Source organism: Pseudomonas sp. G166 (genome assembly GCF_037027455.2).
GTDB lineage: Bacteria > Pseudomonadota > Gammaproteobacteria > Pseudomonadales > Pseudomonadaceae > Aquipseudomonas.
On record NZ_CP146985.1, the window covers coordinates 2,976,675 to 3,207,360 of the forward strand.

The 230,686-nt window shown below is 61.3% G+C and carries 136 protein-coding genes, 3 tRNA genes and 4 pseudogenes (2 of these 143 only partly in view); 87 read left to right on the top strand and 56 right to left on the bottom strand.

The window, feature by feature from the left end; genetic code table 11:
• The 5 genes and pseudogenes from SGN16_RS13215 to SGN16_RS13235 form a co-directional block, all read left to right on the top strand.
• On the top strand, positions 1 to 13,888 hold the final stretch of the coding sequence (locus SGN16_RS13215) for a non-ribosomal peptide synthase/polyketide synthase (protein ID WP_339102102.1). The gene continues 15,203 nt to the left of window position 1, outside the view; the window shows 13,888 of its 29,091 coding nt (coding positions 15,204–29,091); its start codon lies off the left edge, out of view; its stop codon occupies positions 13,886 to 13,888.
• Positions 13,885 to 27,060 carry an amino acid adenylation domain-containing protein gene (locus SGN16_RS13220; RefSeq protein ID WP_339102103.1) on the top strand — a complete coding sequence of 4,392 codons (13,176 nt, stop codon included), beginning with the start codon at positions 13,885 to 13,887 and terminating at the stop codon, positions 27,058 to 27,060. Before SGN16_RS13215 ends, SGN16_RS13220 begins: the two co-directional genes overlap by 4 nt.
• A gap of 459 nt (positions 27,061 to 27,519) precedes the next feature.
• Positions 27,520 to 58,323 (top strand): annotated as a pseudogene (locus SGN16_RS13225) (non-ribosomal peptide synthase/polyketide synthase); the annotation flags it as partial.
• A 78-nt stretch (positions 58,324 to 58,401) separates the two neighbouring features.
• Positions 58,402 to 59,553: a macrolide transporter subunit MacA gene (macA, locus tag SGN16_RS13230; protein ID WP_210644693.1), complete on the top strand. Its 1,152-nt coding sequence runs from the start codon at positions 58,402 to 58,404 to the stop codon at positions 59,551 to 59,553.
• A 2-nt stretch (positions 59,554 to 59,555) separates the two neighbouring features.
• The gene (locus tag SGN16_RS13235; RefSeq protein WP_210644695.1) at positions 59,556 to 61,517 is read left to right on the top strand and encodes a MacB family efflux pump subunit; all 1,962 of its coding nucleotides are present in this window, start codon (positions 59,556 to 59,558) and stop codon (positions 61,515 to 61,517) included.
• 82 nt (positions 61,518 to 61,599) lie between these two features.
• Here SGN16_RS13235 and SGN16_RS13240 read toward each other — a convergent pair whose 3' ends face one another.
• A complete protein-coding gene (locus tag SGN16_RS13240; protein WP_210644697.1) occupies positions 61,600 to 62,940 on the bottom strand; it encodes a diaminobutyrate--2-oxoglutarate transaminase family protein in 1,341 nt (446 codons plus the stop codon).
• 298 nt (positions 62,941 to 63,238) lie between these two features.
• Between SGN16_RS13240 and SGN16_RS13245 the strand changes: the two genes are divergently transcribed.
• From SGN16_RS13245 to SGN16_RS13255, 3 genes are read left to right on the top strand one after another with little or no spacing between them, the layout of a single operon-like run.
• A complete protein-coding gene (locus SGN16_RS13245) occupies positions 63,239 to 64,669 on the top strand; it encodes an efflux transporter outer membrane subunit (protein WP_210644699.1) in 1,431 nt (476 codons plus the stop codon).
• Between the two features lie 47 nt (positions 64,670 to 64,716).
• On the top strand, positions 64,717 to 65,769 hold the full coding sequence (locus SGN16_RS13250) for an efflux RND transporter periplasmic adaptor subunit (RefSeq protein WP_246883144.1): 1,053 nt from the start codon (positions 64,717 to 64,719) through the stop codon (positions 65,767 to 65,769).
• Positions 65,766 to 68,849, top strand: coding sequence for an efflux RND transporter permease subunit (locus tag SGN16_RS13255; RefSeq protein WP_335945981.1), 3,084 nt, complete (start codon positions 65,766 to 65,768; stop codon positions 68,847 to 68,849). Before SGN16_RS13250 ends, SGN16_RS13255 begins: the two co-directional genes overlap by 4 nt.
• A gap of 61 nt (positions 68,850 to 68,910) precedes the next feature.
• Here SGN16_RS13255 and SGN16_RS13260 read toward each other — a convergent pair whose 3' ends face one another.
• Positions 68,911 to 69,777, bottom strand: a complete 867-nt coding sequence (locus SGN16_RS13260) for a helix-turn-helix transcriptional regulator (RefSeq protein WP_210644704.1) — start codon at positions 69,775 to 69,777, stop codon at positions 68,911 to 68,913.
• 30 nt (positions 69,778 to 69,807) lie between these two features.
• A complete protein-coding gene (locus SGN16_RS13265; protein ID WP_335945982.1) occupies positions 69,808 to 70,581 on the bottom strand; it encodes an acyl-homoserine-lactone synthase in 774 nt (257 codons plus the stop codon).
• A 589-nt stretch (positions 70,582 to 71,170) separates the two neighbouring features.
• On the opposite strand from SGN16_RS13265, the gene SGN16_RS13270 reads away from it, so the two are divergent.
• Positions 71,171 to 71,770: a LysE family transporter gene (locus tag SGN16_RS13270; RefSeq protein ID WP_335945983.1), complete on the top strand. Its 600-nt coding sequence runs from the start codon at positions 71,171 to 71,173 to the stop codon at positions 71,768 to 71,770.
• Between the two features lie 107 nt (positions 71,771 to 71,877).
• Here the strand turns inward: SGN16_RS13270 and SGN16_RS13275 are convergent, their stop codons facing one another.
• Complete coding sequence (locus SGN16_RS13275) at positions 71,878 to 72,606, bottom strand: LuxR family transcriptional regulator (RefSeq protein WP_210644710.1); 729 nt, start codon at positions 72,604 to 72,606, stop codon at positions 71,878 to 71,880.
• Between the two features lie 380 nt (positions 72,607 to 72,986).
• On the bottom strand, positions 72,987 to 75,638 hold the full coding sequence (locus SGN16_RS13280; protein WP_335945984.1) for an excinuclease ABC subunit UvrA: 2,652 nt from the start codon (positions 75,636 to 75,638) through the stop codon (positions 72,987 to 72,989).
• 191 nt (positions 75,639 to 75,829) lie between these two features.
• Between SGN16_RS13280 and SGN16_RS13285 the strand changes: the two genes are divergently transcribed.
• From SGN16_RS13285 to SGN16_RS13315, 7 genes are all read left to right on the top strand, one after another.
• Entirely contained in the window at positions 75,830 to 77,314 is a 1,485-nt protein-coding gene (locus SGN16_RS13285; RefSeq protein WP_335945985.1) for a hypothetical protein, read from the top strand.
• Between the two features lie 181 nt (positions 77,315 to 77,495).
• The gene (locus SGN16_RS13290) at positions 77,496 to 79,664 is read left to right on the top strand and encodes a 4Fe-4S binding protein (RefSeq protein ID WP_335945986.1); all 2,169 of its coding nucleotides are present in this window, start codon (positions 77,496 to 77,498) and stop codon (positions 79,662 to 79,664) included.
• 54 nt (positions 79,665 to 79,718) lie between these two features.
• Entirely contained in the window at positions 79,719 to 81,638 is a 1,920-nt protein-coding gene (gene nosZ / locus SGN16_RS13295) for a TAT-dependent nitrous-oxide reductase (RefSeq protein WP_210644716.1), read from the top strand.
• Positions 81,639 to 81,664: 26 nt separating this feature from the next.
• Entirely contained in the window at positions 81,665 to 82,984 is a 1,320-nt protein-coding gene (locus tag SGN16_RS13300) for a nitrous oxide reductase family maturation protein NosD (protein WP_335945987.1), read from the top strand.
• On the top strand, positions 82,981 to 83,898 hold the full coding sequence (locus SGN16_RS13305; protein ID WP_210644720.1) for an ABC transporter ATP-binding protein: 918 nt from the start codon (positions 82,981 to 82,983) through the stop codon (positions 83,896 to 83,898). Before SGN16_RS13300 ends, SGN16_RS13305 begins: the two co-directional genes overlap by 4 nt.
• On the top strand, positions 83,895 to 84,725 hold the full coding sequence (locus tag SGN16_RS13310) for an ABC transporter permease subunit (RefSeq protein ID WP_335945988.1): 831 nt from the start codon (positions 83,895 to 83,897) through the stop codon (positions 84,723 to 84,725). Before SGN16_RS13305 ends, SGN16_RS13310 begins: the two co-directional genes overlap by 4 nt.
• Positions 84,726 to 84,756: 31 nt before the next feature.
• Entirely contained in the window at positions 84,757 to 85,284 is a 528-nt protein-coding gene (locus tag SGN16_RS13315; RefSeq protein ID WP_335945989.1) for a nitrous oxide reductase accessory protein NosL, read from the top strand.
• A 196-nt stretch (positions 85,285 to 85,480) separates the two neighbouring features.
• On the opposite strand, the gene SGN16_RS13320 is transcribed toward SGN16_RS13315, so the two are convergent.
• A complete protein-coding gene (locus SGN16_RS13320; protein ID WP_335945990.1) occupies positions 85,481 to 88,054 on the bottom strand; it encodes an EAL domain-containing protein in 2,574 nt (857 codons plus the stop codon).
• 327 nt (positions 88,055 to 88,381) lie between these two features.
• Here SGN16_RS13320 and leuA point away from each other — a divergent pair, with 327 nt between their 5' ends.
• Positions 88,382 to 90,088, top strand: a complete 1,707-nt coding sequence (leuA, locus tag SGN16_RS13325; RefSeq protein WP_335945991.1) for a 2-isopropylmalate synthase — start codon at positions 88,382 to 88,384, stop codon at positions 90,086 to 90,088.
• A 97-nt stretch (positions 90,089 to 90,185) separates the two neighbouring features.
• Here the strand turns inward: leuA and SGN16_RS13330 are convergent, their stop codons facing one another.
• A complete protein-coding gene (locus SGN16_RS13330; RefSeq protein WP_335945992.1) occupies positions 90,186 to 91,982 on the bottom strand; it encodes a methyl-accepting chemotaxis protein in 1,797 nt (598 codons plus the stop codon).
• 377 nt (positions 91,983 to 92,359) lie between these two features.
• On the opposite strand from SGN16_RS13330, the gene SGN16_RS13335 reads away from it, so the two are divergent.
• Positions 92,360 to 94,429: a TonB-dependent siderophore receptor gene (locus SGN16_RS13335; RefSeq protein WP_335945996.1), complete on the top strand. Its 2,070-nt coding sequence runs from the start codon at positions 92,360 to 92,362 to the stop codon at positions 94,427 to 94,429.
• A gap of 228 nt (positions 94,430 to 94,657) precedes the next feature.
• On the opposite strand, the gene SGN16_RS13340 is transcribed toward SGN16_RS13335, so the two are convergent.
• From SGN16_RS13340 to ribBA, 7 genes are all read right to left on the bottom strand, one after another.
• A complete protein-coding gene (locus SGN16_RS13340; protein WP_335945993.1) occupies positions 94,658 to 95,701 on the bottom strand; it encodes an LLM class flavin-dependent oxidoreductase in 1,044 nt (347 codons plus the stop codon).
• A 29-nt stretch (positions 95,702 to 95,730) separates the two neighbouring features.
• Complete coding sequence (locus SGN16_RS13345; protein ID WP_210644735.1) at positions 95,731 to 96,216, bottom strand: flavin reductase family protein; 486 nt, start codon at positions 96,214 to 96,216, stop codon at positions 95,731 to 95,733.
• Positions 96,217 to 96,263: 47 nt separating this feature from the next.
• The gene (locus SGN16_RS13350; RefSeq protein ID WP_335945994.1) at positions 96,264 to 97,415 is read right to left on the bottom strand and encodes an ABC transporter ATP-binding protein; all 1,152 of its coding nucleotides are present in this window, start codon (positions 97,413 to 97,415) and stop codon (positions 96,264 to 96,266) included.
• A 17-nt stretch (positions 97,416 to 97,432) separates the two neighbouring features.
• Positions 97,433 to 98,242 (bottom strand): ABC transporter permease, encoded by an 810-nt coding sequence (locus SGN16_RS13355; protein WP_210644739.1) that lies wholly within the window; start codon positions 98,240 to 98,242, stop codon positions 97,433 to 97,435.
• Positions 98,243 to 98,248: 6 nt separating this feature from the next.
• On the bottom strand, positions 98,249 to 99,181 hold the full coding sequence (locus SGN16_RS13360; protein ID WP_210645251.1) for an ABC transporter permease: 933 nt from the start codon (positions 99,179 to 99,181) through the stop codon (positions 98,249 to 98,251).
• Positions 99,178 to 100,203, bottom strand: coding sequence for an ABC transporter substrate-binding protein (locus tag SGN16_RS13365; protein ID WP_335945995.1), 1,026 nt, complete (start codon positions 100,201 to 100,203; stop codon positions 99,178 to 99,180). The genes SGN16_RS13360 and SGN16_RS13365 overlap by 4 nt, the downstream gene beginning before the upstream one ends.
• 350 nt (positions 100,204 to 100,553) lie before the next feature.
• Positions 100,554 to 101,663 carry a bifunctional 3,4-dihydroxy-2-butanone-4-phosphate synthase/GTP cyclohydrolase II gene (gene ribBA / locus SGN16_RS13370; RefSeq protein ID WP_210644743.1) on the bottom strand — a complete coding sequence of 370 codons (1,110 nt, stop codon included), beginning with the start codon at positions 101,661 to 101,663 and terminating at the stop codon, positions 100,554 to 100,556.
• Between the two features lie 82 nt (positions 101,664 to 101,745).
• Here ribBA and SGN16_RS13375 point away from each other — a divergent pair, with 82 nt between their 5' ends.
• Positions 101,746 to 102,039, top strand: coding sequence for a DUF1330 domain-containing protein (locus SGN16_RS13375; protein WP_210644745.1), 294 nt, complete (start codon positions 101,746 to 101,748; stop codon positions 102,037 to 102,039).
• A 6-nt stretch (positions 102,040 to 102,045) separates the two neighbouring features.
• On the opposite strand, the gene SGN16_RS13380 is transcribed toward SGN16_RS13375, so the two are convergent.
• From SGN16_RS13380 to SGN16_RS13415, 8 genes are all read right to left on the bottom strand, one after another.
• A complete protein-coding gene (locus SGN16_RS13380; RefSeq protein WP_210644747.1) occupies positions 102,046 to 102,609 on the bottom strand; it encodes an NUDIX hydrolase in 564 nt (187 codons plus the stop codon).
• 1 nt (position 102,610) lies between these two features.
• Positions 102,611 to 103,363 (bottom strand): GntR family transcriptional regulator, encoded by a 753-nt coding sequence (locus tag SGN16_RS13385; protein ID WP_210644750.1) that lies wholly within the window; start codon positions 103,361 to 103,363, stop codon positions 102,611 to 102,613.
• A gap of 60 nt (positions 103,364 to 103,423) precedes the next feature.
• Complete coding sequence (locus SGN16_RS13390; protein WP_109755321.1) at positions 103,424 to 103,828, bottom strand: carboxymuconolactone decarboxylase family protein; 405 nt, start codon at positions 103,826 to 103,828, stop codon at positions 103,424 to 103,426.
• Positions 103,829 to 103,962: 134 nt separating this feature from the next.
• Positions 103,963 to 104,448: a flavin reductase family protein gene (locus SGN16_RS13395; RefSeq protein ID WP_210644752.1), complete on the bottom strand. Its 486-nt coding sequence runs from the start codon at positions 104,446 to 104,448 to the stop codon at positions 103,963 to 103,965.
• Positions 104,449 to 104,460: 12 nt separating this feature from the next.
• Positions 104,461 to 105,942 (bottom strand): aldehyde dehydrogenase, encoded by a 1,482-nt coding sequence (locus SGN16_RS13400; protein ID WP_335944668.1) that lies wholly within the window; start codon positions 105,940 to 105,942, stop codon positions 104,461 to 104,463.
• Positions 105,939 to 106,772, bottom strand: a complete 834-nt coding sequence (locus SGN16_RS13405) for an alpha/beta fold hydrolase (protein WP_210644755.1) — start codon at positions 106,770 to 106,772, stop codon at positions 105,939 to 105,941. The genes SGN16_RS13400 and SGN16_RS13405 overlap by 4 nt, the downstream gene beginning before the upstream one ends.
• Before the next feature lie 44 nt (positions 106,773 to 106,816).
• Complete coding sequence (locus SGN16_RS13410) at positions 106,817 to 107,407, bottom strand: amino acid synthesis family protein (protein WP_210644756.1); 591 nt, start codon at positions 107,405 to 107,407, stop codon at positions 106,817 to 106,819.
• Between the two features lie 202 nt (positions 107,408 to 107,609).
• Complete coding sequence (locus tag SGN16_RS13415; RefSeq protein WP_210644758.1) at positions 107,610 to 108,575, bottom strand: AraC family transcriptional regulator; 966 nt, start codon at positions 108,573 to 108,575, stop codon at positions 107,610 to 107,612.
• 157 nt (positions 108,576 to 108,732) lie between these two features.
• On the opposite strand from SGN16_RS13415, the gene SGN16_RS13420 reads away from it, so the two are divergent.
• The 36 genes and pseudogenes from SGN16_RS13420 (at position 108,733) to nudC (ending at position 155,410) form a co-directional block, all read left to right on the top strand.
• Positions 108,733 to 110,721, top strand: coding sequence for a TonB-dependent receptor (locus SGN16_RS13420; protein ID WP_335944669.1), 1,989 nt, complete (start codon positions 108,733 to 108,735; stop codon positions 110,719 to 110,721).
• Between the two features lie 10 nt (positions 110,722 to 110,731).
• On the top strand, positions 110,732 to 111,772 hold the full coding sequence (locus SGN16_RS13425; RefSeq protein ID WP_210645253.1) for a methyltransferase: 1,041 nt from the start codon (positions 110,732 to 110,734) through the stop codon (positions 111,770 to 111,772).
• Positions 111,769 to 113,052, top strand: coding sequence for an MFS transporter (locus SGN16_RS13430; RefSeq protein WP_335944670.1), 1,284 nt, complete (start codon positions 111,769 to 111,771; stop codon positions 113,050 to 113,052). Before SGN16_RS13425 ends, SGN16_RS13430 begins: the two co-directional genes overlap by 4 nt.
• 20 nt (positions 113,053 to 113,072) lie before the next feature.
• A complete protein-coding gene (locus tag SGN16_RS13435; protein WP_335944671.1) occupies positions 113,073 to 115,487 on the top strand; it encodes a decarboxylase in 2,415 nt (804 codons plus the stop codon).
• Between the two features lie 23 nt (positions 115,488 to 115,510).
• Positions 115,511 to 118,033 (top strand): aminotransferase class III-fold pyridoxal phosphate-dependent enzyme, encoded by a 2,523-nt coding sequence (locus SGN16_RS13440; protein WP_335944672.1) that lies wholly within the window; start codon positions 115,511 to 115,513, stop codon positions 118,031 to 118,033.
• Positions 118,034 to 118,240: 207 nt separating this feature from the next.
• Positions 118,241 to 119,413, top strand: a complete 1,173-nt coding sequence (gene moeB, locus SGN16_RS13445; RefSeq protein ID WP_335944673.1) for a molybdopterin-synthase adenylyltransferase MoeB — start codon at positions 118,241 to 118,243, stop codon at positions 119,411 to 119,413.
• A gap of 21 nt (positions 119,414 to 119,434) precedes the next feature.
• A complete protein-coding gene (locus SGN16_RS13450) occupies positions 119,435 to 119,842 on the top strand; it encodes a M67 family metallopeptidase (protein WP_335944674.1) in 408 nt (135 codons plus the stop codon).
• 71 nt (positions 119,843 to 119,913) lie between these two features.
• Entirely contained in the window at positions 119,914 to 120,186 is a 273-nt protein-coding gene (locus SGN16_RS13455; RefSeq protein ID WP_335944675.1) for a MoaD/ThiS family protein, read from the top strand.
• An 84-nt stretch (positions 120,187 to 120,270) separates the two neighbouring features.
• Entirely contained in the window at positions 120,271 to 122,124 is a 1,854-nt protein-coding gene (locus SGN16_RS13460; protein WP_335944676.1) for a CoA transferase, read from the top strand.
• The gene (locus SGN16_RS13465) at positions 122,121 to 123,770 is read left to right on the top strand and encodes a class I adenylate-forming enzyme family protein (protein WP_335944677.1); all 1,650 of its coding nucleotides are present in this window, start codon (positions 122,121 to 122,123) and stop codon (positions 123,768 to 123,770) included. The genes SGN16_RS13460 and SGN16_RS13465 overlap by 4 nt, the downstream gene beginning before the upstream one ends.
• Positions 123,764 to 124,984, top strand: a complete 1,221-nt coding sequence (locus tag SGN16_RS13470) for an acyl-CoA dehydrogenase (protein WP_335944678.1) — start codon at positions 123,764 to 123,766, stop codon at positions 124,982 to 124,984. The genes SGN16_RS13465 and SGN16_RS13470 overlap by 7 nt, the downstream gene beginning before the upstream one ends.
• Entirely contained in the window at positions 124,981 to 126,186 is a 1,206-nt protein-coding gene (locus SGN16_RS13475; RefSeq protein ID WP_335944679.1) for an MFS transporter, read from the top strand. Before SGN16_RS13470 ends, SGN16_RS13475 begins: the two co-directional genes overlap by 4 nt.
• Positions 126,183 to 127,265 carry a glucuronyl hydrolase gene (locus tag SGN16_RS13480; RefSeq protein ID WP_335944680.1) on the top strand — a complete coding sequence of 361 codons (1,083 nt, stop codon included), beginning with the start codon at positions 126,183 to 126,185 and terminating at the stop codon, positions 127,263 to 127,265. The genes SGN16_RS13475 and SGN16_RS13480 overlap by 4 nt, the downstream gene beginning before the upstream one ends.
• A 487-nt stretch (positions 127,266 to 127,752) precedes the next feature.
• Entirely contained in the window at positions 127,753 to 129,162 is a 1,410-nt protein-coding gene (locus tag SGN16_RS13485; RefSeq protein ID WP_210644786.1) for a circularly permuted type 2 ATP-grasp protein, read from the top strand.
• Positions 129,163 to 129,165: 3 nt separating this feature from the next.
• On the top strand, positions 129,166 to 130,116 hold the full coding sequence (locus tag SGN16_RS13490) for an alpha-E domain-containing protein (RefSeq protein ID WP_003201699.1): 951 nt from the start codon (positions 129,166 to 129,168) through the stop codon (positions 130,114 to 130,116).
• Positions 130,113 to 130,910: a transglutaminase family protein gene (locus SGN16_RS13495; RefSeq protein WP_335944681.1), complete on the top strand. Its 798-nt coding sequence runs from the start codon at positions 130,113 to 130,115 to the stop codon at positions 130,908 to 130,910. Before SGN16_RS13490 ends, SGN16_RS13495 begins: the two co-directional genes overlap by 4 nt.
• 741 nt (positions 130,911 to 131,651) lie before the next feature.
• Positions 131,652 to 131,822: pseudogene (locus tag SGN16_RS13500) on the top strand (transposase); the annotation flags it as partial.
• Between the two features lie 191 nt (positions 131,823 to 132,013).
• Entirely contained in the window at positions 132,014 to 133,618 is a 1,605-nt protein-coding gene (locus SGN16_RS13505) for a ShlB/FhaC/HecB family hemolysin secretion/activation protein (RefSeq protein WP_335944682.1), read from the top strand.
• A 17-nt stretch (positions 133,619 to 133,635) separates the two neighbouring features.
• Positions 133,636 to 135,435: a DUF2341 domain-containing protein gene (locus SGN16_RS13510; RefSeq protein WP_335944683.1), complete on the top strand. Its 1,800-nt coding sequence runs from the start codon at positions 133,636 to 133,638 to the stop codon at positions 135,433 to 135,435.
• Positions 135,436 to 135,445: 10 nt separating this feature from the next.
• Positions 135,446 to 135,871, top strand: coding sequence for a biopolymer transporter ExbD (locus tag SGN16_RS13515; protein ID WP_335944684.1), 426 nt, complete (start codon positions 135,446 to 135,448; stop codon positions 135,869 to 135,871).
• 2 nt (positions 135,872 to 135,873) lie between these two features.
• Positions 135,874 to 136,581, top strand: coding sequence for an energy transducer TonB (locus tag SGN16_RS13520; RefSeq protein WP_335944685.1), 708 nt, complete (start codon positions 135,874 to 135,876; stop codon positions 136,579 to 136,581).
• Positions 136,582 to 136,621: 40 nt separating this feature from the next.
• On the top strand, positions 136,622 to 138,313 hold the full coding sequence (locus SGN16_RS13525; RefSeq protein WP_335944686.1) for a putative porin: 1,692 nt from the start codon (positions 136,622 to 136,624) through the stop codon (positions 138,311 to 138,313).
• A gap of 15 nt (positions 138,314 to 138,328) precedes the next feature.
• Positions 138,329 to 138,976 (top strand): DNA repair protein, encoded by a 648-nt coding sequence (locus SGN16_RS13530; RefSeq protein WP_335944687.1) that lies wholly within the window; start codon positions 138,329 to 138,331, stop codon positions 138,974 to 138,976.
• 13 nt (positions 138,977 to 138,989) lie between these two features.
• On the top strand, positions 138,990 to 139,475 hold the full coding sequence (locus SGN16_RS13535) for a YbjN domain-containing protein (protein WP_210645258.1): 486 nt from the start codon (positions 138,990 to 138,992) through the stop codon (positions 139,473 to 139,475).
• Positions 139,472 to 140,416 carry a peptidylprolyl isomerase gene (locus SGN16_RS13540; RefSeq protein ID WP_335944688.1) on the top strand — a complete coding sequence of 315 codons (945 nt, stop codon included), beginning with the start codon at positions 139,472 to 139,474 and terminating at the stop codon, positions 140,414 to 140,416. Before SGN16_RS13535 ends, SGN16_RS13540 begins: the two co-directional genes overlap by 4 nt.
• A 237-nt stretch (positions 140,417 to 140,653) precedes the next feature.
• Complete coding sequence (locus SGN16_RS13545) at positions 140,654 to 141,634, top strand: LysR family transcriptional regulator (protein WP_210644800.1); 981 nt, start codon at positions 140,654 to 140,656, stop codon at positions 141,632 to 141,634.
• Between the two features lie 179 nt (positions 141,635 to 141,813).
• Positions 141,814 to 142,311: a GNAT family N-acetyltransferase gene (locus SGN16_RS13550; RefSeq protein ID WP_210644802.1), complete on the top strand. Its 498-nt coding sequence runs from the start codon at positions 141,814 to 141,816 to the stop codon at positions 142,309 to 142,311.
• 97 nt (positions 142,312 to 142,408) lie between these two features.
• Positions 142,409 to 142,903, top strand: a complete 495-nt coding sequence (locus SGN16_RS13555) for a hypothetical protein (RefSeq protein WP_335944689.1) — start codon at positions 142,409 to 142,411, stop codon at positions 142,901 to 142,903.
• A gap of 92 nt (positions 142,904 to 142,995) precedes the next feature.
• On the top strand, positions 142,996 to 143,667 hold the full coding sequence (locus SGN16_RS13560) for a DUF3313 domain-containing protein (RefSeq protein ID WP_335944690.1): 672 nt from the start codon (positions 142,996 to 142,998) through the stop codon (positions 143,665 to 143,667).
• 110 nt (positions 143,668 to 143,777) lie between these two features.
• On the top strand, positions 143,778 to 144,278 hold the full coding sequence (gene tpx, locus SGN16_RS13565; RefSeq protein WP_210644808.1) for a thiol peroxidase: 501 nt from the start codon (positions 143,778 to 143,780) through the stop codon (positions 144,276 to 144,278).
• Positions 144,279 to 144,455: 177 nt separating this feature from the next.
• Entirely contained in the window at positions 144,456 to 145,772 is a 1,317-nt protein-coding gene (locus tag SGN16_RS13570) for an MdtA/MuxA family multidrug efflux RND transporter periplasmic adaptor subunit (protein ID WP_210644810.1), read from the top strand.
• Complete coding sequence (locus SGN16_RS13575) at positions 145,769 to 148,864, top strand: MdtB/MuxB family multidrug efflux RND transporter permease subunit (protein ID WP_210644812.1); 3,096 nt, start codon at positions 145,769 to 145,771, stop codon at positions 148,862 to 148,864. The genes SGN16_RS13570 and SGN16_RS13575 overlap by 4 nt, the downstream gene beginning before the upstream one ends.
• Before the next feature lie 79 nt (positions 148,865 to 148,943).
• On the top strand, positions 148,944 to 152,048 hold the full coding sequence (locus SGN16_RS13580; RefSeq protein WP_210644814.1) for an efflux RND transporter permease subunit: 3,105 nt from the start codon (positions 148,944 to 148,946) through the stop codon (positions 152,046 to 152,048).
• Positions 152,045 to 153,520 (top strand): efflux transporter outer membrane subunit, encoded by a 1,476-nt coding sequence (locus tag SGN16_RS13585; protein ID WP_335944691.1) that lies wholly within the window; start codon positions 152,045 to 152,047, stop codon positions 153,518 to 153,520. Before SGN16_RS13580 ends, SGN16_RS13585 begins: the two co-directional genes overlap by 4 nt.
• 240 nt (positions 153,521 to 153,760) lie before the next feature.
• Positions 153,761 to 154,573: a crotonase/enoyl-CoA hydratase family protein gene (locus tag SGN16_RS13590; RefSeq protein ID WP_335944692.1), complete on the top strand. Its 813-nt coding sequence runs from the start codon at positions 153,761 to 153,763 to the stop codon at positions 154,571 to 154,573.
• Positions 154,574 to 154,579: 6 nt separating this feature from the next.
• Positions 154,580 to 155,410 carry an NAD(+) diphosphatase gene (gene nudC, locus SGN16_RS13595; protein ID WP_210644820.1) on the top strand — a complete coding sequence of 277 codons (831 nt, stop codon included), beginning with the start codon at positions 154,580 to 154,582 and terminating at the stop codon, positions 155,408 to 155,410.
• On the opposite strand, the gene SGN16_RS13600 is transcribed toward nudC, so the two are convergent.
• From SGN16_RS13600 to SGN16_RS13635, 8 genes are all read right to left on the bottom strand, one after another.
• Positions 155,378 to 156,157 carry a TSUP family transporter gene (locus SGN16_RS13600; RefSeq protein ID WP_210644822.1) on the bottom strand — a complete coding sequence of 260 codons (780 nt, stop codon included), beginning with the start codon at positions 156,155 to 156,157 and terminating at the stop codon, positions 155,378 to 155,380. The genes nudC and SGN16_RS13600 overlap by 33 nt on opposite strands.
• A gap of 188 nt (positions 156,158 to 156,345) precedes the next feature.
• Positions 156,346 to 157,101: an ABC transporter ATP-binding protein gene (locus SGN16_RS13605; RefSeq protein ID WP_210644824.1), complete on the bottom strand. Its 756-nt coding sequence runs from the start codon at positions 157,099 to 157,101 to the stop codon at positions 156,346 to 156,348.
• The gene (locus tag SGN16_RS13610; RefSeq protein WP_335944693.1) at positions 157,095 to 158,153 is read right to left on the bottom strand and encodes an iron ABC transporter permease; all 1,059 of its coding nucleotides are present in this window, start codon (positions 158,151 to 158,153) and stop codon (positions 157,095 to 157,097) included. Before SGN16_RS13610 ends, SGN16_RS13605 begins: the two co-directional genes overlap by 7 nt.
• Positions 158,150 to 159,328, bottom strand: a complete 1,179-nt coding sequence (locus tag SGN16_RS13615) for an ABC transporter substrate-binding protein (RefSeq protein WP_335944694.1) — start codon at positions 159,326 to 159,328, stop codon at positions 158,150 to 158,152. Before SGN16_RS13615 ends, SGN16_RS13610 begins: the two co-directional genes overlap by 4 nt.
• A 63-nt stretch (positions 159,329 to 159,391) precedes the next feature.
• A complete protein-coding gene (locus SGN16_RS13620) occupies positions 159,392 to 161,815 on the bottom strand; it encodes a TonB-dependent receptor (RefSeq protein ID WP_335944695.1) in 2,424 nt (807 codons plus the stop codon).
• A gap of 87 nt (positions 161,816 to 161,902) precedes the next feature.
• On the bottom strand, positions 161,903 to 162,868 hold the full coding sequence (locus tag SGN16_RS13625) for a FecR family protein (RefSeq protein ID WP_335944696.1): 966 nt from the start codon (positions 162,866 to 162,868) through the stop codon (positions 161,903 to 161,905).
• Positions 162,869 to 163,384 carry a sigma-70 family RNA polymerase sigma factor gene (locus tag SGN16_RS13630; RefSeq protein WP_210644833.1) on the bottom strand — a complete coding sequence of 172 codons (516 nt, stop codon included), beginning with the start codon at positions 163,382 to 163,384 and terminating at the stop codon, positions 162,869 to 162,871.
• Between the two features lie 118 nt (positions 163,385 to 163,502).
• Positions 163,503 to 164,732 carry an MFS transporter gene (locus SGN16_RS13635; protein ID WP_210644835.1) on the bottom strand — a complete coding sequence of 410 codons (1,230 nt, stop codon included), beginning with the start codon at positions 164,730 to 164,732 and terminating at the stop codon, positions 163,503 to 163,505.
• 282 nt (positions 164,733 to 165,014) lie between these two features.
• Here SGN16_RS13635 and SGN16_RS13640 point away from each other — a divergent pair.
• The 3 genes from SGN16_RS13640 to SGN16_RS13650 all read left to right on the top strand — a co-directional run bounded on the left by SGN16_RS13640 (position 165,015) and on the right by SGN16_RS13650 (position 166,077).
• Positions 165,015 to 165,088: transfer RNA gene (locus SGN16_RS13640), tRNA-Cys, on the top strand.
• A gap of 195 nt (positions 165,089 to 165,283) precedes the next feature.
• Positions 165,284 to 165,679: a hypothetical protein gene (locus tag SGN16_RS13645; protein WP_335944697.1), complete on the top strand. Its 396-nt coding sequence runs from the start codon at positions 165,284 to 165,286 to the stop codon at positions 165,677 to 165,679.
• Positions 165,676 to 166,077, top strand: coding sequence for a hypothetical protein (locus SGN16_RS13650; RefSeq protein WP_335944698.1), 402 nt, complete (start codon positions 165,676 to 165,678; stop codon positions 166,075 to 166,077). Before SGN16_RS13645 ends, SGN16_RS13650 begins: the two co-directional genes overlap by 4 nt.
• 43 nt (positions 166,078 to 166,120) lie before the next feature.
• Here the strand turns inward: SGN16_RS13650 and SGN16_RS13655 are convergent, their stop codons facing one another.
• The 3 genes and pseudogenes from SGN16_RS13655 to SGN16_RS13665 all read right to left on the bottom strand — a co-directional run.
• A complete protein-coding gene (locus tag SGN16_RS13655; protein WP_335944699.1) occupies positions 166,121 to 167,188 on the bottom strand; it encodes a tyrosine-type recombinase/integrase in 1,068 nt (355 codons plus the stop codon).
• A gap of 2 nt (positions 167,189 to 167,190) precedes the next feature.
• The gene (locus SGN16_RS13660) at positions 167,191 to 167,427 is read right to left on the bottom strand and encodes a DUF4224 domain-containing protein (protein WP_335944700.1); all 237 of its coding nucleotides are present in this window, start codon (positions 167,425 to 167,427) and stop codon (positions 167,191 to 167,193) included.
• A gap of 44 nt (positions 167,428 to 167,471) precedes the next feature.
• Positions 167,472 to 168,071 (bottom strand): annotated as a pseudogene (locus SGN16_RS13665) (DNA cytosine methyltransferase); the annotation flags it as partial.
• A 190-nt stretch (positions 168,072 to 168,261) separates the two neighbouring features.
• Between SGN16_RS13665 and SGN16_RS13670 the strand changes: the two are divergent.
• Both SGN16_RS13670 and SGN16_RS13675 read left to right on the top strand, forming a co-directional pair.
• A pseudogene (locus tag SGN16_RS13670) lies at positions 168,262 to 168,684 on the top strand (glycoside hydrolase family 19 protein).
• A 106-nt stretch (positions 168,685 to 168,790) separates the two neighbouring features.
• Entirely contained in the window at positions 168,791 to 169,003 is a 213-nt protein-coding gene (locus tag SGN16_RS13675; protein WP_335944701.1) for a hypothetical protein, read from the top strand.
• Between the two features lie 164 nt (positions 169,004 to 169,167).
• Here SGN16_RS13675 and SGN16_RS13680 read toward each other — a convergent pair whose 3' ends face one another.
• Entirely contained in the window at positions 169,168 to 169,785 is a 618-nt protein-coding gene (locus SGN16_RS13680; RefSeq protein WP_335944702.1) for a pseudaminic acid biosynthesis-associated methylase, read from the bottom strand.
• A gap of 216 nt (positions 169,786 to 170,001) precedes the next feature.
• Between SGN16_RS13680 and SGN16_RS13685 the strand changes: the two genes are divergently transcribed.
• From SGN16_RS13685 to SGN16_RS13695, 3 genes are all read left to right on the top strand, one after another.
• Positions 170,002 to 170,439 (top strand): cell wall hydrolase, encoded by a 438-nt coding sequence (locus SGN16_RS13685; RefSeq protein WP_335944703.1) that lies wholly within the window; start codon positions 170,002 to 170,004, stop codon positions 170,437 to 170,439.
• Between the two features lie 311 nt (positions 170,440 to 170,750).
• Positions 170,751 to 170,837, top strand: a tRNA-Leu gene (locus SGN16_RS13690).
• A 290-nt stretch (positions 170,838 to 171,127) separates the two neighbouring features.
• Positions 171,128 to 171,577 carry a hypothetical protein gene (locus SGN16_RS13695; protein WP_202879096.1) on the top strand — a complete coding sequence of 150 codons (450 nt, stop codon included), beginning with the start codon at positions 171,128 to 171,130 and terminating at the stop codon, positions 171,575 to 171,577.
• A gap of 181 nt (positions 171,578 to 171,758) precedes the next feature.
• On the opposite strand, the gene SGN16_RS13700 is transcribed toward SGN16_RS13695, so the two are convergent.
• The gene (locus tag SGN16_RS13700; protein WP_210644836.1) at positions 171,759 to 172,121 is read right to left on the bottom strand and encodes an NUDIX domain-containing protein; all 363 of its coding nucleotides are present in this window, start codon (positions 172,119 to 172,121) and stop codon (positions 171,759 to 171,761) included.
• A gap of 281 nt (positions 172,122 to 172,402) precedes the next feature.
• Here SGN16_RS13700 and SGN16_RS13705 point away from each other — a divergent pair, with 281 nt between their 5' ends.
• Together SGN16_RS13705 and SGN16_RS13710 are read left to right on the top strand one after the other, a co-directional pair.
• Complete coding sequence (locus SGN16_RS13705; protein ID WP_210644839.1) at positions 172,403 to 172,588, top strand: hypothetical protein; 186 nt, start codon at positions 172,403 to 172,405, stop codon at positions 172,586 to 172,588.
• An 86-nt stretch (positions 172,589 to 172,674) separates the two neighbouring features.
• A complete protein-coding gene (locus SGN16_RS13710) occupies positions 172,675 to 172,902 on the top strand; it encodes a PLD nuclease N-terminal domain-containing protein (protein WP_335944705.1) in 228 nt (75 codons plus the stop codon).
• A gap of 22 nt (positions 172,903 to 172,924) precedes the next feature.
• Here SGN16_RS13710 and SGN16_RS13715 read toward each other — a convergent pair whose 3' ends face one another.
• The 3 genes from SGN16_RS13715 to SGN16_RS13725 form a co-directional block, all read right to left on the bottom strand.
• Positions 172,925 to 173,347: a hypothetical protein gene (locus tag SGN16_RS13715; RefSeq protein WP_335944706.1), complete on the bottom strand. Its 423-nt coding sequence runs from the start codon at positions 173,345 to 173,347 to the stop codon at positions 172,925 to 172,927.
• A gap of 124 nt (positions 173,348 to 173,471) precedes the next feature.
• Positions 173,472 to 173,702, bottom strand: a complete 231-nt coding sequence (locus SGN16_RS13720) for a hypothetical protein (RefSeq protein ID WP_135845641.1) — start codon at positions 173,700 to 173,702, stop codon at positions 173,472 to 173,474.
• 160 nt (positions 173,703 to 173,862) lie between these two features.
• Positions 173,863 to 174,117, bottom strand: a complete 255-nt coding sequence (locus SGN16_RS13725; protein ID WP_025213787.1) for a DUF6555 family protein — start codon at positions 174,115 to 174,117, stop codon at positions 173,863 to 173,865.
• 215 nt (positions 174,118 to 174,332) lie between these two features.
• Between SGN16_RS13725 and SGN16_RS13730 the strand changes: the two genes are divergently transcribed.
• Positions 174,333 to 175,232, top strand: coding sequence for a polysaccharide deacetylase family protein (locus tag SGN16_RS13730; RefSeq protein ID WP_335944707.1), 900 nt, complete (start codon positions 174,333 to 174,335; stop codon positions 175,230 to 175,232).
• 112 nt (positions 175,233 to 175,344) lie between these two features.
• Positions 175,345 to 175,536 carry a DUF2188 domain-containing protein gene (locus SGN16_RS13735; RefSeq protein WP_210644846.1) on the top strand — a complete coding sequence of 64 codons (192 nt, stop codon included), beginning with the start codon at positions 175,345 to 175,347 and terminating at the stop codon, positions 175,534 to 175,536.
• Positions 175,537 to 175,612: 76 nt separating this feature from the next.
• On the opposite strand, the gene SGN16_RS13740 is transcribed toward SGN16_RS13735, so the two are convergent.
• The 3 genes from SGN16_RS13740 to SGN16_RS13750 form a co-directional block, all read right to left on the bottom strand.
• On the bottom strand, positions 175,613 to 177,409 hold the full coding sequence (locus SGN16_RS13740) for a DAHL domain-containing protein (protein ID WP_335944708.1): 1,797 nt from the start codon (positions 177,407 to 177,409) through the stop codon (positions 175,613 to 175,615).
• Between the two features lie 279 nt (positions 177,410 to 177,688).
• Positions 177,689 to 178,549 (bottom strand): SPFH domain-containing protein, encoded by an 861-nt coding sequence (locus tag SGN16_RS13745; RefSeq protein ID WP_210644850.1) that lies wholly within the window; start codon positions 178,547 to 178,549, stop codon positions 177,689 to 177,691.
• A 127-nt stretch (positions 178,550 to 178,676) separates the two neighbouring features.
• A tRNA-Ser gene (locus SGN16_RS13750) sits at positions 178,677 to 178,764 on the bottom strand.
• Between the two features lie 124 nt (positions 178,765 to 178,888).
• On the opposite strand from SGN16_RS13750, the gene SGN16_RS13755 reads away from it, so the two are divergent.
• Positions 178,889 to 179,560 carry a Bax inhibitor-1/YccA family protein gene (locus tag SGN16_RS13755; protein ID WP_210644852.1) on the top strand — a complete coding sequence of 224 codons (672 nt, stop codon included), beginning with the start codon at positions 178,889 to 178,891 and terminating at the stop codon, positions 179,558 to 179,560.
• 400 nt (positions 179,561 to 179,960) lie between these two features.
• Entirely contained in the window at positions 179,961 to 181,310 is a 1,350-nt protein-coding gene (locus tag SGN16_RS13760; RefSeq protein WP_335944709.1) for a hypothetical protein, read from the top strand.
• A gap of 42 nt (positions 181,311 to 181,352) precedes the next feature.
• On the opposite strand, the gene SGN16_RS13765 is transcribed toward SGN16_RS13760, so the two are convergent.
• The gene (locus SGN16_RS13765; protein ID WP_335944710.1) at positions 181,353 to 181,790 is read right to left on the bottom strand and encodes an Lrp/AsnC family transcriptional regulator; all 438 of its coding nucleotides are present in this window, start codon (positions 181,788 to 181,790) and stop codon (positions 181,353 to 181,355) included.
• Between the two features lie 136 nt (positions 181,791 to 181,926).
• Here SGN16_RS13765 and SGN16_RS13770 point away from each other — a divergent pair, with 136 nt between their 5' ends.
• Positions 181,927 to 182,820, top strand: coding sequence for a DMT family transporter (locus SGN16_RS13770; protein ID WP_335944711.1), 894 nt, complete (start codon positions 181,927 to 181,929; stop codon positions 182,818 to 182,820).
• An 18-nt stretch (positions 182,821 to 182,838) separates the two neighbouring features.
• On the opposite strand, the gene SGN16_RS13775 is transcribed toward SGN16_RS13770, so the two are convergent.
• The 5 genes from SGN16_RS13775 to SGN16_RS13795 form a co-directional block, all read right to left on the bottom strand.
• Positions 182,839 to 184,464, bottom strand: a complete 1,626-nt coding sequence (locus tag SGN16_RS13775) for an NADP-dependent glyceraldehyde-3-phosphate dehydrogenase (RefSeq protein ID WP_210644860.1) — start codon at positions 184,462 to 184,464, stop codon at positions 182,839 to 182,841.
• A 177-nt stretch (positions 184,465 to 184,641) separates the two neighbouring features.
• Positions 184,642 to 185,559 (bottom strand): autotransporter outer membrane beta-barrel domain-containing protein, encoded by a 918-nt coding sequence (locus SGN16_RS13780; protein ID WP_335944712.1) that lies wholly within the window; start codon positions 185,557 to 185,559, stop codon positions 184,642 to 184,644.
• 271 nt (positions 185,560 to 185,830) lie between these two features.
• Positions 185,831 to 188,254 carry an autotransporter outer membrane beta-barrel domain-containing protein gene (locus SGN16_RS13785; RefSeq protein WP_335944713.1) on the bottom strand — a complete coding sequence of 808 codons (2,424 nt, stop codon included), beginning with the start codon at positions 188,252 to 188,254 and terminating at the stop codon, positions 185,831 to 185,833.
• 180 nt (positions 188,255 to 188,434) lie between these two features.
• On the bottom strand, positions 188,435 to 189,235 hold the full coding sequence (locus tag SGN16_RS13790; protein ID WP_335944714.1) for an endonuclease/exonuclease/phosphatase family protein: 801 nt from the start codon (positions 189,233 to 189,235) through the stop codon (positions 188,435 to 188,437).
• 208 nt (positions 189,236 to 189,443) lie between these two features.
• Positions 189,444 to 190,931 (bottom strand): aldehyde dehydrogenase family protein, encoded by a 1,488-nt coding sequence (locus SGN16_RS13795; protein ID WP_335944715.1) that lies wholly within the window; start codon positions 190,929 to 190,931, stop codon positions 189,444 to 189,446.
• A 210-nt stretch (positions 190,932 to 191,141) separates the two neighbouring features.
• Here SGN16_RS13795 and SGN16_RS13800 point away from each other — a divergent pair, with 210 nt between their 5' ends.
• Positions 191,142 to 192,113, top strand: a complete 972-nt coding sequence (locus SGN16_RS13800) for a methyl-accepting chemotaxis protein (RefSeq protein ID WP_335944716.1) — start codon at positions 191,142 to 191,144, stop codon at positions 192,111 to 192,113.
• Positions 192,114 to 192,152: 39 nt separating this feature from the next.
• Here the strand turns inward: SGN16_RS13800 and SGN16_RS13805 are convergent, their stop codons facing one another.
• Positions 192,153 to 193,481, bottom strand: coding sequence for a hypothetical protein (locus tag SGN16_RS13805; RefSeq protein WP_335944717.1), 1,329 nt, complete (start codon positions 193,479 to 193,481; stop codon positions 192,153 to 192,155).
• A 289-nt stretch (positions 193,482 to 193,770) separates the two neighbouring features.
• Between SGN16_RS13805 and SGN16_RS13810 the strand changes: the two genes are divergently transcribed.
• From SGN16_RS13810 to feaR, 3 genes are all read left to right on the top strand, one after another.
• Positions 193,771 to 195,270: an APC family permease gene (locus SGN16_RS13810; protein WP_335944718.1), complete on the top strand. Its 1,500-nt coding sequence runs from the start codon at positions 193,771 to 193,773 to the stop codon at positions 195,268 to 195,270.
• The gene (locus SGN16_RS13815) at positions 195,215 to 195,835 is read left to right on the top strand and encodes a DUF3156 family protein (RefSeq protein ID WP_335944719.1); all 621 of its coding nucleotides are present in this window, start codon (positions 195,215 to 195,217) and stop codon (positions 195,833 to 195,835) included. Before SGN16_RS13810 ends, SGN16_RS13815 begins: the two co-directional genes overlap by 56 nt.
• Positions 195,836 to 195,958: 123 nt before the next feature.
• Positions 195,959 to 196,909, top strand: a complete 951-nt coding sequence (gene feaR / locus SGN16_RS13820) for a transcriptional regulator FeaR (protein ID WP_210644877.1) — start codon at positions 195,959 to 195,961, stop codon at positions 196,907 to 196,909.
• A gap of 128 nt (positions 196,910 to 197,037) precedes the next feature.
• Here the strand turns inward: feaR and SGN16_RS13825 are convergent, their stop codons facing one another.
• The 4 genes from SGN16_RS13825 to SGN16_RS13840 all read right to left on the bottom strand — a co-directional run bounded on the left by SGN16_RS13825 (position 197,038) and on the right by SGN16_RS13840 (position 203,855).
• Positions 197,038 to 198,459, bottom strand: a complete 1,422-nt coding sequence (locus SGN16_RS13825; protein WP_210644879.1) for a TolC family protein — start codon at positions 198,457 to 198,459, stop codon at positions 197,038 to 197,040.
• Entirely contained in the window at positions 198,456 to 201,635 is a 3,180-nt protein-coding gene (locus tag SGN16_RS13830) for an efflux RND transporter permease subunit (RefSeq protein ID WP_210644881.1), read from the bottom strand. The genes SGN16_RS13825 and SGN16_RS13830 overlap by 4 nt, the downstream gene beginning before the upstream one ends.
• Before the next feature lie 15 nt (positions 201,636 to 201,650).
• A complete protein-coding gene (locus tag SGN16_RS13835; RefSeq protein WP_210644883.1) occupies positions 201,651 to 202,904 on the bottom strand; it encodes an efflux RND transporter periplasmic adaptor subunit in 1,254 nt (417 codons plus the stop codon).
• Between the two features lie 186 nt (positions 202,905 to 203,090).
• Positions 203,091 to 203,855, bottom strand: coding sequence for an ABC transporter substrate-binding protein (locus tag SGN16_RS13840; protein ID WP_335944839.1), 765 nt, complete (start codon positions 203,853 to 203,855; stop codon positions 203,091 to 203,093).
• 367 nt (positions 203,856 to 204,222) lie between these two features.
• On the opposite strand from SGN16_RS13840, the gene SGN16_RS13845 reads away from it, so the two are divergent.
• From SGN16_RS13845 to SGN16_RS13860, 4 genes are all read left to right on the top strand, one after another.
• Complete coding sequence (locus SGN16_RS13845) at positions 204,223 to 205,188, top strand: helix-turn-helix domain-containing GNAT family N-acetyltransferase (protein ID WP_335944720.1); 966 nt, start codon at positions 204,223 to 204,225, stop codon at positions 205,186 to 205,188.
• 154 nt (positions 205,189 to 205,342) lie between these two features.
• On the top strand, positions 205,343 to 205,963 hold the full coding sequence (locus SGN16_RS13850; RefSeq protein WP_210644887.1) for a TetR/AcrR family transcriptional regulator: 621 nt from the start codon (positions 205,343 to 205,345) through the stop codon (positions 205,961 to 205,963).
• A 160-nt stretch (positions 205,964 to 206,123) separates the two neighbouring features.
• Positions 206,124 to 206,903 (top strand): thioesterase family protein, encoded by a 780-nt coding sequence (locus tag SGN16_RS13855; RefSeq protein WP_210644888.1) that lies wholly within the window; start codon positions 206,124 to 206,126, stop codon positions 206,901 to 206,903.
• A gap of 50 nt (positions 206,904 to 206,953) precedes the next feature.
• The gene (locus tag SGN16_RS13860) at positions 206,954 to 208,225 is read left to right on the top strand and encodes an outer membrane protein transport protein (protein WP_335944721.1); all 1,272 of its coding nucleotides are present in this window, start codon (positions 206,954 to 206,956) and stop codon (positions 208,223 to 208,225) included.
• A gap of 78 nt (positions 208,226 to 208,303) precedes the next feature.
• Here the strand turns inward: SGN16_RS13860 and SGN16_RS13865 are convergent, their stop codons facing one another.
• Complete coding sequence (locus SGN16_RS13865; protein ID WP_335944722.1) at positions 208,304 to 209,089, bottom strand: SDR family oxidoreductase; 786 nt, start codon at positions 209,087 to 209,089, stop codon at positions 208,304 to 208,306.
• A 42-nt stretch (positions 209,090 to 209,131) separates the two neighbouring features.
• Positions 209,132 to 210,595, bottom strand: coding sequence for a TolC family protein (locus SGN16_RS13870; protein ID WP_335944840.1), 1,464 nt, complete (start codon positions 210,593 to 210,595; stop codon positions 209,132 to 209,134).
• 206 nt (positions 210,596 to 210,801) lie between these two features.
• Between SGN16_RS13870 and SGN16_RS13875 the strand changes: the two genes are divergently transcribed.
• Genes SGN16_RS13875 through fabF form a run of 3 tightly spaced genes read left to right on the top strand, consistent with a single transcriptional unit; the run spans position 210,802 to position 216,330 of the window.
• Positions 210,802 to 211,911, top strand: coding sequence for an efflux RND transporter periplasmic adaptor subunit (locus tag SGN16_RS13875; protein WP_335944723.1), 1,110 nt, complete (start codon positions 210,802 to 210,804; stop codon positions 211,909 to 211,911).
• On the top strand, positions 211,908 to 214,988 hold the full coding sequence (locus SGN16_RS13880) for an efflux RND transporter permease subunit (protein WP_335944724.1): 3,081 nt from the start codon (positions 211,908 to 211,910) through the stop codon (positions 214,986 to 214,988). The genes SGN16_RS13875 and SGN16_RS13880 overlap by 4 nt, the downstream gene beginning before the upstream one ends.
• A gap of 55 nt (positions 214,989 to 215,043) precedes the next feature.
• Positions 215,044 to 216,330: a beta-ketoacyl-ACP synthase II gene (gene fabF, locus SGN16_RS13885; protein WP_335944725.1), complete on the top strand. Its 1,287-nt coding sequence runs from the start codon at positions 215,044 to 215,046 to the stop codon at positions 216,328 to 216,330.
• Positions 216,331 to 216,630: 300 nt separating this feature from the next.
• On the opposite strand, the gene SGN16_RS13890 is transcribed toward fabF, so the two are convergent.
• Complete coding sequence (locus tag SGN16_RS13890; RefSeq protein ID WP_335944726.1) at positions 216,631 to 217,842, bottom strand: multidrug effflux MFS transporter; 1,212 nt, start codon at positions 217,840 to 217,842, stop codon at positions 216,631 to 216,633.
• A 162-nt stretch (positions 217,843 to 218,004) separates the two neighbouring features.
• On the opposite strand from SGN16_RS13890, the gene SGN16_RS13895 reads away from it, so the two are divergent.
• From SGN16_RS13895 to SGN16_RS13920, 6 genes are all read left to right on the top strand, one after another.
• Positions 218,005 to 219,105, top strand: a complete 1,101-nt coding sequence (locus SGN16_RS13895) for a MarR family transcriptional regulator (RefSeq protein ID WP_335944727.1) — start codon at positions 218,005 to 218,007, stop codon at positions 219,103 to 219,105.
• A 123-nt stretch (positions 219,106 to 219,228) separates the two neighbouring features.
• A complete protein-coding gene (locus SGN16_RS13900) occupies positions 219,229 to 221,493 on the top strand; it encodes a TonB-dependent receptor (protein ID WP_335944728.1) in 2,265 nt (754 codons plus the stop codon).
• Positions 221,494 to 221,666: 173 nt separating this feature from the next.
• On the top strand, positions 221,667 to 223,382 hold the full coding sequence (locus tag SGN16_RS13905) for a type I secretion system permease/ATPase (protein WP_335944729.1): 1,716 nt from the start codon (positions 221,667 to 221,669) through the stop codon (positions 223,380 to 223,382).
• Between the two features lie 19 nt (positions 223,383 to 223,401).
• A complete protein-coding gene (locus tag SGN16_RS13910; RefSeq protein WP_335944730.1) occupies positions 223,402 to 224,721 on the top strand; it encodes an HlyD family type I secretion periplasmic adaptor subunit in 1,320 nt (439 codons plus the stop codon).
• Position 224,722: 1 nt separating this feature from the next.
• Positions 224,723 to 226,042, top strand: a complete 1,320-nt coding sequence (locus tag SGN16_RS13915) for a TolC family protein (RefSeq protein ID WP_335944731.1) — start codon at positions 224,723 to 224,725, stop codon at positions 226,040 to 226,042.
• A gap of 113 nt (positions 226,043 to 226,155) precedes the next feature.
• Entirely contained in the window at positions 226,156 to 230,328 is a 4,173-nt protein-coding gene (locus SGN16_RS13920) for a M10 family metallopeptidase (RefSeq protein ID WP_335944732.1), read from the top strand.
• A 46-nt stretch (positions 230,329 to 230,374) separates the two neighbouring features.
• Here SGN16_RS13920 and SGN16_RS13925 read toward each other — a convergent pair whose 3' ends face one another.
• Positions 230,375 to 230,686: the end of a LacI family DNA-binding transcriptional regulator gene (locus SGN16_RS13925; RefSeq protein WP_335944733.1), read on the bottom strand. 681 nt of this gene lie beyond the right edge of the window; the window shows 312 of its 993 coding nt (coding positions 682–993); the start codon falls outside the window, past its right edge; the stop codon is at positions 230,375 to 230,377.

Sequence of the window (230,686 nt, forward strand, 5' to 3'; positions counted from 1 at the left end):
GGTGGAGACGCTGTTCGAACAGACCCAGGTCAAGCGCCTGTGCAACCTCTACGGCCCTTCGGAAACCACGACGTATTCGAGTTGGGTGTCGATGGCCCGTGAAGATGGGTTTGCGGCACACATCGGCAAACCGGTCGCCAACACCCGGTTCTACTTGCTGGATGAGCACCAACAACCGGTGCCATTGGGTGTGCCGGGCGAAATCTACATCGGCGGGGCTGGGGTCGCTCGTGGGTATCTCAATCGCGATGATCTCACCGCTGAACGTTTCCTCAAGGACCCGTTCAGCACCACGCCAAATGCCCGGATGTACAAGACCGGTGACCTCGGTCGCTACCTGCCGGAAGGCAACATCGAATACCTGGGGCGCAACGACGACCAGGTGAAGATCCGCGGTTTCCGCATCGAACTCGGCGAGATCGAAGCCAAACTTGCTCGCCACGATGCGCTGAAAGAAACCGTGGTCCTGGCCCGTGAAGATGTACCGGGCGACAAGCGCCTGGTGGCCTATTTCACCCAGCACTCACCGGATGAAGCAGTAGAAATAGAAACCCTGCGCACGCACCTGCAAGCACAACTGCCGGACTACATGGTGCCGCTGGCCTATGTGCACCTGGATGCCTTACCGCTGACCCCCAACGGTAAACTCGACCGCAAGGCCCTGCTGGCGCCGGACCTCGACGCGCTGATCACCCGTGGCTACGAAGCCCCACAAGGCGAGGTCGAAGCCATCCTGGCGCAGATCTGGCAAGACTTGCTCAAGGTTGAGCGCGTGGGCCGTCACGATCACTTCTTCGAGCTGGGCGGGCATTCCCTGCTGGCGGTCAGCCTGATCGAGCGCATGCGTCAGGCCGGGTTGAGCGCTGATGTGCGCGTACTGTTCAATCAACCGACCCTGGCCGCGCTGGCGGCGGCAGTGGGGGGCGGCCGTGAAATCGATGTGCCGGTCAACGGCATTCCGTTCGGTTGCGAGCGAATCACGCCGGACATGCTGACGCTGACAAGCCTCGACCAGGACGCCATCGACCGCATCGTGGCGACGGTGCCGGGTGGTGCCCGCAACGTGCAAGAGATTTACCCGGTGGCACCGTTGCAGGAGGGCATTCTTTACCATCACCTGTCGGTTGAACAGGGCGATCCCTATGTCTTGCACGCGCAGTTTGCCTTTGACAGCCGCGAACGCCTCGACGCTTTCACCCAGGCCCTGCAAAGCGTCATCGACCGTCACGACATGCTGCGCACCGCCATTCTCTGGGAAGGTCTCGACGCGCCTCGACAAGTGGTCTGGCGTGAAGCGCGGCTGGGCCTTGAAGAACTGGTACTGGACCCGCAGGCCGGGGCGATCACCCAACAGCTGCAGGACCGTTTCGACACTCGGCACTATGCCCTGGACATGTCCCAGGCACCGCTGATGCGCTTGGCCTTTGCCCAGGACAAGCCCAACCAGCGCTGGGTGGCGATGCTGTTGTTCCATCACATCGCCCTCGATCATGCGGCGCTGAAAGTCGTACAGGCCGAGATGCAGGCGTACCTGCTGGGGCAGACCGATCAATTGGACGTCCCGGTACCGTATCGTAACTATGTGGCCCAGGCTCGCTTGGGTGGGGATCATGAAGCGCAGGAAGCGTTCTTCCGCGACATGCTTGGCGATGTCGACGAGCCCACGCTGCCATTCGGTTTGCAGCAGGTGCAGGAGGACATCGAGGATGCGAGCCTGATGCTCGACAGCGACTTGAGTCGCCGGCTGCGGCGCCTGGCACGCCAAGCGGGCGTGGGCGTCGCGAGCTTGCATCACTTGGCCTGGGCACACGTTTTGGCGCAGGCGTCCGGCAAGCAGGACGTGGTGTTCGGTACCGTGCTGATGGGCCGGATGCAGGGCGGCCAGGGTGCTGACCGTGCGTTGGGCATGTTCATCAATACCTTGCCGCTTCGCGTGAGCGTTGGCGACCAGACCGTCAAGGCCGGTGTCAAGGCGGTCCACGGGCAATTGACCGCACTGTTGGGCCATGAGCACGCCTCGTTGGCACTGGCCCAGCGTTGCAGCGGCGTGGCCGCGCCGCTGCCGCTGTTCAGCGCCTTGCTGAACTACCGCAACTCCAGCGAGCAGGCCGATACCGAGGCGGCGCTGTCGGCCTGGCATGGCATCGAGACGTTGAGTGGCGAAGCGCGTACCAACTACCCCTTGACGCTGTGTGTCGACGACTTGGGTGAAGACTTCGCCCTGACCGTCCTGGCCACGAGTGGCGTCGGTGCGCAGCGGGTCTGTGCCTACATGGCGACCGCGCTGCAAAGCCTGGCCACGGCATTGGAATCCAACCCGGCATCGCGCTTGCAGACCCTGACGGTACTGCCGCAAGCCGAGCGTCAACAGGTACTGACCGACTTCAACGCCACGACCCGTCGCTATCCCCAGGACAGGACCGTCCATGGTCTGTTCGAGGCCCAGGCCAACGAGCGTCCGCAGGCCATTGCAGCCATACACAATACGCAAAGCCTGACCTACGCCGAGTTGAACCACCGGGCCAATCGTCTGGCCCGGTATCTGGTCGGCCTCGGTGTGCAACCGGGGGATCGCGTGGCGATTGCACTGGAGCGTTCGCTCGAGCTGCTGGTCAGCCAACTGGCGATTCTCAAGTGCGCTGCCGCCTACGTACCGCTGGACGTCAGCGCACCGCTGGAGCGTCAGCAGTTCATGGTGCAGGACAGCGGCGCGCAGGTCGTGCTGACGTTGAGCGCGGCGCTAGTGCCTGAAGCCTCGCGACGGGTGGACCTGGATACGGAGGTCTTCGATGAGGTCGCCGATAACCTCGACCTGACGCAAAGCGCCGAATCGGTGGCCTACATCATGTACACCTCCGGTTCCACCGGCACCCCGAAAGGCGTGCTGGTGCCGCACCGGGCGATCAACCGGTTGGTGATCAACAATGGCTACGCCGACTTCAACACCGAGGACCGGGTGGCATTCGCCTCCAACCCGGCGTTTGACGCCAGTACCCTCGACGTCTGGGCGCCGTTGCTCAACGGCGGCTGCGTGGTGGTGGTCGATCAGGACGTACTGCTGACGCAAGCGCGTTTTGCGGCGCTGCTGCAAGAGCAATCGGTCAGCGTGTTGTGGATGACTGCCGGCCTGTTCCACCAATACGCCAGTGGTTTGATGGCGGTGTTCAGCCAGTTGCGCTACCTGATCGTCGGCGGTGACGTACTCGACCCGGCGGTGATCGGCCGCGTCCTGAACGAAGGCGCACCGGCTCATCTGCTCAACGGCTACGGCCCGACCGAGGCCACCACCTTCACCACCACCCACGAAATCAAAACCGTGGGCGAGGGTGGAATCCCGATTGGCCGACCGATTGGCAACACCCGTGTCTATGTGTTGGATGCCAACCAGCAACCCGTGCCTATCGGCGTGGCCGGCGAGTTGTACATCGGTGGCGACGGCGTGGCGAAGGGGTATCTGAACCGCCCTGAACTGACCGACGAGAAGTTCGTCGTCGATCCGTTCAATGCCGACCCCGGTGCCTTGCTTTACCGCACCGGCGACCTGGCGCGCTGGCGAGCAGACGGCACGGTGGATTACCTGGGGCGTAACGACGACCAGGTGAAGATCCGTGGTTTCCGTATCGAGCTGGGCGAGATCGAGGCCCGTTTGGGCCAGTGCCCTGGCGTGAAAGACGCGGTGGTGCTGGTGCGCGAAGACGCCCCGGGTGAGAAGCGCCTGGTGGCGTATTTCACGCCGCAGGCGCTGGACGTTGCGCCGCACATCGAAACCCTGCGTACTCACCTGCAGGGGCAATTGCCGGACTACATGATTCCGGTGGCCTATGTCCGCCTCGACTCACTGCCGCTGACTGCCAACGGCAAGCTCGACCGCCGTGCATTGCCGGCGCCGGATAGCGACGCCTACGTCAGCCGTGAATATGAAGCGCCCCAAGGTGAGGTCGAACAGCTATTGGCACAACTCTGGGCCGAGCTGCTCCGGGTTGACCAAGTGGGGCGTCACGACAATTTCTTCGAACTGGGCGGCCATTCGCTGTTGGCGGTCACGCTGATCGAACGCATGCGCCAGGTCGGCTTGAGCGCCGACGTGCGGGTGTTGTTCAGCCAGCCGACCCTGGCCGCATTGGGTGCGGCCATTGGCAGTGGCCGGGAGGTGACTGTCCCGGTGAACCGGATTGTCCCGGCCTGCGAACGGATCACCCCGGATATGCTCACGCTGATACAGCTTGATCAGGCGGCCATTGACCGGGTTGTGGCGACGGTGCCGGGAGGGGCGCCGAATGTACAGGACATCTACCCATTGGCGCCGCTGCAGGACGGCATTCTCTACCATCACCTGGCCGCCGATCAGGGTGATCCCTATGTGCTGAAAACCGTGTTCGAACTGCAAAGTCGCGACCGGTTGGCGGCGTTCGTGGACGCGCTGCAATACGTCATCGACCGGCACGACATCCTGCGCACCAGTGTGGTGTGGCAAGGCTTCGACGCGCCGATCCAAGTGGTGTGGCGCGAAGCGAAACTGTATCTGGAAGAGATCGCCCTGAACATTGCCGAGGGCGAGATCGCGGCGCAGTTGCAGGCGCGTTTCGACCCGCAGCACTACCGACTGGACATCACCCAGGCCCCGCTGATGCGTCTGGTGTTTGCCGAAGACGCGGTCAACCAGCGCTGGGTGGCGGTGTTGTTGTTCCACCATATGGCCCTCGACCACACGGCGCTGGAGGTCGTACAGCAAGAGATGCAGGCGCACCTGCTGGGCCAGGCCGACCAACTGCCCGTGGCGATGCCGTACCGCAACTATGTGGCGCAAGCACGCCTGGGCGTGAGTCAACAAGAACACGAAGGTTTTTTCCGCGAAATGCTCGGCGATGTCGACGAGCCTACCTTGCCGTTCGGCTTGCAGGACGTGAGCGGTGACGGACAAGCCATCGAGCATGCCAGGCAAGTTGTCGAGGCCACTTTGAGCCAGCGGCTGCGGGCACAAGCCCGGCAGTTGGGCGTGAGTGCCGCCAGCCTGGTTCACCTGGCCTGGGCGCAGGTACTGGGGCGTGTGTCCGGCAAGGATGATGTGGTGTTCGGTACGGTCCTGCTGGGCCGGATGCAGGGCGGCGATGGCGCCGACCGGGCACTGGGCATGTTCATCAATACCCTGCCGTTGCGGGTTGAAGTGAATAGCCAAGGCGTGCGCGAGGCGGTGAAAGCCACTCACGCACGGCTGACCGGGCTATTGGGCCATGAACACGCCTCGCTGGCCTTGGCCCAGCGTTGCAGTGGCGTGGTTGCGCCGCTGCCGCTGTTCAGCGCGTTGCTCAATTATCGGCACAGCGCCAGCGCAGCGGCCGAGGTCTCCAATCAAGCCTTGGCCGCGTGGCAGGGCATCGAGTTCCTGAGCAACGAAGAGCAGACCAACTACCCACTGACTCTGTCGGTGGATGACCTGGGCGACGGTTTCATGTTGAGCGCCCTGGTGTTGCAAGGGATCGGTGCGGCGCGCATCTGCGGCTACATGCACACCGCCCTGGAAAGCCTGGTGCAAGCGCTTGAGCAGGCGCCCCAGACCCCACTCAACCGCCTGGAGCTCCTGCCGTCGGCCGAGCGTCGGCAATTGCTGGTGGAGTTCAACGCCACTACTCGCAGCTATCCCCAGGACAGGACCGTCCATGGCCTGTTCGAAGCCCAGGCCAAGGAACGTCCGCAGGCTATTGCAGCTGTGCACGACGCGTACAGCCTGAGCTACGCCGAGTTGAACCGTCGGGCCAATCGCCTGGCCCGGCATCTGGTCGGCCTCGGTGTGCAACCGGGGGATCGGGTGGCGATTGCACTGGAGCGTTCGCTCGAGCTGCTGGTCAGCCAACTGGCGATTCTCAAGTGCGCCGCCGCCTACGTGCCGCTGGACGTCAGCGCACCGCTGGAGCGTCAGCAGTTCATGGTGCAGGACAGCAGCGCGCAGGTCGTGCTGACGTTGAGCACGGCGCTAGTGCCTGAAGCCTCGCGACGGGTGGACCTGGATACGGAGGTCTTCGATGAGGTCGCCGATAACCTCGACCTGACGCAAAGCACTGAATCGGTCGCCTACATCATGTACACCTCCGGTTCCACCGGCACCCCGAAAGGCGTGCTGGTGCCGCACCGGGCGATCAATCGCTTGGTGATCAACAACGGTTACGCCGATTTCAACACCGAGGACCGGGTCGCGTTTGCCTCCAACCCGGCGTTCGACGCCAGTACCCTCGACGCCTGGGCGCCGTTGCTCAACGGCGGCTGCGTGGTGGTGGTCGACCAGGACGTGTTGCTGACACAAGAACGTTTTGCGGCGTTGCTGCAAGAGCAATCGGTCAGCGTGTTGTGGATGACCGCCGGCCTGTTCCATCAATACGCCGCCGGGCTGATGCCGGTGTTCGCCCAATTGCGCTACCTGATCGTCGGCGGCGATGTGCTTGACCCGGCGGTGATCGGCCGCGTCCTGAAGGAAGGTGCGCCGCTGCATCTGCTCAACGGCTACGGCCCGACCGAAGCCACCACGTTCACCACCACTCACGAAATCAAAATCGTGGGTGAGGGCGGGATTCCGATTGGTCGTCCGATTGGCAACACCCGTCTCTATGTGCTGGATGCCAATTGTCAGCCAGTGCCTATCGGTGTCGCGGGCGAGCTGTACATCGGTGGCGACGGTGTGGCAAAGGGGTATCTGAACCGCCCTGAACTGACCGCCGAGAAGTTCGTCGCCGATCCGTTCAGCGTGGACCCAGGCGCCTTGCTTTACCGCACTGGCGACCTGGCGCGCTGGCGAGCGGACGGCACAGTGGATTACCTGGGGCGTAACGACGACCAAGTGAAGATCCGCGGTTTCCGTATCGAACTGGGCGAGATCGAGGCCCGTTTGGGCCAGTGCCCTGGCGTGAAAGACGCGGTAGTGCTGGCGCGACAAGACGATGCCGGGCCGAAACGCCTGGTGGCTTACGTGATCCCGGAGTCGGGTTTCACCCTGTCAGTGCAGGATCTGCGCGCATCGCTGGCCGCATCACTGGCTGATTACATGCTGCCCAGCGCCTTCGTGGTGTTGCCAGCCTTCCCGCTGACCGCCAACGGCAAGCTGGACCGCCGCGCACTGCCAGCGCCGGACGCCGAGGCCTATGCCAGTCGTGAGTATGAAGCGCCTGTGGGCGAGATCGAAGAGACACTGGCGCAGATCTGGGCCGATGTGCTCAAGGTCGAGCAGGTCGGTCGTCACGATCACTTTTTCGAACTGGGCGGCCATTCGCTGCTGGCCGTGACATTGATCGAACGCATGCGTCAGGTCGGTTTGAGCGCCGACGTGCGCGTGTTGTTCAGCCAACCGACCTTGGCTGCACTGGCCGCGGCGATTGGCAGCGGCAGGGAAGTCAGCGTGCCGGCAAACCTGATTGCTCTGGGTTGCGAACGCATCACCCCTGATCTATTACCGCTGGTCAACCTGACCCAGGACACCATCGACCAGATCGTCGCCACGGTGCCCGGTGGGGCGCGCAACGTGCAGGACATCTACCCGCTGGCACCGTTGCAGGAAGGCATCCTTTATCACCACTTGGCCGCCGAACAGGGCGACCCCTATGTGTTGCAGACGCAGTTCGCTTTCGACAACCGTGAACGCCTCGACGCCTTCATCGGGGCGCTGCAAGTGGTGATCGATCGCCACGACATCTTGCGCACCAGCGTGGTCTGGGAAGGGTTGGATGAGCCGGTGCAAGTGGTCTGGCGCGAGGTGGTGCTGGCGCCGCAATGCATTGTTCCAGAGGCCTCGGCTGGGGATATTGCCACCCAACTGGCCAGCCGCTTCGATGCCCGACACTATCGCCTCGACTTGGGCCAGGCGCCGTTGCTGCAATTGGCTTACGCCCGCGATGAGGCCCAGGATCGCTGGGTAGCGATCCTGCTGTTCCATCACCTGGTCCTGGATCACACCGCCCTGGATGTAATGCAGCATGAAATGCAAATGCACCTGTTGGGTCAGGATGAACACCTGAGCGCATCGGTGCCTTATCGCAACTACGTGGCCCAGGCCCGTCTGGGGACGAGCGAAGAGGAGCACGAAAAATTCTTCCGCGAGATGCTCGGCGATATCGACGAGCCGACGTTGCCATTCGGCCTGGCCCAGGTCCAGGGCGACGGGCATGGCATCGAGGAAGTGAAAGGGTTTGTCGATGACGCCCTGAGCCTGCGCCTGCGGACTCAAGCCCGCCAGCTTGGTGTCAGCGCCGCCAGCCTGGTCCATCTGGCCTGGGCTCGGGTACTGGCCGTGGCCTCGGGCCAGGAGAACGTGGTCTTCGGCACGGTCCTGCTGGGGCGGATGCAAGGCGGCGACGGGGCTGACCGGGCCCTGGGCATGTTCATCAACACCTTGCCGATCTGCGTGCCCGTGGATGAGCGAAGCGTGCGGGATGCAGTGAAGACCACCCATGCACGCCTGACCGGGTTGCTGGGGCATGAGCATGCGTCCCTGGCCTTGGCCCAACGCTGCAGTGACGTGGCCTCGCCAGCGCCACTGTTCAGCACGCTGCTGAACTTCCGCCACAGTTCGCTGCAGGTGACGGATGAGGGCTTGTCGGCCTGGAGCGGCATGCAAATGTTGTCCAGCGAGGAGCGCACCAACTATCCGCTGACGCTGAACGTCGATGACCTGGGCGAAGGCTTCAGCCTGACGGTGCAGGTCGAGTCCCGGATAGGTGCGCAACGTATCTGTGACTATGTGCAGGTGGCCCTGCAGAGCCTGGTCGACTCCCTGGAACACGCGCCGCAAACGGCGGTACGCAACCTCGCGGTATTGCCTGCGGCCGAACGTGAGCAACTGTTGGAAACCTGGAATGCGCCAGAGGCGACGTACGCCCATGACGCGCTGATCCATCGTCAATTCGAGGCCCAGGTCGCGACGCAACCCGACGCGGTGGCGGTGGTGTTCGAGGATCAGGCACTGACCTACGGCGAACTCAACGCCCAGGCCAACCAGCTCGCCCATCGCCTGCTGTCGCTGGGCATTCGCCCGGATGACCGGGTGGCGATCTGTGTCGAACGCGGCCTGGACATGATCGTCGGCCTGCTGGGCATCTTGAAGTCCGGCGCCGGTTATGTGCCCCTGGATCCGGCTTATCCGGCCGAACGCATTGCCTACATGCTCGAGGACAGTTCCCCCGTGGCGATCGTGGTGCATGCTGCCACCCAAGTGCTGCTGGCCGAAGAATCCGGACGGGTGATCGAACTCGATAGCCCGGCGTTGCGCAGCCAGCCCACTGTCAACCCGCAAGTGCCTGGCCTGACGTCGTCGCAATTGGCCTACGTGATCTACACCTCCGGCTCCACCGGCCTGCCCAAAGGGGTGATGGTCGAACACCGCAACGTCGCGCGGCTGTTCTCGGCGACCCAGCCGTGGTTCGAGTTCGGTCCGCAGGATGTGTGGGCGCTGTTCCATTCCTTCGCGTTCGACTTCTCGGTCTGGGAGATCTGGGGGGCGTTGATCCATGGTGGCCGCCTGTTGGTGGTACCGCAGTTGGTCAGCCGTTCCCCGCAGGACTGCTACGCGCTGTTGTGCGAGGCCGGGGTTACGGTGTTGAACCAGACGCCGAGTGCCTTCCGGCAGTTGATCGCGGCCCAGGGCGAAAGCGATCTGCGTCACAGCCTGCGCCAGGTGATCTTTGGTGGCGAAGCGCTGGAAACCGGCATTCTCAAGCCGTGGTATGCCCGTGTAGCCAACGCCGGGACACAGTTGGTGAACATGTACGGCATCACCGAGACGACGGTGCACGTAACCTATCGTCCGCTTGAAGCGGCCGATGCGCGGTTGACCGGCGTCAGTCCGATCGGCAAGCGCATTCCCGACCTGCAGCTGTACGTGCTCGACGCCCAGCGCGAGCCGGTGCCAGTGGGGGTGGTGGGGGAGATGTACGTGGGTGGCGCGGGCGTGGCGCGGGGTTACCTGAACCGGCCCGAGTTGACCCAGGAACGCTTTATCGTCGACACCTTCAGTGGGTGTGAGGGAGCACGCCTGTACCGGACCGGTGACCTTGGTCGCTGGCTGGCCGACGGTAGCATCGAATACCTGGGCCGCAACGATGACCAGGTGAAAATCCGCGGTTTCCGTATCGAGTTGGGCGAAATCGAAGCGACCTTGGCCGCCTGCGAGGGCGTCAGCGAGGCGCTGGTGATTGCCCGTGAAGACACGCCGGGCGACAAGCGCCTGGTGGGTTATGTGATTGCCGCAGACGGCGCACAACCGTCAGCCACCGAGCTGCGTACACAATTGCTGGCTTCGCTGGCGGACTACATGGTGCCCAGTGCCTTCGTGGTCCTTGAGGCGTTCCCGCTGACCACCAACGGCAAGCTGGATCGCAAGGCCTTGCCCGTGCCGGATCAATCGGCGGTGGCGACCCGTGAATACGAAGCGCCGCAAGGCGAGGCCGAGACGGTCATCGCCGTGATCTGGCAAGACCTGCTGGACCTCGAGCGGATCGGTCGTCACGACAATTTCTTCGAATTGGGCGGTCATTCGCTGCTGGCGGTGAAGCTGATCGAGCGCATGCGCCACGTTGGCTTGAGCGCCGATGTGCGGGTGCTGTTCGGCCAACCGACGCTGGCCGCGTTGGCCGCCGCCGTGGGCGGGCACACGGAGGTCGTGGTGCCGGGCAACGCGATCCCGGTCGGTTGCACGCGGATCACCCCGGACATGTTGCCCCTGGCCGATCTGGACCAGGACGCCATCGACCGGATCGTGGCCATGGTGCCGGGTGGTGTGGCGAATGTGCAGGATATCTACGCCCTGGCACCGTTGCAGGAAGGGATCCTGTATCACTACATCGCTGCCGCCCAGGGCGATCCCTACCTGCAGTACGTGATGTTCGCGTTCGACAGCTTCGTCCACGTGGAGCATTTCACCCAAGCGCTGCAAGCCGTCGTCTCCCGTCACGATATCCTGCGCACCGGCGTGCTCTGGGAAGGCCTGGCCGAGCCGATGCAGGTGGTCTGGCGTGAGGCGCGGCTGGTGGTCGAGTCGGTTGAGCTGGATCCGGCGGCCGGGGAGGTTGCCACGCAGCTGCATCAGCGTTTCGATCCCCGGCACTATCGTTTGGACATCCGCCAGGCGCCGCTGATGCGGGTCGCTTATGCGCAAGACCCGGCCAACCAGCGCTGGGTGGGCATGTTGTTGTTCCATCACCTGGTGGACGATGCCACCTCGCTGGCCGTGCTGTCGGCGGAGATCGAAGCGCACATGCTCGGCCAGGCGCAACGCTTGCCGGCATCGGTGCCGTACCGCAACTACGTGGCCCAGGCTCGCTTGGGTGTGAGTCGCGAAGCCCATGAACGGTTCTTCCGCGACATGCTCGGTGATGTCTACGAGCCGACCTTGCCGTTCGATTTGCAGGATGTGCAGGGCGATGGTAGTGGCATCGAGGAGGTTCGCGAGGAGGTCGAGGCCGACCTCAGTCGTCGGCTGCGGGCCCAGGCCCGTCAGCTCGGGGTGAGTGCGGCGAGCCTGTATCACTTGGTTTGGGCCCAGGTACTGGGCACGGTGTCGGGTCGTGACGATGTGGTGTTCGGCACTGTGTTGGTGGGACGGATGCAGGGCGGCGAGGGGGCCGACCGGGCACTGGGGATGTTCATCAATACGTTGCCGCTGCGGGTGAGCCTGGGGCAGACCGGTGTCCGTGCCGGTGTGAAAGCGACCCATGCTCGACTGACCGCCTTGCTCGGCCACGAGCACGCCTCGCTGGTGCTGGCGCAACGCTGCAGCGGCGTCGAGGCGCCGACGCCATTGTTCAGTGCCTTGCTCAACTATCGCCACACCGGCGCGGCCGCTTCCGCCGAAGCGCTGTCGGCCTGGGACGGTATCCAGGTGCTGGGTGGCGAAGAGCGGACCAACTACCCGCTGACGTTGTCGGTGGATGACCAGGGCGAGGCGTTCAGTTTTACCGTCATGACCCCGGCCCGCGTTGGTGCACAGCGGCTTTGTGGGTATGTACGGCAGGCGCTGGAAGGCCTGATCCAGATGCTTGAGCAGACGCCAGAAGCGCCGTTGCACCAGTTGTCGATCCTGCCGCCGAGCGAGCGTCTGAAACTGTTGGCCGAGTTCAATACCGGTGGTGCCGATAACCCGCAGGAGCAGACCGTTCTCGGGCTGTTCGAAGCCCAGGTCCAGCGTACGCCGGACAATGTCGCCGTCCTGCACGGCGAGCACGCGTTGAGCTATCGTCAGTTGGACATGCGAGCCAACCAGTTGGCGCATTACCTGCGCAAGCAGGGCGTGCATGCGGATTCGCGCGTGGCAATCTGTGTCCAGCGCAGCGCCGAGATGGTGGTCGGGCTGTTGGCGATTCTCAAGGCGGGCGGTGGTTATGTGCCATTGGATCCGGCTTATCCTGCGGAACGGATTGCCTACATGCTGGCCGACAGCGAGCCGGCTGCGGTGTTGGCCCAGGCAGCGACCCGAGGGCTCTTGTCGCAGGTCCAGGTGCCACTGATCGACCTGGACGCCGGCCCTTGGCAAGACGAGCCGGAACATACTCCGCAGGTCAGCGAGCTGACGCCGGCCCACCTGGCTTACGTGATCTACACCTCCGGCTCCACCGGCTTGCCCAAAGGCGTGATGGTCGAACATCGCGGCCTGCGCAACCTGCTGGACTGGTACCTCGAAGACCTGGCGTTCGATGCTGGCGATGCCGTGCTGCTCGCGTCCTCCTACAACTTCGACCTGACCCAGAAAAACATCCTCGCGCCACTGCTGGTCGGCGCCACGCTGCACCTGGCCGAAGAACCCTTCAACCCCGGCGCCATCGTCGCGCAGATCGCCGACGCCGGCATCACGCACCTCAACATGTCGCCCAGCGCCTTCCACGCGCTGGTGGACGCCGACCATCAGCAAGCCCTTGCCTGTCTGAAACGGGTGGTGTTGGGCGGTGAGCCGATCCAGCTCGCCATGCTGGAAAAACTCCCTCTGCCACGGCCAACGGTGATCAACAGCTACGGGCCGACCGAGTGCAGTGACGTGGTCGCCTGGTACACCGCTGATAGCGATCTCGAGACCTACCGGCACCAGTCGATTCCGATTGGCCGACCGATCCGCAACATGCAATTGCATGTACTGGACAGCCACGGGCAGTTGCTGCCGGTGGGCGTACCCGGTGAGATCCACATCGGCGGTATCGGGGTCGCGCGCGGCTACCTCAACCTGCCGCAGCTCAGCGCCGAGCGCTTTATCGCCGACCCGTTCTACGGCAAGGCCGACGCCCGGCTGTACAAGACCGGCGACATCGGTCGCTGGTTGCCGGACGGCACGTTGCAGTACCTGGGCCGTAATGACGATCAGGTGAAGATCCGCGGGTTCCGTATCGAACTGGGTGAGATCGAAGCCAAGCTCGCCCAGCACGATACGGTGAAAGAGGCAGCGGTACTGGTCCGTGAGGACGTACCGGGGGAAAAACGCCTGGTGGCCTATTTCACCGAATACGCGGCGGACGAAGCGGTGGACATCGACGCGCTGCGTACCTGCCTGTTGGCGCAACTGCCGGCCTTCATGGTGCCGGTGGCCTATGTACGCCTCGACGCCATGCCGCTGACGCCCAACGGCAAGCTCAACCGCAAAGTGCTGCCAGCACCGGACTTGGATGCCTTCATCACCCGGGGCTACGAAGCCCCCATCGGTGAAACCGAAATCACACTGGCCCAGTTGTGGGCTGAAGTACTCAACGTAGAGCGCGTTGGCCGCCACGATCACTTCTTCGAACTGGGCGGGCATTCCTTGCTTGCCGTCAGCCTGATGGAGCGGATGCGCCAAGAGGGTATGGAAGCGGATGTACGGACGTTGTTCGAGCGGCCCACGCTCTCGGAATACGCGGCAACGACAGAAAAAATGGAGATTGTCCTGTGAGTGTGATCGAACTGTTGGCGACACTAAAAGAAAAAGACGTACAGCTTTCAGTCAAGGGCGATCAGCTCGTGGTACGGGGACGCAAGCAGTCGCTGAGCGAGCCGGCGGTGCTGGCCTTGCTGCGCGAGCACAAGGCCGCGCTGATCGAGTTGATCCAGGCTGGACAGTACGACGCCAGCAAGGCCGGTGAGGTTGACATTCCGGCCAACCCCATCCCTGCCGGTTGCCCGCACATCACGCCGCAGATGCTGCCGTTGGTGACCCTGGACCAGGCGGCCATCGACCGTATCGTTGCCACCGTGCCGGGCGGTGCGGCCAATGTGCAGGATATCTACCCGCTGGCACCGTTGCAGGAAGGCATTCTTTATCACCACCTGACTGCCACCCAGGGCGATCCCTACGTGTTGCAGGCGCAGTTCAGCATTTCTCGGCGCGAACGCCTGGTGGATTTTGTCGACGCCTTGCAAAGCGTGATCGATCGTCACGACATTCTGCGCACCGCCATCGTCCGCGAAGGGTTGCAAGAGGCGGTGCAGGTGGTCTGGCGCGAGGCCCGGCTGGGGGTCAAGGACATCAGCGCCGATCTCGTCGAGGGCGACGTCATGGCGCAATTGCAGGCGCGCTTCGATCCTCGTCACTATCGCCTGGACGTCAGTCAGGCGCCGCTGTTGCTACTGGTGGTCGCCGAAGACCCGGCCAACCAACGCTGGGTCGCCATGCTGCTGTTCCATCACATGGCCCTCGACCACGCGGCGCTGACCGTTGTGCAGAGTGAAATGCAGGCTTTTCTGATGGGCCAGGCGAGGCAATTGCAGCCCGCTGTCCCTTACCGCAACTATGTCGCTCGGACCCGGCAGGCCGGCCAGCGCGAGGCCGACGAGAGGTTCTTCCGCCAGATGCTGGGCGACGTCGAGGAACCGACCTTGCCCTTTGGCCAGCAGGATGTGCTAGGCGACGGCAGTGCCATCGAAGAAAGTCATCTGACACTGGCCCCAGACCTCAGTCACCGCCTGCGCACGCAGGCACGTCAGTTGGGCGTGAGTGCGGCAAGTATTTTTCATCTGGCCTGGGCGCAGGTGCTTGGCTGTGTCTCGGGTCGCGAGGACGTGGTGTTCGGCACGGTGATGCTGGGGCGCATGCAGGCCGGCGAAAGCCTGAGCCGGGCGCTGGGCATGTTCATCAATACCTTGCCGCTGCGCGTGAACGTCGGTGCACAGAATGTGCGCGAAGGGGTGAAAAGCACCCATGGCTGGTTGAGCCGCCTGCTCAGTCACGAATATGCGTCCCTGGCCCTGGCCCAACGTTGCAGCGGCGTGGCCGCGCCGGCGCCGCTGTTCAGCACATTGCTGAACTATCGCCACAGTGCCAGCGCTGCTCAGGAGCTGCCGGCCGAGGTCAGCCTGGCCTGGGACGGTATCGAGGCGCTGGGCGCGGAAGAACGCACCAATTACCCGCTGATCCTCTCGGTGGACGATTTTTCCGATGACTTCGCCTTGTCGGTGCAAGCCACTGCGCTGATTGGCGCGCAACGCATCGGCGATTACATGCAGGCCGCCGTCACAAGCCTGGTCAGCGCCTTGGAGTCCGCGCCGGAATCGATGCTCAACAGCCTGTCGTTCCTGCCGGCGTCGGAGCGCGAACGTGTGTTGCTGGCGTTCAACGACACCGCGCGCGATTATCCCCGAGACCAGCTGATTCATACCTTGTTCCAGGCGCAGGTCGAAGCTCGCCCGGACGCACCGGCCGTACTGCACGGCAGGCAAGTCCTGACGTATCGTGAACTGAACACACACGCTGAGCGCCTGGCCGGCCACCTGATCGGTCTTGGCCTGCAAGTGGGTGAAACCGTAGCCATCCTGCTGCCACGCTCGCTCGATCTGTTGATCAGTCAATTGGCGGTCCTCAAGTGCGCGGCGGTGTACCTGCCGCTGGACGTCAACGCGCCGGCCGAACGCCAGCAATTCATGATCCAGGACAGCCGCGCCGTGCTGGCGTTGACCCACAGTACTGAGGTGTTGACCCAGGACATACGCCGGGTGGACCTGGATATTGTTGATCTTTCCGAGCTGCCTGCCCACGACGGGCAGCGGCCACAGTCGAGCGAAGCGCCGGCCTACATCATGTACACCTCGGGTTCAACGGGTACGCCCAAGGGCGTGCTGGTGCCGCATCGGGCGATCAGCCGGCTGGTGATCAATAACGGTTACGCGGATTTCAACGAGCTGGATCGGGTGGCTTTTGCCTCGAACCCGGCCTTTGATGCCAGCACTCTTGAAGTCTGGGCGCCATTGCTCAACGGTGGTTGTGTGGTGGTGGTCGAGCAGGATGTGCTGCTGGCGCAGGAGCGTTTTGCGGCGCTGCTGAGCGAGCAATCGGTCAGCGTGTTATGGCTGACCGCGGGCCTGTTCCATCAATATGCCGCCGGTTTGATGACTGTATTCAGTCAATTGCGCTACTTGATCGTCGGTGGCGATGTGCTCGATCCGGCAGTGATCGCACGCGTCCTGAGAGAAGGTGCGCCAGCCCATCTGCTCAACGGCTACGGCCCCACTGAGGCGACTACGTTCTCCACCACCTACGAAGTCAAGGCGGTCGGCGAGGGCAGCATCCCGATTGGCCGGCCCTTGGGCAATACCCGGGTCTATATCCTCGATTCGCAGCTACGGCCTGTGCCACTTGGGGTGGCTGGTGAGCTGTATATCGGTGGCATGGGCGTCGCCAAGGGCTATCTGAACCGACCGGAACTGACCGCCGAGAAGTTTGTGGTCGATCCATTCAGCCAGGAAGTCCAGGCCCTGATGTACCGCACTGGCGACCTGGGGCGCTTCCTGGCCGACGGCAATATCGAGTACCTGGGCCGTAACGACGGCCAGGTGAAGATCCGTGGGTTTCGCATTGAACCGGGGGAGATCGAAGCCCGGTTGACCCAGCACGAAGACGTGAAGGATGCGGCGGTGCTGGTTCGCGAAGACGTTCCGGGCGAGAAACGGTTGGTCGCCTATTTCACCTTGCATTCGAACGATGGTGTAGCCGATATCGAAGTACTGCGTGCGCACCTGCAAGCCCGCCTGCCGGACTATATGGTACCGGCTGCCTATGTGCGGCTCGATGCGTTGCCGCTGACCGCCAATGGCAAGCTCGACCGCAAGGCCTTGCCGGCGCCGGACCAGGCTTCGATTGTCACCCGGGGCTACGAAACCCCTGTGGGCGAAACCGAAATCACCCTGGCCCGCCTGTGGCAGCAAGTCCTCAATGTCGAGCGGGTGGGGCGTCACGATCATTTCTTCGAATTGGGCGGGCACTCCTTGCTAGCGGTCAACCTGATCGAGCAGATGCGCCAGGTGGGTTTGAGTGCAGACGTTCGCGTGCTGTTCGGCCAGCCGACCCTCGCGGCGTTGGCCGCAGCGGTGGGTGGCGGCAATGAGGTCGAGGTTCCGGCGAATGGGGTCACTCCCGGCTGCGAGCGGATCACCCCGGACATGCTGCCGCTGGCCTGCTTGACCCAGGATGCGATCGAGCGAATTGTCGCAACGGTGCCGGGTGGTGTCGCGAACGTACAGGATATCTACCCGCTGGCGCCGCTACAGGAAGGCATCCTCTATCACCATATCTCAGCCCAACAGGGCGACCCCTACGTACTGCAGGCGATGTTCGCATTCCAGGACGAGGCGCGTCTCGAGGCCTTCGCACTGGCGTTGCAGGGCGTCATCGATCGGCACGATATCCTGCGCACGGCGGTATTGTGGGAGGGGCTGGAGCAGCCGGTTCAGGTGGTTTGGCGCAACGCGCAATTGAGTGTCGAACAGCTGGTTCTGGAAGCCACGGACGTTGATGCGGTGGGTCAACTGCACGCGCGCTTCGACTCCCGTCATCATCGCCTGGATATTCGCCAGGCGCCGCTGATGTGCCTGCGCTACGCCCATGATCCGGCCAACCAGCGCTGGGTGGCGATGCTGCTGTTCCACCACATCGCCCTGGATCACACGGCGCTGGAAGTGGTGCAGCAGGAGATGCAGGCGCACCTGCTGGGCCAGGCCGACCAACTGGCCGCCGCAATGCCGTATCGCAACTATGTGGCCCAGGCGCGCCTGGGTGTCAGCGAGGCCGAGCACGAAGCGTTTTTCCGCGACATGCTCGGCGATGTCGACGAACCCACGCTGCCCCTGGGGTTGCAACAGGTGCAGGGTGACGGTCGCGGTATCGAAGAGGCCAGGCTTGAGATGGACGCCGGTTTGAGCCGACGGCTGCGGGCCCAAGCGCGGCAGCTCGGCGTGAGTGCGGCGAGCCTTCATCATTTGGCTTGGGCGCAGGTGCTGGGACGGTTATCCGGGCGTGAGGACGTGGTGTTCGGCACCGTTCTGATGGGGCGGATGCAGGGCGGCGACGGGGCCGACCGCGCTCTTGGCATGTTCATCAATACCTTGCCGTTGCGTGTCAATCTGGATGAGCTGGGCGTGCGCGCCGGGGTCAAGGCCACCCATGGGCGACTGACCGCATTGCTTGGTCACGAGCATGCGTCCCTGGCCCTGGCGCAACGTTGCAGTCGCGTGGCCGCGCCGGCGCCATTGTTCAGTGCGTTGCTGAACTACCGGCACAGCGCGAGCGGTTCAGCTTCGGCTGAAGCCACGGCTGCCTGGCAGGGCATGGAAATCCTCGGCAACGAAGAACGCACCAATTACCCGCTGACCCTGTCGGTGGATGATCTGGGTGACGGTTTCGTGCTCAGTACCCTGGTGTCGCAAGGGATCGGTGCGCAGCGTATCTGCGCCTATATGCACACGGCCCTCGAGGGATTGGTGCAAGCGCTGGAACAGGCACCGCAAACGCCGCTCAACCGCCTGGAGATCTTGCCGGACACCGAGCGCAACCAGTTACTGGTGGATTTCAACGCCACCAAGCGCCCCTATCCGCAGGACCAGACCGTGCTGGCGCTGTTCGAGGCCCAGGCGGCGCACCTGCCGCAAGCGATTGCGGTGGTGCATGGACAGCGCCAGGCAAGTTATGGGGAACTGAACGAGCGAGCCAATCGCCTGGCCCATTATCTGATCGGCCTCGGTGTACAGCCGGATGACTGTGTCGCGATCCTGCTGCCGCGCTCGATCGATCTGCTGGCCAGCCAACTGGCGATCCTCAAGTGTGCGGCGGCCTATGTGCCCCTGGACCGCAACGCCTCGCTGGAACGCCAGGGCTTCATGCTCGAGGATTGCCGGGCGAAGTTTTTGCTGACCTTCAGTACCGAGGTCGTTCCCGAAGGCACGCGCCGTGTCGATCTGGATAGCCTGGATCCCCAGGGGGCCGTGCATAACCCGGCACTGGCGCAGTCCAGCGAGTCGATTGCCTACATCATGTACACCTCGGGCTCCACGGGGCAACCCAAGGGGGTCCTGGTTCCCCATCGGGCCATCAACCGGCTGGTGATCAACAACGGTTATGCCGATTTCAACGAGCACGACCGGATCGCCTTTGCCTCCAACCCGGCGTTCGACGCCAGCACCATGGATGTCTGGGGCGCCTTGCTCAATGGCGGACAGGTGGTGGTGATCGACCATGAGACCCTGCTTGAACCCTCGCGTTTTGCCCGGGTGCTGGAGGAGGCGGGCGTCACGGTGCTGTTCGTGACCACGGCCATTTTCAATCAGTACGTGCAACTGATCCCTGAGGCCATTGGCGCCTTGCGCATCCTGTTGTGCGGCGGTGAGCGGGCCGATGTGGCGTCGTTCCAGCGACTGTTGAGCCTGGCTCCGGGCTTGCGCCTGGTGCACTGCTACGGTCCGACCGAAACCACCACTTATGCGACCACCCTGGAAGTGAAGAACGTGGCCGAGGACGCGCAAAGCGTGCCCATTGGTGGACCGATCTCCAATACCCAGGTCTATGTGCTCGACGCGCGCCAGCAACTGGCGCCATTGGGTGTCGTCGGCGAGATGTATATCGGCGGCAAGGGCGTGGCCAAGGGTTATCTGAATCGACCGGACCTGACTGCGGAAAAATTCATCGCCGACCCGTTCAGCCATGAACCCGACGCATTGCTGTACCGCACCGGCGACCTGGGCCGCTGGCTGCCGGATGGCAGCCTGGAGTGCCTGGGGCGCAACGATGACCAGGTGAAGATCCGCGGTTTCCGGATCGAGCTGGGCGAGATCGAGGCCAAACTCGTCACCTGCCATGGCGTGAAGGACGCGGTGGTCATGGTGCGGGCCGACGAGCTGGGTGAGAAGCGGCTGGTGGCCTATGTCATTGCACAGCCGCAGGTTACGCTGAGCGTGGCCGCGTTGCGCGAGCAATTGTCCACGGTCCTGGCCGAATACATGGTGCCTGCGGCGTTCGTGATGCTGCCGGCCTTTCCCTTGACACTCAACGGCAAGGTCGACCGCAAAGCCTTGCCGGCGCCGCAAGCCGAGGCCTACGCCAGTCAGGCCTACGAGGCGCCGCAGGGGGAAATCGAGCAGACGCTGGCAGGTTTGTGGGCCGAGTTGTTGAAGGTAGAGCGGGTCGGTCGTCACGACAACTTCTTCGAACTGGGTGGTCATTCACTGTTGGCGATGAGGCTGATCGAGCGCATGCGCCAGGTCGAGTTGTCGGTGGACGTGCGGGTCTTGTTCAGCCAACCGACGTTACGGGCTCTGGCTGCGGCGGTGGGCGGGCACCATGACGTGGTGGTACCGGCCAATGCGATTGTCGAAGGCTGTGAACGCATTACGCCGGACCTGCTACCGCTGGCGGCATTGAGCCAGGAGGCGATCGATCGAATCGTCGCGAGTGTGCCGGGAGGCGCGGGTAACGTCCAGGACATCTACCCCCTGGCGCCGTTGCAGGAAGGCATTCTGTATCACCACCTGACGGCGGAAAAAGGTGATCCGTACGTCCTGCAGACCCTGTTCAGCTTTGACAACCGTGCCCGTCTGGACGACTTTGCCCAGGCGTTGCAACGGGTGATCGACCGCCACGACATCCTCCGCACTTCGATGGTCTGGGAAAACCTCGAAGAACCTATGCAGGTCGTGTGGCGGCGGGCTCGGCTCAGTGTCGATGAGCTGGCGCCAGACCCGAGTGCCGGGGATACCGTCGCCCGGTTGCATGAGCGTTTCGATGCCCGGCATTACCGGCTGGATGTGCGCCAGGCGCCGATGTTGCGCCTGGCCATCGCCGAAGACGTGGCCAACCAACGTTGGGTTGCGATGCTGCTGTTCCACCATATGGTGCTGGACCATACCGGGCTGGAAACCCTGGAACGCGAGATGCAGGCCCATTTGCTTGGCAAGGGCCACGAACTGGGCGCCGCGGTGCCTTATCGTAACTACGTGGCCCAGGCGCGCCTGGGTGTCGGCCAGCAGGAACATGAAGCGTTTTTCCGCGAGATGCTCGGCGATATCGACGAGCCGACGCTGCCGTTCGGCTTGAAGGACGTGCAAGGCGATGGCACCGGTGTCGAGGAAGTGAAACTGGCGCTGGCGCCGGGCTTGTGCCGTCGCCTGCGTGCACAGGCCCGTCAGTTGGGCGTCAGTGCGGCGAGTGTGATGCACTTGGCCTGGGCGCAGGTGTTGGGCCGTGTCAGTGGCCGTGACGAAGTGGTCTTTGGCACCGTGCTATTGGGGCGGATGCAGGGCGGTGAGGGCGCTGACCGGGCCCTGGGCATGTTCATCAACACCCTGCCACTGCGGGTGAGCCTGGGTGGGCAAGGTGTATACGATGGCGTGAAGGCTACGCACAAGCGGCTCACCGGCCTGTTGGGCCACGAGCACGCTCCGCTGGCACTGGCTCAGCGCTGCAGCGGTGTGCTTGCACCGACGCCGCTGTTCAGTTCGATGCTCAACTATCGCCATTGCGGGGTCGAGGTGACGGCTCAGGCGCTGACGGCGTGGCAAGGCATCGAGTCGATTGGCGGCGAAGAACGGACCAATTATCCCCTGGCGCTTGCCGTGGACGATGAAGGCGAGGGCTTCAGCCTGGTGGTGCAGGCGCTTGCCGGGACGGGCGCGCAACGTGTCGGCGAGTACATGCAGACCACGCTTGAAAGCTTGGTCACGGCCCTGGAACAGGCGCCGGAGACGCCACTGTACGAGCTTGCGAGCCTGCCCAAGGCCGAGCGCGAGTATCTGCTGGAAGGATTTAACGCCACCGCGGTCGATTATCCGCAAGGCCTGACGCTGCATGGCTTGTTCGAGGCGCGGGTTGCGACGAGTCCGGATGCGGTGGCTGTGATCTGCGAGACAGAGCAACTGAGCTACGCAGAGCTGAATCGCCGCGCCAACCAGATTGCCCATTGTCTGATTGCCCTGGGTATCCGCCCGGACGACCGTGTGGCGATCTGCGTGGATCGCAGCGTGGAGATGGTTGCTGGGTTGCTGGGCATCCTCAAGGCGGGTGCGGCCTATGTGCCGCTCGACCCGGATTACCCGCTCGATCGGCTGGCCTACATGCTGGAAAACAGCGCGCCATCAGTGGTGCTGACCCAGCGTGCCTTGCAGGCCAGCCTGCCAGCAACGCAAGCCCGGCTTCTGTTGCTGGACGCGGCCGACGGTTTCTCGACGCAGCCAATCAGCAACCCACAGGTCGAGGGCCTGCAAGCCAATCACCTGGCCTATGTGATCTACACCTCGGGTTCGACTGGCCAGCCCAAAGGCGTGATGAACGAACACGGCGCGGTGGTCAACCGCCTGTTGTGGATGCAGGACGAATACAAATTGAGCGCCGCGGACGCGGTGCTGCAAAAGACCCCATTCAGCTTCGACGTGTCGGTGTGGGAGTTCTTCTGGCCGCTGTTCAGCGGCGCACGGTTGGTGATGGCCCGTCCCGGCGGGCATCGCGATCCGGCCTACCTGCGCGAAGTGATCCAGGCCCAGGGCATCACCACGTTGCACTTCGTGCCGTCGATGCTCGATGTGTTCCTGGCCCATGGCGAGGTGAACGCGTGCGAAGGTTTGGTGCGGGTGATGTGCAGCGGCGAGGCCTTGCCGGGGCATCTGGTGCGGCGCTTCAAGGCGCAACTGCCGCAGACCGGCTTGTACAACCTCTACGGCCCGACCGAAGCGGCGGTGGACGTGACGGCGTGGGACTGCGCAGGGGCTGAAATACCCGACAGCACGCCCATCGGCAAGCCGATCGCCAATACGCGGATCTACCTGCTCGATGCCCACCAACAGCCGGTGCCCCTGGGCGTGGCCGGGGAGATTTATATCGGCGGGGTCCAGGTGGCGCGCGGTTACCTGCACCGTGCGGAACTGACGGCCGAGCGCTTCCTCGACGACCCGTTCAGCACGGCCCCGAACGCGCGCATGTACAAAACCGGCGACCTGGGACGCTACTTGCCGGACGGCAACATCGAGTACCTGGGGCGCAACGATGACCAGGTGAAGATCCGTGGTTTCCGCATCGAGTTGGGCGAGATCGAAGCCCGGCTGGCGCAATACGCGGGTATCAAGGAAACCGTGGTGCTGGCCCGTGAAGAGGCGTCAGGCGAGAAAAGGCTGGTGGCTTATTTCACCACGCACGCTGCCGAGGACGCTGCCGATATCGAAGCCCTGCGCGGCCATCTGCAAGGGCAACTGCCGGAATACATGGTGCCGAGCGCCTACGTGCGCCTCGACGCCTTGCCGCTGACCCCCAACGGCAAGCTCGACCGCAAGGCCTTGCCAGCGCCGGATCTTTCGGCGGTGATCGCCCGTGAATACGAGGCGCCACAAGGTGAAGTGGAAACCAGCATTGCCCGGATCTGGGAAGACTTGCTCAAGCTTGAACAGGTTGGTCGTCACGACAATTTCTTTGAGCTGGGCGGGCACTCGCTGTTGGCGGTGAAAATGATCGAACGCATGCGCCAGGTGGGCTTGAGCGTCGATGTCCGGGTTTTGTTCGGCCAGCCCACTTTGGCCGCGTTGGCCGCCGCCGTCGGTGGCTATCGGGAAGTCGTGGTGCCGGCCAACGGTATCCCGGCCGGTTGCACCCGCATCACACCGGACATGCTGCCGCTGGCGGATCTGTCCCAAGAAGAGATCGATCAGATTGCCGCAACGGTGCCCGGCGGCGTGGCTAACGTCCAGGACATCTATGCCCTGGCGCCGTTGCAGGAAGGGATCCTCTATCACCACTTGGCCGCCGCCGAAGGCGACCCCTATCTGCAACAAGTGATATTCGCTTTCGACCGTTTCACGCGCCTGGAGGATTTCGCCCACGCGCTGCAAGCCGTCATTGCCCGACACGATATCCTGCGCACCGCCGTGCTCTGGGAAGGCCTGCCCGAGCCGATGCAGGTGGTCTGGCGTGACGCGCCATTGAGTGTCGAGTCGGTCGAACTGGATCCGGCCCAGGGTGACATCGCCACGCAGCTGCACCAGCGGTTCGACCCGCGGTTCTACCGCCTGGACATTCGCCAGGCGCCGATGATGCGGCTCGTCTATGGGCAAGACCCGGCGAACCAACGCTGGGTGGGCATGCTGTTGTTTCACCATCTGGTGGACGACGTTACGTCACTGGCGGTGCTGTCCGCGGAAATCGAGGCGCATATGCTCGGCCAGGCGCAGCGGCTGCCGGCATCGGTGCCGTACCGCAACTTCGTGGCCCAGGCCCGCTTGGGCGTGAGTCGTGAAGCGCACGAAACCTTTTTCCGCGACATGCTCGGCGACATCGAAGAGCCGACGTTGCCGTTCGATTTGCAGGATGTGCAAGGCGACGGCAGCGGCCTCGAAGAGGTGCGCCAGGAGGTCGAGGCCGACCTGAGTCGCCGGCTGCGGGCCCAGGCGCGACAGCTTGGGGTGAGCGCGGCGAGCTTGTATCACCTGGTTTGGGCGCAGGTGCTGGGTAAGGTGTCGGGCAAGGACGATGTGGTGTTCGGTACGGTGCTGGTGGGTCGGATGCAGGGCGGCGAGGGTGCCGACCGGGCGCTGGGCATGTTCATCAATACCTTGCCGCTGCGAGTGAGTGTCGGGCAAACCGGCGTTCGTGCAGGTGTGAAAGCGACCCACGCTCGCCTGACTGCATTGCTCGGTCATGAACACGCCGCCTTGGCGCTGGCGCAACGCTGCAGTGGTGTGGCCGCGCCGACGCCATTGTTCAGTGCCTTGCTCAACTACCGCCATACCGGCGCGACAGTATCGAGCGAGGCACTGTCGGCCTGGAACGGTATCCAGATTCTCAGTGGCGAAGAGCGGACCAACTACCCGTTGATGTTGTCGGTGGACGATCAGGGCGAGGCGTTCAGCTTTACCGTCATGACCCCGGCACGCATTGGTGCGCTGCGGCTTTGTGGTTATGTGCAGCACACGCTGGAGAATCTGGTCCGAATGCTGGAGCAGACGCCGGAGGCGCCGCTGCATCAGTTGGCGATCCTGCCGGCCTCGGAACGTGAGCAACTGCTGGTGAAGTTCAACGCCACCGAAGCCGATTACCCGCAGCAGCAGACCATTCATGGGCTGTTCGAGGAGCAGGTGCAGCGTACGCCGGATGCCGTTGCGGTGATCCGTGGCGAGCAACGCCTGACTTATCGTGAGTTGAACGTGCGGGCTAACCGTTTGGCCCACTATCTGCGCAAGCAAGGGGTGAAGCCCGATTCTCGAGTGGCGATCTGTGTCGAGCGTGGCATCGACATGGTCGTGGGCTTGCTGGCAATTCTCAAGGCCGGTGGCGGTTATGTGCCATTGGATCCGGCGTATCCGCTGGAGCGGATTGCCTACATGCTCGAAGACAGCGCGCCGGCGGCGGTGTTGGCCCAGGACGCGACGGTCGAACTGCTGGCCGGCGCTTCGATGCCAGTGATCAATCTGGATAGCGGGCTGTGGCAGGACGAGTCCGTCCGGAATCCGGTGGTTGCCGAGCTGACGTCCGCGCATCTGGCCTATGTCATCTACACCTCCGGTTCGACTGGCTTGCCTAAAGGCGTGATGATCGAACACCGCAACACGGTGAACTTCCTGACCTGGGCCCATCGTTCCTTCGATGACGCCACGTTGTCGAAAACCCTGTTCTCGACCTCGTTGAACTTCGATCTGGCGGTTTACGAATGCTTTGCGCCGTTGACTTCAGGCGGCAGTATCGAAGTCGTGACTAATGTGCTGGAACTGCAACAGGGCGAGCACGACATCACCCTGATCAACACGGTGCCGTCGGCGCTCAAGGCTTTGCTGGAATCCGGTGGGTTGGGCGAGGGCGTCGATACGGTCAACGTCGCCGGCGAAGCGCTCAAGCGCAGCCTGGTGGAAACCCTGTTCGAACAGACCCAGATCAAGCGCCTGTGCAACCTCTACGGCCCGTCGGAAACCACGACGTATTCGAGTTGGGTGTCGATGGCTCGTGAGGACGGTTTTGCCGCACATATCGGCAAGCCGGTGGCCAATACCCAGTTCTACTTGCTGGATGAGCACCAACAACCGGTGCCATTGGGCGTGCCGGGCGAAATCTACATCGGCGGGGCTGGGGTCGCTCGTGGGTATCTCAACCGCGACGACCTGACTGCCGAACGTTTCCTCAAGGACCCGTTCAGCACCACGCCAAATGCCCGGATGTACAGGACGGGCGACTTAGGTCGTTATCTGCCGGACGGCAACATCGAGTATCTGGGTCGTAACGACGATCAGGTCAAGATTCGCGGTTTCCGCATCGAGCTGGGCGAGATCGAAGCCAAGCTCGCCCAGTATCCGAAGCTCAAGGAGACCGTGGTCCTGGCCCGGGAAGATGTACCGGGCGACAAGCGTCTGGTGGCCTATTTCACCCAGCACTCGCCGGACGAAACGTTGGACATCGAAGCCCTGCGTACGTACCTGCAAGCGCAGTTGCCGACCTATATGGTTCCCGCTGCCTACGTGCGCCTGGACGCATTGCCGTTGACCCCCAACGGCAAGCTCAATCGCAAGGCGCTACCGACCCCCGATAGCAATGCGTACACCACGCGTGTGTATGAGGCTCCGGTGGGCGACATAGAGGTCAAGCTTGCGGCGTTGTGGGCGGAGTTGCTCAAGATCGAGCGGGTGGGGCGTCATGACCACTTCTTCGAACTGGGAGGTCACTCATTGCTTGCCGTGACGCTGATCGAGCGCATGCGCAAGGACGGCATGGAGGCCGATATCCGTGTGTTGTTCGGCCAGCCCACCCTGGCCCTCGTGGCTGCCGCCGTGGGCGAGGTACGGCATATCGACGTGCCGGTGACGAAAATTCCCGCGCTCACGCGCAAACGCAGTATCTGAGTCGACAGCTTCACCTGAAGGGTGAATGCCCTGTCCCGGGCTTTGCGGGCAGGGCGGTCGCCCTGAATCCTGCGCGTCTGTACGTCCTGGCTGAGCGACGTCGGGGCTTGTCCCTGCTTCCCATGACAGACATCACCTACCGAATGCTCTAATTTTTTTTGGCCTGTAAGGAGGCGGTTCGCAAACCGCCTCCTTCGGTTGAACGTGACGATTATCCATCGCTTTGGCCCGTGCGCCGAGGTCGGCCAAACCGCCGTCCAGGCGCCGCGCCGTACCTGAAAAACACGTTTTTATCGTCAACCACTCCGAACTAGAAAAGCAGGTTCTTCGATGCAATTCAGCGAATTGATGACAGCTCTGTCCCAGCACCCGATCCGTCTCCAACAGGACGACGACAACCTTGTGATCCTGGGCGACGACGAAGGACTGGACAACGCGCTGTGGGACAGCCTCATTGCCCATAAGCGCGAACTGCTTGAGTTGGTGGAGAGAAACGGTGGCGACTGGCTGAGCCCGGCATTTCGTATCACGCCAGACATGTTGCCCCTGGCTCGCCTCAGTCAGGAGGCGATCGACCGGATCGTCGACAGCGTTCCTGGCGGTGCGGGCAACGTGCAGGACATTTATCCCCTGGCGCCGTTGCAGGAGGGCATTCTCTATCATCACCTCGCCGCAGAGCAGGGTGATCCCTATGTGCTGCAGGCCTTGTTCGGCGCGGACCGACGCGCACGACTGGATGACTTTGCCCAGGCTCTGCAAGGCGTGATCGATCGCCACGACATATTGCGCACCTCGATGGTGTGGGAAGGCTTGGACGAGCCCGTGCAAGTGGTCTGGCACCAGGCCAGATTATCACTGGAAGAGATCGTGCTGGACCCTGCCGATGGCGACATCCTCTGGCAACTGCAGCAGCGTTTCGACACCCGGCATCACCGACTGGACGTCGGTCAGGCGCCGCTGATGCGCCTGGTCTGTGCGCAGGATCAAACCCACCAGCGTTGGGTGGCGATCCTGTTGTTCCACCACATGGCGATGGACCATGCGGCGCTGGAGCTGGTGCAGCATGAGATGCAGGCGTTCCTGCTCGGGCAGGCCGACGAGTTGCCCGAGCCTGTGCCTTATCGCAACTATGTGGCGCAGGTCCGCCTGGGTGTGGGCGGCGATTCCCATGAAGCGTTTTTCCGCGAGATGCTGGGCGATGTCGATGAGCCAACGTTGCCGCTGGGTTTTTCCGCGGTGCCCGAAGGCGAATCGGTGGTCGAGGAAGTCCACCTGCCGATCGATGGAGAATTGAGCCGTCGCTTGCGAGCGCAGGCCCGCCAGTTGGGTGTCAGTGCGGCAGCCCTGTATCACCTGGCCTGGGCGCGGGTGGTCGGCGCTGTTTCCGGCCGGCAGGACGTGGTGTTCGGCACGGTGCTGATGGGCCGGATGCAGGGTGGCGACGGTGCCGACCGCGCACTGGGCATGTTCATCAACACACTGCCATTGCGGGTGAAATTGGCCGGGCAGGGCGTGCGCGAGGGCGTAAAGGCCACGCACGCCGGCCTGACGGCGTTGCTCGGCCATGAACACGCTTCGTTGGCCTTGGCCCAGCGTTGCAGCGGCGTGCCCGCACCTGCTCCGTTATTCGGTTCGTTGCTCAACTACCGACACAGCGGCACGGCGCAAGCACCCACGGCACAGACGCTGGAGGCGTGGGAAGGTTTGCATTCGCTGGGTGGAGCGGAGGGCACCAACTATCCACTGACCTTATCGGTGGATGATTTGGGCGAAGGTTTCAGTCTCAGCGTGCTGGCCCTGGCCGGGATTGGCGCCCAGCGCATTGCTGGCTATATGCACCAGGCTCTGGAAAGCCTGGTTGGCATGCTCGAACAGACGCCGGACCAGCCCTTGCAGCACATGTCGATCCTGCCGGCCTCGGAACGTGAACAACTGCTGGTGACGTTCAACGCCACCGAAGCCGATTTCCCACAGCAGCAGACCATTCACGGGTTGTTCGAAGAGCAGGTGCAGCGTACGCCGGATGCCGTTGCGGTGATTCGTGGGGAGCAGCGCCTGAACTACCGCGAGTTGAACGAACGGGCCAACCGCTTGGCGCATTACCTACGCCAACAGGGCGTGAAACCAGACTCGCGGGTGGCAATCTGTGTCGAGCGTGGCATCGACATGGTCGTGGGCTTGCTGGCGATTCTCAAGGCCGGTGGCGGTTATGTGCCATTGGATCCGGCGTATCCGCTGGAGCGGATTGCCTACATGCTGGAGGACAGCGCGCCAGCGGCGGTGTTGGCCCAGGACGTGACGGTCGAACTGCTGGCCGGCGCTTCGATGCCAGTGATCAATCTGGATAGCGGGCTGTGGCAGGACGAGTCCGTCCGGAATCCGATGGTCGCCGAGCTGACGTCCGCGCATCTGGCCTATGTCATCTACACCTCGGGTTCGACTGGCTTGCCTAAAGGCGTGATGATCGAACACCGCAACACAGTGAACTTCCTGACTTGGGCCCATCGTTCCTTCGATGACGCCACGTTGTCGAAAACCCTGTTCTCGACCTCGTTGAACTTCGATCTGGCGGTTTACGAATGCTTTGCGCCGTTGACTTCAGGCGGCAGTATCGAAGTCGTGACTAATGTGCTGGAACTGCAACAGGGCGAGCACGACATCACCCTGATCAACACCGTGCCTTCGGCGCTCAAGGCCTTGCTGGAGTCCGGTGGACTGAGTGAGGGCGTCGACACGGTCAACGTCGCCGGCGAAGCGCTCAAGCGCAGCCTGGTGGAGACGCTGTTCGAACAGACCCAGGTCAAGCGCCTGTGCAACCTCTACGGCCCTTCGGAAACCACGACGTATTCGAGTTGGGTGTCGATGGCCCGTGAAGATGGGTTTGCGGCACACATCGGCAAACCGGTCGCCAACACCCGGTTCTACTTGCTGGATGAGCACCAACAACCGGTGCCATTGGGTGTGCCGGGCGAAATCTACATCGGCGGGGCTGGGGTCGCTCGTGGGTATCTCAATCGCGATGATCTCACCGCTGAACGTTTCCTCAAGGACCCGTTCAGCACCACGCCAAATGCCCGGATGTACAAGACCGGTGACCTCGGTCGCTACCTGCCGGAAGGCAACATCGAATACCTGGGGCGCAACGACGACCAGGTGAAGATCCGCGGTTTCCGCATCGAACTCGGCGAGATCGAAGCCAAACTTGCTCGCCACGATGCGCTGAAAGAAACCGTGGTCCTGGCCCGTGAGGACGTGCCGGGCGACAAGCGCCTGGTGGCCTATTTCACCCAGCACTCGCTGGACGAAACAGTAGAAATCGAAGCCCTGCGCACGCACCTGCAAGCACAACTGCCGGAATACATGGTGCCCGCCGCCTACGTGCGCCTCGATGCGTTGCCACTGACGCCGAACGGCAAGCTTGACCGCAAGGCCTTGCCAGCGCCGGACCTCGATGCCGTCATCTCTCGTGGCTACGAAGCCCCGCAAGGCGAGGTCGAAACCGCCCTGGCGCAGCTCTGGCAAGACTTGCTCAAGGTCGAGCGAGTAGGCCGCAACGACCATTTCTTCGAGCTGGGCGGGCATTCCCTGCTGGCGGTCAGCCTGATCGAGCGCATGCGTCAGGCCGGGTTGAGCGCTGACGTACGTGTGCTGTTCAGCCAACCGACCCTGGCCGCGCTGGCGGCTGCTGTCGGCAGCGGGAAGGAGGTCAGCGTTCCGGCCAATCTGATTGCGCTCGGCTGCGAGCGCATCACTCCCGAGCTGCTACCGCTGGCCAACGTGTCCCAGGCGACCATCGACCGTCTCGTAGCGACGGTGCCAGGTGGTGCGTGCAACGTTCAGGATATTTATCCGTTGGCGCCGCTGCAGGAAGGCATTCTCTACCATCACCTCGCCGCCGAGCAGGGCGACCCGTATCTGCTCCAGTCACAGTTTGCCTTCGACAGCCAGGAACGTCTCGAGGCGTTCGTCCAGGCATTGCAGGTCGTCATCGATCGTCACGACATCTTGCGCACCAGCATCGTGTGGGAAGGTCTGGACGAGCCCATGCAAGTGGTCTGGCGTGAAGCCAGGCTGCCCCTCGAAGCGCTCGATCTCGACCCGGCCGCTGGCGATATCGTTGGGCAACTGCGCCAGCGTTTCGACCCGCGCCACCACCGTATCGATGTCGCCCAGGCGCCGCTGATGCGCTTGGCTTATGCAAGGGACGAGGCCAATCATCGCTTGGTCGCAACACTGTTGTTCCATCACATTGCCCTGGACCACACGGCGATGGACGTGGTGCAGCACGAGATGCAAGCGCACTTGCTGGGGGAAGCCGGGCAACTGTCCGAAGCGGTGCCCTATCGCAATTACGTGGCCCAGGCACGCTTGGGTGTGAGTCGGGAAGAACATGAAGCGTTCTTTCACGACATGCTCGGCGATATCGATGAGCCGACGCTGCCATTCAATCTGCAGGACGTGCAGGGTGGTGGCCGCGACATTGAAGAAAGCAGCCAGGCGGTGGATGCCGCCTTGGACCTGCGCCTGCGGGCCCAGGCCCGCCAACTGGGGGTAAGTGCCGCCAGCCTGATACACCTGGCGTGGGCGCAAGTGCTGGCTAACGTGTCCGGCAAGCAGGAGGTGGTGTTCGGTACGGTCCTGATGGGCCGGATGCAGGCTGGCGAGGGCGCCGACCGCGCACTGGGGATGTTCATCAATACCTTGCCGCTGCGCGTGAGCTTGGGTGGCCAAGGTGTCAAGGCTGGCGTCAAGGCGGTCCATGGGCAACTGACGGCCTTGCTCGGGCACGAACATGCTTCGCTGGCGCTGGCCCAGCGTTGCAGTGGTGTGGCGGCGCCGTTGCCGCTGTTCAGCGCCTTGCTCAACTATCGGCACCGCGTCTCGGGCGAGGCGTCGACGCAGGCATTGCAAGCATGGCGCGGTATCAACGTCCTGGATGGGGAAGACCGTACCAATTATCCGTTGACCTTGAACGTCGATGACCTGGGGACCGGTTTCAACCTGACGGTGCTGGTCGCGCAGCAGATCGGCGCCCAACGGGTTTGCGCCTATATGCACGCAGCGCTGCAAACACTGGTGCAGGCACTGGAACAGACGCCACAGGCGGCTCTGTATCGTCTGTCGATCTTGCCCGCTACGGAACGCGAGCAACTGCTGGTGACGTTCAACGCCACCGAAGCCGATTTCCCACAGCAGCAGACCATTCACGGGTTGTTCGAAGAGCAGGTGCAGCGTACGCCGGATGCCGTTGCGGTGATCCGTGGCGAGCAACGCCTGAACTATCGCGAGTTGAACGAACGGGCCAACCGCTTGGCGCATTACCTGCGCTCGCAAGGGGTGAAACCCGATTCGCGGGTGGCGATCTGTGTCGAGCGCGGCATCGACATGGTCGTGGGCTTGCTGGCGATTCTCAAGGCCGGTGGCGGTTATGTGCCATTGGATCCGGTCTATCCGCTGGAGCGGATTGCCTACATGCTGGAGGACAGCGCGCCAGCGGCGGTGTTGGCCCAGGACGCGACGGTCGAACTGCTGGCCGGCGCTTCGATGCCAGTGATCAATCTGGATAGCGGGCTGTGGCAGGACGAATCCGTCCGGAATCCGATGGTCGCCGAGCTGACGTCCGCGCATCTGGCCTATGTCATCTACACCTCGGGTTCGACTGGTCTGCCTAAAGGCGTGATGATCGAACACCGCAACACAGTGAACTTCCTGACTTGGGCCCATCGTTCCTTCGATGACGCCACGTTGTCGAAAACCCTGTTCTCGACCTCGCTGAACTTCGACCTGGCGGTTTACGAATGCTTTGCGCCATTGACTTCAGGCGGCAGCATCGAAGTCGTGACTAATGTGCTGGAACTGCAACAGGGCGAGCACGACATCACCCTGATCAACACCGTGCCTTCGGCGCTCAAGGCGTTGCTGGAGTCGGGCGGTGTAGGCGAGGGTGTCGACACGGTCAACGTCGCCGGTGAAGCGCTCAAGCGCAGTCTGGTGGAAAGCCTGTTCGAACAGACCCAAGTCAAGCGCCTGTGCAACCTCTACGGCCCGTCGGAAACCACGACTTACTCAAGCTGGGTGTCGATGGCTCGTGAGGACGGTTTTGCCGCACACATCGGCAAGCCGGTGGCCAATACCCAGTTCTACTTGCTCGATGAATACCAACAACCCGTGCCATTGGGTGTGCCGGGTGAAATCTACATCGGCGGGGCCGGGGTGGCGCGGGGTTACCTGAATCGCGATGACCTCACCGCTGAACGCTTCCTCAAGGACCCGTTCAGCACCACGCCAAATGCCCGGATGTACAAGACCGGTGACCTGGGGCGCTACCTGGCGGATGGCAACATCGAATACCTGGGGCGCAACGACGATCAGGTGAAGATTCGTGGTTTCCGCATCGAACTGGGCGAGATCGAAGCCAAGCTCGCCCAGGCTCCAAACATCAAGGAAACCGTGGTCCTGGCCCGGGAAGATGTGCCGGGTGACAAGCGCCTGGTGGCCTATTTCACCCAGCACTCACCGGATGAAACAGTAGAAATAGAAACCCTGCGCACGCACCTGCAAGCACAACTGCCGGAATACATGGTGCCCGCCGCCTACGTGCGCCTCGACGCGTTGCCACTGACGCCGAACGGCAAGCTCGACCGCAAGGCCCTGCCGGCGCCGGACCTCGATGCCGTCATCACCCGTGGCTACGAAGCCCCGCAAGGTGAGGTCGAAACCGCCCTGGCGCAGCTCTGGCAAGACTTGCTCAAGGTTGAGCGCGTGGGCCGTCATGATCATTTCTTCGAACTGGGCGGCCATTCCCTGCTGGCGGTCAGCTTGATTGGCCGGATGCGCCAGCTCGGCTTGTCGGCGGACGTGCGGGTGCTGTTCAGCCAGCCAACGCTCGCGGCGCTGGCGTCGGCGGTTGGCAGTGGCGGTGAGGTTGTGGTGCCGGACAACGGCATTCTGCTGGGGTGTACCCGGATCACGCCATCGATGCTGCCCTTGGTGGCGCTGGACCAGCTAGACATCGACCGCATCGTGGAGACGGTGCCAGGTGGTGCGCGCAACGTGCAGGACATCTACCCATTGGCGCCGTTGCAGGAGGGGATCCTCTATCACCACATCGCTGCGCACACGGGGGATCCCTATGTGTTGCAAGCCACGTTCATCGTCACCGATCGCGAGCGGCTGGAGGCGTTTGCCCTGGCTCTGCAAGGCGTCATCGATCGCCATGACATCCTGCGCACCTCGGTGGTCTGGGAAGGCCTGGACGAGCCGGTACAGGTGGTCTGGCGCAAAGCGCAATTGGCGGTGGAAGAGCTGGCGCTGGTCGCCGAGGCGGGCGACATTGCCGGGCAGTTGCGCGAGCGCTTCGACACGCTGCATTACCGTCTGGACATGCAACAGGCGCCATTGATGCGCATCGCATACGCCCACGATCCGGCCAATCAACGCTGGGTGGCGATGCTGCTGTTCCACCACATGGCGCTCGATCACACGGCGCTGGAAGTGGTGCAACACGAGATGCAGGCGCACCTGCTGGGCCAGGCCGACCAGTTGGGCGATGCAGTACCGTTCCGCAATTACGTGGCCCAGGCCCGTTTGGGCGTGAGCCGCGCGGAGCACGAAGGGTTCTTCCGGGACATGTTGAGTGATGTCGACGAGCCGACATTGCCGTTCGGTGTGCTGGACGTTCGCGGCGACGGTAGCGATATCGAAGAAGCTGGACTGAGCCTGCCTGCCGACTTGAGTCGTCGTCTGCGGGCCCAGGCTCGTCAATTGGGCGTGAGCGCCGCGAGCCTGCATCACCTGGCGTGGGCGCACGTGCTGGGGCAGGTGTCCGGCAAGCAGGACGTGGTGTTCGGCACCGTCCTGATGGGCCGGATGCAGGGTGGCGACGGCGCCGACCGGGCACTGGGCATGTTCATCAACACCTTGCCGCTGCGAGTGGGTGTCGGAGCCCAAGGCGTGCGCGATGGGGTGAAAGCCACCCACGCGCGCCTGACCGGTCTTTTGGGGCACGAGCACGCCTCGTTGGCCTTGGCCCAGCGTTGCAGCGCCGTGGCCGCGCCGCTGCCGTTGTTCAGCGCCTTGCTCAATTACCGGCACAGCGCCGCAGATGCTGCCTCGAGCGAAGCGTTAGTAGCTTGGGACGGTATTCAACTGCTGAGCAACGAAGAACGCACCAACTACCCGCTGACCTTGTCGGTGGATGACCTGGGCGAAGATTTCCGCTTGTCGGCGCTGGCGGTGCCGCAGATCGGCGCGCAACGGATGTGTGCCTACATGAGCATTGCCCTGGAGCATCTGGTCGAGGCGCTGGAACACGCTCCGCAGACGCCGTTGCACAGCCTGTCGATCCTGCCGTCGGCTGAGCGTCGGCAATTGCTGGTGGAGTTCAACGCTACTACTCGCAGCTATCCCCAGGACAGGACCGTCCATAGCCTGTTCGAAGTCCAGGCCAAGGAGCGTCCGGATGCAACGGCGGTTGTACACAACGGCCATAGCCTGACGTACGCCGAGTTGAACCGCCGCGCCAATTGCCTGACCCGCCATCTGATCGGCCAGGGGATTCAACCGGGTGACCGGGTGGCGATTGTGCTGGAGCGTTCGCTCGAGCTGCTGGTCAGCCAACTGGCGATTCTCAAGTGCGCCGCCGCCTACGTGCCGCTGGACGTCAGCGCACCGCTGGAGCGTCAGGATTTCATGGTGCGCGACAGCGGTGCCCGGACGCTTCTGACCCTGAGCACGATGACGGCCCCCGAGGGGATTGCCCGTGTGGATCTGGACACCGTTGTCATGGATAGCGAGGCGGATCACGACCTGAGATTGATACAAAGCACCGAATCGGTGGCCTACATCATGTACACCTCGGGCTCCACTGGCATCCCCAAAGGCGTGCTGGTGCCGCATCGAGCGATCAATCGCTTGGTGATCAACAACGGTTACGCCGATTTCAACGCCCAGGACCGGGTCGCGTTTGCCTCCAACCCGGCGTTCGACGCCAGTACCCTCGACGTCTGGGCACCGTTGCTCAACGGTGGGTGCGTGGTGGTGGTCGATCAGGACGTGTTGCTGACACAAGAACGTTTTGCGGCGTTGCTGCAAGAGCAATCGGTCAGCGTGTTGTGGATGACCGCCGGCCTGTTCCATCAATACGCCAGTGGCTTGATGGCGGTGTTCAGCCAGTTGCGCTACCTGATCGTCGGCGGCGATGTGCTCGATCCAGCGGTGATCGGTCGCGTCCTGAAGGAAGGCGCGCCGCTGCATCTGCTCAACGGCTACGGCCCGACCGAGGCCACCACCTTCACCACCACCCACGAAATCAAAACCGTGGGCGAGGGCGGTATTCCGATCGGTCGTCCGATTGGTAACACGCGTGTCTATGTGCTGGATGCCAACCGGCAACCGGTGCCCATCGGCGTGGCCGGTGAGCTGTACATCGGTGGCGACGGCGTGGCGAAAGGGTATCTGAATCGCCCTGAACTGACCGCCGAGAAGTTCGTCGCCGATCCGTTCAATGCCGACCCCGGTGCCTTGCTTTACCGCACCGGCGACCTGGCGCGCTGGCGAGCGGACGGCACGGTGGATTACCTGGGGCGTAACGACGACCAGGTGAAGATCCGTGGTTTCCGTATCGAACTGGGCGAGATCGAGGCCCGTTTGGGCCAGTGCCCTGGCGTGAAAGACGCGGTGGTACTGGCGCGACAAGACGATGCCGGTCCCAAGCGCCTGGTGGGTTATGTGATTGCTGAACCGGGCGTGACCTTGTCGGTTCACGACTTACGGGGGCAATTGTCGAGCGTGCTGGCCGACTACATGCTGCCCAGCGCCTTCGTGGTGTTGCCAGCCTTCCCGCTGACCGCCAACGGCAAGCTGGACCGCCGCGCACTGCCAGCGCCGGACGCCGAGGCCTATGCCTCTCGCGAATATGAAGCGCCGCAGGGCGAGGTGGAGCAGACCCTGGCGCGAATCTGGGCTGACGTGCTCAAGGTCGAGCAGGTCGGTCGTCACGATCACTTTTTCGAACTGGGCGGCCATTCGCTGCTGGCCGTGACATTGATCGAACGCATGCGCCAGGCTGGCTTGAGCGCCGACGTGCGCGTGCTGTTCAGCCAACCGACCCTGGCGGCGCTGGCCGCGGCTGTTGGTAGCGGTAAGGAAATCCTTGTTCCGGCGAATCGGATCCCGGCAGATTGCGAATACATCAGCCCGGACATGCTGCCCCTGGTCAACCTGTCCCAGGACGCCATCGACCAGATCGTCGCCACGGTGCCCGGTGGGGCGCGCAACGTGCAGGACATCTACCCGCTGGCACCGTTGCAGGAAGGCATCCTTTATCACCATTTGGCCGCTGAACAGGGCGACCCCTATGTGTTGCAGACGCAGTTCGCCTTCGACAACCGTGAACGCCTCGACGCCTTCATCGGGGCGCTGCAAGTGGTGATCGATCGCCACGACATCTTGCGCACCAGCGTGGTCTGGGAAGGGTTGGATGAGCCGGCGCAAGTGGTCTGGCGCCACGTGGTGCTGGAGCCGCAGTGCATTGTTCCAGAGGCCTCGGCTGGGGATATTGCCACCCAACTGGCCAGCCGCTTCGATGCCCGACACTATCGCCTCGACTTGGGCCAGGCGCCGTTGCTGCAATTGGCTTACGCCCGCGACGAGGCCCAGGATCGCTGGGTAGCGATCCTGCTGTTCCATCATATGGCCCTGGATCACACGGCGCTGGATGTGATGCAGCACGAGATGCAAATGCACCTGTTGGGCCAGGACGGCCAATTGGGCGAAGCAATGCCGTATCGCAACTACGTGGCCCAGGCCCGTCTGGGGGCAAGCGAACAAGAACACGAAGCCTTTTTCCGCGAGATGCTCGGCGATATCGACGAGCCGACGCTGCCCTTTGGTCTGCAGGACGTGCAGGGTGAGGGGCACGGTATCGATGAGGTCCGCCAGCCGGTGGATCTGGCGTTGTCCAGGCGCCTGCGGACACAGGCACGTCACCTGGGGGTGAGTGCCGCCAGCCTGGTGCACTTGGCCTGGGCACAGGTGCTGGGCAAGGTGTCCGGCAAACAGGAGGTGGTGTTCGGTACGGTCCTGCTGGGGCGGATGCAGGGCGGCGACGGTGCGGACCGTGCCCTGGGGATGTTCATCAACACCTTGCCGTTGCGGGTGGATGTGGGCAGCCAGGATGTACGCAGCGGCGTCAAGGCCACTCACGGCCGATTGACGGCCTTGCTGGGCCACGAACATGCCTCGCTGGCACTGGCGCAACGGTGCAGTGGCGTGGTCGCGCCGACGCCGCTGTTCAGCGCCTTGCTCAACTACCGCCACAGTGCGGTCCAAGTGACCCAGGACGCCCTGTCGGCCTGGAGCGGGATCAACGCGCTGGGCGGTGATGAGCGGACCAATTATCCGTTGACCCTCAACGTGGATGATATGGGCGACGGCTTCCTCCTCACGGCGATGGTCGATACGTCCATCGGTGCGCCGCGCATTTGCGGCTACATGCAAGTGGCCCTGGAAAACCTGGTCGTGGCCCTTGAGCAGGCACCGCACACTCCGCTGCACACCTTGGCGATCCTGCCAGCCGCCGAGCGTCGGCAGTTGCTGGAAACCTGGAACACGATCGACGCCGCGTATGCCGACGATGCCCTGATCCATCGGCAAGTCGAGGGCTGGGCCGCGTCCCAACCTGACACTGTGGCCGTCGTATATGAAGACCAGGCATTGACCTACGGTGAGCTCAATGCCCGCGCCAACCAACTGGCCCACAGCCTGGTGGCCCAGGGTGTTCGCCCGGATGACCGAGTGGCGATCTGTGTCGAACGTGGCCTGGACATGATCGTTGGCCTGCTGGGTATCCTGAAAGCCGGTGCGGGCTACGTACCGCTGGACCCGGCTTATCCACCCGAGCGCATCGCCTACATGCTGGATGACAGTAGCCCTGTGGCGGTGGTGACCCAGTCGCAATGGCGCGACAGCCTGCCGGTATTGCCGGTGCCCACCCTGGTGCTCGACCTGGCCGACGCTGGCGAAATGAGCCAGCAACCGCAGCACAACCCCGACGTCCCGGGCCTGGACTCCAACCACCTGGCCTACGTGATCTACACCTCGGGCTCCACTGGCCTGCCCAAGGGCGTGATGGTCGAGCATCGCAACGTCGCACGGCTGTTTTCGGCAACCCAGCCCTGGTTCGAATTCGGCCCGCAAGACGTGTGGGCGCTGTTCCATTCCTTTGCCTTCGATTTCTCGGTCTGGGAAATCTGGGGCTCGCTGACCCACGGTGGCCGCTTGCTGGTGGTGCCGCAACTGGTCAGCCGTTCACCGCAATATTGCTATGCCTTGTTATGCGAAGCGGGCGTGACCATCCTCAACCAGACGCCGAGCGCCTTCCGCCAACTGATTGCCGCCCAAGGTGAAAGCGACCTGGGCCACAGCCTGCGCCAGGTGATCTTCGGTGGTGAAGCGCTGGAGACCGGCATTCTCAAGCCCTGGTATGCCCGCCAAGCGAACGCTCGGACGCAACTGGTCAACATGTACGGCATCACCGAAACCACCGTGCACGTGACGTACCGTCCACTGACCGCAGCGGACGCGCAATTGACGGGGGTCAGCCCGATCGGCAAACGCATTCCCGACTTGCAACTGTACGTGCTCGACGCCCAGCGTGAGCCGGTACCAGTGGGGGTGGTCGGTGAAATGTACGTGGGTGGGGCGGGTGTCAGTCGTGGTTACCTGAACCGTGACGAACTGACCGCCGAGCGTTTCCTCGACAACCCGTTCAGCTCTGCGCCAAACGCCCGCATGTACAAGACCGGTGACCTCGGCCGCTGGTTGGCGGACGGCAGCATTGAATACCTGGGGCGCAATGACGACCAGGTGAAGATCCGCGGTTTCCGTATCGAACTGGGGGAGATCGAGGCGAAGCTGGCGGCCTGCAACGGTGTACGTGAGGCCGTGGTGATGGCCCGCCAGGACGCGCCGGGCGATCAGCGCCTGGTGGCTTATGTGATTGCCGAAGAGGGCGAGCCACCGTCGGCCGCTGAGCTTCGCGCTGAGTTGCTGGGTTCACTGGCCGAATACATGGTGCCCAGCGCGTTCGTGATGCTGACGGTCTTCCCACTGACTACCAACGGCAAGCTGGATCGCAAGGCCTTGCCAGTGCCGGATCAGTCGTCGGTGGTGACCCGCGAATACGAAGCGCCCCAAGGTGAAGTCGAGACGACCATTGCGCGGATCTGGCAAGACCTGTTGCAGGTGGACCGGGTCGGCCGTCATGACCACTTCTTTGAAATGGGTGGGCATTCGTTGTTGGCGGTGAAGTTGATCGAGCGCATGCGTCAGGTCGACCTGGCCGCCGACGTGCGGGTACTGTTCGGCCAGCCGACGCTGGCGGCCCTGGCTGCGGCGGTGGGTGGCAGCCAGGAAGTGCGGGTGCCGGCCAACCTCATTCCGGACGACTGCTCGCGGATCACGCCCGACCTGTTGCCACTGGCCATGCTGAGCCAGGACGAGATCGACCGCGTCGTGGCGACGGTGCCCGGCGGCGTGGGCAATGTGCAGGACATCTACGCCCTGGCACCGCTGCAGGAAGGGATTTTGTATCACCACCTCGCGGCGGCCAAAGGCGATCCCTACCTGCAATACGTGCTGTTTGCTTTCGACAGCCGTGCACATCTGGATACCTTCGCCCAGGCACTGCAGAACGTGGTGTCCAGGCATGACATCCTGCGCACCGCAGTGCTCTGGGAAGGCTTGGACGACCCGGTCCAGGTGGTCTGGCGTGAGGCGCAACTGGGGCTCGAGGAGATAGAACTGGACGCTGAGGCGGGGGATATTGCCCGGCAACTGCGCCAACACCTGGACCCGCGGCACTATCGCCTGGACATTCGCCAGGCGCCGATGATGCGTATCGGTTATGCCCAAGATGTGACGAACAACCGGTGGGTGGGCATGTTGCTGTTCCACCACATGGTGGATGACGCGACCTCCCTGGGCATGCTCACTGCGGAAATTGGCGCCTTCATGGGCGGGAACGGGCTGCAATTGGCAGCATCGGTGCCGTATCGCAACTATGTCGCACAAGCGCGGCTGGGCGTGAGCCGCGAGGACCACGAAGCCTTCTTCCGCGAAATGCTGGGTGATGTGACCGAACCGACGCTGCCCTTCGGTTTGCAGAATGTGCAGGGCGATGGACACGATATCGAGGAGGTCCGCCAGAGGGTCGATGCCCCGCTCAGCCGGCGTCTGCGGGCGCAGGCGCGCCATCTCGGCGTAAGCGCGGCAAGCTTGTATCACCTGGCTTGGGCGCAGGTGTTGGGCAAGGTGTCGGGCCAGGATGACGTAGTCTTCGGCACTGTGTTGCTGGGGCGCATGCAGGGCGGCGAAGGCGCCGACCGGGCGTTGGGCATGTTCATCAACACCCTGCCGTTGCGCGTAGGCCTGGGGGCGCAAGGCGTGCGCGCCGGGGTCAAGGCTACCCACGCACGTTTAACGGCGTTGCTGGGACACGAGCACGCCTCGCTGGTGCTGGCGCAACGTTGCAGCGGCGTGGCCGCGCCGGCACCGTTGTTCAGCGCGTTGCTCAACTATCGCCATCTCGGTGCGCAGACGGCTTCCAGCGAAGTCGTAGCCGCCTGGGACGGTATCCAGACGCTGGAAGGTGAAGAGCGCACCAACTATCCGTTGACGTTGTCGGTGGATGACCTGGGTGAAGACTTCAACCTGACGGTCATGGCCCAGGCACCGATTGGCGCCGCGAGGGTTTGCGGTTATGTGAACTGCGTTCTGGAAAATCTGGTGCAGGCCCTGGAGCAGTCACCGCTGGCCCCGTTGCACGGGTTGGCAATCCTGCCGCCGGCCGAGCGCCGGCAGTTGCTCGAGACCTGGAATACGACGGATGCCTTGTACGCCGATGACTCATTGATCCATGGCCAATTCGAAGTTCGTGCCGCCGCGCAGCCCGATGCGGTGGCGGTGGTGTTCGAAGATCGGACGCTGACCTATGGCGAACTCAACGCCAGGGCGAACCGGGTCGCTCATCGCTTGCTATCGCTAGGCATTCGCCCGGATGATCGGGTCGCGATCTGTGTCGAGCGTGGCCTGGACATGATCGTTGGTCTGTTGGGGATCCTGAAATCCGGCGCCGGTTATGTGCCTGTGGATCCGGCCTATCCGGCCGAACGTATTGCCTACCTGTTGCGTGACAGCGCGCCCATGGCAGTGTTGGCCCAGGCCGCCACATACCGTGCAGTGGCTGAAGTCGCGGCACCGGTGCTGGCGCTCGATGACGGCAGCTGGCAGGACCAGTCCGACGCCAACCCACAAGTGCCGGGCCTGGATGCCAGCCATCTGGCCTACGTGATCTACACCTCGGGCTCCACTGGCCTACCCAAGGGCGTGATGGTCGAGCACCGCAACGTCGCCCGGCTGTTTTCGGCGACACAACCGTGGTTCGACTTCGGTCCGCACGACGTGTGGGCGTTGTTCCATTCCTTTGCCTTCGATTTCTCGGTATGGGAAATCTGGGGCGCATTGACCCATGGCGGCCGCTTGCTGGTGGTGCCGCAACTGGTCAGCCGTTCTCCACAGGACTGCTACGCGCTGTTGTGCGAGGCGGGTGTCACGGTGCTGAACCAGACGCCGAGTGCTTTCCGGCAGTTGATCGCGGCCCAGGGCGAAAGCGACCTGAGCCATAGCCTGCGCCAGGTGATCTTCGGCGGTGAGGCACTGGAAACCGGCATTCTCAAGCCGTGGTATGCCCGTGAAATCAATGCCGGGACGCAACTGGTCAACATGTACGGCATCACCGAAACCACGGTGCACGTGACGTACCGTCCACTGACCGCAGCGGACGCGCAATTGACGGGCGTCAGCCCGATCGGCAAGCGCATTCCTGACTTGCAGCTGTACGTGCTCGATGCCCAGCGCGAGCCGGTGCCGGTGGGCGTGGTCGGTGAAATGTACGTGGCAGGGGCGGGCGTCAGCCGCGGTTATCTGAACCGCGAGGCATTGACCGCCGAGCGTTTCCTCGACGACCCGTTCAGCTCTGCGCCGAATGCCCGGATGTACAGGACCGGCGACCTCGGTCGCTGGCAGGTGGACGGCAGCCTCGAATACCTGGGCCGCAACGATGACCAGGTGAAGATCCGTGGTTTCCGCATCGAACTGGGCGAGATCGAAGCGTCGCTGGCCGCGTGCGAGGGTGTCAGCGAAGCGGTGGTGATCACCCGCGAGGACGATCCGGGCGACAAGCGCCTGGTGGCCTATGTCATCGCTGCAGAAGAGGCGCAACTGTCAGCCGCTGACCTGCGCACCCAGTTGCTGGCTTCGTTGGCCGATTACATGGTGCCTAGCGCCTTTGTGACGCTGGCTGCCTTCCCGTTGACCGCCAATGGCAAGCTCGACCGCAAGGCGCTGCCGGCACCGGATCAGTCGGCGGTGATCAGTCGTGAATACCAGGCTCCGCAAGGCGAAGTCGAAGTGGCTATCGCGCGAATCTGGCAGGACTTGCTCAAGATCGAGCAGATCGGTCGCCACGATAATTTCTTCGAGCTGGGCGGGCACTCGTTGTTGGCCGTGAAGTTGATCGAGCGCATGCGTCAGGTCGACCTGGCCGCCGATGTGCGGGTGCTGTTCGGCCAGCCGACGCTGGCGGCATTGGCCGCAGCGGTGGGCGGGAGCAAGGATGTCGTCGTGCCGGATAACGCCATCCCGGACGGCTGCACACGTATCACCCCAGACATGTTGCCCCTGGCCGATCTGGACCAGGCTGCCATCGACCGCATCGTGGCCACGGTGCCGGGCGGCGTGGCCAATGTGCAGGATATCTACGCCCTGGCGCCGTTGCAGGAAGGGATTCTCTACCACCACCTTGCCGCCGAGCAGGGCGATCCCTATGTGTTGCAGGTGCTGTTTGGCTTTGACAACCGTGAGCGGCTGCAAGCCTTCGCCGATGCCTTGCAGAGCGTGGTCTTGCGTAACGATATCTTGCGCACCAGCATGGTCTGGCAAGGCCTGGAAACACCGGTGCAAGTGGTCTGGCGCCAGGCAACCCTGGGCCTCGAGGAGATCGCGGTGGATCCGGCCGGGGACGGCGTGGTGCAGCAACTGCACGAACGCTTCGACCCGCGTCATTACCGTCTCGATATCGCTCAGGCACCGCTGATGCGCCTGGCCTATGCCCAGGATGTGGCGAATCAGCGTTGGGTCGGCATCCTGTTGTTCCATCACATGGCCCTGGACCATACGGCGCTGGAAGTGGTGGTGCACGAAATGCAGGCCAGTCTGCTGGGGCAGGGCCAGTTGCTTTCGCCAGCGGTACCGTATCGCAATCATGTGGCGCAGGCCCGGCTTGGGGTCAGTCCTGAGCAGCACGAAGCGTTTTTCCGCGACATGCTCGCCGATATCGATGAGCCTACGCTGCCATTCGGCCTGCAGGATGTGCAGGGCGACGGCAGCGGTATCGAAGAACAGCACCTGGACGTGGATGCCGAACTGGCCCAGCGCCTGCGGATGCAGGCCCGTCAGCTGGGGGTGAGCGCGGCAAGCCTGGTCCATCTGGCCTGGGCGCAGGTGGTCGGCCGGGTCTCGGGCCGTGAAGAAGTGGTGTTCGGCACCGTACTGATGGGGCGGATGCAGGGTGGCGAAGGGGCTGATCGGGCCCTGGGCATGTTCATCAACACCCTGCCATTGCGCGTCAGCGTCGGCGCCCAAGGCGCCCGCGCGGGTGTCAGGGCGACCCATGGGCGGCTGTCGGCCTTGCTTGGGCATGAGCACGCTTCGTTGTCCCTGGCCCAGCGTTGCAGTGGCGTACCGACCTCGCTGCCGTTGTTCAGTACCTTGTTGAACTATCGACACAGCGCGGCTGAAGCGGTGTCCGACACGGCCATTTCGGCCTGGTACGGCATTCAAACCCTGAGTATGGAGGAGCGGACGAACTATCCGTTGTGCCTGAACGTGGACGACCTGGGCGAAGGCTTCCGGCTCACGGCCCAGGCCGTGGTTGCAGTGGGCGCCCGGCGTGTCTGCGGGTACATGCACATGGCGCTGGAAAGCCTGGTGATGGCGTTGGAGCACACGCCTGACTTGGCGTTGCGTGAACTGTCGATTGTGCCGGCGGCGGAGCGCGAGCAACTGCTGGTGACGTTCAACGCCACCGAAGCAGACTATCCGCGGCAGCGGACGATTCATGGCTTGTTCGAAGAACAGGTGCAGCGTACGCCGGACGCCGTGGCGGTGCGCCATGGCCGACGCCAGCTCAACTATCGCGAGCTCAACGGCCTGGCCAACCGCTTGGCCCATTACCTGCGCAAGCAGGGCGTAAAACCCGATTCGCGGGTGGCAATCTGCGTCGAACGCGGCATCGACATGGTCGTTGGCCTGCTGGCGATTCTCAAGGCCGGTGGCGGTTATGTGCCGCTGGACCCGGCTTATCCGCAGGACCGCATTGCCTACATGCTCGACGACAGTGCCCCGGCGGCGATCCTGGTTCAAGGAACCACGCGTCACTTGCTGGGCGAGACCATGGTGCCGGTGATCGACCTCGACAAAGGTGTCTGGCAGGACGAAGCGGCGCCTAATCCACAGGTGCCGGGCCTGACCTCTTCGCACCTGGCCTATGTGATCTACACCTCGGGTTCGACTGGTCTGCCCAAGGGCGTGATGATCGAACACCGCAATACGGTGAATTTCCTCACATGGGCGCATCGTTCATTCGATTCGCAGACCTTGGCGAAAACCCTGTTCTCGACTTCGTTGAACTTCGACCTGGCGGTCTACGAGTGCTTCGCGCCGTTGACCTGCGGCGGCAGCATCGAAGTCGTGACTAATGTGCTGGAACTGCAACAAGGCGAGCACGACATCACCTTGATCAACACGGTGCCGTCGGCGCTCAAGGCGTTGCTGGAGTCGGGCGGTGTAGGCGAGGGTGTCGACACGGTCAACGTCGCTGGTGAAGCGCTCAAGCGCAGCCTGGTGGAAACGCTGTTCGAACAGACCCAGGTCAAGCGCCTGTGCAACCTCTACGGCCCTTCGGAAACCACGACGTATTCGAGTTGGGTGTCGATGGCCCGTGAGGACGGGTTTGCGGCACACATCGGCAAACCGGTCGCCAACACCCGGTTCTACTTGCTGGATGAGCACCAACAACCGGTGCCATTGGGTGTGCCGGGCGAAATCTACATCGGCGGGGCTGGGGTCGCTCGTGGGTATCTCAATCGCGATGATCTCACCGCTGAACGTTTCCTCAAGGACCCGTTCAGCACCACGCCAAATGCCCGGATGTACAAGACCGGTGACCTCGGTCGTTACCTGCCGGACGGCAACATCGAATACCTGGGGCGTAACGACGACCAGGTGAAGATCCGCGGTTTCCGCATCGAACTCGGCGAGATCGAAGCCAAACTTGCCCAACACGATGCCGTGAAAGAGGCCGTGGTATTGGCCCGGGAAGATGTTCCAGGCGATAAGCGCCTCGTGGCCTATTACACCGCGCAATCGGGTCAGGCAGCGGACATCGACGCCCTGCGTGCGCACCTGCAAGCACAACTGCCGGCCTATATGGTGCCCGCCGCTTATGTGCGTCTGGATGCATTGCCGTTGACCCCCAATGGCAAGCTCGACCGCAAGGCCTTGCCGGCGCCGGATCTCGACGCATTGATCACCCGTGGCTACGAAGCCCCGCAAGGTGAGGTCGAAACCACCCTGGCGCAAATCTGGCAGGACCTGCTAGGCCTGCCACAGGTCGGTCGCCATGACCACTTCTTCGAGCTGGGTGGCCACTCATTGCTGGCAATCCAGCTGATTTCCCAGGTGCGCCTGCGCCTGGGCGTTGAGCTGAGCCTGGCCGAGCTGTTCGCCCATCCCCAACTGATGGGGTTGGCGCAGGCAGTGACTCGGGCAGGGCGCAGCACATTGCCGGAGATCGTCCGGGTTTCCCGTGATGAAGACCTGCCGCTGTCGTTCGCCCAGCAGCGCCTATGGTTCCTGGCGCAGATGGAAGGTGCCAGCGCGGCCTATCACATGCCCGCCGGGCTCCGTCTGCGCGGCGTGCTGGATCGCCCCGCCTTGCAGCGGGCGCTGGATCGCATCGTCGCCCGCCACGAGGCATTGCGGACTACCTTTGTGCAGGGTCAGGGCCAGGAGGCACGGCAGTGCATCGCGCCTGTCGACGCCGGTTTTTCGCTGCTCCAGCACGACTTGTCCGGCCACGCCGATGCCGAAGACCAGCTGCAAGGGTTGGTGGTACAGGAAGCCATGGACGCCTTTGACCTGGAGCACGGTCCGTTGATCCGGGGTCGATTGATTCGCCTCGGCAGCGAGGACCATGTGCTGCTGGTGACCATGCACCACATCGTTTCGGACGGCTGGTCCATCGGCGTGTTGATCAAGGAACTGGCGGCGCTCTATGAGGCGTTCCGGCATGAACTGGACGATCCATTGCCGCCCTTGGCAGTGCAATACAGCGACTACGCCGTTTGGCAGCGTCGCTGGTTGAGCGGCGAAGTATTGCAAACCCAGAGCCGCTACTGGCAGCAAACCCTGGCCGATGCGCCGGCATTGCTGATGTTGCCCATCGACCGCGTGCGCCCGCCACAGCAGGACTATGCCGGGGCGACACTGCCAGTGACCTTTGACGCGAACCTGACCGCGAGCCTCAAGGCGCTGAGCCAGCGTCACGGCGTCACGCTGTACATGACGTTGATGGCCGCCTGGGGTGCGCTGCTGAGCCGGCTTTCCGGTCAGGATGAGGTGGTGATCGGTTCGCCGGTGGCCAACCGTACCCGCTCGGAAGTCGAAGGGTTGATCGGTCTCTTCGTCAACACCCTGGCGGTGCGCGTCGATGTTTCGGGGGCGCCGACGGTTGAAACCCTGTTGGCGCGGGTCAAGACCCAGGCTTTGGGCGCCCAGGCGCATCAGGACCTGCCGTTCGAGCAAGTGGTGGAAGTGCTCAAGCCGGTGCGCAACCTGGCCCATACGCCGCTGTTCCAGGCCATGTTGTCGTGGCAGACGCTGGACAGCACGGAGTTGGTGCTCGGCGATTTGAAACTTGAAGGCCTGGGGGCGGCGAGCACTGTCGCCAAGTTCGATCTGTCCCTGGAACTGGGTGAGGTCCAAGGGCAGATGTTCGGCTCTCTCGAATATGCCACGGCGCTGTTCGACGAGGCCACCGTGCAGCGTTACATCGGGTATCTGGACCGTCTGCTGCGGGCCATGGTGGCCAGTGACCAGACGAGGATTGCGCGAATCGAGTTGTTGGACGAAGCCGAGCGTGACCATCTGTTGGTGGGACTCAATGCTAACCAGGCGCCGTACCCTCGCGGGCAGACGATCCATCAGTTGTTCGAGGCCCAGGTCGCGGCTCGACCCGAAGCCATCGCGGTGCTGTTCGACGGTGAACGGCTGAGCTACGCGCAACTGAACCGCCAGGCCAACCAGGTGGCCCATCACCTGATAGGACTGGGTATCCGTCCGGATGACCGGGTGGCGATCTGCGTCGAGCGCGGTGCTGAAATGCTGGTCGGCCTGTTGGCGATCCTCAAGGCCGGCGCTGGTTATGTGCCGCTCGACCCGGCGTATCCGGCCGAGCGCTTGGCCTACATGCTCGCCGACAGCGCCCCGGTGGCGCTGCTGACTCAAGGTGGATTGCAAGGTCGTCTGCCGGCATTGACGGTGCCAGTGGTGTTGCTCGATCACGCTGAGCGTGTTCGTAGCGGCATTTGCGCCGGGCGCGACGATAACCCGTTCGTAGCATCCCTGGGCGTGCGTCACCTGGCCTATGTGATCTACACCTCGGGCTCCACCGGCAACCCCAAAGGGGTGATGATCGAACATCGGGGGCTGGTCAACTACTGCGTCGATGCGGTCCGGCTGTTCGACCTGACAGCGGCCGATACGGTGCTGCAACAGAACACCCTGAACTTCGACCTGTCGGTGGAGGAGATCTTCCCGGCACTGCTTGCCGGCGCCACCCTGGCACCGACCCGGCAGCTGTTTGGCAGTGCCGAGCTGCAAAGCAATGGCGACGTCCGTCCGACCTTCCTGCACCTGACGGCGGCCCATTGGCACACCCTCGCGGCCGAGTGGCACAACACCCCGGCCCAGGCCCGCGACCTGCTGCGGGACGTGCGGTTGATCAACGTCACCGGGGATGCCTTGTCGACGCAGAAGTTGCAAATGTGGGACGCGATTCGTCCGCCCCATACGCAACTGATCAACACCTATGGCCCGACCGAGGCGACGGTGTCCTGCACCGCCGCGTATATGAAGTACGACGCTGCCTGTGGCAATGCAACGATTGGCAAGCCGATGGCCAACACCCGTATCTACCTGCTCGACGCGTACCGCCAGCCGGTGCCGTTCGGCGTCGCGGGGGAAATCTTCATCGGTGGCGAGGGTGTGGCGCGTGGTTACTTGAACCTTGACGCTATCAACGCTGAACGTTTCCTGGCCGATCCCTTCAGCGACCAGCCCGATGCGCGGATGTACAAGACCGGCGACCTGGCCCGTTATCGTGCGGACGGACGCCTTGAGTACCTGGGCCGCAATGACTTCCAGGTCAAGGTCCGCGGGTTCCGTATCGAACTGGGCGAGATCGAGGCCCGGTTGGGTTATTGTGCCGGAGTCAAGGAAGCGGCGGTGATCGTGCGCGAAGACACCCCGGGCGACAAACGCCTGGTGGCCTATGTGGTGCCGCAGGTGGGCGCGAGCCTGAGCGCAGCGGCCCTGCGCACGCTGTTGTCGACGCAATTGGCTGAATACATGCTGCCCAGCGCCTTCGTCAGCCTGGCCGCGCTGCCGCTGACACCAAACCGCAAGCTCGACCGCCAGGCGTTGCCGGCGCCCGATGCCGATGCCTACGCCAGCCGCAGCCATGAAGCGCCTGAAGGCAGCACTGAAATCGCCCTGGCGCAGATCTGGCAATCCCTGCTCAAGGTCGAGTCGGTGGGGCGTCATGACCACTTCTTCGAACTGGGTGGCCATTCATTGCTGGTGATGCGCTTGATTGCCCAGGTGCGCGAGCGATTGGGCGTGGAGTTGAACCTTGGCGATGTCTTCGCCCAACCGCTGCTCAGTGCGCTGGCCCAGGTGCTTTCCCAGGCGGTACGCAGCACCCGGCCAGACATCGTGCCGGTGTCCCGCGAGCAGATGCTGCCGTTGTCGTTCGCCCAACAGCGCCTGTGGTTCCTGGCGCAACTGGATGGCAGCAGTGCGGCCTATCACATTCCCACGGGCCTGCGTTTACGGGGGGCGCTGGATATCCCGGCGCTTACTCGCGCATTGGATCGCATCGTTGCCCGTCACGAAACCCTGCGCACCACCTTTGCCCAGGCGCAAGGGGAGGATGTGCAGCAACGCATTGCCCCGGCTGACATCGGTTTCGCTTTGCAACAGCATGTCCTGGCCGGGCGTCCGGATGCCGAGGCCGAGTTGTTGAGCATGGCCGAGCAAGAAGCCCGTCAAACGTTCGACCTGGCCCGCGGCCCACTCGCTCGTGGCCGGCTGGTTCGGATGGCTGACGATGATCACGTGCTGTTGGTGACCCTGCATCACATCGTCTCGGATGGTTGGTCTGCCGATGTCCTGACCCATGAACTGGGCGTGCTGTACGAGGCGTTCAGCCAGGGACGGGATGATCCGCTGCCGGCCTTGCCAATCCAGTACGCCGACTATGCCCTCTGGCAACGGCGCTGGCTCACCGGTGAGATCCTGGATCGGCAGGAACGCTACTGGCAGCAAACCCTGGCCGATGCGCCGGCGCTGCTGACGTTGCCAACCGACCGACCACGGCCTGCCCAGCAAGACCACTCCGGTAGTGCGGTGGGGATCGTCCTCGACGAAACCTTGACCCAAGACCTCAAGACACTGAGCCAACGCCATGGCGCCACGTTATTCATGACGGTCATGGTCGCCTGGGCCACGGTGCTCAGTCGCATGGCCGGTCAGCACGATGTCGTTATCGGCACGCCGGTGGCGAACCGCATGCAAACAGAGGTCGAGGGCCTGATCGGTCTGTTCGTCAACACCCTGGCGCTGCGCGTCGATGTGGCGGCCGAACTGACGGTCCAAGGCTTGCTGCAACAGGTGAAGGCCCAGACCTTGGGGGCCCAGGCGCATCAGGACTTGCCGTTCGAACAGGTGGTTGAAGTGGTCCGGCCATTGCGCAGCCTGTCCCACAGCCCGGTGTTCCAGGCGATGCTGTCCTGGCAGAACAACGAAACCGCCGGGTTGGAACTGGGTGATATGTCGCTGCAAGGGCTGGGCGTGACCAGTCGCACCGCGAAGTTCGACGTATTGCTGGACATGGCGTTGATCGACGGGCGTCTGTTCGGTTCGTTGGAGTACGCCACGGCGTTGTTCGATCAGACCACGATGGAGCGCTACCTCGGTTACCTCGAGTGCGTATTGCGCGCCATGGTCGCTGACGAGCAGGCCCTCGTGGCGCAGATTCCGATGTTGGGTGACAGCGAACGCCAGTATCTGCTGGAAGGATTCAACGCCACCACGGTCGATTATCCGCAAGGCCTGACGCTGCACGGCTTGTTCGAGGCGCGGGTTGCGACGAGTCCGGATGCGGTGGCTGTGGTGTCTGACGAAGCACAACTGAGCTACGCAGAGCTGAATCGCCGCGCCAACCAGATTGCCCATTGTCTGATTGCGCTGGGTATCCGCCCGGACGACCGTGTGGCGATCTGCGTGGATCGCAGCGTGGAGATGGTTGCGGGCCTGCTGGGTATTCTTAAATCCGGTGCGGCTTATGTGCCGCTCGACCCGGATTATCCGCTCGATCGGCTGGCCTATATGCTGGAAAACAGCGCGCCATCAGTGGTGCTGACCCAGCGTGCCTTGCAAACCAGCCTGCCGGCGACCACTGCCCGAGTCATGCTGTTGGACTCGGCCGACGAAGAAGACTTTTCGACGCAGCCAATCAGCAACCCACAGGTCGAGGGCCTGCAAGCCAATCACCTGGCCTATGTGATCTACACCTCGGGTTCGACTGGTCAGCCCAAAGGCGTGATGAACGAGCACGGCGCGGTGGTCAACCGCCTGTTGTGGATGCAGGACGAATATAAATTGAGCGCCGCGGACGCGGTGCTGCAAAAGACCCCATTCAGCTTCGACGTGTCGGTGTGGGAGTTCTTCTGGCCGCTGTTCAGCGGCGCACGGTTGGTGATGGCTCGTCCCGGCGGACACCGGGATCCGGCCTACCTGCGCGAAGTGATCCAGGCCCAAGGCATCACCACGTTGCACTTCGTGCCGTCGATGCTCGATGTGTTCCTGGCCCATGGCGAGGCGGACGCGTGCGAAGGTTTGGTGCGGGTGATGTGCAGCGGCGAGGCCTTGCCGGGGCATCTGGTGCGGCGCTTCAAGGCGCAACTGCCACAGACCGGCTTGTACAACCTGTACGGCCCGACCGAAGCGGCGGTGGACGTGACGGCGTGGGACTGCGCAGGGGCTGAAATACCCGACAGCACGCCCATTGGCAAGCCGATCGCCAACACGCGGATCTACCTGCTCGATGCCCACCAACAACCGGTGCCCCTGGGCGTGGCCGGGGAGATTTATATCGGTGGGGTCCAGGTGGCGCGCGGTTACCTGCACCGTGCGGAACTGACGGCCGAGCGGTTCCTCAAGGACCCGTTCAGCACGGCCCCGAACGCGCGCATGTACAAAACCGGCGACCTGGGTCGCTACTTGCCGGACGGCAACATCGACTACCTGGGGCGCAACGATGACCAGGTGAAGATCCGTGGTTTCCGCATCGAGTTGGGCGAGATCGAAGCCCGGCTGGCGCAATACGCGGGTATCAAGGAAACCGTGGTGCTGGCCCGTGAAGAGGCGTCAGGCGAGAAAAGGCTGGTGGCTTATTTCACCACGCACGCTGCCGAGGACGCTGCCGATATCGAAGCCCTGCGCGCCCATCTGCAAGGGCAACTGCCGGAATACATGGTGCCGAGCGCCTACGTGCGCCTCGACGCCTTGCCGCTGACCCCCAACGGCAAGCTCGATCGCAAGGCCTTGCCAGCGCCGGATCTTTCGGCGGTGATCACCCGGGATTACGAGGCACCGCAAGGTACGGTCGAGACAACGCTGGCGCAGCTTTGGGCCGATTTGCTCCAGGTTGAGCGGGTGGGGCGGCATGACCACTTCTTCGAACTGGGCGGTCACTCGCTGTTGGCGGTCACGTTGATCGAGCGCATGCGTCAAGTGGGCTTGAGCGCCGATGTCCGCGTACTGTTCGGCCAGCCGACGTTGGCGGCATTGGCGGCGGCAGTGGGCGGTGCGACGGAGGTCGTGGTGCCGGACAACGGAATTACCCAGGCTGGCCAACGCATCACGCCGGACATGCTGCCCCTCATCGACCTGTCCCAAGACGAGATCGATCAGATTGCCGCGACGGTGCCCGGCGGCGTGGCTAACGTCCAGGACATCTACGCCCTGGCGCCATTGCAGGAAGGGATCCTGTATCACCACCTGGCTTCACAGCAGGGCGATCTCTATGTGCAGCAGGCCACGTTCAACTTCAAGGATCGTACCCGGCTGGAGGCTTTTGTCGACGCTTTGCAAGCTGTCATCGATCGGCACGACATCCTGCGCACCGCCGTGCTCTGGGAAGGACTGCGCGAACCGGTCCAGGTGGTGCTTCGCCAGGCGCAACTGATTCTGCAAGAGTGTGTTTTCGAGCCAAGTAATGACATCAGCGCGCAACTGCTCGAGCGCTTCAACCCTCGACACTACAGCCTCGATGTGCGCCAGGCACCGCTGATGCGCATGGCGTTCGCCCATGACCCGGCCAACCAGCGCTGGATCGCGATCCTGCTGTTCCATCACATGGCCCTCGATCACACGGCGCTGGAAGTGGTGCAGCACGAGATGCAGGCGCATTTGCTAGGCCAGGCCGATCAGTTGGGCACAGCAGTGCCGTTCCGCAACTACGTGGCCCAGGCCCGTTTGGGCATCAGTCGCGAGGAGCACGAAGGGTTCTTCCGGGACATGTTGGGCGATGTGGACGAGCCTACATTACCGTTCGGCGTGCTGGATGTACGTGGCGACGGCAGCGATATCGAAGCCGCCGGGCTGAACCTGTCTGCCGATCTGAGCCGCCGTTTGCGGGCCCAGGCTCGTCAATTGGGTGTGAGCGCCGCGAGCCTGCATCACCTGGCTTGGGCGCAGGTGCTGGGGCAGGTGTCCGGCAGGCAGGACGTCGTGTTCGGCACCGTATTGATGGGCCGGATGCAGGGTGGCGATGGGGCCGACCGGGCACTGGGCATGTTCATCAACACCTTGCCGCTGCGAGTGGATCTCGGTCGCCAGGGTGTGCGTGACGGGGTGAAAGCCACCCACGCTCGCCTCACCGGTCTGCTCGGCCATGAGCACGCTTCGCTGGCCCTGGCCCAACGTTGCAGCGGCGTGGCCGCGCCGCTGCCGTTGTTCAGTGCCTTGCTCAATTACCGGCACAGCGCGGGCCAGACGGTTTCGAGCGAAGCCCTGAACGCCTGGGAGGGCATCGAGGCCCTGAGCAGTGAGGAACGCACCAACTATCCGTTGACCTTGTCGGTGGATGACCTGGGCGAGGGTTTCAGCGTGTCGGCACTGGCGCTGCCGCGGATCGGCGCGCAGCGCATGTGTGTCTACATGAACATTGCCCTGGAACATCTGGTGCAGGCGCTGGAGCAAGCACCGCAGGCGCCGTTGCACAGCCTGTCGATCCTGCCGTCCGCCGAACGCCGGCAATTGCTGGTGGATTTCAACGCCACCACGCGTCGGTATCCGCGGGACAGGACCGTCCAAGGCCTGTTCGAAGCCCAGGCGCTGGCCCGTCCGGATGCAACGGCGGTTGTGCACAACGAAAGCAGCTTGACCTACGCCGAGTTGAACCACCGGGCCAATCGCCTGGCCCGCCATTTGGTCGGCCTCGGCGTGCAACCGGGGGATCGCGTGGCGATTGCACTGGAGCGGTCCACCGAACTGGTGGTCAGCCAGTTGGCGACCCTCAAGTGTGCTGCTGTCTACGTGCCATTGGATGTCGGCGCACCTCTGGAGCGTCAGCAGTTCATGGTGCAGGACAGCGGCGCGCAAGTCGTGCTGACGTTGAGCTCGGCGCTAGTGCCTGAAGCCTCGCGACGGGTGGACCTGGATACGGAGGGCTTCAATGAGGTCGCCGATAACCTCGACCTGACGCAAAGCACCGAATCGGTGGCCTACATCATGTACACCTCGGGCTCCACCGGCACTCCGAAAGGTGTGCTGGTGCCGCACCGGGCGATCAACCGGTTGGTGATCAACAATGGCTACGCCGACTTCAACACCGAGGACCGCGTCGCCTTTGCCTCCAACCCGGCGTTCGACGCCAGTACCCTCGACGTCTGGGCGCCGTTGCTCAACGGCGGCTGCGTGGTGGTGGTCGATCAGGACGTGTTGCTGACACAAGAACGTTTTGCGGCGTTGCTGCAAGAGCAATCGGTCAGCGTGTTGTGGATGACCGCCGGCCTGTTCCATCAATACGCCGCCGGGCTGATGCCGGTGTTCGCCCAATTGCGCTACCTGATCGTCGGCGGCGATGTGCTCGATCCAGCGGTGATCGGCCGCGTCCTGAAGGAAGGTGCGCCGCTGCATCTGCTCAACGGCTACGGCCCGACCGAAGCCACCACGTTCACCACCACTCACGAAATCAAAACCGTGGGCGAGGGCGGTATTCCGATTGGTCGTCCGATTGGTAACACGCGTGTCTATGTACTGGATGCCAACCGGCAACCGTTGCCCATAGGCGTGGCCGGTGAGCTGTACATCGGTGGCGACGGCGTGGCGAAAGGGTATCTGAACCGCCCAGAACTGACCGCCGAGAAGTTCGTCGCCGATCCGTTCAATGCCGACCCCGGTGCCTTGCTCTACCGCACCGGCGATCTGGCCCGTTGGCGAGCGGACGGCACGGTGGATTACCTGGGGCGTAACGACGACCAGGTGAAGATCCGTGGTTTCCGTATCGAATTGGGTGAAATCGAAGCCCGACTGGCCCAACACGAGCACGTCAAGGACGCGGTGATCCTGGTGCGCGAAGATGTCCCGGGTGAGAAGCGCCTGGTGGCTTACTTTACTCAGCAGGCGCTGGGCGAGACGGTGCCAGTCGAGGACTTGCGCGGGTACCTGCATGGGCAGTTGCCCGACTACATGGTGCCGGCCGCCTATGTCCGCCTCGATGCATTGCCGCTGACCGCCAATGGCAAGCTCGACCGCAAGGCACTGCCGGCACCGGCCCAGGACGCCGTCGTCAGCCGTTCCTATGAAGCCCCGCAAGGCGAGGTGGAAACCTTGCTGGCGCAACTCTGGCAAGACTTGCTGGGCCTGCAACAGGTCGGTCGCCATGACAACTTCTTCGAAATGGGCGGGCATTCCCTACTGGCGATCCGCTTGGTGGGGCTGCTGGCGCAAGCCAACCTGACGGTGTCACTGGCCGAGTTGTTCCAGCATGAAAGTGTCGCGTCCATGGCGTCGCTGCTGCAGAACCGTACCACTGAGGTCCAAGTGAAGGAGCCGTTCGTGCCGGTGCGCACCACCGGCCAGCAGAACCCGTTGTTCCTGGTGCATGAGTTCAGCGGCCTGGATCTCTACTTCCCGGCGCTGGGCAAGCACATCGATCCGGATATCCCGGTCTATGGCCTGCCCGCCATTGCGTGGGGTGAACCACAGTTGCACACGATGGAGTGCCTGGCTTCGCGGCTGGTGGGCATCATCCGTTCAGTCCAGCCCAAGGGGCCTTATCGCCTGGCGGGCTGGTCATTCGGTGGCGTGCTGGCGTACGAGATCGCCATCCAGCTCATTGGCCTGGACGAAGAGGTCGAGTTCCTCGGCCTGATCGACAGCTACCTGCCTCGGTTGGTGGACCAGGGCAGGGACCGCTGGTCGCCGGACGAAGCGCACAAACGTCATTTGCTCGACCGCTGCGAGGTGTTCTGGAAGGCTGGGACAGTGGCCGACGGGGACCTCACCCTGGTCCTCACAAAATTGGCCAGCCTGCAGGTTCAACTGAGTGACTTCGAGTTCGAGGGGCTGGTGCAGCGGTGCGCTGAGCAAGGCCTGCTACCGCCGGAACTGGCGGACTACAGCGCGGCCCAGCTCTGGCAATACCTGGATCGCGAAGTCGCCCACGGTCATGCGTTGGCCCATTACTCGGTGTATCCGATCTCCGTGCCGGTGCACCTGCTGGTCGCCGAGGAGCGCAAGGACGATGCGCCCGAACATTCCGGCTACCTGGGCTGGGACGCTGTCCTGCCCAAGGCGCAGATGCATTGTGTCAAGGTTCCGGGCAACCACCAGACGATGATGCAGTTGCCACAGGTCAAGGCTTTGGGACAGGCCATTGACGATGCATTGCGCACCGTCGCTTCGCGCCCGGCGCCTTCCCGGCGCAACAGCTACCAGCCACTGCTGACAATCCAGGGCGGGCGCGCCGATCGGGCGCCGATTTTCTGTGTGCCTGGTGCCGGCGACAGCGTGACCGGCTTTATCGGCCTGACCGATGCCTTCGGCCCGGACTGGCCCATCCATGGGTTGCAACCTCGCGGATTGGACGGCAGCACCGAACCTTTCAGCCTCGTGGAAACCGCTGCCCAGGCCTATCTCGAAGCAATCGACAAGGTGCAACCGCAGGGCCCGGTGCATCTGCTTGGCCATTCCTTCGGTGGCTGGATCGTTTTCGAAATGGCCGCCCGCCTGCATGCCCGTGGTCGCAAGGTGGCCTCGTTGACGCTGATCGACAGTGAGTCGCCGGGCGGCAATGGGGTGGTGGGCAGGCCTTATACCGCAACGGGGGTCTTGAACCGGTTGATCGAGGCGATGCAGCTGGCTTCCGGCAAGTCCCTGGGTATCGATGCCACGGTGTTCGGTGCCCAGGACGATAACGCGCAGATGCGTTTGCTGCATGCCGGCATGGTCCGTGCCGGCATGCTGCCGCAGCGTTCGGCGGTGGATTCGATGCGCGGGCCGGCGCGGGCTTTTGGCACCGCCCTGCGTACGGTTTATCAACCACAACATCGATACACCGGGCCGGTGCGGCTGGTGTTGGCCAATGATCCCACCCTGGACACAGCCGGTAACAAACGCGAGCAGGAACAAATGATCGAAGGATGGCGCAAGCATATCCCTGACCTCAGTATCTGGTACGGTCCGGGCAACCACTTCACGATCCTCAAGGCCCCTCACGTACACAACCTGGCAGCCTGGTGGCAGGACAGCCTTCCCATGCACGATGAGGAGGCGGCCAGTGATTGCGTCTAGCCGTCCTTCCTTCGCGCGCATCCATGGACCCCGGCGCCTCACTGGCCGGGCCTGAAATCAACGCACTCATGGTTATTTATGGAAAAGTCGAAGTTTCGCAAAATCGCTATCGTGCTTGTACTGGTCGTGGTGGCCGCGCTGATTTTCTACAGTGCGCAGTCGCCGGGCAAACCACCGGAGTACCTGACTGCCGAGGTCGAACGTACCGACATCGAGAACGCGGTACTGGCATCCGGCACGCTGCAGGGCGTCAAGCAGGTCGATGTCGGTGCCCAAGTGTCGGGCCAACTGAAATCGCTCAAGGTCAAACTGGGCGACAAGGTCAAGAAGGGCCAGTGGCTGGCGGAGATCGACCCTATGCTGGCGCAAAACTCATTACGCCAGGCCCTGGTCAATGAAGAGAACCTAGTGGCTAAGCGGCAGGCCACGGCGGCGCAACTCAAGGACGCCAAGGGCACCTACGATCGCTACAAAAAACTGCAACCGGACGACGCGATCTCCAAGCAGGAGTACGAGACCGCCGAGTCGAACTACAAGGTGGAAGCGGCGAACCTGCTCTCCCTCGATGCGCAGATAAAGGACGCCCGTATCCAGGTGGAAACCGCGCGGGTCAACCTGGCCTACACCCACATCGTCGCGCCGATTGATGGCTATGTCGTGGGGATCGTGACGCAGGAAGGCCAGACCGTGATCGCCGAGCAATTGGCACCGGTGCTGCTCAAGCTGGCCGACCTGGACACCATGACGGTCAAGGCCCAGGTGTCGGAAGCCGACGTGATTCACATCGTTCCCGGCCAGGAGGTGTACTTCACCATCCTGGGTGAATCGGAAAAGCGCTATTACGCCAAGCTGCGGGGCACTGAGCCGGCGCCGCAGAACTTCCTCGAAACCCAGACTGCCGGGACGCCGAAGCAAAATACCGCGGTGTTCTACAACAGCCTCTTCGACGTGCCGAACCCCGATCATCGCCTGCGTATTTCCATGACGGCCCAGGTCCGTATCGTCTTGGACAAGGCCAAGGATGTATTGACGGTCCCTGTCGCCGCCCTGGGTGCAAAAAACCAGGATGGCAGCTATGTGGTGCGTGTGCTGGACGCCGAAGGCAAGGCTCAGCCGCGCAACGTGCAGACGGGCATCAACAACAACGTGCGGGCCGAGATCAAGGATGGCCTGGCAGAAGGTGACAAGGTCGTCATCGGCGAACCGACCCCAGCCGTGGCGGGAGCCTGACCATGACGCGACCACTGTTGGAGCTCGAGGGGATTACCCGCAGTTTTCTTGCGGGCGAGAAGGAGTTCATAGCGCTCAAGAACATCAACCTGACGATCAACGCCGGGGAGGTCGTGGCGATTACCGGCGCTTCCGGCTCCGGCAAATCCACACTGATGAACGTGCTCGGCTGCCTCGACCATCCGAGTTCCGGCAGCTACAAGGTGGACGGGCGCGAAACCGGCTCGATGGACGATCATGAGCTGGCGGTACTGCGGCGTGACCACTTCGGTTTCATTTTCCAGCGTTACCATTTGCTGCCGCACCTGAGTGCCTTGCACAACGTCGAGATGCCGGCCATTTACGCTGGCGCGGCAGAGAAGCAACGGCACACGCGTGCCGGGGAGTTGTTGGGACGTCTGGGACTGGTAGGGCACCTGAGCAACCGGCCCAGCCAACTCTCCGGTGGCCAACAGCAGCGGGTGAGTATTGCCCGGGCCCTGATGAACGGCGGCGAGATCATTCTGGCGGACGAACCCACCGGGGCGCTGGACACCACCAGCGGCAAGGAGGTGATGAAGATCCTCCTGGAACTCAACGCGGCAGGGCATACGGTCATCATCGTGACCCATGACGAGAAAGTGGCGGCTCACGCCCAGCGCATCATCGAGATCCGCGACGGCGAGATCGTCAGTGATCGCCCCAATCCGCAGAGGCCGCTGCAAGACTTGCCGGAACAAGACATGCGTCTGGCCAAGGTCAAGCCCACCAACGGTCTGCTCGCCCGTTTCGGGCTGTTCAGCGAAGCGTTCAACATGGCCTGGGTGGCGTTGATCTCGCACCGGATGCGAACCCTGCTGACCATGTTGGGCATCATTATCGGCATCACCTCCGTGGTGTCGATCGTGGCCATCGGTGAAGGGGTCAAGCAATATGTCCTGAAAGACATCGAAGCGATCGGCAGCAACACGATCGAGATCATGCCTGGCGCCGACTGGGGGGACAGTCGCTCGACCGCTATCGAAACGCTGGTGTTGTCCGATGTGACCGCCCTGAGCGACCAGTATTACATCGACAGCGCCACCCCGAACCTGGGGCGAAACCTGTTGCTGCGTTATGAAAACATCGACGTCAATGCGACCGTCAACGGTGTGAGCGCGAGCTATTTCCAGGTTCGCGGAATCAAGATCGGCTCGGGTGTGGCGTTCAGCAAGGACGATGCCCGCCGGCAGTCGCAAGTGGTGGTGATCGACCACAATACGAGCAAGCGCCTGTTTGGCTCGCACACAGACCCATTGGGCAAGGTGATTCTGGTCGACAACTTGCCGTGCACGGTCATCGGCGTGACCGAAGACCGCAAAAGCGTCTTCAACACCAGCAAGAACCTGAATATCTGGATGCCCTATGAAACCGCGGCCGGCCGGTTGCTGGGCCAGCGCTTCCTGGACAGCATCACGGTTCGGATAAAGGACGGGCAACCGAGCAAATTAGTGGAAGACAACGTGGTCAAGCTCCTGGAGCAGCGCCATGGCATCAAGGACTTCTTCACCTACAACCTCGACAGCGTGATGCAAACGGTGCAGAAGACCAGCCAATCACTGGCGCTGCTGCTCTCGTTGATTGCGATCATTTCGCTGGTGGTGGGCGGGATCGGGGTGATGAACATCATGCTCGTCTCGGTGACCGAACGTACCCGCGAGATCGGTATTCGCATCGCTGTCGGTGCTCGCCAGTCCGACATACGCCAGCAGTTTCTGGTGGAGGCGGTGATGGTGTGTCTGATGGGGGGCACGATTGGCATCGCCTTGTCGTTTGGGATCGGCTACGTCTTTTCGATCTTCGTCAAGGAATGGCAGATGGTGTTCTCAATGGGATCGATCGTCACTGCTGTCATCTGTTCCACACTGATTGGGATCGTGTTCGGCTTTGTGCCTGCGCGTAATGCCGCGCGGCTCGATCCGATCAATGCGTTGGCGCGCGATTGACCTGGGCTGCATGACTTGAACCAGGCACATCCCCCTGTGGCGAGGGGATAAACCCCCGCCACAAAGGTCAATACCTGGCCTCTTATACCGCTACGCGGGCCGCCTGCGAGCGTGTCTCGCCGACTTTCTTCACCGAGTGTTCGAAGCGCTCCAGGACCATGCCGACCTCAGCCTCTGTGATGGTCAGGGGGGGCAGGAACCTGAGCACTGCGCCATGGCGTCCGCCGGTCTCCATCATCAACCCGTTGTCGAAGCAGTTGAGCTTGATGGCGTGGGCACGAACACCGTCAGCCTGGCCGGCGCGCTGGTTGGTGCCCGGTTGAGTGATTTCCACGCCGATCATCAAGCCGCGACCGCGGATATCGCCGATGCATGGAAAGCGTTGGGCGATTTGCTCCAGGCCGTGCTCCAACTTCTGCCCCATCCGGGCGGCATGGGCGACGAGGTTGTCTTCGCGGATTTGCTGCATGGTTGCAGCACCGGCGACCATCGCCACCTGGTTGCCACGGAAAGTACCCGCATGCATGCCGGGGCCCCAGGTGTCGAGATAATCGGCATACACGATCACCGCCAATGGATAACCGCCGCCGATGGCTTTTGACAGCACCAGAATGTCGGGCACGATACCCGCGTGTTCAATGGCGAACGTGCTGCCGGTGCGGCCGAGGCCGGTCTGGACCTCATCGACGATCAGCAAGATGTCCTGTTCCAGGGTGATTTCCCGCAGGGCGCGCAGCCAGTTGGCCGAAGCCGGGATGCAACCGCCTTCACCTTGTACCACCTCGACGATAACCGCCGCCGGCTTGGCAACGCCGCCTTCGGGGTCCGACAGGACGGTGCGGATGTAGTCGATGGACAGTTGGTCGGTGTGCTCGCCATCGGTGCCGAACGGACAGCGAAACCGGTAGGGAAACGGCAGAAAGTGTGTGCCCTGGGCAATCAGGCCGTCACCGGTCTTGGGAGACAGCTTGCCCATCGCCGACAGTGCACCGGCCGTCATCCCGTGATAACCGCCGTGGAAGGCCATCAATGGCGAGCGCTTGGTGTAGTGGCGCGCCAACTTGATGGCCGCCTCGACCGCATCCGAGCCACTGGGGCCGCAGAAAAGAATCTTGCTGGTGTCGCGCATTTTCGCCGGCAGCATCGAGAACAGCTCCTGCACGAACGCATGCTTGGCCGGTGTGGCCAGGTCCAGTGCCTGTTGCAAGTGATCGCTGCCCAGAAACTGCATCACGGCGTCCCGGACTTGCGGCGGGTTGTGCCCGAGGGCCAGTGTCCCGGCGTTCGACAGGCAGTCGAGGAACTCTTGGCCGCTGGCGTCCTTGATGCGCATGCCTTTGCCGCTGACGAACAGTCGCTGGAAAGTCTGCGCATAGGTGCGTGCGTTCGACTCGACGTTTTCGAGGTAACTGAGTGCTTCCATATTCGATCATCCATTGGCTATGGAAAGTGAACCGAGCGGGGCTGTCATTCATGCTCGACAGCGGGTGCGGTCTGTACTTGGCAGGTCCAGGTCATTTCAACAGGCCCCTGTCTTTATCGCGAGTTTTCTTGCCGGCACCTGTCCCCGTTTTCCACGCCAGACACCCAATCCGGCACGGGGTTAAATACCTGCCACACGAGCCTCGTCAAGCCATCGTCAATCATCTGCCAACTCCCTGAGCTGTGGCGGTGCCGGGTGCCTTGCTGTTCTTCACCTTTGTCACCCCATAGAGAACCCTATGCATGTCTTCAAGCCTCCAGAAAACGTATTGCTGGTGACACTGTGTGCGGTGGCCTTGAGTGGCTGCGTATTGGGCCCTGACTATCGAGTGCCAGACGTCCCGGTCGCGGCCAAATGGCAAGCGCCGCTGCCCCATGGCGCCTCCATGGCCGCGTTGGCCGACTGGTGGCAGCAGTTCGATGACCCGGCGTTGGCCAAACTGTTGCGCCTGGCCGAAGCCGATAGCCCATCCATGGACCAGGCCTGGGCCAATATCTCGCTGGCCCGGGCAACCGCTGCCAGTGATGCTGCGGATGCCTTGCCGAAAATCGACGGCAGATTGTCCGGTGGTCGTGGCGGGCAGCAGACCGGCTCTGAACGCCTGGGTGGTTCAGGCTCTTCGGCAACGATGGATGCAGCCTGGGAGCTCGATCTGTTCGGCAAGTTGCGCCGCAACAATGAAGCGGCAAAGTCCCGTGTCCAAGCGCGGGTGGATGATTGGCATGACGCGCGTGTTTCGCTGGCGGCCCAGGTCGGCGACTACTACGTGCAATACCGCGGTTGCCAGAAGCTGGTGCTGGCTTATGGGGACCAGGCCCAGTCACAACAGGACACCGCGCGTATCACTCGCCAGTCGTTCGGGGCAGGCTTCACGTCCTCGGCTGACGCGGCCCTGGCCGATGCCAGCGCTGCCAGCAGCGTCGCGACACTGGTCCAGCAGCAGAGTGAATGCCAGGTGCTGCTCAAAAGCCTGGTGGCGCTGACCGGCAGTGATGAAGGGCAACTGCTGGAGGTGCTCGGCCACACTCCGGCGCAACTGCCTCAACCGGCCGAGCTTAACGTGCAACAGATACCGGCCGAACTCGTGCGTCAACGCCCGGACCTTGCCTCCAGTGAGCGCGAGTTGGCTGCGGCCAATGCCGAGATCGGCGTGGCCCAGGCGGATCGGCTGCCGAGCCTGAGCCTTTCCGGGACTTTTTCCGTGGGCACCATGGTCGGTCAGCGCAACCGTTCCTGGTCGCTGGGCCCGGTGTTGTCGATTCCGCTGTTCGATGGTGGCAAGCGCCGCGCGGCGGTCGACGGTGCCAAGGCTTCTTATGACGCAGCCCTCGCAGTCTATCGCCAGACGCTGCGCACCAGCGTGATGGAAGTGGAGCAGGCGCTGGTGCGCCTCGATGCGGCACGTCGACGGGAGGCGGATGTGGAGCGCTCCACGGCCGGCTTTCGTGAGTCCTTCGAGGCCATCGACCGCAATTGGCAGGCCGGCAACGTCAGCTTGTTGGACCGGGAAACCGCACGCCGCCAGGCGCTGACCGCCGAGATTGAATTGATCACCCTGCAGCAGAATCAAGTGCGCTACTGGATCGCCCTGTACAAGGCGCTGGGGGGCGGCTGGCAAGCCAGTCAACCATTGGCGCGGAGCCGGGCATTGAGTGGAGAGGGCGCGTGAGGTCGAGGTCAGGCAGATTCGCGTTGGCGATCATCGTATGTGCGCTCGTGGTGGCGTTGATCTATTTTCGCCGTGGTGCCGAACCGGCGGTGGCCGCTCCTGAGGTCAGTAGCTTGAGCGTGGAGGTCGTCCAGGCGCGGCGCCAGATCTGGCCGCAACTGTTGTTCGCCAATGGAGCGCTCGCGCCCTGGCAGGAAGCGGTCATCAATGCCGAGACCAGCAACCTGCGCATTGCCAGCATCGAAGCCGATGTGGGCAGCCGGGTGAAGAAAGGTCAATTGCTCGCTACGCTGGCCAGCGAAACAGTCGTCGCTGAAGAAAGCAAACAGAAGGCGCTCGTCGCTCAAGCCGAGGCAAATCTGAAACAGGCCCGTTCCAATGACCGCCGCGCCCGGGTCGTCGGAGAGGGTGGCGCCTTGTCGGAACAGCAACGCGAAGACTATCGAATCAAGGTCGCGCTCGCCGAGGCTGATCTGGCCAGCGCCCGCGCCGAATTGCAGAGCACTCGGATCAGGCTCAGGCAGACGCGCATCGTGGCGGTGGACGACGGCATCATTTCGGCGCGCACGGCGTTGCTCGGCAAGGTGCTCTCCGCCGGCGACGAGCTGTTTCGCCTGGTGCGCGACGGCCGCATCGAATGGCAGGCCGAGCTGGATGCACGCCAGTTGGCCCAGGTACAACCCGGCCAGGTCGCCCGCATGACCTTGCCCGGCGGTCAGAGCGTGGAAGGGCGGGTGCGCCTGGTATCGCCTACCTTAAGCACCAAGACCAGCCGGGCGCTGGTCTACATCTCCTTGCCAAACGACAGCGCTGCCCAGGCCGGCATGTATGCCAGTGGGCAGATCGAACTGGCGCCCCGCGAAGCCGTCACGGTACCGGACACCGCGGTCATCCTGCGGGACGGACGTTCTTATGTGTTCACGCTCAATGAGGACATGCGCGTCGTCCAACGCCCGGTGGTGGTCGGCCGGCGCCTGCACCAGGCCGTGGAGATCCTCAGCGGCCTCGATGAGCCCGCCCGCATCGTGCGCGCTGGCGGCGCGTTCCTCAATGACGGTGCGAGTGTGACCCTCGTCCAAGCCCAGGTCGCCCAGCCATGAACATCTCAGCCTTGTCGATCCGCTATCCGGTTCCAGCCGTCATGCTGTTCATTCTGCTGACGCTCTTGGGCCTGTCCGGTTTTGGAAAACTCGCCATCCAGGATTTTCCGGACATGGACCTGCCGGTGGTCGTGATCAGCGCCTCACTCGAAGGCGCTGCCCCGGAGCAACTGGAAACGGAAGTGGCGCGCAAGATCGAGGATAAACTGACGTCCCTGCGCCTGCTCAAGCACGTGACGACGCTCATCACCGACGGTGCCGTCACCATCAACGTCAGCTTTGACATCGACAAGGATGGCAACGAGGCCCTGAACGAAGTGCGTAACGTGGTCGACAGCGCCATGCCGCAGCTGCCGGCGAACCTGGACACACCATCGGTTTCCCGGCTGACCACCAGTGCCTCCGCGTTGCTCACCTATGTCATCGACTCCGACAATCTGGACGAAGAAGCCTTGTCCTGGTTCGTCGACAATGAACTGAGCAAACAATTGCTGGCGGTGCCGGGGGTGGCACTGATCTCGCGCATGGGTGGCGTCGATCGGGAGGTCCAGGTCAACCTCGATCCGGCCCTGATGGCAGGGCTGGGCATCCGTGTTTCGGACGTAGCCAGCCAGTTGCGTGCCATGCAAAAGGACAATTCCGGCGGCCAGGGCAACCTGGGCAGTGGTCAACAGGCCATGCGGACCTTGGGGGCCATCGACGATCCGGCGGCCCTCGGAGCCATCGACATCCCCAGCGGCGACGGTCGCTTGTTGGCATTGAATCAGTTGGCCGACATTCGCGACACCCACGCCGAACGCAGTACCCGGGCGTTTCATGATGGCAGGCCGGTAATTGGCTTTCAGGTCACCCGTTCCCTGGGCTTCTCCGATGTCGGCGTGGCCAATGATGTACGCAAGGCCATGACCACGTTCGTGGACCAGCACCCCAACGTGCAGATCGTTGAAGCCAATGACACCGTCAAGGCCGTCCTTGCCAACTATCACGACTCGATGAACCTGCTGTACGAAGGCATGCTGCTGGCAGTGTTGGTGGTCTGGTGGTTCTTGCGGGACTGGCGCGCCACACTCATCGTAGCCACGGCGTTGCCACTGTCGATCATCCCCACCTTTGGCGTGATGTACCTGGCCGGGTTTACGCTCAATGCGGTTTCGCTGCTGGCCTTGGCGTTGGTCATCGGTGTACTGGTGGACGATGCGATCGTCGAGATCGAGAACATCGCGCGGCATTTGCGCATGGGCAAGACACCGCGTCAGGCTGCCACCGAGGCGGCGGATGAAATCGGCCTGGCGGTGCTCGCCACGACCGTCACCCTGGTCGCGGTGTTCCTGCCCACGGCATTCATGGGCGGCATCGCCGGGAAGCTGTTTCGTCAGTTCGGTGTGACGGCTTCGGTTGCGCTGTTGTTTTCGTTGTTGGTGGCGCGCGTACTGACGCCGATGATGGCGGCTTATTTCCTCAAGGCAACTCATCAAACCGCCGCCGATGGCCCGTTGATGACCCGCTACCTGGGCTGGATCCATGCCAGCCTGACCCGGCGCAAGACCACGATGTTGCTGGCCAGCCTGTGTTTTGTCGGCGCCTTGGCGCTGGTCCCGTTGCTGCCCACCAGCTTCCTGCCCGCGCAGGACACCGGTCGCAGCAAAATCACCTTGGAACTGCCACCCGGTACGACACTGGAACAAACCACCGCGATAGCATTGCAAGCCAGCGAAAGATTGCGGGACATACCGGATGTCACACATGTCTTCAGTTCGGTAGGGACGGCCAGCAGCTCGGGCTCTGGGCCTGGTGATATCACCGGGGCCGGCGATGCCATCCTGACGGTGGAGCTGGCGGATCGAGATGTACGGGATCGCAAGCAGGTAGAGGTCGAAGCACAGATGCGTCAGGTGTTGCGTACCCTGCCAGGGGTTCGCATCAATGTTGGCGGCGACGGCAGCGGAGAGAAGCTCAATATCGTGCTTGCCAGTGATGACGGTGATCTGCTGGAGCGCACAGCCAGCGCCCTTGAGCCGCAGTTGCGTGAACTGCGCGGGATTGGAAACGTCTCGTCCAGCAGCGCCTTGCAACGCCCGGAAATCCAAATGCGCCCGGATTTCGCCCGAGCGGCGGAACTGGGCATCACCAGTCAGGAGATCGCCGATACCTTGCGCATGGCGACCTACGGCGAATATTCCTCGCAACTGGGCAAAATCAATCTGTCCCAACGCCAGGTGGACGTACGGGTGCGTATGGATTCGCTGCTACGCGACGACCTGCAGGCCATCAGTCAATTGCGGGTGACCGGCCGCGACGGTCAGGTCGCCCTGTCTTCGTTGGGGGAGATCAGCATGGGCAGCGGGCCGGCGCAAATCAGTCGCCTGGATCGTCTGCGCAATATCACCCTGTCTATCGAACTCAACGGGCGCAATCTAGGCGAAGTCATGGCCGAAGCCAGTCAACTGCCGGTGATGCGCAATCTTCCAGCCGAAGTGAAACTGGTGCAGCAGGGCGAATTGCAACTGATGACCGAACTGTTCGGCAGTTTCAGCCTCGCCATGGCCATCGGTGTGTTTTGTATCTATTCGGTCCTGGTGCTGTTGTTCCATGACTTCTTGCAGCCGGCCACGATTCTTTCGGCACTGCCGCTTTCGCTGGGTGGCGCGCTGCTGGCCTTGCTGCTGTGCAACTTCAGTTTTTCCCTGCCATCGGTCATCGGACTACTGATGCTGATGGGGATCGTGACCAAGAATTCCATTCTGTTGGTGGAGTACGCCATCATGGCACGCCGCGATTATGGCCTGGGTCGATACGAAGCGTTGGTGGATGCCTGTCACAAGCGCGCCCGTCCGATCCTGATGACCACCATTGCGATGGGCGCGGGAATGTTGCCGACTGCGATGGGGATGGGACAAGACCCAAGTTTCAGGCAGCCCATGGCTGTGGTGGTGATGGGCGGTTTGCTGACTTCAACGCTATTGAGCCTGCTGGTGGTTCCGGTGATTTTTACTTATGTGGACGATGCGCTGGAGTGGTTGAAACGTCGCGCTCGGGTGGCAGTGGAAGGAAGTGTGGCGCAAGAAAATCCGGGGAAATGAGCAGTAATCCCCCAACAAATACTCGATTCGTCGGTGATCGAGCAGTCGTTGGGGGTGAGTTTTATACGGCTTGTTGAATCACGGTATTGCCACTCCATTCGACCTGCGCGGGTGTGGCATCCATCGAATGCATCCATCGGATCAACGAGCGGCGTCCGCCAATCCCCATCTTTATGGCTGCGCGTTTCAGATAACTTTCGACTGTATTGACTTTAAGGTTCAGTTGTTCGGCAAGTTCAGGTGCGGTACGCCCGGCCAATAGACCAACGCATACTTCCGTTTCACGAGAGGACAAACTCAACCCAGACAGAAGCAACCGTTCGGCGAATCTTTGGCGGAGCGCTTCCATGCCTCCGTTTTCCGGAGCGTCCAATGCCAGGCCGGGATCCTGCCGCACGGACTCAGATGGAACCAGGGCAGCAACGTGTTCTTCGACCATGGGCAATAAAAGACAGGAAAAATCTTTCAGCAGAGCATGTTCCTGTGCGGAAAACCCTTTGGAAAAAGGTGAGCGGTATATGGACAGCACATAACGACGACCATTCTTTCGGGTGGTCAGGTGGAGTTGAGTCGTGGTGTTGTGCGAAGGTGTTTTGTCCGAACGCTCTTGGGTGAGTAGACAGCGGGAGAAGTTGGGCACTTTTTGCGGTGCTGCATCTTCGAAAAAAATATCATCGGCCAGGAAAAAAGGCTTTGCTGTATGAGCCTCCATGATCGCGTCGATGCATGCGTTATCCATGCCGACGCAACCGATACTGGAGGTGCTCGGTTCAGAAATATTACTTGTGCCTATCCTTTGCTCAGTAATATGTGTTGCGTCTACAGGTATTTCCGTGAGTATCAGGTCGTGCAGCATGCGGGGAAAATTGCGGCTGCCTGTACTGGCAATGACTTTGCCAACGTGCGGGAATAATCGTTGTAGGTTCATCCTTTCTCCAAATTCATCCAAGTATTTGATTTATAGCTGTAGCTCAGTGTGCATGGGAATCTTTGCTGGAATGTTTCGGCGGGGAAGGGGTTGGCCGATATCCAGGGATTTATGGAGTTTGCCTGACGAACGGCAGGTTACGAGGGGTTGGGTATATACAAAGGCTCGGTTTATTGCATTCTTCTTGAGGACCTCTTCATAAATGGTGGACGTGCAGGGTAATGTGCCGTAGATGATTTTTTCGCCCTTTGAACCTAACGCGGTATTGTGTCTGTCAACTGCCCATCCGGAACGCTTCAGGATTTTCTCCATCATGGTGTCAACGACAATTTCATAGGTTTGTATATTGTGTTGTTGGGCGAACTTAATCATTGACAGGAAAAGTGCTGCTGTGCGAATGTCTACATTAGCTTGAGTGAGTTCTCCTGTGGCAAAACTGTCAGTTGAAAGTGCGAAGCGCGTAGCTTCCCAACAGTGTTCCGAATCGGGTCTGTTGTCTTCGGTTGGAAGAATAAAGCTTAAGGGGCCACTCATGAGTGTCGGCTTGCTGGAGGGGCGTAGTCGAACACAGCCGGTAACTCGGTCGTTTTGATGGGCGTAGATATAGATTGCATCGGGATCGTCATATTCATCCCATTCGTAATCACTGCCTTGATAACTTTCAATGTCCCATTTTTTTCTATCGATGAAGGCTAGTTTGCGAATGGACAATATTTGTTCCAGGGTATTGAATGGGATTTTCGAATAACTTGCGACGCTGGTAGAAACGCCGGAAAATCGGTAGGTGCAGGGGGAGTAGTTCATGAATGCGATTTCTTGGCTACAGGTGAAGCTACTGTTAACTCTGCACTAAAGCATTTCAACTGTCCTAAAGTACAGTCTTCGATTTATAGAGTGTATAGCCTAATTAGTAGGCGCTTTTTGGCAATCCCTTATAATCATTGGGAAGGGCGTTAGTTGAAGGATTCGTATCACTGGGAATCCAAAAAAGTATAGGTGCGCAGTAGTGGCTTATTGAAGCTGTTTGTGTGACAGCCGATAGGGCTGTGTGGATCATTTTTTTGACGTATTTGAAATGGATTGGCTAACTGCATGATATCGTGTGATTCGAAAAATTGACGCCTTGAAGAGCCAACTGAAGACATGTAGTCAGAAGGTCATGTGAATGTGGGAGGATTGTTTTTACCTGCGAAATTGCTTCTTGCCAGTAGAGCCACGATGTCTGTCTACGAGTTGGCAAATGGGGAGTGGCATATTGATGTTGGTCTAGTGTGATTGCTCTAATGAGTTAGTTGTCTGACCTCTTATGACTCCGGCGTGATGTCATATGGAAAGATATGGATTGATCTGACCCTGTAAACGAGCCGTCCAGGCTCCTGATATGGATGACGCTATGAGCTATATTGTGCTTTCCCTGTTGACGGTGTTGTTGGTTCCGGGGCCAACGAATTCATTGTTGTTGCAAACCGGTATAAATCGAGGCTTCAATCCTCGCTCGATGAGGTTCGTCGTAGCGGAGTGGTTGGCGTACGTCATTCAGATGACGATGTGGGGCGTGTTCATTGACCTGTTGATGACCGACCACTCGTGGGTAGTGATCGCAACCAAGATTTTTGCCGTGTGCTTTTTGTTTTATATTTCCGTGAAACTGTGGTTCTCGGTAAAGGACAATACACCTGGTGCAAGAGCGGGTATTACGGTGCCTGATCTGTTTGTTGCGACATTGACCAATCCCAAGGGGTTGTTCTTTGTTTCCTTCGTTGCGCCGGTGGGTACTTTCTTATCGCTCGATAGTTGGCTGTCATTCATGCTGCTCTTTACCCTGATTATTTTTCCGGTGGGGCTGGTCTGGATTGCGGCAGGAGCATTCTGTGGGCGAAAGTTGCACGCGATTGTATCCGGGCGACTGTTAAGTCGAGCCATTTCTTTGGTGATTGGATTGTTTGCATGTGGCATGCTTTTCAACATCGCAACGCAGGCCGGCTTTGCTTGAGCCGGTGGCGCCAGTTGGAAAAGAATAGGGTGCTGGACTGACTGGTTGTACCGGTGCTCAGATTGCCCGGGGAAATAAGGAATGGCGGGTCAACGCGGTGCGAAGTGCTAAACGAGGTTCAAGTGCACCGCCTTAAACATCGCTTGCTTGACATTGATGCAGTCCAGTTTTTCAGTCATTTGCTTGGCATGGAACTTTACCGTTCGTTCGGTGATGTTCATGATCAGACCTATTTCCTTATAGTTTTTCCCGAGCGACAGCCAACGCAAGAATTCAATTTCCCTGGGTGATAGCTTGAGATTGCTCTCAATGCTGGCCTCCGTGGGGCGGTGCTGGTTGGCGATGATGCTAAGGGTTTTTATGATGACCAGGTTCGAGCGAATGAGGGTGGGGAAGTCCGGGTCATTCTCTTCGGAAGATAAGTGGATAGAGCCGAATGATCGGCCAGGTTCATGAAGCGGAATGGTGAACCCTTGCTTGATGCCATAGGCGGCTGATTGATCAAATATTTCAGGGTTATTATCTATTTCTTGGGGGATTTCATCCCAGAAAAAAGGCGTGGCCGTAACGGCTGTGTTGGCCATGACGGGGTCCGACTTGTAGAGTGAATTCTTGCGATAGGTTTCCACCCATTCGCTAGGGTAGTTACTGTGGATAGAGATCTTGGAATGATTGAAGGGTGTCGGTTCCAGGTGGACATAAGCAAACTTGTTAATCCCCAGTCTTGAGAATATCCAGCCGAGTATTTCGGTGTACTCGTCTTCGCTTGCCCCTGCAATGTTATTTTCCACCTCTTGAATTAAATGGAATAGATGGCTTGAGACGGGCTTGAGCATAATGGGCACGCTCGAAAAATTGATGTAAGACTCTGCCCTGGCCAGGCGCTTTACCTTGATAGTCGCCAAGCGGGAATTGGGAGTTTTATAGCGTCGGTATCAACAACCACACGTGTATTGTGCGGCCGCAGTCAGCGCTCTGAGGTAGCTCGGATTGCCCGGTCTACCCTTTATCGGGGATCGCTTCAGAGAGCGATAAGAGTGTCTCATCCCCCCGCGTAATTGTGTTCTCAACAAGGTTGATGTCATTGCGCCTCCTGGCATGTGCAGCCTCATACTCTTGCTCCATGAGGCTACAGTCAAATTCGACTACTGAAACGATTAACTGGGAAACAGTATAGTCAGCTTTTTCGAAACGGCGAGAAACAATCAAAAAAAGCTTAGTTTTCAAGCTGCAATGCGTTTCTCAAAAACGCTGCCGTCCGGCTCTCGCTGCATCCGGCCACGGTCTCTGGGGCCCCGCACACCACCATTTTGCCGCCTTGGGCCCCAGCCCCCGGACCGATATCGATGACCCAATCACTTTGCGCCACGACCCGCATGTCGTGTTCCACGACCACCACTGTATGACCGTCCGCCACCAGCCGATTCAACTGCACCAGCAGACGATCCACGTCCTGGGGATGCAGGCCGTTAGTCGGTTCATCCAGCACATACAAGGTTGTTCCCCGGGCTTTGCGCTGCAACTCGGTTGCCAGTTTGATCCGCTGTGCTTCACCACCGGACAGCTCCGTGGCTGGTTGTCCCAAGCGCAAGTAACCGAGGCCGATATCCTGCAGCACTTGCAATGAACGCTTGGCCGCCGCGTGCTCGGCAAACACCTCGAGCGCTTGGTTCACGGTCAGTTGCAGCACTTGGGAAATATTCAAGCCCCGCCAGCTCACTGCCAGGGTCTGCGGGTTGTAGCGTGCTCCATGGCAGGTGGGGCAGGGTGCGTATACGCTGGGCATGAACAGCAACTCCACGCTGACAAAGCCCTCGCCTTCACAGGTTTCGCAGCGTCCTTTGGCGACGTTGAAGGAAAATCGCCCGGCATCGAATCCCAACGCCTGTGCCTGCTCTGTCGCGGCGAACAGTTTGCGCACGTGATCGAACAGCCCGGTGTAGGTGGCGAGGTTGGAGCGCGGTGTGCGGCCGATGGGTTTCTGGTCGACCTGGACCAGCCGCTTGATGACGTCGAGCCCGGCGCTGACGCGACCGCCGCTGGTTTGCACCGGTTCGTCTTCGAGGCTTTGCTCATCGGCTTCGGCGCTGACGTTGGCTTGGTCCAGGTGGGAGCCGACCAGATCCAATAGAGCCTGGCTGACGAGACTGGATTTCCCCGAGCCCGAAATACCGGTTACCGCAGTGAAGCAACCCAGGGGGAAGTCTGCGTTGAGGTTGTCCAGATTATTGCGTGTGATGCCTTCCAGGCGCAGCCACTCCCGTGGTTTTCGAGGACTGCGAGCAGCCGTGCGGTGCTCGGCGAACAGGTAGGCACGGGTCCGTGATTCAGGCACCTGCTCAAGCCCGCTGGGTGGGCCGCTGTAGAGCACTTGGCCACCTTGTTCACCCGCATCTGGCCCCACATCGATCAGCCAGTCAGCGCGACGCATGGTGTCCAGGTCGTGTTCGACCACGAATACCGAGTTGCCTGCCGCCTTCAGGCGTTGCAGCGCCTCGAACAGCGCTTCGCTGTCAGCCGGGTGCAGGCCGGCGGAGGGTTCGTCCAGTACGTAGATCACGCCGAACAGCTGGGAATTGAGCTGGGTTGCCAGGCGCAGGCGTTGCAGTTCGCCGGAGGACAGCGTGGGCGTGCTGCGCTCCAGGGCCAGATAACCAAGGCCGAGGTCGATGAGGGTGACGATCCGCTCCAGTAGTTCTGCAGCGATGCGTTGGGCGGCCAGGCGCTTTTCCAGGGAGAGGTTGGGCGTGTGACGGGCGTCCGGTCCCCCTGCGTGGGGGCTATCGCCTCTGGCGGCGCGCTGCTCGCGAGCCTCACGGGTTTGCCGGTGGCTGAGGACTTCCCCCGATTCTTCGGCTTGCTCCAGATAACTCGCAGACGCGACCTCTTTGAGTACCGCAGCCAGCTCCAGCAAAGACAGGTGGGACAGTTCGGCGATGTCCAGGCCGGCGAAGGTCACCGTCAATGCTTGGCGCTTGAGCCGCTTGCCTTCGCACACGGGGCAGGGACTGGCACGCATGTATTGCGCCACGCGTTTGCGCATCTGGGCGCTTTGGGAGTGCATGAATGTGTGTAGCAGATAGCGCCGGGCGCCGCTGAAGGTGCCCTGGTAGCTGGGCTCGAGTTTGCGTTTAAGAGCCGCGCGGGTCTGGGCCGGAGTGAGTCCGGCGTATACGGGTACGGTGGGCGTTTCCTCGGTGAAGAGAATCCAGTCGCGTTGCTTTTTCGGCAGGTCGCGCCAGGGAGTGTCGACGTCATAGCCCAGGGTCACCAGGATGTCTCGCAGGTTCTGGCCCTGCCACGCCATGGGCCAGGCTGCCACGGCACGTTCGCGAATGGTCAGCGAAGGGTCGGGCACCATGGACGCTTCGGTCACTTCATAGACCCGACCCAGGCCGTGGCATTCCGGGCACGCCCCCTGCGGTGTGTTGGGCGAGAAGTCCTCGGCGTAGAGCATTGGTTGGTCGGCCGGGTAGCTGCCAGCGCGGGAGTAGAGCATGCGGATCAGGCTCGACAGGGTGGTGACGCTGCCCACAGAGGAGCGTGCGCTGGGGGTGCCGCGCTGTTGTTGCAGGGCCACTGCTGGCGGTAAGCCTTCGATGCTGTCCACATCCGGTACGCCGACCTGGTCGATCAGGCGTCGCGCATAGGGCGCCACCGACTCGAAGTAGCGACGCTGGGCTTCGGCATAGAGTGTGGAGAAGGCCAGGGACGACTTGCCGGAGCCCGACACGCCGGTAAACACCACCAGGGCATCGCGGGGGATGTCGACGTCAACGTTCTTGAGGTTGTGTTCGCGGGCGCCACGCACCCGGACGAAACCGGTGCCTTCAGGCAATGGGGGGATGGGACCGGAGCGTGGGGGCATGGAGCGTTCCTTGTTTGCGTCTGCTCAACGCGTTGAGGCTTTCTGGCGAAACAGCGTCATTCGGAGAATGGAACTTGAGTCACAGCACTGACAATTATGCGACCGGGTTCATTCGTTCTAGTGCGATAAAAATTTACTCCGGACGAAAGAGATGAGAAAAGCTTTCCAGTTCCCATGGATACGGACCTCTCATGCCTCGATCGAAGCTGTTCATGACTCTGTTTGTCGCGCTGCTGGGCTGCGCTGCGCTGTGGTACGCGTGGGTGATTGCCAGCGCCAAGCTGCAATGGGGCGGTGCCAACCCTGACCCACAGCAGTTGGGCGCCGTGAAGGATACCCGGTTGCGCGCGATGACCCAGTATTGTACGGGCGTGGTCGTGACCCCGCGGGGTACCTGGCTGGTAGGGCGGCTGGAAGGCGACACCAAACAGCTGGAGCCTTCTGCCGATGTGGTGGATTTGAATACCGTGGTCTATGGCAAGCCGGTCGAGGGCGAGGATGAAGAGCTGCAAGCGTCTGGCGTCTTTTCCAGTGTCTTCGCTCGTGATGACAAGGAAACTTCCTTCATTTCCCGCCTGGACGGTCAGGGTCAATTTCAACTGGTGGCCCATGTCAGTGGCGCGGCCTGCCTGGTGGCCAGTCCGGATGGCGACAGTGTGTTTCTGCTCACGGGGCTTGACCGGCCTGAAGTTCCAAGCGCTGATGGCATCAACCAAACGGTGGTCTTTCGCAGTGAAGATCAAGGCAAGCACTGGACCTGGTTGAGCAAGGGATGGTTTGCCGATGCCGATCAGTTGGCCTGGAACCTGGAACCGTATTTCCATGGGGCGAATGAGGTCTGGGCCTGGGGCAGGCCGAGTGGCGTCGATGATGACAGTGGCGAAGAGGCTGCGGGAGCTATTTCGACGGGGGTCTTTTATTCTGCCGATCGCGGCGCCAGCAGCACCCCCATATTCGCCGCTGAGCCGCTGCTGGTGTCTGCCGAATATCTGCAGGACAAACGCCCCGACATTACTGAATGGCGCACAAGTGAAGGCGCCTATGGGGAAGTGCAGACGAATGTGCTCCAACTGGATGCACAGCGTGCGTTTATCTGGGTGTCTCAACGCTTTTGGGGGAGCAATCCGGACGGCGCGGGCGACAATGTCGCGTTCAACGTAACCACGCGGACTCGGTTGCAACGCATGGCTGGGCAGTGGCAGGTCATGGAAGTCCAGCGTGAAGATAACCTGTTCATCGATGCGCTGGTGCAAAACGATACCGGACGGGTAATGGGCCTTATCGACCAAGGTGACCGCGGGCAGGACGTTGTCGCCGAGCTGGATACCGTCGCGCTGGCCTGGCGTCCTTTGGGCGAACTGCCCAGCGTGTTCGATCCATTGGCCTCGGACAGTCGATTGCGCGGCGGGAATTTCTGGATGGGGCGCAACACCTTGCTGATCAACACCAGCAGCGAGCACCACCCGCCGCGCTGGCTCTACTGGTGGTCGGACGCGAACATCTCTGCCGATGGAGTGTTTTACTCCAAGGACTGGGGGCACTCCTGGCAACGCCTCGCCATCGATGGTTACCTGGGCATCGTCGGCTTTCAAGCAGCGCAGGACCGGGTGATCTGGGCCAAGGGCAATTGGTACGACAATAATGACGGGCGCATCTACTCCTACGGGTTGCGCTGAGGGTCGGACCGAGCACTGTTACTTGAACTGACACCAACCTGTGGCGAGGGGATTTCTCCCCTCACCACAGGTTTTTTGTGAGCCGGGGTTAAGTTTTTCCAAATTGATTTCAATCAAGGGCCGCGCAAGGGGGCGGGTCCTACGATGATCGCCAAGATCCTGTCTTTAAGACCTGGCGTCCATGACCCCTCTTTTTGTGATGCAGCACCCATCCCGCTTCTGGCTCCGCGCACTGTTCACTCTCCTGTTTTTATTCGCGGGCCTTGCCCAGGCCAAGGACTACGGTGACATCCAGCAACAGCGCATCCACCATGTCCTGAGCCAGGCCGACTCGATCTCCGAGCCCGAAGGGCCGTTCAAGGTGCGCAAGCTGTCCGCTGCCGGCAAGGTCCTGGGCTACGCGTTCCAAAGCCTGGATGTGGTGGACATTCCCGCTTATTCAGGCAAGCCGATCAATGTCCAGGTGATCCTCGATCCGGCCGGTGTGATTCTCGATGCCTATGTGCTCGAACACCATGAGCCGATTCTGCTGATTGGCATCGCTGAAGAAAAACTGCATGCATTCAGTGCGCGCTACAGCGGCATCAAGGTCAATCAACGGGTGGTGGTGGGGCATTCCAGCGACCCGAACGCCGTGACGGTGGATGCAATCGCCGGGGCCACCGTGACGGCGATGGTGGTCAATGAAGTCATCATGCGCGCCGCTCACGACGTCGCGGTCTCCCTGGGGTTGGTCAAGGGTGACGCAGGGCTGACCGTGGCGCCGGCCCGGGTGCGTGAGGCTCTCTACGAGCCCGCCGACTGGAAGACCTTGACCGGTAACGGCGCGATACGTCGCCTGCACCTGACCCGCAGCCAGGTAGATGCTTCCTTCAAGGGGACCGAGGCCGAGCAGGTCGAGGTCGCCAGCGCCGAGCAAGCGGACGATACCTTCATCGACTTGTATGTCACTCACCTGAATCCACCCACCATCGGCCGCAACCTGCTCGGTGACAGCCAATACCGCACGCTGATGGCCGGGCTCAAGCCGGGCGAACAAGCCATCGCCGTGATGGGCAGTGGACGTTATTCCTTCAAGGGCTCGGGCTATGTACGTGGCGGCATTTTCGATCGCGTACTGGTGCGTCAGTTTGGCGATGCCATCAGCTTCCGCGATATGGATTTCCAGCGCTTGGATGACGTGGCTGCCGATGACATGCCTGAGTTCGACGAAATGGCGATTTTCATCGTCCGTGCGTCCCACCGTTTCGATCCCGGTTCGCCCTGGAGCCTGGAGTTGCTGGTGCGCCGCCAGACCGGGCCAGTGCGCGGTATTTTCAGCAGCTTTGAGCTGGCCTATCAACTGCCGGAGCCCTATCTGGAGCGGCCATTGCCGACAGCCGAGCAGCTGGCGGCGGCCGAAGAAGCCAGCCGGCCGATGTGGTTGACGCTCTGGTATCAGAAAAACATCGAGATATCGGTGCTTGTGGCCGCGTTGTCGGTGCTGACGGCGATCCTGTTTTTCCAGGATTCGCTGGCCCGGCGGCCGACGCTGTTGCATTGGGTGCGTCGCGCTTACCTGGTGTTCACCGTGGTATTTCTCGGCGGCTATGCCTTGGCGCAGTTGTCGGTGGTCAATGCGCTGACCTTCGTCCACGCCTTGTTCGAAGGCTTTCGCTGGGAACTGTTCCTCACTGACCCGCTGATTTTCATCCTCTGGGTGTTCACCGCCGCCAGCATCCTGCTCTGGGGCCGTGGGGTGTTCTGTGGCTGGCTGTGCCCGTTCGGCGCGCTACAGGAGTTGATCAACGAGCTGGCGCGCAAGCTCAAGGTGCCGCAATACGAGCTGCCGTTCGCCGTCCACGAGCGGCTGTGGGCGATCAAGTACATCATTTTGCTGGTGCTGTTCGGTGTCTCGCTGGAGTCGATGGCCACCGCCGAACGACTGGCCGAAGTGGAGCCCTTCAAGACCGCCATCACCCTCAGGTTCGACCGCCAGTGGTGGTTCGTGGCCTACGCGGCGGGCCTGCTGGTGGTGAACCTGTTCACCCGCAAAGTCTACTGCCGCTACATCTGTCCGCTGGGGGCCGCCCTGGCGATGCCCACCCGGTTGCGCTTGTTCGACTGGCTCAAGCGTCGCAAGGAATGTGGCAACCCGTGCCAACTGTGCGCCAAGGAATGCGAGATCCAGGCGATTCACCCCGATGGCCGGATCAATGCCAACGAATGCCATTACTGCCTCGACTGCCAGATGACCTGGCACAACGAAAACAAATGCCCGCCGCTGATCAACAAGCGCAAGAAGCGCGGCAAGGCGACCGCGACCGATGCGCAATTGATTCCCGTGGTGCAGGTGAGCCCGGCGCCTTGAGGCACCCGAAATGTCCTGTCCCTTGATCCTTTCATTCTTCATGGAGCACACAGCATGAGCGACAAAAAAACCGAAACCTCTGGCGCAGTGGAAGAACCCAGGGGTGTCAGCCGGCGAAGTTTTCTTGGCACCGGTGCCGTCACCGGCGCGGTGCTGGCCGGCGCCACGGCGCTGGGGGCCGGCACGTTCACACGTGAGTCCTGGGCCGCGGCGGCCAAGGAGGCCAAGTCCAAGATCCATGTCGGGCCTGGTGAGCTGGACGAATACTACGGTTTCTGGAGCGGCGGCCATCAGGGCGAGGTGCGGGTGCTGGGCGTGCCGTCGATGCGTGAGCTGATGCGCATCCCGGTGTTCAACGTGGACTCGGCCACCGGTTGGGGGCTGACCAACGAAAGCAAGCGCATCCTGGGCGACAGCGCCAAATACCAGAACGGCGACTGCCATCACCCGCACATCTCCATGACCGACGGCAAGTACGACGGCAAGTACCTGTTCATCAACGACAAGGCCAACTCCCGGGTCGCACGCATTCGCCTGGACATCATGAAGTGCGACAAGATCCTCACCGTGCCCAATGTCCAGGCGATCCACGGCCTGCGCCTGCAAAAGGTGCCATACACCAAGTACGTGTTCGCCAATGCCGAGTTCGTGATCCCGCATCCCAATGACGGTCGCACCTTCGACCTGCAGGATAAAAACAGCTTCACGATGTTCAACGCCATCGATGCCGAGAAAATGGAAATGGCATTCCAGGTGATTGTCGATGGCAACCTGGACAACTCCGACGCTGACTACACCGGCAAGTACGCCGCCAGTACCTGCTACAACTCCGAGAAGGCCTACGACCTGGGCGGCATGATGCGCAATGAGCGCGATTGGGTGGTGGTGTTCAACATTCCGCGTATCGAAGCTGCGATCAAGGCCGGCAAGTTCATCAACCTGGACGGCTCCAAGGTGCCGGTGGTCGATGGTCGCAAGACCGATGGCAAGGACTCCGAGTTCACTCGCTATATTCCGGTACCGAAGAACCCCCACGGGCTCAATACCTCGTCCGACGGCAAATATTTCATCGCCAACGGCAAGCTGTCGCCCACCGTCTCGATGATCGCCATCGACCGCCTCGACGATCTGTTCGCCGACCGTTTCAAAGACCCTCGCGAGGTCATCGTGGCTGAGCCGGAACTGGGCCTGGGGCCGCTGCATACCACGTTCGACGGGCGCGGTAATGCCTACACGACCTTGTTCATCGACAGCCAGGTGGTGAAGTGGAACATGGACGACGCCATTCGTGCCTACAAGGGCGAGAAGGTCAACTACATCAAGCAGAAACTCGACGTGCAGTACCAGCCCGGCCACAACCATGCCTCCCTGACCGAAACCAGCGAGGCGGACGGCAAATGGCTGGTGGTGTTGTGCAAGTTCTCCAAGGACCGTTTCCTGCCCACCGGTCCGCTGCACCCGGAGAACGATCAACTGATCGACATCTCCGGCGAGGAAATGAAGCTGGTGCACGACGGCCCAGCCTTCGCCGAACCCCACGATTGCATCCTCGCCCGGCGCGACCAGATCAAGACCCAGAAGATCTGGAACCGCAACGACCCGTTCTTCGCCGCAACCGTGGAGCTGGCCAAGAAAGACGGCATCAACCTGGAAACCGACAACAAGGTCATTCGCGACGGCAACAAGGTGCGGGTCTACATGACGTCGATGGCCCCGGCCTATGGCCTGACAGAGTTCACCGTCAAGCAAGGCAACGAGGTGACGGTGACGATCACCAACATCGACCAGATCGAGGACGTTACCCATGGCTTTGTCATGACCAACCATGGCGCGAGCATGGAGATCAGCCCGCAACAGACCTCATCGATCACCTTCATCGCCGATAAGGCCGGCTTGCATTGGTACTACTGCAGCTGGTTCTGCCATGCCCTGCACATGGAGATGGTCGGACGCATGCTGGTTGAAAAAGCCTGAGACAGCTCGTCAAGGAGACAGCTTCAATGACCGGGAACACGCCACAACCTGCGGGCCGCGCTCGTCAACCGGTCATTGCGCTGGTGTTTTGTCTGTTATCGGGCGGTGCGCTCGCCGCGCCGCAGCCGATCACCAATCTGCCTTTGCAGGCCGAGGGCGAGCAGCAATGGCGCCTACCGGCGGGGCACTATCAGGGTTCGTTCAGCATTGATCAACCGATGACGCTCACCTGTGCACCGGACGCGGTATTCCAGGGGCAGGGCGAGGGTAATGGGTTGATCATTCGTGCGCCGAACGTCCAGGTCCAGGGCTGCACGTTCCTGGACTGGGGCCATGACCTGACGGCCATGAACGCTGCCGTATTCATTCAGCCCGTCGCTCAGGGTGCGGTGGTTCGCGCAAACCGGATGCAGGGCCAGGGCTTCGGCATCTGGGTCGATGGCACTCGCGACGTCAGCCTGATCGACAACCGCATCCAGGGTGACCCCGGCCTGCGCTCCCAGGACCGCGGCAACGGCATCCATTTGTATGCAGTGCACGGCGCCCGGGTCATCGGCAACCAGGTGCGCGAAACCCGCGACGGCATCTATATCGACACCTCCAGCGGCAACCTGCTGCAGGGCAATACCCTTGAGGACTTGCGCTATGGCGTGCATTACATGTTCGCCAACGATAACCGCCTGCTGGACAACGTCACCCGGCGTACCCGCACCGGTTATGCCTTGATGCAAAGCCGTCAACTGACCGTGATCGGCAACCGTTCCGAACAGGATCAGAACTACGGGATCCTGATGAACTACATCACCTATTCCACCCTGCGCGACAACTTCGTCACCGACGTGCGCGACGGGTCTACCGGCGACACCATGATCACCGGCGCCGAGGGCAAGGCCTTGTTCATTTACAACTCGTTGTTCAACCGCATCGAGGGCAATCATTTCGAGCGCAGCGCCGTGGGCATTCACCTGACCGCTGGCTCGGAGGACAACCGCATCGCCGGCAATGCCTTCGTGCACAACCAGCGCCAGGTCAAATACGTCGCCACCCGGTTGCAGGAATGGTCGGCGGATGGGCGCGGCAATTACTGGAGCGATTACCTGGGCTGGGATCGCAACGGCGACGGCGTGGGGGACGTGGCCTATGAGCCCAACGACAATGTCGATCGCCTGCTGTGGCTGTACCCCCAGGTACGGCTGCTGATGAACAGTCCGGGTATCGAACTGCTGCGCTGGGTACAGCGGGCATTCCCGGTGATGAAATCCCCTGGGGTCATGGACAGCCATCCGTTGATGGAAACCCCGGTCCATCCCCCGTCACGCAACAGTGCTCAGGAGGACGCGTCTTGAACGTCGTCGAGATCGAAGGCGTCAGCCAGCACTATGGCGATGTCGCCGTGCTGCGCGGGCTCAACCTGAACCTGGCCCAGGGCGAAGTGCTCGGCCTGTTCGGGCACAACGGTGCGGGCAAGACCACCACCATGAAGTTGATCCTCGGTCTGCTGCGGGCCAGCGAAGGCCAGGTGCGCGTCTTCGGCCGTGAACCCAGCGATCCCAGCGTGCGGCAGATGCTCGGCTACCTGCCGGAGAACGTCATGTTCTACCCGCAGTTGAGTGGGCTGGAAACCCTGCGTCACTTCGCCCGGCTCAAAGGCGCAGCGCCGCAGCAGGTCGAGCGTCTGTTGGAGGAGGTAGGGTTGGCATACGCGGCCCGGCGTCGCGTGCGGACCTACTCCAAGGGCATGCGTCAACGCCTGGGCCTGGCGCAGGCCTTGCTCGGCCAGCCGCGTCTGTTGCTGCTGGACGAACCGACCGTTGGCCTGGACCCCATCGCCACCCAGGACCTCTATCAACTGCTCGATCGCCTGCGCTGGCAGGGCACCAGCATCATTCTTTGCTCCCATGTCCTGCCGGGCGTCGAGGCACACATCAACCGCGCCGCGATCCTGACCCAGGGGCGTCTGTTGGCCTTGGGCAGTCTGGCTCGGTTGCGCGAAGACGCAGGGTTGCCGACCCTGATTCGCGCTTCGGGGTTGGCCCGTTCTGCACAGTTGCTGCAACGCTGGCGCAGCGAGGGGCATGTCACCCAGGGCTGGGGCGCCGAGGGTTTGCAGGTGTCCGCGCCGGACGGCAGCAAGCTCGTCTTGCTGCGGCAGTTGCTGGCCCAGGACACCCCCACGGACGTGGAGATCAAGCCACCGTCCCTGGAGGACCTGTACCGCCATTACATGGTCCGCGCGGCGGCCGAGGAGGCCAGCTCATGAACCCGATCTGGAACATGGCCCGCAAGGAATTCAGTGATGGCCTGCGTAATCGCTGGTTGCTGGCGATCAGTCTGTTGTTCGCGGTATTGGCCATTGGCATCGCCTGGCTCGGCGCGGCGGCCTCCGGCCAATTGGGGTTTACCTCTGTGCCTGCGACGGTGGCGAGCCTGGCCAGCCTGGCAACGTTCCTGATGCCTTTGATCGCCTTGCTCTTGGCCTACGACGCGATTGTCGGCGAAGACGAGAGCGGCACCTTGCTGCTGTTGCTCACCTATCCGTTGGGGCGCGGTCAGTTGCTGCTGGGCAAGTTCGTTGGCCATGGCTTGATCCTGACCCTGGCGACGCTGATTGGTTTCGGTTGCGCGATGTTGGCCATTGCCCTGTTGGTGGACGATATCGAGCTGAACCTGCTGCTCTGGGCTTTCGGCCGCTTCATGTTGTCCACCACCTTGCTTGGCTGGGGCTTTCTCGGGCTGGCCTATGTGCTGAGCAGTCTCTCGGCGGAAAAGTCTACCGCCGCCGGGTTGGCGCTGGGGGTGTGGTTTTTCTTTGTGATGGTGTTCGACCTGGTGCTGCTGGCGCTATTGGTGCTCAGCGAGGGCCGGTTCAGCCCGGATCTGTTGCCGTGGTTGCTGCTGTTCAACCCTACGGATGTGTATCGGCTGATCAATCTGTCGGGCTTCGATCCTGCGTCCACTGGCGCCGCGGTGCTGACCCTGGGTAGCGACCTGCCGGTGTCGGGGCCTTTGCTCTGGTTGTGCCTGTGGCTGTGGGTGGCAGTGCCGTTGTGGTTGGCTTATCGGTTGTTCAATCGCCGGTGCCCGTGATTTCTGATGGTTATAAAAGGAGCATGCAACGATGAACAGGGTGTACTTCAAGGCGAGCCGCCTTCTGGCCGGGGTGTTGATGTGCCTGGCGCTGGTGGCGTGCGACAAGGCCCCGTCACCGCCGGCCAGCAAGGCGGCGCTGGCGTTTCATCCCAGTGACGAGTGCCACGTCTGTGGCATGGTCATCAATGACTTTCCCGGACCCAAGGGCGCCGCAGTCGCTGCTGGCAGCGTCAAGAAATTCTGCTCGCCAGCAGAAATGCTTGGCTGGTGGCTACAGCCAGAGAATCACCGTGACGATGTGAAGTTGTACGTCCACGACATGGGGTACAGCCATTGGGATACGCCGGATGATGCGCACCTGATCGATGCCAGGACCGCCTATTTTGTGATCGGCTCCGGGCTCAAGGGTGCCATGGGTGTGGTATTGGCCTCGTTCTCCGCCGCCCAGGCGGCGGAAAAACTCGCCAGGGACACCGGCGGCCGGGTGTTGCGTCTGGAAGACATCGATCAACAGTTGTTGGGGCAGGCAACGGCCATGTCGCCGATGAGTCATTGAGGAGCTGGCCCTGTGGGGCAGAAGACTCATATCCACCAAACCCTGTGGGAGCGTGCTTGTTCGCGATAGCGGTGGTTCAGTTTGCAGGGGTGGCTGTGCCGCCGTCTTCGCGAGCAGGCTCGCTCCACATTGTTTGGTGCAGGGAAAGAGATCTATATCCCCCAAATCACCTGTGGGGGAAAGACGCGAGCTGGTTCTATAACCACCTTGGTGTGGTGAAAAACGAGGCCATTTCCGAGCGGGCCAGGGCTGAGCCGAAGTAGGGGCCTTGTACATGGTCGCAGGCCACGCTGCGCAGTTGGCTGAATTGCCGGGCGTTCTCGATGCCCTCGGCGGTGACCATCAGCCCAACACTGCGGCTCAACCGGATCATCGCCAGGACGCCTTCCTGGTCATGCTCCAAGCCCAGCTGCGCGAGGATGTTGCGATCGAAACGGATGCCATCGAACGGTTGGTTCAATACTTCGCGAAGGGAGGCGATGCTGGTGCCGAACTTGTCGATGTTGATTCGCACGCCGAGGTCTTTGAGGGCATGAAGGGTACGCGCAACGACCTTATGATCGGTCAACAGAACCCCTTCGGCCACTTCCAGGGTCAGTCGATGAGGGGCCAGGCCGCTCGCGTCAAGGGCCGTTCGCACCTGGTCTAGCAGAAAGCTGCTGCTGAACCACTTGGGCGAAACCGCGACGGATACGTTGACGGTGACCGGCCAGGTTGCCGCTTCCTCACAGACGTTGATCAGTACCCAGGTTCCCAGTTCTTCCAACTGGCCCGATGCTTCAGCCACCGGTATGAAGTCTGCCCCCCCCAGTTCGCCCTTCTCGGGATGGTGCCAGATGGCCTGGGCTTCAAAGCCATGCAGTTGCTCGGCGCTCACGTTGAAGCGCGGCAAATAGCGCAACTCCAACTGGTCCTCGTGCATCGCCCGGCGCAGTTGCTGCTCGTATCGACGTCGGTCGCGGGCCACATTCCCCATGGCCTCCACGTACACGCGCCAGGTATTGCGACCCGCCGCCTTAGCCGCATACAAGGCGATATCGGAGTGGCGCAACAGTTCATCGGCCCGCTCGCCGCCGGGTTGCGACCAGGCGACGCCAATGCTCACTCCCAGATACAACGTATTGCCGTCCAGGTGCATCGGGCGCTGCATGCAATCAATCAGGCGCTCACAGAGTTGATCGAGATCGTGCGCATCGCCAGGGTTAGGCATGACAATGACAAACTCATCGCCACCCAGACGGGCCACCAGGTCAGTGCTGCGCACGTTTTGCTGAAGGATATGGGCCACTTCCTTCAGCACTTTATCGCCCACGGCATGACCCAGCGAGTCATTGACCGGCTTGAAGCGGTCCATGTCCAGGTTCAACAGCGCCAGCGGTACGCCATTCGCCGGGTCCAGGTGTTCGCTGAGGCAGTCAAACAAACGGTTGCGGTTCGCCAGGCCAGTCAGCGGGTCGTGCAGCGAAAGATGTTTGATCTGCGCTAGCGCCCGCAACTCCTCGGTGATATCGGTGGCGGTGCCGCGAAAGCCCAAAGCGCCGGCTTCGATGGCCCGCACCGACAGCTTGCAGGTGCGTATGCGCTGGTTGCGCGCGGTGTACTCGCATAGCAGCGGGGCGGATGAGGCGCTGTCGGCACCGCCGAGCAACCATTGGGAAATCGAAATCGACCCGCCGTGGGGATGAAGCAGGCGGTGGAGGGGCTTGCCCAACCAATCGGTGGGGCTGAACCCGGTCACTTGTTCAAAACGGTCGGACAGGTAGGTCAGCGTTCCGGTCGAGTCGATCTCCCACAACCAGTCAGACGACACCTCGGCAATGTCCCGGAAACGCTCCTCACTGCGCTCCAAAGCCTTGCGGTGGGCCAGCAGGCTGGTGTACTGGCGTTCCTGGGCCCGAAGCATGGCCAGGGCATGGCGCAACACGGCCAATGCCAGGATTCCAAGAAAGAGTAATGCCAGGGCCAGCAAGGGCAGCAATATCTTGCGCAGATCCTTGCCCGGCGTCGCCGGCCACCAGGCCAGGGCCTCCTGGGTCTGCTGGTCAAGCGATACCTGGGCTGTCCCGACCTGGCCGGGCACACGGGTAATGTGGACGTTGGGCAGGGCAAAGTCCCGCGCCAGGTTTTGCAGGGATGCAGAATCGAGGACTTTCACGAACAGCAGCAGGCTGGGCGGGCCGGGGATTTCGGCCACGCTGGCGTCGGTGCCGGTGGTGATGGCGGAAGTAGCGACGAACGCGGGCATACCGTCGTGATGCAACAGCTCGACGATGACTTCATCTCGGTTCTGCGCGGTGCTGGCTTTTTCCCGCAATGCGCGCAGGTCACCAGTCAGCCAAGTGTCGGCATCGACTTCACTCATCTGGCCATCGATCACTGAATAGACGGTTTTGCCGGTCGCAGATATGACAAACACTGCCTGGTAGCCGTAGAGCGAATAGACGCTGCTGCCGACGTTCTCCTGGTCGTAGGCCCATTCCTTGTCCATTTCGATGTGCAGATGCCGGTAGGCGTCGCTCCACTTGGAGTAATCGCTCAGGTCTCGGCCGATGCCAGTGCGAATGCCGTCGATGGCCCGCTGGGCAAAAAACAGGCTTTGTTCGCGGGCGCGCTGGTCCTGGGCTGCGGTAATGTTGAGCAGCACGGCGATCGCCAGGGCGGACATGACGAACAGCACGAGCATGATGGCCGGAAAGGTGCGGCGGGTGAAGCTTCGGGTTGGCGAGCCCGGAGAAAGAACGGTTGAGTCGTTGCCAGCATCTTCAGTCATAAGTAAGTCATCAGCCAAAAAAGCGATTTCACCCGCACCTGTCCTTTATCGGCTGTAGGGCTGATTAACTTAGTCGTGATCATAATTGGTGCGCGTGGCAATGTTGCCTTGTGATGTTAAGGGAGTTGTTGTTAATTCGCTTGGAATGATGATTTATTGCTGAAAGGTACCGGTTGTTTATTGATTTTATCTTGTTTATCAGGTTTTAAGACATTATTAGCAATCCTTGAGCAGCCTGCATTCTCTAGAATTCGCTTTATTGGATCCAATTTGGTTCGCCTCCTGCGAATCGATCCAGTGACTTGTTGCCCTCAAGGAGACGAACGCATGATGCTCAGCGACCCTTCCGTCAAATACCGCCCTTTCTCCACCGTGGACCTGCCTGACCGGCAATGGCCGTCCAGGGTCCAGCGCCACGCACCGACCTGGTGCAGCGTTGACATGCGCGATGGCAACCAGGCACTGATCGAGCCTATGAACGCCGAGCGCAAACGCCGGTTCTTCGATTTGCTGGTCAAGACGGGTTTCAAGGAGATCGAGGTGGGTTTTCCTGCGGCTTCGCAGACCGATTTCGACTACGTACGCGAATTGATCGAAGGCAACAAAATTCCATCGGACGTGACCATCCAGGTCATGACCCAGGCGCGTACACACTTGATCGAGCGAACCTTTGAAGCGCTGAAGGGCGCCCCGCGAGCTATTGTTCATGTCTACAACGCCACCGCTCCAGTCTTCCGCGATGTGGTATTTGGCGTCGACAAGGCCGGCTGCATCAAAATTGCCACCGATGCGACCCGGGAAATCAAGGCGTTGATGCAGCAGAACCCGCAGACCGAATGGACGTTCCAGTATTCGCCGGAAACCTTCTGCTTCACCGAGCTGGATTTCGGCCTGGAGATTTGTGAAGCCGTGGCCGCGCAGTTCGAGCCCACCCCGCAGAATAAAATGATCCTCAATTTGCCGACCACCGTGGAGGTGTCTACGGCCAACGTGTTTGCCGATCAGATCGAATGGTTCTGCCGCCACTTCAGCCGCATGGACAGCGTGATCATCAGCGTCCACCCGCACAACGACCGCGGCACAGGCGTCTCCACCGCCGAACAGGCTTGCCTGGCGGGTGCCCAGCGGGTGGAAGGGACGCTGTTTGGCAACGGTGAGCGCACTGGCAACGTCGATATCCTCACCTTGGCGATGAACCTCTACACCAGCGGGGTTTCCCCGCAGCTGGATTTTTCGGACATCGTGCATGTGCAGCGCGAGGTCGAATATTGCAATCAGTTGCCAACTCACCCACGCCATCCCTATGCCGGCGAGCTGGTGTTCACGGCGTTCTCCGGTTCGCATCAGGACGCGATCAAGAAGGGCTTTGCCGCCCGCAATGCCCATCCCGAAGGGTTTTGGGAAGTCCCTTACCTGCCCATCGACCCGGCGGACATGGGGCGTAGCTATGAGGCGGTCATTCGCGTCAACAGCCAGTCCGGCAAGGGCGGTGTGGCCTATCTGCTGGAGCAATACGGCATCGTCCTGCCGCGACGCCTGCAAATGGAGTTCAGTGGGCTGGTCCAGCAAGTGGCTGACGAAACGGGCCGGGAGATTACCAGCGAGATGATCCTGGAGTACTTCACCGAGCAGTACCTCACCGAGGGGATGCCTTACCGGCTTGGCAAACCGCAAGTCGTCAGCGAAGGCGACACCACCTACATCGATGCACGGCTGGAAGGACCACAGGGCCAAGTGCACCTGGCCGGCGAGGGTAATGGCCCGTTGGCGGCCATGGTCGATGCGCTCGCCGCCTGTGGCGCCGACCTGGACATTGCCGATTACCACGAGCATGCCACACGCGATGGCGCCGAATCCGAAGCGATTGCCTACGTCGAGATCCGCCTGGGCACCCAGTTCATCTTCGGTGCCGCGCGCGATGGCAGCTTCCTGTCGGCGTCCTTGAAGGCCTTGGTGAGTGCCGTCAACCGGGCAACCCGCAGCGGTTTGCTGGGTGCGTTGAAGACCTCTGCGCCGGCCCGGGCCCCCTATTAACGCGCAACGCTGTGGGAGCGAGCTTGCTCCCACATGATTTTATGGGCCACAAGCTCCCTCGCCACAGGGTACTCGTCTGGCTTGATAGCGCTGTTGATCACTCCGCCAACAACACCGCCGCATCGAACCCCACCCGCAAGTTGCCCCAATGGCGGCCGCCGAAGAAGAACGGTACGTCGATCTCGGTCATGATCTCCCCGGTGTCGCGCAGGTAAGTCTGGAGCAGGAAGCGCTGGACGTTGCCGGCTGCGCGCAGGCCAATCGGGTCGCCGAAGATCCGCTTGTTGCGGCACACCGGCAGGTCGACTGCGCGATCCCCCGTGGGCTGCTTCGACACCCAGCTGTTGTTCACCGGGCAATAGCCTTTGGTGTCGACAATGAACGACACCTTGCCACCCGGCGTGCTGCGGGTGAGCGTGTCGCATTCTTCCTGGCAGACCTGGGCAAAGCGTTCGGTATAGCTGGTCATGTACTGCTTGGGGTCGGTGCCGGGGATCAATTGGTAGTTCTGGTCGAATAGGTTGAGACCTTCCTTTTGCAGCGCTTCCAGGCGTACCTGGAGGATGTCGCGGCACTGGCTGGCTCGGGTAATAGCGGCATCCAGCTTGCCGTGGCCGAGCACGAACCGACCCAACAGCGCCTGCACCTTTTCGGCAACGCCGGACAGGTCACGGGTGGCCGTCGCCGAGTGCTGCATGCGCTGGTCGATCAACTGGCTGTCGGCATGGATCTGCGTTACCCGTTCGTTGATGCCTGTGTTGCTGTCGGCGAACTGCTGGATGTGCGTGGCGATGTCCGCCAGTTTGCCGTTGGTGGATTCGAAATCGCCAATCATGCTTTCGAAATGACCGGAGGCGCGCTCCACCACTTTCTGGGTTTCCCGAGCGCTGTGGCTGATCTGGTTGGTCTGTTCGTGGGTGGAGCTGACTTCTTCAAGCATGGCGTCGATGTTGCGCGAGATATCGTCGGTGGCCCGGCTGACGTTCTGCGCCAGGGTCCGCACTTCATCGGCCACCACGGCGAAGCCGCGGCCGCTTTCGCCGGCTCGGGCGGCTTCGATGGCAGCGTTGAGGGCCAGCAGGTTGGTCTGGGCAGAGATCTGCTGGATCAGCCCGACGATGGACTTGATGCTTGAGGAACGCTGGTTCAAGGCGCCTACGAGGGTGGCGAATTCATTGAGGCTGCTGGAGATCTCGCTGATGTTGCCGGTCACTTCCAGCAGTTCGGAATAGGAGTCGCGGGCCATGCTCAGGTTCTGGGCGGTGGTGCTGGAGATGCCCTGGGTCTGGCGCGAGACTTCTTCGATGCGGCCCACGGCGGTGTTGCTCTGGTCCATCACTTCCTTGGCGAAGCGGGCCTGGTGGGTGGCGCTGTCGCTGGAGTCGCTGATGTTTTTCAGCGAACGCGCCGATTCGACGGCGATGTGCACGGTCAGCGCCTGGACATTACTGATGATCTCCCGTTGCTTGGCCAGGAATCGGTTGCAGGTGCTGGCCAGTGTCCGAATCTCGTCGTGGGTCACCAGCGGCAGGTCCTTGGACAAGTCGCCTTCGCCGTTGGCGATCTCTTCCAGGGCCTTGGTCATGGCAGTGACGGGGCGCACGATGAGGTGGCGCAAGTACCAGACCATGAAGCTGATCATGCACAGCGACAGGAAGGCGCCGAAGAGCAGGGCGTGGGTGAGGCTGTCCAGCCGGCCCTCGATCTGCCCCAGCAGGGCTCCGTCCAACTGCGCGTTGCGCAACTGCAGCACAATCTCGGCGCGTGCGCTGAGGGCTACCCAATACAGCAGACCACTGACCAACACCAGCAGGAAAAGGCTCGACAGCTTTTTGGTGAGGGTATCGAAAAATTGCATCTCGATAGACTCGTACAAGGCCTTTAACGTCTGCATGCCGCTGCTCCTGGGCAAAAAAATCACTCAATGGAATACATTCGACCGCTGGCGACAAAGCTTTAGCGGGTTGAGGCGATTTGATATCACTTCGCGTTATTTAGCGTAGCCCAGCGCACTGACAACCTGTGGGAGCGAGCTTGCTCGCGATGAGGGACCGACAGCCAATGATGCTTTGACTGACATACCGCTATCGCGAGCCAGCTCGCCCCCACAATGAGTTTGTGGTGGCTATCAGGGGGAGGCGAGCCAAGCGCAGGAGGAATAGAAAAGATTTACTGGGAATCGTTCTCAAAGTATATTCGCTCTCATTAACATCCCCCAATGAGTGCAGCGTCTTGAATCGTTCCACCCCTCTCGCTAATCGCAACGTCTTCATCAAGTGTGTATTGCCAACATTGTCTTGCTGTTTCATTGCAAGCCCAGTGTGGGCACAGGACACCCTTGAACTGCCGGCTACGGACATCCAAGGCAGTCGCATCACTCAGGACGAGGGCTATACCGCATCGCAGGCCAGTACGGCGAGCAAAAGCGATGTACCAATCAAGGAAGAGGCGCAATCGATCAACGTGGTGACCCAGCAGACCCTGGCCGACTATCAGGTGCGCTCGCTGGCCGACGCAATGAAGTTCGTCAGCGGCGTCAGCCAGGGCAATACCTTGGGCGGTTCGCGGGACTCGCTGGTCAAGCGCGGTTTCGGCACCAACGACGATGGCTCGATCCTGCGCGATGGCGTGCGTTCGAACCTGGGGCATAACTTCAGCGCCACCACCGAGCGGGTCGAAGTGCTCAAGGGCCCGGCCTCGATGCTGTACGGCGCGCTGGAGCCCGGTGGCCTGGTCAACGTCATCAGCAAGAAGCCCGAGTACACCCAGAGCACCACGTTGAGCGGCTCGGCCTACAGCGAAGGTGGCGGCACCATGGCCCTGGATACCACCGGGCCGTTGGGCGACACCGGCCTGGCGTATCGCTTGATTGCCGAGCGCGGGCATGAGGACTACTGGCGCAACTACGGCGTCAACGAGAGCACGCTGGTGGCACCGTCGCTGGCTTGGACGGGGGAGCGGGCTTCGTTGAACCTCAGTTATGAGTACAACGAATATTCCAATCCGTTTGATCGGGGTACGATATTTACCGATGGGCATCCAGCTGACATTGACTATGACAAGCGCCTGGATGAGCCGTGGGCCAAGAGTGTGGGAATTCGTGAGACAGCCACCGCCCGGTTCGAGTATGAATTGAGTGAGGCGTGGAAAACTCGTGTGACCTACGGGTGGAACAACGACCGGTACAGTCTTTCGATTGCGCAGCCGCGGCTGTCGAACGGCGTTTTCCAGCGTGCCGCCAACGGCGCGCACTATGACGATGAAACCCGCTACGCCAGCTGGGATTTCATGGGCAAGCAGGAACTGTTCGGCCAGCGTCATGACCTGTTGATCGGCGTTGATAACCAGGTATCCGATCAGTTCCGTGGCAAGACCTATCGCGGAGCTTATCAAGTAGGCTTTGACCCTGCGGCACCGGTGTACGGTGGTCTGGGGGAGCCAAGCACGGTAAATGCGCCGCAAAGCAACTTGAGCAACAAACTGACTTCCAGTTCGGTGTATCTCAAGGACAACTGGCACCTGGATGACCGCTGGATCCTGGTCTTTGGGGGCCGTTACCAGCATTACGATCAATACGCCGACCAAGGTATGCTCAAGCGCGTCCACGTTCGTGACGATAACGGCGATGCCTTTGTCCCGTTTCTGGGCCTGGTCTATAAAGCCACCGAGGAACTGTCGCTTTACGGCAATTACAGCCGGTCGTTCAAGCCTAACGATACTGTCGATAAAAACCTTGCTACCTTCAAACCGGAAGAGGGCCGCAGCTACGAAATCGGCGCCAAGTACGATCCATTGCCAGGCTTGAACATCAACCTCGCCCTGTTCGACATCGTTAAAAAGAACGTGGTGACCACTGTTGACGAGGTTTCCGAAGCCGCCGGCAAAGTTGGCTCCCAAGGCCTCGAACTGGACATCACCGGCCGCCTGTCCGAGCGTTGGGACCTGATTGGCACCTACGCCTACACCCACACGGAAATCCTCGACGATCCGGACGATGAAGGCCACCGCCTCGCCGATGCACCCAAGCACACCGCCAGCCTATACCTGAGTCACCACCTGAACGTGCCAGCCGAATTCGGTGCCTGGCACGCCGGTGCCGGTGCGCGGTATGTCGGCGAGCGCGCCGCCAACAAGGCCAACGACTTCTGGCTCAGCAGCTACACCGTCGCCGACGCCTTCCTGCGCTGGGAGTCTCCAGTGCTGGGGCACAAAACCTCGTTGCAGTTGAACGTGGACAACCTGTTCGACAAGCAGTACTACCCGTCGTCCACCGGCAGCGAACAGCAAGTCAATGTCGGTGAACCGCGTACCGCCCGCCTGAGTGCCAGCGTGACGTTCTGATCCCTCCTGAAAACAAAATGCCCGGACCTTGAAGTCCGGGCATTTTTTTGGGGATCACCTTCACGTTTCGGCCGCCATCGCGAGCAAGCTCGCTCCCACAGGGGATTCATGGCGAACACAAACTCGATGAACACTCGCAGCCAATGTGGGAGCGAGCTTGCTCGCGATGGTGGTTCAACGGACTGACCAAGCCAGTGGCTCCCGCTATCAGGTCTCAAAGGCTGCGGATCAGCGAAACGCCGGCACCACCTGCTGGATGAACAACTCCAGGGACTTCTTCTTCTCGGCATGGGACAAGCTGTTGTCGCACCAGAAGCTGAACTCATCCACCCCCAATTCCTGGTAGTACTTGATCCGCTCGATGATTTCCTGCGGCGTGCCAATCATGGTGTTCTTGCGGATGTTTTCCAGTTGGAACTCCGGACGCTCGGCGAATTTTTCTTCGGGGCTTGGCGCGAGGAAGCCGTTGACCGGCACTTGCTTGTTGCCGAACCAGGCATCGAAGGTGCGATAGAACTTGGAGATTGCCTGGGCACCGACTTTCCAGCCCTCGGGATCGTCCACGGCATGCACGTGGGTGTGGCGCAACACCATCAATTGCGGGCGTGGTACGTCAGGGTTGTTGTCCAGGGCGGCCTGGAACTTGTTCTTCAGGTCCAGGACTTCTTCATCGCCCTTCATCAACGGCGTGACCATCACGTTGCAGCCATTGGCGACGGCGAAGTTGTGGGAGTCCGGGTCGCGGGCGGCGATCCACATTGGCGGGTGTGGTTTGCGGATCGGCTTGGGCACGCTGGTGGAGGTGGGGAATTTCCAGATTTCGCCGTCATGGGCGTAGTCACCTTGCCACAGGGCGCGTACCACCGGAACCATTTCCCGTAGCGCCTGGCCGCCGGAGGACGCCGGCATGCCGCCGGCCATGCGGTCGAACTCCACCTGATAGGCGCCGCGGGCCAGACCGACTTCCATGCGGCCATTGCTGATCACGTCCAGCAGCGCGCATTCGCCGGCCACCCGCAGCGGGTGCCAGAACGGCGCGATGATGGTGCCGGCGCCCAAATGTATGGTGGTGGTCTTGCCGGCCAGGTATGCCAGCAGCGGCATCGGGCTTGGCGAGATGGTGTATTCCATGGCGTGGTGCTCGCCGATCCACACGGTGCTGAAACCGCCAGCCTCGGCCAGCAGGGTCAGCTCAGTCAGGTCTTCGAACAACTGGCGATGGCTGACGCTTTCGTCCCAACGCTCCATGTGTACAAACAGGGAAAATTTCATGGCGCTTTCTCTTGTCGTTGACGATCGGTTCAGGCGAGGACGGGCAGGGCGCCCATCTTGCCGTGGCAGTAAACCAGCGGGCCTGGTGTGTGTTGCGGCACGATCAGATTCTTCACGGCGCCGACCATGATGGCGTGGTCGCCGCCTTCGTATTCACGCCACAGTTCACATTCGATGATGGCGGTGGCATTGCTCAGCAGCGGGTTACCCAACTCGCTCAGGGTCCACTCGATGCCCTGGGCCTTGTCCTTGCCTTTGCGCGCGAAGGCGTAGGCTTCGTTCTGTTGCCCGCCGGAGAGCACATGGATGGCGAAGCGGCGGTTCTTGATCAGCACCGGATAGGAGTCGGAGCTGTAGTTGGGGCAGAACAGCACCAGGGCCGGCTCCATCGACAACGAGCTGAACGCGCTGGCGGTGAGGCCGACGATCTGCCCATCATCATCGAGCGTGGTGATCACCGTCACGCCGGACGGGAACGAGCCCATGACTTGTTTGTAAACGGCGGCGTCGATCATTGGACGATCCTCGGGTGCGGCTTTTATGGAGGGGCGGACGGCGTTCATCAATGGGCACCGGCGGCTTTGTTCAGGTCGCTCTCGACCCATTGGGTGTAGACGCAGGCATCAGCGGTGGCCCAGCGCACACGCACTGGGTCGCCAGCCTTGAGGGGCATGCCGGCGGCGGACAGCGCCTTGACAGTCATGGCGGTTCCACTGGAAGTCACCACGCTGCAGGTCTGGCTTTCACCGAGAAACAGCACTTCGACGACCTTGGCCCAGACTTCATTCCAGCCGGCGGCCAAGGGCTCCTGGGCGGCTTGTTCGACGCTCAAGGCGAGGGCTTTTTCCGGGCGCACCATCAGCAGCACGTCCTGCTCTACTTGCAGGCCGGCGGTCAGGCGGATCGACAACGACTGGCCTTCGAAGGTCGCCACCGCGTTGCCCTGGGCCTTGAGCTTGAGGAAATTGGAGTTACCCAGGAAGGACGCGACAAAGGCATTCGGCGGGTTCTGGTAGAGGTCATAGCCGCTGCCCAGGCCGACGATCTTGCCGTGGCTGAAAATCGCAATGCGCTGGGACAGGCGCATGGCTTCTTCCTGGTCGTGGGTGACGTAGACGATGGTGATGCCCAAGCGCCGATGCAGTTGGCGCAGTTCATCCTGCAGGTCTTCACGGAGTTTTTTGTCCAGGGCGCCGAGGGGTTCATCCATCAGCAGAATACGTGGCTCATAGACCAGCGCCCGGGCAATCGCCACACGCTGCTGCTGGCCGCCGGAGAGTTGCGAAGGCCGCCGATGGGCGAACTCGCCCAGTTGCACGAGCTTGAGCATCGCATCGACTCGGCGTTCGCGTTCGGCGCTCGCCAGTTTGCGGATCGCCAGGGGAAAGGCGATGTTGTCGCGCACCGACAGATGCGGGAACAGCGAGTAACGTTGGAACACCATGCCGATGTCACGCTTGTGCGGCGGAACGTTGACCAAGGACTTGCCGTCCACCAGGATCTCGCCGCTGCTGGGGGTCTCAAACCCGGCGAGCATCGACAGCGTGGTGCTCTTGCCTGAGCCGCTGGAGCCGAGGAAGGTCAGGAATTCGCCGTCCTGGATGTCCAGGGAGATATCGTCCACGGCGGCAAAATCGCCGTAGTGCTTGTTCAGGTTGCGCAGGCTGACCAGGGTCTTGTTGTGCTGTTGTGCGGGGTCTTTGACGGCACTCATTGTGTTCTCCTAGGCGCTCAGGCGCTGATTTCGTTGCGCCGGCGCAGGGCGGCGGCGATCACCATCACCAACACCGAGAGGCCGATCAGCAACGTCGAAGCGACGGCGATCACAGGCGTCAGGTCCTGGCGCAGGGTGGTCCACATTTTTACCGGCAGGGTTTGCAGGGTCGGGCTGGCCATCATCACGCTCAGCACCACCTCGTCCCACGACACCAGGAAGGCGAACAAGGCACCGGCGACCATGCCGGGGCGAATCGCCGGAAAGGTCACCTTGAACACCGCTTGCAGGCGTGAGGCGCCGCAGATCACCGCCGCGTCTTCGATGGACTGGTCGAACAGCTTGAGCGAGTTGATGATCGAGATGATGGTGAAGGGCAGTGCGACGATCACGTGACTGACCACGAACGCGAACAGCGTCCCGGTGTAACCCAGTTTCAGGAACAGCGCGTACACCGCCACCGCGATGATCACCAGCGGCACGATCATTGGCAGGGTGAACAGGCCATAGAGCATTTCCCGACCCGGGAACCGCCCGCGAACCAGGGCAAACGCAGTGGGCAAACCCAGCGCCACGGCGCAGACGGTGGTCAGGACCGCGACCTTGAGGCTGGTCAGGGCCGCGCTCATCCAGTCCGGGTTGGAGAAGAATTGGCCGTACCATTTCAACGTCCAGCCTGGTGGCGGGAACACCAGCCACTGGGACGAACCGAACGACAGCAGCACGATGAATACGATCGGCAACAGCAGGAACAGCGCGATCAGGCCAGTGGTGAAGTACAGGCCGAACCGCATGCGCCGGCTCATGGCATTGGGGGTCAGGAGCATGACGGCTTACCTCGCGTTGCTGGCACCCACCGGGGATTCCGGCTGGAGCTTCAGGTAGAAGTAGAACAACACCAGGGTGATCGCCACCAACAAGGCGGCGCCGGCACTGGCCAGGCCCCAATTGAGGAACGACTGCACCTGCTGGATGATGAATTCAGGCAGCATCATGTTCTGCGCTCCGCCCAGCAGTGCCGGGGTCACGTAGTAACCGAGGGACATCACGAACACCATCAGCCCGCCGGAGAACAGCCCCGGTCGGCACAGCGGCAGGAACACCTTGAAGAAGTTGGTCCAGGGGCTGGCGCCGCAGATGGAACCGGCCTGCAGGACCATCGGGTCGATAGCCTGCATGGTTGCCTGCAGCGGCAGAACGATGAACGGGATCATGATGTAGCTCATGCCGATCACCACGCCGGTGAGGTTGTGCACCATCTCCAACGGTTGGTCGATGATGCCCATGGCCATCAACGCCTTGTTGATCACCCCGGAGGCTTGCAGCAACACCAGCCAGGAATAGGTGCGGGCCAGCAGGCTGGTCCACATCGACAGCAGCACGATGTTCAGCATCCAGCGCCCCCAGCCACGGGGCACCAGGGTGATGGCCCAGGCCAGGGGGAAACCCAGCAACAGGCTGAACAGCGTCACCAGCCCGGCCACCGAAAAGGTGTTGATCAACACCCGGGCGTAGGCCGAGTTGGCGAACAGTTGCTCGTAATTACCCAAGCCGGGCACCGGTTCCAGCACGCCGCGCAACAACAGACCAATCAGCGGCGCCAGGAAGAACAGGCCGAGGAACAGCAGGGCGGGAAGCAGGTTTGCGGCCCCGCGCCAGCGCTGGGCCAACGACGGGGTTTGTGGGGCAACGGTCTTGGCGATGCTCACACCGGTAGCGCCGGCGGCGCCTCCGGTGTGCTGGGTTGCCGATGCCGCTATTTTCATTTGACCAGCCATTCGTTCCACCGTGTCGCGATGTCCTGACCGTTCTTGGCCCAGTACGCGAAATCAAGGGTGATTTGATCCTTGGCATAGGCGGTCGGCAGGTTGGGGGCGAGTACCGAATCCAGGCGCGCGATGCTGTCGACGTTGACCGGCGCATAGGCAGTCAGGTTGGAGAAGTCGGCCTGGCCCTTGGCGCTGCTGGCGTTGGCCAGGAACTTCATGGCCGCAGCCTTGTTCTTCGACCCCTTTGGAATGACCAGGATGTCGGCCATGACCAGGTTCTGCTTCCAACTCACGCCAATCGGCGCGCCGTCCTGTTGCAACGCATAGATGCGCCCGTTCCAGAACTGGCCGAGGCTGGCTTCGCCGGAGGCAAGCAGTTGCTGGGATTGGGCGCCGCCGCCCCACCAGACGATGTCTTTCTTGATGGTGTCGAGCTTCTTGAAGGCGCGGTCCAGGTCCAGCGGGTAGAGCTTGTCCGCCGCGACGCCATCGGCCAGCAGCGCCAGTTCAAGGACGCCTGGGCTTGGCCATTTGTACAGGGCGCGTTTGCCGGGGTAGGTCTTGGTGTCGAACAGCGCGGTCCAGTCCTGAGGCTTGCCGGAGCCGAGCTTGCCTTCGTTGTAGCCGAGGACGAACGAGAAGTAGAACGAACCGACGCCGTGATCGGAGACGAAGCGTGGGTCGATCTTGTCGCGCTGGATGACCGAGAAGTCCAGGGGCTCGAGCAGGCCTTCAGCGGCGGCGCGCAAGGCGAAGTCCGCCTCGACGTCGACCACGTCCCATTGCACATTGCCGCTTTCGACCATGGCCTTGAGCTTGCCGTAGTCTGTCGGGCCATCCTGGACCACGGTGATGCCGCTGGCCTTGCTGAATGGGTCGGCCCAGGCCTGCTTCTGCGCGTCCTGGGTGCTGCCGCCCCAACTGACGAAGTTGACGCTTTCAGCGGCCAACGACACCTGGCTGGCGACGCTCAACAGGCCCGCAAAAAAGATTGCGGCTGCACTTTTCTTCAACACCATTTTTACGCCCTCATTGTTGTGTTTTTGAGCGGGCTTTTGTCGCCCGCCTATCGGGAGCAGTAGGTCCATCTGGCCTTAAAGGCGACCGGGCCAAGGGCTTTTGTTTGTGCTTTCCCTGCCGGGGGCACTTGGCTGAAGCGTTCGGTCTATGGAATATCATATTATGGTATTCCAAACTTTCTGCAAGCATTTTGCCGTACCGGCTATCTGTCCGGGGATAGATTGTTCCCTGTCATTGCTGGATCGAACCCTGCGGGAGCGAGCTTGCTCGCGATGGCAATGGATCTGTCGACATGGATGTTGACTGACCCACCGCTATCGCGAGCAAGCTCGCTCCCACAGGTTTTCTGTTATCCGGTGAAAGGAATACTTTCCACCACCTCCAAGTCATACCCCGTCAACCCCGCGTACTTGAGTGGCGGGCCCAAATGACGCAACTTGCCGACGCCCAGGTCCTGGAGGATTTGTGCTCCGGTGCCCACTTCAGAATAGATGCGCGATTGCGACCGGCTGAACTGTCGTGGCGGCTGGGTCAGTTGCGGCACTCGCTCGAGCAGCGCCTGGGACGACTCGTGGTTGGCCAGCACCACCACCACGCCACGGCCTTCTTCGGCGACCCGTTGCAGTGCTGCCCACAGGGTCCAGTTGGAAGGGCCGTTGTATTCGGCGCCCACCAGATCCCGCAGCGGGTCGATCACGTGCACCCGCACCAGAGTCGGTTCCTCCCGGCGAATGTCGCCCATGACCATCGCCATGTGCACGCCGCCTTCGATGCGATCTTCAAAGGTGAACAAGCGAAAGGTACCGTGCACTGTGGGCAGTTCCCGTTCGCCGATACGCACCACGGTGTGCTCGGTGCTCAGGCGGTAATGGATCAGGTCGGCGATGGTGCCGATCTTGATCCCGTGCTTGCGGGCAAAAACCTCCAGGTCCGGGCGGCGGGCCATGGTGCCGTCATCATTCATCACTTCGACGATCACTGATGCGGGCGTGAAACCCGCCAGGCGCGCCAGGTCGCAACCGGCTTCGGTGTGCCCGGCGCGGGTCAGTACACCGCCTTCCTTGGCGCGCAACGGGAAGATATGCCCCGGCTGCACGATATCTGTGGGCCCCGAATCGGCGGCCACGGCGGCGGCGACGGTGCATGCCCGGTCGGCGGCGGAAATACCGGTGGTCACGCCCGTGGCGGCCTCTATGGAAACGGTGAACGCGGTGCTGAACACGCTGCCGTTGCTCGGCACCATTTGCTCCAGACCCAGGCGCTGGCAGTGCTCGTCGGTCAGGGTCAGGCAGATCAGTCCACGCGCTTCGCGGGCCATGAAGCTGATGGCCTGGGCGTTGCAGCAGTCGGCGGCCAGCAGCAGGTCACCTTCGTTTTCCCGATCTTCGTCATCCACCAGCAACACCATCTTGCCCTGGCGGTAGTCTTCGATGATTTCCTGAATGCTGTTAAAGGCCATGTCGGGCTCTCTTTGTTTTGATGGGTGCTTGGTGGAATGATGTTGTGGTATACCATAATACAAAAATAACCGAGAGGTCACTATGAAGGCGTACTGGATTGCTCATGTGGATGTCACCGACCCCGATCAATACAGCCAATACACCCAACGGGCGCCGGCGGCGTTTGCCTTGTATGGCGGGCGGATGCTGGCCCGGGGCGGGCGCAGCGAAGCGATGGAGGGCCGGGACACGCCGCAGCGCAGCGTGGTGATCGAGTTCGACTCTTACGAACAGGCGCTGGCCTGTTATCACTCAGAGCAGTATCAGGCGGCCAAGGGGCATCGAGAGGGCGTGGCCCAGGCCGAGGTGATCATCGTCGAGGGCGTGGCACCCTGAGGTTTGTCAGCGGATGAAATGGATCTTGCCGCTGTCGTCGTTGCCGATGTAGATACCATAGACCCCGGCCTGGCGTTCCTCGATATAACGTTCGAGGATCTGGCGGATGGCCGGGTAATAGATGCTGTCCCAGGGAATGTCTTCGGGGGCGAAGAATTTGTAGTCGAGGGTTTCCGGCCCGTATTGGCCAGTGATCTCCAGCGCTGTGGCGCGGAAGATGATGTACACCTCGCTGATCTTCGGCACGCTGAAAATCGAGTAGGGCGAGACAATTTCCGCGCGCACGCCGGTCTCTTCCCAGACCTCCCGCAGCGCCGCGTCCTCGGTGGTTTCGCCGCCCTCCATGAAGCCGGCCGGCAAGGTCCAGGTGCCGGGGCGCGGTGGGATGGCGCGCTGGCACAACAGGTATTTGCCGTCCTGCTCGATGATGCAGCCGGCAATGATCTTCGGGTTGACGTAATGGATGTAGCCGCAGCCGCCGCACATCAGTCGCTGGTGGGTATCGCCCGCTGGCAGGCGGTGACTCAGGTCACTGCCGCCACACTTTGGACAAAAGCTGGGGCTGAACATCTCAGCGACCTATACGAGGTTCTTTCAGGGCGATGGGCGCCGTGATTTCAGGAATCTCGCCGGTTTCTTCCTGCTGGCGCTTGAGGTACTCCAAGGCAACCTTGGCGGCGGCGCGCACATGGTCGACGCATGCCTGGTGGGCGGCCAGGGGATCGCCGCTCTTGATCGCCTCGACCATGCGCTCCATTTCCTGGTTGCTGCTGCCGCGACGGTTTTCCTGGGACACCGATGTGGCCCGCAGGTAACTGATGCGGGCTTGCAACTGGCGCAGCTGGGTGGCGGCGACATGGTTGCCGGACCCTTCGAGCAAGACGTCGTAGAAGCCTTGCACCGAATCGATGACCTGTTGCAGCTCGCCATCCTTGAGGGCCTTGCGGTTCTCTTCCAGGGCTTTCTCCAGCGCCTTGATGTCCTTGGCCTTGGCCCGCAGGGTGAAGAGCTGGACGATCAATCCTTCGAGCACACAGCGCAATTCATAGATGTCGCCGGCATCGGCCAGGGTGATGATTGCCACCCGTGGGCCCTTGGCATCGGCGAATTCCACCAGGCCTTCGGATTCGAGGTGGCGCAAGGCTTCGCGCACCGACGTGCGGCTCACGCCCAGGCGATCGCACAGATCACGTTCGACCAGGCGATCGCCCGGCAGGAGCTGGAAGTTCATGATGGCGCTTCGCAGCTTATCCAGCACGATTTCGCGCAGGGTAACGGGGTTGCGATTGACCTTGAAGCTGTCGTCGAGTGGCAGGCGTTTCATGGGGTCCGCTCTGTAATATGGCTGTCCATGCCAAACGGGCAACATTCGTGCACGTTCAGATCAAACAGCCGAGGGTTGACTGGAGGCCTCGGCGTCGGCTTCGGCGAAGGCTTCACGGGCAAGCCGGAAACTGTCCACGGCAGCCGGGACGCCGCAATAGATACCGACCTGAAGCAGAATTTCGCGTATTTGCTCACGACTCAAGCCGTTACGCAAGGCGCCACGCACATGCAGCTTGAGTTCATGGGGTCGATTGAGCGCCGAGATCATCGCCAGGTTAATCATGCTGCGTTCCTTGAGGGATAAACCCTCACGACCCCAGACATGGCCCCAGCAGTATTCGGTGACCATTTCCTGCAGGGGCCGGGTGAAGTCGTCGGCGTTCTCGATGGAGCGCTGCACATAAGCCTCGCCCAGCACCTGAGTGCGGATCTTGAGGCCTTGTTCATATTTATCGTTGCTCATGCGGGCTCCCTGAAAAAGTGATGAACCTGTGGGAGCGAGCTTGCTCGCGATGGCGGTGTGTCAGGCACATCAATGTCGACTGCTCCACCGCTTTCGCGAGCAAGCTCGCTCCCACAGGGGGATGTGTGTAGCCATCAGGCCAGCGCCGGCAATGGGCCCAGCTTGCCTTTGTGGTAGATCATCGGTGTGACCGGTTGCTCGGGCAGGATCAGGTGCTTCACCGCGCCAACGATGATCGCGTGGTCACCGCCGTCGTATTCGCGCCACAGTTCGCATTCGATAATCGCTGTGGCCTTGGCCAGTAGCGGGTTGCCCAGTTCGCTGAGGTGCCAATCGATACCTTTGGCCTTGTCCTTGCCTTTGCCTGCAAACGCGTAGGCTTCGGCGGTCTGGTCAGCCGAGAGCAAATGAATCGCAAACTGCTTGCTGTCGCGCAGGATCGGGTAGGTGTCGGAAGCGTAGTTGGGGCAGAACAGCACCAGCGCCGGGTCGATCGACAGCGCACTGAAGGCGCTGGCAGTGATACCGACGATATTCCCGTCCGGGTCCAGGGTGGTGACCACCGTGACGCCGGACGGGAAGGAGCTCATGACTTCTTTGTAGATGCCGGGTTCGATCATTTCTCAGGACTCCTAGCGCATCACGAACGGATCAGGCATCGGCGCCTGGGAAAGATTGATCCACACCGTTTTCAGTTCGGTATAAGCCAGCACCGAATCGATGCCGCTTTCGCGTCCATAGCCGCTGTTCTTGAAGCCGCCGATGGGCGCCATGGCCGAGACCGCACGATAGGTGTTGACCCAGATGATCCCGGAGCGCACGTCCCGGGCCAGGCGATGGGCGCGGCCCAGGTCGCGGGTCCAGATGCCAGCGGCGAGGCCGAACTGCGAGTCGTTGGCAATCGCCAGCGCCTCGGCTTCATCTTTGAAACGGATGACCGAGGCCACCGGGCCGAAGACCTCTTCCTGCATGATTTTCATCGAGTTGCGGTCGCATTCGAACAGGGTCGGTTCATAGAACCAGCCGTCCCCTAGGTTCTGCGGACGCTTGCCACCCAGGCGCAGGTGCGCACCTTCGGCGATGGCGTCGGCTACCAGGCCTTCGACCACGGCCAGTTGCTGTGCGGTGGCCATCGGCCCCATTTCGCTGCTGTCTTCCTGCGGGTTTCCGATGCGGATGCGCTGGGCGCGTTCGACCAGGCGCGCGACGAATTCGTCGTAGATTTCTTCCTGCACCAGCAAGCGCGAACCGGACACGCAACTCTGGCCGGATGCCGCGTAGATCCCGGCAATCGCCCCGTTGATGGCGCTGTCGAGGTCGGCGTCGGCGAAGATAATGTTCGGTGATTTGCCCCCCAGTTCCAGCGACAGTTTGGCGAAGTTCTCCGCGCTGCTGCGCACCACATGCCGGGCCGTGGCGGCACCGCCGGTGAAGGCGATCTTGCGCACCAGCGGATGGCGGGTGAGGGCGGCACCGGTGCTTGGGCCGTAACCGGTGACGACGTTGACCACGCCAGGTGGAATCCCCGCTTCCAGGGCCAGGCGCGCCAGTTCCAGAACGGTCGCCGAGGCGTGCTCAGACGGTTTGATCACAATGGTGTTGCCCGCCGCCAGTGCCGGGGCGAGTTTGATCGCGGTCAGGTAAAGCGGGCTGTTCCAGGGAATGATCGCCGCGACCACGCCCATGGCTTCGTGCACCGTGTAGGCAAACAGGTCCGGCTTGTCCAGCGGCAGGGTACCGCCTTCGAGTTTGTCGGCCAGGCCGGCGGTGTAGTGGAAAAACTCCGGCAGGTAGCCGACCTGGCCACGGGTTTCGCGGATCAGCTTGCCGTTGTCGCGGCTTTCCAGCTGGGCCAGTTGTTCTTTGTTCTCGGCGATCAGGTCACCCAGGCGTCGCAGCAGTTTGCCGCGAGCGGTGGCGGTCAAGCCACGCCAGGCCGGGCTCTCGAAGGCAGCCTGCGCGGCTTGTACGGCGCGCTCGACATCGGCTTCGTCGGCATCGGGCAATTCAGCCCAGGGCTGGGCCAAAGCCGGGTTCAGGCTTTCAAAAGTCTTGCCGGAAAGGGCATCGACCCATTCGCCGCCGATGCACATCGAAAAACGTGCGAGTGTCATGCAACGATCCCCTTTATCTGGTTGTGTCGGGCGCTTGCCGTGTCGAGAAACTCCAGCAGCAACTGGTTGACCAGGCGCGGCGATTCTACCGGCATCATATGCCGCTGCTCGGCGAGTACGGCAACGGTCGCGCCAGGAATTCGTTCGGCCAGTTGCCGGGCCATTTCCGGCGTCGAGCCGGGGTCCAGTTCGCCGGTGGCGATCAGCGTTGGCACCTGGATGTTGCCCAGGTCGTCGGCGCGGTACATGTCCTGGGTGGCGAACAGTTCATAGGTGGTCAGGTAGCCCTGGGGATCGTTACCTGCCAGGGTCTGGCGCAGCGCGGCAATCTGCGCCGGGTTGGCCGCCTGGTATTCGCGACTGAACCAGCGCGATAGTGCGGCTTCGGCATTGGCGTCCGGCCCATGTTCGGCGGCCTGGGCGGTACGGGCAATGACTCCGGCGCGCTGCTCGGCGCTGCGGTTGAATACACTGTTGAGCACCACCAGGCCGTGCAGGCGTTGCGGGTAATGCAAGGCAAACGCCCGCGCCACCAGGCCGCCCATGGAAAAGCCGATCACCGTCGCCTGGGGCAGTTGCAAGTGATCGAGCAGCTCCAGCAACTGATCGGCGTAACCCAGCAGGGCGGTGCCGCTTTCGGGGCGCGGGCTGGCGCCGTGGCCGAGCATGTCGTAGGCAATGACACGGTATTTCGTGGCCAGACCAACGACCTGGCCGCCCCACATTTCTTTGTTCAGGCCCACACCGTGGATCAGGACCACGGGCTGGCCTTGGCCAGTGGCCAGGTAACTGGTCCCGGCCGGGGTGAGTTCAGCGGTGAGCCGAATCATGAAGCGCTCCTGCATGCCTTTTTATTGTGGTTACCGAGGCTGGATTACTGCGCATTCTCGGCGGCCAGTTCTTCCAGATCGATGTAGCGGTTGCCGATACGCGGGTGCAGGCGACCGCCATCGGCACAACCGAGCACCACGACGATTTCGTCAGCGCGCGGGGCGTCTTCGATCTGCATTTCCAGGGTGATGTAGTGCGAGCGCAGGCCTTCGTCGTCCTTGTGCATCATCGGGATCTGGATCGACGTGCCTGGGCCGCCGCGTTTGTTGGTAAAACTCAGGTAGCTCTTGGCCTTGACCGCTTCGCGGTAGTGGTTGCCGAAGCGCAGGGTGTGGATCACGGCGGAGGCGTGCTCGATTTCACCGTCGGCGCCCACCACGGCGGCCTTGCCGTAGGCTTGGATTTTTTCCGCGCCGCCGATGATGCCCACCAAGCGTTCGACCATCAGGGCGCCGAGGTCGGAGCAGTTGGCGCGGATTTCCGGTTTCAGGTCTTCAACGAAGCCACGGCCCAGCCAAGGGTTTTTCATCACCACCGCCAACCCGACCATGGTCACCGGCTTGTCGGTAGCCTTGCCGCCTTCGATAAAGGTTTCTTCGACATAGCTGACGATCTTGCGAATTTCGAAACTCATGAGCTGCTCCGTAAGAGGTGGAAATTGGTCTGTGCGTATGATGGTATACCATAATACTGCTAGCGCAAGTGGCGGTTTTGAGTTTGTGCGTGGGAAGGCGACAGAAGGCCGCCCTGGCCAGCAGGTAGCCGTGGCAGGGGGATTCGGGGGATTTGAAGGGCGAGGGTATGGCGCCCGGAATTATCCGGGCGCCATGGCAGACTCAGCGGCGCTTGCCAAATACTGTTTTCGGCGACTTGCCAAAGAACCGGGTGAATGCGGCGCTGAAATTATTCGGGAATTTGTAGCCTACTTTGTAAGCCGCCTGCGCGACCTGGCAACCGCTTTCAAGCAGTGTGTAGGCCTTGCGCATGCGGATCTCGTGAAGCATGCGGTGTGGCGTGGAGTTGAAACGGTAATGCAGGCCTTCCTTAAGCTTGAATTCATTGAGCCCGACCGCGGCGCACAGGTAGGGAATAGTCAGCGGCTGGTCCATCTGCTCGATCATGATATCGCGTGCCTGGTCGAGCTTTTCAATGTCGCTGGCGCTGAATTGAGGGTTCTGGAGGCACGTGGGCGGGCTCAGCAGTTTCAGCTGTTCGGACAGCAGGCAGAGGGTGTGGATGTGCATGTCCAACGCACCGGTCGCACCCTGGTTGAGGTATCTGGCCAGGGCGGTGGCGTGGCTGGCGCTGGTGGCCGAGGTTTTCTGGAAGGCCAGTTGGCGCACATTGCCGTTGCCCAGTAGCTGGCGGGTGCGCTGCTCGCCGATGTATCGGTTGAGCATGCCTTCACCGATCAGAAGCCGGAGCTGAGAAACGGTCGTGCCGGCTTCGTAGCACCGCTCGCCCAGGCTTAACTGGAACGAGGTGATAGTGGTGTAGCCGGCTCGGAACGACACCGCCGAACCATCGGCGCCCTTGTATCCGGAGTCGCCTTGCATACCGAACGTGATGACCAGCATGTGCCGATTGTGCGGGCTGACGGTTTCCTCGATCAGATTCCGCGTGGGCCGGTAGCGCGAGCGCACCACCATCAGGTCGTTATCGACGAAATAGCGCTCGGAATAGCACTCGCCCAGTTCCCCCGGCAGTTGCTGGCGCGTCCAGCCACAGGGGTCGTTACTGATCAATCGCGAGTGCGTTGGCGCAACTCGATACGACTGGGAAATCTTCTGTAGGGCCGCCACTTTTATTGTCCTCCTTGGTTGACTCTGGCTTGCATATGGATTGATCCAGATTCCATATGAACTACATGATAACTATTCGCATTAATCAATACCATGTTTGCATCTCAACTGCTATCGCAAGAACGAGGCAGTCGCTGATTCATTGATGGGGAGTGCGATGGTCAAGCCTGTATTCAAAGCCCGCGGTTATACGTTATGCGTCGGCTGCCTGGGCGTGGCCGTGAATGTGGCGGCGCAGACCGAGCTGGCTGCGGTTACTGTAACGGCGAACAAGATCGAGCAGCCTCAGGAAGCGGTTCCTGCCAGTCTGTCGGTTCTGACGGGCGAGGACCTGCGCAAGGGCGGTATCAATGACTTGGAAGACCTGGCGCGGGCCACTCCCGGTTTTACCTTCCAACCTTTTGGCCAGTCGGGCACCAACCTGCCGGTGGTGCGCGGCCTGACTGCCAGCCCTACGGCGTTTTCTTCCTCGATGTTGATGTTGGTCGACGGCGTGCCGACCCTGATGGGGCAGGGCTTTGACCACGACCTGCTGGGGGTGGAGCGCATCGAAATCCTGCGCGGGCCCCAGTCGACCCTGTATGGCCGCAACGCCGAAGCCGGCGTATTGAGCCTCCACACTCGCCAGCCCGAAGCACTGCCCTATGCCCGGATCGACGCCGGTGGCGGCAGCCGCGACGAGCGCACCCTGGGCGTTGATACCAGTACAGAGCTGCTTCCGGACACGCTGTACGCCGGGGTTTCCGGGCAATGGCAGGCGCGCGACGGCTACATTGACAACGACTGGCGCGGCGGGCGGGCCGATGATCGCGAACGTCACAGTGCTCGCATGGTGTTGCGCTGGACGCCGACCCTGGCCACGGACGTCAACCTGCGCTACAGCCGCCAGGACTATCGTGACGCTGGTGCCCAGTGGGGCCTGGCGGACTCTTCCCGGCGCCAGGTGCGCTCCGGCACCTCGAGCTGGAACCACTCCAGCGGTCGCAGCCTGTCTTTGGACGTGCTGCATGAGTTCGAATCGGGCCTGAAGCTGCGCTCGATCAGCGCACGCAATGACTTCTACGACCGGGTAAGCCAAGACACCGATTTCCAGCCTGCCGACCGGTTCCACGTAGGCCGTGATTACCACTTCAATACCTTGTCCCAGGAGTTTCGCCTGGAAGGCCAATGGGACGAGAACCAGTGGCTGCTCGGCGTCTATGCCGACCATGATGACCACGACCTGTCTTACCAGCAGAAACTGCCCGTCGGCCTGTCCCGCACGGATGTGCAGTTGGGTGGCAACACCACGGCGTTGTTCGGCCAGTGGCTGATGCCCTTGTCCGAGCGCTGGACCCTGACTCTCGGCGCCCGCGTCGAACAGGACAAAGTGCGCATCGATCCCCAAGGCGGTAGCCAACAGAGCCAGGCATGGCAACGCTTTACCCCCAAGGTCTCGCTGCAATACGAGTGGCAGCCGGATGCTTATCTGTACGCCAGCTATGCCGAAGGTTTTCGTGCTGGAGGCTTCAATGCCTTCTCCAGCGCCGCCAATTACCCCGGTTATGACCCGGAGAAGGTCAAGACTTATGAGGTCGGCGCCAAGGGCTGGCTGGACGACAGGCGCCTGCGTTATTCGGCGGCGCTGTACTGGATGGACGTGCGCGACATGCAAGTGCAGCAGATGCTCCAGCCAGGCGTGGTGTACATCACCAACGCGGCATCGGCGCACTCCACTGGGATGGATCTCGAAGCCCAATATCTTCTCGCCGACAACTGGACGCTGGTCGGTTCCGTGGGCCTGAACCGCACCCGCTTCGAGCGTTTCAGTGACGGCACCAATGACTACCAGGGCAATCGCAACCCCTACGCCCCAGACTTCACTGGCCATCTGAGCCTGCGCTACGACGCCCCCGCCGGTTGGTGGACCCAGGGGGGCGTGGACGTGGTTGGCAAGACCTATCTGGACTCGGCCAACCAGTACAGTCGTGGCGGCTACGGCTTGCTCAACCTCAATGCCGGTTATGACTTCGGCCAGTACGGCATCAGTGCCTACGTGAAGAACGCCGCCGACAAGCGTTACGACGCCGTCGGCTATTTGAACGGCACCGCACGGGTCTACAGCCCGCCAAGGGAAATCGGCCTGCGTGTGAGCTATGAACTGTGAGCTGCGAATGATGAATGGAATCGACCTGGCAACACCGCATCCCCTGCAACCCTACTGGGACTTGACCCTGGCCGGCGTGCGCGCCGACGCCCTGCGCATTGCGCTGGAATGGAAGCTCTTCAACTTGCTGCAAGTGCCTGTCACGGCGCAGACCATTGCCCGGCAGTTGCAACTCGACCCGGTCAACACCGGTTACTGGCTGGAAGCGCTGTGGAGCATGGCCTTGCTGGTGCGTGACCAACAGCAACCGCCGCGCTACCAGAACGCTGCCGTGGCCCACGACTACTTGCGCGCCGAGGCTCCGGACTACTGCGGCGATGCCTGGACGTTCCGCCTGCGCGGGCTTCGGCATTTCGGTGGGCAGTTGGGTGATCAGGTTCGAGCGGGGCAGCCCAGCGGACAGGCGCCGAACGTGGCGACCACTATCGAGAACTGGACGGCCGCTGCGCGTTTGCAACTGGCCCAAGAGCAACGGGCCGTCACGGTGGAGGTGGCGTTGCGCTTGATGGCAGGGATTCCCGAGTTCGCCCATGCCCGCCGATTCCTGGACCTGGGGGGCGGCCCAGGGCTGGTCGCGATTGCCTTGGCCCGGGATAACCCGATGTTGAGCGGCGAGGTGTTCGATTTTCCCCAGACCGTCAGCGTGGCGGCGGAAAATATCCATAAGGCCGGCCTCCAGCAACGTCTCTCGGTCCGCGGTGGGGACTTGGCAAGCGATGACATCGGCGAGGGTTATGACCTGATCTGGTGTTCCTCGGTGTTGCACTTTGTCCCGGACCTGGCCGCGAGCCTGGAGAAAATCCACGGGGCGTTGCGTCCTGGCGGCGTATTGGTCAGCGCCCATGCCGAAGTCCCCCTGGACCCGGACCTGGCCAGACGGGTCATGCCTTACTACCTGTCGATGCAGATGCTCGGTCGCCAGGTCACCCATGCCGGCGGCCTGGCCGAGGCATTGACCCAGGCTGGTTTCGTCGATATCGACCATTACCCTGAAGTGGCTTTTGCCGTCGCGCCGGTGGCGGTGCAAGTGGCGCGTCGGAGCGGCTCATGAAAAGCCAGGAAAACGCTCGCATGTGGCGTCTGCAATGGCTGTTTGGCTGGCTCCATTTCGTCCTCGCGGTGCCCAGCATCTACCTGTTGCTGGGGCTTCCGCTGGTCATGCGCGAACATGGCTGGTCCGGCACGGACATCGGGCTGTTCCAACTGACGGGGCTGCCTGCGGTGTTCAAATTCCTCTTGGCCGTGCCTGTACAACGGTATCGCTGTGCCCGGGGGCACTATCGCCTCTGGGCGCTGGGGTTGTGCCTGCTGTTGGCGCTGTTGCTGGTGCTGGCCAGTCAGCAGTCGATTACCGCTAACCGCTTGTTCCTGTTCGGCCTGGCCTTCGCCGCCGGCGTGCTGGCGACCTGGGCCGATATTCCGGTAAACGCCCTGGCCATCCGACTATTGCCGCAAGCGCAGCGACTGCGGGCGGGGGGGATCCGTTCGGCGGCGCTGTTCCTCGCCGCCATTGTCGGCGCCGGGGTGATGCTGGTGGTGCAGCAGCGCTGGGGCTGGCAGGCGCCGTTTCTGCTGATGGCCGCCGGGTTATTGCTGGCCCTGCCGTTTCTCGGACGGCTGCAGGAGGCGGATGGCAATGCTGCCGAGGCTCAGGCAAGCCGGCCGGCACTGTTGGATTGGCCAGGTTTTTTCCGGCAGCCCGGCGCGCGTCTCTGGATCTGGCTGCTGCTCAGCGGTTTTCCCTTTCTCGGCGCGGCGTGGCTTTACCTCAAGCCGATGTTGCTGGACCAGGGGATGCCTGCGCAGCAGGTGGCCTGGGTTGCCGGCGTCGGCGGCGGGGTAGTCGGTGTCCTGGCGAGCATTCTGGGCGCCAGGCTGGTGCAACGCCTGGGCCCGGCCTGGGTGACGCCGTGGTTCATGGTCGGGGCCTTGCTGGCGCTGCTGGCCTTGACTGGCGCGGTATGGCTCCAGGCCTCGACCGCGTGGCTGGTGGTGGCGGCTTATCTATTGGCCACGGCCATGGGCGCGGTATCGAGCCTGATGTTCGGCCTGATGATGTTTTTCTCCCGCCGTGACCACCAGGCCGACGACTACGGCCTCCAGGCCAGCCTCTTTGTACTCACGCGCCTGTTGGTGCCGCTCGGCGCCGGAGCGCTGCTCGATCGCAGTGGCCCGGCGGGAATGCTTGCCGGCCTGTGCCTGGCAACGCTCGGTGTGTGTGCACTGGCGATGACTGCGCGACGTTCGATTGCCCTGGCCACGGCGGATGCCTATATCCCCGAGGAGCGAGCTGACCGGGTTAAAGGCAAATCCGCCCCCCAAGTAAGTTAGACCCAATAGGAATGGAGTCCATGAAGGCAACCTTAGGTATCTGTTTGATTACCCAGACGCAGCCTCTGATCGAGGATGTGGCATTTGTCGTCGATTATTTGCAGGCCTGCTTGCAGCCACCGGCAAATAATTGCGACTGGCCACCCTCGATCAGAGGCAACGAGGCGATGCATCGCGCCTTGGGTCCCAAGCCCCACGGCGAAGCTGTTCTGGAGACCCTGATGGTTCAGGCCCAGCACTATTTGCAGGGCAACCCATCCGCTGCGGCCGCGCTGCCCGACTTGTGGGTGTTGACCTTCGACACGCCACAAGCCGCCCGGCAAAGTTTGCGCCGACAAAGCCCGCCGTTATCCAACGAACTGTTCATTCTCGATCTTTGTCAGCAAACCGAGGCGGGGGATGAGGATCCCTTTGATGAGCTGATCGCCGCCGCGCCCGGTTCACGCCTGTCACCCCATTCGGCGCTGCTGTATTGCGCCTTGCCGGCCCTGCCGGGCTGGATGAACCGAGTCGGCGGCAACCGCCATCTGCGGGTCGCGGGGCAGGACCGCGCCGCGCGCCGCGCGGACCTGCTGCGCATTCTCCTCGATCACTTGGAGCACGCGCACTTCAACCGTCTGCTGGCGCGCTCCATCAGCGGCCCATTGCTGTCAGTGAGCCTGGCGACGGAAATTACCCGGTTCATGTGCAGCCGTTGGCAACAACGCTGGGACTTTCATGCCTACACCGGGTCGATGGTGGCGGGGCTGATCCAGTCGATGCAGCAGAACGTTGCCGGCACTGGCGTGCGTTGCCTGGGTGGTTGCAACGAGCACAGCCTGGCGGTCAGCGCCATGGCCGGCTGGCAACTGTTTGGTCGGGCCTACGTGATTGCCGTGACGTCGGGCATGATCGATGAGTTTCGTGGCACCCTGGCCAACCTCAAGCGGCTGGGGGCCCCGGGGTTGATTGTCTGTGCCGACAGCCCAGAGAACGTCTGGTTTGCCTTCCAGGGTACCCACGACCTGGACAACGACGGCTGTAGGGTCATCGAGGCCCGGGGCCTGCGCCAGGTCTTCATCCGTAAGGTCGAGGAAATAGGCCCGCGCCTGGAAGAGGCCTTCGCCATGCTCGCCGAACGGCCCGAGCCGGTGTTTATCCTGGCCACTCAGGGGGTGCTCGAATCCCGGCCCCAGGTGCCGCTGGACGTGCGCCTGCCCGAGCTCCTGCCAGCTCCGGCCTGGCGTCCCGACGCGCGGCAGGCGAGCGCGCTGGACCAGGCCCTGGATCTGATCAATCGCGAGCCGGTGCACCTGTTATGGCAATGCGGCAAGCTCAGTGCCGAGCAGCGTCGTCGGGTGCACGCCCTGGCCGAGCGCGGCGCCATCGGCCTGGCGGACAGCATCACCCAACCTGGCAGTGTCGGCCCCTACCATGAGGGCCGGGCGGTGCCCGAATACCTGGGGCCACTGTCCCTCTATGGGTTCAGCCGACGGGTGTACCAGTTCATGCATTGCGAGCATGAGTTGAACGGCGCCCAGGACCACTGTGTGTTCTTTCTCAAGGGCAAGGTCGACCAGGCCGCCACGCCATTTTCCGAAGGTAAGCTCAAGCGCCAATTGCGCGTGGTGCAGGTCAATCGTGAGCCCCGGCACCTTTCGCCGTTCACCGACCTGGCGCTGGATGTGCCGCTGGATGAGTTCCTGGGGCATATCGAGCGCGGTATGCAGGTCGAACCCCAGGTACTTGCGTTGCGCCGCGCCAAGCTTCGGGAGATGGCACAGCGCAGCGAAGCCGTGGCGGCGGATCACATTGAAACCCTGCCCATGACCGCCAACTACTTTTTTCATCGGCTCGGTCACCTGGTGCGCGAGCTGATCGAGCACCAGGGGTATCGCTATATCGGCGTCTACGATGTCGGCCGTTGCGGTATTTCTGCGGTGCGTAATGTGCCACGCACCGACCCCGGGTTTTCCGGATGGTATGGGCGGGCGCTGATGGGCGATGCACTGATGGCCTTGCCTTATATCGCCATGACCGCCGAGGGCAATGTCCTGGCTTTCATCGGCGACGGCGCGCGGGCCCTGGTGCCGGATATCGAGGCACGCCTGGCGCAAGGACTGGCCCAGGACCCGTGCGCGAGCCAGCGCAACGTCAGTCTTTTCTACCTCACCAACGGCGTGTTGTCGCTGATTCAGACGTACCTCGACAAACGCTATGCCCACAACGGCGCCCAGCAAGTTGCCGTGACCAGCGCCGGGGCAATGGCGGCGCCGCTGGAGCGGATCGGGGCCATCCAAGTGCACCGCGAACGCCTGGTCAACTTCGATGAAACCGCCCTGCGCCAAGCCCTGACGCAACCCGGACAACTGAACATCTTCGACGTATTGCTGGCCCATAACTCGGAGGGCGACGGCTTGAGCCTGGTCTCCGAAACCGCCTGGAACCGTCAATGAACTCTCGCCAAGGACACACCTCCATGAAATTCGGCTTCATCGCCCACCCGACCTCCATTGCCCTGCAACGCCAGGTGAAGATCATCGACCTGTTGGACCGCACGCTCGCCGAGCAGGACCTCGGGTATCAGGCCCAGCTCTGGAAGTCGCGCAACCTGGTGCCGTTCGCCGACTTCGGGCGCATCGTCAGTGCCAGCGGCGCGGTGTGCGAGGGTATCTTGCATTACCTGCCACTGACCGCCGAGCAAATGCTCAGCCAGCCGCGAACCATTGCCGCACGGGTACTCGAAGGCGTACACAGCCTGCAGGAGCAGGGCGCGCAACTGGTAGGTCTGGGTGGCTTTACCGCGATTGTCGGCAACCGCGGGTTGCAGACCCTGGACCGCAGTGGCGTACCGGTCACCACCGGGAACTCGTTGACTGCCTACGCCGCCTACAAGAACGTGCTGGAGGCCATGACCCGGCTGGAGGTAGCGCCGGCCGACAGTGAAGTGGCGGTGGTCGGTTACCCCGGTTCGATTGCCCTGGTCATCGCCAAGCTCTTGGCCCGCGACGGTTGCCGCCTGCGCCTGGTCCACCGGGGCAGCGCGGAGCAGGGCCGTGACAGCCTGGCCTGGCTGCCGGCGCAGTTCCACGGCCAGGTGCAATTGACGACGGATATCGACAGTTGCTACGACTCGGTGCGTTTTTACGTCGCGGCGACGTCCAGTGGCGGGGTGATCGACCCCTACCGGCTCGCGCCGGGCTCCGTGGTGGTGGATGCCGCGCTACCCCGAGATGTGCTGCCGTTTCATCACGACCGCCAGGACATCCTGATCATCGACGGTGGCCTGGTGTCGGCGAGCGCCGACCTGCGTTTCGGCACTGAAACCCTGGGGTTGGCGCCGAAAAAATTTCTCAATGGCTGCCTGGCGGAAACCCTGGTGCTCGCGCTGGAGGGGCGTGCCGAAGCATTCTCCATCGGGCGTGAATTACCCGAGGAGCGGGTACTGGAAATTGGCCGCATCGCTGAACTGCATGGTTTCTCGCCATCGCCCATGGCTTCTTATGGCGAGCGCCTGGCTGACGCAGATTTCCAGGCCCTGCGGCGCTTCCATCGGACCACGAAAGTCTCCACCGCCCTCGAGCAATCCGCTGATCAACCGGCTGCGCTGCGGGCCGAAGCCTTGCGTTGTTTCGACCAGCACATCAACCCGGTGCTGAGGGAGTTCTACCAGTTCAACCACATCGAACGGGTGTTCACCCACGGCAGTGGTTGCTGGCTGACGGATCTGGACGGTGGCCGCTACCTGGACTTCGTCGCCGGCTACGGCTGCCTCAATACCGGGCACAATCATCCGCATATCAGCCAGGCACTACAGGTCTATCTGCAACAGCAATACCCCACGTTCGTCCAGTACGTGTCGGTGCCCTTGCAGACCAGCCTGCTGGCCCAACGCCTGAGTGAGCTGGCGCCGGGAAACCTGGAGCGGGTGTTTTTCAGCAATTCGGGCACCGAGGCGATCGAGGCGGCATTGAAGTTGGCGATGGCGGCCATGCAGCGACCTCGAATTCTGTATTGCGACAACGGCTATCACGGCAAGACCCTCGGGGCGCTGTCGGTCACCGGCCGAGACAAGCACCGCGAGCCTTTCAAGCCGCTGTTGGCGCGTTGCGATTCGATCCCTTTTGGCGATCTGGCGGCGCTGGAAAGTGCCTTGCGCCAGGGGGATGTCGGCGCCTTCATTCTCGAGCCGATCCAGGGCGAGGGCGGGGTGATCGTGCCGCCGCAGGGCTACCTGAAGCAGGTTCGTACGCTTTGCAACGCCTACGATTGCCTGTTGATTGTCGATGAAATCCAGACCGGCCTGGGTCGCACCGGCAAGCTGTTCGCTTGTGAGTGGGAAGCGGTGGTGCCGGATATCCTGGTGCTGTCCAAGTCGTTGTCCGGTGGTGCGGTGCCGATTGGCGCGACGCTCTCCAGCGCGGCCTTGTGGGACCGCGCCTATGGCAGCATCGATACCTTTGCCTTGCACACCTCGACCTTCGGTGGCGGCAACTTTGCCTCGGCTTCGGCCCTGGCGACGCTTGAGGTGATTACCGCGCAAGACTTGGCCGGCAACGCCGCCCGGGTGGGGGGGCAGCTCAAGCAGGCGCTGGCTGAAGCGGTCAAGCCATACCCGTTCATTCGTGAAGTGCGCGGTGTCGGGTTGATGATCGCCATCGAGTTCGAATACAGCTTCAAAGGCGGCGTCGAGGCCTTCGTCCGTGAGTTCGCCAGCCGCATTCCGGGTAACGCGGCGGGCACCTATCGCATGCTCTCCGGCAAGGCCAAGCGGCATATCGAGGAGGCCATCTGTGAGGTGGAGAAAAACTTCGAGGAGATGTTCGTGTTGCGTTTCGTCAGCAAATTATCCCGGGAGCACGGCGTGCTGACCTTCGTCACGGCCAACAACAACCGGGTTATGCGCATCCAGCCACCGCTGGTGCTCAATGACGCCGAAGCGCAGCATTTTGTCGAAGCCTTCAGCGCCGTGTGCGAGGACATGTCGACCTTCCTCGCCTGATGCCTGCGAAAGCCCTCGCAAGAGGGCTTTTGTCTATCTGTAGCGGTCACCCAGTCTATCCATGCTGTCGACAAGTGCTTATCGCATAGTGATTGTTCTAAATGCATACGAAAACGGACCTTGCGCATATGAAATTCAAAGCCCTTTGAATTGATTAATCAAAGGGCCTGCATGAGAATTGCTTACATTCAGTAACAGGTATTAAACATGAAACTTCCTCCGCTTGTCGCTGCTGTTTCTATTCTAAGTAACGAAGAAATAACCCGTTATAGCCGACACTTGTTGATTCCTGATGTGGGTCTGGAAGGGCAGTGTCGTCTAAAGAGCAGCAGGGTATTAGTCATCGGTGCCGGAGGCCTGGGTTCGCCGGCGTTGCTTTACTTGGCGGCGGCCGGAATCGGGACCCTGGGCATCATCGACTTTGACCGGGTGGACGAGTCCAACCTGCAGCGCCAGGTGATCCATCGGGTGGCCACGGTGGGCCAGTTGAAGGTCGACAGTGCCGCTGAGGCCATCAAGGCGCTGAACCCCTATGTCAAAGTCGAGCGCCACGAACAGCGCCTGGAACCGGAAACCGCCGTGCAGTTGTTCAGCCAGTACGACCTTATCCTCGATGGCACTGACAATTTCGCCACCCGCTACCTGGTCAACGATGCCTGTGTGTTGGCCGGCAAACCCTACGTCTGGGGGTCGATTTTCCGTTTCGAGGGCCAGGCCTCGGTGTTCTGGGAAGACGCACCGGGCGGTGTCGGCCTCAACTACCGTGACCTGTATCCCGAACCGCCTCCGCCAGAACTGGCGCCATCCTGTTCCGAGGGCGGGGTGCTGGGCATTTTGTGTGCGTCCATCGGCGCAATCATGGCCACGGAGGCGATCAAGCTGATCACGGGCATCGGCGATAGCCTGCTGGGACGCTTGATGGTGTACGACGCGCTGGACATGTCCTACCGGCAGATGCCGCTGCGCCGCTCCCCGGGACGCCAGCCCATCACGGCCCTGAGTGATTACCAGGCCTTTTGCGGCCTGAACGCGCCCCAAGGCGTGCAGGACGTGGCCATTCCCTCGATCAGCGCCAAGCAATTGCAGGCATTGCGCGAAAGCGGCCAGGAGGTGTTGTTGATCGATGTGCGTGACCGCGCCGAATGGGACATCGTACGGATCCACGGCGCCCAGCACATGCCCAAGGGGCCTAAGACCGCAGAACTGATCGAAACCCGGTTCGGCAAGCACGCCAACCTGGTCCTGCACTGCAAGACTGGCGCGCGCTCGAAAGCCGTATTGCTCGAGCTTCAGCAACGAGGCTTCAGCAATGTACGCAATCTTGATGGTGGCGTGCTGGCCTGGGTCAGGGATATCGAGCCAGCGTTGCCGGCCTACTGAACCGGAAGATGAGGACCGAGGATGTTGAGTATTCGTGTCGGTCTGCTGGAAGCCATCCTGGAGCAGGCGCGGCGGGATCATCCGCTGGAAACCTGCGGCATCGTCGCCGCACCGGTAGGCGTTCGTACCGCCGAACGACTGGTGCCGATGGATAATGCCGCGCGTTCGTCGACGTTCTTCAGTTTCGATCCCAGGCAGCAATTGGCAGTCTGGCGGGCGCTGGACGAGCGAGACGAGGAGTGCCGGGTGATCTATCACTCACATACCGCCAGTGTCGCTTATCCGAGCGCCGAGGATGTGCGTTATGCCGGTGATGCTTCGGCGCATTACGTTATTGTTTCAACACTGCAGACGGTTGACGAGTGTGTTCGAAGTTTTCGAATCATCAATAATAAAGTGACCGAAGAGCGTATTTGCGTGGTGCGCTGAAAGTTATAAGCGATACCACTAAATTAAATAATCAATGATCAAAGGGCTGTTTAAAGCTCAGGGAGTTTTGCATGTCGATTTTTGTCACGGTGCCAACTTTGTTGCGTACTTTCACCCAAGATAAAAAGCGTGTCGAAGTTCAGGGGCAGACCGTTCTTGAAGCGATCGAATATATGGAAGAACAGTATCCGGGGGTCAAGGAGCGGCTGATCGGCGATGGTCAGGTGCATCGCTTCGTAAACATCTACGTCAACGATGACGACATCCGTTTTGTCGACAACCTCGCCACCGCGCTCAAGGCCGGCGACAGCCTCACCATCCTTCCCGCCGTAGCCGGCGGCTGAGACCTGACGCTGACCCGGTGCTGCGCGCGGTACCTCACCAAAGGCCCGCACGTGGCGGTATGGAAACCTGCTGGTATATGTCTTATGTCGCGTCTTCTACAGGGTTGCAGCCTTTCTGGCTGTGTTGAACAGGTGCCCGCCGGCTTTGCCGCGCTGTCCGCGTCACTGCGCTACCAGGCGACGGCGCTGGGCCTGGAGCACCGTCCGTCCCATGGCGATCCCCTGGCTTGCGGGTTGGGGTTTTCCTTTCATCATCCGGACCTTTCGCCCATCGAAGGGATGATTCACGGCTGGCCCGATGGCAGCGCCCGCGGTGTCACCGAACACACCGTGCAGGCTGCCTGCGGATTGATGTCGGTGCATGGCCGGGCCAGCGGCAAGGCCCAGGGGCTGGGGCTCGATTATGTCTCGACCCTGAGCGCCAGCCTGGCCCTCCAGGGGGCGCTGGCCGCCGCCCTGGGCCAGTTGCGTGGCGGTCGTTTCAGTCACGTCAGCAGTTCCCTGGGCGCCGCCGGGGTGCTCGGTGTTGGTCAATACCTGGCCGGTGCCACTGCCTCTGAGGAGGCCGAACGGCTGCTCCCCGGCACGACCTGTTCGAAGAATCGTCCCCCCTTCGTCTCCGCTGACGGTGTGCATTTCGAACTGGAAACCCTCGACGCCGAGCCTTGGCGACGTTTCTGGGCTGCGGTGGGCATCGACGCCGAACAGGCCGGGCAGGGCTGGAAGGCCTTCCTGTTGCGTTACGCCAAGGCCGTTGCGCCGATGCCAACGGTGTTTCGCCAGGCCTTGGCGCGGCTGTCCATGGCCCGCATCAGTGCCTTGTGCGCGTTGAACGGCATGGCTGTGTGCCCGCTGCGCAGCCTCGCCGAGCGGCGTGCCGACGAAGATTTGCCCGGGCAATTGAAACAAGGCCCTTGGGCATTCGACTGTAGTGCTGCCAATGACCGGGCATTGCCCGCGTTGGCGTCGGACGAATTGCCCTTGAGCGGTCTGACGGTGATTGAGTCCTGTCGCCGGATCCAGGGACCGTTGGCCGGTCATTTACTGGCGATGCTGGGGGCCGAGGTGTTGCGCATCGAATTGCCCGGTGGCGATCCGCTGCGGGCCATGCCGCCGTGCGTCGACGGTGTGTCGGTGCGCTTCGATGCCCTCAATCGCCTCAAGCAGGTACGCGAACTCGATATCAAGTCAGCCGCCGGTCGTGAAGAACTCTACGAGCGGGTCCGTCATGCTGACGTGTTCCTGCACAACTGGGCGCCGGGCAAGGCGGCGGAGCTGGCGCTGGACCGCGCCGACCTGGCACGGATCAACCCGGGCCTGGTGTATGCCTATGCCGGTGGCTGGGGCCATGACCGCCCGGGTGAACCCTTGCCGGGTACCGACTTTGTTGTCCAGGCATGGTCCGGTGTCGGCGAACAGATCGGCCAGGCCTCGGGCACCCCGGGTGGTTCGCTGTTCACCGTGCTCGATGTGCTGGGCGGTGTGGTCGCCGCCCAAGGGGTGACCGCTGCCCTGGTCCATCGTGCCCTCAGCGGCCAGTCAGTGCGCGTCGACAGCTCCTTGCTCGGGGCGGCCAATTTATTGTGCGCCCAATCACTGCAGGACGCGGATCAGCCCCAGGCCAGCCTGCTCAAGGGGGTGTACCCGACCCAGTCCGGGTTACTGGCGATCGATTGCCAGACCCCGGCGCAACTTGAACAACTGAACCGAATCCTCGCCTTGGACCCGCAAACCAGCCCGCAGAGGTTGGACGCATTGCTGGGCAACGCCCTGTCGTCGCAAGCGGCCGCGGCCTGGCAACAGCTGCTGGACAGCGCCGCCATACCAGCCTGCGTGGTCGTAGAAGACCTGTCGCAGCTGGCGCAAGACAGGCGATTGAAGCCGTGCTTAAGCCTAAATGCCTATACCTCGGTCAACGCTCACTGGAGTTTTCGATGAATAACGCAGGCATCATTGATCTTGTTCCCGTTGAGGTTCGCAGTGTCTGGGAACGTGACGGAACCTACCCCAACCGTTCGGTCTATCAACTGTTCCGCGAGCACGCCGAGCGTGAGCCGGAAAAACCCGCCGTGCTCTCGCCCGAAGGCACCCTGAGCTATGGCCAGTTGCATGACTATGCCTTGCGCATGGCCGCCGGCCTGCGCGCCGCCGGGATCATGCCCGGCGACGTGGTGGCCTATCAGCTGACCAACAGCTGGCGTTGCTGCGCCATCGATCTGGCCGCTGCGGCGCTGGGCGCCGTGGTTGCGCCGTTTCCGCCAGGGCGTGGCAGCCTGGACATTCAGGCACTGGTCCGGCGCTGCGATGCCCGGGCAGTCATCGTCCCGGCCGAGTATGCAGGCATCGATTTATGCCAAGTTGTTGAGGCACTGCGCCCGACCTTGTTGTCACTTAGGGTGCTGATCGTCGAAGGCCGTGCCCGGGATGGCTGGCTGAGCCTGCAGGACATGCTCGAGGCCGAGCCGCTTGAAGAGGCGCAGTTGCCCGAGGTTTGCCCCAATTCACCGGTACGCCTGCTGGTGTCTTCCGGCACCGAGTCGGAACCCAAACTGGTGGCCTATTCCCACAATGCCCTGGTGGGCGGGCGCGGGCGCTTCCTGCAACGCATCCATCCCGAGGGCGCCACGTTCCGTGGGCTGTACCTGGTGCCACTGGGTTCATCGTTCGGTTCAACCGCCACCTTTGGCAGCCTGTCGTGGCTGGGTGGGTCGATTGCCGTCCTGCCGCAATTCGATGTAGCAGCGGCCATCGAGGCGATTGAACTGCTGCGCCCGACCCACATCCTCGGGGTACCCACGATGCTTCAGCGCATCGCTGCCGATGCACGCCTGGCCGAGGTCGACAAATCCAGCCTGCTGGGGTTGATCTGCGGCGGCTCGCTGATTGACGAAGTCACGGTGCGCCGCTGCGTCGAGGCCTTTGGCTGTGGCTTCATCAGCCTGTACGGCTCGGCGGACGGGGTGAACTGTCACAACACGCTGGACGATGCGCTGGAGGTGGTGTTCTACAGTGTCGGCCGACCGAACCCGGCGGTGTGCGCCATCAAGATTTTCGACGAGCAGGACCAGGAACTGCCCCAGGGCAGCGTCGGTGAAATCCGTGCGCGGGGGCCCCTGAGCCCGATGCAATACGTCAACGCCCCGGAACTCGATGCGCAGTATCGAGATGCCGAGGGCTGGGTCAAGACCGGCGACCTTGGCTACATCGATGCCGACGGTTATCTGATTCTGGCCGGACGCAAGAAGGACATCATTATCCGTGGCGGCGCCAACATCAGCCCGGTGCAGATCGAAACCCTGGCGACCGGTCATCCCGATGTGGTCAGTGTCGCCTGCGTGGCCGTGCCAGATCCGGACCTGGGCCAGCGCGTGTGCATTTGCGTGACCCTGCGCGAGGGCGCGCCGCGTTTCAGCTTGAGTGAGTTGACCGACTACTTGCGCGAGCAAGGGTTGGAAGTCAATAAGCTGCCCGAGTACCTGCGATTCTATAAGCAACTGCCGCTGACGCCGGCAGGCAAGGTCGACAAGAAGTCCCTGGCCGCTGAAGTGGCGTTCCTGGAGAGCGGGGCGGGTATCGCATGTTGAGGGCAATGAAAGTCGGCAGCGCTCAGGAGGCTGCTGAGCTGGCGTGCCAGGTGCGGCGTTTTGTCGATGAACGCATCATCCCGGTGGAGGCCGAACTGGCGGCTGAACCCCGACAAGCCGCCCGGCGCATCGCCGAGCTGAGTGCCCAGGCCCGGGCCGCCGGGTTGTGGGGCAGCTTCTACCCCCAGGCCTTGGGCGGTCGGATGGCCAGCCTGCGAGCTTATCTGCGGGTGGCCGAGCAGGAGGGCCGGTCCGAGTACGCGCCGGCGATCTTCGGCGACGACGCCACGTTGGATTTGCACATGTTGAGCCGCCATGCCGGCGAGGAAGTCCGCCAGCGCTTTCTCGCTCCATTGGCGGCGGGGACGATGGTCTCCAGTTACGGCATGTCCGAGCCGGACAGCATCGGATCGATCCCGGCGACCCTGAGCAGCCACGCTGAACTGGTTGACGGCCACTGGCGGTTGAGCGGGCGCAAGTGGTTCATCTGCCGTGCCGAGCGGGCGGCATTGATCACGGTGATTGCCCGCACCGCGCCAGGGCCGCTGGAGAATGGTTTATCGATGCTGTTGGTGCCCACCGACTTGCCAGGCTTTCGCGTGGAGCGACCTTTGTCGATTCTCGGGCGTTTTTCCGGGCAAGGAGAGCTTTCGTTCGATCAGGTTCAAGTCCCCGCCAGCCATGTGCTGGGTGAGGTAGGGCAGGGCCTGGCATTGATGCAAGAGCGCCTGGCGCTGGGGCGCATCCTGCGTTCGGTGCATTGGCTGGGACTAGCGCAACGCTGCTTCGACCTGATGTGCGCCCGCATCCATTCGGCCCGCGGCGCGCAGGCGCGGCTGGCGGACAAACAACTGGTTCGCCAGCGGGTGTTCCGGGTTTACCAGGGCATTGCCAGCGCCAGCGCACTGCTTCACGACGCCGCCGACAAATACGACGCCGGCGTTGCCAACAGCATCGAGGTGAATATCGCCAAGGTCGCCGCTTCCCAGGCCTTGAGCGAGGCCGCGGACTCGGCGATCCAGATCATGGGCGCCGAAGGCCTGAGCGAACTGTCGCCGTTGTCGGGGATTTATCGCACGGCGCGCACCACCCATATCCTCGACGGCACCGACGATGCGCTGGTGAGCGCGGTGGGCCGGCAATTGCTCGACAGTTGTGGTGACGCGGGACTGGACTTCGATTGGCCGTCCGTGATGGTGGGAGCAGACCGATGAGCGACGACAATCCCTCACGGGGCGTATGGCTACGGCTGGTGCTGACCGCAGCGATGGCTTTGCCGATGCTGATTTTCTACGCAGTCGGCACCCTCGGGCCGCTGATGGTGGCGGACCTCGGTGTGCCGACCCATTGGCTGGGCTGGCTGATCACCAGCGCGTTCGGTTTTGCCGCCGTGTTGTCACTGTGGGCCGGTCCGTTGGTCAATCGTCTCGGCACTCGCCGTGCCCTGGCATTGCTGTTCTGGAGCACGGTGGCGGCGTACGGGTTACTGGCGAGCTTGCCGGGGTTTATCGGGGTGGTATTGGCGCTGGCGGCCTGCGGGATCGCCCAGGCGCTGGCCAATCCGGCGACTAATCTGTTGATCGCCGAACGCGTCGAGCCCCGGCACAAGGCTGCGGTGGTCGGCTTGAAACAGTCCGGAGTGCAGGTCTCGGCCTTGTTTGCCGGCCTGTTGTTGCCCAGCCTGGCTCTGAGCCTGGGCTGGCGCGCTGCCTTGGCCACGCTGTTGGTGCCGGCGTTGCTCCTGGCGCTGTTGGGGCCGCGGGTGGCAGCTCACGGGCCATCGGGCAAATCCTTGGGGTTTGCTGTGAATCGACCCAATGTTCGCCTGGCGCTGCTGATGAGCGTGCAACTGTGTGTAGGCATCGTGCTGTCGTCGTTCGTGACGTTTCTCGGGGTCTTTGCCGCTCAGCAAGGCATGACCGCGCAATCGATCGGCGCTTTGATCGCCGGTTTCGGTGTGATGGGCATCGCTGCCCGCGTCGTGCTTACCCCGATGGGCGCGCGGATGGCCGATGAGTCCTGGTTGCTGTTGGTGCTGCTGCTGTTGTCAGGCGTGGCGTTGTGGCTGACTTCGCTGGCCTTGCCCCTGCGTCATTGGCCGCTGTGGGCGGGCGCCTTGGGCATGGGCCTGACGGCTGTGGCGACCAATGCTATCGCCATGAGCATGGTGCTGCGCGATCCAGGGTTTGGCAGCCCGGCGTCGGCTGCGGGGCTGCTGTCGGTGGGCTTTTTTGGCGGGTTCGCCGTGGGGCCGCCGTTGTTCGGCGTGCTCCAGCGCGGGCCGTGGGGGTTCGCCGATGCGTGGCTGCTGTTGATCGGGGTACTCGTAGTCGGCGGTCTGTCGAGCTTGCTGCTGATTTGCTTGCGACGACGCCACAAAGCGCCGGCCGTCACCGGGTTGAGGGCGGTCAAATGAACGTCGTCCAGGCGTGGCAAGAGCCGCTGCGGCTCGATGAGGCGTATCGCGCCATTGCGGCGATCCTCAGGCGCATGGATCAAATCCAGGCTTCCTGCGCCGAAGGTTTTCCATTGTATTGCACGGGGGCTGACAGTCATTGGAAGGTGTCAGCTGGCGGCTCCTGGCTGGGCGGCTTCTGGTCCGGATTGTGGTGGTTGCGCGCCCATCGCAGCGCTTTTCAGGGCGATCGACTGCAGGCGCGGCTGATTACCGAACGGCTGCGGGACAAACTCGAGAGCGCCACGCACCATCGCAGTCTGATCTTTCATTACGGCGCCGGGCTGGGCAGTTGCTTGCTTGATGACCATAGGGCCAATGAACTGGCGGAACAGGCGGCACAACAACTGGCTCGGGCCTTCGATCCGCTGCTCGGTTGCATTGCACTGGGGCGGGACATGGGAGGCGGTGAGGAGGGCGATCTGCGTCTGAGCATCGACCCGCTGGCCGCCACGCTGCAATTGTTCGCGCGCCGGGCCGACCCCCGGTTGTTGAGTCTTGGCCGGCAGCAACTGCAGGCCTCTTTTCGCGCCTGTGCCGGTGACGGCGGGGCCTGGAGCAGTCTGGCGTGCCATGAAAATGGTCAGTGGCGTGCCGGCGACAGGCCGGGCAATTGGTCGCGAGGCCAGGCCTGGGCACTGCTTGGCCTGAGTGTCGGTGCTCGGTTGTACGGCGCACCTTACCGCCAGGACGCCGAGCGGGCCTGCGAGTACTGGTTGCGCAGTCGGGGCCTGGCGGCACCACTCAATCGCCTGTCCGAACCCCGGGGCCCGGACGATCCCTGTGCGGCGGCGATGGCGTCGCTGGCCCTGCAAGGGCTGGCGACACAGGTACCCGACGGCGAGGTATTGCACCAGCAGGCCGGTGCGCAACTGGCGACGATCATTCGCAGTGGCGATTTTCACGAGGGCCGTTTCGTCGGCCATTGCTACCGGGTTTCGGCCGCAGGGGAGCAGAAAGTTGAGTCGGCCTGTGGCAGTTTTTTCCTGCTGGCGGCATTGCTGGCCTGGACCGGTGAGCTGGATCCTGGCGTTATCTAAGAGGTCCATCTGCGCAGGCACCAAGTCCCTGCATCAAGCAGTGAGTAAAAATTTCCCCCTTTCAGGGCACTCAATCCCTGTTACCTGCCTTTTTGCACCTATTCGACCCGTTCCGGGGCACTCTTGGGAAAGCTGAAATAAACGTTTCAGCTTTCCCAAGATGTTTTGTCGCATGAATGAAAATAAATTTCGCTTTTAAGTAAATTTGCGCTGATTTTTCTAGCGCTGTCTTGATGCGCTGCGCTTAGGCACAGCCTTTGCTACGGCTCAACAGCGATGCCATCAGAGCGTTGAATTCAGGATAGGAGTCATTTCGCCACGCAGATTTAATCAAGGGGGCGCACGTCATCCAGACGCAAAGGCCAGACAGAGACCGGTGCTATCGAGGTGTTCAGAGAAACAGGGCTCATTAAAACCAAGCAAGGCCGGACCATTGGAATGACGAAGTGATAAGAAATGCCGTGTAGAACGCGGCTGGGAGTTGGCTATGCCCCACGCTTTTTTTAATGAAATGTATGACGCGAAGGGTGACTGCCGCCCGCATTACCAAGCCTTCTCACGCTGGTTGGCGGATACGCCGCTTGAACTGCTTGAACAACGCCGGCGCGAAGCCGACCTGCTGTTTCACCGAGCCGGTATCACCTTCACCCTCTACGGGGACGAGCAGGGCACCGAACGGTTGATTCCCTTCGACATCATTCCTCGCAGCATCAAGGCCAGTGAATGGCAGATGGTCGAACGGGGCTGCATTCAACGGGTCCAGGCGCTGAACATGTTCCTGGCCGACATCTATCATGGGCAGCACATCCTCAAGGAAGGCATCATTCCCCCCGAGCAGGTGCTCGCCAACGAGGGTTATCAGATCGCGATGCAGGGCCTGAACCTGCACCGGGGCATTTACGCCCACATCGCTGGTGTCGACCTGGTTCGCGACGGTGACGGCAGTTACTACGTGTTGGAAGACAACCTGCGTACACCCAGCGGTGTGAGCTACATGCTCGAAGACCGCAAGATGATGATGCGCCTGTTCCCCGAGCTCTTCGCCGCGCAGCGCGTGGCCCCCATCGACCACTACCCGAACCTGCTGCTCGATACCCTGAAAAGCTCAAGCCCGCTGGATAATCCCACTGCTGTGGTGCTGACCCCGGGCCGCTTCAACAGCGCCTATTTCGAGCACGCGTTCCTGGCCCGTGAAATGGGCGTGGAGCTGGTGGAGGGCGCCGACCTGTTCGTGCGTGACGACCACGTCTACATGCGCACCACCGCCGGCCCCCGGCAGGTGGACGTGATTTATCGCCGTCTTGACGATGCCTTTCTCGACCCGCTGTCGTTCAACCCCGATTCCATGCTGGGTGTTCCAGGGCTGATCGCCGTTTACCGTGCGGGCAATGTGGTACTGGCGAACGCGGTCGGCACGGGCGTGGCCGATGACAAGTCGATTTACCCCTACGTCGACGAGATGATCCGCTTCTACCTCACCGAAGAGCCGATCCTGAAGAACGTGCCCACCTGGCAGTGCCGCAAACCCCAGGACCTGTCCCATGTGCTGGCCAACCTGCCCGATCTGGTGGTCAAGGAAACCCAAGGCTCCGGCGGCTACGGCATGCTGGTCGGCCCTGCGGCCACGGCGGCGGAAATCGAAGACTTCCGCGCACGCCTCAAGGCCCGCCCCGAAGCCTACATCGCCCAGCCGACCTTGAGCCTGTCCACGTGCCCGACCTTTGTCGAGAGCGGTATCGCCCCGCGCCACATTGACCTGCGTCCGTTCGTGCTGTCGGGCAAGGAAACCCGCCTGGTGCCTGGCGGGCTGACCCGGGTGGCACTGCGCGAAGGCTCGCTGGTAGTGAATTCGTCCCAGGGCGGCGGCACTAAAGACACTTGGGTCGTGGAGGACTAAGACATGCTTTCAAGAACCGCTTCTGACCTCTATTGGATGTCCCGCTATCTGGAGCGCGCCGAGAACCTGGCGCGCATGCTCGAAGTCAGTTACTCGCTGTCGCTGATGCCCCAGGCCGGGCGCAGCGATGGGCATGCCGAGCTGGCGATGTCGCTGCTGGCGGCTGGTACGCTGGACGATTACAACGCGCGTTATGACGCGCTGAACACTGAGCGCATGCTGCATTTCTTTGCACTGGATGAAACCAACCCGGGCAGTATCTATAGCTGCCTGCGGGCCGCCCGGACCAATGCCCATGCGGTGCGCGGGCGTATCACCGCCGACATGTGGGAAAACATCAACGCCACTTGGCTGGAAATGCGCAACATCGCCAGCAACGGCTTGGGCCGCTACGGCATCAGCCATTTCTGTGAATGGGTCAAGGAGCGCTCGCACCTGTTCCGAGGTGCGACGTCGGGCACCATCATGCGCAACGATGCCTACTGTTTCATTCGCCTGGGGACCTTTATCGAACGGGCGGACAACACCTTGCGCCTGCTGGATGCACGCTACGAAATGTTCGGCGAGGAGTCGGAGGAGGTCAGCGACAATTCGGCGCGTGGCTATTACCAGTGGAGTGCCTTGCTGCGGGCGTTGTCTTCGTTCGAGGCGTTCAACGAAATCTACCGTAATGCGCCCAATGCCGAGCAGGTTTCGGAGATGTTGCTGCTGCGCGCCGATGTGCCGCGCTCGCTGCATGCCTGTATCGAGGAGCTGGACCATATCCTCGCCAGCCTGCCGGGCAATAACGGCAGGCCGGCGCAGCGTCTGGCCGCCGAGCTGAATGCGCGCCTGCGCTATTCCGGGATCGACGAGATCCTCGCCTCGGGCCTGCACCAATGGTTGACCGACCTCATTGGCCAGATCCGTCACTTGGGCCAGACCGTTCATGAGTCTTATCTGGAGGTCGTATGAAACTGTCCATACGCCACGACACCACCTACAGCTATGCCGATGAAGTCTGCACCAGCATTCAGTTTCTGCGCCTGACCCCCAAGGACAGCCAGCGCCAGCGCATCCTTGAGTGGCACTTGGAGCTGCCGCGACTGGTGCGCAGCCAGATCGACCCATACGGCAACATCCTGCATGTGATGACCATGGACGAACCCCACGGCGCCTTGGTGCTGACGGCTTATGGTCAGGTGGAAATCGATCAGACGGTGGAGAGGGAGACGGACACTCAATCGCCGTTGCCGTTCCTGCGCACCAGCCGTCTGACCCAGGCCGATGACGCGCTCGGCGCTTTTGCCGTGGAGCAATGTGGAGCACGGCGCGATCGTGCGGCGCTGACCGACTTGATGAACGGCCTGGCTGCCCGGATGCCCTACAGCCCGGGCACGACGGCGGTCAGCAGTACCGCAGCCGAGGCGTTTGCCGGCGGTAGCGGGGTGTGCCAGGACCATACCCATGCGTTCCTGGCCTGCGCGCGCAGCCTGGGTATCCCGGCCCGCTACGTCTCCGGTTATCTGTGCACCGAAGATGAAAGCCACCTGGCAAGCCACGCCTGGGCCGAAGCCTGGCTGGACGACGGCTGGTACAGCTTCGACGTGACCAACCGCCTGACCCGACCTGACCGCCACCTGAAACTGGCGATCGGCCTGGACTACCTCGACGCCTGCCCGGTACGCGGCATGCGCCGAGGTGGTGGGGCGGAGCAGATGTTGGCAAGGGTGCAGGTGAGTTCGATGGTGCAGGTGCAGCACCAGTAGCCCAGTAAACCTGAAGACCTCATCGCGAGCAGGCTCGCTCCCACAGGGTACTTGTGGTGAACATCGAATCGGTGAACACCCGAGAACCCCATGTGGGAGCGAGCTTGCTCGCGATGACGGCAGCCCATCCAACATCCCCGCCAACTGACCCACCGCCATCGCGAGCAAGCTCGCTCCCACAGGGTATTTGTGGTGAACATCAAATGGATGAACGCCCGAGAACCCCTGTGGGAGCCGAGCTTGCTCGCGATGGCGGTCGCCCGGCCAACATCACCGCCAACTGACCCACCGCTAGCGCGAGCAAGCTCGCTCCGACAAAACCTCAGGCCCTCCATCCCCCTCCAAATGAAGCTTTCATGACAAAAGTTCGGTAGCACATCGCCATTCCCGTCATGCCTGTGTGACGTGTTCAAGGGGGCCTGCAAGGTCGTTTTGGAACCGGGGCGCGAAGCCGGGAGTGAGGCGATGGGAACTATGGAACGTTATTCGAAAGTGGGCATGCAGGAGCTCGACCAGCGGCTGTCGAAAATCGTCGAAGCGGCGCGCAAGCAGCCGGTCTCGGTGTATCGCTATGGTGCTCCGTGGGTCTGGATCGTTTCCCAGGATGACTGGCAGGGTGCGCTCAAGGAAGTGTCCAGCTACATCCCGCAGGGCCATTCACTGGTGTTGCTGCGTCCGCAGATCGACGACCTGCTGGATGAGCATCGCGAGGTGCTGCAAGGCCTCAATGCTGACGCCAGGATGCTGATCGCACCACAAACCGCCATGCACATCCTTTTGCTGCAACTGCTCTATTCGGTGCCCAGCGAGCAGCAGCTCTACGAACAGCTCAACTACAACCTGTTGTTCCGCTGGTTCGTCGGCCTGGACCTGAATCAAAAGGTCTGGAGCTTCAACGTCCTGAGCAAAGACCTCGCCACGCTGCTGGGCGACGCGCGGGCAGTGCGGCTCATCCAGAAAATCATTGGTGAAGTGTTCTGTGGCGCCTTGCTGCAAATGCCGGAGTTCTCCTTGAACTTCGCGCTGCTGCACACCTGGCTGGCCCGGCACGCCACGACATCGACCGCAAGCAATTGAGCCGTACTTTGAATTCAGGGGGTGGTGTGGAGCATTTCTTCAAATCGCGGCCGGCGCTGTGGGGCTGGCTGCTGCTGGCGGTCGGGGGGCCGTCGGCATTCGCCGCAGAAGGAGGGCAAGAGGCCGAAGCGGCGCCGGCGCGCCTGGTGGACGTGAACGAGTATTTCGTGCGCGGCAACACCGTGCTCGATGCCCGGGCCATCGAAGAAGCGGTGTACCCGTTCCTCGGCCCACAAAGGGCTTTGAGCGACATTGAAGGCGCCCGGGAAGCCCTGCAAAAGGCCTATCAGGCGCGCGGTTATCAGTCGGTGTTCGTCGAGTTGCCAGAGCAGAAAGTCGAAGACGGCATCGTCTACCTGCAAGTCAGCGAAACCAAGGTCGGCCGGGTGCGAGTGGTGGGCGCAAAGCACTATTCGCCCGTCGAAATCCGAGATGACGTGCCAGCTCTCAAGGAGGGCGAGGTACCCGATTTCGCCCAGGTCCAGGCAGAACTGGCGCAGTTGAACAAGACCCCGGGGCGCCAGGTCATGCCGCTGGTGCGCGAAGGCCAGCGACCCGGAACCATGGACGTCGATCTACAGGTCGAAGACCAGAACCCTTGGCAAGCCAGCCTGGGACTCAATAACGACTACAGCGCCGACACCAAAAAGCTGCGTACGGTCGCGAGCCTGGGCTACAACAACCTCTGGCAACTGGGCCACAGCGTTTCGCTGACCTTCTTCACCGCGCCGCAGGACACCGAGAACGCCCAAGTCTGGTCGGGTTCCTACACCGCGCCGCTGAGTGAACGTTGGAGTGTGCAGTTCTCGGGTTACCAATCCGACAGCAACGTGGCGACCGTCGGCGGCAGCAACGTCTTGGGCAAAGGTCACTCCTACGGGGTGTCGGCGATCTACAGCCTGCCTTCCAGCGGGGCATGGGCCAACAGCTTTTCGGTCGGGGTGGATTTCAAGGATTTCGACGAAGAGCTCAACTTTGGCGGCGCCAGCGACAAGGCACCGCTCAAGTACGCGCCATTCACCTTTGCCTACAACGGCTTTCGCTACACCGAAACCAGCCAGTTGGGCCTGGGCCTGAGCCTGGTGGCGGGTACTCGCAGCCTGCTGGGCTATGGCAGCAACGACGAAGAGTTCGACTACAAGCGCTATCGCGCCAGCCCCAGTTTCGCGGTGCTCAAGGGCGACGGCAATTACACCTTCACCTTCGCCAACGATTGGCAAACCGCCTCCAAGGCCGCCTTCCAGCTCGCCTCCGGGCCGCTGGTTTCCAACGAACAATTCTCCGCCGGTGGCGCCACCTCGGTACGCGGCTATCTGGCCGCCGAGCGCACCGGGGACGACGGCTACCTGCTGTCCCAGGAACTGCGCACACCATCGCTCGCCAAGTTCCTCGGCAGCTACGTCCAAGAGTGGCGCTTCTATGCCTTCGCCGAAGGCGCGCAGTTGTACCTGCGCGACGAACTGCCCGACCAGGAAGCCGATTACAGCCTTGCCAGTATCGGCCTCGGCACCCGCGCGAGCCTGAGCAAATGGCTGTCCGGCAGCCTCGATTGGGGCTACCCGCTGCTCGACGGGCCGAACACCTCGAAACAGGAATCGCGCCTGCACTTCAACCTGCAAGCGACGTTTTGAACCCAGGAGTCATGTCCATGCAACGCTTATTGTTATCCCTGTTGATTTGCCTGGGGCTGGTGCTTCCGGCGACCGCCAACGCCTGGTGGCAGGACGACTGGCACTATCGCAAACAGATTTCGGTGGACACCACGCCCCAGGGCGCCGCCATCGCCCAGGCCCTGGGACGCACCGCGCTGCTGGTACGCCTGCACACCGGAAACTTCACCTTCGACGGCGTCAAGGACGACGGCTCGGACCTGCGTTTTGTCAGTGCCGATGACAAGACCGTGCTCAATCACCAGATCGAAAGCTTCGACCCGCTGATGGGCATGGCGCTGATCTGGATCGATGTGCCGAGCGTGGAGGGCGGCCAGCGTCAGGACCTGTGGATGTATTACGGTAACCAGAAGGCCCCGGCCACCGGCAGCGGCCAGTTGACCTTCGACCCGGACTACACCGCGCTGTATCACTTCGACAGCGCCTCCGGCGTGCCGCCCCGGGACACCACGGCCTACGGCAACAATGCCCAGGGCGCAGTCGGTACCAGCATCGACGGTGTGATCGGCCATGCCTTGCAGTTCAACGGCCAGCCGTTGCTGTTGCCGGCCAGCCCTTCGTTGCAACACAGTGCTGGCGCGGCGTTCACCTTCAGCACTTGGCTGCGCCAGGACCAGGCCAGCGGCGAACAGATCGTCCTGGCCCGTCGCGAAGCCGCCACCAGCCTGTTGATTGGCGTAAACCAGGGGGTGCCGTTCGTAGCGATCAATGACCAGCGAGCGGTCTCGACCCAGCCGCTGAATCCCGGCCAATGGCAGCACCTGGCGTTGACCGCCTCGGGCGACCGGGTCGTGCTGTACGTCAACGGGCGTGAAACCGCGAGCCTGGCGGTGGCGATGCCAGCGTTCAATGCGCCGATTGCCTTGGGCGCAGATGTGGCCACCGGTGCTTTTGCACCCTTCAGCGGGGCCATGGACGAAGCGCGCCTGTCCAAGATTGCCCGCCCGGCGCCGTTGCTATTGGCCGACGCCAATGCCCAGGGTGCCGAATCGAAACTGGTGGCCTACGGGGTCGATGAAGAGCAGTCCGGCTTCGGTTTCGGCAGCCTGGGTTTCCTGCTCAAGGCCGTGCCGCTGGACGCCTGGGTGATCATCGGGGTGCTGGTGCTGATGATGTTCCAGTCGTGGATCATCATGATCCGCAAGAACCGCATGGTCAGCCGTCTCAGCGCGGCCAACGAAGCCTTCCGCGAACAGTTCGCCAGGATCGGCACACGCCTGGACATGTTCGCCGACGACCAGGACCTCGCCCAGCGCCTGCAACACTCGTCGCTGTGGCGCTTGTACCTGGTGGCCGTCAAGGAAATCCGCACCCGCCGCGAGCAGGGCGCCGATACCTCGTCGGTGTCCGCCGCCACCATCGAGGCGATCCGCTGCTCCATGGACGGCGTGCGCACCCGGGAAAACCAGCAGCTCAGCTCGAAACTCTCGACCCTGTCCAACGCCATTGCCGGCGGCCCCTACATCGGCCTGCTCGGCACGGTGCTGGGGATCATGGTGGTGTTCCTCGGCACGGCGATGGCCGGTGACGTCAACATCAACGCCATCGCCCCGGGCATGGCCGCAGCCTTGCTCGCCACCGCCATGGGCCTGTTCGTCGCGATTCCGGCGTTGTTTGGCTACAACCGCCTGATCACCCGCAACAAGGAAGTCAGCGCCGACATGCGGGTCTTCGTCGACGAATTCATTACGCGCCTGGCGGAGATGCACGGCGAGGGTCAGTCCGGTGAAGCGGCGCAGCGCCGCAACCATCACCCCCAATCGTCCGTACCGGCCTGAGGAAATTGCCATGGCTAGCGTAAACGCTTCACACGATGACGACGATGATGCGGCGGTCGACAGCATCAACATCACGCCGCTGGTGGACGTGCTCATGGTGGTGTTGGTGATGTTCATCCTCACCGCCACGGCCCAGGTGTCGGGTATCCAGATCAATCTGCCCAAGGCCAGCGCCTCGGTGTCGTTGTCCGAGGCCAAGACCAAGGCGATTTCGGTGAATGACGGCGGGCAGGTGTTCCTCGATGCCTACCCGGTGACCCTGGCCGAACTGGAAGAACGCCTGCGCATCGAGAAGGCCCAGAAACCGGACTTCCCGATCATCGTGCGCGGCGACGCCACGGTGCAGTACCAGAAAGTCATCGAAGTGCTGGATCTGTTGCGGCGTCTGGAACTGTCCCAGGTCGGTCTGGTGACCGGCAAACCGAGCCAGGGCTGACCATGACCGCCAGACTTCCCATCAACCCGCCCCCGGTGAAGACCTCGCCGCTTCGCCTGCTCAAGTGGGCCGCTGGCCTGGTGCTCGGTGCTGTGGCGGCCTGGCTGCTGTGGCAGTGGGCCAACGACATGAGTGGTGTGCGGCGTGAAGCACCGAAGGTGCCAACCATTATCCCACTGCCGCCACCGCCACCCCCGCCGCCGGAAAAACCCAAGGAGCCGGAGCCCCAGGTCGAGGAGAAAGTGCCCGAGCCCGAACCGACCCCGGAACCTGAAGAGGTCAAGCCCGAGGAGGAGGCGCCGCCGTCACCGGTGGACGACCTGGCGAACCCGATGCAGATGGACGGCGACGCCCAGTCCGGCAACGACGCTTTCAATATCGGCGCCGGCAAGGGCGGTGGCATGGCTGGGGCCGGCGGTGGCGGTGGGCTGGGGAACGCCACTTACGGCCAAATGATGGCGGTTTCCTTTCAGCGCTTGCTGCGCGATGACCCCGAGCTTCGCAGGCTGGAGTTCACGCTGCAGGCCGATGTCTGGATCAGTGCCTCGGGGGAAGTCACCCGGGTGGAACTGGCGAAGTCCAGCGGTAACCCGCAGACCGACGAGAAAGTCATCGCTTCGCTGCGCGCTTCGCGGCATTTAAATGAACGGCCACCGGCCTCCCTGAAGATACCTGTACGCATGACATTTAAAGGAAAGCGTCCGGGCTAATCGAAGTTCTAGAAAGTTTGCCAACAGGAGTTGTGTGCAGATGATTTCCAATGTGAATCGATTGTCGTGGGCAGTCGGCCTGATCGTTCTGGGCCTGTCCGGGCACTCGTTGGCCGCCCCGGCGCCTTCGGAAAACGCCACGATCAATCTGATCCGCCTGCTGGTGCAGCAGGGCGTGTTGAAGCAGGACCAGGCCGATGGCTTGATCGCCCAGGCCGAACGGGAAGCCGTGCAGGCCCGCCAGGCGGCCACGGCGGTTGCCGCAGCGCCGGCCGGTGCGCCGGGGGACGTGCGGGTGCAATACGTGCCGAACATTGTGCGCGAACAGATCCGCGACCAGGTCAAGGCCGAAGTCATGGCCACCGCCAAGCAGGAAAACTGGGCCCAGCCCAACACCTTCCCGGATTGGGTATCGCGTATCAGTTTTGATGGCGACATTCGCCTTCGAGATGAGTCGCGCTATTACTCGGGTACCAACAGCAACGAAATCGTCGACTTTGCCCGGCTCAATGACAAGGGGCCGTACGACGTCAACCCCAACAGCAGCTCCAGCCTGCCGCCGTTGCTCAATACCCGTGAAGACCGGGAAAACCTGTTCCGCCTGCGCGCACGCCTGGGCATGAAGGCCGTGATCGCTCCGCAATGGACCGCGGGCATTCGCATCGGCACCGGCTCGGACAACAACCCGGTGTCCACCACCCAGACCCTCGGTGGCGGTTTTGGCAAGAAGGACATCTGGCTCGACCAGGGCTATCTGACCTGGAAGCCCTCGGACGAATTGACCCTGACCGGCGGGCGTTTCGCCAACCCGTTTTTCTCCACTGACCTGTTGTATTCCGGTGATCTGAACTTCGATGGCGTGGCGGCGAACTTCAACCACAAGCTCAATCAGGACTGGGGCCTGTTCGGCACCGTCGGTGCATTCCCGGTGGAGTACACCAACGACACCAGCACCAGCAACGGTAGCGACAAGGAAGAGAGCGACAACAAGTGGCTATACGGTGCGCAACTGGGAGCCAACTGGGCGATCAACGACAGCAACCGGATCAAGGGGGCGGTGGCCTATTACCGCTTCGACGACATCGAGGGCCAGCGCTCTTCACCGTGTGAGCCTTGGGCCGGTGATCCAGGCTGCGATAGCGACGGATCGCGGGTGGCGTTCATGCAAAAGGGCAACACGGTGTTCCTGCTGCGCGACATCACGCCCAATCCCCTCAACCCGTCCACCACGCCACAGCCGCAATACGTCGGCCTGGCCTCGGAGTTCAACCTGCTGGACCTGAACCTGGCCTGGGACACCGATCTACCCGAAGACCTGAAACTGCGCAGCCAGGCCCACTACGTCCACAACCTGGGCTACGACGAGGGCGAGATGCGCAAGCGCTCGGCAGGTCAGTTCGCCAACAACCTGGACGAAAATGGTGAGGTGGAAAGCGGCGCCAACGCCTGGATGCTCCAGTTCACCCTCGGCAACTCGCTGGAACTCAAGCGTGAGGGCGACTGGAACCTGTTCGCCGGCTACAAGTACATCCAGCCGGACGCCTTGCCCGACGGTTTCAACGATTCCTCATTCCATCTGGGCGGCACCAACGCCAAGGGTTATTTCCTGGGTGGCAACTATGGCCTGGCGAGCAATGTCTTCGCCACCGGTCGCTGGTTGAGTTCCGAAGCGGTGTACGGCGCGCCGTACGACATCGATGTCTTGCAGCTTGAAATCAACACGCGCTTTTAAGCGCTGGGAGGCCTCATGAAAAGGCGAGCCAAATACCAATGCCCGACCGCGTTGCTGATGCTGGGCCTGCTGCTCAGCGGCATGGCTCACGGCGAAGGGCTGGAGGAGCGGCTACGGGCGCAACTGCGCAGTACTACCGCGCAGTTGCAAGCCCTGCAGAGCGAGCAGGCCCAGGCCAGCGCCGCTCGCCAGGCTGCGGAAAACCAGGCCAAAGAGGCCCAGGCACAGATCAAGCAATTGACCGCGCAACTGACCAAGGCCCAGGCCCTGATCGAACAACTGGCCGGGCAGCAGCAAAACCTGCAGAGCCAGGCCCAGGCCCAGGTGGCGGCCAGCAACGAACAGGTCGGCAAGTTCAAGAAAGCCTATGAAGAGCTGTTGGCCCTGGCCCGTGGCAAAGAGACCGAGCGGGCCCGCCTGGTGGGACAATTGACCGAGCGTGACACACAAGTGCAGCAATGTTCGGTCAAGAATCAGCAAATGTACGAAGTCGCCAAGACGCTGCTGCATGCCTACGAAACCATCGATGTGACCGACATCATGAAGATCCGCCAGCCGTTCGCGGCCAGGGCTCGGGTGCGTTTCGAGGAGCTGGCCCAGGGCTTTGGCGATGATCTCTACAAGAACCGTTTCGATGCGCCCCAGGCCTCGATCACTCACTGATTAGCAAGGAAGAATCGACATGACTTCAATGATCGAACACGTCTCGGTAAAGTCCTTGACCGAACTGTTGCAGGCCGCTGGATACCGGGTCAACGAAACCGAGCAGAACGGTATCGTGCAGTTGCTCAGCGCCAGCCAGGGCATCGGGTATGCGGTGCGCTTCGGCAACTTGACGCCGACGGCGGGCGAGTACCTGGACTTCACCTTTAGCTGCGCCTTACGCGTGCAAGGCGAGTTGCCGGCCGGGTTGGCGGAACTGTGGAACGCCTCGCGCCGCTTTGCCCGGTTGTCGCTGCAGGGTGAATTCCTGGTGATGGAAATGGACGTGGTGGTCGCGGCAGGCGTAAGCGCCGATCACTTGCGCAGCCATCTGGAGCTATGGGATCGCCTGTTGCAGGAATTTATTGTCTACCTGCGTGAGTACAGCCAGAACGCGGCGCGGATGCAACCCCCCGCCGAGCCCGTCGAGGTCTCCTTGGAAGAGGCCGTCGCATCGTGAAAAAACCAACCTTCGTCATCAGTGCCGCGGCGCTGGGGCTGATCGCCGTGGCGCTGGTGCTTGGCCTGCGGCCGGGAAGCGATCCGGTCGCCGCGGTACAGACCGTCAGCGTGGTTGCGGCTGACGCGCCAAGCCTGGCGCGGCTGGGCAACCAGCAAGTCAGCCCCGATGAGCTCAAGGCGTTGCTTGCAACCCTGGCCCCTGAGGTTCGCCAGCAAATGCGTGGCAATCGGGCCGCGCTGGAGGGCTGGATCCGGGCGTGGCTGGCGGAAAAAGCCGTGCTGGAGCAAGCCGATGCCCAGGGTTGGCGGCAGCGTCCGGAAGTGGAGCGCCAGACGCAGGCTGCCGTCGAGCAAATTGTCTTTCGCGACTACTTGCAGTCAGTCAGCCAGGTGCCGGCCGAGTATCCCAGTGAGGAAGAGTTGAGGCAGGCTTACGACGCCGGCAAAGCCAACTGGACCGCGCCAGCGTTGTACCGCGTGAGTCAGATTTTCCTGGCGGCGACCGAGCCGCAAACGGTAGAGGCGGTGCGCCGGCAAGCACTGGAACTGAGTAAAAAAGCCCAGTCGTCGCCCGCCGATTTTGCTGCCCTGGCCAGCCGCTTTTCCCAGGATCGCGCCAGTGCCGAGCGTGGTGGCGACAGTGGTTTGCAGCCACTGCAGCAACTGGTTCCGCAAGTGCGTGAGGCGGTGGCTCGGTTGAAAGTCGGAGCGGTATCGGACCCGGTGCAGAGTGCGGCGGGGTTCCATGTGATCAAGCTCACCGAACTGCAACCGGCCCGGGAGGCGACCCTGGACGAAGTCCGCGAACGCCTGACCCAGGCCTTGCGCGCCCAGCGCCAGGAGCAGATCGCCAAGGCCTATCTGGACGGCATGCTCGATACCGCGACCTTGAGCATTGATGGGGCGCAGTTGAGCAAGGTGTTGGAAGAGGTGCTTTAGCCTCGACAATTTTACTTTGTGGAGAGGGGATTTAGCGAAACGTCGTACCCCACCGCTGGGCTGTGGGAGCAAAGCTTGCTCGCGATGCAAGCGCCTTGGTTCCCTGGGCGACCGCGTCATCTTCATCGCGGGCAAGCCTTGCTCCCACAGATAAATCCCCTCACCACAGGGGATATGTTGTAACTGGAAGCGATCGCGCAGCCCCCGCTTATTCGTACAACTGACAGGGAGTCACCAATGTCATTCACCGAGCCCGCAGGACGCCAGGCTGTCACCCCCTATCGCACGCCGTTGCGTGCCCCCGTCTCCTGGCTGGCACTGACCAGCGCTATCGAACCCCAGGTGGCGCAGTGTTTTCTGGTCAGTGCCCGTTGCGGCTGTTTCATGCAAGCGGCCCGCAGCCTCAACGTCAAGGCAACCTGGTTGCGCAAGCAACTGGCACATCTGGAGGCGCGGCTGCAATGCACGCTGTTCAGCTTCGAGGGCAGCGCCTTGACCCTCAGTCGTGAAGGCCGGCAATTACAGGCGCGGTTGATCGCCCAGGCCCATGAAGGCCCGCTGCCATTGACCGATCAACCGCTGATTCGCCTGGCCGTGGCCGAGTCGATCCTGCATGACATCCTGGGCCGTGACCTGATCTCCTTGCTGCGCCGCAATGCCCGCGTGCGGTTGCAGATCATCACCCTGGACAGCGAACTGGCGCTGCAGGCTGTCACTGCCGACCTGGTGCTGTGGTTGAGCGATGCCCATGTCACGGTGCCTGGGCCGAGTTTCTCCACGCTGGCGCCAGAACGGCTGGCGCGCCTGGATTATCTGCCGCACATCGCCAAACGCTATTCAAGATTGGCGACCCGCCCCAGCTGCCTGGACGACCTGAACGACTACATGCTGGTGCAATGGCAGGCGGACCGCCAGGTGGACAATTTCGCGCCGTGGAACGCCTTGCTGGAGCAACGCCGTGCGGGTGTGGTGCAGGTGCAATCCTACGAGCTGATGTTGGAGATGATTCGCTGCAGCGCCTGCATCGGCCTGTTGCCGCAGTACATGCGCCACTTCGACCGAGGTCTGGTCGCCTTGCCGGGACTGTTCGGCCCGCCAATGCAGCGCCACCTGTGGATGGCAGTCAACACCCAGGCCCAAGATTCGCCAGAGGTGCAGATGCTCGTCGAGCTGATTCACCACACACTGGATGAGCGCAGGGAGTGGTTTCAACCCTAGTTGGCATCGCGATAAACCCGAGGGAGCGAGCCTGCTCGCGATGGCGGCATGTCAGTCAACGTTGATATTGCTGGACCACCGCTATCGCGAGCAGGTTCGCTCCCACAAGGGGCGCTGGCAGCCTGGAGGATTGGAGGCTTATAGTGATTGGCCTTGTCATCCCTCCAGGGAGGAGCCGCATGTCCGAGTCATCGATCACCCTCGCACGCTTCACCGAAGCCCATATCACCGGGGTCACTGCGCTCTACAACGATCCGGCGGTAACCCGCCAGGTGCTACAGATGCCTTTCCAGTCCACCGACGTCTGGCGCAAGCGCCTGGCGGTGGATGACGAACGCCTGGTGAAACTGGTGGCGCTGCATCAGGGCGAGGTCATCGGCAATCTCGGGTTGGAGCAGTACTCGCGCATCCGTCGCGCTCATTGCGGCAGTCTGGGCATGGGTGTGGCAGTCGCCTGGCAGGGCAAGGGCGTGGGCTCGATGCTGCTGGCCGCCGCGCTGGACGTGGCGGACAATTGGATGAATCTGCGTCGGGTCGAGTTGACGGTCTACGCGGACAACGAGGCCGCCATTGGACTGTATCGAAAATTCGGCTTCGAAACCGAAGGCCTGATGCGCGACTATGCTGTGCGTGACGGGCGCTGGGTGGATACCCTGGCCATGGCGCGGTTGCGCTGAAGGATCTGCGGTCGGGCGAAGTGGCTTTTACGTACGGCGGCCTCTTGAACCTGTCATCATCGCGTTTCGCAGCAAGCCCTTATTCGAGGAACAGCGCATGGACGATGTACAGCAATTGGGCGAGATGCTTCGTCACTACGCCGACAGTGAGGCGCACAAGAAACAACAGCACCAGGCCCAGGCAACGGTGTGGGCAGAGCAGATCGAGGCGTTGTACGGGCAGATCGAGCGGTGGCTGGCCCCCGTCGTGGCGCCGAACCTCCTGGAGTTGAACCGCGAGGCGTACGTGGCGCATGGGCCGAGTGTTCCTGCTGAAACGTCCCCCTTCAAGACAGAAAAACTGACCGTATCCATTACCGGCAAGCCCGTGGAGTTCGTACCCGATGTAATGGGCGCGGGTGGGCAGATTTCCTTGTCGATCATGGGGCTGACTGCCACGCGTTACGGCAGCATCTCGCTGGTTTGCCAGCCACCTTCGACGCAGTGGCAATGGCGTCGGACCAATGGCCTGAAGGACCCGGACACCTTTACTTTCGACGCAGACTTTCTCGCACAGCAGTTGCAAAGCCTGATACCGCGCGAGCGGGGCTGAAACACTTCCTCTCTCGGGGCAGGCAAAAAACCGTCGATTGGCTATACCTGTAATTCCCGGCCTCTTCTCGTGTGGCTTACAGGAGTGACAGCATGAAATTCACGTCAATGATTGGCACCGTATGCATCGCCTCGCTTGCCCTGGCCGGTTGTTCCAGCAAAGTCACTCAGCCGGATGAATACTCCGGCTTCCTGGGGGACTACAGTCGGCTCAAGGAGGAAAAGTCGCCGTCGGGGGCCGAGGTCATGCGCTGGGTCGATCCCCAGATCGATCCGGGCAAGTACACCAGCATTTACATCGAACCGACACAGCTTTATCCCAAGCCGCAGCCGACTGTCAGGATCCCCCAGGCGACCTTGTCCGGCATCACCGCTTACTACGACCAGGCGCTCATGCGCGAAGCGGGCAAATCCTTGCCCTTGGCAACCGCGCCCGGGCCGGGAGTATTGGTGATGCGCGCAGCCATTACCGCAGTCAGCAGCAAGACCGAAGGCCTGAAACCCTATGAGGTGGTTCCGATTGCGTTGGTGGCGGCCGCCGTCAGCACTGCCAGTGGCATTCGCGACCAGGAAACCACGCTCGGCACCGAAGCGGTATTCCTCGACGGTGGCAGCCATGCAGTGGTCGCCCAGGTGGTGCGCAAGGGTACAGGCAAGCCACTGTCCAACGAGTCCCAGGTGATGAAACCCGATGATGTCAAAGGCGTCATCGATGGCTGGGCGGCTGATTTGCACCAGTCGTTTTTAAAGCTCAAGGCTAAATAGCGCCAACACCGCCAAGCCATGACTTTTTATGTCCAACCATAGGTCGCAGAACCATTTCATGGTTAACTCCGGCCTCCACCATTTTCAAACATGTCAGAAGGAATTCATTCATGGCTCAAGTCACTCTCAAAGGCAACCCGGTTCAAGTCAACGGCCAGTTGCCGCAAGCCGGTTCCAAGGCACCAGCCTTTTCCCTGGTGGCTGGTAATCTGTCCGACGTCACCCTGGCGAGCTTTGCCGGCAAGCGCAAAGTGCTGAACATCTTCCCTAGCGTCGACACCCCGACCTGCGCCACCTCCGTGCGCAAGTTCAACGCTCAGGCCAATGATCTGAATAACACGGTGGTGCTGTGCATCTCCGCCGACCTGCCATTCGCCCAGGCGCGTTTCTGTGGTGCCGAAGGCCTGGAAAACGTCCAGAACCTGTCCACCCTGCGCGGTCGTGAGTTCATCGAAAACTACGGTGTGGCTATCGCCGACGGCCCGCTGAAAGGCCTGACCGCCCGTGCCGTGGTCGTGCTGGATGAAAACGACACCGTGCTGCACAGCGAGCTGGTCAAGGAAATCGGTGAGGAGCCGAACTACGACGCTGCGATCGCCGTGCTTAAGTAACGTATTTATTACAATTATTAACGGCCTGGTCATGTCCAGGCCGTTTTCATTTGTGTTTCAAGGCCTTAGCCGACTATGCGACGCGTAAGCCAAAGGTAAATTGCCGGTAAAGGCGCTTTGCTAAATACCCGCCAGTGCTTATCGTTCAGCCTCCCGTAAAAGAAGCCCACGCGCCCAATGGTTGATCACTCCATGCAATCCTCTGTTTCCCGTCATTCCCGTCGCTGGCTGTTCGGCCTGCTTGTCATACTGGTCGTCGCGTTGCTGGCCTGGAAATTCTGGCCCGCCGGTCCGGACCAAAAAAACGGGGCAGGGCAGAAGGCTGCGGCTGGACACATGGGGCGCTCCGGGGGCATGCGGCCCGGGTTTGGCGGGGCAACGGGGCCGATCCCGGTGCGGGTGGCCCCAGCGGTCACCGGGGACTTCCCGCTGTATTACAAGGCGTTGGGCACTGTCACGGCCCTCAATACGATCAATGTGCGCAGCCGAGTGGGCGGTGAGCTGGTCAAGGTTGCTTTCGAAGAAGGGCAAATGGTCAAGGCCGGGGACCTGCTGGTCGAAATCGACCCGCGTCCGTACCAGAACGCCTTGCTCCAGGCCGAAGGCACGCTGCTGCAGAACCAGGCCCAATTGAAGAATGCCCAGGTGGACCTTGAGCGTTATCGCGGCCTGTATGCCGAGGACAGCATTGCCAAGCAGACCCTCGACACCGCCGCTGCGCTGGTGGGCCAGTACCAGGGCACGGTCAAGACCAACCAGGCGGCGGTCAACGATGCCAAGCTCAACCTGGAGTTCACCAAGATCCGCGCGCCGATCTCCGGCCGGGTCGGTCTGCGGCAACTGGACGTCGGCAACCTGGTGGCAGCCAACGACACCACGGCCCTGGCGGTCATCACCCAGACCCAACCCATCAGCGTCGTCTTCACCCTGCCGGAAAACAGCCTGGACACGGTGCTGGCTCGCTACCGCAGCGGGGCGAAACTGCCGGTCGAAGCCTGGGACCGTGGCGATGTGAAACTCCAGGCCAGTGGTGTACTGCAAAGCCTGGACAACCAGATTGATGTCACCACCGGCACCCTGAAATTCAAGGCCCGCTACGAGAACCGCGACCAGTCGCTGTTCCCCAACCAGTTCGTCAACGTACGCCTGTTGGCCGACACTCTCAAAGGCGTGGTCCTGGCGCCGACCGCCGCCATTCAGTTCGGCACCAACGGCACCTTCGTCTATGCCTTGGAGGGTGACAAAAAGGTCACCATCAGAAAGCTGAAGATTGGCGCCAGCGACGGTGAGCACACGGTGGTGACTGAAGGCCTGGCGGCAGGCGACCGGGTCGTGCTTGAAGGCACCGACCGCTTGAAAGAGGGTAGCGAAGTGGAAGTGGTCAACGACAGCCAGGACGTGCCCACCACGCCGACCGAGCACCTGCAAGGCAAAACCGCAGCGACCCCGACTGAACCGGCGGCCGCCGACAAGGCGAAAAAGGGCGGCGCATGAATCTCTCGCGGCTGTTCATCCTTCGTCCGGTCGCCACGACCCTGAGCATGCTGGCGATCGTCCTGGCTGGCCTGATCGCCTATCGACTGCTGCCGGTATCGGCATTGCCCCAGGTCGATTACCCGACCATTCGTGTGATGACCCTGTACCCGGGCGCCAGCCCCGATGTGATGACCAGCGCGGTGACCGCTCCCCTGGAACGCCAATTCGGGCAGATGCCGGGCCTGACGCAGATGGCGTCCACCAGTTCCGGCGGCGCGTCGGTGATTACCCTGCGCTTCAACCTCGACATCAACATGGACGTTGCCGAGCAGCAGGTGCAGGCGGCAATCAACGCGGCCACCAATCTGTTGCCCAAGGACCTGCCAGCGCCGCCGGTGTACAACAAGGTCAACCCGGCCGATACCCCGGTGCTGACCCTGGCAATTACCTCCAAGACCATGCTGTTGCCCAAGCTCAATGACTTGGTGGACACCCGTATGGCGCAGAAAATCGCCCAGATCAGCGGGGTCGGCATGGTCACCATCGCCGGTGGCCAGCGCCAGGCCGTGCGGATCAAGGTCAACCCCGAGGCCCTGGCGGCCAACGGGCTGAACCTGGCGGATGTGCGCACCCTGATCGGTGCGTCCAACGTCAACCAGCCCAAGGGCAACTTCGACGGCCCGACCCGGGTCTCGATGCTCGACGCCAACGACCAGTTGACCTCGCCCAAAGACTACGCCGAACTGATCCTGGCCTACGCCAACGGTGCGCCGTTGCGGCTCAAGGACGTGGCGCAGATCGTCGACGGCGCCGAAAACGAACGCCTCGCCGCCTGGGCCAATGAAAACCAGGCCGTGCTGCTGAATATCCAGCGCCAGCCGGGGGCCAACGTCATCGAAGTGGTGGACCGGATCAAGGCCCTGCTGCCGAGCATCACCGACAACCTGCCGGCCGGCCTGGACGTCACCGTGCTCACCGACCGCACCCAGACCATCCGCGCCTCGGTCACCGACGTGCAGCATGAATTGCTGATCGCCATCGTCCTGGTGGTCATGGTGACGTTCCTATTCCTGCGCCGCGTCAGCGCTACCATCATCCCGTCGGTGGCCGTGCCGCTGTCCTTGATCGGCACGTTTGGGGTGATGTACCTGGCCGGATTCTCCATCAACAACCTGACGCTGATGGCCCTGACCATCGCCACCGGTTTCGTGGTGGACGATGCCATTGTCATGCTGGAGAACATCGCCCGGTTCATCGAGGAGGGCGACAGCCCGTTGCAGGCCGCGCTCAAGGGCGCGAAGCAGATCGGTTTCACGCTGATTTCCCTGACGCTGTCGCTGATCGCGGTGCTGATCCCGCTGCTGTTCATGGCCGACGTGGTCGGGCGGCTGTTCCGCGAGTTCGCCATCACGCTTGCGGTGGCGATCCTGATTTCCCTGGTGGTATCCCTGACCCTGACACCAATGATGTGCGCGCGGTTGCTCAAGCGTGAGCCCAAGGAAGCGGAGCAGGGCCGTTTCTACCGTGCCAGCGGTGCCTGGATCGACTGGCTGATCGCCGCCTACGGGCGCAAGCTGCAGTGGGTGCTCAAGCATCAGCCGTTGACCCTGCTGGTGGCGGTGGGCAGCCTGGTGCTGACGGTGGTGCTGTACCTGGCCGTGCCCAAGGGCTTTTTTCCGGTGCAGGACACCGGGGTGATCCAGGGCATTTCCGAGGCGCCGCAATCGATTTCCTTCGCGGCCATGAGCGAGCGTCAGCAGGAACTGGCCAAGGTGATCCTCGCCGACCCGGCGGTGGAGAGTCTGTCTTCCTATATCGGCGTGGATGGCGACAACGCCACGCTCAACAGCGGCCGGCTGCTGATCAATCTCAAGCCCCACAGCGAACGGGATGACAGTGCCAGCGAGATCATTGCCCGCTTGCAACCGCAATTGGATCGTCTGGTGGGCATCCGCCTGTTCATGCAGCCGGTGCAGGACCTGACCATTGAAGATCGGGTCAGCCGTACCCAGTACCAGTTTAGTCTGTCGTCGCCAGACGCCGAGTTGCTCAGCCTCTGGAGCGGTCGTCTGGTCGAGGCCCTGGGCCGCCAGCCGGAGCTGACCGATGTCGCCAGCGACCTGCAGGACAAAGGCCTGCAGGTTTACCTGGTGATAGACCGTGATGCCGCCTCACGCCTGGGCGTGTCGGTGTCGAACATCACCGATGCGCTGTATGACGCGTTCGGCCAGCGGCAGATTTCCACCATCTACACCCAGGCCAGCCAGTACCGCGTGGTGTTGCAAGCACAGGCCGGGGAGCGGATCGGGCCGCAGGCGCTGGATCAGATTCACGTCAAGACCACCGATGGCGGCCAGGTGCGGCTGTCGAGCCTGGCGCGCGTCGAGGAGCGCCAGGCGCAACTGGCGATTGCCCATATCGGCCAGTTTCCGGCGGTGATGATGTCGTTCAACCTAGCCCCGGGCGTAGCCCTCGGGCATGCGGTGGATGTAATCGAGAAGGTCCAGCAGGACATCGGCATGCCGGTAGGCGTGCAGACCGAGTTCCAGGGGGCGGCCCAGGCGTTCCAGGCATCGCTGTCGAGCACCTTGCTGCTGATCCTGGCGGCGGTGGTGACCATGTACATCGTCCTGGGCGTGCTCTACGAGAGCTACATCCACCCGATCACCATCCTCTCGACCTTGCCCTCGGCAGCCATCGGCGCCTTGCTGGCGTTGATCATCAGTGGCAACGATTTGGGCATGATCGCGATCATCGGCATCATCTTGCTGATCGGCATCGTCAAGAAGAACGCGATCATGATGATCGACTTTGCCCTCGACGCCGAACGCAATCAGGGCATGGACCCGCAAACGGCGATCTACCAGGCCGCGCTGCTGCGCTTCCGGCCGATCCTGATGACCACCCTGGCGGCGTTGTTCGGCGCGGTGCCGCTGATGTTTGCCACCGGTTCCGGTGCCGAATTGCGGCAACCCCTGGGATTGGTGATGGTGGGCGGGTTGCTGGTGAGCCAGGTACTGACGTTGTTCACCACGCCGGTGATCTACCTGTATTTCGACCGTTTGGGGCGGCGGTTTGCCAGGCCTGATGGGAAAGAGGTGCGGGTATGACGGCGACGCCCGGAATGCTGGAGCATCTGCGACGAGGGGGCGGTTCTCGCTCATGGCCTGAAATCTGGGGCGGCTTCTGATGAACTTGTCCGGTCCCTTCATCCGCCGCCCCGTAGCGACCATGCTCCTGAGCTTTGCCATCATGCTGCTCGGTGGCGTGTGCTTCGGCCTGTTGCCGGTTTCACCGCTACCGCAGATGGATTTCCCGGTGATCGTGGTCCAGGCCAACTTGCCCGGGGCCAGCCCCGAGGTGATGGCCTCCACCGTGGCCACCCCGCTGGAGCGCTCCTTCGGCGCCATCGCCGGGGTCAACACCATGAGCAGCCGTTCCAGCCAGGGCTCTACCCGGGTGATCCTGCAATTTGACCTGGACCGCGATATCAACGGTGCCGCCCGGGAGGTGCAGGCGGCGATCAACGCCTCGCGCAATCTACTGCCCAGCGGCATGCGCAGTATGCCGACCTATAAGAAGGTCAACCCGTCCCAGGCGCCGATCATGGTGCTGTCGCTGACCTCGGATGTGTTGGAGAAGGGCCAACTCTACGACCTGGCCTCCACCATCCTGTCCCAGAGCCTTTCCCAAGTTTCGGGCGTCGGCGAAGTGCAGATCGGCGGCAGCTCGCTGCCAGCGGTACGCATCGAGCTGGAGCCACAGTTGCTCAATCAGTATGGCGTGGCTCTGGACGATGTGCGCACCGCCATTGCCGACAGCAACGTGCGTCGGCCCAAGGGTTCGGTGGAGGACGATCGGCGCATGTGGCAGGTCCAGGCCAATGACCAGTTGGAGAAGGCCAAGGACTACGAAACGCTGATCATCCGCTATCAGGACGGTTCGGTGCTGCGGCTCAGGGATGTGGCAAAAGTCACCGACAGCGTCGAGGACCGCTATAACAGCGGCTTCTTCAACAACGATGCCGCCGTGCTGCTGGTGATCAACCGTCAGGCGGGCGCCAACATCATCGAGACAGTCAACGAGATCAAGGCCCAGCTGCCGGCGTTGCAGGCCGTGCTGCCGGCCAGCGTCAAGTTGAACCTGGCCATGGACCGTTCGCCGGTGATCAAGGCCACCCTGCATGAGGCGGAGATGACCCTGCTGATCGCCGTGGCCCTGGTGGTGCTGGTGGTATTCCTGTTTCTCGGCAATTTCCGCGCCTCGCTGATCCCCACCTTGGCGGTGCCGGTGTCGCTGGTGGGCACATTCGCGGTGATGTACCTCTACGGCTTTTCCTTGAACAACCTGTCATTGATGGCGCTGATCCTTGCCACCGGGTTGGTGGTGGACGATGCCATCGTGGTCCTGGAGAACATTTCCCGGCACATCGACGAAGGCGTGCCGCCGATGAAGGCCGCCTACCTGGGGGCCGAAGAAGTCGGCTTTACGTTGTTGTCGATGAACGTCTCGCTGGTGGCGGTGTTCCTGTCGATCCTGTTCATGGGTGGGATCATCGAAAGTCTGTTCCGCGAATTTTCCATCACCCTGGCAGCGTGCATCGTGGTCTCGCTGGTGGTGTCGCTGACCCTGACACCGATGCTCTGTGCCCGCTGGCTCAAGCCTCATGTGCCCGGGCAGGAGAACCGCTTGCAGCGCTGGAGCCACCGGCTCAATGAGCGGATGGTCCGCGGTTATGCCACCAGCCTGGACTGGGTGCTGCGTCATCGGCGCCTGACCTTGTTGAGCCTGCTGGTGACCATCGGCGTGAATATCGCGTTGTACGTAGTGGTGCCGAAAACCTTCATGCCGCAGCAGGACACCGGTCAACTGATCGGTTTCGTACGTGGCGACGATGGGCTGTCGTTCAACGTGATGCAGCCGAAAATGGAAATCTTCCGTCGCGCCGTGCTCAAGGACGAGGCGGTGCAAAGCGTCGCGGGTTTCATTGGTGGCAACAACGGCACCAACAACGCCTTCATGCTGGTGCGCCTCAAGCCGATCAAGGAGCGTAATATTTCTGCACAAAAGGTCATCGAGCGCCTGCGTAAAGAAATGCCCAAGGTCCCCGGCGCTCAGTTGATGTTGATGGCCGACCAGGACCTGCAGTTTGGCGGCGGGCGCGAGCAGACCACTTCGCAATATTCCTACATCCTGCAGAGCGCTGACCTGGCCTCCCTGCGCATGTGGTATCCCAAGGTGGTGGCGGCCTTTCGCGCCTTGCCGGAACTGACCGCCATCGACGCCCGTGACGGCGGCGGCGCTCAGCAGGTGACGCTGGTGGTGGACCGCGACCAGGCCAAGCGCCTGGGTATCGACATGGACATGGTCACCGCCGTGTTGAACAACGCCTACAGCCAGCGGCAGATTTCCACCATCTACGACAGCCTCAACCAGTATCAGGTGGTGATGGAGGTCAATCCCAAGTACGCCCAGGACCCCAAGACCCTCGAGCAGGTCCAGGTGATTACCGCTGACGGGGCGCGGGTGCCGTTGTCGGCCATTGCCCACTATGAAAACAGCCTGGAGGACGACCGGGTCAGCCATGAAGGCCAGTTCGCGTCCGAGGGCATCTCGTTCGACATGGCCGAAGGCGTGACGGTGGAGCAAGGCACCGCCGCCATTGAACGAGCCATCACCAGGCTCGGTTTGCCCGAGGATGTCATTGCGAAAATGGCCGGTACCGCCGACGCCTTCGCCGCCACCCAGAAGAGCCAGCCGTTCATGATCCTCGGGGCGTTGCTGGCGGTGTACCTGGTGCTGGGCGTGCTATACGAAAGCTACATTCATCCATTGACCATCCTGTCTACCTTGCCATCGGCTGGGGTCGGCGCGTTGCTGTCGATCTACGCGCTGGGCGGCGAGTTCAGCCTGATCTCGCTGTTGGGGTTGTTCCTGCTGATCGGTGTGGTGAAGAAAAACGCGATTCTGATGATCGACCTGGCGCTGCAGTTGGAACGCGCAGGGCAGGCGCCGCTGGAGTCGATCCGCAGTGCCTGCCTGTTGCGCTTGCGACCGATCCTGATGACCACGCTGGCGGCGATCCTCGGTGCCTTGCCGCTGCTGCTCGGTGCCGCCGAAGGCTCGGAAATGCGCCAGCCGCTGGGCCTGACCATCATCGGTGGGCTGGTGTTCAGCCAGGTCCTGACCCTCTACACCACCCCGGTGGTTTACCTTTATCTCGATAGCCTGCGCCATCGTTTCAATCGCTGGCGCGGCGTGCGCACTGATGCTGCCCTGGAAACTCCGCTATGACCGACCGTTCGCTTTTCAACCTTGGCGCTGCACTGGTGACCGCCCGTGGCTCGCGGGTGTTGAGCCTGACCCTGTGCGTGGCGATGCTCAGTGCCTGCGCCATCGGCCCGGATTACCAGCGCCCGCCGGCCGCCGCCCCGGCGCAGTACAAGGAGGCCCAGGGCTGGCGCCAGGCCAACCCTAGCGATGCTTTGGCCCGTGGCGCCTGGTGGGAGCTGTACGGCGACGCACAACTCAATGGCCTGGTGGAGAAGCTCAACACCTCCAACCAGACCGTCGCCCAGGCCGAAGCCCAGTACCGTCAGGCCCGGGCGCTGGTGCGCAGTGCCCGTGGCGCATTTTTTCCGACCGTCGACCTGACCGTGGGCAAGACCCGCTCCAGCCAGGGCACCGGTAGCAGCAGTTCGAGCCTGAGCAGTTCCTCCAGCGGCATTCGTGACACCTACAGTGCCCAGGCCGGTGTCAGTTGGGAGGCGGACGTGTGGGGCAAGCTGCGCCGGACCCTGGAGGCCGATGAAGCCAGCGCACAGGCGAGTTTCGCTGACCTGGCCGCGATGCGCCTGAGCCAGCAATCGGAGTTGGTGCAGAACTACCTGCAATTGCGGGTGATCGATGAACAAAAACGTCTGCTGCAGACCACTGTCGACAATTATCAGCGCTCGCTGAAGATGACCGAAAACCAGTACCGCGCCGGGGTATCCGGCAAGGACGCGGTGGCCCAGGCGCAGAACCAACTCAAGACCACCCAGGGCGACCTGATCGACCTGATCTGGCAGCGGGCCCAGTTCGAAAACGCCATCGCGGTGCTGATGGGCCAGCCACCCGCCGAGTTCAACCTGGCCGAAACCCAAGACATCCCGGCGCTGCCGCAAATCCCGGTGGCGCTGCCGTCGCAGCTGCTCGAACGCCGGCCGGACATCGCCTCGGCCGAGCGCTCGGTGATGGCCGCCAATGCCAACATCGGCGTGGCCAAGGCCGCCGATTACCCTGACCTGACCCTGAGCCTGAGCGGCGGCTACAGCAGCAGTACCTACGATAACTGGGTCAGCGTGCCGAACCGTTTCTGGTCGGTGGGACCGCAACTGGCAATGACGCTATTCGACGGCGGCCAACGTTCTGCGGAAGTCGAGCGCACCGTCGCCGCCTACGACCAGACCGTCGCCACCTATCGCCAGACCGTGCTCGACGGTTTTCGCGAGGTGGAAAACTACATGATCCAGCTCAAGGTGCTGGAGGATGAAGCCCGCGTGCGCCAGGAAGCCCTCGATGCCGCCCGCGAGTCCCTGCGCCTGACCCAGAACCAGTACAAGGCCGGGCTGATTGCCTACCTCGATGTGGTGACGGTACAGGCCACGGCCTTGAGTAATGAACGCAGCGTGCTGAGCCTGCAACAGAGTCGGCTGATTGCCAGCGTGCAGTTGATCGCTGCGCTGGGTGGTGGATGGGATGGGCAGATGCAGGTGAACGAATAATCGCGAGGAACCAGGGCGCTGCAAAAACCTGTGGGAGCTAGCTAGCTAGCTTGCTCGCGATAGCGTCTAGTCAGCCGACATCTGTATTGACTGGTTCACCGCTATCGCGAGCAAGCTCGCTCCCACAAGGGCTCCTGTAATACCTAGGCAGTCCCGCTTTTGGCCGATGCGCTGTCTACGACCTGTCGCGCTGGCTTGTTATAGTTCAGGCCTCTTTTCAACCGGTAAAGGATCACTGCCATGTCGCAATACCAAGCGTTCAACGTCGAACTTGCAGACAATATCGCCCATGTGCAGATCAATCGCCCGGAAAAGATCAACTCGATGAATGCCGCGTTCTGGAGCGAGATCATCGAGATTTTCCAATGGGTCGACGACACCGACGAAGCACGGGTGGTGGTGCTCAGCGGAGCCGGCAAGCATTTTTCCTCAGGGATAGACCTGATGATGCTGGCCGGCGTGGCCAATGAGCTGGGCAAGGATGTGGGGCGCAATGCGCGCTTGCTGCGGCGCAAGATCCTGCAACTGCAAGCCTCGTTCAATGCCGTGGACAACTGCCGCAAGCCGGTGCTCGCAGCGGTCCAGGGCTACTGCCTGGGCGGCGCCATTGATCTGATTGCCGCCTGCGACATGCGTTACGCCGCCGACGACGCCCAGTTCTCCATCAAGGAAATCGACATCGGCATGGCCGCTGACGTTGGCACCTTGCAACGCTTGCCGCGGATCATCGGGGACGGCATGCTGCGTGAACTCGCTTATACGGGGCGCACCTTCGGTGCCGACGAAGCGCGCAGTATCGGCCTGGTCAATCGCGTCTACAGCGATGCCTCCAGCCTGCTCGACGGGGTGATGGGCATCGCCCGGGAAATCGCCGCCAAGTCGCCGATTGCCGTGACCGGTACCAAGGAAATGATCAGCTACATGCGCGACCACCGCATCGACGACGGCCTGGAGTACGTCGCGACCTGGAACGCCGCCATGCTGCAATCGACCGACCTGCGCGTGGCCATGGCCGCCCATATGAGTAAACAGAAACCCGAATTTCTGGATTGAATGATCATGATTTCACGCTGGACCACCGCAGTACTCGATACCGACCTTCCCGGCGGCTGGGCCGTGGCCCGTAGCCCGGAAGGTTTTCTGTTCGATGACAACGGCGCGCTGTTCCCCCGCGACTGGCTCAAGCGCCAGGACCTGTCGATCCTTGCCGAACACGGCATCGGCCATTTGGATGGCGAGCCGGTCTACCTGCTGGAATTGCACAGCCCGCTGGACATCCCCGGCTGCAACTGGAAAGGCCTGCGGGCCTTCATGCTCGAGGATGACCACACGCTGTACAAAGTGCTGGGCTACGCGGCGCAGATCGGCACCTGGGCCCGGGAACACCGTTTCTGTGGCAGTTGCGGCAAGCGTATGGGGCAGATTCCGCTGGAACGGGCGATGTATTGCGATGTGTGTGATCTGCGGCATTACCCACGGATCTCACCGAGCATGATCGTGTTGATTACCCGCGGCGATGAAGTCCTGCTGGCCCGTTCGCCGCGTTTCGTCCCAGGCGTCTACAGCACCCTGGCCGGGTTTGCCGAACCGGGCGAGTCGGCCGAGGATTGCCTGATTCGCGAGGTGCGCGAGGAGGTCAGCATCGAGGTGAAGAACATCCAGTACATGGGCAGCCAGTGCTGGCCGTTCCCTCATTCGATGATGCTGGGCTTCCACGCCGAATACGCCAGTGGCGACATCGTGCCCCAGGAGGATGAAATCGAGGACGCCCAGTGGTTCAACGTCCACGACCTGCCACCATTGCCGGCCTCGCGTTCCATCGCTCGCTACCTGATCGACTGCTACGTGGCGCAGCGTCTAGGCCATGCTGAACCAGTGTTGCCAGGCTAGGCGCACGGTCAAGGCCAGTACTACGGTGATGAACACCGGTCGGATGAACTTCGCGCCGCCGCTGATGGCGGTGCGAGCCCCGAAGAACGCACCGACCATCACCGACAGGCCCATGCTCAGGCCGATGATCCAATCCACCTGTCCCGAGAAGATGAACACCGACAGCGCCGCGATGTTGCTGACGAAGTTCATGCTGCGGGCTACGCCGCTGGCCTTGACCAAATCGATGGGGTAGAGCAGCAGGCTGCTGACGGTCCAGAACGCACCCGTGCCCGGACCGGCCACGCCGTCATAGAAACCCAGGCTGAAGCCCTGGGGCGATTGCCACGTTTTCTTGATCGGCGCGTTGCTGTCCAGCGGCGCCTTGGGCGTGCCGCCAAACAACAGGTACAGGCCGCAGGCGAAGACGATCACCGGCAACATCTTGTTCAGCCATTCGGCAGGTAGGTAATGGGCGACGATGGCACCGGTCAAGGCACCCACCAGCGTGCCAACGAGTGCGTGGGTCCATTGCCGGGGATGGAACAGCTTGCGCTTATAGAAGGTGAAACTGGCCGTGGCCGAACCGAAGGTCGAGCTGAGCTTGTTGGTGCCCAGCACCAGATGTGGCGGCAGGCCGGCGGTCAATAACGCTGGCGTGGTCAACAGGCCACCGCCACCGGCGATGGCATCGATGAAACCGGCAATGAACGCGACAATAATAAGGACAACGAGGGTAATAAGGTCAACGCTGAGTTCGAAAGGCATGGAATGGCTTATTCGGCAGGTCGCAGAAGGGCTGCGGGGAAGGCCGGTATGTTACCCATAATGGTGCAGGGCTGCGACTGCCCGATCATGCCCGGCGCTTGTAGGCCATGCAAAACCTGTGGCGAGCTGATAAATCCCCTCGCCACAGAGATGGTGGTCGGCTTTAGTTCTCGACGCGGCTACTGACTTCAAACCACATCATCGACAATGATATGCCGCTCACCCCGCGAGCAGCGCTCGATCCGCGCCTGGACCCGGTACACCGTGCGCAGCATCTGCTCGGTGATGACCTCCTCACTCGGACCGCTGCCTTGCAGGGTGCCTTGGGCGATGACCAGCACCTGATCAGCAAAGCGCAATGCCTGGTTCAGGTCGTGGATGGCGATGAATACGATGATTGAATGTTGGCGGGCGAGGGCGCGCATGAAGGTCAGGACCTGGACCTGACGGTGCATGTCCAGGGCACTGGTGGGTTCATCCATCAGCAATACCTCGGGTTCGCGCACCAGCGTCTGGGCGATGGACACCAGTTGCTGCTGTCCGCCGCTCAATTCACCGAGGTTGCGAAACGACAGCTCGCTGATGCCGAGGGATTCAAGGATACGGTCCACCACCGCCAGCTCATCTGCTTGTACGGCCCATCCCGGAGCCTGTTGTTTGCGCGCCAGCAGCACCGATTCATAGACCGTCAGCCGGGCACTGGCGTTGAGGTTCTGCGGCATGTAGCAGATGCCCGTCGGGCCTTTGCGCGAACCTTCCAACCTTACCTGGCCGGGGCCCTCGATCAGGCCAGCGATGCGTTTGAACAGCGTCGATTTTCCGGCCGCGTTGGGGCCAACCACCGCCACCACTTCACCACCGCAGAAAACCGGGGTATTGATGGCCTCGAGGATCGAGCGACCACCATAACGGGCGCCGAGGCCTGCCAGTTCAATCGTCACCATGACTGCTTCTTCCCGCCAAGAATGAGAGAGATGAAAAACGGTACGCCGATCAATGACGTGACCACCCCGATAGGAAAGATCGCGCCCGGTATCAAGGTTTTACTCACCACCGAACTGGCCGACAGGATCAAGGCACCGGTCAGCAGCGAGGCGGGCAGGAAAAAGCGCTGGTCTTCACCGATCAGCATCCGCGCGATGTGTGGCCCGACCAGACCGATGAAGCCGATGGTGCCGACAAACGCCACGGGAAGTGAGGCCAGCAGACTGACCATGACCAGGGTCTGCAAACGCAACTTGCGTACATTGATGCCGAAGCTCGCGGCTTTCTCATCCCCCAGGCGCAGGGCGGTCATGGCCCAGGCACGACGGGCAAAAATCGGCACGGTGACGAGGATCACCAGACAGATCACTCCCAGTTTCGGCCAGGTGGCCTTGGTCAGGCTGCCCATGGTCCAGAACACCACCGCAGCGACAGCTTGCTCAGTGGCGAAGAACTGCACCAGCGCCAGTAGGGCATTGAAGGTGAACACCAGGGCGATGCCCAGCAGCACGATGGTTTCGCTGGTCATGCCGCGGCGCAGGCTCAACACATGAATCAGCAACGCCGAGAGCATCGCCATGACAAAGGCGTTGAGCGGCACCATGTATTGAGCGATCACCGGCACCAGCGCCACACCGAACGCCAGCCCCAGGGCCGCGCCAAAACTGGCCGCTGCCGAGATGCCCAGGGTGAACGGGCTGGCCAATGGATTGTTGAGGATGGTCTGCATCTGTGCGCCGGCCAAGGACAGCGCGGCGCCCACTGCCACCGCCATCAGCGCCACCGGCAGGCGGATGTCCCACATCACCACCCGTACCTGGGGCGCGGCGGACTCGGGTGCGAGCAGCGCCCCCAGCACTTCATCCAAGCCATAACTGGCCGGGCCGAGGGCCAGGTCCAGCAGCACGCTGAACAGCAGCAATATCCCCAGTCCGACCAGAGTCAGTCGTTTACGCCAGACCTGCGTGCGATAGATCGTGCCGAGGGCGAGGGGATCGATACGGCCGTTCATGGCCGGGCCTGCGCGGGCGCGAGGCTGACGAAATAGCCCGGTTTGTAGGGCACCGGCAGAAATCGTTCGTGGAACTCACGAAACGTGGCGTCGGGGTCCAGGTCGGCGAACAGATCCGGGTGGAACCACTTGGCCAGTTGCTGGATGGCGATGAACTGGTAAGGACTGTTATAGAACTGATGCCAGATGGCGTGAAACCCCTGGGTTTGCTGGGCCTTGATTCCGGCGTAGGCGGGGCGCTGGGTGAACCATTGCAGTTTGCGCCGTGCCTCGACCAGATCGGCACCGGGCCCGACGCCAATCCAGTGCCCTCCGGGGGCGAAGGCTTGCCAGTTTGCGCTGGTGACCACCACCTGATCCGGGTCGGCGACAATCACCTGTTCGGGGTTCAACTGGCCAAAGGTGTTGGGGATGATGGTGCCGGCGATGTTGTGACCGCCGGCCAGTTCGACGAAACGGCCGAAGTTTTCATTGCCGAAACTCAAGCAGCAGTCATCGGTGTAGCCGCCGATGCGTTCGATGAAGACCTTGGGCCTGGGCGGTTGGCGGGCTTCGATCACATCGGTGACCCGCCGGATCTGTTGCTTGCTGAAGGCAATGAACGCCTCGGCGCGGGCTTCTTCGCCGAACAACTGGCCAAACAGGCGCATGGTCGGCTCGGTGTTCTGCATCGGGTTGTTGCGAAAATCCACATACACCACCGGGATACCAAGGGCGTCGAGCTTTTCGATATAACGGGCGTCCTCGGTGGCATGCTGGGCTTCGATGTTGAGGATAATGACGTCCGGCTGTTGGCTGATCGCTTGCTCGATGTCGAAGGTGCCGTCTTCGAAACCTCCGAACGTCGGGACTTTGGCAATGTCCGGATAACGCTGCAGGTAGGCGCTGTAGGTGTCCGGGTCGGACTGGATCATGTCCTTGCGCCAGCCAACGATGCGCCGGATCGGGTTGGCGGTGTCGAGGGCCGCCACCAGATACAGCTGACGACCTTCACCCAGGATCACCCGGCGTACGGGAATGCGCACTTGGACCTGGCGGCCCAGCAGATCGGTGACAGCGGTTCTTGGCGTGCTGTCTGGTGCGGTGTCGGAACACGCGAAACCGCTCAGCAACAGGGTCATGGAGCCCAGCAGCACAGCGATGAACGACGCAAGCTTTCGAGGTCTGGATAACATCGTTTAAACCTTGATGATGGCCCCGGCCGGCAGCGATGCACGCGCTGCCGGGCCAGGGAAAACTCAGAAGTCGACCGTGGCCGAGAGCAGCAGGGTGCGCGGTGCCCCTTGGGAGAACGCACCGTAGGAGGCCACGCCGGACCAGTACTCGCGGTCGAAGACGTTCTGCACCGTGGCGCGGAACGTAGTCGGCCGACCATCGAGCACGGTGCTGTAGCGAGCGCCCGCGTCGAAGCGCGTCCAAGGATCGAGTTCGCGGGTGTTGGCCTGGTCGACGTATTGGCTGCCGGTGTAGATCGCGCCGCTGGTGAGGGTCACGCCCTGGACCCATGGCGTATCCCATTCGGCCCATAGGTTGGCCTGCACTTCGGGCACGCCGACCGGCTTATTGCCGCGATTGGCGGCGGTGCCGCTTTTGGTCAGTTCGCCGTCCAGCAAAGTGACGCCGCCCAACAGGCGAGTGCCTTCGCGCAGTTCACCGAACATGTTCAGTTCGATGCCACGGTTGCGTTGTTCGCCTTGGACCGAATACACGCCGTTGGCCAACTCGCCGCTGGGCTTCTTGACCTGGAACAGTGCCAGGGTCGAGGTGAAGGTGCCGTAGTCGACCTTGACTCCCACCTCCTGCTGGCGGGAGATGTAAGGCTTGAATATTTCTCCGGAGTTGCTGGCGGTCGCGGGGGCCGTATCACCCTTGCTCAGGCCTTCGATGTAGTTGTAATAGAACGACACATGTTCCCAAGGCTTGATCACCGCACCGAACAACGGTGTGGTTTCGCTTTCGTCATATGCAGTGGTAACCGCGCCAGCGGCGTTGTAGTTGTTCGATTCGATGTTTTGCTTGCGCAGGCCCAAGGTCACCTGGACACGTTCGTCGAGGATCGACAGGGTGTCGGCCAGAGCGACACCAGACAGTTCGGTGTCGGAAATCTTCAGCACGTCGGGGGAGGCAATGGAGGGTTTGTCGCGCTCCACCGGGTGGTAGATGTTCGACAATATAGGGGTTCCGGAATTGATGCCCCTGCGCAGTTCATCGCGGTAGCGACTGACCTGCAGCGTAGTGCTGTGGCTGACCGGACCGGTTTCGAAGCGGCCCCGGGCACCCGCGTCCACGGTGTAGCGCTCCACTTCGAACTTATAGTATCCAGGCGTCGAGGTAGTATCCCCGGCGCTGTTCAGGATGGTCGGCGTCTGGTCCGACAGCCGTGCTACATCGGACTTGCCGCCGCCGGCGTGGGCAAACACGGTCAGGCTGTCGTTAAGGTCATATTCACCACTGAGCAACGCCGATTTATCACGGGTCTTCGACCAGCCCCATTCCTGGGTCACGTTGCTGCGTCCGTTGGCGGCCGACGGTATCTCGACACCGCTCGCGATCTGAAACGGTCGGGACGGCGCGTCCCACTGTTCTTCCTGGCTGATCAGGTCCAGGCTGGTTCTGAATCGGTCGCCCTGGTAATCCAGGGAGATCGAGCCGATACCTACATCCCGCGACTGCTTGTCGATTGCGGTGTCGCCGCCCTGGAGACTGCCATTGACCCGCACGCCAAAGCGTCGTTCCTCGCCGAAGCGGCGGCTGATATCGACGTGCCCACCCGCTTGCGAGTCCATGGCGTAACTGGCGGTCACACGGGTCAAGTCTTCGTCCAGCGAGCGCTTGGGTACGATGTTGATGACACCGCCGACACCGCTGTTGGGCGACATACCGTAGAGCAGGGCGGCCGGGCCCTTGATCACCTCAATACGTTCGGCGTACTCGGTGAACACCCGATAGTTGGGGGCCACACCGTACACGCCGTCGAACGCCAGCTCCCCCAGGTTGCCTTCGCCCACGGGAAAGCCGCGAATGAAGAACGAGTCAACGATGCCGCCGGTCTGGCCGGTGGAGCGCACCGAGGAGTCACGCTCCAGCACGTCGGCGGCGGTCACGGCTTGTTGGTCCTTCATCAGCGCCGAGGTGTAGTTGCTCACACTGAACGGTGTATCCATCAGGTCCTTGTTGCCCAACAGGCCTACACGACCACCACGAGCGACCTGACCGCCACTATAGGCGGCCGGCAAATCACCCGGGCGAGCTTCGGTGGCGCTGACGGTGGTTGGCGCCAGGGTCAGTCCGCCGTCGATGCTGCGTTTTTGCAAGGTGTAGCTGCCATCGTCGCGAGCCACCAGGTCCAGACCGCTGCCGGCCAGCAGTCGGGCGAACGCTTCGCGTGCCGTGAACTGGCCGGACAGGCCTGGGCTGTCCAGGCCCTGGGTCAGGGACGGTTCGAACGACAAGGCGATGCCGGCCTGCACGGCGAACGTCGAGAGGGTCGGCCCCAGGGGGCCGGGTTGAATGCTGTAGGACTGGCTGGCGATGCTGTCCAGCGGCGCGCCCGGTGCGGCCCAACTGCCTGGGCTTAAGGTCGAAAGTGCAAGGCCGAGCATTGCACTGCGAATCGCCAGATTCAGCGTGCGATCCGAGCGCAGGGGGCGGGCAACGGGCATGGCTTGATGGTCCTGTTCAGAGGGGTTTGTTCTCTAGCCAGCCAGGATCGAAAAAAGTATCACCCTCGCACGATTATTTTTTTTGGCTCACGCCGGTGCCAACATGACCCAGTAGTCACCCAGGCGCGAAGTGACGCGGATTGGGTAGGTCCGGGCGAGCATGTTCAGGGTTCGTTGAGTGTCGCTGATGGGGAAGGCGCCGGAAATCTTCAGGTCGGCGATGGCCGGGTCGAAACGCAGGACGCCGTTGCGATAGCGAGTCAGTTCACCGATGAAATCGGCCAGGCGCATGTTGTCGGCCATCAGCATGCCTTGGGTCCAGGCCAGCACCGATTTATCGACAGGTTCCAACCCGTCAATGGCGAACGCTGTAAAACCACTGCTCTGACCGGCCTCGACGACTTTTTCAGCAATGCCTTTGAGCTGGATACTGACTGCCCCCTCGAGCACCGCGAGGCGGGTGTGCCCGCGCTCTTCGCGAACACTGAAACGCGTGCCGAGCGCCTGCATCCGGCCCTCGCGGGTTTCGACCCTGAACGGCCGGGCGACAGGCGAGGGATCCGGTGCGGTCTGCACCAGTATTTCGCCGCGGCGCAACAGCAACAGGCGCTGGTACTGATCGAAATACACATCAATGGCGGTGTCGGTGTTCAACGTCAAGCGAGTACCGTCAGTCAGTGTCAGGTCGCGACGCTTGCCCACAGGGGCGCGGTAGTCGGCGGTCCATTGCTGCCAGTCATTGAGCTTCCAACCGCCCCAGGCCAGTGGCGCCAGCGCGAGCAAGGTCACCAGTTTACCCATGGCGGCGCGGCGCTCGGGGTTGCTGGGACGGTCCAGCGCCGGCATGGCCAAGGCAGGTGGCAAGCCCTGCAGTTTGCTCAGCAACAATTCGGCCCGCGCCCACGCCTGGCGGTGCGCCGGGCTGCTGTTGCGCCAGCGTTCCCATTCCAGGCGCTCGGTGTCGTTGACACTGCCTTCGCTCAGACGCATCAGCCAGTCGGCTGCTTCATTGAGGATGGCGGGATCGACGGCGTGACTATCGCGAGCAGGCATTCAGTCCACCCACATCAGGCAGTGCAGGAAGGCCTGCTTCATGTAGCGCTTGACCGTAATCAGCGAGACTCCCAACTGATGAGCGATCTCGTTGTATTTCAAGCCGCTGATTTGCGATAACAGAAACGCCCGTTTGACCGGCCGGGGGAGGGTATCGAGCATGGCGTCGATTTCATGCAGGGTTTCCAGCACCAGCAGGCGGCGCTCTGGCGAGGGCGCTTCAGGTTCGGGCAGCAACGCCAGCGCCTGCAGATAGGCGCGCTCCAAGGCCTTGCGCTGGAACCAATTGACCAGAATGCCACCGGCCACGCAGCTGAGGTATGCACGTGGCTCTTCGATGACCGCGACCTTCGAGGCGAGGATACGGATGAAGGTGTCATGCGCCAGGTCTGCGGCATCCAGCGCATTGCCCAGTTTGCGATAGAGTCGGGCGTACAACCAACCATGGTGTCCGCTGTAGAGGTCTGCGACGGTGCGCAGATGACAATCGTTGGTCGCTGAACCGGGATCGCTCATGGCTGTTTATATTTTTGATAGTGAGAATTATTCCCAATAGTAGTGGAGGTGCTCGGCGGCACGCAAGATCATCGTGCGGCAATGAGCAATTGTGCTCGGGCAAGGGTTGTGCGAACCGCTATTCGCGTGCCTGGTCCAGTACCCCGATCGGCCCGTAGCGCAGCAGCACCAAGGGCAACAGCACCACGCCGTAGGCAATGCTGACGTAGAGGTAGGTGTATTGAAGGCCATAGACCTGGCTGAGCAAGGCGCCCAGGGAAATGCCGATGATGGACGCCGTTTGCGAAACCCCCTGGGCGAGTCCCAGCACCTGACCCTGGCGGCTGTTGTCGGTGCTTTTGGAGATGAGCGCGGTCAGCACCGGGGTGGTTGCGCCCAAGAGTACGCCCCAGGCGAAGTAGACAATGGCGAAGACCAACGGCTGACGTGTCAGGCCGGCCATGGCGGTCAGGGTTATGCACGCGATCACGATGGCGGTGATGGTCTGTAGCGTCTGTGTCGGGTTACGCTGCTCGAAGTAGCGCGACCAGGACGTTGCGCACAGGATAAAACCCAGGGCCAGCAGGCCATAGCAGAGCCCGACCAGGGCATTGCTGACCTCGAAGGTCGAACTCACATACAGCGAAAACGAAGTCTGCGGAAGCATTCGCGCCAGCAGCAGAAGACCCATGATACCCAGCAGCGATAAAGTCAGCGGGTTATACAGCCCGGGGCGCGAAGGGGCTGAGGGAGCGTCGCTGGTGGTTGTCTTCCTGGCGGGCGCTACGTCAGGCAGCGTCAACGCCGCGATCACGGTGCACAACGCGCACAAGCCTGAGGCCACGATGTTGATCCAGAAAAACGTTGCATGGTCCAGGATCAGTCCTCCCGCCACCGCACCCAGCAGTGAACCGACATTGGTGGAGATCTGTAGGATGGCAAACAGCCTGGCCCGCCGCGATGGCGCCTCGATGCTTACGCCGTAGGCCTGGGCGGGGGCGATATAACCGGCGAACGCACCTTGTAGCAAGCGCAGGACCAGGATCACCCAGATATCACTGCATAACGCCAGGCCCAGCTGGGTCAGGGATAACCCGGCCAGTGCCCGGATCATCATCAGTTTATGGCCATAGCGATCACCGATACGGCCCCAGAAAGCACTGGTCAGGATGATGCCCAGCATCGGACCGACATACACCGCCGTGCTGGCGAAGCTGAACAGCGCGTCGTTGCCGGTCAGTTGTCGCAAGTGAACGGGCCAGAACGGCCCGCTCATCTCCATTGCACCCATGGAAACCAGCTGGATCGCAAACAACAGATAGATCAGCAAGCGAACGCTCGAACCCTGGGGGATACCGGCACGGGGCATGGACAGACTCGTAGAGGCGGAAGGCTGTGTCTTATCCGACAGTGCGTGGATCTGAGCAAGCAAAAAATGCAGCAGGTTCCTCCGGAAGCCGAACAATCGACTATTTTTTTTTGAAATCAAGGGGTTGTCAGCCTAGGCAAATGAGTACATAATTGCGCCCATCGAACGCACTGGTACGTAAAAAATCTCAATGTTTTCAAGGGGATAGCGCTTACTTAGTGTCCTGTTTCCTGATCAGGTTTGTACGCGGTTGATGTGGCTGCTTTGCATCAAACGTCTTGAGGCCGAATAGCAAAATGGTTATGCAGTGGATTGCAAATCCACCTACGCCGGTTCGATTCCGACTTCGGCCTCCACTATTAAAAGCCCCGTAGCTCAATGAGTTACGGGGCTTTTTTGTGCTTTAATCTGAGTGAAGTGTTCCGCAACAATTACGACGTGTTCCGCAACTTGGACCGTCTTCGCCTGACGGATGCAAAAAAATCTCGCTTAGTCGAGCTTCCCTCTGGTCGCGCGTGATGGCAACATGACTCTATGTCCATGGAGGTTTTATGATTAGGGTTGGCGGTCGTAAGGTATTAATGAATGACACCTTATTCGTTCCTGATGGGGAGGAGGCAATAGTAGATTGCGCTGTCGGAGAAGGGGATAATCTGACATTCAAATTTCAATTTGTTCACGAGCCGGACGTTGAAGTAGATGGCGTCTCTAAGAGTCCCGATCCTCGCTACGCTGTTGAGTATGTAACGGCAGAAGGTGAGAAAAAAATAGATCAATTAGTTGTAATTTTCTATAACTTTAATAAGCCATTTGGGCAATCCTTCAAAGAACCTGTCGGTGTAGCAGACTCCAATAAAAGAGAAATAATCTATCTCTTTGCTGCTCTTCAAAAACTAGGTGTTGTTACCAGGATTGACTTTCAAGTCACGCTGGAGGATATAGTATGACTATGCCACCAGAAGAAGTTTTAAGAAATGGAGTGCCGCCTCGCGGTGCACGACGAAATGCCTATCCGACAGTTGTTAATGTTGATCAGATACATAACAACACGTCACAGGAGGTTATTCATATTACCTCAGATAAGCTGAAACTCGCGCTGATGGGGCACCTAGATTGCTTGGCTAAGAAGAATGCCTGGCATGTTCCGCTTAGCCTGTTTGCTAGTGCTGTTGTTGTGTTTTTCACGTCGTCCTTTAAAGATTTTCTTGGGGTTAAGGCTGATCAGCTTCAAGTGGGTTTTTTTATATTTGCAGTGGGTTGTTTGATTTGGCTTTTAAAAGCTATCCTTCAGTCTCGGAAGTCTATGTCCATCGAAGAGCTTATCGAGATAATTAAGAACAAATGATAGTAAGTTTGGCGTGTGCGGGGGCGTGAGCCCCTGTCATATGCTACTTAGTTGGTTTCACAATTTCCCCAACGCGGCGGTAGATTCTCTTTGTTGTTTCCTCTTTTGAGTGCCCGAGCAGCCGACTGGCGTCGGTGAGGTCTTCGATTTCACTTGCCGCTTTCGGGCGAATGTCCCTGAATTGGAACTGACGAATAGTTGCGGCGAGTGTGGTATCGCCATCGGTGGCCGCCTTGATCGCTGCTTTTTCCCTGGCTTCATCCCACCGGTTACGCAACATGGCATAGCTCATACGCAACCCATCTTTGTTGGTTATGAGGCTGGACGTCCGAATTCCTGCCATTGTTTTGCGGTCGAGTAGCCCGTCGAGGAAGGTGCTGAGGCTGGAAGCGGCGGTGCCGTTGTGAAGCCGGATGCGCAAACGCTTCTGGGTCTTGCCTTGGCCGACCAACAAGAACCCGTTGTTGATGTCGGCAGCGGAAGCTTTCAGTACGTCAGCCGGGCGCTGGCCTGTGAGGTAGGCAAGATCCATAGCATCTTTCAACTCCGTCGGCGCTTGGGCGTACACGGCATCCCACACAGTGTTGCCGGCGTAGAAGTCACGCGGTGTCTCCTTGTTCCGCCGCAACCGCGAACAGGGGTTTGCCTTGTCAGTCAGGCCCCATTCTCTGGCGTGGGTGAAGATCGTCGACAGCAGGGCAATTTCGCGGTTCGCTCTGACCTTGGCCGACCTAGTATCACGGTATTGCGCGATCACCTGTGGCGTCATCGCATCCACTGGGGCCAGCTCGAACGACTTGCGAAGCTGCTTCAGTCCCTTCTGATAGTCATCCTGGGTGCCTTTTGTCAGCCCTGGCATGACTTGAAATTCATATCTATCGAATAGGCTGCCCATCAGGTGCGATGGCTTCGGCACCGCCTTGCGATCAAGGCGGGCCCATTCGGCTTTGGCATCGTCCAGGTCGTTGCCCAGCGGGATCTCTTTCCGCTTCCCATCGGCAGTCCTGCCGTCGTAGTAATAGCTCACCCAAACGGAGCCGCTTTTTCGTTTACGCTCTCGGCGGATCATCCGGGGCGGCAAGTCCCGGTTTGCAGTTTTTCTCGGGCGCATTGTTATCCCACACGCGATAGATCAAGGGTCCACGTCTCGGCCACAGCGTTGGTAGCTGTAGGTTTGACTCCGGCCAGCTTGAGGCGGGCGTACACGCGCCCGACGACGGGGCGCTGGGCGCCCGTCAGGAAGAATTGCCAAGCGTTACGTGTGAGCCACTGCCGTTGACAGGAGGGTGTCTTGTAGCCGGTGATGGCCGCCAGCTCGTCATCAGTCAGGGTTTCGCTGAGGAATTCCATGGTATGGGCTCCGAGTGGGGTTATTGCCGCTGCGCTTGATCTCGTCATGCTGCCCTCCGTTCAGCGCGGGTTTCGTCCATGTTGGCCCGTATCAGAGCGGCCATCGGCTGCGGGGAAACCGAGTTGCCGACCATTCGCACCTGGGCGCGCTTACTGAACTTGCGCCCGTCGTGGCCCGTATCGATGACGTAGTTGTCGGGAAACCCTTGGGCGCGGTACAGCTCGCGCGGGGTGAGCATGCGCATTCCGATGTCAACGATTACGTATGGGGTGCCTTGGACGGTGACGGTCACCAACGCCAGGCGGTCCCGGGTCGTGATGGTTGCTGCTGGATCGCGGAGGTCATAGATATTGTCGGTGCCGTAGTACCCCATGAGGAATGCCGCGACACGCAAGGCGCCCGCTTGATACTCAGGCGAAAGGGTGTATTCGACGAGCGCGTGGTGCTCGGCGCCGGCCGTGATGGTCGGTACCAGGCCATCCATTGGTTGTCCTACGCAGTTTTTGCGGAGCGTGCAGAGGTGAGCTGTCACGACATTCTGTTGGCTGCCAGTTGTGGTGATCGCGGTCATGGGCTCGGTCGGGTGGTGCCCCGGCGTGACGTTGAAGCCACCGTTGTGTTGGGCCAGGTAGGCGACGGTCAATGCAAAGTGCCCACCCTTGACGCTCGCGCAGATGGTCGAGAGGGGGGAGTCTCCTGCCATGTTGCGCTGTACGCTACTGTTTGCATGCTCTGTGATGAACGGCGCCAACTGCGGCGTCACCAGCGCAAAGCCGTGTGAGCCCGTTGTAGTTTTCGTTGGATGGTAAACAGAGTGATACCGTGAATCGTCGCTGCCGGAGTGGTTGACGTATGAGTCAGGCCCATTCCGCTACGTCAGAGAGTTGGGTGGCGACCAGTACCTGAGCAAGTACGACACAGGCGCGTTGGCCAAACGCCCGGGCAACACGCCTGAGGCTGACGGCGACGGCCAGAAGTACCGCGGGCGTGGCCTGATCTAGATCACCGGGTACGACAACTATCTGGCCTGCAGCAAGGCGCTGTTCGGTGATGATCGACTGCTGCGCATGCCTGAGCTGCTCGAACAGGTCGAGTGGGCAGTGAAGTCTGCGGCGTGGTTCTGGAATTCGCGGGAGTTGAACGAGTTGCCAGATTCCGGATCGTTTGAGGCGATCACCCGGCGCATCAACGGCAGACTCAATGGTCAGGATGAGCGCGCCTCATTCTACGAAGCGGCGCTGAAGGTGCTGGCATGAACGCAATCCTGCTCAGGTTACTTCCTTATATGGCCGCCCTGGCATTGGTGGCAGCTACACCGAGTCATACGGCCCGGTTATCGCCGATACCGGCGCGTCTTCATCCATGAACATCGGCAGCTTTTTCGACAAGTCGCTGGCGACCACCACACAGAACACCTCGGCTTACTCCGATGGCGGCATGACCTTGGTGGATGTTCTGCTGAAGGGCGGCACTTACGACATCCGGATCGCTTCGGGCGGCACCTTCCAGGTGAGAAACCCAGCCATGGCTGATTCGATCTTACGAGAAGGTGGCGGGGTCGTTCAGCAGTTTTGAAACGAAGATAAATAAGGCCCGATCAGTGATCGGGCCCTGTTCGCTAACTGTCATTGGGCTTGGTTTTCATGAGTGAACGATTTGGCTGCAGGCTTGTATTTGTGATCCAAATTATTCATAGTTTTTTCGATTCAAGGACTGCTCACGACGACCTTTTCTGGTAACTATTTTTCCATCACGAACCAGCTGATGTCATCCTGAGGAAAATTTGTGTCTCTGTGGTATATAAAGCCGTAGTCTACCAATCTAACGTCCTTGTAGATATCCATGAATTCCCCCGCAAAATCGCGTTTGAATAATTTTGATGAATGTCCGCGATATGAAAGTTCTACCGGCGAAGGGTTATAATATTCGGCGATGAGAATGTATCTAGATGAGTTGTTGTAAAGGGCCGCGTATGCCTCAGGAAGCTTATCAGGGTTGATATGTATCAGAACACCCTTGGTGAATGTAAGGTCCCATTGTCTTGAGGCTTCAAATTCGAAGATTGACGTATTGAATACTTCTGCTGATGGATGGTTTTTTTTCAGCTCTTTTGCGGCGCTAGAGTTAATCTCAACTGCGGATAAGTGAGCGCTAGGGAGCAGCGTCTGTAGTGCGGAAATGTTCAGCCCTCTATTAGCTCCGAATTCTAATAAAGATTCTACTTTTGATAGTCTATGAAGAACTTTTGAAAAGAAACTAGTGTTGCTAGCAATCCAGTCCAATCCTTGGTTTCTCTCGGTATATAAGTTTCCGAAGTCACCTTCCCAGAAAAGCTCTTGCTCAGTTCGCACGCCCATGTATCGTTTCCTTGATATCGGTTTTGTTTGCCTGGATGACGGGTAATCCTAGCAAATTTTGGACAGGTGGGGAGCTATTCCGCCAAGAGGGTTACCCGCCACCACAAATTGACCCTGAGAGCCCGATAAGGAGATCTCTACCGGGTGCCGGTCATCCGCTGCTCCCCCTAGATTTGAGTTCTGCACGCCTCTAATTCGCCATCGAGCGGGATTTTTTTGTCTGGAGAAAAGGCAGCCGAGAAGGACCGCGACATCCTCGCGCGCACGTTGTACGGAGAGGCCCGTGGTGAGGGTCTAGCCGGCCAGATCGCCGTGGCCTGGGCCATCCGCAATTGTGTGTTCGATGGAAAGGACCGTTCGTGGTGGGGCGAGGGCCATGCCGGCGTTTGCCTGAAGCCGTACCAGTTCAGTTGCTGGAACAAAAACGATCCGAACTACCCCTACCTGAGCGGCGCCAAGCCGATCCCGCCGAAGCAGTTCGCCCAGGCCCAGCGAGCGGCTGATCTGGTGATCTCTGGCGTCGAACCCGATATCACCAAGGGCGCAACCCACTACTATGCCAGCACCATGCCGAAGCCGCCGGCCTGGGCCAATAGCGCAACTCAGACCTTGCGCTTGGGCAACCACGTCTTCTTCAAGGTACGCGGCCTGTAGCCCATTAAAAATCAGTAGCTTGCGGAACGCTTACGATGGTAAGCTATTGAAACGCTGAGCAAAGTGGATGGATTGCAAATCCACCTACGCCGGTTCGATTCCGACTTCGGCCTCCACTTTAAAACAGCTCCGTAGATCTATGATTTACGGAGCTTTTTTATTTGCGAAGCAATGAAAGAATTTGCCTTGAAAAGGGCTTAACCCTCCTTGCTTCGACGGGGTGGGATGTATATATTCCACCCTCTGCTGTAACAGGCTCGAAACTGGCCATTCGATACGTGTCAGTTTCCACTGAGTTTGACCGCGCTACCGCCCGAATGGCGAAACTGGTAGACGCATGGGACTTAAAATCCCCCGCTCGTAAGGGCGTGCCGGTTCGATTCCGGCTTCGGGCACCATCTAATATCAAGGGTTTGCGAGCGAAAGCTGATGCAAACCCTTGTTCGTTTCCGCCCCGCAAAAAAACTCCGCTCCATAAGCTGAAACCCTGCAAAAGTCGGAAAAACTTCTCGCGTTGGTGGGGATAAGAGGGCGCCCACGGCAAGCAGGCAACCAGTATCCAGGCCAGGCGGGTGTTTTCAGCATGAGTCTCTACAATAGGCGTTGAGATCAGCAAGGTGAGTTGGCTTTAACCCCAAGGAAGAGGTATCCAGTGAAGACAGTCGCAACGATGAGCCTATTGGGCTTGATGAGTAGCAGTGCCGTATGTGCAGGGGAAACGACATCCCCTGATGGGAAAACGTTGGCCGTGAACTTCGGCGAGCCGACGGTTAAGCAGGTGCTGCACTATCGAAAAATGTACGACAAGAAACCTTTTCCCGATGCGGAAATTTATTACTACAGCAACGGGCTGTATAAGATCATTTCCCAGGGAGAAAATCATTACGGCGTCTATGTCTTGCAGGGACAACACAGTGATGAGACGTACACCGTGAAATTTATCTCCCTGCCTTCCGCCGACTGGGGGAACAAAACGGCGTATCACCAGTTGACCTTTATCCGGGGTGATACAGAAAACGTGTTCATCCAAAACGCCATTGTTGATACCGGCGAGGCAATTGCCCAGCAGAACGGAACCTATACGCAGGAAAAAAATACGGTCATCAATCCGATCAGCACCGACTGGAAGAAAAAGTGAGTCCACCGCTCTAGAAAGGCTTGGCCGGCACGTTATGGAGGCTGGATCGAGTTGGGTGCGCATTATTGGGTGGCGGGAAGAGTGTCGACACCCGATCGGGTTAAAAAACAAAAGGTTGCATGAGATTTCTCATGCAACCTTTTTTGTCTCCATTGTTCATGCCCGTGCGGCGCGTTACGGCTCACAACCGCCGCCGAAATGCCTCGAGAATCTCCCGCGTACCTTTTTTCATCTGCAATTGGGCAATGGCATCCAGTGGATGCCAAAGGCAATCGCTGATCTCATTTTGTGGCCTGGCTGCCCTTGAATCGCTGACCGAGGCTTCGAACACGTGGTGTTCGGTTTCACCGTCACTGATCCGCATCAGGTACAGCAGGTTTTCGGCGTCCAGTCCGGTTTCTTCCGCCAGCTCTCTGAGTGCAGCCCCTGCATGGGTTTCGCCGCGCTCGACGGTGCCACCCGGCAGTGTCCAACGGCTGTTGGCTTTGCGAACCAGTAGGATGTGGCGATCCTCTTCGCAAATGACGGTCGCTCGAATTTTCATAGGTTGCTCAAACAGTGACTGTCATTAAATTGAAATATAACTGCAATATTTGCGCCGGGCATCATCGGCTTGTTCACAAAGCGATTTTCCGAGGTCATATCAGTACGACCGTCACGAGCGGAGAAAGACTGAATTCATTTTTGGTTTGAGGCGCGTTCTATAAAGTCAGGCAACCGCTTTGCGCGGACTACCGGTCATCGCCTGGAATGAATCAGCTTCAAAAAAATGAATCCATTGCTCATTGGGTGGATGGCCAGCCCCTGGCAGTGGGGAGAGAGAAGATGACCACCGTTGAAGACTTCAAAATCAAATCCCATGAGCTCCTTGTGGAACTCGATGCGGCGACATCAGAAATGATGAAGCTCATATGTGTTCATCAGATGACCGGAACAGCCTGGGAAGAAGCGGTTCAACGTCAACATGAAGCCTATGAGCGGTGGGTTGCTCACCTCAATGAGCGGTCTTAGGTGGGGCTTGCCCGCCAGGGCGAAAATTCTTTGAACGGTACTTGAGCTGTTGTGCCTAATCCATAGACGGATAAGAGGATAAGGCCATGTCTGAATTAGCCAGTTATTTCTGGATCGCCGTTGCGGTGCTTTTACTACTAGTAGATTTGTGGGCGATCATCAGTGTCTTTCGCAGCGACAAGCCGGTGGGGACCAAGGCCGGTTGGGCGCTATTACTGATTATTCTACCGGTACTGGGCTTGATCATCTGGGGCGTGGCGGGACCTCGGGGAATCAAGGAAGGCCCGTCATCGCCGGAACATAGTAAGGGTTAGCACAAGGATGCGGGCCACCAGGTCACTGGTTCTTCCAGCGCCCGCCAGTGGTTTCGCAGTCCGTTTGTGCCTGGTCCAGATCTTCGGCGCCGTAGTAGTACCAAGTGACTTGCGCATTGTCGGGGATGTTGACCGAGTCCCCCTGGCCGGTTGAGCGAGGATTGGCCAGGGCTTCTTGCGTCAAACGGGCTTGGCATGTTGCCACATACCCATCGTCGCAGCGTTCCACCTTACTCTTTTGAGTGCTCAGCATGCCCTTGCTCTCGTTGCTGCAAGACCAGTCCAAAGTTTCGGCGGGAATGCCGTGGTATTCGTAGCAACTGTGGGTTTCAATCGCCGGTACCGACTGACTCTGGGGGCGCGTGATGACATCACAACCTTGCGCCATGACGGCTGCGGGGCTGGCGCAGGCGCAGGCGGTCAATAACAGGATTCTGGCATTCATGGGGATTCTCCCTTTCGCGATTCTTTGCATCGGTATCTATCAACATCGAGGCGCAAAGAACGCCCTTGTTCCATCGGTTTTCCAACCGGTAGAGCCCAGGGGGAGCCGTGTCTCAGACTAAACGTTAGCGAAACTTGGGTAGTGGCCGTTCAATGGGCTTGAGCGAAGTCAGTGCGCTCTGGATCGACGGGGCATCTTTGTCGATGTCGTTAAGTCGGTCCCGGATGCGCACTGCGGTGGGGTGCCCGCCCTGGTGGTCGACCCAGTCGGCGATTTCCTTGCAGGCTGCAGCGAGTCTGGCTTGGCGCGACTCCAGTAAGGTAAGCAGGGTGGTGATGGACTCTTTTTCGGACATGTCACACCTCCATTCAGACATTCAAAGTTGATAAGGCAGCACAAGGCCCGCCATAGGCGGGTCATGCTGTCGCTTAAAGCGTAGTTGAGTTATGTCGATTCTGTCGAAGAATCCGGCGCCCGATTGGACAACCGGTGCGCCGGAAACTGGGTTATTTAAGTCAGCCGGACTCCTTGATCCAGGACGGCGCGACGCTCGCTCGCCAGCGCACGTCGGTAATGCCGTATTTTTCAGCAAGGGGTTTTGAAACCCGCTTGACCTTTTCCCGTCCGAATTTCGGTATGCGCCCGACCCCCGCGTCGCAACTGGCCCAATGCCAAGCTTCGGAGTTATTCATCACTTCTGCGCGAATGATGAATGACTTCGGCTCGCCATGGAGCACGTAGTCGATGATGTAAAGCGATGGCCCGCCCATAAATCCTCCCTAATTAGTTCTATACGGATGGATACGGCAGCGTGCGGAAAATTCCATCGAATTGCCCAGACGGTCAAAAATCAGGCCAAGCAGCGCAGTCAAGTCGGTGCTCGCTGTCAGGAACCAAACCCGGTTAACCTTCTCCAAGGTGAGCTTCAGCTCCATGTGCCAGGGATCAATAGGCAAGGCAGTGTGGTATTAGATAAAGGCAAAACATGAAAAACATCGCCAGGGCGCTGGTTATCGCAGTCCTCGCCATCGGTGTGTCGGGATGCATCGGCCCGCCCATCGAACTGACCCCACAAACCGAGCAAAGCCTGCAGGCCCAACCCCCGATCCGATTTTTGCTGACCTTCGATGACGGCCCCAGTGCCTCGTCCTTCTGGAACCCGAGCCTGGAGGTGCTGGATGCCCTTGCGCACAACCCAGTGCAGCCGGGGATCAAGGCGGTATTTTTTGTCCAGACCCGTGCGCTGCGAGCCGGCAACAGCGACATCGGCCGCTCGGTAATGCACCGTGAGCAGCGCGAAGGTCATGTACTGGGTTTCCATACGGCGACTTACTGGCACACCAATCATCGCTTTTTGAGTCCGGACGAACTGGAGCAGTCACTGGTCAAGGGCGGGGGCGATATCGCCGCCATCACGGGGGCTGCGCCCAGTCTGGTGCGGCCGCCGTTCTGGAGCTACGACAGGCGCACATTCGCCGCTTACCAGCGGCATGGCTTGCACGTATTGCTGACCGATCTGAGCGCTAACGACGGTAAGGTCTGGGGGATCACCGCCAGCCCGCGACGGCGAATCAACCTGACGCGCCAGCTCTCCGAAGTGCGCGAACGCATCGCCGCCGGGCAGTTGCCTGCGGTTGACGGGGTGATCCCGGTGGTGGTCACCTTCCATGACCTCAACCGCTATACCGCCCGACACGCCCGGGAATACTTGCAAATCCTGCTCGACGCGGCCCGAGCCACGGGTGTGAGGACCGACGCCAAGCCCTTCTATGATGATCGTCAAGCGTTGGAGCGGGCGGCGATGGCGCGCACCGTCAGGAACGCTGCCGAGCCGGTGCACCTGCCTGGTTTGTGGGATTGGTTGTGGGATTCGGATTCCCATTGAGGGGCTCAGGTCAGCGTCGCTGCTCAAGGTTGCGACGCTCGGTTGGCACCCTTGCGCGAACTGAGTGTAAGGTAGGTAGCGTAACCCTGGTTTGTCTCGAAAGGAGGTGACAATGAGTACTGCGATGCTGACCAAAATGCATATCAACGGGTATGACGTGCTCAGCGTAAACAGCGGCCCATGGCGGGTCTGCACTCAGGCCGATCGATTGGGCTCCTTTGCTTCCCGTGAGGAAGCACTGGCCTACGCCGCCGCATTGCCGGCCAGGAAAAAACACAGCGGCCAGACTGCGACCGCCAAATAGCGACGTCAAAAGGCGAGGGGAGTTGGCTGCGAACCGAGCCGTTTGGTTCGTTGCGCAGCCGATTCCTTCATCTCTGTCAGGCGGGTGCCAGTTCCAGCGGAATTTCCAGGGTGAACAGCGCTCCCTGTCCAGGGCCGTCGCTATGGACATGAAGGTGGCCATTCATTTCAACCGCTGCCAAGGCGCAGCTGTGCAAGCCGAAGCCATGGCCGTCCTTGCGGGTCGTGAACCCGTGGTTGAAGATGCGGGCCAGGTTCTCGGGTGCAATGCCTTCGCCTCGATCCTTGACGCTGACGCACAGCGTCTTTTGATCGACGACCCGGATTCCCAGGATCATTTCCCGAGGATGATCGCTGACGTGCGACATCGCGAATTTGGCGTTACTGATGAGATTGATCAGGATCAACAGCAACCTGTGCTTGTCACCCATTATCATCGGGACGTCCTGATAGTCCTTGATGACGGTGACGTGGTGCCGGCTCAGCGCGCCCGAATTCATGCGTAGCGCGTCTTCGAACAGGTCACTGATGCTCAGTGCTTCGATCAGCCTGGCGGCTCCGGCATAGGTTTGCTGGGTGGTGACGATTTCCTTGATGTGGTCGATGCTCTTGGTCAGTTGCGCCAGTTCTTCGATAAGCAGCGTTTGCTCGGCGGCGATGGAGTCGACCAGTTCGTTGAAGTAGCGCGGCAACAATTTGCCCTTTTCATCGCTGGTGATGAACTGGCCCAGGTCATCGGCGTGTTCATTCATCATTCTTACCGCTTTTCCAAGGCCCAGTGTCTTGCTGCTGCGCAACTTGCGGGTTACCAGGTCCGCGGAAATATTCACGCTGTTGAGCACATTTCCAACGTTGTGCAACACGTTCGTGGCGATCTCGGCCATGCCTGCCATCCGTGCGGCGTCCACCAGTTCACGTTCGGCCTCTTTCAGTTCGCGAGTGCGTTCCTGCACGCGCTCCTCGAGCCGTTCATTGGACGATTGCAGCTCGTGGTTGATCTGGTTGATGACGGCATAGCTGCGAACCAGCCGCACCGCCAGGTAGATCATCAATAGCGCCATGAGGCTGGCACACACACCCAGATAGACATGGTATTGACGGTCCGCGGCGGCCGTCCTTCGCTGCGTCTCGTTCAACAGCTCATTGATGCTGTCCAGCTCCTGGGCCACCGGAATCACACTGATGCGGTCAAGAAGGTCATTGACGATCGGTTGTTCCTCGATAATGGATCTGACGTGCTGCGCAAGGGCGATGAAGGGAGGTTGATCGGTCGCGGGTAACTGGCCGATGTATCGCTCCAGTTCACTGAGTTGGTTCTGCACCTCCTTGGCTTTGTCCGAGGTGACATACAATGCGTACTCCAGTGTCGTCAGTGCCAGCTCAAGCACGTTGGAAGACACCGTAAGGTGTTCCGCAGGGCTTATGACGGTCATCTCCTTGAGCAGTGTTTGAATGTCGTCTTCGATGATCGGCAGTGCGTCCAGGGCGGTGCGCAGCCTGGCGTTGTGTTGCTGGAATTGATCGACCAGTGCTGTCTTGTTCTTGACCGCATCTACATAGCCTTGGCGCCTGGACGCCCAGAGAGCCGCCAGGGGACCTGCGTTATTGAGCTGCTCCAGCTGCTCCCAGCGACTGCCTGCCTCTGGCGGTGGCGCCAGCGACAGGTTGTTATTGACGCCGATTTTTTTCCTCAGGATCTTCAGGCTCCAGTTGGCGTCGGCCTGTTTGAGCTGGCGAACGAAGTCCCGGGATTCGAAGTAAGTCGATGAGTCGTACGTATAGGATTTGATCAAAAAGAATATCAAGGCTGAAAACACAATCAGCGCAGCGGCCAGCAAAGCAGGCCATTTGTACTTCTTGATAATGTTGGTCACGCGATTCTCCTGTTCAGGGCGCCTGTCGAGGGTGTCGGTGAATGCCCGGGCGGGCGGGAAATGTCAGGGCGCGAGGTGAAAGGGAGAGCATTGAACCGTCGTAGCGATGTTTGCGTGGGTTTGCTTTTGCCTGGGTACACGTTGAGCTCCCTGCTAACGGTGAACGTCGGGGGTCGTCAGTGACGTGAGTGTAGCGTTAACGAGACAGGTCGATGTCACTGGCCGTAAGGGCCGAGACGCTGGACGAGCGCGGCCAGGATTGACCGCGCAGGCAAGGGGTTACTGATTCTTGATGTCAATGAAGGGCAGGGCGCCGTTCGGCAGCACGGTGGTGGGTAATACGCCATTCCAGCGCTCGGCCTTGGTGAGTTCCACTAGGTTCTGGTTGCTGGCCAGGGCCTGGGCGCGTGCCTTGATCGCCTCAGCCTCGGCTCTTCCGCGCAATTCGGTGGCCAGCGCATCTGCCTTGGCCTGGGCAACTTGCGAATCGGCTTCCGCCTGGGCCTGGGTGACACGAATCTGGGCTTGAACCTGCTCGGTCGCCAGTTGCTGCTCGCGGGTCTTGACCTGCACTTCGGCGGCCATGCGCGCTTCGATGGCCTTTTCATAAGCGTCACTGAAGTCGATGTTTTCGACCTGGACGCTGTCGATGATCACCGGCCCGGTAATCGTCGCCTTGATTGCGGTCGAAATATCGTTGACCAGTTGCACGCGGTTCTGCACGGCAGCCACGGCGTTGAACTTGCCGAATACGTTCTCTACCTGTGTCGGCACTTGGCGGCTGATCATCCGGTCGCGGATACCCTCAAGGTCCTTGAACTGGGTGTAGACCTTCGCCACATCGGACGGCGCGATGTGCCAGGACACCGACACCTTGAGCTGCGCGGACTGTTGGTCCTTGCTGTAGGCCTGCAGGTCTTCATAAGCGGTGACCTGGCTTTGCACGCTGATCAGGCGTACCGACTCGATAAACGGGGTCTTGAACGACAGTCCCGGCTCTACCACCCCGACCAGCGCACCGTTGCGCAACAGCACGCCACGCTCGGTTTCATCGACCGTGTACCAACTGCCAAAGAAGACGCACAACAGGACGACGCCTACGATTGCCGCAACGAGAGAACCGATGGTTTTACTGGTCACTTTTCTTTCCTTGAGTGTAGGGGTGGGTTTTGCCATAACGGTGTGTCAATCCTGAAAAACCGAAGCAGGGATTCTGAATGCCAGACACGAAAAAGCCCTGAATAATCAGGGCTTTAACGTAAGAATATGGCGGAGGCGATGGGATTCGAACTCATGGACCTGTTACAGTCGACGGTTTTCAAGACCGTTGCCTTAAACCACTCGGCCACACCTCCGTATTGCGTTGCGGGCGCCATAATACCCGAATGAAACACACTGTCAAACTCTCTACGTAGCTTGTTACAGAGCGTCTGTTATGATCCTTGCCACTGAATGTTTCAAAACCGGAGGAGTGTCGCCATGCGCGAACAGGATTACGCAGTGAACAACAGCGTGCAGGCTGAGCAGCTAGAGGTTAGCCGCGTCCTGCGCAACACTTATGGCCTGCTGGCCCTCACGCTTGCTTTCAGCGGTGTGATGGCCTACGTCGCACAACAGATGCGGGTGGGTTACCCGAACGTCTTTGTCGTGCTGATCGGTTTCTATGGTCTTTTCTTCCTCACCAACAAGCTTCGTGATTCGGCCTGGGGCCTGGTATCGGCTTTCGCCCTGACCGGTTTCATGGGCTTCCTGCTCGGCCCGATCCTCAATCGTTACCTGCAGATGCAGGGCGGCGCCGAAGTGGTCAGCTCGGCTTTTGCCATGACTGCGCTGGTGTTCGGTGGGCTGTCGGCCTACGTGCTGATCTCCCGCAAGGACATGAGCTTCCTGGGCGGCTTCATCACCGCTGGTTTCTTCGTGTTGATGGGAGCAGTGCTGGCCAGCTTCTTCTTCCAGATCAGCGGCCTGCAACTGGCGATCAGCGCGGGCTTCGTGCTGTTCTCGTCGGTCTGCATCCTGTACCAGACCAGCGCTATCATCCACGGCGGCGAGCGCAACTACATCATGGCGACCATCAGCCTGTATGTGTCGATCTACAACCTGTTTGTCAGCCTGTTGCAACTGTTCGGCCTGATGGGCCGCGACGACTGATTGCATTCGTGATGAGCGAAAAGCCCGCTTCGGCGGGCTTTTTTTCGTCCACGGTTTGAGGTTATGGCCAATGGCCCGCAAAAAGCCTTAAACGTGATGGCACCTTTGAATAAATGATCTACACCTATGGCTAGGGACTGCATTGCCAGGGGCGGCATGAAGTGGATCGATCAGCGACTGCGCGAAGTCTCGCCACAACCTCCGAATATCGTTCGCATTGGGCTCTCAAGCCAGGTCTGGTCGTGCCCGATTCCTGGGCTCAAGGAGGTGGGACACATCACTGAGCGTGGACCGTGAGCAGGTACGGGCATGGTGCCCAAGCCTGATAACAGAAGGAGACCCTGCGCATCGTTCAACTATTCGATGGGACGGCAGGCGTTCTCCCTATAAGGAGATATCGATGAACCAGCCCCAAGGAAAGATCGCTACATTACTGACCCTGACAGGCGCGTTGACCATGGCGGGCGCCCAAGCGGGCACCTTCCCTGATTTCGGCTACAGGCCACCCAAGAGTGCTTACTCCGGTCCATTGTTCCGACTCAGCCAAGACTATCCCACCGTGGCCCCGGGCCCTTCTTCGATGCCGGCATTCTTCAAGCATCTGCCCACCAAGTTCAGCAATGATTTCGAGACCTGGCGTTCCTATATGAACGAGGTCAAGGCTTATTGCCTGGAAGGCAATACGGAGATCGGCTGGGATGTACAGAAAAACAAGGTCCGCCAGTGGTATCACATGCCATGGCAACACTATGGCCCCAATGGCCGTGAAGGTATCCGCGGGCTCACCAAGGAAGCACCGATCAAGCCATTGCAATTGGCGAGCACTCAAAAAGGCAGCGGCCAGACCTACGCAGTAGGTATCTATAACGATATAGGGGGCTACACCATTGGTCAGGTCTGGAAAGACCCGCAAAACCCTGACCCCAGCTACACCTCACAACCCAAGGGCTTTCCCAACGGTACCGTCGTCTGCAAGGCGCTGTTTGCCGATATAGACGTCACTACGGTGCCATTCCTGGCCAATCCATTGCTCTGGAATGCCTACACCACCAAGACGTTCACCTCGACAGAACGCGCGGTGACCAAAGTCGCGCTGATTCAGATGGACATCGCCGTGCGCGACACCCGCGTGAGCGACACTGGCTGGCTGTTCGGGACGTTTCAATACAACGGTGCCGTGACCGGTAAAGCGAACTGGAACAATCTGGTGCCTGTAGGGATTATGTGGGGCAACGATCCGAAAGAGATCGGCGACACGTTCACCAACCCGACCCCCACCGAAACCAAGATCAACCCTGCGCTCAAGCAGACAGCCATCAACGCTAACACCAAAGAGCTGCCACCGACCCATCTGGGTTGGAACGGGCGCCTCAACGGTCCGGTGGACAATCCCCAGGCTTCTTGCCTGAGTTGCCACATGACCGCCGAGTACCAGCAACTGGCGCTGATGAACCCGACCTTCCAAGCCAACCCGCCACCTGTGGGAGGTGAGGAGTGGATGAAATGGTTCCAGAATATTCCGGCCGGACAGCCCTTTACCCCTGGCACGCGAAGCACCGACTACAGCCTGCAATTGTCCGGTGCCCTGGCTAATTTCTATGATTGGAAATGCAACCACAGTGGTGTCTATGCCGACGGCCTGAACGCTTGCGCCAAAATACAGCCCCTTAACCTGATGAAGGCGAGCAATGCGCCTGAGCAAGAGGTGCACAAAGTACAACGCAGCCCTGAACCGGGAGATCTCCAGTAACGTGCCCTCCGGCCTCGGACACTAGCCGAGGCCGGTTCCAACTCACGCCATCGGTGGCAAGCGCCGCTTGACCGGTGTCTTCTTGACGATAGCCGTATTGGTCTCGGCCAGCACATTGAGCTTGTCCAGCAGCGTGTCCAGCTGTTCCATCGAGCGCACATGCAGCCGGGCAATGAAGCAGTCTTCGCCAGTCACCTTGTCGCATTCGGTGAATTCAGCAATGGCCTGGATCTGCCGCTCCACTTCCTGCAACTGCCCCGGCAGCGGGCGAATACGCACAATGGCCTGCAGTTGATAGCCGAAGCACTTGGGGTCCACCTCAACGGTATAGCCCCTGAGCACGCCACGTTCTTCGAGCCGGCGAAGTCGCTCGGCGACGCTGGGAGCAGATAGGCCGCTGAGGTTTGCCAGGGCCTTGAGGGAGCGTCGGGAGTCTTCCATCAAGGCGCTGATAAGGGTCTGGTCGATGTCGTCAGTCATTTTTCAGCTCCGTTAGGCGAATGCTCGAAGTTGCCTTGATAAAAAAGGTTGAACGCCAGTTTAGCCTTTTTCAAACCATGGAGAAGCCCCCAGTCGGCTCGGCATACTGTGCCTCACTTGCTGAAGGAGCCTGAAGATGGACAAGACCCTACGCCGCGGTTCGCTCGAAATGACTGCCGCCATGTTGATTTCCGGAACCATAGGCTGGTTCGTGCTGGTCTCGGGCCTGCCGGTGCTGGATGTGGTGTTCTGGCGCTGCGTGTTTGGTGCCGCTACTTTGCTGCTGATTTGCGCCGGTTTCGGCTTCTTGCGTCCAGGCATCCTGACACGCACCACGTTCCTGCTGGCTGTGCTCAGTGGGGTGGCGATTGTCGGTAACTGGGTGTTGTTGTTCGCCTCTTACTCCCGCGCCTCGATTGCCATCGGTACGGCGGTGTATAACGTCCAGCCGTTCATGTTGGTCGGGTTGGCGGCGCTGTTCCTGGGGGAAAAGATCACCGCGCAAAAACTGTTCTGGCTGGCAGTGTCGTTCCTCGGAATGCTGGCAATCGTCAGTGCCCACGGCGAACAAGGGCAGGGGGGCGGCGACTATCTGCTAGGCATCGCGTTGGCGCTGGGTGCGGCGTTGCTGTACGCCATCGCGGCGTTGATCATCAAGCGCCTGACCGGCACGCCGCCGCATCTGATCGCGCTGATTCAGGTCAGTACCGGCGTCTTGCTGTTGGCGCCCTGGGCGAACTTCTCAGCGTTGCCGCAACACGCCGAGGCGTGGGCCAGTCTGCTGACCCTGGGCATGGTTCATACCGGTGTGATGTACGTGTTGTTGTACAGCGCGATTCAACGCTTGCCGACGGCGGTCACCGGCGCGCTGTCGTTCATCTATCCGATTGCGGCGATCTTCGTCGACTGGTTTGCCTTCGGCCATCGCCTCGAACCGCTGCAATGGCTGGGTGTGGCGGCGATCCTGTTGGCGGCCGCAGGCATGCAACAGGGCTGGGGCATCAAGTTGCGCCGCCCAGCCCTGTCATGACCCAACGTTCGACGCGGTTCAGAAGATGTAGTCGGTGGTCAGGAAGTTCGAGTCTCGCTCACGGATGATGTCGCTGATCAGCGCCTTGTTGTTGTCCTGGAACTTGGTCGCCACCAGTGTGCGGATCGAAAAAGTGCGCAGGGCATCGTGTACGGACAAGGTGCCCTCGGCGGAGTTTTTCCGGCCGTTGAACGGGAAGGTGTCCGGGCCTCGCTGGCACTGGGCGTTGATATTGATACGCCCGACCTGGTTGGCGAAGACGTCCACCAGTTTGCCGACTTCGGCGGGGTTGGTGCCGAAAATACTGAGCTGCTGGCCGAAGTCGGACTCAAGCACGTAATCGACCACGGTGTTGAGGTCGCGGTACGGCACGATGGGCACGACCGGGCCGAACTGTTCTTCGTGGTAGACGCGCATCGCAGTGTTCACCGGATAGAGCACCGCCGGATAGAAGAACGAGCTGCGGGACTCGCCGCCGTGAGCATTGGTTACCGCGGCGCCTTTGGCGATCGCATCGGCCACCAGCGAATGCAGGTAGTCGACTTTGCCCGCTTCAGGCAGCGGCGTCAGCGCCACGCCGTCTTCCCAAGGCATGCCGGGTTTGAGCGTGGCGAGCTTGGCGTTGAATTTCTCGATGAATGCCGGCGCCACGTCTTCATGGACAAACAGGATTTTCAACGCGGTGCAGCGCTGGCCGTTGAATGACAGCGAGCCGGTCAGCGCCTCGCTGACGGCGTTGTCCAGATCGACGTCCCGCAGCACCAGGCCCGGGTTCTTCGCGTCCAGCCCCAGGGCAGCACGCAAGCGGTGCGGACGCGGATGGAGTTTTTTCAGATCGCTGGCGGCCTTGTTGGTGCCGATGAACGCGAAGATGTCGATCTTGCCGCTGGCCATCAGCGCGCTGACGGTTTCCCGACCGCTGCCGTAGATCACATTGATCACTCCTGCCGGGAAGCTGTCGCGAAAGGCTTCCAGCAACGGACGGATCAGCAGCACGCCAAGTTTGGCCGGCTTGAACACCACGGTGTTACCCATGATCAAGGCGGGGATCAACGTGGTGAAGGTTTCGTTCAGCGGATAGTTGTACGGCCCCATGCACAAGGCTACGCCCAGCGGCACGCGCCGGATCTGCCCGAGGGTGTCCTGTTCCAGCTCGAAGCGGCTGGAGCGTCGATCCAGTTCCTTGAGGGCGTTGATGGTGTCGACAATGTAATCACAGGTGCGGTCGAATTCTTTCTGGGAATCCTTGAGGTTCTTGCCGATTTCCCACATCAGCAACTTGACCACGGCCTCGCGTTGCTCGCGCATGCGCGCCAGGAAGGTTTCCACGTGACGGATGCGCTCGGCGACGCGCATCGTTGGCCATGAGCCCTGGCCGCGATCATAGGCTCGCACGGCCGCATCCAGGGCGGTGAGGGCGGTCTCGGCATCCAGCAGCGGTGTACTGCCCAGAATCACTTGTTCATCACCATGGGCGCCGGTCAGGTATACCGGGCTGCGCACCACGGCCAGGGGGCCCTGCCAGGTTCTCAGGACACCATCGACCAGGTATTCACGTTGTTCGATCTGACCCTCGAGACGGTAAGCGTCCGGGATGTCGACTGCGCTGGGAAACAGGTTGGCGAGACGGGAGGCTGTGGTCATGTCGTTACTCCATCAATGAAATGAGCCATGGGCGAGCGGCTTGCAGGTGTAAATCGCTTTTAGCGTTATACGCCTTAATGGAGGCTTTTTTTAAGCGGCGTGGCAGGTGACGGGAATTTTAACGAACAGCCCGGCAGGCCGACAGCACGTTGTGCCGGCCTGCCCGAGTGCTGTGTTTTACCAGCGCATCCGCACGCCCATGCTGGTAATGATGCCGTTCAGATCGTTATCGTCGACATCGCTGCTGTAGTCGGCGCTGACATACAGGCTGACCACTGGCGTGACCCGGGCCACCAGGCCCAGGCCCACTTCGACGGTGGAAGATTTTCGACTGCTGCTGATCTTGTCGACCTTATCCAGGGTCAAGGTGTCATTGCTCTGGACGGTATGCCACAGGTTGGTGCGCACGTAGGGTTCCACTCCCAGGCCGTTGACCTGGTAATTGCCTTTGAGGCGCGCCCCCACGCGACCGCTCCAGGTGCTCAGTTCATTATTGCGAGTGCCGGTCTCTGTGTTCGGCGTATCGAGGGTGACACGCTGGTTGATCAATTGCGCCTGGGGTTCGACCACCCAGTTAGTACTGATGCCGATGGGAAAACCGCCTTCGACCGACAGCGTCACGGCATTGCCCTCGGCAACCTGGCGCTGGCCTTGTTCGGTGCGGCTGTAACCGTTGACCCGACCACCGCTGGCGCTCAGGTCCACGTGCCAGCCTGCGGGCCCGGTCAGGCTCCAGTAGGCGCCCAGGTTGGGGCCATGCAGGTTGAGCGCGTCTTTCTGCGGTTCGGCCAGGGTCGGTGTCACCAGCACGCCGGTGGCGCTGGCGATGATTTGATGCTGTCCACTGATCAGGCCTACGCGCTGGGTGTGCCCGCTGTCGTTGCGCAGAGTGAAGAGGGCGGGGCTTTTATTCGACGCGGTGTCAGTGCTGATGAATGGCGCGTTGAGGCTGTCCGGTGGGGTTCGACCATACCAGGGCTGCGACGCCTCTTCGACAGGCCAGGCCTGCACCTCCATGGACGAAAGGAGCAGCAACGAAGTCGAGACGGTGTAAAAGGTGGTGGTGATCTCTTGTGGACGGAGGGGGGTGTTCATGGGGGCCTGCCTTGCAATCGCATGCATTTCTCGCTTTTTGGCGTCTCTCCTACCCCGAATGAGGGGCGACCGAATGGATTGAGGCAAGCCTCTGGCGGCCCGTCTCGGCGGGTTCCAGAGGCCTGCCCCTGACTGTATTTCCGGGGGTAGTACGTTGTAGTCAAGAAGACCGAAGCCATTGCGTCAAGAAAATGGACGATGAATGGCGATGTTTAATCAGGGTATACAACATGTTGTTTTATATTGAATTAATTGATTTTGTTAGCTCCGCTTACCAACTGATCCTTATACCGAGATTACCCGACATGCCGCGTTGCTGGTTGCTGTCGAGGTTCTGGCCGTAGTCGGCGCCAGCGTAGACGCTGACCGTAGGGGCCACGCTGAGGATGACACCAGCGCCCAGATCGCCGGTGGAGGCGCGCTGTTGGGTCTCGATCCTTTGGGCATTGTCGAACGTCACCGCATCGGTGCCGGAAAAAGTGTGCCAGAGGTTGGCACGCAGATACGGTTCCACCGGCATGCCACTGACCTGATAGCGGCCCTTGAGGCGAGCACCGAGGCGGCCGGTCCAGGCACTGTCGGAATCGAACTCGACCTTGGCGATCCCGTCGTCCTGGCTATCCAGGGAAATTTTCTGATGGATGATCTGGACCTGAGGTTCGAGGACCCACATGGCGGCCACCGCGAAGGGATAACCGGCCTCCGCCGAAAGGCTCAAGGCGTGCCCGCGATTGTCGATTTTTACCCCGCGTTCGGAACGGTTGTCGCCGTCCAGTCGCGTGCCCATCACCACCGTGTCGACGTAGCCACCGGAGGGGGCGATGAGGGTCCAGTACAACCCAAAGCTGTCGCCGTCGAGTTCTATCTTGCCGGCGCGTCGGTCTTCGAAACCCAGGTTGAACCCTTTGACATCGCCATTGAGTTCGGTATGACCGACGAAGAACCCGATGCGTTGGGTCTGGCCTGCGGACAGCGCTGAGCTGTATAGATCGTTGCCTACTTGAAAGCCCTTGATGGACCCGTCCAGGCTTGGGGTCACGGTGCCGGCCCAGGTCTGATCCAGATCCTTGCCATAGACCCGGCCCCACCCTGCGCCGAATGCTCCGGTTTCCGTGAGCAAGCGCTGGTCACCCTGGCGATCATGGAACGTACCCAAGGCCATCAGCGTCAGTTGCGCCGCTGCAGGAGGCAACACCGACCAGGTGGGCACTTCCGGGCGATACAAAGGAATCGGCGCAGCACCGGGTACCGCGACAGGTAGAGCTGGCAACATCGGGCTGGGTGCCGCTATCGGGCCTGCCACCACGGTTGAGCGCAGGTACCAATTGTTTTCATTGCCAGTCACGCCGCCCTTGAACAACCGATAGTCGAACGCGCCGGCCGAGACGGACTGGGCCAGTGAAAATGCACCGCTGTCGCTGACCGCGCTTCCCTCGGCCCGGACCACCTCGATGCCGTTTTGGGTGGTCAGCGCACCCGCGCCGTTCAGGTTCGTGACCGTGATGGCGGTACTGCCGGTGAGTGTTCCTCCATTGACCACCAGCTTATCGCTGGCGGAGTCGTCCGCGCCGAGTACGGTTTGCAGGCGCAACTGGCCGTTGTTGCCAGCGTAATTGCCCTGGACGGTGAGGGTATCGTTGGTGCGGCTGTTGCCGGCGGCGAGGTCCACCGTGCCGGCGTTATTGAGTGTTGCCAACTGACCGGCAGTAAAAGGGGCGATGACGCCTTGGGTCGCCGTCAGCGTGCTACCGCTTTCGATGTTGAGTGTTCCGGTGGCGGTGGTGCTGTCACCCAGTGTCAGCGTGTCATTGAGGTCCAGGCGCGAGCCTTGGGTGAGGTTGACCGTTTCCCAGTTGATGTAGCGGGAGCCGGTGCCGGAAGTTGTGCCTTCGAAGCTCAATACGTCCTGGCCTAACCCGCCATCCAGGCTGGGGGTGGTTGCGAGTGCGGTTTCATCGAGGCCGCTCAGCAGCGCCGTGTCGTTGCCTTCGCCCATCAAAATGGCCGAGCGAATGACGCCACCGCTCCACTGGAACCGATCATCGCCGAAACTGCTACGGACCTGGCCGACGATTTCGCCACCGCTCACGGTAATACTGTCGTTGCCGCCGCTGACACTCACGTTGCCGCCGATGCGTCCTGCCGAAAGGATAATGGTGTCCTGGCCAAAACCGGTCACCAGGTTGCCGAGAATCTGCCCGCCGGACATATCGAAAAAGTTGTCATCGAGTTTCATGTCGACCCGCCCGATGGTGCCGCCGGTCATTGTGGCGTTATCGCCGTCTTCGAACGCTCCGACAATGGTGCCACCGCTCATAAAGAACGTATCGAGGCCGTCGCCTTGGGCCAGGGACTGGATGGTGCCGCCATTCATGACGAAATCGTCAATACCGGAGCCTTGCTGTACGTCGCCCTGAATCACGCCATTGGCGTTGATCTGGATCTTATCGATTCCGGCGCCAAAGGTGACGTCACCCTGGATGACACCGTTGCCATTGGCCGGCATTGTCAGGCGGTTATCTCCCAAGAGGTCCGTCAGTCCGGGGCTGTTGCCGCTATCGCAAACATAGGCGTCATTGCCTATCGTCGGCGTCAGTGAGCAAGCCGCCATGGCAGACGGGACGGGTAACAGGAAGGGGGTCGATATCCATAGGGCGTTGAGCAGCCGATTGAATCCATGCTCGCGCAAGTTCATGTGCTATCCCTCTGCTTCGGCATCCGTGGTATGCCGGGTTCAGCATCGGTTGCACTACGGAAGGCACACAGGGCCTGGCAACGCTCGCTGTATGGAATGGCACGCTAACAACGAATAACGAACGTCGCTACTGTCAGAACTTACAGGTAGGGCGCCAACTTTTTCGGGGCAAGTCCCGGCTCATAGATGCACTTCCACCGAAAGCGGCAGGTGATCGCTCAGGTGGGTCCAGGGTTTACTCCCCAGGATTTTCGGGGCATGGCTGGTGGCGTTGCGCAGGTAGATGCGGTCCAGGCGCAGCAGGGGGAAGCGGGCCGGATAAGTCCGGGCAGGGCGGCCATGATGGTACTCGAAGGCTTCGTGCAGGTATTGGCGGCGGGCCAGGGCGGTATTGCCGCGCAACTGCCAGTCGTTGAAATCGCCGGCGATGATCACCGGGGCGTCGTCGGGCAGCGAGTCGAGCAATTGGCAGAGCAGTTTGAGCTGCAGTTGGCGATGACTTTCCAGCAGGCTCAGATGCACGCAGATTCCATGGACTTCGGCGTGCCCGGGGACGTCCAACACACAATGCAGCAACCCGCGTCGCTCCGGGCCAGTGATGGAAACGTCGAGGTTGCGGAATTGGCGGATCGGGTATTTGGACAGCAAGGCATTGCCGTGATGGCCGTCGGGGTACACCGCATTGCGGCCGTAGGCGAAGTCGCTCCACATACTGTCAGCGAGAAATTCGTATTGCGAGGTCTGCGGCCAGTTGTCATAGCGCGATGCGTGGCGGTCGTGTACGCCCAGCACTTCTTGCAGGAACACCAGGTCGGCACCGGTGCTGCGTACCGCTTCACGCAATTCGGGCAGGATGAAACGACGGTTGAGGGCGGTGAAACCCTTGTGGGTGTTGACCGTCAGGACCCGTAGCCGGTGGACCGCCGCCGGCGCGTCCGATGGCACTGATTCGACGGCCCGCCAGTCGGGATCGTGAGTCACGTTTGCTCCTGAATCAGACGTATCTGTTCATGCGACTGACGGGAGGCTTTGGCAGTTCCGGATTTTTCGTGTATCCAGTCAACTTCGTTGCAAGCTGACCCACCGCTTTCGCGAGCAAGCCTGCCCCCACAAGGGGATCTTGGGGGGAACACAGATTCCACGGGCACCCCGGGAAATGTGTCGGACGCAGGCTCCTGGGCGTTGAGGGTCAGTATCGAATCATCACCGACTTCAGTTCGGTGTAGTCGTCGATGAACGCGCTGCCAAACTCCCGGCCTATCCCTGAAGATTTGCTGCCACCGAAGGGCACCGCCGGATCGAGCAGGGTATGCATGTTTACCCACACAGTGCCGGCTTCGATGGCGGGAACCATGCGCAGGGCCTTGCCCAGGTCGTTGGTCCACAGGCTGGCGCTCAGGCCATAGGGCGAGTCGTTCATCAGCTCCAGCAGTTCCTCTTCGCTGTCGTAGGGGAAGAACGTCGCAATTGGGCCGAAGGTCTCTTCGTTGAGCAAGGTGTCGTCGCGATGGTTGGCGAGGATGATGGTCGGCTCGACGTAGCAGCCAGGGCCGTCGATCAGTTTGCCGCCGTGGACGATGGTGTTGTTTTGCGCCCGGGCCTTGTCGAATAAGGCGCCGAGTTTCTGTTGATGCTGGCGGTTGGTGACCGGGCCGAACTCGGTGCGCTCGTCCAGGGGCGAGCCGATGTTGAGCTTGCTCAGGCGCTGGGCCAGTTTGTCCATGATCGGTTCAAGTTGTGAGCGATGGACAAAGAAGCGCTCGGCCGCCGCACAGATTTGCCCCGAGTGCAGGAAGCCGGCTTCGATGATGCCGTTGACTGCCACGTCGGGATCCACATCCGCCAGGAATCCCGCTGCGTTCTTGCCGCCAAGCTCCAGGGTCGCGCGGGTCAACCCAGCACCCATGGCGCCGCGGCCGACGGCGATGCCGGTGGTCACGGAACCGGTGAACGACACCTTGTTGGTGCCCGGATGCTCGATCAAGCCTTGACCCACCTGGCCGCCACCGGTCACCACATTCAGGACGCCCGCCGGCAGGCCGGCCTCGATCGCCAGTTCGGCGATGCGCAGGATGGTCAGCGGGGTGAACTCACTGGGTTTGATGATGATGCTGCAGCCGGTCACCAGTGCCGAGGCGAGTTTCCAGATGGCGATCATGGTGGAAAAATTCCACGGCACGATGCCGACCACCACCCCGACCGGTTCACGCAGGGTGAATGCGGTGTAGCGTTCGCCAGCGAAGGAGGGCAGCGACGGGGTAATGGTCTGGCCGCCGATCTTGGTCGCCCAGCCGGCGTAGTAACGCAGGAAGTGGGCGGCCTGGTCGACTTCGAAGGCGCGGGAAATATGAATGATTTTCCCCGACTGGCAGGTTTCGAGCTGTGCCAGCTCTTCGCGATGCTGTTCCAACAGGTCAGCCAGCTTGAGCAGCACCTGGCCACGGACTGCCGGTGCCGCCTGGGACCACAGTTTGAAGCCGCGCCGGGAAGACGCCACGGCTGCATCGATATCGCCCCTGGATGCCACGCCGGCCTGGGCGATGACCTGGCCGGTGGCGGGATTGATGACGTCCAGCGTCTGGCCGCTCTGGCTTTCGAGGGAGTGGCCATCGATGAACAGGGCGTGGCGTCGACCGAGAAAGGCTTCGACTTGAGGCAGCAGGACAATATCGCTCATGAGGGTTTCCTGATCGCGAACAAGGGAAAGCCCGAGGTTAATCCCGGGTGGGCTGGGGCGCTTGACTGTGCCTGCCCCACGGTATGTCTGTGGCTGCCAATTGCCTTCGACTGGCAGCCTCGGGCAAAGGCCATTGCAGCCAGGTACAAGCCAGCACGCCGGGTTTGCGTTCAGATCAGGGTTTCGATTCGATGGGCAAAGGGGCGGGCGATGTTTCTCCAGACCAACAAACAGAAACGGGCATTGATCGAACAAGTGCAGCGAACCCTGGCCGGCGCAACGGATGACGCACCGATGCTGGAGGCGTATGCACCACTGCGGGGTTGTCTGGAGCAGCATGCCCGGCAGATGGTCAATGCTGCCGAGCAGCTTCGCCAGGCCGAAGAACGGCTGACTGAGCAAACCCTTCGGGGGCAGCAAAGTGAGCACGCGCTGGAAGCCGTTCGCCAACAACTGGAACAGGCCCGGGAGCGCGAACAGTTACTGCAAGCCCGCCTGGATGAGCACAGCCAGCAGTTACAGCAGCAGCGCCAGGAGGCGCAGATCTGGGAGCTGTTGCAATCGACACTGACCGAAGGCTGCTGGGACATCACGGTGGTCAACGGCGATCTTCAGCACCCGGCCAGCGGCATGCGCTTTTCCAGTCAGTTTCGCTCGTTGCTGGGCTACGGGGCAGATGAATTGCCTGACGGCTGGGATGCACAAGTCGGCATTACCCACCCGGATGACCTGCCGAAGATCATGGCGATCTTCGATCGGGAAATCCTCGGGTCCCAAGGCAGCGGCGAATACGTGTTCGAATACCGGATGCGCCACAAGACGCGGGATTACATCTGGTGCCGCGAACGTGGTCGTGCGGTCCGCGATGCCCAGGGATGCCTGGCTCGGGTTATCGGCGCGGTACGCGATATCAGCGATGAACGCTCGGCCCAGTCCACCCATCAGCGCATGCTGGAGCAGAACCAGGTGACCTACGCCCAGATTGCCACGGTGGTGGGAGTGATCAAGGGCATCGCCGACCAGACCAATCTGCTTGCATTGAATGCGGCGATCGAGGCCGCCAGGGCCGGTGAGGTCGGGCGCGGTTTCTCCGTGGTCGCCGACGAGGTGCGCAAGCTGGCGGAAAGCACCCGCCAGGCAACGCATCAGATCCAGACCATGTTGCACCAGCACAAACAATAAATCGGGAGAGAGCTGCCGTGGGGGCAGCTCCCGACACCGTTAGAATGGAACCGCCACCACCAATTGGCTGTAGACGTTGGTGCCATTGCCGCTCACCTGATTGCCGCCGTTGTCCGCATCCTTCTCAGGCTTGTACAAGCCCACCAGCGGCGTGACGATCAGGTGCTCGTTCAGCGCCCATTCCACATACAGGTCCATTTCACGCCCATCGAGGTTCAACGCCTCGCGGGTGTGCAGGGTCTTGTAGTCGAAGAACAACGCGCCAATGGTCACCGTTTCCGCCGGCTTGAGCTTGAGCCCGACGTGCTGGATCGCGGTATTGCTGTTGAATGGCCCGGAGTAGTTGCCGGCCACCTCGCCCTGGAACCACGTACCGTAGCCACGGTTCTGGCCGTTGAACATCGAGTCCCAGTTTTTTGAGTAGCGGCTGTAGCGATAGGTCAGGTCGGGCGTCCAGGGCAGGTCGGCGAAGGTATAGCCTGCTTCGGTGTACCAGGCTTTTTCCGGGCCGGCGTCCTTGTCTTGCCAGGCGTATTCGAAGGCGAAGTGGGCGTTTTCGATGCCGGCATTCCCGGCACCGCGCAGGCTGTAGATATTCATGCCCTCGCGCTGTTTCTGGAAGTCGCTGGCGTAGTGGTCGTCGACATCGATGCCATGGATGTAAGTCAGCCCCAGGGTGCCAGGCGCGGCGCTGTATTCCAGCGTGCCGGCGGCCATTTCGGTATTGGCCTGGGCGCGGTTGTCGGATTTGATCCACATCAGGCTGCCATGCACGCCTTCCTTGCCGCCAAGACGCAACACGGCGGTCTTGTCGAAGGCATGACGGGCCGCCAGGTAATAGGCACCACCGCGGTTGAGCTCGCCATCGGCGACACCTTTACCCAGGTTCAAGCCGTCGTCGTTGATGATGAAGCCATCGCCGAGGGTGATCACCTGGCGACCATAGGACACGTCGACGCCGTCCTTGCCCAGCATCGGGAACAAGTCCCCCGAACGCCAGCCGGCAAAGGCTTCATCGAATTTTGTGGTGCGTTCGGAACCATCGCTCAAGCCCCCGGCATCGCCATCACCCCAGGTGCCGGAGCTGACCAGGTTGGCCGTCCCGTAGACGCTGCCCAGGCCGTTGAGTGTCTGGTCGATACTCAAGCCATACTTGATAAAACCTTCGCGCCAACTCGAACCGCCGGTGGTGCCGTCATAGTTCTTGCGACTGTTGAACATCCCGTAGACCGCGAGGAAGTTGCCGGTAACGGTGGTGTCTTCGTCGGCATAAAGCTCATAGGCCTGGGCCGACGAATCGGCGACCAGCAAGGCGATGCCCAGGCCGATAGCATTACGCAGCAAAGCGTTATTACGTGTGTGCTCCATGGTGGTTTCCCCTGTGTGATAGGACAGCAGAGCGCGCATTAGGGGAGCTTGGGTGCAGGAAGTCTTTCATCTGCCTGCCAGGCAATTGATCCAGCCCGCCAGGGGGAGAATGCTGGCAGGCAGCAACAAAACCGGCGGCAGACATGGGCAAGACGCCCGGGGCGAGGCGGCGCAGAGTAATGCTGCACGCAACGCCGTTTCGATCAGGGACTGGCTGGGGAAGGCTGAGCGCCGGCTCCTGGACGGCTGTAGCATCCATACTAAAAATCCGCTTTCGAGGATCAGCACGATGTCTATCAACGACAGGCTCACCGAGCACTTGAACCGGGGTACGGTGGGGTTCCCCACCGCGTTGGCCAGTACCATTGGCCTGATCATGGCAAGCCCGGTGATCCTCACCGCGACCATGGGCTTTGGCATCGGCGGCAGTGCTTTTGCCGTGGCGATGCTGATCGCCTTGGTGATGATGATGGCCCAGGCAACCACGTTCGCCGAGGCTGCCTCGATCCTGCCTACCACCGGTTCGGTGTATGACTACATCAACTGCGGCATGGGGCGCTTCTTTGCGATCACCGGAACGCTGTCGGCCTATTTGATTGTCCACGTGTTCGCCGGTACCGCCGAGACCATCCTGGCTGGAGTCATGGCCCTGGTGAATTTCGAGCACCTCAACACCCTGGCCGAATCGGCGGGCGGTTCCTGGTTGTTGGGCGTTGGTTTCGTGGTGATCTTTGGTGTGCTCAATGCGTTCGGCGTAAGCGCCTTTGGCCGGGCTGAAATCATCCTCACGTTTGGCATGTGGACGACCCTGATGGTGTTCGGCGTTTTGGGGTTGATCGCGGCACCGGCGGTGGAGCTGCAGGGCTGGTTCGGTGAGTCCATAGTAGGCACCGATCTGGTTACCGTGCTGTCGTTGGTGGGCATGGCGATGTTCATGTTCGTCGGCTGTGAATTCGTCACGCCCCTGGCGCCGGACCTGCGCCGCTCGGCCAGGACCATGCCCCGGGCCATGATGCTGGGCTTGTTCAGCGTTGCCACCTGCATGTTCATCTACGGCGCAGCGATGAAGCGCCAGGTGGAAAACGTGCTGTTGGACGCCACCAGCGGCGTGCATTTGCTGGACACGCCCATGGCGATTCCGCGCTTCGCCGAGCAGGTCATGGGCAACATAGGCCCGATGTGGCTGGGGATCGGCTTTCTGTTCGCCGGGGCGGCGACTATCAATACGCTGATGGCCGGCGTGCCGCGGATTCTCTATGGCATGGCGGTGGACGGCGCGTTACCCAAGGTTTTCACCTACCTGCATCCACGATTGAAGACCCCGTTGCTGTGCATCCTGGTGGCGATGCTGATTCCTTGCCTGCACGCACTGTGGCTCGGCGGCAATACCGACAACATCATGCACCTGGTGCTGGCCGCCGTGTGCGCCTGGAGTTTTGCCTACCTGCTGGTGACCGTGTCGGTGGTGAGCCTGCGGATTCGCCGTCCGGACTTGCCACGAGCCTATCGCTCGCCGTTTTTCCCACTGCCGCAGATCCTGTCCAGCGTCGGCATTGTCATCGGCATGTGGTTCATCACTCCGCCGGGCATGAACCCGGCGGACATTTACATTCCCTTCGCAGTAATGCTTGGTGGCACCGCCGCGTATGCCTTGTTCTGGACCCTGGTGGTGCAGAAGGTCAACCCATTCATGCCGGCGTCGGTGGAAGACGTGCTGGCCAAGGAGTTTTCCCATGAGCCGGGGCAACCTGTCAGCGAATTTATCGAACCTGCGACAAAAGCTGTCTGAACTGTTCAGTGTCCAGCGTGCCCCGAGCGGTTATCGGCCCGGGGTGACCCTGGAGTTGCTGCGGCGCAACCTCGGGCTGGCGCGCTTCGAGGTGTCGGGCCCGGCGGCAGCGACCGTGGTTACCGACGATGGCAGCCTGCAACTGGAAGTCGTCGAGCGCACCGAGTCGCAACTGTTGATGCACCTGGTGATGACAGAGTTCGTACTGCGCGTGCCCGCGTCGAGAGAGGGCACGGCACGCTTGGAGTTGCACCACAGCGGAGCGGTTCGCCGTCGCGGCATCGCTTGTCGGCAGCGCGGCGGTGACGGTGAGCTGGCGGGCCGGTTGAGGACGGCGATAGAGCACGATTCGGTGCTGTATCAAGCCCTCATGCCGCTGGACTTCAAACGCCTGCGCATTGATCTGCAAGGGCGCCAGTGGTGTGTACGGTTGGAGCATATGGGCGGCAGTGAAGTGGTGAATCGCATGCCGGCCTTTCGTCGTTATATTCCTCTGAGCCGCGAGCAGCGCACAGCTTTGCTGGCGGCCTTGAGCGGTTTGCAGCGGGTGTTGGGAACCCTCTGATCGGTTGGCTCCGCTCTGGCATCAATCCTGCTACTGCACTGGTGAACAGGTACTTGTTGCGCGCATATAGATAACATGTTAACTATTGCCGGACAAAAACAATAAGCCACTGCGGAGAACGCCATGAGCATGCAACAGGTTGGGCAGGACGGGCTGGAGACCTGGAATCGGGATCTGCGCGCGACCTGCGGTCACTTCGATACGGAACTGGCCTTTAATCGCGCGCTGTTTATCGGCCAGGTGTCCAATTTCTCCCGCGGCGGTCTTGCCCTCGCCAACCTGCGCACCAACGCAGGTTCCATCAAGCGACACTCGCCCAATCCGGATCACGACGATGACCGCGATTGTTTCCTGGTCAGCCAGCGCAGTGGCTTCTCCCGGATCACCCAGAACGACCTGAGCATTCAACTGGCGCCCGGTGAGCTGCTGTTGATGGATTCGGTGGGCGCTCTTGAAATCAGTCCGTTCGGGTTGATCGAACACGTCGTGCTGTCCCTGTCTCGCCAGGATGTGTCCAGGCAACTGGGTGGGGAAACCAGAACCTTCGGCAAGGTATCCTCAAGCAAGGCCTGCGGGCGGATGCTGCATGTGTTGATGGATCAGTTGTGCAAGGACACCCCGGACGGCGAAGGCGCCGCAGGAGAGGGCGAGGCGTTGCAGAGTGCCTTCGTTTCGCTGTTGGGTTCGGCCCTGGAACGGGGCTCGGACGCGCGCGACGATGGTTCGGTATTGCAAGGCAACCAGTTGCGTAGCTACGTGCAGAAGATTATCGACGAGTCCCTGACCCAACCGGGCTTGAGCCCGGTGGGCCTGGCCAATCGGGTGAACATTTCGGTGCGGCACCTGTATCGTTTGTTCGAAGAGCAGGATGACAGCGTTTGCCGCTACATCCAGCGTGCCCGACTCAAGCGCAGCGCCGATGATTTGCGCAACCCGTTCCTGCGGGACGAGTCCATTACCTCGATCGCCTACAAGTGGGGTTTCACCGATTCGGCTCACTTCAGCCGCTCGTTCAAAAAGCAGTTCGAACTTTCACCCAAGGATTTTCGCTCCAGCCATCTGCAGCAGGCGTAGGCGGTGTGAGGATGGGCACCTTCATGCTCAGGGTGCCCGTAACCAAAAAAAGCCCCGCATCCTGACTGGAAGCGGGGCAAAGAATTGGTTGGTTGCGGCCAACCAAAGGAGCTCGGTTGAGCAGGGGATCAGTTGCTGGCGACAGTTTCCGGTTTCCAGCCACCGCCCAAGGCCTTGTAGATCGCGACGATGCCACGGTACAGGTCTACTTCGGCCTGGGCCTGGGTGTCTTCGGCAGCCAGGCGTTCACGCTGGGCGTCGAGCAATACCAGGAAATCCACGGTGCCTTCGCGGTAGCGAATCTCGGCCAGGTCAGCGGCGGCGCGGCTTGATTCACTCTGACGAATCAGCGAGATCAGCCGTTGCTGGCGCTTGCCGTAGTCACTGAAAGCGTTTTCCGATTCCTCCAGGGCCAGTAGCACTTGCTGTTCGTAGGTCGCCAGGGCGCCATCAGCCTCGGCGTCGGCCCCGCGCAAGCGAGCCCGCACGCTACCCAAGTCGAAAGCCGCCCAGGTAATGCTCGGACCCAGCGCCCAGGCGTTGGCCGCCGAGGAGCCGATCTGCGAACCGCGCCCGGCAGTAAAACCCAGGAACCCGCTGAGGCTGACCCGTGGGAAGAGGTCGGCCTTGGCCACGCCGATGCGTGCCGTGGCGGCAGCGAGCTGGCGTTCGGCACTGAGAATGTCCGGGCGACGTTGCAGCAGCTCACCCGGGTCGCCAATGGGCAAAGCCTTGGCAATGGCCGGCAACTGTTTGGGGCTCAGGTCCACGCTCAGTTTGTCCGGGCGCTCGCCCAGCAATGTGGCGATGCGATTGCGTTGACGCACCTGTTCGGCTTGCAGTTGCGGCACGCTGGCTTCTACCGAGGCCAAGCGTGCATCGGCGCGGACCACGTCAAGCTGATCGCCGACGCCGGCATCGCGCAGGCTTTCGGTGATCTTGCGCGAGTCCTGCTGGTTCTTCAGGTTCGCCAGGGCGATTTTTTCCCGCAGTTGGGCGCCGCGCAATTGACCGTAGGCGTCCACCAGTTCGGCGATCATCGTCACCTGCAACTGATAGAGGTCGGCTTCGACGGCCTGCTGATCGGCATCGGTGGCTTCCAGGTTACGCCGGATGCGCCCGAACAGGTCCAGCTCCCAGGCCATGTCCAGGCCCAGGTCGTAGCGCTCGCTGTTGACCCGGTCGGTGGTCTGTCCTGGAATCTGGCCTTTGCCCAGGTCGCTGCTGGCGCGGCTGGTGATGGTTGGCATGACGTCATTGCTGGCGTCATCGCGAATGGCTCGGGCCGCCCGCAGACGGGCGAAGGCCACGCGCAACTCGCGGTTGCCTTCCAGAGAGCGGGTCACCAGCGCGTTGAGCGTCGGGTCGTCGAATTGCTGCCACCAGATACCTTCGAAACGGGCCCGGTCGAAATTCTTCTGCCCGGCGGCACCGTCGGTGGCGGTGGTGATATTCGCCGCCTCAGTTTGCGGTGCCTTGTAGTCCGGGCCCACGGCGCAGGCACTCAGTGCCAACACCAGCAAGCTCGGCATGAACGCTTTCAAACTCATTGTTGCGCCTCCAGTTTCAAAGCCCGGGCCGCCTTGCGGGCCTCGCTGCGCTCGACGAAGTTGCGAATCAGTACATAGAACACTGGCGTGAGCAGCAGGCCGAAGAAGGTCACCCCGAGCATCCCGGAGAACACCGCCACACCCATGGCATGGCGCATTTCGGCACCGGCGCCGCTGGAGAACACCAGTGGCACCACACCCATGATGAAGGCGAAGGAGGTCATCAGGATCGGCCGCAGACGCAGACGGCACGCCTCCAGCACCGCAGCCAGTGGGTTCATGCCCTCGAGCTGTTTGTCCTTGGCGAATTCGACGATCAGAATCGCGTTCTTACAGGCAAGCCCCACCAGTACGATCAAGCCGATCTGGGTAAAGATGTTGTTGTCACCGCCGGACAGAATCACCCCGGTAATCGCCGACAACAGGGTCATCGGTACGATCAGGATCACTGCCAACGGCAGGCTCCAGCTTTCGTACTGAGCAGCAAGTACCAGGAACGCCAGCAGCACGCAGAGCGGGAACACGAACAGCGCGGTGTTACCCGAGAGGATCTGCTGGTACGTCAGGTCGGTCCACTCGTAGGTCATGCCGTTGGGCAGTTCGTCCTTGAGCAGTTTCTCGATGGCTTTTTCAGCCTGGCCGGAGCTGTAGCCTGGCGCGGCGGCACCGTTGATTTCAGCGGTGATGAAACCGTTGTAATGCATCACGCGGTCCGGCCCCGAGGTGTCGCTGACCTTGATGAAGGTCGCCAGCGGGATCATTTCACCGCGGTTGTTGCGCACCTTGAGCTGGCCGATCTGGTCCGATTCGAGGCGGAACTGTTGCTCGGCCTGGACGTTGACCTGATAGGTGCGGCCGAAGCGGTTGAAGTCGTTGGCATACAGCGAACCCAGATAGATTTGCAGGGTGTCGAAGATGTCGCTGACAGCCACGCCGTGGGTCTTGGCTTTTTCACGGTCGATGGCGGCATCGACCTGGGGCACGTTCACGGTGTAGCTGGTGAACAACCCGGCCAGTTCCGGCACGCTGCGGCTCTTGGTGATGATGTTCATGGTTTCTTTGTACAGTTCGTCGTAGCCCAGGTTGCCCCGGTCTTCGATTTGCAGGCGGAAACCACCGATGGTGCCCAGGCCCTGTACCGGCGGCGGTGGGAAGATCGCCATGTAGGCTTCCTGGATCTGCGAGTACTGGCCGTTCAAGGCTCCGGCGATAGCGCCGGCCGATTGGCTCGGGTCCTTGCGCTCGTCAAAGGGCTTGAGGGTCACGAACACGATGCCGGCGTTCGGGCTGTTGGTGAAGCCGTTGATCGACAGGCCTGGGAAGGCCACCGCGCTTTCGACGCCCGGTTGCTTGAGGGCCAGGTCGGACATGCGCTTGATCACATCTTCGGTGCGGTCCAGGCTCGCTGCGTCCGGCAGTTGCGCGAAGGCCACCAGGTATTGCTTGTCCTGGCCGGGCACGAAACCGGTCGGGGTGTTGGAGAAGCCGAAAAACGTCAACACCATCAGGCCCGCGTAGAGCACCAGGGCGATGCCGCTGCTGCGGATCACGCGGCCGACGGTGCCTACATAACCGTGGCTGGCGCGGTCGAAGAAGCGGTTGAACGGACGGAACAACCAGCCACCGAAGAGCTTGTCCAGGAACCGCGAGAAACGGTCCTTGGGCGCGTCATGGCTCTTGAGCAATACGGCAGCCAGGGCTGGCGACAGGGTCAGGGAGTTGAGCGCCGAGATCACCGTCGAGATGGCAATGGTCAAGGCGAACTGTTTGTAGAACTGCCCGGTCAAGCCACTGATGAACGCCGCCGGAATGAACACCGCGCACAGCACCAGTGCCGTGGCGATGATCGGACCGGTCACTTCACCCATGGCGCGCTTGGTCGCCTCTACGGGGGTAAGTCCGAGGCCGATGTTTCGCTCGACGTTCTCCACCACCACGATGGCGTCGTCCACCACGATACCGATGGCCAGCACCAGGCCGAACAGAGAGAGGGCGTTAAGGGAGAAGCCGAACAGGTGCATCACGGCGAACGTACCGATCAACGACACCGGCACGGCCACCAGCGGAATGATCGAGGCACGCCAGGTCTGCAGGAACAGGATCACCACCAACACCACGAGAATCAGTGCTTCGAACAGGGTGTGGACCACTGCCTCGATGGAGCCGCGCACGAAGATCGTCGGGTCATAGACAATGCTGTAGTCCATCCCTGCCGGGAAGCCTTTCTTCAACTCCTCCATCTTGGCGCGAACGTCATTGGAGATCTGGATGGCGTTGGAGCCAGGACGCTGGAAGATCGGGATCGCCACCGCCGGCTGGTTGTCCAGCAATGAGCGCAGGGCATATTGGCTGGAGCCCAACTCCACCCGGGCGATGTCCTTCAGGCGAGTGATCTCACCGTTGGCACCGGAACGAATGATGATGTTCTCGAACTCTTCTTCACTGACCAGGCGACCCTGGGTGTTGATCGAGAGCTGGAACGCCTGGGCATTCGGTGCTGGCGGCGCACCCAGGGCACCGGCGGCGACCTGACGGTTCTGCTCGCGGATCGCCGTGACCACGTCGGTGGCGGTCAGGTTGCGCGAAGCGGTCTTGTTCGGATCGAGCCAGACCCGCAGAGAGTAGTCGCCCATACCGAACAGCTGTACATCACCCACGCCGCCCAGGCGCGCCAGCTCATCCTTGATGTTGAGCAGGGCGTAGTTGGACAGGTAAAGCATGTCGTAGCGTTTGTCCGGCGAGGTCAAGTGCACGACCATGGTCAGGTCGGGCGAAGCCTTGTCCACCGTAATACCGATCCGTGTCACTTCTTCCGGCAGCTTGGGCTCGGTGCGAGTGACGCGGTTTTGCACCTGCACCTGGGCGTTGTCCAGGTCGGTACCCAGGGCGAAGGTGATGGTCAGGGTGATCTTGCCGTCGGCGGTGGACTGCGAGGACATGTACAGCATGTTCTCCACGCCAGTGATGGCTTGTTCCAGGGGCGCGGCCACGGTTTCGCCGATGACCTTGGGGTTGGCGCCCGGGAAGTTGGCGCGCACGACCACGGTCGGCGGCACGACTTCCGGGTACTCGCTGATCGGCAGCTGGAACAGCGAGATGGCGCCGGCGATCAGGATCAGCAGCGAAAGCACCGCTGCGAAGATCGGCCGCGAAATGAAGAACTGGGAAAATTTCATCTTGGATTCAGTCCCTTAACCGCGTGGGGTGGCAGCGGCCAGCTTGCCTGCCGATCCGGACGCGGCCTTGGACGGCGCGACTTGGGACAGGTTGCTGGCTTCGAGCGCTTTTCGTTGTTGTGCCAGGGCGGCGATGGTTTCTTCGCTGGCCATCGGCACGGTTTCAGGTGTGACTGGCGAACCGGGGCGAGCCCGTTGCAGCCCCTTGACGATGATGGTGTCGTCCTTGCTCAGGCCGCTGCGCACGATGCGCAGGCCTTCGATCTTCGGCCCCAGCTCGACGGCGCGGTAGGCCGGCTTGTTGTCAGCGTCCATCACCAGCACGAATTTCTTGCCCAGGTCGGTGCCCACGGCTTCGTCGTTGATCAGCACGGCGGAATAGGTGCCGCTGCCCACCAACTTCAGTCGGGCATACAGGCCTGGGGTGTAGGCGCCGTCTTTGTTATCGAATACAGCGCGACCACGGATGGTGCCGGTCTGCGGGTTGACCTGGTTGTCGACGAAGTTCATCTGGCCCTGGTGCGGGTTGCCGTCTTCGTTGGACAGGCCCATGTACACCGGCGTGGCCTGGCCGCGTTGGCCCTGGCGGGCGAGTTGGGTGTACTTGAGGAAGACGCGTTCGTCGGCGTCGAAGTAGGCGTAGACCTTGTCGGTGGAGACTACGCTGGTCAGCGGCGTGACATCGGCGGTCACCAGGTTACCAGCGGTGATGTCCGCCCGGCTGACGCGACCACTGATGGGCGAGGTGACGCGGGTGAAGCTCAGGTTCAGCTTGGCCAGGTCCAGTTGCGCCTGGATGGCCGCCGCGGCGGCTCGGGCTTCCTGGGCTGCACTGGTGCGCGAGTCGGCCAGCTCGGCGGAGATGGCATTGCTCAAGCGCAGGCGTTCGCCACGCTGGGCTTCATTCTCGCTACGGGTAGCCGTAGCGCGGGCCTGGGCCAGCTGGGCTTCGAGGCGACGGACCTCAGCCTGGAACGGGCGTGGGTCGATCTGGAACAGCAGGTCGCCTTTTTTGACCAGCGCGCCTTCGGTGAAGGCTACTTCGTCGATCTGTCCGGAAACGCGCGGGCGAATCTCGACCGTTTCCGGAGCTTCGAGGCGTCCGGTGAATTCATCCCATTCGTTGACCGGTTGTTCCAACACCTTGGCCACACTGACTTTGGCCGGCGGCATCGAGGCTGCCGTGTCGGGAGTCTTGCCGCAGGCGCTCATCACCAGCACCGCCAGCAGTGCGAGGGGAAAACGCAGTTTTGAAAGTGAATGTTCCATGGATAGCATCCGCCAATGTATTGAGAATGGGCGGATGATGCGTGGGCGCGGGCAGAGGAACGAATCGAATGAAACAAAGGTAACTATCATTCGGAATGATATAAGCCATCGACAAGCCCTCTAGTACGGGGCTTTTGTTAGGGTGCTATCAATATAGTTGATGGTCAGTGGGCATCCCAGGAAAAGCTATTCCGGCAAGTAGACATCATGGATGCGCTTGATTGAACCATCTTTGCGAAGCGCGTCAACGGCATCGCGCAAGTCCTCCACCATTTTGGGCGAGCATTGCTTGGAGCAGGCCAGGTAGAGATCGGCATGGCTACCGACCTGGCTCATGAGCAGCTTGCGCTTGGACACCTTCGGCCAGATGTACCGACTCTCTGGGACGCCGTTGAACCAAGCGTCGATGCGTCCCATCAATAACATTTGCGCGGGGTTGTCGCCAATGGCCAGCGGATAGATCTGCTCATCGCTGAACCCTTCGCTGCGCAGAATCTGTTCCTGCGCACTGCCCAGGCCGACGCCAATCTTGCGGTAGGTTTCTTTTGCTTGCGCGAAACTGTTCACTTTGCGCTCGAGGCTGAAAAAGGCTCGCTCCATGGGCATGATTGAGGCGATCCAGGTGAAGCGGTCTTCACGTTCCGGTATGCGTGAAAGGGGCGTGATCAAGTGGTCATGCTCCTCGCTCACGTGTTTCTGCGACCTGGCCCAAGGCAGCACATGGATTTTCATGGCATATCCGGCTTTGGTCATGGCCGCCACGGCGACATCGCCCACGACTCCGTAGCCTCGGGGGTCGTTGACAAAGGTCAGCGGGGGAGCATCCAGGATGTGCAGTTCAATCGTCAGGGGTTCGCCGCACGCGTTATGGACAACCAGCAGCGGTAACAACAGACAAAGCCCGCGGAGCGCCTTGGTGGGTACATGCAAAACGCGTGTGATCGGGCTCATGATCGATACTTCAGGCATTTAAAAGGGGGCGCCATTCTACGTGTGCTCGGCGCCGGGAAACATCCGTCCTACAGGCCAATGTGTTCGAACCACCAACAGGCTCGCCACAGTACTTTTATCGAAACACGTCAATGTTGTTGCCTCGGCCTTTATTGCGTGTTTCTGAAGGTATAGATCATCCCATCGACAAAAACCTTGAGCCTTGAAATTTGATGTCGTTTGGAAAGAAGTACGGCTCATGTGTTGATGGATTCAAGGCTAATGGTCGGTGCGTTCCAAGCGCCTCGATTTGACCGAGGGCACCCTCAATTGACTGGTTAATAGTTGTGCGCTACAACTAAAAAACGTTTCATTTGAGGTGTCTCTCATGGCTCATCCCCAGCAAGACCTGATTGAAAAAATCCGTTCTGCTTCGCGACTCATGGTCCGAGAGTTGGGGTTCATGCACGCCACGCTGGCTGCGACGGGGTATCCGCCGTCATCTGTGCATACGATCGTTGAGCTCGGGAATCGTCAGGCATTGACGGCGGTTGAGCTGGTTGAACTGCTTGGCCTGGAAAAATCCAGCGTAAGCCGGATGGTTCGCAAGCTGGTCGAGGCCGGTGAAATTGAAGAAGTTACCCATGAGGAGGATGCGCGCTTCAAGAAGCTGCGGCTCTCGGCACAGGGCAAGAAGACCCTGCGAGCCATTGATTCGTTTGCCACGAAACAGGTAGGCGAGGCCCTGGGCCACTTAACCCCTGAACAATGGCAAGTAGTGAGTGAAGGCATTGGCAACTATGGCGCCGCCCTACAGGCTCAGCGGCTCGGGACACAACCAGCGCCTGTGACCCAATTGGATATTGCCCGCGGTTACCGTCCTGGCATCATCGGCCGCATCGTGCAAATGCATGCACACTACTATGCAAGATACTTCAGCTTCGGCCAGCCATTCGAGAGCCTGGTTGCTGCGGATATGTCTGACCTGATGGGGCGTTTGCATAACCCCCGCAATGAAGTCTGGGTCGCGTTGGATGACCAGCGAATAGTCGGATCGATTGCTATCGATGGCGAAGCCCAGGGCGGCGAAGCGGTGCTGCGCTTCTTCATTCTGGATGACTCGGCAAGAGGCAAGGGCGCAGGTAAACGCTTGCTGGCTGAAGCCGTGAAGTTCTGTGACGAATGGGGCTTTTGTGCCACGCGGCTCTGGACGTTTCAGGGGCTTGATGCGGCCCGTAACTTGTATGAAGACTTTGGTTTCAAGTTGGAACAGGAGCAAGAGGGGCAACAATGGGGCGCACGGGTTATGGAGCAGTGTTTTGTCCGCTCCGGACTGACCAGCACGAAAACGTGAGCCGACATCCGGCGCATCCAGGGAAGCCTGTAGAAAGTTCGGTTCTTTCATCCCTCGTTGTCCCCCGAAACATTCCTTTCTACGGTCGATTTGTGACGCTATTCCAACAAGGTCACAAGTTGTCAACCGTGTCCAGGGTGCGTAAGCTGCTCCCATGAACCAACCATCGATACATACGCCCAGCACCCGTGGCCCAGCCGACCACGACATCCGAGACCAGATTGTCGCGGCGGCCAACGAGCATTTCAGTCAATACGGCTACGGCAAGACCACGGTATCCGACCTGGCCAAGGCCATCGGGTTTTCCAAGGCGTACATCTATAAGTTCTTCGACTCCAAGCAAGCGATCGGCGAGGCTATTTGTAGCCGCTGCCTGGCGGAGATCGTTGCGGCTGTGGAGCTGGCCATCAGCGAAGAAGGCCTCTCGCCGACGGAGCGTTTCCGACGCCTGGTCAAAACCTTGGTGACTACCGGTGTGAACCTGTTCTTCAATGATCGCAAGCTCTATGACATTGCCGCGTTCTCTGCGTCGGAGCGCTGGCCCAGCTCGCAAGCCTATAACGCACGAATCAAGAGCTTCGTGTTGCAAATCGTGCGAGAAGGACGGGAACTCGGTGAGTTCGAACGCAAGACGCCATTGGACGAGACAGTAGACGCGATCCACCTGGCGCTACGGCCTTTCGTCAATCCTTTGCTGTTGCAGTACAGCCTCGACGTCATCGAAGAGGCCCCCACGCTCACTTCCAATCTCATTTTGCGTAGCCTCATGCCGTGATCATCGGCTGACAGTTTGCAAGCGATACATTCCTCATGGTTTCAACGCTCGGCCATGGTGGGCTGATATAGGGTATTCATTTATCTTGTTCGTGACCATTGACACAAATGGTCACATGAATAAGTATGGCGCATCTGCCCTTGGCCCAAGGAGCGCTGACATGACGAGCTTCGCCCAGTTGCTACAGCAATTCGATCCGGATGCGCCGTTTGTGTCGCCGCCCAACTGGCAGCAGGGCCGTACGATCTTTGGCGGGCTGTCCGCAGCGTTATCGCTGCAAGCGGTTTTGCTTGAGCGTCCGACGGGCTTTCCACCGTTCAAGTCCGCTCAGGTGTCGTTCATCGGTCCGGTCACGCAGGCCCAGACATTTGACGTCAGCGTCTTGCGCCAAGGCCGATCAGTCACCTCGGTATCGGTCGATTGCCTGTCGGGTGATGACCTGGCGTTGCGCACGACTCTGCTGTTCGCTCAGCCGCGAGCGAGCTGTATTACCCATGATGCTTGGGGGCGTCCGTTGGTAGAAGGACCCTCCCGGTACGCTAAGTTGGAGCTGGACAGCCAGATCGCACCGGCCTGTGCCTACAACTTCGAGATGCGTCCCGCGGGCGGTTCGCTCCCGGTATCCGGCGCTGATAATCCGGAATTACTGATGTGGGTACGCCATCTGGATGCGCGGGGTGTAGACCCGGCAGTCGCCCTGATTGCCCTGGCTGACAGTTTGCCGCCAGCTGCCATGGCTTGCTTCACCGAGCCCGCTGCCATCAGTTCCGCGTCCTGGACGATTGACCTGCCGCAGCCCGCTGCCGGTGGGGAGTGGTTCTTGATCAACTCCTTTAGCCAGCAGGCCTTGGAAGGTTACTCGCTGCAGGATATGGAGATCTGGGATGAAAGCGGTCGGCGAGTGCTTTGGGCTCGTCAGACCGTGGCGATTTTTACGTAACACAACCAACCGCTCCATTACTTCAGCTACTGCTTCTTAGAGTTCTAATAATGAAAAAAATATTGCTCAAGACCCCGCTGGGTCTCTCCGTTGTGCTCGCCACTTCTCATGTGTTTGCCAGCGGCTTCGCGCTCAATGAACAAAGCGTCAGTGGGATGGGTTCAGGCTTTGCCGGGCGCTCTTCCTCTGCTGAAGATGCGAGCACGGTCTTTGGTAATCCGGCGGGGATGTCTCGCTTGAAGAAAGAACAGGTCAGCCTGGGGGCGGCGACGCTGTTCACGAAGTCCGAAATAAGCCAGACCCGCAGTACCTTCGGCGGTCAGGATGGCGATGACATGGTGCCAACGACCACAGTGCCGATGGGTTACTACGTCAAACCCGTTGATGAGCACTGGGCGTTCGGCGTTGGTTTTTATGTGCCGTTCGGCTTGATTACCGATTACGGCAGTGATTTCGCCGGGCGTTATTACGCCAACAAAAGCGAGGTCAAGACACTCACGTTCCAGCCGACTGTCAGTTACGCCTTCAACGATACGGTGTCGATCGGGTTCGGTCCCACGATCAATCGTATCAGTGGTGAGATATCTGGGGTGGCGCTCAATCCATTCAGCCCTGGTCGCAATGATGGAAGGCTCAAGAGCACCGGCGACGACACGGCCCTGGGTTTCAACGCGGGGATTCTGGTGCAGGCGACAGACCGAACCCGCTTGGGGCTGACCTACCATTCCAAGGTCAGCTATCACCTGGATGCCAAGACCAAGGTCAGCGACGGCATTTTCAGCCTGGTAGGGGTCAGCGGGCGCAGCTATGACGCCTCGCTGGATGTGGATACTCCGGAATCGGTGGATTTTTCAATGACTCACCAGCTCAACACCGACTGGACGCTGTACTTGGGCAGCACCTGGACACGCTGGAGCCGCTTCAAGGACCTGACCATCGAAAACTCGGGGCTGCCGCCTTTGTTGAACGCCCAGTTGGGTACCATCAGCGAAGAGCAGAACTGGCATGACACCTGGGCCCACGCTATCGGTACGGCGTATCGGTTGAACAATCAATGGGTGCTTCGCTCGGGCCTGTCAGTCGATCAATCGCCTGCCAACAACACCAATCGTGGACCGCGTATCCCTACCGGCGACCGGACGGTGATCAGTTTCGGCGCGGGCTGGACACCGGTGGACAATGTCACGGTAGATGTCGCCTATTCCTATCTGTGGGAAGAGAGTGTGCGGGTCAACGATGCCTCGGCCACCCGGGGGGCCTACAGCTCCAAGTACAAGAACAGTGCGAGTGGTTTCGGGACTTCGGTCAGCTATCGCTTTTGAGTGAGTGCTGCTCTAAAGGCCGGAGCGCATGCTGCCCCGGCCTTTGGTTAGCGTGTGCAAGGCCGCTTCATTGCCTGCTCAGGCACCCATGATGCGCGCCATAAGACTCTGGTGAAACCGGCGAGGCGTGGCCCAGGTCAGGACGGTCATAGCCTTGTTGCCAAAGCCTGGTACGACACTTATGCGTCCGGCTTGCAGGGCACGGATTCCTGCCGCTACAACGGGTTGGGGCTGCATCATGACCATTTTCAAGGCTGGCGTAATCGTCTGCCTGGCGCTTTGCGCAAACCCAGTATCCGACATCCCCGGACAAAGCGCTGTCACGATGACGCCGTCGCTTTTGAGTTCACGATGCAACGCATCAGAGAAGCGCAGCACGTAAGCTTTGGCGGCAGAGTAAACGGCAAAATTCTTCACTCCTTGAAAAGACAGCAGGCTGGCGACCATCAGGATATGTCCACGCTTGCGGGCTCGCATGTCTGCCGCGAAGACGTGAGTCAGGGCCGTCAGACTGGCGATATCCAGATCAATCATGGCCAGGGAACGATCCAGGGGCTGATCCAGGAAAGGCCCCTGCAAGCCATGCCCCGCATTGTTAATGAGCACATCGATCACGACATTGCGCTCGCGCAGCCGCTGGTGCAGTTCGATGACCGCCGGGATCGAAGAAAGGTCTACTTGCTCGACTATGACTTCAACGCCGAAACGTTCGCGCAATTGCGCCGATAGCGTTTCGAGTTTATCCAGCCTGCGTGCTACCAGAACGAGAGATTTCCCTTGTGCTGCGTATTGCCGGGCAAACTCCTCGCCAAATCCGCTTGAAGCGCCTGTGATGAGCACCCAGGAGTTATCGTTCGGTTTCATGTCGTTGATCTCGGGTTGTTGCATTGAAAGAAAGGGTATCAGTCATCTAGCTGCCACTGGCTGGGCGTCAGGCGGTTGCCAGCCACCTCCGAGCGACCGAAATGCCGCAACCGCCGCGCGGGCCGACTCCGTTCGTGCTTGGGCCCGGGCATCGGATACCTGCAGCAGCGTCTGGTCGGCATTCAGGACATCGATCAGGCTGGCCGCGCCTTTCTGATAGGCAATGAACGACGATTGCCGAGCCTGGGTCAGCGACGTTTCGCCCTGGGTGAGGGTGGTCGCCTGGGTCTCTCGATTCACCAGCGCGGAGAATGCGTTCTCGACGTCTTCGGTGGCGCGCAGCACGGACTGGCGGTAAGCGGCGAGGGCTTCGGCTTCCTGCCCCTTGGCTTGATCGATCTGGGCGTTGATGCGGCCAAAGTCGAAGAGTCTCCAGCGCAGGCCCAGTGCCCCCGATGCCTGGCTGGCGTCGCCAGTGAACAGGTTGCCAGCGGATATGGCCGTGGCACTGCCGAGCAATGCGCTGAGGGAGAATTTTGGGTAGTACTCGGCGATCGCTTCGCCGATGCGGGCGTTGGAGGCCGCGAGGCGGCGCTCAGCGACGATGAGATCCGGCCTGCGACGCAGCAGATCGGCCGGTGTGCCCATGGCAGTTATCTGTGGTGCCGCAGGGATGCTTCCCATCGTTGCCAGTTGCTGGCGATGGGTGCCCGGCGGCGTGCCGAGCATGACATCCAGTGCGTTCATGGCGGCATCCAGACCAGTTTGCAGCACCGGTACTGTCGCTTGGACTTGAGACAGAGCCCCCTGGGTCTGGTGGACCTGATAGTTGGCGGCGAGGCCCTTGCTATAGAGCAGTTGGACTTTCTCCAGCAGGTCTTGCTGGGTTTTGACTTGTCGGTTGGTAATGTCCAGTCGAGCCTGCAGCCCGCGCAAGGTGATGTAGATATCGGCGGTCTGCGCGGCGACGGCCAGGCGTGTGGCGGCGGCGCCCGCTTCAGAGGCTTGGTATTCGGCCAGTGCTGCCTCGCGTCCGCGTCGCAGGCCGCCAAAAACGTCTATCTCCCAGCCGGCGTTGAGGTCGAGTTCATAGGCGCTTCCATACCGATCATAGCCCGGCGTCGAGTTCAGCACTTGGCCGAGTGGCGTTTCCACAGACTGTTGGGCGCGCGCGGCTTGACCGGTGATGTTTCCCGAAGGCAGCAACGCGGCATTGGCCGCCCCCAGGCCTGCCCGTGCTTGCGCGACGCGCGCTGCCGCCTGAGCCAGGTCCAGGTTCTGTTCAAGTGCCTTGGCGACGAACTCGGTCAACACCGGATCACCAAAACCCTCCCACCAAGCGACAAGGCTGGCACGCGTAGCGCCGGACCTCTGTTCGACAGAAGGCTGCCCCAGGAAACGCGGCGAAAGCGCAGCGTCCGGACGCTGGTAGTCCGGACCGACCGCGCAGCCTGCCATCAAGCTGACACTTACCAAAAGAGCAAGGGGGCGGAGATGCATTGGGATTCCTGGGAGGGTGAATGATTTGTGACCATATTATATTATGGTCACAATCTGTCAATTGATGCTCCTGCCGGCTGATCTAGAGTCAGTCTTGAATACTGGAGAGGTTGCCCAGAGGCTAGGAATCGAACGATATGTGACCATTGACAGTATTGGTCACGAGACTGAGAATGTGGCTCCTGTCCTATTTGCTCAAGTAAAGGGAACCTATGCTCCGGCTCCGACCTGTCACCTTCGCCGCTTGCTTGTTGCCTCTCGTCCTGACGGCGTGTGGTGACGCCACCACCGCTAAAGATCCGCGCACGCTCGCCCCCCTGGTGAGAGTTTCTGAAGTTCAGGGTTCGTCCGATCTATCGCGCTCTTTCACTGGCGTCGTGGCCGCTCGCGTCCAGAGTGACCTGGGTTTCCGAGTGTCGGGCAAGGTGCTTGAACGTCTGGTCGATACCGGCCAGAGCGTCAAGCGGGGGCAGCCGCTCATGCGTCTGGACCCCACCGACTTAGGGTTGCAAGCACGAGCGCAGCAAGAAACTGTCGCTGCCGCCAAAACCCGAGCCAAACAGACTGCGGATGATGAGGCTCGCTATCGCGATCTGGTTGCCGCCGGTGCCATTTCCGCCTCGGGCTACGACCAGATCAAAGCCGCAGCCGATACCGCGAAGGCGCAACTGAGCGCCGCGCAAGCCCAGGCTGACGTGGCTCGCAATGCCTCGAGCTATGCCGTACTGCTCGCGGACGCCGACGGTGTGGTGATGGAGACGCTCGCCGAGCCCGGGCAAGTCGTCAGCCCCGGTCAAACCGTGGTTCGACTGGCGCGGGCCGGGCAGCGCGAAGCCATCGTGCAGTTGCCAGAGACGCTGCGCCCAGCCGTAGGGGCCACGGCGCAAGCGACGCTTTATGGCAGCACCTCGGGTGCGGTTACCGCGAAGCTGAGGCTGCTTTCGGATTCGGCTGACCGTGTGACGCGCACCTTCGAGGCGCGATATGTGCTTGAGGGCGCGTTGGCCAATGCGCCCCTGGGCTCGACCGTCACCCTTCGGATCGCCGACGGCGCCGTGCAAGGGCCAGTCCTGCAAGTTCCGATTGCTGCCATCTTTGACCCGAGCAAGGGTGCTGGGGTGTGGGTCATCACCGGCGAGCCGGCGAAAGTCAGCTGGCGACCTGTTCAGGTCCTGGGCTTGAGCGACGACGCGGCCCGAGTCGCAGGTGCTCTCAAGGTTGGCGAGCGCATCGTCGGGCTGGGCGCGCATCTGCTGCGCGATGGCGAGGAAGTGCGGTTGATCCAACAAGGTGATGTGAAGGTTGCCGGAGGCCGTCCATGAGCCTCAATTTATCGGCGCTCGCCGTTCGCGAGCGTTCTATCACGGTGTTTCTGATCTTCCTGATCGCCGTCGCGGGCACGCTGGCGTTCTTCCAACTGGGACGCGCGGAGGACCCGCCGTTTACAGTCAAACAGTTGACCGTCATCACTGCATGGCCGGGCGCGACGGCGCAGGAGATGCAGGACCAGGTCGCCGAGCCGCTTGAAAAGCGCCTGCAAGAACTGAAATGGTACGACCGCACGGAAACCTACACCCGTCCCGGCCTGGCCTTCACCATGGTATCGCTGGTCGATCGCACGCCCCCCTCTCAAGTGCAGGAGGAGTTCTATCAGGCGCGCAAAAAGCTCCAGGACGAAGCACTCAAGTTGCCGGCGGGCGTCATTGGGCCGATGGTCAACGATGAGTTTGCCGATGTGACATTCGCGCTGTTCGCCCTGAAGGCCAAAGGCGAGCCGCAGCGCCTGCTGGTGCGCGATGCTGAGTCGTTGCGCCAGCGCCTGTTGCACGTGGCGGGGGTGAAGAAGGTCAATATTATCGGTGAGCAGGCCGAGCGCATTTTTGTATCGTTTTCCCATGATCGACTGGCCACCTTGGGCGTCTCGCCCCAGGACATCTTTACCGCGCTGAACAACCAGAACCTGCTCACGCCCGCCGGTTCGATCGAAACCAGTGGGCCGCAGGTCGTCCTGCGGGTAGACGGCGCCTTCGATAAATTGGCGAAAGTTCGCGATACACCGCTTGCGATCCAGGGGCGGACGCTGAAGCTGTCGGACGTGGCGACGGTCGAGCGAGGCTATGAAGATCCCGCTACTTTCCTGGTGCGTAATAACGGTGAAGAGGCGCTGTTGCTGGGGATTATCATGCGCGAGGGCTGGAACGGTCTGGACCTGGGTAAGGCGCTGGACGCGGAGACCACCAAGATCAATGAAGGCATGCCACTGGGCATGACGCTGACCAAGGTCACCGATCAATCGGTGAATATCGACTCGGCCGTCGGTGAGTTCATGGTCAAGTTCTTTGTCGCATTGCTGGTGGTGATGCTTGTCTGCTTCCTCAGCATGGGCTGGCGGGTCGGTGTGGTGGTCGCGGCAGCGGTGCCGTTGACCTTGGCCGTAGTGTTTGTGGTGATGGCGGCCACCGGCAAGAACTTCGACCGTATCACCCTTGGGTCGCTTATCCTGGCGCTCGGGCTGTTGGTGGACGACGCCATCATCGCCATCGAGATGATGGTGGTGAAAATGGAGGAGGGCTACGACCGGATCAAAGCCTCCGCGTATGCCTGGAGTCATACCGCCGCGCCGATGTTGTCCGGTACGTTGGTAACGGCTATCGGCTTCATGCCCAACGGTTTCGCGCAATCGACCGCCGGCGAATACACCAGCAACATGTTCTGGATCGTCGGCATCGCCCTGATCGCATCCTGGGTCGTCGCGGTGGCCTTTACTCCTTACCTGGGGGTGAAGCTGTTGCCGGACATCAAGCAGGTCGAGGGCGGTCACGCGGCCATCTACAACACCCGTCATTACAATCGCTTTCGCCAGGTTCTCACGCGAGTCATTGCCCATAAATGGTGGGTGGCCGGCACGGTGATTGCGACGTTCGTCGTGGCAATTCTTGGCATGAGTCTGGTAAAGAAGCAGTTTTTCCCCACCTCGGACCGCCCAGAGGTGCTGATCGAAGTGCAAATGCCGTATGGCACCTCAATCGAGCAAACCAGCGCCACCACCGCCAAAGTCGAGGCCTGGCTGCAAAAGCAGGATGAGGCAAAAATCGTCACCGCCTACATCGGCCAAGGCGCGCCACGTTTCTACCTGGCGATGGCGCCGGAGCTTCCTGATCCATCGTTCGCCAAGATTGTGGTGCTGACGGGCAGCCAGGAGGCCCGTGAAACGCTCAAGTTCCGCCTGCGCGAAGCGGTCGCCGAGGGGCTCGCTCCCGAGGCGCGGGTGCGGGTGACTCAGTTGGTGTTCGGTCCTTATTCGCCATTCCCGGTTGCCTATCGGGTGATGGGGCCTGATCCGTGGAAATTGCGCGAGATTGCCGATCAGGTACGAGACGTCATGCACGCGAGCCCGTTGATGCGCACCGTCAATACCGACTGGGGCCCGCTGACGCCAACGTTGCACTTCACTCTGGATCAAGACCGCTTGCAGGCGGTGGGCCTGACCTCGAATGCGGTCGCCCAGCAGCTGCAGTTCCTGCTCTCGGGGGTACCGATCACCGCGGTTCGCGAGGACATTCGCTCGGTGCAGGTAGTCGGTCGCGCGGCCGGTGATATCCGCCTCGATCCGGCCAGGATAGAAGGCTTTACGTTGGTGGGCGCAGCGGGGCAGCGTATCCCGCTGTCCCAGATCGGCGAGGTCGATGTGCGCATGGAGGATCCGATCCTGCGGCGGCGCGATCGCACGCCGACCATCACCGTGCGCGGCGACATCGCCGAAGGCTTGCAGCCACCGGATGTCTCCAGCGTGATCATCAAACAACTGCAGCCGCTGATCGACAGCCTTCCTGACGGCTACCGGATCGAGCAGGCGGGAGCCATCGAGGAATCGGGCAAGGCGGGCAGGGCGATCGTGCCGCTGGTCCCGATCATGGTTGCCCTGACGCTGCTGATCATCATTGTTCAGGTACGCTCGATCTCGGCCATGATCATGGTGTTCTTCACCGCACCGCTGGGGTTGATTGGCGTGGTACCGACCCTGTTGATCTTCCAGCAGCCATTCGGGATCAACGCCTTGGTCGGCCTGATCGCACTCTCGGGCATCCTGATGCGCAACACGCTGATCCTGATCGGGCAGATCCATCACAACGCGCAAGAAGGCCTGGACCCGTTCAATGCGGTAATCGAGGCCACCGTACAACGGGCCCGCCCAGTGTTGCTGACGGCACTGGCAGCCATCCTGGCGTTCATTCCGCTGACGCACTCGGTTTTCTGGGGAACGCTGGCCTACACACTGATCGGCGGCACGTTCGTCGGCACCATCATGACGCTGGTGTTCCTGCCGGCGATGTATTCCATCTGGTTCAAGATCCGCCCTGGCCATAGCGTCCTGACTGAAACCGTAAGACTGGCGTAACGAGCGAGCGCTGCTTGCTTGTAGTGGTCGTCGACTGAGAAACGAAGAGGTTTTTATGATTACTCCTGAAGGTCAAAAGCGAATCGTCGTCACCGGCGTCGGCATTGTCGGGCCGTTGGGCTGTGGCGTAGAAGAGGTCTGGCAGAGGTTGCTCGCCGGGCGCTCTGGCATTCGTCACCTGCCCGACGATATCACTGAGGGGACAGGGGTCGAAGTAGGCGGCCGGGTGCCGTCCCTGGACGTGGATGCCGTGGCGGGTTACGACCCGGAGCGCATTATCTCGCCCAAGGATCGCAAGAAAATGGACCGCTTCATCGAGTTCGCCTTGGTGGCCGCCGATGAAGCCTTGGCCCAGGCAGGCTGGCAGCCGACCGAAGCCTGGGACCAGGAACGCACCGCGACGATCATTTCATCGGGCGTGGGCGGCTTTGGCACGATTGCCGACGCCGTGCGCACCACCGATGCGCGCGGCCCGCGGCGCTTGTCACCGTTCACCGCGCCGGCCTTTCTCGCCAACATGGCGGCTGGACAGGTTTCCATCAAGCACGGTTTCAAGGGGCCTCTGGGTGCGCCCGTGACGGCTTGTGCTGCCGGGGTGCAGGCCATCGGCGATGCCGCCAGGCTCATCCGCAGTGGCGAGGCGGATATCGCCTTGTGCGGCGGCACCGAAGCGGCGATAGACCGGGTGACCCTGGGCTGTTTTGCGGCCGCCCGCGCACTCTCCACCGGGTTTGCCGAGCATCCGCAGCAAGCGTCGCGGCCCTTTGACCGTGATCGCGATGGTTTCGTCATGTCCGAAGGTGCCGGTCTGCTGGTGATCGAATCGCTGGAACATGCCCTGGCGCGGGGCGCCAAGCCCCTGGCAGAACTGGTCGGCTATGGCACCAGTGCCGATGCCTACCACCTGACGGCAGGCCTGGCAGATGGCAGCGGCGCACGACGGGCGATGGAGCAGGCACTGCGCCAGGCCGCCGTCAGCCCTGACGATGTGCAACATATCAACGCCCACGCCACCTCCACCCAGGTCGGCGACAGCGGGGAACTGGCCGCGATTCGCTCGGTGTTCGGAGCCGATTCCGGGGTGGCGATCACCTCCACCAAATCCGCCACTGGGCATCTGCTGGGGGCGGCGGGGGGTATCGAGGCGATCTTCACGGTGTTGGCGCTTCGTGATCAGGTGGTGCCACCAACCCTGAACCTGCTTCACCCCGACGAGGCCGCCGAGGGGCTCGATCTGGTTGCCCTCAATGCCCGGAAGATGCCGATCACCCACGCGCTTTCGAATGGATTCGGGTTTGGCGGAGTCAATGCCAGCGTACTGTTTCGGCGCTGGGAGGTTTGATTCTGAATAAATATCCGGGATGAGAGTGGAGAGTCTCCGCCCCGAGAACGCCCAGAACCCATGTGGGAGCTGTGGCGAACACTGGATCTGTGAACACTAGAAAGCCCATGTGGGAGCGAGCTTGCTCGCGATGACGGCGGCACACTCAATATCAATGCAAGCTGACATACCGCTATCGCGAGCAAGCTCGCTCCCACAAGGGAGCTGTGGCGAACACTGGATCTGTGAACACTAGAGAGCCCGTGTGGGAGCGAGCCTGCTCGCGATGACGGCAGCACATTCAATAGCGCCTTACCGGGTTTACTTCGCGAGACTGCCTCGCAGAACAAACAGGCCCCCTGCAATCAGGCAGGCCGTCGTCTGGATGCCACCCAGTGTCGTGACTGGTGCGAAAGTCAGCACCGAGGCCAGCCAGGTGGTCAGCGCAGCGGCGCCCATGGAGACAAAACCCAGCAACGCGGAGGCCATCCCGGCCTCTTTGCCGAAAGGCTGCATGGTGATGGCCGTGCCGAGCGGATTGGCGAGCCCCATGCCCCAGAGAAACGTGACCATCGACAAGGCGTACCAGCCAAGGCTCGGATCGACCGGGCCCACGAGAAGCAGGCTGCCGCCTCCCATGGCGCAGGCAATGCCCGCCAGCGTAATGATCCGGGAGCCGTGTCGGTGCGCCAGGCGCGGAGCCGCCATGCCGGCGGCGAACACGACGAACACCGTAGAGGCGAAGTACACGCCGGTCTGCAATGACGTCAGGCCAATTCCCTTCATCAGGATGGCCGGGGCTGCGGCGAACGATGCAAACAACCCACTCATCAACAGGCTTACCGAAACGGCCGGAAGGATGAAGCGCCTATCCAGTGCCAATTTCCGGTAGGCGAGTACGACGCTCTTGGCTGAATGCGCAGCCCTGCGGTCGACGGGGTGGGTTTCTCCCAGGCTCTGGGCATAGAAGAAGGCCAGTGCGGCGGCGGCCAGCCCTACCAGGACAAAGATGGCGCGCCATCCGAGCGTGGCGGACAGCAGGCTGCCAACCAGCGGCGAAAAACCTGGCGCAGCGGCGGTGGCGATCATGGTCAAGGACAAGGCGCGAGCCAGCGTCTCGCCTTCAAACAGATCCCGCGCGATGGCGCGTGACAACACCGAAGCGGCACACACCCCCAGGGCCTGGATGATGCGCCCTGCGATCAGTATCGCGAGAGTGGAGGCCAAGCCTGCGATGACGGTACCGGCGATAAAAATGCAGAGCCCACCCAGCACCAGTTTCTTGCGACCGTAGCGGTCGGCCAACGGCCCGACCACCAACTGCCCCAGTGCGAAGGTGATGAAGAAGCTGGACAGTGTCAGGCCGAGCTCCCTTGCGCTCACCCCGAGGTCTTCACCGATGGCCGGGAACGCCGGGAGGATGATATTCGTGGACAACATGCTGATGGCTGCCAGGCCTGCAAGCAGGGCCACAACCTTCCCGGTCAGCGGTTGGACGGTTTGAGTCGGGGCAGTCGCAACAGTTGTCGTCATGGATTGACACCTTTGGGTTTGTCGGCGCGGTTGGGGTAGATCGGACCGGTAGAGGCAAAGTCGGCTTGATCTTCCTTTCAGTGTTTATGATGACCGTAATATTGTAGATTCGAGCATGATGGTCATCATGCAATCCGTCAAGTTCGAGATTGGAGGTTTTTCATGAGGTATCCCCCAAACCAGACTGCAGAGCGGCGCGAGAAGATCCTGGAGGAGGCGTCCCGGCTATTTCGTGGCAGGGGTATCGCCGGGGCGAGCATTTCCGAGGTCATGAAGGCGTCAGGCCTGACCCACGGTGCGTTCTATGCGCACTTCGACTCCAAGGACGCGCTGGTCTGTGCCAGCCTCGAACGCGCAATGGACCAGTTGGCTCTCCAGCTGCGGGAAACTGTCTCCGGCAGCGATGTGCCCAAGGAGGCTTTCCTGGACAGATACCTCAGCCAGAGTCACCGCGATCACCCTGAAGCCGGGTGCGCGATGCCTGCGCTGGCCATCGATGTTTCCCGTGAACCGGGGATGCGCCGGTCCTTCACGAGCCGGGTGGTCGGGATGATCGACTTGCTCGCCTCCAGGCTTCCCTGGCGACGTGATCGCTCCAGGGAAGACCAAGCGATTGCCTTCCTGTCGGCGATTGTCGGCGCGATGGTGCTCGCCCGCGCGGTGGATGAACCGCAGTTATCGGATCGAATTTTACGCGCGACGCGTGATGAGCTACTTGGCGTCGATAAGCCGTCTGGGCGGGTGGCAGAGGCGTCGCAGGCTAGCCAGTCAAACTCGGATTTAACTAGCGTGCTAGATAATGTTGAGCTATGGAACCCCGTGCCTGCTCATAAATCCACAGCCCCTCGTGAAGTGGGAGGGCAGTTGTCCTTTGCTTTGTACGGCGCGGCCAATCGGATGATTCGCCTGCACAAACCCTTATTGGAACCACTGGGGCTGACGTACCCCCAATACCTCGTGCTGTTGGAATTGTTCGCTGATGCGCCCAGGACCGTAGGCGACCTGGGCGCCAGGCTCGCTATGGATACCGGGACGATCACGCCGTTGCTCAAGCGTCTCGAGGCATCGGGCATGGTGACTCGAACCCGAGACAAAGACGACGAGCGCCGCGTGCTGATTGCGCCGACCGACGCCGCGCTAGCGTTGAGTAAAGAACTCTGGGTTGTGACCGATAAGATCAAGGCCGCTTGCCAGCTTGATGACGATGGGCAGGAGGCACTCCGTGACACGCTTAACGCTTTCGTACGTCCCGCTGGCGGATGAACGGGGTCGTCTCTCCCCATTGACGAGGATCGAGTAGTGCGCAAAGGCTGCCCGCTCTATGTTGCGTGTCTTTTCTATCTGAGTGGGGTGCGAGCTGCAGAATATCCGGTCGCTGAACAGGCGGTGCCCCGTCTCGATTCAGCCCTGGTGCTCGACGAGGTGACGGTCACTGCGCGGCGCCGCGAGGAGTCCCAGCAGGCAGTTCCAATCAGCATGAGCGTACTCAATGGCGAGCAGTTGAACGATGCTGGCCTCTACCGAGTCGAGGATCTGCAGCAGCGCGTACCGAGCCTGCTGGTGACGGTGCCCAGCGCACGTTACGCCAGCTACGGCATTCGCGGGCTTGGCTCGAGCGCCTATAACGATGGTATCGACGGCAGCGTCGGGGTGTTTCTCGATGGGGTGTATCTGGGTCGCCAGGGCATGTCGCTGGGCGATCTGGTCGATATCGAGCGCGTCGAGGTGTTGCGCGGGCCGCAGGGCACTTTGTATGGCAAGAACACCACGGCAGGGGCGATCAACGTCAGCAGCCGCGCGCCGACCTTCGAACCGCAGGGCAGTGGCGAGGTGTCAGTCGGCGAAGAGGGTTTGCGTCAGTATCGCGGTACGGTTTCAGGTGCGCTGATCGACGGCGTATTGGCCGGGCGCCTGACCGGCTACGACGTGGAGCGCGACGGGCTCATCGATAACCGCTACGACGGCAGTCACTTCGGCGATCAGAATCGCCAAGGTTTGCGCGGCCAGTTGCTGTGGACGCCGAGCGAAGTGTTCAGCGCGCGCCTGATCGGCGAGTACGGCTGGCAAGACGAACAGGCCGGTGCTTATGCGGCCAGCAACTACAGCGAGTCGACCATCAAGCGCGCCGCTTTCGTCGGCTATCGTCTGTTACCCGTCGACCCCTATGCACGCCGCGTGCAGCAAGATGAACCGAACAGCATCAAGACATTGCAGACCGGTGCTTCACTGGAGCTGAACTGGCTGTTGGACAGCGGGGCCACGCTGACCAGCATCAGTGGCTACCGGGATTGGACCTATGACGCCGATCAGGATGGCGATGGCATGGCGCTGTCCATCGCCGAAAACGCCGCCGTGCAGCTCAATCACCATCAATTCAGCCAGGAGTTGCGGCTGGCCGACTCGCCCAACGAGCACCTTGACTATGTGGTTGGGCTCTATTATTTGCGGCAGAAGTTGAACCGTGAGGTGGATGTGCGCTTCGGCAAGGACGCTGCGGCTTACTTTCTGGGGGATCGACCGGAAATCGATGCGCTCGGTATTACCCCTGGGATGATTCCTGCCTCGTTGCTGGAGGGCGCGCAGCAGGCTTTTGATGGCGAGCAGCGCAGCGACAGTCGCGCGGTGTTCGGTCAGCTCACCTGGCATGTCACCGAGCGCCTGGCCGTTACACCGGGGCTGCGTTACACCCGCGAGAGCAAGCAGGGCTGGATTTCGCGCAGCGTCTCGGGATTGGCGCCGCTCGGACCGGACCTGGTGTCGCAGGTGGCGGGGCCCTTGCTGCGTAGCACCGCACTCGGCGGCGAGTATTACCGGCGTGATGCGATCGAAGAGGGCAACCTCTCCGGGCAGTTGACCTTCAGCTACCAGTTTCGCGATGACCTGCTCGGTTATGCCAGTTGGTCGCGTGGCTACAAGGCTGGCGGGATCAACCTTGAGGTGATCGACCCCAACGCCGAATCGACGTTTGATGCAGAGCGGGTGAGCTCGCTCGAGGTTGGGGTCAAGCAGGGTTTCTGGAACGACCGGGGGCAGCTCGATGTGGCCGTGTACCAGACGGATGTCGACGATTACCAGGCGCTGACCAACCGTGCGCCAGCCAGCCCGTTCGCCCCGCCGATCCGCGACAACCTGATCAATGTGGGCAAGGTGCGCCTGCGAGGCATCGAGCTGGATGCCCTGCTGCGGGCCAGCGAGCGGATCGACCTGCGGCTGGGCATCGCCTGGAGCGACGCACGCTACCGTGAGTTTCCCAATGCCCCCTGTTCACCGGCCAGCGCGCAGTGGTCCTGCGACTTGAAAGGCCAGCGGCTGTTCAACGCGCCAGAGTGGAATGCCAATGCCGGGGTCGACTATCGCCACCCACTGGAGCATGGCTTGGAGCTGTTCAGCGGCCTCGACTACTCATTTCGCAGCGGTTACTACGGCGCACTCGAAGGCGGCCCGGGCAGCTACCAACCGTCCTATGGGCTGACCAACCTGCGTCTTGGGTTGCGCCGCAGCAACAGACGCTGGGAAGCCGAGTTGTGGGCACGCAACCTGTTCGACGAGCACTACATCACCGCGGTGTACGCCAAGCTGGGCGCGGGTGACTACGGGGTGCTGACCGGCGATCCACGTAGCGTCGGCATGACCTTGCGTACGCGTTGGTAGTAAACCGCAGTTGCACCCCTTCAGAACCGCCCAACGATGCCGATACAACGCGCGTAGGTCCTATTACGCAGGGCGCCAGAGGTGTCCCGCTGAAAACTCCCAGGGCGTTCGTTCGCCTTTATCCACTACGTTTTTTGCAGGTTTGTACATAAGCGGACCTCAGGTAATAAACCATGTCAGCCCACCCCAGGACCGAGCTGGAAAGTGCCCTTGCCGCCTGCAAAGGCAGTTTTCTTTCCGTTGGTTTTTTCAGTTTCTTCGTCAACTTGCTGATGCTGGTGCCATCGTTCTACATGCTGCAGGTGTATGACCGCGCCGTAGGTAGTGCGAGCCTGTCGACGCTGTTGATGCTGACGCTGATCATGTTGCTATTGATGGTGACGATGGGAGGGCTGGAATGGGTTCGCTCGCGGATCATGGTGCGAATCAGCACTCGCCTGGACACGCTACTCGGCCAGCGTCTGTTCGATGCCAGTTTCAGGCAGGCCCTCAATACCTGCGGCATGAGCGCCACGGCCCAGCCATTGAGCGATTTGAATGCATTGCGCCAGTTCCTGACGGGTAACGGCCTGTTTGCGTTTTTCGACACGCCCTGGATTCCGATCTACCTGGCCGTCATGTTCATTTTTCATCCTTGGTACGGCTGGATGGGGGTATTGAGCGCGGTGCTGTTGGCGGTGTTGGCCTTCGTCAACGAAAAGCTCACCCGTGGCCCGCTGCAAGCGGCCAACCTTGGGCAGATGGCGGCCACTGCTTTCACCAATAAAAGCTTGCGCAATGCCGAAGTGGTCGAGTCCATGGGCATGCTTGCAAGTCTGCGTCAGCGCTGGAGCGGGCAAACCCATAAGGTCCTGACCCTGCAAAGCCTGGCCAGCGACCGCGCCACGACCATTTCTGCGGTGTCCAGGACGTTCCGTCAGATCGTTCAGTCGCTGGTGCTGGGCCTGGGCGCTTACTTGACGATCAATCATGAGATTTCCTCGGGGATGATGATTGCCGGCTCCATTTTGTTGGGCCGCGCGCTGGCGCCTATCGATCAGTTGATCGGCGTGTGGAAAGGCTTTCTTGGCGCACGCTCGCAATATGCCCGGCTGCACGAACTGTTAGTCAAGATTGCCGCCGAGCCTGAGCGCATGTCGTTGCCGGCGCCGAAAGGGGCGATCCGGGTCGAGGGGCTTACGGTGGCATCCCCGCACGGCGGCAAACCGATTATTCGCGGCGTGGAGTTTCAGGTACCCGCCGGGGAGGTGGTAGGCATCATTGGGCCCAGCGGTGCAGGAAAGTCGACCCTGGCCAGGGCATTGCTGGGGATCTGGCCGAGCCAGGCCGGCACCGTACGCCTGGACGGCGCGAACATCAGCCAATGGCGGCGGGACGAACTGGGCCCGTACCTCGGTTATCTGCCGCAGGACATTGAGCTGTTCGAGGGCACCATCGGCCAGAACATCTCGCGCTTCGGTCCGGCGGATGCGCCAGCGGTGGTCGCCGCCGCACGCATGGCCGGCGTCCATGAGCTGGTACTGCAACTGCCCGAGGGCTATGACACCGTGATCGGAGCCAATGGCGGTGGGTTGTCCGGCGGCCAGCGTCAACGCATCGCACTGGCTCGCGCCTTGTACGGTGAGCCGCGCCTGGTGGTGCTCGATGAGCCGAACTCCAACCTGGATGAGGCTGGAGAAAAAATGCTGGCAGAGGCCCTGCAAAAGCTCAGGCAAAGCGGTGCCACGGTATTTGTCATTACGCACCGGTCCGGGGTGTTGGCACAGGTGGATAAATTGCTGGTGCTCAATCATGGCGAGCTCAGCCTGTTCGGCCCGCGCGACAAGGTCCTGGCGCGACTGCAGGGCGCCGGGCCTGCGGTCCATGTCGCTAGCGCGATTCAATCGTAAGAGGCCGATGAGCAATTTTATGCAAAACAGTCAGTACTCATCCGCCGCGCCAACCGGGCTGCCCATCGATGACGTGCCGGTACGGCGTATCGGTTACCTCATGCTGCTGGTGACCTTTGGCCTGTTCGGCGGCTGGGCTACCCTGGCGCCGCTCGACAGCGCCGCACTCGCGCCGGGCGTGGTCACGGTCAAAAGCTACCGCAAGACCGTGCAGCATCTTGAAGGCGGCATCGTGCGCGAACTGCGTGTACATGATGGCGACCGGGTGAAAGCCGGCGATGTGTTGCTGGTGCTCGACAACACCCAGGCACGTTCGGAAATGGAAGCCATGCGTAGCCAGTTGATCGCCGCGCTCGAACTGCAGGCCCGGTTGGTTGCTGAACGTGACTCGTTGGCCGAGCCACCGCCCGAGCCAACACTGGACCCCACCGACCCGCGCGTGCGCGAGGCCCGCGACAGTGAAGCGCGGATTTTCCAGACCCGGCGGACCTCGTTGCTGGGCGAAATCGGCTTGCAGGAGAAGTCCATCGGGCAGATCGAGGAACAGATTCGTGGCCTCAAGGCCATCATCGCCAGCAAACAGACATTGGCGGCGTCCTATCAAGAAGAAATTGTCGACTTGCGTGCATTGTTGGCCGAGGGCTATGTGGACAAGCAGCGCCTGCGCGAGCAGGAGCGCAGTCTCTCGCGTCTGCAGGCCGAAATAGCCGAGAGCCAGTCCGAGATTGCGCGAGCTCGGGTCCATATCGACGAAGCGCAGTTGAAAATACTGCAACTGAAAAAGACCTTTGCCACCGAGGTTGCTGGCCTGCTGGGGGATGCGCGGAGCAAGGTTTATGAATTGCGCGAGCGCCTGGCCAGCTTGCAGGACCGCGACCAACGCACCGATATCCTGGCGCCCGAGTCAGGGATGGTCATGGGCATGACCCAGCACACCCCCGGCGGCGTGGTCAGTCCAGGCACTGCGCTGTTGGACATCGTCCCGGCCAACGAAGAGTTGATCGTCGAAGCACAGGTTTCGCCGATGGACATCGACCGCATCGCGCTGGGCAAGCTGGCACACATTCGCTTCAGTGCGTTCAAGAACAGCACCACGCCGGTCATCGAGGGAAAACTGGTGCAAATCTCGGCTGATCGCCTGATCAACAAGGACACCGGTGCAGCCTATTACCTGGCCCGGGTGGCCCTGACGGAAAACGGACGACAAGCCCTGGGCGATCTCACGCTGGTGCCGGGAATGCCGGTCGAAGTACTGATCAACACCGGCGCGCGGACGTTGTTGCAGTACTTGATGCAACCTGCCAGCAATGCATTCGCCCGTTCGCTGATCGAGGACTGACATGAAGTCCTTGATCGCGCTGTTCCTGGCCGTCATGCCGCTTGGCGCCCTGGCTGACAACACTTATATCGACCTGTGGCAACTGCATCAGGAAGCGCAGGGCGCTGATCCGCGTATCCTGCGGGCGCAGGCGCTGATCCGTAGTGGCGAGGGCAACGAACGGGCGGCCTTTGGGCAATTGCTGCCGCAGCTCAACGCCAGCGGCAGCGTCAATCGCAGCCGGCGTGACGACAACCTGGAGCGTATCCAGTACAACGGCAAACGCATGGCGCTGATGCTCAATCAGGTGATCTACGACCCGCAGGTCTGGCGCAGCTACCAGAAATACGTAGAGCTGGCCCGCCAGGGCGAATACGAGTCCGATGATACCCGGGTACAGGCCAGCATTGACCTGTCCGAGCGCTACTTTGCCGTTCTCGCGGCGGAGGATGAATTGTCTCTGGTGCGCAGCGAGCTGGATGCGACCGAACGTAACCTCAAGCGAGTCAATGCCCTGTATGCGCGCCAGATGGCGATGGTGACCGACACGCTTGACCTTGAGGCGCGAGTGGACGCGCTCAAGGCTGACGAGATCGAAGCCAGTAACAAGGTCCTGGTCAGCCGTGAAGCGATTTCCGAACTGGTGGGGCGCGATGTCCGGGAACCGCTCAAGCGCATCGGTGACAATCCGGCCTTCAGCCTGCCCGCGCAGGCGCAGGATTACTGGGTGCAGACGGCACTGGACAGCAACCCGGCACTGCACGCCCGCGAGCACAGTATCCGCGCCGCCGATGCAGCGATTGGCGAAGCCAAGGCCGGCCATCTGCCCCGGGTCGGTCTGAACTTGATGGCGCAGCGTAGCGATATCGGCTATGAGGGGGCGTTGACGCCTCGCTCGGACAACCTCGTCGCGTCCCTTGATTTGCAGGTGCCGCTCTACAGTGGTGGCTCAACCCGCGCCCGAGTGTCGACGTCGGAAAGCGACAAGGAAATCGCCGAGCAAGAGTTGGAAGCCTTGCGGCGTCAGGTCATCAAGGAAACCCGCACGGCTTACCTCGGCATGACGGCCGAACTCAGCCGAATCAAGGCGACGCGTCGCGCGTTGGAATCGGCTGAAAAGTCACGGACCGCCACGGAGAAAGCCTTTACCTACGGCGTCAAGAACGCCGTCGATGTCTTGGATAGCATCAAGGAAGAGTTTCGCGCACGGCGTGATTTCTATCAGTCCCAATACAGGTTCGTGACCAGCTTGCTTGTGCTGCAACGCTGGAGTGGGAGATTGGGCGATGGGGAAATTCGCCAGGCCAACGAATGGTTGGTTGCGCCATTGTCATCGGATTAGCGGTTAAAAAAGCAGTGGCCAAGTGATATCAAAACTGCAGTTTCTCAGGCAAAATAAACCTTTGTAGCGGCCGCATCCCAGGAAGGGTCGCAGATCGATTTCAGGAAGCCCGTATGCCCAGTCCAATTGGTTACTCCTCTATTTCGTACGCAAAGCTGACCACTAACGCACAGGTCAACAGCTTGCTTTACGGCACTTATTGGAGTGGCAGCGCGATCACGGGTACGTCCTTGACGTACAGCTTCATGACGGCGGATTCCTATTTCTCCACCAATTACAGTGGTGAGAGCGAATACCTGGGCGGCTACGTGGTGACGTCAGCGCAGCAAGACGGCATTATCAGTTCGCTTGGTGCGTGGAGTTCGGTCGCCAATATTCAATTCACTCAAGTCACCGAATCCTCTACCAATGTTGGTGACTTGCGGTTCGGCGGCTATAAATGGATGGACGACGACACCGCTGCCTGGGGCTATTTTCCCGGCAGGACGGCCGCCGCTGGCGATGTCTGGTTGGGGCCGGTCACGAACGATCCGACACCCGACAAGGGCTCCTACGACTACCTGGTCTTCATGCATGAGATCGGCCACGCGCTGGGCCTCAAGCATCCGTTCTCCAAAGGCCTGTCAAATCCCACGGTGCTTTCTGCTCAGTTCGATGACGTGCGCTACACGATCATGAGTTACAACACTGGGTACTCCTATGAGCCAACCACGCCGATGTTGCTGGACATCGCCGCCATCCAGAGTCTCTATGGCGCCAACACCCAGTGGCAGACAGGTAACACCACGTATAGCTGGGCAACTGGTCAATCGGTGTTCGAGACGATCTGGGACGCGGGCGGCAATGACACCATTGATGCAAGCAATCAGGCGGGTGCCGTTCGCATCAACCTGAATGAAGGCCAGTTCAGTAAAATCGGCCAGGCCTTCACCAACCTCAAGACCGGGGCGGCCTTCAATGAAGGGTTGGCGATTGCTTACGGCGCCAAAATCGAAAACGCCGTTGGCTCGGCGAATGACGACACCCTGATTGGCAATGCGCTGGGCAACCTTCTAAATGGTGGCGCCGGCAAAGACACCATGATCGGCGGGGCAGGCAATGATACCTACGTCGTCGACAATCTCGCGGATGTGGTCAGCGAAACCAGCACCCTGGCCAGCGAAATCGACACCGTGCGGTCCTCGGTGACCTGGAGCCTGGGCGCCAACCTGGAAAACCTTACGCTGACCGGCAGCGCAAACCTCAACGGCACCGGCAATGCGCTGGGCAATGTGCTGACCGGCAACACGGGCGACAACGTACTGAACGGCGGTATCGGGCAGGACAGGCTGGTCGGCGGCGCCGGCAATGACACCTATCTGCTCGACAACCTCGGTGACAGCGTCATCGAACTCGCCGGCGAAGGCCGCGACCTGGTACGCACTTCGGTCAGCCATACCTTGTCGGCCAACGTCGAGGATGGCCAACTGCTCGGCATTGCCGCCCTCAATCTTGTCGGCAACGCCTTGGACAACAACCTGGTCGGCAACAGCGCCGCCAACGTCCTCAATGGCCTGGGCGGTGCGGATACCCTCGACGGCGGGGCAGGCAATGACACCTACGTCATCGACAGCCTCGGTGATACGGTCATTGAACGAGGTGTTTCGCTCACCGAAATCGATAGCGTTATCTCCTCTGTCAGCTACACCCTCGGCAGCAATCTCGAGGTCCTGACGCTCAGCGGCAGCGGCAATATCAACGGTACCGGCAATGCGCTGAACAACCGTATCACCGGCAACGCCGGCGCCAACGTCCTGGACGGCGGCAGCGGCATCGATACGCTGGCCGGTGGTGCCGGCAACGACACCTACGTGGTCGACAACCTCAAGGACGTCATCAGCGAAACCAGCATTCTGGCCAGCGAAATCGACACCGTGCGCGCCTCCTTGAGCTGGAGCCTGGGCGCCAACCTGGAAAATCTCACGCTGACCGGCGCGGCCCACCTCAATGGCACCGGTAATGCCCTGAATAACGTGTTGACCGGCAATGCCGGCAACAACCTGCTCAACGGCGGTCTTGGGCGGGACACGCTGATTGGTGGTGCCGGCAACGACATCTACATGCTCGACAACCTCGGCGACAGCGTCATTGAGCTTGCCGACGAAGGCCGCGACCAGGTACGTACCTCGGTCAGCCATACCTTGTCGGCCAACGTCGAGGATGGTCAGCTGCTCGGCGTTGCCGCCCTCAATCTGGTCGGCAACGCCTCGGACAACAGCCTGATCGGCAACAGTGCCGCCAACGTGCTCAACGGCTTGGACGGTGCCGACATCCTGGACGGCGGTGCCGGTATCGACACGCTGATCGGTGGCACAGGCAACGACACCTACATCGTCGACAACCTCAGGGACGTCATCAACGAAACCAGCACCCTGGCCAGTGAAATCGACACCGTGCGCGCCTCGGTGAGCTGGAGCCTGGGGGCCAACCTGGAAAACCTCACGCTGACCGGCATTGCCCATCTCAATGGCACCGGCAATGCCCTGGACAACGTGTTGATCGGCAACGCCGGTAACAACGTATTGAACGGTGGGGCAGGCGGCGACCAACTCGATGGTGGCGCAGGCAATGATACCTATGTCGTCGACAACCTCGGCGACACGGTCATTGAGCGAGGCGCCTCGCTCACGGAAATCGACAGCGTTATCTCTTCAATCAGCTACACCCTCGGCAGCAATCTCGAGGTCCTGACGCTCAGTGGCAGCGGCAATATCAACGGCACTGGCAATGCGCTGAACAACCGCATCACAGGCAATGCCGGCGCCAATACGCTCGACGGCGGCAGCGGTATCGACACGTTGATCGGCGGTACTGGCAATGACATTTACGTGGTCGACAACCTCAAGGACCTGATCAGCGAAACCAGCACCCTGGCCAGCGAAATCGACACCGTGCGTGCTTCGGTAACCTGGAGCCTGGGCGCCAACCTGGAAAACCTCACACTGACGGGCAGTGCCCATATCAATGGCACTGGCAACGCGCTGGGCAACGTGTTGATCGGCAACGCCGGTGACAACGTGCTGAACGGCGGTGCCGGGCGAGACACGCTGATCGGTGGCGCGGGCAATGACACCTATGTGCTCGACCAGGCCGGTGAACTGACGCTGTTGCAAGAGGGCTCCGATCAGGGGCTCGACAGCCTGACCATCACTTACGCCGCCACCTCGCTGAGCAACGTCGTTGACCTGAGCCTCAGTAATTTGCGCAATGTTGAGAACGCCACCCTGAGCGGCGCAGGGCTGTTCACCGTGATGGGCAACGACCTGGATAACCGCCTGATCGGCAATGCGTTCGCGAACACCCTTCGGGGCGGGCTCGGCAGTGATGTCCTCGACGGTGGCGCGGGTGCCGATACCTTGATTGGCGGTGCCGACAATGACACCTATGTCATCGACAACCTCGGCGACAAGGTCATCGAAGCCGCGGACGAAGGCCGCGACCTGATACGCAGCTCGGTCAGCTATACCTTGTCGGCCAACGTCGAGGATGGTCAGTTGCTCGGCGTTGCCGCCGTCAATCTGGTCGGTAACGCCTCGGACAACAGCCTGATCGGTAACAGTGCTGCCAACGTGCTCAATGGTCAGGCCGGTGCCGATATCCTGGACGGTGGTGCCGGTATCGACACCCTCATCGGTGGTACCGGCAACGACACCTACATTGTCGACAACCTCAAGGACATCGTCAGTGAAACCAGCACCCTGGCCAGCGAAATCGATACCGTGCGCTCTTCGGTGAACTGGAGCCTGGGCGCCAACCTGGAAAATCTCACGCTCACCGGTGCTGCCCACCTCAATGGCTCCGGCAACGGGCTGGACAACGTGTTGACCGGCAACACCGGTAACAACGTTCTGAGCGGCGGGGCAGGTAACGATCAACTCAACGGCGGTGCAGGCAATGACACGCTGATCGGCGGCATGGGGGCTGACACCTTGACCGGTGGCGATGGCGCTGACCGTTTTGTTTTCAGCTTCTTGAATGAGTTGGGCCTGGGAAGTGCCCGCGACACTATTTTCGACTTCAGCAGCCTTCAGGGCGATAAGGTTGACCTGTCGAAACTGGACGCCAATGCCCCGACGACGCTGTTTGAAAAGTTCACTTTCATCGATTCGAACGATTTCACGGGGGTAGGGCAACTGCGCTTCGTCGATAACGTGCTTTCCGGCAACATCAACGGCGATCTGGGAGCGGATTTCGAGATTCAGTTGGTGGGTGTCAACACCTTCACTGCCAACGACTTGGTCGCTTGATAAAACGGCCTTGTGTGCGGCACGCGCTGGGCGTTGCCGCTTGAGCCTATAGCGACGCCCTGACCACCAGTGGGCAATCCACTGGCTGTGCGCCCGACACCTCGAGGCTCTCGATCAAGTGCCGGGCCGCCTGGCGCCCTATCTCGTAGTACGGCAACTGGACCGTGGTCAGTGGCGGGATGAACAGTTCGGCGATGCCGATCATGTTGTCATAGCCGAGCACGGCCACGTCCCCGGGAATCTTCAGGCCACGGCCCAACAATAGCTGATAGGCACAAAAGGCAATACGGTCGTTGCCGCAGATCAGAATGTCGAATTGCGGCCGACCTTCGATGATGTGCCGGTCAAGGATGGCGGC

Excerpts from the sequence above, each read along its gene's own strand:
- macA (WP_210644693.1), top strand. The coding sequence starts at position 58,402 with ATGGAAAAGTCGAAGTTTCGCAAAATCGCTATCGTGCTTGTACTGGTC.
- SGN16_RS13235 (WP_210644695.1), top strand. The coding sequence starts at position 59,556 with ATGACGCGACCACTGTTGGAGCTCGAGGGGATTACCCGCAGTTTTCTT.
- SGN16_RS13240 (WP_210644697.1), bottom strand. The coding sequence starts at position 62,940 with ATGGAAGCACTCAGTTACCTCGAAAACGTCGAGTCGAACGCACGCACC.
- SGN16_RS13245 (WP_210644699.1), top strand. The coding sequence starts at position 63,239 with ATGCATGTCTTCAAGCCTCCAGAAAACGTATTGCTGGTGACACTGTGT.
- SGN16_RS13255 (WP_335945981.1), top strand. The coding sequence starts at position 65,766 with ATGAACATCTCAGCCTTGTCGATCCGCTATCCGGTTCCAGCCGTCATG.
- SGN16_RS13260 (WP_210644704.1), bottom strand. The coding sequence starts at position 69,777 with ATGAACCTACAACGATTATTCCCGCACGTTGGCAAAGTCATTGCCAGT.
- SGN16_RS13265 (WP_335945982.1), bottom strand. The coding sequence starts at position 70,581 with ATGAACTACTCCCCCTGCACCTACCGATTTTCCGGCGTTTCTACCAGC.
- SGN16_RS13270 (WP_335945983.1), top strand. The coding sequence starts at position 71,171 with ATGAGCTATATTGTGCTTTCCCTGTTGACGGTGTTGTTGGTTCCGGGG.
- SGN16_RS13275 (WP_210644710.1), bottom strand. The coding sequence starts at position 72,606 with ATGCTCAAGCCCGTCTCAAGCCATCTATTCCATTTAATTCAAGAGGTG.
- SGN16_RS13280 (WP_335945984.1), bottom strand. The coding sequence starts at position 75,638 with ATGCCCCCACGCTCCGGTCCCATCCCCCCATTGCCTGAAGGCACCGGT.
- SGN16_RS13285 (WP_335945985.1), top strand. The coding sequence starts at position 75,830 with ATGCCTCGATCGAAGCTGTTCATGACTCTGTTTGTCGCGCTGCTGGGC.
- SGN16_RS13290 (WP_335945986.1), top strand. The coding sequence starts at position 77,496 with ATGACCCCTCTTTTTGTGATGCAGCACCCATCCCGCTTCTGGCTCCGC.
- nosZ (WP_210644716.1), top strand. The coding sequence starts at position 79,719 with ATGAGCGACAAAAAAACCGAAACCTCTGGCGCAGTGGAAGAACCCAGG.
- SGN16_RS13300 (WP_335945987.1), top strand. The coding sequence starts at position 81,665 with ATGACCGGGAACACGCCACAACCTGCGGGCCGCGCTCGTCAACCGGTC.
- SGN16_RS13310 (WP_335945988.1), top strand. The coding sequence starts at position 83,895 with ATGAACCCGATCTGGAACATGGCCCGCAAGGAATTCAGTGATGGCCTG.
- SGN16_RS13315 (WP_335945989.1), top strand. The coding sequence starts at position 84,757 with ATGAACAGGGTGTACTTCAAGGCGAGCCGCCTTCTGGCCGGGGTGTTG.
- SGN16_RS13320 (WP_335945990.1), bottom strand. The coding sequence starts at position 88,054 with ATGACTGAAGATGCTGGCAACGACTCAACCGTTCTTTCTCCGGGCTCG.
- leuA (WP_335945991.1), top strand. The coding sequence starts at position 88,382 with ATGATGCTCAGCGACCCTTCCGTCAAATACCGCCCTTTCTCCACCGTG.
- SGN16_RS13330 (WP_335945992.1), bottom strand. The coding sequence starts at position 91,982 with ATGCAGACGTTAAAGGCCTTGTACGAGTCTATCGAGATGCAATTTTTC.
- SGN16_RS13340 (WP_335945993.1), bottom strand. The coding sequence starts at position 95,701 with ATGAAATTTTCCCTGTTTGTACACATGGAGCGTTGGGACGAAAGCGTC.
- SGN16_RS13345 (WP_210644735.1), bottom strand. The coding sequence starts at position 96,216 with ATGATCGACGCCGCCGTTTACAAACAAGTCATGGGCTCGTTCCCGTCC.
- SGN16_RS13350 (WP_335945994.1), bottom strand. The coding sequence starts at position 97,415 with ATGAGTGCCGTCAAAGACCCCGCACAACAGCACAACAAGACCCTGGTC.
- SGN16_RS13355 (WP_210644739.1), bottom strand. The coding sequence starts at position 98,242 with ATGCTCCTGACCCCCAATGCCATGAGCCGGCGCATGCGGTTCGGCCTG.
- SGN16_RS13360 (WP_210645251.1), bottom strand. The coding sequence starts at position 99,181 with ATGAAAATAGCGGCATCGGCAACCCAGCACACCGGAGGCGCCGCCGGC.
- SGN16_RS13365 (WP_335945995.1), bottom strand. The coding sequence starts at position 100,203 with ATGGTGTTGAAGAAAAGTGCAGCCGCAATCTTTTTTGCGGGCCTGTTG.
- ribBA (WP_210644743.1), bottom strand. The coding sequence starts at position 101,663 with ATGGCCTTTAACAGCATTCAGGAAATCATCGAAGACTACCGCCAGGGC.
- SGN16_RS13375 (WP_210644745.1), top strand. The coding sequence starts at position 101,746 with ATGAAGGCGTACTGGATTGCTCATGTGGATGTCACCGACCCCGATCAA.
- SGN16_RS13380 (WP_210644747.1), bottom strand. The coding sequence starts at position 102,609 with ATGTTCAGCCCCAGCTTTTGTCCAAAGTGTGGCGGCAGTGACCTGAGT.
- SGN16_RS13385 (WP_210644750.1), bottom strand. The coding sequence starts at position 103,363 with ATGAAACGCCTGCCACTCGACGACAGCTTCAAGGTCAATCGCAACCCC.
- SGN16_RS13390 (WP_109755321.1), bottom strand. The coding sequence starts at position 103,828 with ATGAGCAACGATAAATATGAACAAGGCCTCAAGATCCGCACTCAGGTG.
- SGN16_RS13395 (WP_210644752.1), bottom strand. The coding sequence starts at position 104,448 with ATGATCGAACCCGGCATCTACAAAGAAGTCATGAGCTCCTTCCCGTCC.
- SGN16_RS13400 (WP_335944668.1), bottom strand. The coding sequence starts at position 105,942 with ATGACACTCGCACGTTTTTCGATGTGCATCGGCGGCGAATGGGTCGAT.
- SGN16_RS13405 (WP_210644755.1), bottom strand. The coding sequence starts at position 106,772 with ATGATTCGGCTCACCGCTGAACTCACCCCGGCCGGGACCAGTTACCTG.
- SGN16_RS13410 (WP_210644756.1), bottom strand. The coding sequence starts at position 107,407 with ATGAGTTTCGAAATTCGCAAGATCGTCAGCTATGTCGAAGAAACCTTT.
- SGN16_RS13420 (WP_335944669.1), top strand. The coding sequence starts at position 108,733 with ATGGTCAAGCCTGTATTCAAAGCCCGCGGTTATACGTTATGCGTCGGC.
- SGN16_RS13425 (WP_210645253.1), top strand. The coding sequence starts at position 110,732 with ATGAATGGAATCGACCTGGCAACACCGCATCCCCTGCAACCCTACTGG.
- SGN16_RS13430 (WP_335944670.1), top strand. The coding sequence starts at position 111,769 with ATGAAAAGCCAGGAAAACGCTCGCATGTGGCGTCTGCAATGGCTGTTT.
- SGN16_RS13435 (WP_335944671.1), top strand. The coding sequence starts at position 113,073 with ATGAAGGCAACCTTAGGTATCTGTTTGATTACCCAGACGCAGCCTCTG.
- SGN16_RS13440 (WP_335944672.1), top strand. The coding sequence starts at position 115,511 with ATGAAATTCGGCTTCATCGCCCACCCGACCTCCATTGCCCTGCAACGC.
- moeB (WP_335944673.1), top strand. The coding sequence starts at position 118,241 with ATGAAACTTCCTCCGCTTGTCGCTGCTGTTTCTATTCTAAGTAACGAA.
- SGN16_RS13450 (WP_335944674.1), top strand. The coding sequence starts at position 119,435 with ATGTTGAGTATTCGTGTCGGTCTGCTGGAAGCCATCCTGGAGCAGGCG.
- SGN16_RS13455 (WP_335944675.1), top strand. The coding sequence starts at position 119,914 with ATGTCGATTTTTGTCACGGTGCCAACTTTGTTGCGTACTTTCACCCAA.
- SGN16_RS13460 (WP_335944676.1), top strand. The coding sequence starts at position 120,271 with ATGTCGCGTCTTCTACAGGGTTGCAGCCTTTCTGGCTGTGTTGAACAG.
- SGN16_RS13465 (WP_335944677.1), top strand. The coding sequence starts at position 122,121 with ATGAATAACGCAGGCATCATTGATCTTGTTCCCGTTGAGGTTCGCAGT.
- SGN16_RS13470 (WP_335944678.1), top strand. The coding sequence starts at position 123,764 with ATGTTGAGGGCAATGAAAGTCGGCAGCGCTCAGGAGGCTGCTGAGCTG.
- SGN16_RS13475 (WP_335944679.1), top strand. The coding sequence starts at position 124,981 with ATGAGCGACGACAATCCCTCACGGGGCGTATGGCTACGGCTGGTGCTG.
- SGN16_RS13480 (WP_335944680.1), top strand. The coding sequence starts at position 126,183 with ATGAACGTCGTCCAGGCGTGGCAAGAGCCGCTGCGGCTCGATGAGGCG.
- SGN16_RS13485 (WP_210644786.1), top strand. The coding sequence starts at position 127,753 with ATGCCCCACGCTTTTTTTAATGAAATGTATGACGCGAAGGGTGACTGC.
- SGN16_RS13490 (WP_003201699.1), top strand. The coding sequence starts at position 129,166 with ATGCTTTCAAGAACCGCTTCTGACCTCTATTGGATGTCCCGCTATCTG.
- SGN16_RS13495 (WP_335944681.1), top strand. The coding sequence starts at position 130,113 with ATGAAACTGTCCATACGCCACGACACCACCTACAGCTATGCCGATGAA.
- SGN16_RS13510 (WP_335944683.1), top strand. The coding sequence starts at position 133,636 with ATGCAACGCTTATTGTTATCCCTGTTGATTTGCCTGGGGCTGGTGCTT.
- SGN16_RS13515 (WP_335944684.1), top strand. The coding sequence starts at position 135,446 with ATGGCTAGCGTAAACGCTTCACACGATGACGACGATGATGCGGCGGTC.
- SGN16_RS13520 (WP_335944685.1), top strand. The coding sequence starts at position 135,874 with ATGACCGCCAGACTTCCCATCAACCCGCCCCCGGTGAAGACCTCGCCG.
- SGN16_RS13525 (WP_335944686.1), top strand. The coding sequence starts at position 136,622 with ATGATTTCCAATGTGAATCGATTGTCGTGGGCAGTCGGCCTGATCGTT.
- SGN16_RS13530 (WP_335944687.1), top strand. The coding sequence starts at position 138,329 with ATGAAAAGGCGAGCCAAATACCAATGCCCGACCGCGTTGCTGATGCTG.
- SGN16_RS13545 (WP_210644800.1), top strand. The coding sequence starts at position 140,654 with ATGTCATTCACCGAGCCCGCAGGACGCCAGGCTGTCACCCCCTATCGC.
- SGN16_RS13550 (WP_210644802.1), top strand. The coding sequence starts at position 141,814 with ATGTCCGAGTCATCGATCACCCTCGCACGCTTCACCGAAGCCCATATC.
- SGN16_RS13555 (WP_335944689.1), top strand. The coding sequence starts at position 142,409 with ATGGACGATGTACAGCAATTGGGCGAGATGCTTCGTCACTACGCCGAC.
- SGN16_RS13560 (WP_335944690.1), top strand. The coding sequence starts at position 142,996 with ATGAAATTCACGTCAATGATTGGCACCGTATGCATCGCCTCGCTTGCC.
- tpx (WP_210644808.1), top strand. The coding sequence starts at position 143,778 with ATGGCTCAAGTCACTCTCAAAGGCAACCCGGTTCAAGTCAACGGCCAG.
- SGN16_RS13570 (WP_210644810.1), top strand. The coding sequence starts at position 144,456 with ATGGTTGATCACTCCATGCAATCCTCTGTTTCCCGTCATTCCCGTCGC.
- SGN16_RS13575 (WP_210644812.1), top strand. The coding sequence starts at position 145,769 with ATGAATCTCTCGCGGCTGTTCATCCTTCGTCCGGTCGCCACGACCCTG.
- SGN16_RS13580 (WP_210644814.1), top strand. The coding sequence starts at position 148,944 with ATGAACTTGTCCGGTCCCTTCATCCGCCGCCCCGTAGCGACCATGCTC.
- SGN16_RS13585 (WP_335944691.1), top strand. The coding sequence starts at position 152,045 with ATGACCGACCGTTCGCTTTTCAACCTTGGCGCTGCACTGGTGACCGCC.
- SGN16_RS13590 (WP_335944692.1), top strand. The coding sequence starts at position 153,761 with ATGTCGCAATACCAAGCGTTCAACGTCGAACTTGCAGACAATATCGCC.
- nudC (WP_210644820.1), top strand. The coding sequence starts at position 154,580 with ATGATTTCACGCTGGACCACCGCAGTACTCGATACCGACCTTCCCGGC.
- SGN16_RS13600 (WP_210644822.1), bottom strand. The coding sequence starts at position 156,157 with ATGCCTTTCGAACTCAGCGTTGACCTTATTACCCTCGTTGTCCTTATT.
- SGN16_RS13605 (WP_210644824.1), bottom strand. The coding sequence starts at position 157,101 with ATGGTGACGATTGAACTGGCAGGCCTCGGCGCCCGTTATGGTGGTCGC.
- SGN16_RS13610 (WP_335944693.1), bottom strand. The coding sequence starts at position 158,153 with ATGAACGGCCGTATCGATCCCCTCGCCCTCGGCACGATCTATCGCACG.
- SGN16_RS13615 (WP_335944694.1), bottom strand. The coding sequence starts at position 159,328 with ATGTTATCCAGACCTCGAAAGCTTGCGTCGTTCATCGCTGTGCTGCTG.
- SGN16_RS13620 (WP_335944695.1), bottom strand. The coding sequence starts at position 161,815 with ATGCCCGTTGCCCGCCCCCTGCGCTCGGATCGCACGCTGAATCTGGCG.
- SGN16_RS13625 (WP_335944696.1), bottom strand. The coding sequence starts at position 162,868 with ATGCCTGCTCGCGATAGTCACGCCGTCGATCCCGCCATCCTCAATGAA.
- SGN16_RS13630 (WP_210644833.1), bottom strand. The coding sequence starts at position 163,384 with ATGAGCGATCCCGGTTCAGCGACCAACGATTGTCATCTGCGCACCGTC.
- SGN16_RS13635 (WP_210644835.1), bottom strand. The coding sequence starts at position 164,732 with ATGCCCCGTGCCGGTATCCCCCAGGGTTCGAGCGTTCGCTTGCTGATC.
- SGN16_RS13645 (WP_335944697.1), top strand. The coding sequence starts at position 165,284 with ATGATTAGGGTTGGCGGTCGTAAGGTATTAATGAATGACACCTTATTC.
- SGN16_RS13650 (WP_335944698.1), top strand. The coding sequence starts at position 165,676 with ATGACTATGCCACCAGAAGAAGTTTTAAGAAATGGAGTGCCGCCTCGC.
- SGN16_RS13655 (WP_335944699.1), bottom strand. The coding sequence starts at position 167,188 with ATGCGCCCGAGAAAAACTGCAAACCGGGACTTGCCGCCCCGGATGATC.
- SGN16_RS13660 (WP_335944700.1), bottom strand. The coding sequence starts at position 167,427 with ATGGAATTCCTCAGCGAAACCCTGACTGATGACGAGCTGGCGGCCATC.
- SGN16_RS13675 (WP_335944701.1), top strand. The coding sequence starts at position 168,791 with ATGAACATCGGCAGCTTTTTCGACAAGTCGCTGGCGACCACCACACAG.
- SGN16_RS13680 (WP_335944702.1), bottom strand. The coding sequence starts at position 169,785 with ATGGGCGTGCGAACTGAGCAAGAGCTTTTCTGGGAAGGTGACTTCGGA.
- SGN16_RS13695 (WP_202879096.1), top strand. The coding sequence starts at position 171,128 with ATGAGTAGCAGTGCCGTATGTGCAGGGGAAACGACATCCCCTGATGGG.
- SGN16_RS13700 (WP_210644836.1), bottom strand. The coding sequence starts at position 172,121 with ATGAAAATTCGAGCGACCGTCATTTGCGAAGAGGATCGCCACATCCTA.
- SGN16_RS13705 (WP_210644839.1), top strand. The coding sequence starts at position 172,403 with ATGACCACCGTTGAAGACTTCAAAATCAAATCCCATGAGCTCCTTGTG.
- SGN16_RS13710 (WP_335944705.1), top strand. The coding sequence starts at position 172,675 with ATGTCTGAATTAGCCAGTTATTTCTGGATCGCCGTTGCGGTGCTTTTA.
- SGN16_RS13715 (WP_335944706.1), bottom strand. The coding sequence starts at position 173,347 with ATGAATGCCAGAATCCTGTTATTGACCGCCTGCGCCTGCGCCAGCCCC.
- SGN16_RS13720 (WP_135845641.1), bottom strand. The coding sequence starts at position 173,702 with ATGTCCGAAAAAGAGTCCATCACCACCCTGCTTACCTTACTGGAGTCG.
- SGN16_RS13725 (WP_025213787.1), bottom strand. The coding sequence starts at position 174,117 with ATGGGCGGGCCATCGCTTTACATCATCGACTACGTGCTCCATGGCGAG.
- SGN16_RS13730 (WP_335944707.1), top strand. The coding sequence starts at position 174,333 with ATGAAAAACATCGCCAGGGCGCTGGTTATCGCAGTCCTCGCCATCGGT.
- SGN16_RS13735 (WP_210644846.1), top strand. The coding sequence starts at position 175,345 with ATGAGTACTGCGATGCTGACCAAAATGCATATCAACGGGTATGACGTG.
- SGN16_RS13755 (WP_210644852.1), top strand. The coding sequence starts at position 178,889 with ATGCGCGAACAGGATTACGCAGTGAACAACAGCGTGCAGGCTGAGCAG.
- SGN16_RS13760 (WP_335944709.1), top strand. The coding sequence starts at position 179,961 with ATGAACCAGCCCCAAGGAAAGATCGCTACATTACTGACCCTGACAGGC.
- SGN16_RS13765 (WP_335944710.1), bottom strand. The coding sequence starts at position 181,790 with ATGACTGACGACATCGACCAGACCCTTATCAGCGCCTTGATGGAAGAC.
- SGN16_RS13770 (WP_335944711.1), top strand. The coding sequence starts at position 181,927 with ATGGACAAGACCCTACGCCGCGGTTCGCTCGAAATGACTGCCGCCATG.
- SGN16_RS13775 (WP_210644860.1), bottom strand. The coding sequence starts at position 184,464 with ATGACCACAGCCTCCCGTCTCGCCAACCTGTTTCCCAGCGCAGTCGAC.
- SGN16_RS13780 (WP_335944712.1), bottom strand. The coding sequence starts at position 185,559 with ATGAACACCCCCCTCCGTCCACAAGAGATCACCACCACCTTTTACACC.
- SGN16_RS13785 (WP_335944713.1), bottom strand. The coding sequence starts at position 188,254 with ATGAACTTGCGCGAGCATGGATTCAATCGGCTGCTCAACGCCCTATGG.
- SGN16_RS13795 (WP_335944715.1), bottom strand. The coding sequence starts at position 190,931 with ATGAGCGATATTGTCCTGCTGCCTCAAGTCGAAGCCTTTCTCGGTCGA.
- SGN16_RS13800 (WP_335944716.1), top strand. The coding sequence starts at position 191,142 with ATGTTTCTCCAGACCAACAAACAGAAACGGGCATTGATCGAACAAGTG.
- SGN16_RS13805 (WP_335944717.1), bottom strand. The coding sequence starts at position 193,481 with ATGGAGCACACACGTAATAACGCTTTGCTGCGTAATGCTATCGGCCTG.
- SGN16_RS13810 (WP_335944718.1), top strand. The coding sequence starts at position 193,771 with ATGTCTATCAACGACAGGCTCACCGAGCACTTGAACCGGGGTACGGTG.
- SGN16_RS13815 (WP_335944719.1), top strand. The coding sequence starts at position 195,215 with ATGAGCCGGGGCAACCTGTCAGCGAATTTATCGAACCTGCGACAAAAG.
- feaR (WP_210644877.1), top strand. The coding sequence starts at position 195,959 with ATGAGCATGCAACAGGTTGGGCAGGACGGGCTGGAGACCTGGAATCGG.
- SGN16_RS13825 (WP_210644879.1), bottom strand. The coding sequence starts at position 198,459 with ATGAGTTTGAAAGCGTTCATGCCGAGCTTGCTGGTGTTGGCACTGAGT.
- SGN16_RS13830 (WP_210644881.1), bottom strand. The coding sequence starts at position 201,635 with ATGAAATTTTCCCAGTTCTTCATTTCGCGGCCGATCTTCGCAGCGGTG.
- SGN16_RS13835 (WP_210644883.1), bottom strand. The coding sequence starts at position 202,904 with ATGGAACATTCACTTTCAAAACTGCGTTTTCCCCTCGCACTGCTGGCG.
- SGN16_RS13840 (WP_335944839.1), bottom strand. The coding sequence starts at position 203,855 with ATGAGCCCGATCACACGCGTTTTGCATGTACCCACCAAGGCGCTCCGC.
- SGN16_RS13845 (WP_335944720.1), top strand. The coding sequence starts at position 204,223 with ATGGCTCATCCCCAGCAAGACCTGATTGAAAAAATCCGTTCTGCTTCG.
- SGN16_RS13850 (WP_210644887.1), top strand. The coding sequence starts at position 205,343 with ATGAACCAACCATCGATACATACGCCCAGCACCCGTGGCCCAGCCGAC.
- SGN16_RS13855 (WP_210644888.1), top strand. The coding sequence starts at position 206,124 with ATGACGAGCTTCGCCCAGTTGCTACAGCAATTCGATCCGGATGCGCCG.
- SGN16_RS13860 (WP_335944721.1), top strand. The coding sequence starts at position 206,954 with ATGAAAAAAATATTGCTCAAGACCCCGCTGGGTCTCTCCGTTGTGCTC.
- SGN16_RS13865 (WP_335944722.1), bottom strand. The coding sequence starts at position 209,089 with ATGAAACCGAACGATAACTCCTGGGTGCTCATCACAGGCGCTTCAAGC.
- SGN16_RS13875 (WP_335944723.1), top strand. The coding sequence starts at position 210,802 with ATGCTCCGGCTCCGACCTGTCACCTTCGCCGCTTGCTTGTTGCCTCTC.
- SGN16_RS13880 (WP_335944724.1), top strand. The coding sequence starts at position 211,908 with ATGAGCCTCAATTTATCGGCGCTCGCCGTTCGCGAGCGTTCTATCACG.
- fabF (WP_335944725.1), top strand. The coding sequence starts at position 215,044 with ATGATTACTCCTGAAGGTCAAAAGCGAATCGTCGTCACCGGCGTCGGC.
- SGN16_RS13890 (WP_335944726.1), bottom strand. The coding sequence starts at position 217,842 with ATGACGACAACTGTTGCGACTGCCCCGACTCAAACCGTCCAACCGCTG.
- SGN16_RS13895 (WP_335944727.1), top strand. The coding sequence starts at position 218,005 with ATGAGGTATCCCCCAAACCAGACTGCAGAGCGGCGCGAGAAGATCCTG.
- SGN16_RS13905 (WP_335944729.1), top strand. The coding sequence starts at position 221,667 with ATGTCAGCCCACCCCAGGACCGAGCTGGAAAGTGCCCTTGCCGCCTGC.
- SGN16_RS13910 (WP_335944730.1), top strand. The coding sequence starts at position 223,402 with ATGCAAAACAGTCAGTACTCATCCGCCGCGCCAACCGGGCTGCCCATC.
- SGN16_RS13915 (WP_335944731.1), top strand. The coding sequence starts at position 224,723 with ATGAAGTCCTTGATCGCGCTGTTCCTGGCCGTCATGCCGCTTGGCGCC.
- SGN16_RS13920 (WP_335944732.1), top strand. The coding sequence starts at position 226,156 with ATGCCCAGTCCAATTGGTTACTCCTCTATTTCGTACGCAAAGCTGACC.